At 64.3% G+C, this 223,251-nt stretch carries 213 protein-coding genes, 1 pseudogene and 1 riboswitch (2 of these 215 cut by a window edge); of the genes and pseudogenes, 124 read left to right on the top strand and 90 right to left on the bottom strand.

Annotated features, from left to right (window positions below; all coding sequences use genetic code 11):
* Window positions 1-1,541: pseudogene (locus tag OU419_RS23665) on the bottom strand (tetratricopeptide repeat protein); it reaches 227 nt to the left of the window's first position.
* A 145-nt stretch (window positions 1,542-1,686) separates the two neighbouring features.
* On the opposite strand from OU419_RS23665, the gene hemA reads away from it, so the two are divergent.
* The 6 genes from hemA (at window position 1,687) to OU419_RS23635 (ending at window position 7,052) form a co-directional block, all read left to right on the top strand.
* Window positions 1,687-2,955 (top strand): glutamyl-tRNA reductase, encoded by a 1,269-nt coding sequence (gene hemA, locus OU419_RS23660; RefSeq protein WP_254476622.1) that lies wholly within the window; start codon window positions 1,687-1,689, stop codon window positions 2,953-2,955.
* Complete coding sequence (gene prfA / locus OU419_RS23655) at window positions 2,952-4,034, top strand: peptide chain release factor 1 (protein WP_254476623.1); 1,083 nt, start codon at window positions 2,952-2,954, stop codon at window positions 4,032-4,034. Before hemA ends, prfA begins: the two co-directional genes overlap by 4 nt.
* Before the next feature lie 10 nt (window positions 4,035-4,044).
* Window positions 4,045-4,875 (top strand): peptide chain release factor N(5)-glutamine methyltransferase, encoded by an 831-nt coding sequence (gene prmC, locus OU419_RS23650; RefSeq protein WP_254476624.1) that lies wholly within the window; start codon window positions 4,045-4,047, stop codon window positions 4,873-4,875.
* Entirely contained in the window at window positions 4,869-5,624 is a 756-nt protein-coding gene (locus OU419_RS23645) for a molybdopterin-synthase adenylyltransferase MoeB (RefSeq protein WP_254476625.1), read from the top strand. The genes prmC and OU419_RS23645 overlap by 7 nt, the downstream gene beginning before the upstream one ends.
* Window positions 5,617-6,411: a glutamate racemase gene (gene murI / locus OU419_RS23640; RefSeq protein WP_254476626.1), complete on the top strand. Its 795-nt coding sequence runs from the start codon at window positions 5,617-5,619 to the stop codon at window positions 6,409-6,411. The genes OU419_RS23645 and murI overlap by 8 nt, the downstream gene beginning before the upstream one ends.
* A 119-nt stretch (window positions 6,412-6,530) precedes the next feature.
* Window positions 6,531-7,052 carry an acyloxyacyl hydrolase gene (locus OU419_RS23635; RefSeq protein WP_254476627.1) on the top strand — a complete coding sequence of 174 codons (522 nt, stop codon included), beginning with the start codon at window positions 6,531-6,533 and terminating at the stop codon, window positions 7,050-7,052.
* A gap of 49 nt (window positions 7,053-7,101) precedes the next feature.
* Here the strand turns inward: OU419_RS23635 and phrB are convergent, their stop codons facing one another.
* From phrB to OU419_RS23615, 4 genes are all read right to left on the bottom strand, one after another.
* Window positions 7,102-8,529, bottom strand: a complete 1,428-nt coding sequence (gene phrB / locus OU419_RS23630) for a deoxyribodipyrimidine photo-lyase (protein WP_254476628.1) — start codon at window positions 8,527-8,529, stop codon at window positions 7,102-7,104.
* Window positions 8,526-9,461 (bottom strand): MerR family transcriptional regulator, encoded by a 936-nt coding sequence (locus OU419_RS23625; protein WP_254476629.1) that lies wholly within the window; start codon window positions 9,459-9,461, stop codon window positions 8,526-8,528. The genes phrB and OU419_RS23625 overlap by 4 nt, the downstream gene beginning before the upstream one ends.
* A 17-nt stretch (window positions 9,462-9,478) precedes the next feature.
* A complete protein-coding gene (locus OU419_RS23620) occupies window positions 9,479-10,438 on the bottom strand; it encodes a YbgA family protein (protein WP_254476630.1) in 960 nt (319 codons plus the stop codon).
* Between the two features lie 151 nt (window positions 10,439-10,589).
* Window positions 10,590-11,573, bottom strand: a complete 984-nt coding sequence (locus OU419_RS23615; protein ID WP_254476631.1) for an NAD(P)/FAD-dependent oxidoreductase — start codon at window positions 11,571-11,573, stop codon at window positions 10,590-10,592.
* Window positions 11,574-11,847: 274 nt separating this feature from the next.
* Here OU419_RS23615 and OU419_RS23610 point away from each other — a divergent pair, with 274 nt between their 5' ends.
* The 3 genes from OU419_RS23610 to OU419_RS23600 all read left to right on the top strand — a co-directional run bounded on the left by OU419_RS23610 (window position 11,848) and on the right by OU419_RS23600 (window position 15,517).
* A complete protein-coding gene (locus OU419_RS23610; protein ID WP_254476632.1) occupies window positions 11,848-12,753 on the top strand; it encodes a TIGR01777 family oxidoreductase in 906 nt (301 codons plus the stop codon).
* 112 nt (window positions 12,754-12,865) lie between these two features.
* Complete coding sequence (gene hemH / locus OU419_RS23605; protein WP_254476633.1) at window positions 12,866-13,888, top strand: ferrochelatase; 1,023 nt, start codon at window positions 12,866-12,868, stop codon at window positions 13,886-13,888.
* A 264-nt stretch (window positions 13,889-14,152) separates the two neighbouring features.
* Window positions 14,153-15,517 carry a spinster family MFS transporter gene (locus OU419_RS23600; protein WP_254476634.1) on the top strand — a complete coding sequence of 455 codons (1,365 nt, stop codon included), beginning with the start codon at window positions 14,153-14,155 and terminating at the stop codon, window positions 15,515-15,517.
* 168 nt (window positions 15,518-15,685) lie between these two features.
* On the opposite strand, the gene OU419_RS23595 is transcribed toward OU419_RS23600, so the two are convergent.
* The 11 genes from OU419_RS23595 to OU419_RS23545 form a co-directional block, all read right to left on the bottom strand.
* Window positions 15,686-18,745: a multidrug efflux RND transporter permease subunit gene (locus OU419_RS23595; protein ID WP_254476635.1), complete on the bottom strand. Its 3,060-nt coding sequence runs from the start codon at window positions 18,743-18,745 to the stop codon at window positions 15,686-15,688.
* A gap of 186 nt (window positions 18,746-18,931) precedes the next feature.
* Window positions 18,932-20,053, bottom strand: a complete 1,122-nt coding sequence (locus tag OU419_RS23590) for an efflux RND transporter periplasmic adaptor subunit (protein WP_254476636.1) — start codon at window positions 20,051-20,053, stop codon at window positions 18,932-18,934.
* Between the two features lie 278 nt (window positions 20,054-20,331).
* The gene (locus tag OU419_RS23585; protein ID WP_408004970.1) at window positions 20,332-21,420 is read right to left on the bottom strand and encodes a methyl-accepting chemotaxis protein; all 1,089 of its coding nucleotides are present in this window, start codon (window positions 21,418-21,420) and stop codon (window positions 20,332-20,334) included.
* A 656-nt stretch (window positions 21,421-22,076) separates the two neighbouring features.
* A complete protein-coding gene (locus OU419_RS23580) occupies window positions 22,077-23,171 on the bottom strand; it encodes a DUF1513 domain-containing protein (protein WP_254476638.1) in 1,095 nt (364 codons plus the stop codon).
* A gap of 140 nt (window positions 23,172-23,311) precedes the next feature.
* Window positions 23,312-24,373 carry an imelysin family protein gene (locus OU419_RS23575; RefSeq protein ID WP_254476639.1) on the bottom strand — a complete coding sequence of 354 codons (1,062 nt, stop codon included), beginning with the start codon at window positions 24,371-24,373 and terminating at the stop codon, window positions 23,312-23,314.
* A 15-nt stretch (window positions 24,374-24,388) separates the two neighbouring features.
* On the bottom strand, window positions 24,389-25,813 hold the full coding sequence (locus tag OU419_RS23570; RefSeq protein WP_254476640.1) for a di-heme oxidoreductase family protein: 1,425 nt from the start codon (window positions 25,811-25,813) through the stop codon (window positions 24,389-24,391).
* A gap of 189 nt (window positions 25,814-26,002) precedes the next feature.
* Entirely contained in the window at window positions 26,003-27,343 is a 1,341-nt protein-coding gene (locus tag OU419_RS23565) for an imelysin family protein (RefSeq protein WP_254476641.1), read from the bottom strand.
* 160 nt (window positions 27,344-27,503) lie between these two features.
* Window positions 27,504-29,582 (bottom strand): putative bifunctional diguanylate cyclase/phosphodiesterase, encoded by a 2,079-nt coding sequence (locus OU419_RS23560; RefSeq protein WP_254476642.1) that lies wholly within the window; start codon window positions 29,580-29,582, stop codon window positions 27,504-27,506.
* A 191-nt stretch (window positions 29,583-29,773) separates the two neighbouring features.
* A complete protein-coding gene (gene sodB / locus OU419_RS23555) occupies window positions 29,774-30,355 on the bottom strand; it encodes a superoxide dismutase [Fe] (RefSeq protein ID WP_254476643.1) in 582 nt (193 codons plus the stop codon).
* 304 nt (window positions 30,356-30,659) lie between these two features.
* Window positions 30,660-31,262, bottom strand: a complete 603-nt coding sequence (locus OU419_RS23550; protein ID WP_254476644.1) for a LysE/ArgO family amino acid transporter — start codon at window positions 31,260-31,262, stop codon at window positions 30,660-30,662.
* A 4-nt stretch (window positions 31,263-31,266) separates the two neighbouring features.
* A complete protein-coding gene (locus OU419_RS23545) occupies window positions 31,267-31,677 on the bottom strand; it encodes an ACT domain-containing protein (RefSeq protein WP_254476645.1) in 411 nt (136 codons plus the stop codon).
* 94 nt (window positions 31,678-31,771) lie between these two features.
* Between OU419_RS23545 and OU419_RS23540 the strand changes: the two genes are divergently transcribed.
* Window positions 31,772-32,674, top strand: coding sequence for a LysR family transcriptional regulator ArgP (locus OU419_RS23540; RefSeq protein WP_254476646.1), 903 nt, complete (start codon window positions 31,772-31,774; stop codon window positions 32,672-32,674).
* Here the strand turns inward: OU419_RS23540 and OU419_RS23535 are convergent, their stop codons facing one another.
* Entirely contained in the window at window positions 32,675-33,736 is a 1,062-nt protein-coding gene (locus OU419_RS23535; protein ID WP_254476647.1) for a saccharopine dehydrogenase family protein, read from the bottom strand.
* Window positions 33,737-33,925: 189 nt separating this feature from the next.
* Here OU419_RS23535 and OU419_RS23530 point away from each other — a divergent pair, with 189 nt between their 5' ends.
* A complete protein-coding gene (locus tag OU419_RS23530; protein ID WP_254476648.1) occupies window positions 33,926-34,915 on the top strand; it encodes an NAD-dependent epimerase/dehydratase family protein in 990 nt (329 codons plus the stop codon).
* A 20-nt stretch (window positions 34,916-34,935) separates the two neighbouring features.
* Here the strand turns inward: OU419_RS23530 and OU419_RS23525 are convergent, their stop codons facing one another.
* Window positions 34,936-35,223, bottom strand: coding sequence for a hypothetical protein (locus tag OU419_RS23525; protein ID WP_254476670.1), 288 nt, complete (start codon window positions 35,221-35,223; stop codon window positions 34,936-34,938).
* 250 nt (window positions 35,224-35,473) lie between these two features.
* Here OU419_RS23525 and OU419_RS23520 point away from each other — a divergent pair, with 250 nt between their 5' ends.
* The 4 genes from OU419_RS23520 to OU419_RS23505 all read left to right on the top strand — a co-directional run bounded on the left by OU419_RS23520 (window position 35,474) and on the right by OU419_RS23505 (window position 39,663).
* Entirely contained in the window at window positions 35,474-36,313 is an 840-nt protein-coding gene (locus OU419_RS23520) for an ATPase (RefSeq protein WP_254476649.1), read from the top strand.
* A 552-nt stretch (window positions 36,314-36,865) separates the two neighbouring features.
* The gene (feoA, locus tag OU419_RS23515; protein ID WP_254476650.1) at window positions 36,866-37,093 is read left to right on the top strand and encodes a ferrous iron transporter A; all 228 of its coding nucleotides are present in this window, start codon (window positions 36,866-36,868) and stop codon (window positions 37,091-37,093) included.
* Window positions 37,094-37,099: 6 nt separating this feature from the next.
* Window positions 37,100-39,394: a Fe(2+) transporter permease subunit FeoB gene (gene feoB, locus OU419_RS23510; protein WP_254476651.1), complete on the top strand. Its 2,295-nt coding sequence runs from the start codon at window positions 37,100-37,102 to the stop codon at window positions 39,392-39,394.
* Window positions 39,394-39,663: a FeoC-like transcriptional regulator gene (locus OU419_RS23505; RefSeq protein WP_254476652.1), complete on the top strand. Its 270-nt coding sequence runs from the start codon at window positions 39,394-39,396 to the stop codon at window positions 39,661-39,663. The genes feoB and OU419_RS23505 overlap by 1 nt, the downstream gene beginning before the upstream one ends.
* A 240-nt stretch (window positions 39,664-39,903) precedes the next feature.
* On the opposite strand, the gene OU419_RS23500 is transcribed toward OU419_RS23505, so the two are convergent.
* The 3 genes from OU419_RS23500 to OU419_RS23490 all read right to left on the bottom strand — a co-directional run bounded on the left by OU419_RS23500 (window position 39,904) and on the right by OU419_RS23490 (window position 42,692).
* Window positions 39,904-40,953, bottom strand: a complete 1,050-nt coding sequence (locus OU419_RS23500) for an alkene reductase (RefSeq protein WP_254476653.1) — start codon at window positions 40,951-40,953, stop codon at window positions 39,904-39,906.
* A 31-nt stretch (window positions 40,954-40,984) separates the two neighbouring features.
* Window positions 40,985-42,148 (bottom strand): MFS transporter, encoded by a 1,164-nt coding sequence (locus tag OU419_RS23495; RefSeq protein WP_254476654.1) that lies wholly within the window; start codon window positions 42,146-42,148, stop codon window positions 40,985-40,987.
* 226 nt (window positions 42,149-42,374) lie between these two features.
* Window positions 42,375-42,692, bottom strand: a complete 318-nt coding sequence (locus OU419_RS23490) for an ArsR/SmtB family transcription factor (RefSeq protein ID WP_254476655.1) — start codon at window positions 42,690-42,692, stop codon at window positions 42,375-42,377.
* A 207-nt stretch (window positions 42,693-42,899) separates the two neighbouring features.
* On the opposite strand from OU419_RS23490, the gene OU419_RS23485 reads away from it, so the two are divergent.
* Both OU419_RS23485 and OU419_RS23480 read left to right on the top strand, forming a co-directional pair.
* Window positions 42,900-43,493, top strand: coding sequence for an acyl carrier protein phosphodiesterase (locus OU419_RS23485; RefSeq protein ID WP_254476656.1), 594 nt, complete (start codon window positions 42,900-42,902; stop codon window positions 43,491-43,493).
* A gap of 75 nt (window positions 43,494-43,568) precedes the next feature.
* A complete protein-coding gene (locus tag OU419_RS23480; protein WP_254476657.1) occupies window positions 43,569-44,435 on the top strand; it encodes a universal stress protein in 867 nt (288 codons plus the stop codon).
* A gap of 167 nt (window positions 44,436-44,602) precedes the next feature.
* On the opposite strand, the gene OU419_RS23475 is transcribed toward OU419_RS23480, so the two are convergent.
* The gene (locus OU419_RS23475) at window positions 44,603-45,373 is read right to left on the bottom strand and encodes a lysophospholipid acyltransferase family protein (protein WP_254476658.1); all 771 of its coding nucleotides are present in this window, start codon (window positions 45,371-45,373) and stop codon (window positions 44,603-44,605) included.
* On the bottom strand, window positions 45,373-46,128 hold the full coding sequence (gene olsB, locus OU419_RS23470; RefSeq protein ID WP_254476659.1) for an L-ornithine N(alpha)-acyltransferase: 756 nt from the start codon (window positions 46,126-46,128) through the stop codon (window positions 45,373-45,375). The genes OU419_RS23475 and olsB overlap by 1 nt, the downstream gene beginning before the upstream one ends.
* A gap of 145 nt (window positions 46,129-46,273) precedes the next feature.
* Here olsB and OU419_RS23465 point away from each other — a divergent pair, with 145 nt between their 5' ends.
* From OU419_RS23465 to OU419_RS23410, 12 genes are all read left to right on the top strand, one after another.
* Complete coding sequence (locus OU419_RS23465; protein WP_254476660.1) at window positions 46,274-47,170, top strand: acyl-CoA dehydrogenase middle domain-containing protein; 897 nt, start codon at window positions 46,274-46,276, stop codon at window positions 47,168-47,170.
* A gap of 97 nt (window positions 47,171-47,267) precedes the next feature.
* Window positions 47,268-48,053: an oxygen-binding di-iron domain-containing protein gene (locus OU419_RS23460; protein ID WP_254476661.1), complete on the top strand. Its 786-nt coding sequence runs from the start codon at window positions 47,268-47,270 to the stop codon at window positions 48,051-48,053.
* 101 nt (window positions 48,054-48,154) lie between these two features.
* On the top strand, window positions 48,155-49,270 hold the full coding sequence (locus OU419_RS23455) for a serine hydrolase domain-containing protein (protein ID WP_254476662.1): 1,116 nt from the start codon (window positions 48,155-48,157) through the stop codon (window positions 49,268-49,270).
* Window positions 49,267-49,614 carry an amidase gene (locus tag OU419_RS23450; RefSeq protein ID WP_254476663.1) on the top strand — a complete coding sequence of 116 codons (348 nt, stop codon included), beginning with the start codon at window positions 49,267-49,269 and terminating at the stop codon, window positions 49,612-49,614. Before OU419_RS23455 ends, OU419_RS23450 begins: the two co-directional genes overlap by 4 nt.
* A 43-nt stretch (window positions 49,615-49,657) precedes the next feature.
* Window positions 49,658-50,257 carry a YceI family protein gene (locus OU419_RS23445; RefSeq protein WP_254476664.1) on the top strand — a complete coding sequence of 200 codons (600 nt, stop codon included), beginning with the start codon at window positions 49,658-49,660 and terminating at the stop codon, window positions 50,255-50,257.
* Between the two features lie 194 nt (window positions 50,258-50,451).
* The gene (locus OU419_RS23440) at window positions 50,452-52,149 is read left to right on the top strand and encodes a ShlB/FhaC/HecB family hemolysin secretion/activation protein (protein WP_254476665.1); all 1,698 of its coding nucleotides are present in this window, start codon (window positions 50,452-50,454) and stop codon (window positions 52,147-52,149) included.
* 60 nt (window positions 52,150-52,209) lie between these two features.
* On the top strand, window positions 52,210-52,893 hold the full coding sequence (locus tag OU419_RS23435) for a CsgG/HfaB family protein (RefSeq protein WP_254476666.1): 684 nt from the start codon (window positions 52,210-52,212) through the stop codon (window positions 52,891-52,893).
* A 17-nt stretch (window positions 52,894-52,910) separates the two neighbouring features.
* Complete coding sequence (locus OU419_RS23430) at window positions 52,911-53,279, top strand: DUF4810 domain-containing protein (protein ID WP_254476667.1); 369 nt, start codon at window positions 52,911-52,913, stop codon at window positions 53,277-53,279.
* Entirely contained in the window at window positions 53,279-53,947 is a 669-nt protein-coding gene (locus OU419_RS23425; RefSeq protein ID WP_254476668.1) for a DUF799 domain-containing protein, read from the top strand. The genes OU419_RS23430 and OU419_RS23425 overlap by 1 nt, the downstream gene beginning before the upstream one ends.
* Window positions 53,948-54,058: 111 nt before the next feature.
* Window positions 54,059-65,134 (top strand): two-partner secretion domain-containing protein, encoded by an 11,076-nt coding sequence (locus tag OU419_RS23420; protein ID WP_268172319.1) that lies wholly within the window; start codon window positions 54,059-54,061, stop codon window positions 65,132-65,134.
* 2 nt (window positions 65,135-65,136) lie between these two features.
* Window positions 65,137-65,430, top strand: coding sequence for a hypothetical protein (locus OU419_RS23415; RefSeq protein WP_254470369.1), 294 nt, complete (start codon window positions 65,137-65,139; stop codon window positions 65,428-65,430).
* Between the two features lie 345 nt (window positions 65,431-65,775).
* Entirely contained in the window at window positions 65,776-66,249 is a 474-nt protein-coding gene (locus OU419_RS23410; protein ID WP_139791603.1) for a hypothetical protein, read from the top strand.
* 23 nt (window positions 66,250-66,272) lie between these two features.
* Here OU419_RS23410 and OU419_RS23405 read toward each other — a convergent pair whose 3' ends face one another.
* Window positions 66,273-66,596, bottom strand: coding sequence for a hypothetical protein (locus OU419_RS23405; protein WP_254470370.1), 324 nt, complete (start codon window positions 66,594-66,596; stop codon window positions 66,273-66,275).
* A 393-nt stretch (window positions 66,597-66,989) separates the two neighbouring features.
* Here OU419_RS23405 and OU419_RS28940 point away from each other — a divergent pair, with 393 nt between their 5' ends.
* The 11 genes from OU419_RS28940 (at window position 66,990) to OU419_RS23350 (ending at window position 76,568) form a co-directional block, all read left to right on the top strand.
* Window positions 66,990-69,668 (top strand): DUF637 domain-containing protein, encoded by a 2,679-nt coding sequence (locus OU419_RS28940; protein ID WP_302328838.1) that lies wholly within the window; start codon window positions 66,990-66,992, stop codon window positions 69,666-69,668.
* Window positions 69,668-70,060: a hypothetical protein gene (locus tag OU419_RS23395; protein WP_254470372.1), complete on the top strand. Its 393-nt coding sequence runs from the start codon at window positions 69,668-69,670 to the stop codon at window positions 70,058-70,060. The genes OU419_RS28940 and OU419_RS23395 overlap by 1 nt, the downstream gene beginning before the upstream one ends.
* Before the next feature lie 110 nt (window positions 70,061-70,170).
* Window positions 70,171-70,527 (top strand): EndoU domain-containing protein, encoded by a 357-nt coding sequence (locus tag OU419_RS23390; RefSeq protein WP_254470872.1) that lies wholly within the window; start codon window positions 70,171-70,173, stop codon window positions 70,525-70,527.
* A 13-nt stretch (window positions 70,528-70,540) separates the two neighbouring features.
* On the top strand, window positions 70,541-70,894 hold the full coding sequence (locus tag OU419_RS23385; RefSeq protein WP_254470373.1) for a hypothetical protein: 354 nt from the start codon (window positions 70,541-70,543) through the stop codon (window positions 70,892-70,894).
* Window positions 70,895-70,985: 91 nt separating this feature from the next.
* Window positions 70,986-71,189: a hypothetical protein gene (locus tag OU419_RS23380; RefSeq protein WP_254470374.1), complete on the top strand. Its 204-nt coding sequence runs from the start codon at window positions 70,986-70,988 to the stop codon at window positions 71,187-71,189.
* A gap of 665 nt (window positions 71,190-71,854) precedes the next feature.
* Window positions 71,855-72,160 carry a hypothetical protein gene (locus OU419_RS23375; RefSeq protein WP_254470375.1) on the top strand — a complete coding sequence of 102 codons (306 nt, stop codon included), beginning with the start codon at window positions 71,855-71,857 and terminating at the stop codon, window positions 72,158-72,160.
* A 140-nt stretch (window positions 72,161-72,300) separates the two neighbouring features.
* A complete protein-coding gene (locus OU419_RS23370; protein WP_254470376.1) occupies window positions 72,301-72,591 on the top strand; it encodes a hypothetical protein in 291 nt (96 codons plus the stop codon).
* A complete protein-coding gene (locus tag OU419_RS23365) occupies window positions 72,591-73,034 on the top strand; it encodes a hypothetical protein (protein WP_254470377.1) in 444 nt (147 codons plus the stop codon). Before OU419_RS23370 ends, OU419_RS23365 begins: the two co-directional genes overlap by 1 nt.
* A gap of 564 nt (window positions 73,035-73,598) precedes the next feature.
* Entirely contained in the window at window positions 73,599-74,330 is a 732-nt protein-coding gene (locus tag OU419_RS23360) for a Slam-dependent surface lipoprotein (protein WP_254470378.1), read from the top strand.
* A gap of 79 nt (window positions 74,331-74,409) precedes the next feature.
* Window positions 74,410-75,822 carry a porin family protein gene (locus tag OU419_RS23355; protein WP_254470379.1) on the top strand — a complete coding sequence of 471 codons (1,413 nt, stop codon included), beginning with the start codon at window positions 74,410-74,412 and terminating at the stop codon, window positions 75,820-75,822.
* 242 nt (window positions 75,823-76,064) lie between these two features.
* On the top strand, window positions 76,065-76,568 hold the full coding sequence (locus OU419_RS23350; protein ID WP_254470380.1) for a hypothetical protein: 504 nt from the start codon (window positions 76,065-76,067) through the stop codon (window positions 76,566-76,568).
* Window positions 76,569-76,610: 42 nt separating this feature from the next.
* On the opposite strand, the gene OU419_RS23345 is transcribed toward OU419_RS23350, so the two are convergent.
* Both OU419_RS23345 and OU419_RS23340 read right to left on the bottom strand, forming a co-directional pair.
* Window positions 76,611-76,745, bottom strand: a complete 135-nt coding sequence (locus tag OU419_RS23345) for a hypothetical protein (RefSeq protein WP_268172314.1) — start codon at window positions 76,743-76,745, stop codon at window positions 76,611-76,613.
* A gap of 17 nt (window positions 76,746-76,762) precedes the next feature.
* Window positions 76,763-78,262, bottom strand: a complete 1,500-nt coding sequence (locus OU419_RS23340; protein WP_254470381.1) for an MFS transporter — start codon at window positions 78,260-78,262, stop codon at window positions 76,763-76,765.
* 107 nt (window positions 78,263-78,369) lie between these two features.
* Here OU419_RS23340 and OU419_RS23335 point away from each other — a divergent pair, with 107 nt between their 5' ends.
* From OU419_RS23335 to OU419_RS23320, 4 genes are all read left to right on the top strand, one after another.
* Window positions 78,370-79,275, top strand: coding sequence for a LysR family transcriptional regulator (locus tag OU419_RS23335; RefSeq protein WP_254470382.1), 906 nt, complete (start codon window positions 78,370-78,372; stop codon window positions 79,273-79,275).
* 113 nt (window positions 79,276-79,388) lie between these two features.
* Complete coding sequence (locus tag OU419_RS23330) at window positions 79,389-79,964, top strand: YceI family protein (RefSeq protein ID WP_254470383.1); 576 nt, start codon at window positions 79,389-79,391, stop codon at window positions 79,962-79,964.
* Window positions 79,961-81,118 (top strand): phospholipase D-like domain-containing protein, encoded by a 1,158-nt coding sequence (locus OU419_RS23325; RefSeq protein WP_254470384.1) that lies wholly within the window; start codon window positions 79,961-79,963, stop codon window positions 81,116-81,118. Before OU419_RS23330 ends, OU419_RS23325 begins: the two co-directional genes overlap by 4 nt.
* Window positions 81,119-81,213: 95 nt before the next feature.
* A complete protein-coding gene (locus OU419_RS23320) occupies window positions 81,214-82,440 on the top strand; it encodes an acyltransferase family protein (RefSeq protein WP_254470873.1) in 1,227 nt (408 codons plus the stop codon).
* A gap of 378 nt (window positions 82,441-82,818) precedes the next feature.
* Here the strand turns inward: OU419_RS23320 and OU419_RS23315 are convergent, their stop codons facing one another.
* Window positions 82,819-83,217: a ketosteroid isomerase-related protein gene (locus tag OU419_RS23315; RefSeq protein ID WP_254470385.1), complete on the bottom strand. Its 399-nt coding sequence runs from the start codon at window positions 83,215-83,217 to the stop codon at window positions 82,819-82,821.
* 109 nt (window positions 83,218-83,326) lie between these two features.
* Here OU419_RS23315 and OU419_RS23310 point away from each other — a divergent pair, with 109 nt between their 5' ends.
* The 5 genes from OU419_RS23310 (at window position 83,327) to OU419_RS23290 (ending at window position 86,488) form a co-directional block, all read left to right on the top strand.
* Window positions 83,327-83,920: a GNAT family N-acetyltransferase gene (locus tag OU419_RS23310; RefSeq protein WP_254470386.1), complete on the top strand. Its 594-nt coding sequence runs from the start codon at window positions 83,327-83,329 to the stop codon at window positions 83,918-83,920.
* Entirely contained in the window at window positions 83,920-84,807 is an 888-nt protein-coding gene (locus OU419_RS23305; protein WP_254470387.1) for a carbon-nitrogen hydrolase family protein, read from the top strand. Before OU419_RS23310 ends, OU419_RS23305 begins: the two co-directional genes overlap by 1 nt.
* Before the next feature lie 80 nt (window positions 84,808-84,887).
* Window positions 84,888-85,466: a DUF2846 domain-containing protein gene (locus tag OU419_RS23300; protein WP_254470388.1), complete on the top strand. Its 579-nt coding sequence runs from the start codon at window positions 84,888-84,890 to the stop codon at window positions 85,464-85,466.
* A 105-nt stretch (window positions 85,467-85,571) separates the two neighbouring features.
* Entirely contained in the window at window positions 85,572-86,153 is a 582-nt protein-coding gene (locus tag OU419_RS23295) for a DJ-1/PfpI family protein (protein ID WP_254470389.1), read from the top strand.
* Window positions 86,154-86,185: 32 nt separating this feature from the next.
* Window positions 86,186-86,488: a ribbon-helix-helix domain-containing protein gene (locus OU419_RS23290; protein ID WP_254470390.1), complete on the top strand. Its 303-nt coding sequence runs from the start codon at window positions 86,186-86,188 to the stop codon at window positions 86,486-86,488.
* Between the two features lie 121 nt (window positions 86,489-86,609).
* On the opposite strand, the gene OU419_RS23285 is transcribed toward OU419_RS23290, so the two are convergent.
* Window positions 86,610-88,133 carry a fumarate hydratase gene (locus OU419_RS23285; RefSeq protein ID WP_254470391.1) on the bottom strand — a complete coding sequence of 508 codons (1,524 nt, stop codon included), beginning with the start codon at window positions 88,131-88,133 and terminating at the stop codon, window positions 86,610-86,612.
* Between the two features lie 239 nt (window positions 88,134-88,372).
* Between OU419_RS23285 and OU419_RS23280 the strand changes: the two genes are divergently transcribed.
* From OU419_RS23280 to OU419_RS23270, 3 genes are read left to right on the top strand one after another with little or no spacing between them, the layout of a single operon-like run.
* Window positions 88,373-89,491 carry a GGDEF domain-containing protein gene (locus OU419_RS23280; protein ID WP_408004907.1) on the top strand — a complete coding sequence of 373 codons (1,119 nt, stop codon included), beginning with the start codon at window positions 88,373-88,375 and terminating at the stop codon, window positions 89,489-89,491.
* Window positions 89,484-90,422: an iron-sulfur-binding ferredoxin reductase gene (locus OU419_RS23275; RefSeq protein WP_254470393.1), complete on the top strand. Its 939-nt coding sequence runs from the start codon at window positions 89,484-89,486 to the stop codon at window positions 90,420-90,422. The genes OU419_RS23280 and OU419_RS23275 overlap by 8 nt, the downstream gene beginning before the upstream one ends.
* Window positions 90,423-90,464: 42 nt before the next feature.
* Window positions 90,465-91,238 carry an enoyl-CoA hydratase-related protein gene (locus tag OU419_RS23270; protein WP_254470394.1) on the top strand — a complete coding sequence of 258 codons (774 nt, stop codon included), beginning with the start codon at window positions 90,465-90,467 and terminating at the stop codon, window positions 91,236-91,238.
* A 458-nt stretch (window positions 91,239-91,696) separates the two neighbouring features.
* Here OU419_RS23270 and pyk read toward each other — a convergent pair whose 3' ends face one another.
* From pyk to OU419_RS23255, 3 genes are all read right to left on the bottom strand, one after another.
* Window positions 91,697-93,148, bottom strand: a complete 1,452-nt coding sequence (gene pyk / locus OU419_RS23265) for a pyruvate kinase (protein WP_254470395.1) — start codon at window positions 93,146-93,148, stop codon at window positions 91,697-91,699.
* Between the two features lie 70 nt (window positions 93,149-93,218).
* Window positions 93,219-94,127 (bottom strand): universal stress protein, encoded by a 909-nt coding sequence (locus OU419_RS23260; protein ID WP_254470396.1) that lies wholly within the window; start codon window positions 94,125-94,127, stop codon window positions 93,219-93,221.
* 100 nt (window positions 94,128-94,227) lie between these two features.
* A complete protein-coding gene (locus tag OU419_RS23255) occupies window positions 94,228-95,037 on the bottom strand; it encodes an outer membrane protein assembly factor BamD (protein WP_254470397.1) in 810 nt (269 codons plus the stop codon).
* A gap of 98 nt (window positions 95,038-95,135) precedes the next feature.
* On the opposite strand from OU419_RS23255, the gene OU419_RS23250 reads away from it, so the two are divergent.
* The 3 genes from OU419_RS23250 to OU419_RS23240 all read left to right on the top strand — a co-directional run bounded on the left by OU419_RS23250 (window position 95,136) and on the right by OU419_RS23240 (window position 96,426).
* Window positions 95,136-95,507, top strand: coding sequence for a tol-pal system YbgF family protein (locus OU419_RS23250; protein ID WP_254470398.1), 372 nt, complete (start codon window positions 95,136-95,138; stop codon window positions 95,505-95,507).
* A 76-nt stretch (window positions 95,508-95,583) separates the two neighbouring features.
* Window positions 95,584-96,006, top strand: a complete 423-nt coding sequence (locus OU419_RS23245) for a DUF4124 domain-containing protein (RefSeq protein WP_254470399.1) — start codon at window positions 95,584-95,586, stop codon at window positions 96,004-96,006.
* 60 nt (window positions 96,007-96,066) lie between these two features.
* The gene (locus OU419_RS23240; RefSeq protein WP_254470400.1) at window positions 96,067-96,426 is read left to right on the top strand and encodes a PilZ domain-containing protein; all 360 of its coding nucleotides are present in this window, start codon (window positions 96,067-96,069) and stop codon (window positions 96,424-96,426) included.
* 71 nt (window positions 96,427-96,497) lie between these two features.
* Here OU419_RS23240 and OU419_RS23235 read toward each other — a convergent pair whose 3' ends face one another.
* The 7 genes from OU419_RS23235 to OU419_RS23205 form a co-directional block, all read right to left on the bottom strand.
* Window positions 96,498-97,829, bottom strand: coding sequence for a DUF58 domain-containing protein (locus OU419_RS23235; protein ID WP_254470401.1), 1,332 nt, complete (start codon window positions 97,827-97,829; stop codon window positions 96,498-96,500).
* Window positions 97,826-98,833 carry an AAA family ATPase gene (locus OU419_RS23230; protein WP_254470402.1) on the bottom strand — a complete coding sequence of 336 codons (1,008 nt, stop codon included), beginning with the start codon at window positions 98,831-98,833 and terminating at the stop codon, window positions 97,826-97,828. Before OU419_RS23230 ends, OU419_RS23235 begins: the two co-directional genes overlap by 4 nt.
* The gene (locus tag OU419_RS23225) at window positions 98,830-100,089 is read right to left on the bottom strand and encodes a DUF4350 domain-containing protein (protein WP_254470403.1); all 1,260 of its coding nucleotides are present in this window, start codon (window positions 100,087-100,089) and stop codon (window positions 98,830-98,832) included. Before OU419_RS23225 ends, OU419_RS23230 begins: the two co-directional genes overlap by 4 nt.
* On the bottom strand, window positions 100,086-101,666 hold the full coding sequence (locus OU419_RS23220) for a DUF4129 domain-containing protein (RefSeq protein WP_254470404.1): 1,581 nt from the start codon (window positions 101,664-101,666) through the stop codon (window positions 100,086-100,088). The genes OU419_RS23225 and OU419_RS23220 overlap by 4 nt, the downstream gene beginning before the upstream one ends.
* The gene (locus OU419_RS23215; RefSeq protein WP_254470405.1) at window positions 101,653-102,639 is read right to left on the bottom strand and encodes a stage II sporulation protein M; all 987 of its coding nucleotides are present in this window, start codon (window positions 102,637-102,639) and stop codon (window positions 101,653-101,655) included. The genes OU419_RS23220 and OU419_RS23215 overlap by 14 nt, the downstream gene beginning before the upstream one ends.
* Window positions 102,636-103,325, bottom strand: coding sequence for an RDD family protein (locus tag OU419_RS23210; RefSeq protein WP_408004969.1), 690 nt, complete (start codon window positions 103,323-103,325; stop codon window positions 102,636-102,638). The genes OU419_RS23215 and OU419_RS23210 overlap by 4 nt, the downstream gene beginning before the upstream one ends.
* A 140-nt stretch (window positions 103,326-103,465) precedes the next feature.
* The gene (locus OU419_RS23205; RefSeq protein ID WP_254470407.1) at window positions 103,466-104,233 is read right to left on the bottom strand and encodes a DUF975 family protein; all 768 of its coding nucleotides are present in this window, start codon (window positions 104,231-104,233) and stop codon (window positions 103,466-103,468) included.
* A 143-nt stretch (window positions 104,234-104,376) separates the two neighbouring features.
* On the opposite strand from OU419_RS23205, the gene sbcB reads away from it, so the two are divergent.
* Window positions 104,377-105,807 (top strand): exodeoxyribonuclease I, encoded by a 1,431-nt coding sequence (gene sbcB / locus OU419_RS23200; RefSeq protein WP_254470408.1) that lies wholly within the window; start codon window positions 104,377-104,379, stop codon window positions 105,805-105,807.
* A 59-nt stretch (window positions 105,808-105,866) separates the two neighbouring features.
* On the opposite strand, the gene mvaT is transcribed toward sbcB, so the two are convergent.
* A complete protein-coding gene (gene mvaT / locus OU419_RS23195) occupies window positions 105,867-106,241 on the bottom strand; it encodes a histone-like nucleoid-structuring protein MvaT (RefSeq protein ID WP_254470409.1) in 375 nt (124 codons plus the stop codon).
* A gap of 259 nt (window positions 106,242-106,500) precedes the next feature.
* On the opposite strand from mvaT, the gene purU reads away from it, so the two are divergent.
* On the top strand, window positions 106,501-107,352 hold the full coding sequence (purU, locus tag OU419_RS23190; RefSeq protein WP_254470410.1) for a formyltetrahydrofolate deformylase: 852 nt from the start codon (window positions 106,501-106,503) through the stop codon (window positions 107,350-107,352).
* An 82-nt stretch (window positions 107,353-107,434) separates the two neighbouring features.
* Entirely contained in the window at window positions 107,435-107,611 is a 177-nt protein-coding gene (locus OU419_RS23185; RefSeq protein WP_254470411.1) for a hypothetical protein, read from the top strand.
* A gap of 3 nt (window positions 107,612-107,614) precedes the next feature.
* On the opposite strand, the gene OU419_RS23180 is transcribed toward OU419_RS23185, so the two are convergent.
* The 3 genes from OU419_RS23180 to upp form a co-directional block, all read right to left on the bottom strand.
* Window positions 107,615-108,613, bottom strand: a complete 999-nt coding sequence (locus tag OU419_RS23180) for a lysylphosphatidylglycerol synthase transmembrane domain-containing protein (RefSeq protein WP_254470412.1) — start codon at window positions 108,611-108,613, stop codon at window positions 107,615-107,617.
* Window positions 108,614-108,770: 157 nt separating this feature from the next.
* Window positions 108,771-110,060: a uracil-xanthine permease family protein gene (locus tag OU419_RS23175; protein ID WP_254470413.1), complete on the bottom strand. Its 1,290-nt coding sequence runs from the start codon at window positions 110,058-110,060 to the stop codon at window positions 108,771-108,773.
* Window positions 110,061-110,063: 3 nt separating this feature from the next.
* A complete protein-coding gene (upp, locus tag OU419_RS23170) occupies window positions 110,064-110,702 on the bottom strand; it encodes a uracil phosphoribosyltransferase (RefSeq protein WP_254470414.1) in 639 nt (212 codons plus the stop codon).
* Between the two features lie 155 nt (window positions 110,703-110,857).
* On the opposite strand from upp, the gene OU419_RS23165 reads away from it, so the two are divergent.
* From OU419_RS23165 to OU419_RS23155, 3 genes are all read left to right on the top strand, one after another.
* Window positions 110,858-111,415 (top strand): hypoxanthine-guanine phosphoribosyltransferase, encoded by a 558-nt coding sequence (locus tag OU419_RS23165; RefSeq protein ID WP_254470415.1) that lies wholly within the window; start codon window positions 110,858-110,860, stop codon window positions 111,413-111,415.
* 1 nt (window position 111,416) lies between these two features.
* Window positions 111,417-111,893: a WbuC family cupin fold metalloprotein gene (locus OU419_RS23160; RefSeq protein ID WP_254470416.1), complete on the top strand. Its 477-nt coding sequence runs from the start codon at window positions 111,417-111,419 to the stop codon at window positions 111,891-111,893.
* Window positions 111,894-112,053: 160 nt separating this feature from the next.
* On the top strand, window positions 112,054-113,478 hold the full coding sequence (locus OU419_RS23155; protein ID WP_254470417.1) for an aldehyde dehydrogenase family protein: 1,425 nt from the start codon (window positions 112,054-112,056) through the stop codon (window positions 113,476-113,478).
* Here the strand turns inward: OU419_RS23155 and OU419_RS23150 are convergent.
* Window positions 113,462-114,379, bottom strand: coding sequence for a LysR family transcriptional regulator (locus OU419_RS23150; protein ID WP_254470418.1), 918 nt, complete (start codon window positions 114,377-114,379; stop codon window positions 113,462-113,464). The genes OU419_RS23155 and OU419_RS23150 overlap by 17 nt on opposite strands.
* Window positions 114,380-114,588: 209 nt before the next feature.
* Here OU419_RS23150 and OU419_RS23145 point away from each other — a divergent pair, with 209 nt between their 5' ends.
* The 3 genes from OU419_RS23145 to OU419_RS23135 all read left to right on the top strand — a co-directional run bounded on the left by OU419_RS23145 (window position 114,589) and on the right by OU419_RS23135 (window position 115,940).
* The gene (locus OU419_RS23145; RefSeq protein ID WP_408004968.1) at window positions 114,589-114,999 is read left to right on the top strand and encodes a hypothetical protein; all 411 of its coding nucleotides are present in this window, start codon (window positions 114,589-114,591) and stop codon (window positions 114,997-114,999) included.
* 87 nt (window positions 115,000-115,086) lie between these two features.
* On the top strand, window positions 115,087-115,374 hold the full coding sequence (locus OU419_RS23140; protein WP_254470420.1) for a PA4642 family protein: 288 nt from the start codon (window positions 115,087-115,089) through the stop codon (window positions 115,372-115,374).
* Window positions 115,375-115,538: 164 nt separating this feature from the next.
* Window positions 115,539-115,940, top strand: a complete 402-nt coding sequence (locus OU419_RS23135; RefSeq protein WP_254470421.1) for a VOC family protein — start codon at window positions 115,539-115,541, stop codon at window positions 115,938-115,940.
* A gap of 55 nt (window positions 115,941-115,995) precedes the next feature.
* Here OU419_RS23135 and mqo read toward each other — a convergent pair whose 3' ends face one another.
* Complete coding sequence (gene mqo / locus OU419_RS23130; protein WP_254470422.1) at window positions 115,996-117,489, bottom strand: malate dehydrogenase (quinone); 1,494 nt, start codon at window positions 117,487-117,489, stop codon at window positions 115,996-115,998.
* Window positions 117,490-118,294: 805 nt separating this feature from the next.
* Here mqo and OU419_RS23125 point away from each other — a divergent pair.
* The gene (locus OU419_RS23125; protein WP_254470423.1) at window positions 118,295-118,882 is read left to right on the top strand and encodes a YajG family lipoprotein; all 588 of its coding nucleotides are present in this window, start codon (window positions 118,295-118,297) and stop codon (window positions 118,880-118,882) included.
* Window positions 118,883-118,944: 62 nt separating this feature from the next.
* Here OU419_RS23125 and OU419_RS23120 read toward each other — a convergent pair whose 3' ends face one another.
* A complete protein-coding gene (locus OU419_RS23120) occupies window positions 118,945-119,151 on the bottom strand; it encodes a hypothetical protein (protein WP_254470424.1) in 207 nt (68 codons plus the stop codon).
* 266 nt (window positions 119,152-119,417) lie between these two features.
* Between OU419_RS23120 and OU419_RS23115 the strand changes: the two genes are divergently transcribed.
* Window positions 119,418-119,696, top strand: coding sequence for a hypothetical protein (locus OU419_RS23115; protein WP_254470425.1), 279 nt, complete (start codon window positions 119,418-119,420; stop codon window positions 119,694-119,696).
* A gap of 40 nt (window positions 119,697-119,736) precedes the next feature.
* Here the strand turns inward: OU419_RS23115 and OU419_RS23110 are convergent, their stop codons facing one another.
* Window positions 119,737-120,894 carry a 1-acyl-sn-glycerol-3-phosphate acyltransferase gene (locus OU419_RS23110; RefSeq protein WP_254470426.1) on the bottom strand — a complete coding sequence of 386 codons (1,158 nt, stop codon included), beginning with the start codon at window positions 120,892-120,894 and terminating at the stop codon, window positions 119,737-119,739.
* Window positions 120,895-121,033: 139 nt separating this feature from the next.
* Here OU419_RS23110 and OU419_RS23105 point away from each other — a divergent pair, with 139 nt between their 5' ends.
* Genes OU419_RS23105 through OU419_RS23095 form a run of 3 tightly spaced genes read left to right on the top strand, consistent with a single transcriptional unit; the run spans window position 121,034 to window position 122,113 of the window.
* Window positions 121,034-121,216, top strand: coding sequence for a CPXCG motif-containing cysteine-rich protein (locus OU419_RS23105; protein WP_254470427.1), 183 nt, complete (start codon window positions 121,034-121,036; stop codon window positions 121,214-121,216).
* Window positions 121,216-121,482 carry a putative signal transducing protein gene (locus OU419_RS23100; protein ID WP_254470428.1) on the top strand — a complete coding sequence of 89 codons (267 nt, stop codon included), beginning with the start codon at window positions 121,216-121,218 and terminating at the stop codon, window positions 121,480-121,482. Before OU419_RS23105 ends, OU419_RS23100 begins: the two co-directional genes overlap by 1 nt.
* A 19-nt stretch (window positions 121,483-121,501) precedes the next feature.
* Window positions 121,502-122,113 carry an SOS response-associated peptidase gene (locus OU419_RS23095; RefSeq protein ID WP_254470429.1) on the top strand — a complete coding sequence of 204 codons (612 nt, stop codon included), beginning with the start codon at window positions 121,502-121,504 and terminating at the stop codon, window positions 122,111-122,113.
* 139 nt (window positions 122,114-122,252) lie between these two features.
* Here OU419_RS23095 and OU419_RS23090 read toward each other — a convergent pair whose 3' ends face one another.
* A complete protein-coding gene (locus tag OU419_RS23090; protein WP_254470430.1) occupies window positions 122,253-124,391 on the bottom strand; it encodes a methyl-accepting chemotaxis protein in 2,139 nt (712 codons plus the stop codon).
* A gap of 190 nt (window positions 124,392-124,581) precedes the next feature.
* On the opposite strand from OU419_RS23090, the gene OU419_RS23085 reads away from it, so the two are divergent.
* Together OU419_RS23085 and OU419_RS23080 are read left to right on the top strand one after the other, a co-directional pair.
* Entirely contained in the window at window positions 124,582-125,400 is an 819-nt protein-coding gene (locus tag OU419_RS23085) for a M48 family metallopeptidase (protein WP_254470431.1), read from the top strand.
* A gap of 57 nt (window positions 125,401-125,457) precedes the next feature.
* On the top strand, window positions 125,458-126,441 hold the full coding sequence (locus OU419_RS23080) for an NAD-dependent epimerase/dehydratase family protein (RefSeq protein WP_254470432.1): 984 nt from the start codon (window positions 125,458-125,460) through the stop codon (window positions 126,439-126,441).
* A gap of 92 nt (window positions 126,442-126,533) precedes the next feature.
* Here the strand turns inward: OU419_RS23080 and OU419_RS23075 are convergent, their stop codons facing one another.
* The 6 genes from OU419_RS23075 to OU419_RS23050 all read right to left on the bottom strand — a co-directional run bounded on the left by OU419_RS23075 (window position 126,534) and on the right by OU419_RS23050 (window position 132,273).
* Window positions 126,534-126,977 (bottom strand): ketosteroid isomerase-related protein, encoded by a 444-nt coding sequence (locus OU419_RS23075; RefSeq protein WP_254470433.1) that lies wholly within the window; start codon window positions 126,975-126,977, stop codon window positions 126,534-126,536.
* A 101-nt stretch (window positions 126,978-127,078) separates the two neighbouring features.
* Window positions 127,079-127,660: a TMEM165/GDT1 family protein gene (locus tag OU419_RS23070; protein WP_254470434.1), complete on the bottom strand. Its 582-nt coding sequence runs from the start codon at window positions 127,658-127,660 to the stop codon at window positions 127,079-127,081.
* A gap of 89 nt (window positions 127,661-127,749) precedes the next feature.
* A riboswitch (yybP-ykoY riboswitch) is annotated at window positions 127,750-127,870 on the bottom strand.
* A 44-nt stretch (window positions 127,871-127,914) separates the two neighbouring features.
* Entirely contained in the window at window positions 127,915-129,372 is a 1,458-nt protein-coding gene (locus OU419_RS23065) for an amino acid permease (protein WP_254470874.1), read from the bottom strand.
* Window positions 129,373-129,489: 117 nt separating this feature from the next.
* Complete coding sequence (locus OU419_RS23060) at window positions 129,490-130,494, bottom strand: class I SAM-dependent methyltransferase (protein WP_254470435.1); 1,005 nt, start codon at window positions 130,492-130,494, stop codon at window positions 129,490-129,492.
* A 52-nt stretch (window positions 130,495-130,546) separates the two neighbouring features.
* Complete coding sequence (locus OU419_RS23055) at window positions 130,547-131,311, bottom strand: DUF1835 domain-containing protein (protein ID WP_254470436.1); 765 nt, start codon at window positions 131,309-131,311, stop codon at window positions 130,547-130,549.
* Window positions 131,308-132,273, bottom strand: coding sequence for a 2-hydroxyacid dehydrogenase (locus tag OU419_RS23050; RefSeq protein ID WP_254470437.1), 966 nt, complete (start codon window positions 132,271-132,273; stop codon window positions 131,308-131,310). Before OU419_RS23050 ends, OU419_RS23055 begins: the two co-directional genes overlap by 4 nt.
* Window positions 132,274-132,885: 612 nt before the next feature.
* Between OU419_RS23050 and OU419_RS23045 the strand changes: the two genes are divergently transcribed.
* Window positions 132,886-133,515, top strand: a complete 630-nt coding sequence (locus OU419_RS23045; protein WP_254470438.1) for a LysE family translocator — start codon at window positions 132,886-132,888, stop codon at window positions 133,513-133,515.
* Between the two features lie 19 nt (window positions 133,516-133,534).
* On the opposite strand, the gene OU419_RS23040 is transcribed toward OU419_RS23045, so the two are convergent.
* A complete protein-coding gene (locus OU419_RS23040; protein WP_254470439.1) occupies window positions 133,535-134,311 on the bottom strand; it encodes an AraC family transcriptional regulator in 777 nt (258 codons plus the stop codon).
* Between the two features lie 88 nt (window positions 134,312-134,399).
* Here OU419_RS23040 and OU419_RS23035 point away from each other — a divergent pair, with 88 nt between their 5' ends.
* Window positions 134,400-135,584, top strand: a complete 1,185-nt coding sequence (locus tag OU419_RS23035; protein ID WP_254470440.1) for an MFS transporter — start codon at window positions 134,400-134,402, stop codon at window positions 135,582-135,584.
* Between the two features lie 65 nt (window positions 135,585-135,649).
* Here the strand turns inward: OU419_RS23035 and OU419_RS23030 are convergent, their stop codons facing one another.
* The gene (locus OU419_RS23030) at window positions 135,650-136,825 is read right to left on the bottom strand and encodes a thiolase family protein (protein ID WP_254470441.1); all 1,176 of its coding nucleotides are present in this window, start codon (window positions 136,823-136,825) and stop codon (window positions 135,650-135,652) included.
* Window positions 136,826-137,099: 274 nt separating this feature from the next.
* Here OU419_RS23030 and OU419_RS23025 point away from each other — a divergent pair, with 274 nt between their 5' ends.
* The 4 genes from OU419_RS23025 to OU419_RS23010 all read left to right on the top strand — a co-directional run bounded on the left by OU419_RS23025 (window position 137,100) and on the right by OU419_RS23010 (window position 145,303).
* Window positions 137,100-138,782: a fatty acid--CoA ligase gene (locus OU419_RS23025; RefSeq protein ID WP_254470442.1), complete on the top strand. Its 1,683-nt coding sequence runs from the start codon at window positions 137,100-137,102 to the stop codon at window positions 138,780-138,782.
* A 206-nt stretch (window positions 138,783-138,988) separates the two neighbouring features.
* A complete protein-coding gene (locus OU419_RS23020; protein WP_254470443.1) occupies window positions 138,989-140,911 on the top strand; it encodes a DUF1302 domain-containing protein in 1,923 nt (640 codons plus the stop codon).
* A gap of 86 nt (window positions 140,912-140,997) precedes the next feature.
* Window positions 140,998-142,365, top strand: a complete 1,368-nt coding sequence (locus tag OU419_RS23015; RefSeq protein WP_254470444.1) for a DUF1329 domain-containing protein — start codon at window positions 140,998-141,000, stop codon at window positions 142,363-142,365.
* A gap of 211 nt (window positions 142,366-142,576) precedes the next feature.
* Window positions 142,577-145,303, top strand: a complete 2,727-nt coding sequence (locus OU419_RS23010) for a LuxR C-terminal-related transcriptional regulator (protein WP_254470445.1) — start codon at window positions 142,577-142,579, stop codon at window positions 145,301-145,303.
* Between the two features lie 18 nt (window positions 145,304-145,321).
* Here OU419_RS23010 and OU419_RS23005 read toward each other — a convergent pair whose 3' ends face one another.
* The gene (locus tag OU419_RS23005) at window positions 145,322-146,191 is read right to left on the bottom strand and encodes a hypothetical protein (protein WP_254470446.1); all 870 of its coding nucleotides are present in this window, start codon (window positions 146,189-146,191) and stop codon (window positions 145,322-145,324) included.
* 98 nt (window positions 146,192-146,289) lie between these two features.
* Here OU419_RS23005 and OU419_RS23000 point away from each other — a divergent pair, with 98 nt between their 5' ends.
* On the top strand, window positions 146,290-146,958 hold the full coding sequence (locus OU419_RS23000; RefSeq protein WP_254470447.1) for a TetR/AcrR family transcriptional regulator: 669 nt from the start codon (window positions 146,290-146,292) through the stop codon (window positions 146,956-146,958).
* Between the two features lie 121 nt (window positions 146,959-147,079).
* A complete protein-coding gene (locus OU419_RS22995) occupies window positions 147,080-148,018 on the top strand; it encodes an alpha/beta fold hydrolase (protein WP_254470448.1) in 939 nt (312 codons plus the stop codon).
* 232 nt (window positions 148,019-148,250) lie between these two features.
* On the opposite strand, the gene OU419_RS22990 is transcribed toward OU419_RS22995, so the two are convergent.
* Window positions 148,251-149,090 carry a metal-dependent hydrolase gene (locus tag OU419_RS22990; protein ID WP_254470449.1) on the bottom strand — a complete coding sequence of 280 codons (840 nt, stop codon included), beginning with the start codon at window positions 149,088-149,090 and terminating at the stop codon, window positions 148,251-148,253.
* Between the two features lie 121 nt (window positions 149,091-149,211).
* Between OU419_RS22990 and OU419_RS22985 the strand changes: the two genes are divergently transcribed.
* From OU419_RS22985 to OU419_RS22975, 3 genes are all read left to right on the top strand, one after another.
* Window positions 149,212-150,231, top strand: a complete 1,020-nt coding sequence (locus OU419_RS22985) for an AraC family transcriptional regulator (protein ID WP_254470450.1) — start codon at window positions 149,212-149,214, stop codon at window positions 150,229-150,231.
* Window positions 150,232-150,302: 71 nt separating this feature from the next.
* Complete coding sequence (locus OU419_RS22980; protein WP_254470451.1) at window positions 150,303-150,944, top strand: MBL fold metallo-hydrolase; 642 nt, start codon at window positions 150,303-150,305, stop codon at window positions 150,942-150,944.
* Between the two features lie 93 nt (window positions 150,945-151,037).
* The gene (locus OU419_RS22975) at window positions 151,038-151,745 is read left to right on the top strand and encodes an OmpA family protein (RefSeq protein WP_254470452.1); all 708 of its coding nucleotides are present in this window, start codon (window positions 151,038-151,040) and stop codon (window positions 151,743-151,745) included.
* A 68-nt stretch (window positions 151,746-151,813) separates the two neighbouring features.
* Here OU419_RS22975 and OU419_RS22970 read toward each other — a convergent pair whose 3' ends face one another.
* From OU419_RS22970 to OU419_RS22955, 4 genes are all read right to left on the bottom strand, one after another.
* Entirely contained in the window at window positions 151,814-152,725 is a 912-nt protein-coding gene (locus OU419_RS22970) for an acyltransferase (RefSeq protein WP_254470453.1), read from the bottom strand.
* Between the two features lie 79 nt (window positions 152,726-152,804).
* Window positions 152,805-154,937, bottom strand: coding sequence for a phosphate acetyltransferase (gene pta, locus OU419_RS22965; protein ID WP_254470454.1), 2,133 nt, complete (start codon window positions 154,935-154,937; stop codon window positions 152,805-152,807).
* 61 nt (window positions 154,938-154,998) lie between these two features.
* Complete coding sequence (locus OU419_RS22960) at window positions 154,999-156,189, bottom strand: acetate kinase (protein WP_254470455.1); 1,191 nt, start codon at window positions 156,187-156,189, stop codon at window positions 154,999-155,001.
* 2 nt (window positions 156,190-156,191) lie between these two features.
* Window positions 156,192-156,524 carry a DUF3565 domain-containing protein gene (locus tag OU419_RS22955; RefSeq protein WP_254470456.1) on the bottom strand — a complete coding sequence of 111 codons (333 nt, stop codon included), beginning with the start codon at window positions 156,522-156,524 and terminating at the stop codon, window positions 156,192-156,194.
* Here OU419_RS22955 and OU419_RS22950 point away from each other — a divergent pair.
* From OU419_RS22950 to OU419_RS22940, 3 genes are all read left to right on the top strand, one after another.
* Window positions 156,493-156,978, top strand: coding sequence for an FKBP-type peptidyl-prolyl cis-trans isomerase (locus OU419_RS22950; protein ID WP_254470457.1), 486 nt, complete (start codon window positions 156,493-156,495; stop codon window positions 156,976-156,978). The genes OU419_RS22955 and OU419_RS22950 overlap by 32 nt on opposite strands.
* Before the next feature lie 191 nt (window positions 156,979-157,169).
* Window positions 157,170-157,655 carry a glutathione peroxidase gene (locus tag OU419_RS22945; protein ID WP_254470458.1) on the top strand — a complete coding sequence of 162 codons (486 nt, stop codon included), beginning with the start codon at window positions 157,170-157,172 and terminating at the stop codon, window positions 157,653-157,655.
* Window positions 157,656-157,768: 113 nt separating this feature from the next.
* Entirely contained in the window at window positions 157,769-158,509 is a 741-nt protein-coding gene (locus OU419_RS22940) for a nitroreductase family protein (protein ID WP_254470459.1), read from the top strand.
* Here OU419_RS22940 and OU419_RS22935 read toward each other — a convergent pair.
* Window positions 158,496-158,903, bottom strand: a complete 408-nt coding sequence (locus OU419_RS22935) for a tautomerase family protein (protein WP_254470460.1) — start codon at window positions 158,901-158,903, stop codon at window positions 158,496-158,498. The genes OU419_RS22940 and OU419_RS22935 overlap by 14 nt on opposite strands.
* Window positions 158,904-159,010: 107 nt before the next feature.
* Between OU419_RS22935 and OU419_RS22930 the strand changes: the two genes are divergently transcribed.
* The 4 genes from OU419_RS22930 to OU419_RS22915 all read left to right on the top strand — a co-directional run bounded on the left by OU419_RS22930 (window position 159,011) and on the right by OU419_RS22915 (window position 162,964).
* Window positions 159,011-159,901 (top strand): LysR substrate-binding domain-containing protein, encoded by an 891-nt coding sequence (locus OU419_RS22930; protein ID WP_254470461.1) that lies wholly within the window; start codon window positions 159,011-159,013, stop codon window positions 159,899-159,901.
* Window positions 159,902-159,975: 74 nt separating this feature from the next.
* Window positions 159,976-160,566, top strand: a complete 591-nt coding sequence (locus OU419_RS22925) for a TetR/AcrR family transcriptional regulator (RefSeq protein ID WP_254470462.1) — start codon at window positions 159,976-159,978, stop codon at window positions 160,564-160,566.
* A 57-nt stretch (window positions 160,567-160,623) separates the two neighbouring features.
* On the top strand, window positions 160,624-161,736 hold the full coding sequence (locus OU419_RS22920; protein WP_254470463.1) for an NADH:flavin oxidoreductase: 1,113 nt from the start codon (window positions 160,624-160,626) through the stop codon (window positions 161,734-161,736).
* Between the two features lie 268 nt (window positions 161,737-162,004).
* The gene (locus OU419_RS22915) at window positions 162,005-162,964 is read left to right on the top strand and encodes a DegV family protein (protein WP_254470464.1); all 960 of its coding nucleotides are present in this window, start codon (window positions 162,005-162,007) and stop codon (window positions 162,962-162,964) included.
* Between the two features lie 3 nt (window positions 162,965-162,967).
* Here OU419_RS22915 and OU419_RS22910 read toward each other — a convergent pair whose 3' ends face one another.
* Window positions 162,968-164,173, bottom strand: a complete 1,206-nt coding sequence (locus tag OU419_RS22910; RefSeq protein ID WP_254470465.1) for a glycosyltransferase family 4 protein — start codon at window positions 164,171-164,173, stop codon at window positions 162,968-162,970.
* A 333-nt stretch (window positions 164,174-164,506) separates the two neighbouring features.
* Between OU419_RS22910 and OU419_RS22905 the strand changes: the two genes are divergently transcribed.
* From OU419_RS22905 to OU419_RS22895, 3 genes are read left to right on the top strand one after another with little or no spacing between them, the layout of a single operon-like run.
* Window positions 164,507-165,112, top strand: coding sequence for a nucleoside/nucleotide kinase family protein (locus OU419_RS22905; RefSeq protein WP_254470466.1), 606 nt, complete (start codon window positions 164,507-164,509; stop codon window positions 165,110-165,112).
* Window positions 165,109-166,026 (top strand): hypothetical protein, encoded by a 918-nt coding sequence (locus tag OU419_RS22900; protein WP_254470467.1) that lies wholly within the window; start codon window positions 165,109-165,111, stop codon window positions 166,024-166,026. The genes OU419_RS22905 and OU419_RS22900 overlap by 4 nt, the downstream gene beginning before the upstream one ends.
* The gene (locus OU419_RS22895; RefSeq protein ID WP_254470468.1) at window positions 166,019-166,657 is read left to right on the top strand and encodes a hypothetical protein; all 639 of its coding nucleotides are present in this window, start codon (window positions 166,019-166,021) and stop codon (window positions 166,655-166,657) included. The genes OU419_RS22900 and OU419_RS22895 overlap by 8 nt, the downstream gene beginning before the upstream one ends.
* Before the next feature lie 110 nt (window positions 166,658-166,767).
* Here OU419_RS22895 and cysZ read toward each other — a convergent pair whose 3' ends face one another.
* Window positions 166,768-167,508, bottom strand: coding sequence for a sulfate transporter CysZ (cysZ, locus tag OU419_RS22890; RefSeq protein ID WP_254470469.1), 741 nt, complete (start codon window positions 167,506-167,508; stop codon window positions 166,768-166,770).
* 91 nt (window positions 167,509-167,599) lie between these two features.
* Complete coding sequence (locus OU419_RS22885; protein ID WP_254470470.1) at window positions 167,600-169,531, bottom strand: sensor domain-containing diguanylate cyclase; 1,932 nt, start codon at window positions 169,529-169,531, stop codon at window positions 167,600-167,602.
* 388 nt (window positions 169,532-169,919) lie between these two features.
* Here OU419_RS22885 and trxB point away from each other — a divergent pair, with 388 nt between their 5' ends.
* The gene (trxB, locus tag OU419_RS22880; protein WP_254470471.1) at window positions 169,920-170,867 is read left to right on the top strand and encodes a thioredoxin-disulfide reductase; all 948 of its coding nucleotides are present in this window, start codon (window positions 169,920-169,922) and stop codon (window positions 170,865-170,867) included.
* 204 nt (window positions 170,868-171,071) lie between these two features.
* On the opposite strand, the gene OU419_RS22875 is transcribed toward trxB, so the two are convergent.
* The 5 genes from OU419_RS22875 to folM form a co-directional block, all read right to left on the bottom strand.
* Window positions 171,072-171,410 carry a HopJ type III effector protein gene (locus OU419_RS22875; protein ID WP_254470472.1) on the bottom strand — a complete coding sequence of 113 codons (339 nt, stop codon included), beginning with the start codon at window positions 171,408-171,410 and terminating at the stop codon, window positions 171,072-171,074.
* A 13-nt stretch (window positions 171,411-171,423) separates the two neighbouring features.
* Window positions 171,424-171,735 (bottom strand): DUF1244 domain-containing protein, encoded by a 312-nt coding sequence (locus OU419_RS22870; RefSeq protein ID WP_254470473.1) that lies wholly within the window; start codon window positions 171,733-171,735, stop codon window positions 171,424-171,426.
* A gap of 122 nt (window positions 171,736-171,857) precedes the next feature.
* A complete protein-coding gene (folX, locus tag OU419_RS22865) occupies window positions 171,858-172,229 on the bottom strand; it encodes a dihydroneopterin triphosphate 2'-epimerase (RefSeq protein WP_254470474.1) in 372 nt (123 codons plus the stop codon).
* 1 nt (window position 172,230) lies between these two features.
* The gene (gene folE / locus OU419_RS22860) at window positions 172,231-172,791 is read right to left on the bottom strand and encodes a GTP cyclohydrolase I FolE (protein WP_254470475.1); all 561 of its coding nucleotides are present in this window, start codon (window positions 172,789-172,791) and stop codon (window positions 172,231-172,233) included.
* A gap of 29 nt (window positions 172,792-172,820) precedes the next feature.
* Window positions 172,821-173,546 (bottom strand): dihydromonapterin reductase, encoded by a 726-nt coding sequence (gene folM / locus OU419_RS22855; protein WP_254470476.1) that lies wholly within the window; start codon window positions 173,544-173,546, stop codon window positions 172,821-172,823.
* A gap of 140 nt (window positions 173,547-173,686) precedes the next feature.
* Between folM and OU419_RS22850 the strand changes: the two genes are divergently transcribed.
* Both OU419_RS22850 and OU419_RS22845 read left to right on the top strand, forming a co-directional pair.
* Window positions 173,687-174,139 (top strand): flavodoxin, encoded by a 453-nt coding sequence (locus OU419_RS22850; RefSeq protein ID WP_254470477.1) that lies wholly within the window; start codon window positions 173,687-173,689, stop codon window positions 174,137-174,139.
* Window positions 174,139-174,606, top strand: a complete 468-nt coding sequence (locus tag OU419_RS22845) for a cupin domain-containing protein (RefSeq protein ID WP_254470478.1) — start codon at window positions 174,139-174,141, stop codon at window positions 174,604-174,606. Before OU419_RS22850 ends, OU419_RS22845 begins: the two co-directional genes overlap by 1 nt.
* 12 nt (window positions 174,607-174,618) lie before the next feature.
* On the opposite strand, the gene OU419_RS22840 is transcribed toward OU419_RS22845, so the two are convergent.
* The gene (locus OU419_RS22840; protein ID WP_254470479.1) at window positions 174,619-175,515 is read right to left on the bottom strand and encodes a LysR family transcriptional regulator; all 897 of its coding nucleotides are present in this window, start codon (window positions 175,513-175,515) and stop codon (window positions 174,619-174,621) included.
* Between the two features lie 109 nt (window positions 175,516-175,624).
* On the opposite strand from OU419_RS22840, the gene OU419_RS22835 reads away from it, so the two are divergent.
* Together OU419_RS22835 and OU419_RS22830 are read left to right on the top strand one after the other, a co-directional pair.
* A complete protein-coding gene (locus OU419_RS22835) occupies window positions 175,625-176,002 on the top strand; it encodes a CidA/LrgA family protein (RefSeq protein WP_254470480.1) in 378 nt (125 codons plus the stop codon).
* On the top strand, window positions 175,989-176,675 hold the full coding sequence (locus OU419_RS22830; RefSeq protein WP_254470481.1) for an LrgB family protein: 687 nt from the start codon (window positions 175,989-175,991) through the stop codon (window positions 176,673-176,675). The genes OU419_RS22835 and OU419_RS22830 overlap by 14 nt, the downstream gene beginning before the upstream one ends.
* 2 nt (window positions 176,676-176,677) lie before the next feature.
* Here the strand turns inward: OU419_RS22830 and OU419_RS22825 are convergent, their stop codons facing one another.
* Complete coding sequence (locus OU419_RS22825) at window positions 176,678-177,391, bottom strand: WbqC family protein (RefSeq protein WP_254470482.1); 714 nt, start codon at window positions 177,389-177,391, stop codon at window positions 176,678-176,680.
* Window positions 177,392-177,781: 390 nt separating this feature from the next.
* On the opposite strand from OU419_RS22825, the gene OU419_RS22820 reads away from it, so the two are divergent.
* The 5 genes from OU419_RS22820 (at window position 177,782) to OU419_RS22800 (ending at window position 181,853) form a co-directional block, all read left to right on the top strand.
* Window positions 177,782-178,564: a class II aldolase/adducin family protein gene (locus OU419_RS22820; protein ID WP_254470483.1), complete on the top strand. Its 783-nt coding sequence runs from the start codon at window positions 177,782-177,784 to the stop codon at window positions 178,562-178,564.
* On the top strand, window positions 178,564-179,472 hold the full coding sequence (locus OU419_RS22815; RefSeq protein ID WP_254470484.1) for an alpha/beta fold hydrolase: 909 nt from the start codon (window positions 178,564-178,566) through the stop codon (window positions 179,470-179,472). The genes OU419_RS22820 and OU419_RS22815 overlap by 1 nt, the downstream gene beginning before the upstream one ends.
* Before the next feature lie 59 nt (window positions 179,473-179,531).
* A complete protein-coding gene (locus OU419_RS22810; RefSeq protein ID WP_254470485.1) occupies window positions 179,532-179,825 on the top strand; it encodes a hypothetical protein in 294 nt (97 codons plus the stop codon).
* A gap of 112 nt (window positions 179,826-179,937) precedes the next feature.
* The gene (locus OU419_RS22805; RefSeq protein WP_254470486.1) at window positions 179,938-180,849 is read left to right on the top strand and encodes an SDR family oxidoreductase; all 912 of its coding nucleotides are present in this window, start codon (window positions 179,938-179,940) and stop codon (window positions 180,847-180,849) included.
* Window positions 180,850-181,085: 236 nt separating this feature from the next.
* Complete coding sequence (locus OU419_RS22800) at window positions 181,086-181,853, top strand: crotonase/enoyl-CoA hydratase family protein (RefSeq protein ID WP_254470487.1); 768 nt, start codon at window positions 181,086-181,088, stop codon at window positions 181,851-181,853.
* 66 nt (window positions 181,854-181,919) lie between these two features.
* On the opposite strand, the gene OU419_RS22795 is transcribed toward OU419_RS22800, so the two are convergent.
* The 3 genes from OU419_RS22795 to OU419_RS22785 all read right to left on the bottom strand — a co-directional run bounded on the left by OU419_RS22795 (window position 181,920) and on the right by OU419_RS22785 (window position 184,588).
* Window positions 181,920-182,267, bottom strand: a complete 348-nt coding sequence (locus OU419_RS22795; RefSeq protein ID WP_254470488.1) for a cupin domain-containing protein — start codon at window positions 182,265-182,267, stop codon at window positions 181,920-181,922.
* A gap of 33 nt (window positions 182,268-182,300) precedes the next feature.
* The gene (locus OU419_RS22790; protein WP_254470489.1) at window positions 182,301-183,722 is read right to left on the bottom strand and encodes an NAD(P)/FAD-dependent oxidoreductase; all 1,422 of its coding nucleotides are present in this window, start codon (window positions 183,720-183,722) and stop codon (window positions 182,301-182,303) included.
* A 113-nt stretch (window positions 183,723-183,835) separates the two neighbouring features.
* Window positions 183,836-184,588, bottom strand: a complete 753-nt coding sequence (locus OU419_RS22785; RefSeq protein ID WP_408004967.1) for an AraC family transcriptional regulator — start codon at window positions 184,586-184,588, stop codon at window positions 183,836-183,838.
* 294 nt (window positions 184,589-184,882) lie between these two features.
* Here OU419_RS22785 and OU419_RS22780 point away from each other — a divergent pair, with 294 nt between their 5' ends.
* The 3 genes from OU419_RS22780 (at window position 184,883) to OU419_RS22770 (ending at window position 190,796) form a co-directional block, all read left to right on the top strand.
* Entirely contained in the window at window positions 184,883-186,691 is a 1,809-nt protein-coding gene (locus OU419_RS22780; RefSeq protein ID WP_254470491.1) for a DUF1302 domain-containing protein, read from the top strand.
* Between the two features lie 24 nt (window positions 186,692-186,715).
* Complete coding sequence (locus tag OU419_RS22775) at window positions 186,716-188,086, top strand: DUF1329 domain-containing protein (protein WP_254470492.1); 1,371 nt, start codon at window positions 186,716-186,718, stop codon at window positions 188,084-188,086.
* 181 nt (window positions 188,087-188,267) lie between these two features.
* On the top strand, window positions 188,268-190,796 hold the full coding sequence (locus OU419_RS22770; protein WP_254470493.1) for a LuxR C-terminal-related transcriptional regulator: 2,529 nt from the start codon (window positions 188,268-188,270) through the stop codon (window positions 190,794-190,796).
* A gap of 7 nt (window positions 190,797-190,803) precedes the next feature.
* On the opposite strand, the gene OU419_RS22765 is transcribed toward OU419_RS22770, so the two are convergent.
* Window positions 190,804-191,610: a SirB1 family protein gene (locus OU419_RS22765; RefSeq protein WP_254470494.1), complete on the bottom strand. Its 807-nt coding sequence runs from the start codon at window positions 191,608-191,610 to the stop codon at window positions 190,804-190,806.
* Window positions 191,611-191,777: 167 nt separating this feature from the next.
* Here OU419_RS22765 and OU419_RS22760 point away from each other — a divergent pair, with 167 nt between their 5' ends.
* A complete protein-coding gene (locus OU419_RS22760) occupies window positions 191,778-192,812 on the top strand; it encodes a Glu/Leu/Phe/Val dehydrogenase family protein (RefSeq protein WP_254470495.1) in 1,035 nt (344 codons plus the stop codon).
* 46 nt (window positions 192,813-192,858) lie between these two features.
* Here the strand turns inward: OU419_RS22760 and OU419_RS22755 are convergent, their stop codons facing one another.
* Window positions 192,859-193,125, bottom strand: coding sequence for a YebG family protein (locus tag OU419_RS22755; protein WP_254470496.1), 267 nt, complete (start codon window positions 193,123-193,125; stop codon window positions 192,859-192,861).
* Between the two features lie 245 nt (window positions 193,126-193,370).
* Window positions 193,371-193,643 (bottom strand): DUF3509 domain-containing protein, encoded by a 273-nt coding sequence (locus OU419_RS22750; RefSeq protein ID WP_254470497.1) that lies wholly within the window; start codon window positions 193,641-193,643, stop codon window positions 193,371-193,373.
* Window positions 193,644-193,812: 169 nt separating this feature from the next.
* Between OU419_RS22750 and OU419_RS22745 the strand changes: the two genes are divergently transcribed.
* From OU419_RS22745 to OU419_RS22720, 6 genes are all read left to right on the top strand, one after another.
* Window positions 193,813-194,292, top strand: coding sequence for a phosphate-starvation-inducible protein PsiE (locus OU419_RS22745; RefSeq protein WP_254470498.1), 480 nt, complete (start codon window positions 193,813-193,815; stop codon window positions 194,290-194,292).
* Window positions 194,293-194,378: 86 nt separating this feature from the next.
* Window positions 194,379-195,350: an HlyD family secretion protein gene (locus OU419_RS22740; RefSeq protein ID WP_254470499.1), complete on the top strand. Its 972-nt coding sequence runs from the start codon at window positions 194,379-194,381 to the stop codon at window positions 195,348-195,350.
* Window positions 195,332-196,504 (top strand): ABC transporter permease, encoded by a 1,173-nt coding sequence (locus OU419_RS22735; RefSeq protein ID WP_254470500.1) that lies wholly within the window; start codon window positions 195,332-195,334, stop codon window positions 196,502-196,504. The genes OU419_RS22740 and OU419_RS22735 overlap by 19 nt, the downstream gene beginning before the upstream one ends.
* 9 nt (window positions 196,505-196,513) lie before the next feature.
* A complete protein-coding gene (locus OU419_RS22730) occupies window positions 196,514-197,647 on the top strand; it encodes an ABC transporter permease (protein ID WP_254470501.1) in 1,134 nt (377 codons plus the stop codon).
* Entirely contained in the window at window positions 197,647-197,805 is a 159-nt protein-coding gene (locus tag OU419_RS22725) for a YceK/YidQ family lipoprotein (protein WP_254470502.1), read from the top strand. Before OU419_RS22730 ends, OU419_RS22725 begins: the two co-directional genes overlap by 1 nt.
* A 43-nt stretch (window positions 197,806-197,848) precedes the next feature.
* The gene (locus tag OU419_RS22720) at window positions 197,849-198,634 is read left to right on the top strand and encodes a 3-hydroxybutyrate dehydrogenase (RefSeq protein WP_254470503.1); all 786 of its coding nucleotides are present in this window, start codon (window positions 197,849-197,851) and stop codon (window positions 198,632-198,634) included.
* A 595-nt stretch (window positions 198,635-199,229) separates the two neighbouring features.
* Here the strand turns inward: OU419_RS22720 and OU419_RS22715 are convergent.
* Window positions 199,230-201,260: a DEAD/DEAH box helicase gene (locus tag OU419_RS22715; protein ID WP_254470875.1), complete on the bottom strand. Its 2,031-nt coding sequence runs from the start codon at window positions 201,258-201,260 to the stop codon at window positions 199,230-199,232.
* A 491-nt stretch (window positions 201,261-201,751) separates the two neighbouring features.
* Window positions 201,752-202,615: a DMT family transporter gene (locus tag OU419_RS22710; RefSeq protein WP_408004966.1), complete on the bottom strand. Its 864-nt coding sequence runs from the start codon at window positions 202,613-202,615 to the stop codon at window positions 201,752-201,754.
* Between the two features lie 139 nt (window positions 202,616-202,754).
* On the opposite strand from OU419_RS22710, the gene OU419_RS22705 reads away from it, so the two are divergent.
* From OU419_RS22705 to OU419_RS22675, 7 genes are all read left to right on the top strand, one after another.
* Window positions 202,755-204,161 (top strand): aminotransferase-like domain-containing protein, encoded by a 1,407-nt coding sequence (locus tag OU419_RS22705; RefSeq protein ID WP_254470505.1) that lies wholly within the window; start codon window positions 202,755-202,757, stop codon window positions 204,159-204,161.
* 77 nt (window positions 204,162-204,238) lie between these two features.
* Window positions 204,239-204,661 carry an STN domain-containing protein gene (locus OU419_RS22700; RefSeq protein WP_254470506.1) on the top strand — a complete coding sequence of 141 codons (423 nt, stop codon included), beginning with the start codon at window positions 204,239-204,241 and terminating at the stop codon, window positions 204,659-204,661.
* A gap of 5 nt (window positions 204,662-204,666) precedes the next feature.
* On the top strand, window positions 204,667-205,365 hold the full coding sequence (locus tag OU419_RS22695; RefSeq protein WP_254470507.1) for a TonB-dependent siderophore receptor: 699 nt from the start codon (window positions 204,667-204,669) through the stop codon (window positions 205,363-205,365).
* Window positions 205,366-205,531: 166 nt separating this feature from the next.
* Window positions 205,532-206,119 carry a hypothetical protein gene (locus tag OU419_RS22690; protein WP_254470508.1) on the top strand — a complete coding sequence of 196 codons (588 nt, stop codon included), beginning with the start codon at window positions 205,532-205,534 and terminating at the stop codon, window positions 206,117-206,119.
* A 132-nt stretch (window positions 206,120-206,251) separates the two neighbouring features.
* The gene (locus OU419_RS22685) at window positions 206,252-206,539 is read left to right on the top strand and encodes a DUF3649 domain-containing protein (protein ID WP_254470509.1); all 288 of its coding nucleotides are present in this window, start codon (window positions 206,252-206,254) and stop codon (window positions 206,537-206,539) included.
* Complete coding sequence (locus tag OU419_RS22680) at window positions 206,536-208,059, top strand: PepSY-associated TM helix domain-containing protein (protein WP_254470510.1); 1,524 nt, start codon at window positions 206,536-206,538, stop codon at window positions 208,057-208,059. Before OU419_RS22685 ends, OU419_RS22680 begins: the two co-directional genes overlap by 4 nt.
* Window positions 208,059-208,382 (top strand): DUF3325 domain-containing protein, encoded by a 324-nt coding sequence (locus OU419_RS22675; protein WP_254470511.1) that lies wholly within the window; start codon window positions 208,059-208,061, stop codon window positions 208,380-208,382. The genes OU419_RS22680 and OU419_RS22675 overlap by 1 nt, the downstream gene beginning before the upstream one ends.
* A 504-nt stretch (window positions 208,383-208,886) precedes the next feature.
* Here OU419_RS22675 and OU419_RS22670 read toward each other — a convergent pair.
* Window positions 208,887-209,762 carry a helix-turn-helix domain-containing protein gene (locus tag OU419_RS22670; protein ID WP_254470512.1) on the bottom strand — a complete coding sequence of 292 codons (876 nt, stop codon included), beginning with the start codon at window positions 209,760-209,762 and terminating at the stop codon, window positions 208,887-208,889.
* A 135-nt stretch (window positions 209,763-209,897) separates the two neighbouring features.
* Between OU419_RS22670 and OU419_RS22665 the strand changes: the two genes are divergently transcribed.
* Window positions 209,898-210,791 (top strand): DMT family transporter, encoded by an 894-nt coding sequence (locus OU419_RS22665; protein ID WP_254470513.1) that lies wholly within the window; start codon window positions 209,898-209,900, stop codon window positions 210,789-210,791.
* Between the two features lie 81 nt (window positions 210,792-210,872).
* On the opposite strand, the gene OU419_RS22660 is transcribed toward OU419_RS22665, so the two are convergent.
* Together OU419_RS22660 and OU419_RS22655 are read right to left on the bottom strand one after the other, a co-directional pair.
* The gene (locus OU419_RS22660; protein WP_254470514.1) at window positions 210,873-211,847 is read right to left on the bottom strand and encodes a 2-hydroxyacid dehydrogenase; all 975 of its coding nucleotides are present in this window, start codon (window positions 211,845-211,847) and stop codon (window positions 210,873-210,875) included.
* A 195-nt stretch (window positions 211,848-212,042) separates the two neighbouring features.
* A complete protein-coding gene (locus tag OU419_RS22655; protein WP_254470515.1) occupies window positions 212,043-212,978 on the bottom strand; it encodes a LysR family transcriptional regulator in 936 nt (311 codons plus the stop codon).
* A gap of 205 nt (window positions 212,979-213,183) precedes the next feature.
* Here OU419_RS22655 and OU419_RS22650 point away from each other — a divergent pair, with 205 nt between their 5' ends.
* The 4 genes from OU419_RS22650 to OU419_RS22635 are packed head-to-tail and all read left to right on the top strand — an operon-like array spanning window position 213,184 to window position 217,992.
* A complete protein-coding gene (locus OU419_RS22650) occupies window positions 213,184-214,677 on the top strand; it encodes an efflux transporter outer membrane subunit (protein WP_254470876.1) in 1,494 nt (497 codons plus the stop codon).
* Between the two features lies 1 nt (window position 214,678).
* Window positions 214,679-216,874 carry an FUSC family protein gene (locus OU419_RS22645; RefSeq protein WP_254470516.1) on the top strand — a complete coding sequence of 732 codons (2,196 nt, stop codon included), beginning with the start codon at window positions 214,679-214,681 and terminating at the stop codon, window positions 216,872-216,874.
* 1 nt (window position 216,875) lies between these two features.
* Window positions 216,876-217,076, top strand: a complete 201-nt coding sequence (locus OU419_RS22640; RefSeq protein ID WP_254470877.1) for a DUF1656 domain-containing protein — start codon at window positions 216,876-216,878, stop codon at window positions 217,074-217,076.
* Window positions 217,077-217,089: 13 nt separating this feature from the next.
* The gene (locus OU419_RS22635) at window positions 217,090-217,992 is read left to right on the top strand and encodes an efflux RND transporter periplasmic adaptor subunit (RefSeq protein WP_254470517.1); all 903 of its coding nucleotides are present in this window, start codon (window positions 217,090-217,092) and stop codon (window positions 217,990-217,992) included.
* A gap of 173 nt (window positions 217,993-218,165) precedes the next feature.
* Here the strand turns inward: OU419_RS22635 and OU419_RS22630 are convergent, their stop codons facing one another.
* The 7 genes from OU419_RS22630 to OU419_RS22600 all read right to left on the bottom strand — a co-directional run.
* Entirely contained in the window at window positions 218,166-218,414 is a 249-nt protein-coding gene (locus OU419_RS22630) for a hypothetical protein (protein ID WP_254470518.1), read from the bottom strand.
* Between the two features lie 31 nt (window positions 218,415-218,445).
* Window positions 218,446-219,333 (bottom strand): TIGR01459 family HAD-type hydrolase, encoded by an 888-nt coding sequence (locus OU419_RS22625; protein ID WP_254470519.1) that lies wholly within the window; start codon window positions 219,331-219,333, stop codon window positions 218,446-218,448.
* A 65-nt stretch (window positions 219,334-219,398) separates the two neighbouring features.
* Window positions 219,399-220,052, bottom strand: a complete 654-nt coding sequence (locus OU419_RS22620; RefSeq protein WP_254470520.1) for a tyrosine-protein phosphatase — start codon at window positions 220,050-220,052, stop codon at window positions 219,399-219,401.
* 86 nt (window positions 220,053-220,138) lie between these two features.
* The gene (locus OU419_RS22615) at window positions 220,139-220,525 is read right to left on the bottom strand and encodes a hypothetical protein (RefSeq protein ID WP_254470521.1); all 387 of its coding nucleotides are present in this window, start codon (window positions 220,523-220,525) and stop codon (window positions 220,139-220,141) included.
* On the bottom strand, window positions 220,525-221,355 hold the full coding sequence (locus OU419_RS22610) for an SDR family oxidoreductase (protein ID WP_254470522.1): 831 nt from the start codon (window positions 221,353-221,355) through the stop codon (window positions 220,525-220,527). The genes OU419_RS22615 and OU419_RS22610 overlap by 1 nt, the downstream gene beginning before the upstream one ends.
* 63 nt (window positions 221,356-221,418) lie before the next feature.
* The gene (locus OU419_RS22605) at window positions 221,419-221,883 is read right to left on the bottom strand and encodes a multidrug transporter (protein WP_254470523.1); all 465 of its coding nucleotides are present in this window, start codon (window positions 221,881-221,883) and stop codon (window positions 221,419-221,421) included.
* A gap of 146 nt (window positions 221,884-222,029) precedes the next feature.
* Window positions 222,030-223,251: the 3' portion of a mannose-1-phosphate guanylyltransferase/mannose-6-phosphate isomerase gene (locus tag OU419_RS22600; RefSeq protein ID WP_254470524.1), read on the bottom strand. Its footprint extends 221 nt past the window's final position; the window shows 1,222 of its 1,443 coding nt (coding positions 222-1,443); its start codon lies off the right edge, out of view — the gene reads right to left on this strand; it ends in the stop codon at window positions 222,030-222,032.

Here is a 223,251-nt window from a genome sequence, read left to right as displayed (position 1 = left end):
AGCCCAGGCTGTCCAGGATTGCCGGGTCGTCCGGGTTCAGCGAGTGGGCTTTCTGGATCAGGTCCTTGGCTTCGCTGTAGCGGGTGGTGCGGTCGGCCAGGGTATAGCCCAGGGCGTTGAGCGCCATAGCATTGTCCGGTTCGCGCTGGATGATCAGGCGCAGGTCCTGTTCCATCTGGGCAAGGTCGTTGCGCTTCTCGGCGAGCATTGAGCGTGTGTAGAGGAGGTTCAGGTCGTCCGGGAATTGCTTGAGACCCTGCTGGATGGCTTGCCAGGCGCGCTCGACCTGATCGCGGTTGGAAAGGCCTTCGGCTTCGATCAGGTACAGCTGGATGGCGTAGTCCGGCTGGCGCTCGCGGGCATCGGCGAGGCGGCGGGATGCCTCATCGATGCGCTTCTGGTCGAGCAGGATTTCCGTCTGGCGCAACTGGGCCGGGAGGAAGTCGTTGCCAGGGCCGACCAAGGCGTACTCCTTGAGGGCGGTTTCCGGGGCTTTCTGTTCTTCTGCCAGGCGCCCCAGGTTGAAGTGGGCGGAGTCGACATGGCTGTCACGCTCGACCAGCTCCTGCAGGTACACCTTGGCTTCGTCCCACGCCTGGGCTTCTAGGCAGACCAGGGCAAGCGAGAAGCGCAGGTCGTCGTCGTCGGGGAACTGTTCTACCAGCGCGGAAAACTCGGCCTTGGCTTCGTCCAGGCGGTTCTGCTCCACCAACAGGCGTGCGTAGGCCAGGTGCACACGCTTGTCGTCGGGGTGTTCCTTGATGCCGTTCTTGAGCAATGGCAGCGCTTCGCTGCTGCGCTTCATGCTTTGCAGCAGGCGTGCGCGCAGCAGCAGCGGGGCGACGTCGTGCTTGCTCGCGGCATTGTCTTCCAGCAGGTGCAGGGCTTCCTGCGGGCGGCCGTCCTGCTGTAGCAGCAGGGCCTTGCCGAACAGCAACTGGCCGTTGTCCGGGTACTTCTTCAGCAGGCGATCGAAGCTCTGCAGCAGGCCTGCGCGGGTGTCGGGATCGGTCTCGGCGGCGGAAAGCGCGAGGAAGTCGAAGTGGGTGTCTCCCTGCCCGTTCAGGACCCTTTCCATGTACACCATCGACTCGTCGTACTGGCCGGTGCGTGCCAGTTGGATCGCCGCGGCGCGCTGGGCGTCGAGGTTGTCCGGTGCGGCCTTGGCCCAGATCAGCGCGGTGTCCAGGGCTTCCTGGTCGGCGCCCAGGTATTCGGCGATGCGAAATGCGCGCTCGGCGACGCCCGGATCCTGCGTGGCGCGGGCCTGCTCTACGTAATTGGAAAGTGCGATATCGAAGCGGTTACGCTGGCCGGCCAACTCGGCCAGCAGTAGCGAATACAGGGTCTCTTCGCTGAAGGAGCCGTATTTCTGGTCCTTCTGGGCGGCGGCGGCCTTGTCCTTCTCGGCGGAAGAACCGTCCGGGCTTTTATGGGAGAGAGACTGGCAGCCGCCGAGCAGCAGCAGAGCAGTCAGCAGCGCAAGAGACTTGTTCATAGAGGAAGGATGATGGCCTAACCTGCGAAATGGGGCCCATCATGACATAAGGAATGTGGCAAGCACATGGGCAAGCGCTGTATCCGGGGCTTCAGGCGGTTGCGAGTGTGCGATCCGTCGCGGGTGGTTGTCCTCCATCGGGCGACGTAGGACAATTGTGGGCTTTCCGATCAGCTCAGCGACTCTGCATGGCCTTCATTGCCCTCGGCATCAACCACAAGACCGCTTCCGTGGCCGTCCGCGAGCGCGTGGCTTTTACTCCCGAGCAGATGGTCGAGGCCCTGCAGTTGCTCTGCCGTCTGACCTCCAGCCGCGAAGCCGCGATTCTCTCGACCTGTAACCGCAGCGAACTCTACCTGGAGATCGAGCACCCCGATTCCGGCGACGTGCTCGCCTGGCTGGCCGATTACCACGGCTTGGGAATCGACGAGCTGCGTGCCTGCGCCTACGTGCATCAGGACGAAGACGCCGTGCGTCACATGATGCGCGTCGCCGCCGGTCTCGACTCGATGGTGCTGGGCGAGCCGCAGATTCTCGGCCAGATGAAGTCGGCCTACGCGGTAGCCCGTGAGGCCGGCACCATCGGCCCGATGCTCGGTCGGCTGTTCCAGGCCACCTTCAGTACGGCCAAGACGGTGCGTACCGATACCGCCATCGGCGAGAACCCGGTATCCGTCGCCTTCGCCGCGGTGAGCCTGGCCCGGCAGATATTCAGCGACCTGAGCCGTAGCCAGGCGTTGCTGATCGGCGCCGGCGAGACAATCACGCTGGTCGCCCGCCACCTGCACGAGCAGGGTGTGAAGCGCATCGTGGTCGCCAACCGCACGCTGGAGCGCGCCAGCGTGCTGGCCGAGCAGTTCGGCGCACGCGCCATCCTGCTGGCGGACATGCCGGATGAGCTGGCCAACAGTGACATCGTCATCAGTTCCACCGCCAGCCAGTTGCCGATCCTCGGCAAGGGGGCGGTGGAGCGTGCGTTGAAGCAGCGCCGGCACAAGCCGATGTTCATGGTCGACATCGCCGTGCCGCGCGATATCGAGCCGGAAGTCGGCGAACTGGAAGACGTCTACCTCTATAGCGTCGACGACCTTCACGAGGTGGTCGCGGAAAACCTCAAGAGCCGCCAGGGCGCCGCCCAGGCCGCCGAGGAGCTGGTGGGCGATGGCGTACACGAATTCATGCTGCGCCTGCGCGAGCTGGCCGCCGTCGATGTGCTGCGCGCCTATCGCCAGCAGGCCGAGCGCCTGCGCGACGAAGAAACCCAGAAGGCCCAGCGGCTGTTGGCCAATGGCGCCGATCCAATGGAAGTCATGGCGCAGCTCGCTCGTGGCCTGACCAACAAGTTGCTGCATGCGCCCAGCGTGCAGATGAAGAAACTCTCCGCCGAGGGCCGCATCGATGCGCTGACCCTTGCGCAGGAACTGTTCGCCCTCGAGGAGGGCACTGACAAGCGATGAAAGCGTCCCTGCTGCGAAAGCTGGACACTCTGAGCGACCGCTATGAAGAGCTGACTGCGCTTCTGGGCGATGCCGAGGTGATCAGTGATCAGACCAAGTTCCGCGCCTACTCTCGTGAATACGCCGAGGTCGAGCCGGTCATTCTTGCTTTCCGCGAGTTCCGCAAGGTTCAGTCCGACCTCGAGGGTGCCCAGGCATTGCTCAAGGACAGCGACCCCGACCTGCGCGAGATGGCCGAGGAGGAAGCGGCCGAGGCCAAGTCACGCCTGGCGGGGCTGGAGGATCGCCTGCAACGCATGCTGTTGCCCAAGGACCCCAACGACGGCCGCAACGTATTCCTGGAAATCCGCGCCGGCACCGGTGGCGACGAAGCGGCGATCTTCTCCGGCGACTTGTTCCGCATGTACTCGCGCTACGCCGAGAAGCAGGGTTGGCGGGTGGAGATCATGTCCGAGAACGAGGGCGAGCACGGTGGCTACAAAGAAGTGATCGCCCGCGTCGAGGGCGACAACGTCTACGCCAAGCTCAAGTTCGAGTCCGGAGCGCATCGCGTTCAGCGCGTGCCGGAAACCGAATCCCAGGGGCGCATCCATACCTCGGCCTGCACCGTGGCGGTTCTGCCGGAGCCGGACGAGCAGGCCGCCATCGAGATCAATCCCGCCGACTTGCGCGTCGATACCTATCGCTCGTCCGGTGCCGGTGGCCAGCACGTGAACAAGACAGACTCGGCGGTGCGCATCACGCACATCCCGTCGGGTATCGTGGTCGAGTGCCAGGAGGAGCGCTCGCAGCACAAGAACCGCGCCAAGGCGATGGCCTGGCTTGCGGCCAGGCTCAACGACCAGCAGCAGGCCGCCGCACAGCAGGCGATCGCCAGTACCCGCAAGCTGCTGGTGGGGTCCGGCGACCGCTCCGAGCGCATCCGCACTTACAATTTCCCGCAGGGGCGCGTCACCGACCATCGTATCAACCTCACCCTCTACTCCCTGGGAGAGGTGATGGAAGGCGCGGTGGAGCAGGTGATCGAGCCGCTGCTGCAGGAATTCCAGGCCGACCAACTGGCCGCGCTCGGCGATTGAGATAGCGACGATGGCAACCATCATGACCCTGCTCAGCGAAGCGCGACTGCCGGACTCGCCGACAGCGCGCCTGGATGCCGAGTTGCTGCTCGCCGCAGCGCTGGGCAAGCCGCGCAGCTTCCTGCGCACCTGGCCGGAGCGCGTGGTCAGTCGCGAAGCCCATGACCTCTTCGACGCCTTCATGGCCCGCCGCATCGCCGGCGAGCCGGTGGCCTACATCCTGGGCCGCCAGGGGTTCTGGAGCCTGGACCTGGAGGTCGCGCCGCATACCCTGATTCCGCGTCCGGACACCGAGTTGCTGGTGGAGACGGCGCTGGAACTGCTGCCGGCTGCGCCCGCCCGTGTGCTCGACCTTGGCACCGGCACTGGCGCCATCGCCCTGGCGCTGGCCTGCGAGCGTCTGAGCTGGCATGTGCTGGGTGTGGACCGTATTCCTGAGGCTGTGGCGCTGGCTGAGCGCAACCGCGAGCGTCTGCGCCTGAACAATGCCGCGTTCAACGTCAGCCACTGGTTTTCCGCACTGGCTGGTGAGCGTTTTGCGCTGATCGTCAGCAATCCGCCCTACATTCCCGGCAGCGACCCGCATCTCAAGCAGGGCGACGTGCGTTTCGAGCCGTCGAGCGCGCTGGTGTCCGGGCATGACGGGCTCGACGATATTCGCCTGATCATCGAGCAGGCCCCCAACCACCTGGAAGACGGTGGCTGGCTGATGCTCGAGCACGGCTGCGACCAGCCCGACGCCGTGCGCGACCTGTTGCTCGGTCGTGGATTCAGCGCCGTGGAAAGCCGCCGTGACCTGGGTGGCCACGAGCGCATCAGCCTGGGGTGCTGGACATGCTGACCGACAACGAACTGCTGCGTTACAGCCGGCAGATCCTCCTGCCGCAGATCGACGTTGACGGCCAGATGCGCCTGAAGGGCAGCCGCGTGCTGATCGTCGGCCTTGGCGGTCTCGGCGCTCCGGTAGCGCTGTATCTGGCTGCAGCCGGCATTGGCGAACTGCACCTGGCGGACTTCGACACGGTCGACCTGACCAACCTGCAGCGGCAGATCATTCACGGCACCGACAGCGTCGGCGTGGGCAAAGTGGACTCCGCCATCACCCGCCTGACCGCCCTGAACCCCGACGTGAAACTGGTCGCCCATCGCCAGGCACTGGATGCAGACTCCCTCGGTGCAGCCATCGCCGCGGTCGATCTGGTACTGGATTGCTGTGACAACTTCGGGACCCGCGAGGCGGTCAACGCCGCCTGCGTTGCCGCGAAGAAGCCGCTGGTAAGCGGCGCAGCAATTCGCCTGGAAGGCCAGCTCTCGGTATTCGATCCGCGCCGCGACGACAGCCCCTGCTACCACTGCCTGTATGGTCACGGCAGCGAAGCCGAACTGACTTGCAGCGAGGCCGGTGTGGTTGGCCCGCTGGTGGGGCTGGTGGGCAGCCTGCAGGCGCTGGAAGCGCTGAAACTGCTGGCCGGTTTCGGCGAGCCGCTGGTGGGACGCCTGTTACTGATCGACGCGTTGGGCTCGCGCTTCCGCGAACTGCGGGTCAAACGCGATCCGCAGTGCGCCGTATGCGGAGCTGCGCATGGCTGACGCAGCGCCGATCGGCGTCTTCGACTCCGGCGTCGGCGGGCTCAGCGTCCTCCATGAAATCCGCGCCCGGCTGCCCGGCGAGTCGCTGATCTATTTCGCCGACTGCGGGCACGTGCCCTACGGCGAGAAAACCCCCGAATACATCCGTACACGCTGCCGCATCATCGCCCAGTTCCTCCTCGCGCGCGGCGCGAAGTCACTGGTGTTGGCGTGCAACACCGCCACCGCCGCCGCTGCCGCCGATCTGCGCGAGCAGTATCCACAGGTGCCGATCGTCGCGATGGAGCCAGCGGTCAAGCCGGCCGCCGAGGCGACTCGCAGCGGCGTGGTCGGCGTACTGGCGACAACCGGCACTCTAAAGAGCGCGCGTTTCGCTGCGTTGCTCGATCGCTTCGCCGGCGATGTGCGGGTGATCACCCAGCCCTGCCCTGGCCTTGTGGAGCGCATCGAGGCGGGCGATCTGAGCGGGCCGCAGACTCGCCAACTGCTCAGGGGCTATGTCGAGCCCTTGCTGGCCGAGGGATGCGACACGCTGATCCTGGGTTGCACCCATTATCCGTTCCTGCGCCCGCTGCTGCGTGAGCTGATCCCGCAGGACATCTCTCTGATCGATACCGGTGCCGCGGTTGCGCGACAGTTGGAGCGTCTGCTGCGCTCGCGCGATCTGCTCGGCGAGGGGCCGGTGAAAAAAAACGAGTTCTGGACCACTGGCGCTGTCGAAACCTTCGAACGGGTGATGCCTGTGCTCTGGGGCAGCGCCGAAACGGTCAGCCTGTTCCCGGGCTGATTCAAAAAATATAGCTAGCTATCCACTATGGTCTGTCAGCCACATCTGACAAATGGTCTTATAATCTGTGGCTATTCGCGGGGATTTTTCATTCAGCTTTCTAAATTAAGGACGTTCCGATGAAGAAACTACTCTCGCTGGCCGCCTTGGCCGCGCTCTCCCTGGGGCAAGTCGTTACCGCGCAGGCTGCCAGCGTCACTGGAGCCGTTGGCTTCACTGGCCAGAACACCATGACCTATCGCCTGGGGCTGGGCATGGACTGGGACAAGAGTTGGTGGGAGAGTTCCACGGGGCGCCTGACCGGCTACTGGGATGCCGGCTACACCTATTGGGAAGGCGGTGACCAGGCCAGCGGCCGTCACTCGCTCTCGTTCAGCCCGGTCTTCGTCTACGAGTTCTCTGGCCAGACGGTGCAGCCCTTCGTAGAAGCCGGTATCGGCGTGGCGCTGTTCAGCGGTTCCCGCGTCGGTGACCAGGACCTGGGTGGCGCCTTCAACTTCGAGGATCGCCTGGGCGTTGGCCTGAAGTTCAACGGCGGCCAGAAGATCGGCCTTCGTGCGATGCACTACTCCAACGCCGGTATCAGCCAGCCCAACGACGGTATCGAGTCTTACAGCCTTTATTTCACGCAGCCTCTGTAACAGGACGCTGACAAAGGAGCCGGATCTGCGTCCGGCTTTTTTGTGGCCGTCAACGCCGTGCCGAGAGATTCTTGAAGGCGAGCAGGGCTCGTTCCCGCGTGATAGAAAGGTCAACCATCGGCTGTGGATAACCGGCGGCGCCGAACAGGCCGAGCTTCGCCGGATCGTGCATCGTGCGTGCATCCAGCGCCGCGAGTTCCGGTATCCAGCGGCGAATGAAGCGGCCTTCCGGGTCGAAGCGTTCGGACTGGGATATCGGGTTGAAGATGCGGAAGTAGGGCACGGCGTCGGTGCCGGTGGAAGCGCTCCACTGCCAGCCGCCGTTGTTCGCGGCCAGGTCGCCGTCGATCAGGTGGCGCATGAACCAGCGTTCGCCTTCCCGCCAGTCGATCAGCAGATTCTTGGTCAGGAACATCGCCACAACCATGCGCAGGCGATTGTGCATCCAGCCGGTGGCCAGTAGCTGGCGCATTGCGGCGTCGATGATCGGGAAGCCGGTGCGTCCTTGCTGCCAGGCCTCCAGTTCCGTCACCGAGCGACGCCAGGACAACGCCTCGGTTTCCAGGCGGAAGGCGCGGTGCCGGCTGACGCGCGGAAAGCCTACGAGAATATGCTTGTAGAACTCGCGCCAGAGCAGTTCGTTGATCCAGGTGACCGCGCCGCTGCCTCCGGTTTCGAACTCCCCGTGATTGCTGGCCAGCGCCGCGTGCAGGCATTGGCGGGGCGAGAGCACGCCAGCGGCGAGATAGGGCGAGAGCCCGCTGGTGCCGTCGGTGGCGGGAAAGTCGCGGCAGTCGTGATAGCTGCCGAGGCGTTCGTCGCAGAAGCCTTGCAGACGCTCGTGGGCCTCCCTTTCGCCAGCCGGCCAGTGATCGCGCAAATCCTGCGAGGGAGGGTCGAATCCTGCGATGCGCTCGGCAATCGGGTCGCTGGCCAACGCCAGGGGGGCTTGTCGGGGCGGCATCGGTTGCAGCGGCGGAACCCCGGCGTTCAGCCGTTCGTAGCAGACCTTGCGGAACTGGCCGTAGACCTGGAAGTAGCCACCGCCTTTGCTTAGCACGGTGCCGGGGGCGAAGAGCAACTGGTCGAGATAGCTGCGCCAGCCGAGGCCGTGGCGCGCGAGTTCGGCCTTGACCCTGCTGTCTCGTGCCGCTTCGTTCACCCCGTACTCTTCGTTGACGTGTACGGTCTCGATATCCAGGTCGTGGCACAACCGGGCGATTACCCCCGCCGAGTCGCTCCAGCGATCCGCCGTGCGTACCAGCAGGGGAATGTTCAGCCCGGCGAGCTCGCGGCGCAGCTCGTGAAGGTTGCGCAGCCAGAAGTCGATCTTGCAGGCGGCATCGTCGTGTTCGCGCCACTGGGCGGGGCTGAGCAGGAACAGTGCGATCACCGGTCCGCGCTCGGCGGCTGCGGCGAGCGCCGTGTTGTCCCGCAGGCGCAGGTCACAGCGCAACCAGACCAGTTGCCGCCTCATGCCTGCTCCCCGTTGAACAGGTCGAGCTCCTGCAGACACTGCATGGCCTCGAGTGGACTGCCCGCCAGGTGCAGCGACATGCCTGCCAGTTCCTCATGATGGATATGCGCGGCTGCACCGGCCAGCAGGCGTGGGCAATCGACACCGGCCAGCAGACGCGGCAACTGGGAAAGGTTCAGGGCCTGGCTGGAGTACAGCAGCACGGCGCGCGGACTGAGGCGTTCCACGGCAAGGGCCAGTTCGCCTGGCGGCAGCGGCCAGTCGAACACTTCCAGCGGACAGCCGGCGCTGCTGGCCAGCCAGGCGCTGAGCCACAGCCCAGGCTCCAGTGGCAGCTCCGACTGGTTCACCAGCAGCAGCGGTGCACCACGCTGCTGGCGCTTGTGATGGTAAAGGCGGGTTCCGAACTTGCTGCGCAGCCAGGTGTGGAAGAACACCCGCTCCAATTGCGCGCCGAATTGTCCCTGCCAGCGCCACTCCAGTTGCTCCAGCAGCGGCAGCATCAGGTATTCGCAGAGGGTTTGCGCCGGGTAGATCGCCAGTGCGCCATTGAACAGTTCGTCGAGCTGACGCTCGTTGATCCGGGCGACGGATTCGACGCAGTGCTGCAGTAATTCGTCCCAGGGGGACGCTCCCTTGCTGGCGGCAGGAGCGGCGCCGTTGTCCAGCAGCGCACGAACCTTGCTCACCGCCACGCCGCGGGCGAGCCAGGTGAGGATCGCCTGGATGCGTTCTATCTGCTCCTGCGAGTAAAGCCGGTGGCCCTTGGGCGTGCGCTGCGGCACCACCAGTGCGTAGCGCCGCTCCCAGGCGCGCAGCGTTACCGGGTTGACCCCGGTACGCCGCGCCACTTCGCGGATGGGCAGCCAGCCGTCGGCCAGGGCCTGGCGGTAATCGTCGTCGGCTTCGCAATGAGGTGCGTCGAGGGTCATGGGGGGCCTGTATCGGTTCAGATGGCGTTACGCAGGCTGAGCGTTTCCGGGTGCGGCTGCAGGTAGGCCTGGGCCTGGACGTAGGGATGCGGGTGCAGGCGGAAGTGGTGTTTGAGCAGGGTGAGCGGAACCACCAGCGGGATGATGCCGCAGCGGTACTGCTCGATCAGTTGTTGCAGTTCGGACTTCTCCGTCGCTGGCAGGGCGTGCTTCAAGTAACCCGCCAGGTGCTGCAGGACATTGCTGTGAGTGCCGCGGGTGGCGCAGTTGCCCAGTGCCTGCATGAAGTCCTGGAAGTAACGCGGGGCGAAGGTCTCCAGCGGTTCGTCGCCGATCTTCGCCAGGCGCTGTCCGAGCACGCTGTACTGGCGTGGGTTATGCGCCATCAACTGGTATTTGTAGCGCGAGTGGAAGGCGATCACGCCGGCGCGGCTCAGGCCGTCGGCATTGAGCGCACGCCAGGCCGAGCAGGCGAACACCCGGGTAAGGAAGTTCTCGCGCAGCACTGGGTCGTTCAGGCGGCCTTCTTCCTCCACCGGCAGTTCCGGCCGCGCTGCGCAGAACGCCTGTGCATACAGGCCGCGCGTGCCCGGCGGCTGTAACTGGCCGTCGTCGCGGTACAGCTTGACCCGATGCAGGCCGCAGGATGGCGATTGCTGCATGAATATGTAGCCGCAGATGTCCCGCAGCCGCTCGGCCTGCTCGCGACCATAGCCACGCAGCGCCTCGCTGACGTCACGCCGCTCGCCCTGCTGAGTCACGGCACGGGGGGCGTCGTGTTCGCCGCTCAGACGCAGGGTTGGCCGCGGCACTCCCAGGCCGATGGCGACTTCCGGACAGACGGGAACGAACTCGAAGTGCTGGCCCAGTACCTCCAGGCAGAGGCGGGAAGCCTTGTGTCCGCCGTTGAAGCGTACAGGCTCGCCCAGCAGACAGGCGCTGATGGCGAGCTTTGGCTTGTGTGGGGTACTGGACATATTGCGGACCTATTTCTTGTACAGGTTTCGATGTTTGTACAACTGTCGGTCAGCATAGTTGGTGGCTTGTACAGATGCAAAGGTTTGTACAAGTATTTGGGGCTCTGCCATCCGCGCCGCGCCCGTTCAGAGGAAGCGAGAGCGGGTGGGATCAGAGGTGTTCCAGCAGCCGGCGCGCGGCCTCCAGGCCACTGAGCCAGGCACCTTCGACACGGCCGGAAAGGCACCAGTCGCCACAGGCGTAGATGCCCAGGTCGGCATCGGCGAGGGCGCCGAACTGATGTGCTTCCATTGGCCGCGCATAGAGCCAGCGATGGGCGAGGGCAAAGTCCGGCGCGTGCACGGCGCAGCCGATCAGCTCGGCAAAGGCTCCACGCAGGTGCTCGATCACGCTCTCCTTGGGGAGGTCGATGTGCTGTTTGCTCCAGCCGCTTGCGGCGTGCAGCACCCAGGTATCGAGCTGTTCGTCGCGGCCGGGCTTGGAGTGGTTGCTGGCCAGCCAGGACAGCGGGCCTTCATGCACGAAACAACCCTGCACCGGCGTGTCCAGGGGCTCGCGGAAGGCCAGGGCGACAGCCCAGGTCGGCTCCATCGCAATGCTGGCGGCGGCGGCTGCCAGCTTCGGCGCGCTGGCCAGCAGGGCGGCGGCCTGGGGGGCCGGCGTTGCGACCAGCACGCGGCTGAAGGGGCCGTGGGTCTGCCCTTCGGAGTCCTGCAGGTGCCAGTGCTCTTCACCGCGATAGACCTCGGTGATGCGGCACGAGAAGGTGACGGTCTGGTCCTGCAGCAGGGCGCGGGTAATGGCGCTCATGCGCGGCGCGCCGACCCAGCGCGGCTGTTCGTCCGGCGAGGGACTGAGCTCGCCGTCGCGGTACTGATAGAGGGCCGGGTCCCATTCGGCGACCCAGCCTTGCTCGCGCCATTTCTGGATGGCATCGAGGAAGCGCCGATCCCGGGCGGTGAAATATTGCGCACCGAGATCGAGGGCACCGGCTTCGCTGCGCTTGCTGGCCATCCGGCCGCCGCTGCCGTGGCCCTTGTCGAACAACTGGACATCCTGTCCGGCGTCGCGTAGGGCGTGGGCGGCAGACAGTCCGGCGATGCCGGTGCCAATGATGGCAATGGGGGCGCTCATGACGTGCCTCGTTGGTTGTATTTTTTCAGAGTAACGAGTGGAGTTATCTTGTACAAACTGTTTGATCTGTACAATTACATTTGTTGCAATCGTGCTCGCTATCAGTGGGAGTCCGATCATCGGAACCTTCGTCGCCGCATCGGTTCCTTCATGAATGAGGGCGAGACGGTTCCGGCAAATACAGCGTAGACGCTCGATACTGTCCGGGTAGCTGCAAGCTCCGCTCACTCGTCCAGACTGATGCTAGGTGGAGCCACGAAACAAGGAGTTCGTCATGCACATTCTGTTGACCGGCGGTACCGGTCTGATCGGCCGCCGCCTGTGCCGCCACTGGAGCGCCGCCGGGCATCGCCTGACCGCGCTGAGTCGCCAGCCGCAACGTGTTGCCGCGCTTTGTGGCGAGCAGGTCCGCGGGATCGCCGATTTCGCTGCCTATGGCGACGAGCCGCTGGATGCAGTGGTCAACCTGGCGGGCGAGCCGATCGCCGACAGGCCCTGGAGCGCGAAACGCAAGGCACTGCTGTGGGATAGCCGGGTGCGCCTGACCGAGCGCCTGGTGGACTGGCTGGAAAGCCGCAGCCAGCGTCCCGCGGTGTTGATCAACGGATCGGCGGTGGGCTGGTACGGCGATGCTGGCGAGCGGCCGCTGGAGGAGAACAGCTCGGCGGCCGGCGAGGATTTCGCCAGCGAGCTGTGCCTGGCCTGGGAGCAGGTCGCCCGCGAGGCCGAGGCGCTGGACGTGCGCGTAGTGCTGGTGCGCACCGGGCTGGTGCTGGCGCCCGAGGGTGGTTTCCTCAAGCGCATGCTGCCGCCATTCCGTCTCGGGCTGGGCGGTCAGTTGGGCAGTGGCCGGCAGTGGATGTCATGGATCCATATCGAAGACCAGATCGCCCTCATCGATTTTCTTTTGCGTCGGGCCGATGCCGCGGGTCCCTATAATGCCTGCGCGCCGCAGCCGGCCCGCAACCGCGACTTCACCCGCGAGCTGGGGCGCGCGCTGCACCGGCCGGCTGTGCTGGGCGTTCCCGGCTTTGCCTTGCGTCTGATCCTGGGCGAGCTGGCGGTGCTGCTGCTGGGCGGACAGCGCGTGGTGCCCAGGCGTCTGCTGGACGCCGGCTTTACCTTCCGTTTCCCCGAGCTGCCGGCGGCGCTCCAGGATGTGCTGCGCGAGCAGCATTGAGCGGGCGATCCGCTGTCTCTGCGGCAATGGCGGCAGGCCGTCTGGCGCGCCGCCGCGTGTAAACTGCGCAACCCTTGCCGGGCTGGCCCGGCGATGATTCTAAGGACTGTACATGACGCAAAACGCCCTCCTGCTGGTCAACCTGGGCTCGCCGGCTTCCACGCGGGTCGAGGACGTGCGCCGCTACCTCGACCAGTTCCTCATGGACCCCTATGTGATCGACCTGCCGTGGCCGGTTCGCCGCCTGCTGGTGTCTCTGGTCCTGCGCAAGCGTCCGGAGGAATCGGCCCACGCCTATTCGTCGATCTGGTGGGAGGAGGGGTCGCCGCTCATCGTGCTCAGCCGCCGTCTGCAGGATGCGATCCGACCTTTCTGGGCGCATGGCCCGGTGGAGCTGGGCATGCGCTACGGCGAGCCGTCCATCGAGTCGGCGCTGGTGCGCCTGAGCGAGCAGGGCATTACCCAGGTGACCTTCGCACCGCTCTATCCGCAGTTCGCCGACAGCACCACCACTACCGCCATCGAGGAAGCCCGGCGGGTGATGCGCGAGCGTGGCCTGAAACTGGAGCTGAAGATGTTGCCGCCATTCTTCGCCGAGCCGGAATACCGTCAGGCCCTGCTGGACAGTGTGCGGCCCTATCTCGAACAACCCTATGACCACCTGTTGCTGAGCTTCCACGGCCTGCCCGAATCGCATATCCGCAAGCTGGTGAAGGACAAGAGCCACGACCTCACCGCCAGTTCCAGCCGAGGTGTGCACGAAGACGTCATGGCGGTCTGCTACCGCAGCCAGTGCCTGCGAACCGCGGAGGATTTCGCCGCCGGGGCCGGGCTGGCCGATGGACGCTGGTCGGTGTCTTTCCAGTCTCGGCTTGGCCGCAACAAGTGGATCGAACCCTACACCGAGGCGCAGTTGGAGAAGCTCGCCCGGCAGGGCGTGAAGCGCCTGCTGGTGATGTGCCCGGCGTTCGTCGCCGACTGCATCGAAACACTGGAAGAAATCGGCCAGCGTGGCAGCGAGCAGTTCCGCGCAGCCGGCGGGGAGGAACTGATACTGGTCCCCTGCCTGAACGATCAGGAGCTGTGGGCGCGCGCACTGGCGAAGCTGTGCGAGCGGACGCCGCAGGCGATCTGAACCGGTCTGGCGCAACGGTGTTTCCTGGCACGCCCGCTCCATCCAACGGGACGGGCCAACAGGCGCAGGCCATTTTCCAGGGGGAGCCGAAGCGGTAGCTCCCTGCGGGAACTCTCCGGCCAATCTCTGACTGCCTGTTCATCAGTCAACGGTCGCCGCACGCATTCAGCGACCTGATAGTGGGCGCGCGCGTCGTCCTCAATGCCTACTCTGCGGGTTCCCCCCTTCGCCACCGCCGCGTTGGCGGCGTTCCAGGAGCCCGGCATGAACAACAACAATAACGGCTACCCTTCCAGCCTCGTGGCATGGTCCACGGTTGCGATCCTCATGGTCGCCTACGTGCTTTCCTTCATCGACCGCCAGATCCTCAACCTGCTGGTCGGCCCGATCCGTCGCGATCTGGAAATCAGCGATACGCAGATGAGCCTTCTGATGGGGCTGTCCTTCGCGCTGTTCTACACCCTGTGCGGCATTCCGCTCGGGCGCATGGCCGATAGCCGCAGCCGGCGCGGGCTGATCACCGTCGGTGTGCTGATCTGGAGCGCCATGACTGCTGCCTGCGGCCTTGCTCGGCAGTACTGGCACTTTCTGCTGTTCCGTGTCGGCGTGGGTGTGGGCGAGGCAGCGTTGTCGCCGGCCGCCTATTCGCTGATCGCCGACAGTTTCCCGACGCAGCGCCGCGCCACGGCCATCAGCGTCTACTCGATGGGCATCTACCTCGGTTCCGGCCTGGCCTTCCTGCTCGGCGGCCTGGTCATCAAGTTCGCTTCGGCCCAGGGGGACGTGCACCTGCCGATCCTCGGCGAAGTGCGTCCCTGGCAGCTCATCTTCCTGATCCTCGGCGCCGCCGGCGTGCTCTTCACCCTGCTGATGCTGGCAGTGAAGGAGCCTACCCGACGTGGCGTAGGTGCCGGCGTGGTGGTGCCGATGAGCGAGGTGGGGGCCTACCTGCGTGCCAACCGCAAGACGGTGATCTGCCATAACTTCGGCTTCGCCTGCATCTCCTTCGCCAGCTATGGCAGCGGCGCGTGGGTGCCGACCTTCTTCGTCCGCACCTACGGTTGGGACGCCGGCCATGTGGGGGTGGTGTACGGCAGCATCGTCGCCGTGTTCGGCTGCCTGGGCATCGTCTTCGGCGGCCGCCTGGCGGACTACTGGGCCAAGCGCGGACGCACCGACGCCAACATGCGCGTCGGCCTGCTGGCAGCCTGCCTGGCGATTCCGTTCAGCCTGGTTTATCCGCTGCTGGAGAGCGGCAACGCTGCCGCCGCGCTGATGGCGCCCATCGTATTCTTCCTCAGCATGCCGTTCGGTGTCGCCCCGGCGGCGATCCAGGAAATCATGCCCAACTCCATGCGCGGTCAGGCCTCGGCCATTTACCTGTTCGTGGTGACGCTGCTGGGGCTGGGTGTCGGTCCGACCGCGATCGCCCTGGTGACCGACTACGTTTTCGCCGACGACATGGCGCTGCGCTATTCGTTGCTGATCGTCTCCCTGGTGGCGCTGCTGGCGGGCGCCGTCCTGCTGGCGAGCGGCCTGAAACCCTACCGCGCGAGCCTCGAGCACCTGAAGAGCTGGAGCCTCAAGGGCGAGCGTGACAGCGGTGCGATGCAGCGTCAGCCGGCCTGATCGGCAGGGATGGCGTCGAGCCCCCGGTAGCGATGCCGGGGGCTTTTCATTGGGGCTGGGAGTGGTGGGGGCGCCGGAATGATCGCCGGAGGATGGGTAGCTCCCGGCTGCCTCGCTGCCGGAGGTTCTGCCTGAAGAAAAAGCCCCGCGTCAGCGGGGCTTTTTCTTTCATTGCGCCGGGGCGGGCGCGCTGTCCTGCGTGGGTTTCGGGTCAGGCTTGGCCAGCAGCGTATACACGCACGGCAGCACGAACAGGGTGAACAGCGTGCCCACGCTCATGCCGGTGGCGATCACCACGCCAATGTCGAAGCGGCTGACCGCGCCGGCACCGGTGGCGAGTAGCAGCGGGATCACCCCCAGCACCATCGCTGCGGTGGTCATCAGCACCGGGCGCAGGCGGATCGCGGCCGCTTCCTCGACCGCTTCGCGCACCGACAGGCCGCGCTCATGGCGCAACTGGTTGGCGAACTCGACGATGAGGATGCCGTGCTTGCTGATCAGCCCGATCAGCGTCACCAGGCCGACCTGGGTATAGATATTCAGGCTCGACAGACCGAGGAACAGCGGAATCAGCGCGCCGCAGATGGACAGCGGCACGGTGACCATGATCACCAGCGGATCGCGGAAGCTCTCGAACTGCGCGGCCAGCACCAGGAAGATCACCGCCAGCGCGAGGGCGAAGGTGATCAGCAGCGCGCTGCCTTCCTGCACGAACTGCCGCGAGGCGCCGGCGTAGTCGAAGGAGAAGCCGCGCGGCGACTCTTGCGTTGCGATGCCGCGAACGGTGTCGATGGCCTCACCCATGCTGACCATCGGCACGCCGGAGATGATCGCCGAGTTGAGCTGCTGGAACTGGTTGAGCTGGCGCGGCCGGGCTCGCTCGTGGAAGGTCACCAGTGTCGACAGCGAGATCAACTGGCCGCTCTGGCTCTTCACATAGTAGTTGTTCAGCCAGCCCGGGTTGTCGCGGTAGGCGCGTTCCACCTGGGCGATCACCTTGTAGCTGCGGCCGTCGATGGTGAACCGGTTGATCTCGCCTTCACCCAGCAACGCGCCCAGGGCGATGCCCAGGTCCTGCATGGTCACGCCCATCTGCGCGGCCTTGGCGCGGTCGATATCGACTACCAGTTCGGGTTTGTCGAAGGCCAGGTCGAGGTCCAGGAAGGCGAATTTGCCGGACTCCTCGGCGCGCTTCTTCACTCGCTCGGCCACCTGCAGCAGCGACTGGTAGTCACCGGCGGTATTGATCACGAACTGGAACGGCAGGCCCTCGCCTGTGCCGGGCAGCGATGGCAGGTTGAAGCCGAAGATCTGCAGGCCGGGAATCTTGTCCAGCTCCGCCTGCACCGCCGCCAGCAGCTCCATCTGGCTGCGTTCACGCTCGTCCCAGGGCTTGAGCAGCATGCCGCCGATGCCGGTCTGCACGCCGTTGTAGCCGTTGATCTGGAACGCGGAATAGTACTCGGGGAACTTGCGGAAGATGTCTTCGAACTCCGCCGTGTACTTCGACAGGTAGTCCAGGTTGGCGGTCTGCGGCGCGTTGGCCATCAGGAACACGATGCCCTGGTCTTCCTCCGGCGCCAGTTCCTTGTGAGTGAACATCATCAGCAACGGGATGATCGCCAGCACCAGCAGGGCGAACACGATGACCACCGGCCGGCTGTTCAGGGTCGCGTGCAGGGCGCGCTGGTAGCGTTGCTTGAGTGCCTCGAAGATCAGGTCCAGGCGATGAGCCAGGCCGCTGGGGTTTTCGTCGTGGCGCAACAGGCGCGAGCACATCATCGGCGACAGGGTCAGGGCGACGATGCCGGAGATGATCACCGCGCCCGCCAGGGTGAAGGCGAACTCCTTGAACAGCGCGCCGGTAAGGCCGCTGAGGAAGCCAATGGGGGCGTACACCGCGGCCAGGGTGATGGTCATGGTCACCACCGGCACGGCGATTTCCCGCGCACCTTCGATCGCCCCCTGGAACGGTGTCTTGCCCTCTTCGATGTGGCGGTGGATGTTCTCCACGACGACGATGGCGTCGTCCACCACCAGACCGATGGCGAGCACCATCGCCAGCAGGGTCAGCAGGTTGATGGAGTAGCCCATCATCTGCATGAAGAACAGCACGCCGATCATCGACAGCGGGATAGTCACCACCGGGATGATCACCGAACGGAAGGCGCCCAGGAACAGGAACACCACCACGATGACGATCAGGATCGCCTCACCGAGGGTCTTCACCACTTCGTCGATGGATGCCTGGATAAAGCGCGTGGCGTCATAGGCGATGGATACCTGCAGACCGGGCGGCAACTGCTCTTCCAGCTCCGGCATCTTGGCGCGGACTTCCTTGATCACATCCAGCGGGTTGGAGCTGGGCGTGCCCTTGATGCCGATGTAGACCGACGGGATGCCATTGAACGAGCTGACCGAGTCGTAGCTGGCCGCGCCCAGTTCGATACGCGCCACATCGCCCATCAGCACGCGGCGGTCACCCGCCGTCTTCAGCGGAATGGCGGCGAAGGCTTCCGGGGATTTCAGGTCGGTGGAGGCGTTCACCGAGGTGACCACCAGCTCGCCCTTCACTTCGCCGGCGGCGGAGAGGAAGTTGTACTGGCGCACGGCCTCGGAGACGTCGCCGGCGGTTATGCCGTAGGCGGCCATCTTCACCGGGTCCAGCCACAGGCGCATGGCGAATACCTGGTTGCCGAGGATTTCCGCTTCGGCGATGCCCGGCAGGGTGGCCAGCTTGGGCTGGATCACCCGGGACAGGTAGTCGGTGATCTGCGGGTTGTTCATCTGCTCGCTGAAAAAGCTGATGTACATCAGCGCCGAAGCGTCCGCGGCTTCCTTGTCCAGCACCGGGTCCTCGGCGTCGGGGGGAAGCTGCGTTTTCACTTCGCCGATCTTCGACAACAGTTCGGTGACCATGCGATCGGTGTTGGCGCCGATGTGCGCGTAGATCGAGATCACCGAGTAGTTCTGCCGGCTCACCGAAGTCATGTAGTCGATGCCTTCGGCGCTGGCCAGACTCTGCTGCAGCGGCTGGGTGATGTAGCCCTGGATGGTTTCGGCGTTGGCGCCGGCGTAGAACGTGGTGACGGTGATCAGCGCGTTTTCCATCTGCGGATATTCGCGGATCACCAGCTTGCTGAACGCCTGCATGCCGAGCAGGACGATCAGCAGGCTGACCACGGTCGCCAGCACCGGGCGACGGATAAAGGGATCGGTGAAGCCCATAAGCTCAATCCTTTGTGTTCGGATTTGCTGCGCGTCGGCCATGCGGCGTTGCCGGGAAACCTCGAATGCTCATTGGTTGCAGCATTCGCAGTTCCTCTGCGCCTTGCCTGGCCCTGGCTCGCGAAATCCGGGCAGAGCGGTTGTCTCTGGCAGCCCCCCGCCGCTGGCGAGGACCGTACCATGCGATTACTGCGAGTCCTGGACGATGGCCACGGCGGTGCCGTTGTCGAGCTTGAGCTGGCCGGAGGTGACCACCTGCTCGCCGGCCTTCAGGCCTTCGAGGATCACCACGCTGCCTTCGCGGCGCTCGCCGGTCTTCACGAAGCGGCGTTCCACTTCCAGCTTCGGCGCCTTGTCGCCGGCCCCGGTGTCGTCGGCCTTTTCGCCGTCCTTCTTCTTCTGCGGCACCACCACGTACACCGAGTTGCCGTACAGGGTGAAGGCTACTGCGGTTTCCGGCACGACCACGCGCGGCGCGCTGTCGGGCAGCTTCACTTCCAGGTTGGCGAACATGCCCGGCAGCAACTTGCCGTCGGGGTTCGCCATGCTGGCGCGGACAAGCAGGTTGCGGGTCTCGTTGTCCACCCTGGGGCTGATCGCATCGATGCGCGCCTCGAAGGTCTGCTCCGGGTAGGCCGCAACGCGCACCGACACAGCCTGGCCGGGCTTGAGCAGCGGGAAGTCCTGTTCGGGCAGGAAGAAGTCCACCAGCAGGGTGGAGAGATCCTGCAGCGTGACGATCTCGGTGCCCGGCGAGAGATAGTCGCCCACATCCACCCGGCGGATGCCGATGGTGCCGTCGAAAGGCGCGTGGATGCGCTTTTTCGCCAGCGCCGCGCGCAGTTGCGCCACGGTGGCGGTGGAGCGGTTCAATTGCGCCGCGAGGCGGTCGTACTCGCTCTTGGAGATGGCCTGGCGGCCGACCAGGCTCTTGCCGCGCTCGTACTCCACCTGGGCCAGGCCCAGGTCGGCCTCGGCGGTACGCAAGGTGGCCTCCTCGACGTCGTTTTCCAACTGCACGATGGGCTGGTTCTGCTTCACCTTGTCGCCGGAGACGAACAGGATGTTGCGCACGATGCCCGAGACTTCCGCTGTCACCGTCACGCCCTGGATGGCGCGCAGCGTGCCGATGGCCGGCAGGCGGCCTTGCCAGTCACGTTGCTCGGCGTTGGTCGCAGTGACGCTCACCGGCGGGCGCGGCGCCGAGAACATGGCGATCTGTTTCTGGATGGATAGGTATTTCGAGCCGGCGAGTACCGCAATGATGACGGCAACGACGCCCAGCATGATCAGCATGCGGCGCAACATCTTCCTGTTCCTTGGTACGTGCCTGGCAGCTATCTGCCGCGACCCGCTCGTCCGTGCACAACCGGACGGCCTTCCGTTCGCGGGATGTCGATCAGGCTCTGGAGCCGATACGGGGGATTGCCCCATTGCGGGGCGGAACTTGGCACATTATCGCTACTTTCCCGGTGAGTCAAAGGCCCACGATTACAAGACGTTTCCTGCCGGTTCTGCCGCACATCCGAGGAGTTCGCGCCGAAACGGTGCGCGAGGGGAGGAGCCACGTCCCTGTGGCCGGTGCGTCAGGCGCTGAGTTTCTGGGTGACTTCGGCGAGTTCGCCAGAAAGGCCGTGCAGGTGGCGGCTGGCGCCCTGGGTACGCACCACGTTTTCTTCGTTGGTGGCGCCGATGGCGGTGATCTCGGTGAGGTTGCGCGAGATGTCTTCGGCCACCGAGGTCTGCTCTTCGGCGGCGGTGGCGATCTGGCGGTTCATGTCGCGGATGGCTTCCACCGCCAGGGTGATGCTGTGCAGCACTTCGCCGGCCTGGGTGACGCGCTCCACGCCCTCTTCGCTGCGGCTCTGGCCGTTCTCGATGGCGCGCAGGGCATTCACCGAGCCGGTTTGCACAGTGTCGATGATCTGGTGGATCTCCGCGGTGGATTCGGCGGTGCGCTGGGCGAGCGTGCGGACTTCGTCTGCGACCACGGCGAAGCCGCGTCCCGCTTCGCCTGCGCGTGCCGCTTCGATGGCGGCGTTGAGCGCGAGCAGGTTGGTCTGGTCGGCGATCCCGCGGATCACTTCCAGCACCTTGCCGATGCGCCCGCTGTCGCTTTCCAGGCGGCGGATGACTTCCGCGGTGTTGGCGATTTCGCCGCTCATCTGGGTAATGGTGGCGATGGTGCTCTTCATCACCTCGCTACCTTGTTGCGCGTGCTGGTCGGCATCATCGGCAGCGCGGGCGGCGTCGGCAGCGTGGCGGGCGACCTCCTGGGCGGTGGCGGACATCTCGTGCATCGCCGTGGCGACCTGGTCGGTGCGCGAGAACTGCTCGCGGGTGCCCTCGGCCATCAGCGTGGCGATGGCGTTCAGCTCGCCACTGGCAGTGTCCAGTTCGCTGGTGCTGTGCTTGAGGCGGGTGAAGGTGTCGGCGAGGAAGTCGCGCAGCGTGTTGGCGGCGCGAGCGAGCCGTCCGAGCTCGTCGCGGCGGCTGGCGTCCACGCGTTCGCCGAAGTTGCCTTCGCTGAGTTGCGCGATGTGCTCGATCAGGCGGGCGATGGGAGAAATCAGGTTGCGGTTGACCAGCCACAGGCTGAACAGGCCGAGTACGAGGCCGGAGACGATCAGTACCAGACTGCCGATGAGCACGGTGCTCTGCGCGCTGCTGGCGATGCTGTCGGACTGTTCCTGGCTGCTGCGGTGCAGGCCATCGACCAGGGCGGCCATCTGCTCGCTGGCTGCGCGGTCGATACCTTTCACCGCGGCGTCGCCGGCACGCGGGTCGCTGCCGGCGGCAAGGTAGGCATCGCGACCCTTGCGGTAGGCCTGGCCGAGCTGGCGGTGTTCGCTGCGCAGGCTCGCCACCTGGGCCTTGAGCTGCGGTTCGGCGGCGTTCTGCTCCAGACGCTGCAGGATGTCCTGCACGGCGCGCTCCTGCTCCTCGAACTGGCTCCAGTACTTGTTCAGGTCGGCCGGCTGCTGGCCGCGCAGCAGGACGTTCTTCCACTCCTGGACCTGCACCTTGAAGGCGAGGTTGGCCTGGTCGACCAGTTGCGACGCCTGTAGCGGCCCGTCGATCAGGCGCTGGTAGGCGCTGACGCTGCCGGACAGGAAGTGGAAACAGGCCAGGGCTATCAGCAGGACAAGCAGCAGGCTGCCGCCCAGCAACGAAAGGATCTGGGTTCGCAAGGAAGTGTTGGGAGACATCTTGATTTACGCCTCTAAGACGCAGGGTGGGAATCGGTCAGTCTTTACATCGGCCGAGCCCGCGACTTCCTTAATGCGGACAGACGAGTGGCAACGTGGGGCAGGCTGTCTGGGACGGGCGTTCAGGCCAGGTGCAGGTGGTTGTCCCAGAACGCCGGCGGCAGTTCCAGCGCAGTGCCGGCGATGCGTTCGCCGCGGCAGTCGTAGAGGCGGCAGCGGCCCTGGCCGGAGGTAACGACGAAGCCGTTCTTCACCGCGCCGACAGCGGCGCAGTCGGGCAATGGCGCATCCAGGCGCACGGCGCCGGTGTCCAGGTCCCAGATGAAGAAACGGTTGCCGCGCGGCGCGGTCAGCGCCACCAGGCGCAGCTCACTGTGGATGGCCACGCTGGCGGTGTACTGGGCCATCGCCAGGCGTTGCTCGTCGGCCAGTGGGAAGGGCTGGAATGCTTCGCCGGGGCGCTTGATGGCGAGCAGGTCAGCGCGGTCGTGGCCGTCGCCCATGTACTGCTGGCCGGCGACGATGGTGCCGTCTGCGGCGATGGCCAGGTGGCGCACGCTGTTCATCTGCTGGGGCAGCGTTTCCTTGGAAATCAGCGAGCCGTCGCGGCGCATCAGCACCAGGCTCGGTTCCATCGCGTCGAGGTTCATCTCCACGCGGCTTTCGGCCTCGGTGCGGATGCCGCCGTTGGCCACCACCAGCGTTTCGCCGTCGGGCATCCACGACACCTGGTGCGGGCCCAGGCCGTGGGTGGGGATTTCGCCGTCGTGCACGAGGCGCTCGCCGTCGAAACGATACAGGCCCAGCAGGCCGCGCCCCGGATCGGTGGTGTCGTTCTCTGTGGCGTAAAGCCATTCGCCGTTCTTGTGCCAGACGCCGTGGCCGTAGAAGTGCCGGTCCTGCTGCGAGTCGAGGGTTTGCAGCAGGCGGCCGTCGTCGAGGTGGATCAGGTAGCTCTGCCGGCCCGGCCGACGTGCGACGAACAGCGCCAGCGGCAGGCTGGGGTGCTGCACGACGTCGTGGCAGCGCAGGCCGACTTCGGTGGCGAAGGCGCGGCTGCCGTCCAGTCGATAGCCCACGGCATAGTGTTTGCCGTCGGCGTCGTCACGGGCGGAAAGCAGCAAGGGCTCCTTGCCCTTGCGCGACAGCGTCCAGCCGCCGAAGGTCAGGGCGCCGAGCAGCAGGCTGCCCAGGCCGATCACGTGACGTCGCAACATGGCGTTCACCTCTATCACTTGTTGCATCCTCTCGGTCTTGCGAGCGTGGGCCGGGCCAGGCGGGACGATGACCAGACGGGCAGTCCGACGCACCTTCCTCATCGCACAGCAGACGCCTGGCCGGCGTGCAGCAGATCGAATCAATCCCCGTCGTTGGCGTTGAAGCCCAGTTGCACGCCGAGGGCCTTGGCCAGGTCGCTCTCGTGCAGGCGGTGGACGACGTTGAGGCTATCGTACAGGTCGTTCAGTTGCTTGATGCCGGCGTCGTCCTTGAGCAGTTCACCCAGCGGCTTGTCGATGGCCTTGAGCTTGCCGTGGACATCGGTGTAGGCCGCGTCGATCCTGCCGGCCAGTTCCTTCTGCTCGGCCGGCAGCAGGGCGCGCAGGCCCTTGTTGTCGGTGCCGTTCCACAGCGCCTGGGCGCCGGTGAGGCTGGAGTCCAGGCTCGCCAGGGAGGTGTCGCTGCGCCAGCCTTCGGCCTGGAACGGCTGCGGGATGCCCTTGCTCTGGCGACCCAGCGGCGTGCCGAGCTTCTTCTTCAGCGAGTCCAGCGCCGTGACCTGCACGCGCAGCAGTTCGGCGATCGCTTCGTGGGCGTCGGCGTAGCGCTCGTTGGGGAACCTGGACAGCTGGCTGAGCATGCCGCCTTCGTTCTTCCACTGCGCCAGGATGTTCTCGGCCAGCGCTTGCTGGTGTGCGCCGATGGCTTCGAGCAGCGGGCAGTAGCGCGCCTTGGTTTCGGCGTTGGCGAGGTCGATCCTGGCGTCGAAGAGGATGTATTCGTAGGCGGTCAGGCCCTGGACCACGACGCTGGACTTGTCCAGGGTCGCCGGAGTGATCGGGGTGCCGCTGCCGAGCAGTTGCTCGACCTGGCGGGCGACCAGGTTCTTCTTGTCTGGCCAGAACTGTACCTGCCAGGCGCGGTTGCCCTCGGCCAGCGGGCCGACCAGCAGCGGTTGCAGTTCGGCCCAGGCCTTCTGCGCGGCGAGATAGTCGGAGCGGGCCTTGTCGAGGTCTTCCTTGCCCTGGCAGTACGCCAGGGCGCTGGCGGCCAGGGCGCGGTCGGCATCCACCCAGCGGCTATAGGTCGGCAGGATCACCTGCTGGGCCAGCGCGGCGCTGGTGGTGGCCTGCGGGTCGGTGGGCGAGCAGGCGCCCAGGGCGATGGCGAGGCTGGTGATCAGTAGGCGGGGGCGGAACATGTTCGGCTCGGCTCCTTAGAGTGAATTCAGAAACGCCAGAAGTGCGTCGCGCTGTCCGGCATCGAAGGCCAGGACCCGCTGCTTCGCCGCTTCGGCTTCGCCACCGTGCCAGAGCACGGCTTCCAGCAGGTTGCGGGCGCGGCCGTCGTGGAGGAACTGGGTATGGCCGTTGACCGTTTCGGTCAGGCCGATGCCCCACAGCGGCGGCGTGCGCCAGTCACGTCCACTGGCGAGAAATTCCGGGCGATTGTCCGCGAGTCCGTCGCCCATGTCATGCAGCAGCAGGTCGCTGTAGGGGCGAATGAGCTGGTTGGCCAGCTCCGGCTCGGCGGCGTTCGGTCCGGTGGTGAATTTCGGGGTGTGGCAACCGGCACAGCCGCTGTCGAAGAACAGCCCCTTGCCGGCGAGCACCTGCGAGTCGTCGACCTTGCGCCGCGCCGGTACCGCGAGGTTGCGCGCGTAGAAGGCGACCTGGTTGAAGATGTGCTGGCCGACCTCGGGCTTGCCGCCATCGATGGCATTGCGGCAGGCGGTCTGCGCGGCGGTGCAATCGTCGTTGGGCTGCAGGTCGGTGGTCAGGCCCATGTCGCCGGAGAAAGCGTGGGCGTTCTGCTGGGCGACGTCGGGTTGCCCGGCTTTCCAGCCGAAGCGGCCCAGCACGGTCTGCTGGCGGGCGTCGTCCCATACGCGGTTGGCACGGCCACGGATACCGTCGCCGTTTCTATCGTCCGGGTCCTCGTTGGCCAGGATGTCCGCCTCGGAAATCGACTCCAGCAGGCCGAGACCGATCATCGGCGGTGCGACACGGGCAGAGAACTGGGTGTCGGGGTGCATCGGACCATAGTTCAGGTCGCTGATGCGCAGCCTGGGCTTGCGCAACTCGATCACGGTGCCGTCCTTGAATGTCACCGGCAACGGATCGTATTCGACGCGCACCTTGCCTTCGGGCTCGACGCCGGGGATGGCCGAGTCCTGCAACTGGCTGCCGTACACCGGCTCGGGCACCACCCCCAGACGTTTGAGCGTGCGCGCATCCTCGGGGCCGGCCGGAATCGACAGGCGCACCAGCATCGACACCGCGTTGATGTCGTTGAGTTCCGGCGGATGCCCACGGCCGTCCTTGATGTGGCAGTTCTGGCAGGCGTTGGTGTTGAACAGCGGGCCGAGGCCGTCGCGGGCGGTCGTGGTGGAGGGGGCGATCACCCAGGGGTTGCGGAAGAAACTGTTGCCGACGCTGAAGTCCAGGCGGCGGCTCGGCGTCAGGTTGGCCGAGGGCATGGAGTAGGCGTTGCGATCGCTCTGGCCGACCGTGGCGGCACCGCCGGAGAGTGCTTCGCCTGGTTCGGCCACGGCGTGCTGCGAGGTTTCGGGCTTGCAGGCTGCGAGAGCGAGGGTGGACAGCAGCGGTACGAGTCGCAGGGCGGCGCGGCGGTGGAACATCGGCGGGTATCCAGAGCGGTTAAAGCAGCACGCAATCTTATCAGGGGCTTCAAATGCAAATATGAAAAATTTGTATTTGAGAACGAACCTTTTCTACGCCAGAAACGACGAAGCCCCGCAGTACGGGGCCTCGCCTTGTCCGGAGCAGTGCTGCGGCCTGACGCCGCAGCACTGTCGAAACGCCTCGGATCAGAACTGGTGATCGGCGGTGTCCGGCTTCAGATCCTGCACGCCAACCGCGGTAGCGGCCTTCTCGATGCTGCCGGTCTGCTTGACCAGCGAGGCGATGGCGTCGCGGATCTTCTGCTGATCGTCCTTGGCGTCCGGGGCGATCATCTGGTCGAAGTGCACGCCGTCCTTCTCCGCGCGGTCGACGATGGCCTGCATCTTCGCTTCGGTGGCTTCCAGGTCGGCCTTCAGCGCGGTATCGGCAGCCGGATCGGCCTTGGCCACCAGGTCAGACAGGCTCGGGCCCTTCACCACGCTGCCATCCACACGCTTGTACTCGCCGGTGTAGATGTTGCGGATACCCTTGGCATCGAAGAACAGGGTGTGGTGGGTATCGTCGCTGAAGCAGTCGTGCTCGTCTTCGGTGGAGTTGGCTTCCAGCGCGACCTTCATGCGCTCGCCGGCCAGTTCGCCCAGGGACAGGCTGCCCAGGCCGAAGAACATCTTGCGCAGGTTATTGTCGGCGCTATCGGCCTCCAGCTTGGCGCGGTAGTTGTCGGCTACGCCGGCCTTCCAGTTGCCGGCCATTTCTTCCATCTGCGCGACCAGCAGGTCGGTGACGGCCTTCAGGTACTGGGCGCGACGGTCGCAATGGCCGCCGGTGCAGTCCTTGCCCTGTACGTAGTCGGTGTACGGACGGTTGCCGGCGCCAGGGCCGGTGCCGTTCAGGTCCTGGCCCCAGAGGAGGAATTCGATGGCGTGGTAGCCGGTGGCAACGTTGGCTTCGGAGCCGCCCAGTTCGTTCAGGCTCAGCAGCTTCTCGCCGGTGATTTCCTTTACGTCGATCTTGTCTTCGCCGACCTGGATTTCGGTGTTGGCGATGATGTTGGCGGTGGCGCCGGCATTGCCTTCGGCATGCTGGTAGTCCTTGGCAACGTAGTCGATCAGGCCTTCGTCCAGCGGCCAGGCGTTAACTGCGCCTTCCCAGTCGTCGACGATGGCGTTGCCGAAGCGGAAGCCTTCGCTCTGCGAGTAGGGCTTGCGGGCGGCCAGCCAGGCTTGGCGGGCGGCTTTGAGGGTTTCTTCGCTGGGGTTGGCGATCAGCGCGTCGACGGCGCTCTGCAGGGCCTTGGCGGTGATCAGGGCGTCGCCGAAGGTGGCTTCGGCGATGTCGGCGTAGTTCTTCACCACGGCCTTGACTGCGGCTTCGTCGACCTTGGCCGCCGGTGCGCTGCTCTGGGTGCTGGCTGCCGGCGTGGCGGCCTGGTTCGCGGGAGCTGCGGCTTTCTTGTCATCGCCGCAGCCGGCGAGGGAAATGGCGATGGCGAGCAGGCTGGCAGTGGCCCAGGGCATACGAGTCATGACGGGTTCCTTTGGATGTGTAGGAGGCGCATGAAAATGGGGTGCGCAAGAAAAACTGCAACATAATGCGAAAGATTTGCATTTTTGAAAAGAGAGTTCGAAGGCGCCGCCATGCCGCGGCGCCATCAGGGGGAAGGTCGGGGTGTGGGATAGGACGGCGTCAGTGCCGTTCCATCGATCCGCCGGAGCCGCCTGCGGCTTCGGCCAGACGCCGGGCCTGCTTGAGGTAGAGGGTCAGCTCGCGGGCCGGCAGCGGCTTGCTGTACAGGTAGCCCTGCCCCTCGTGGCAACCCTGGGCAATGATGTATGCCTCCTGCTCGACGGTCTCCACGCCCTCGGCGATTACCTGCATGCCCAGGCTCTTGCCCAGCTGGATGATGGCGCGAACGATGGTGGCGTCGTCGTCGTCCAGCAGCAGGTCCTGGACGAAGCTCTTGTCGATCTTGATCTTGTCCAGCGGCAGGCTCTTGAGATAGCTCAGCGAGGAGTAGCCGGTGCCGAAGTCGTCGATGGCGATCAGCGCACCCGCGCGGCGCAGGCTGAGCAGGTGCTGGGCGGCGGTGGAGATGTCCTCCATCAGGCCGGTTTCGGTGATCTCCAGTTCCAGCGAGCGCGGCGGCAGGCGGTGCATCTGCAACAGGTTGCTGACCACCCGCGGCAGGGCGTTGTGGCGTAGCTGCACGGTGGACAGGTTGACCGCCAGCCGAAGGTCGTCGAAGCCCTGGTCGTGCCATTCGCGCAGTTGGCGGCAGGACTGGTCGAGCACCCATTCGCCGATGCTGAAGATACTGCCATTCTGTTCCGCCAGCGGAATGAACAGGTCTGGCGCGACCCAGCCCTGGGTCGGGTGCTGCCAGCGCAGCAGAGCTTCCACGCCGACTACACGGTGGTCGCGGTAGTCCACCTGTGGCTGATAGACCAGGTGCAGTTCGCCGCGGGCAAGTGCTTCGCGCAGGTCCTTTTCCAGCTCGCGGCGGCGGCGCATCTCGCTGTCGACGCTGGCGATGTAGAACTGGTAGCGGTTGCGCGAGCGTGTCTTGGCCAGGGTCATGGTCTGCTCGGCCTTCTGCAGCAGCTTCTCGGTGGTCTCGCCGTCCTCGGGGAACAGCGTGATGCCGATAGTGGCGCGCAGGTGGACCATGTGCTGGTCGAGTTCGAAGGGCGCTTCGAGGTCGTCGAGGATCTGCTGAGCCAGTTCGGCGGCTTCGTAGGGTTGCTCGATATCCGCCTGGACCAGGGCGAACTGGTCGCCGCCCAGGCGCGCCAGGGCACCCAGGTGCGCGCTGCGGGTGCGCAGGCGATCTGCCAGGGCGATCAGCAACTGATCGCCGAACTGGTAGCTGTACTGCTCGTTGATGCCCTTGAAGTCATCCAGCCCCAGGCACAGCACGGCGACGCGGCGTTGTAGCCGCGAGGCGCCCTCGAGAATCTGGTCCAGGCGCTGCTGCAGGAGCTTGCGGTTGGGCAGGCCGGTGAGGAAGTCGTACTGCGAGATGCGCAGCAGGCTGTCCTCGGCCTCGCGGCGCAGGTGGCCGTTGCGTTCGATGGAGGATAGCAACTGGTTGGCGGTGTTGATCCACAGGCCCAGTTCGTCCTTCTCGTGCCCCGAGGGCATCGGCAGCTTGTGCTGGCTGGGGCGGTCCGGGTTGATCGCGGCGAGGTGCTCGATGATCTTCGACAGCGGTTTGGTCAGCAGCCAGTGGTAGACCATGAACAGCACCAGGCTCATGGCCAGGGCGCGGAGAATGCCGGAGAGGAAGATGATCCCCGAGGTGGTGACGAAGTCTTCGCCGTAGGGCGCGGTGTCCAGGGTGATCCGCAGGTCGCCGTAGTACTCCTTGGAGCCGCCGCGACCGGCGAGGCGGATGGAGTAGTTCTGCTCCGCGCCAAGGATCGGGTCGGTCAGCCAGCGGGTGGAGGAGTCCAGCAGCGGACGGGATTTTTCCGCCAGCATGGGCTCGTCGGGGTGGCCGATGGCGGCGTAGCGCACGGCCTCGTGCTGGAACAGCCCTTCGAGGACCTGCATCGCCATGTCCCGGTCCAGGCTGTAGACGGCCTGGGTAGAGGGGTCGCGGACCATCGCCAGGATGCGCTGCGCATCGTTGTGAACTGCCTGGCGCGCCTTGTAGGCATCGAAGACGATCTGGGCACAACTGAGTACCACCCCGACCACGAGGGCCGCGAGTAATACCATTCGCAGCAGCTTGAGGGAGAGGCTGTGCCGAGGGTCCAGTTTCAAGGGGCTTTCCTTGTTCATCGCCAGGGGCGAAAGACTGGTCTGAGTATTGGCAATTGGCGCAATGACGTCAAAGGGCCATCGTTGTGTTTTTGACGGCTATGACCCTTCAGGTTAGCCGAGCCCGGTCCGCTGCGCGCACAGAACGCAGAAACCCGGCACTAGGCCGGGTTTCAGTGTCACGCTGGAGTGGATCAGGCAGCGAAGTTTTTCGCTACGAAGTCCCAGTTCACCAGGTTCCAGAACGCCTCGACGTACTTCGGACGCAGGTTGCGGTAGTCGATGTAGTAGGCGTGTTCCCATACGTCGCAGGTCAGCAGGGGGGTGTCGCCGCTGGTCAGCGGGCAGCCGGCGCCGATGGTGCTGGCCAGGGCCAGGGAACCGTCGGCTTTCTTCACCAGCCAGCCCCAGCCGGAGCCGAAGGTGCCGATGGAGGTCTTGCTGAACTCTTCCTTGAACTTGTCGAAGGAACCGAACGCGGCGTTGATGGCGTCAGCCAGGGCGCCGGTGGGCTGGCCACCGCCGTTGGGGCTCAGGCAGTTCCAGTAGAAGGTGTGGTTCCACACCTGGGCTGCGTTGTTGAAGATGCCGCCGGAAGAGGTCTTGACGATGTCTTCCAGGCTCTTGCCTTCGAATTCGGTGCCCGGAATCAGGTTGTTCAGGTTCACGACGTAGGTGTTGTGGTGCTTGTCGTGGTGGAATTCCAGGGTTTCCGCGGAAATGTGCGGCTCAAGGGCATTCTTCGCGTAAGGCAGCGGCGGCAATTCGAAAGCCATGTTGTCTCTCCTATCTCACTCAGTCTGGGCTAGCGCGGCGAACGCGCGACCGGTACACGGGGCCGGTTCGGTGTTTGTCGCGGCATCCGGGCGTAGCTGCAATGGTCCGCGAGGGATTGGGCAGCGCGCCAGTTGCGTCTGGCAGCCTTGGCCGCCAGCGCCGCGAAGGTCGGATCATAGCACCCGACCTGTGGCATATCCACGCAGCATCTGTAGGGGCAAAGGCCCTGAGCAGCGGCCGCATTGGCATCGCCCTTACTATGCAGTGACAGGGATGACGGAATGTCGTTCGGACTTTTTCCGTTCAGGTGGCGAACACCAGTTGCGCCGCCATGCCCAGCATCATCACCGCGACCATCAGGTCCACCAGCCGCCAGGTGGCTGGCCTCGCCAGCCAGGGCGCGAGCCAGGCGGCGCCGAGGGCAAGGGTGAAGAACCACAATAGCGAGGCGCTGGCCGCACCCAGTGCATAGGCACCGGGCGCCGCCTGCTGCGCGCCGAGTGAGCCGATCAGCAACACAGTGTCGAGGTATACGTGCGGGTTGAGCAGCGTGACCGCCAGTGCCGCCATCAGCACTGTGCGCCGCGAGCGCGGGCCGGTCTGCGAAGCATCGGCCATCGCTTCCGGCGCAATCGCCCGGCGCAGTGCCTTGAGCCCGTACCAGAGCAGGAAGGTGACGCCGCCCCAGCGGGCGATGGCCAATAGCGTGGGGTTTTCCGCGAGGATCCTGGCCAGGCCGAATACCCCGGCGCTGACCAGGATGGCGTCGCACAACACGCAGAGCGTGGCCACCGACAGGTGGTGTTCGCGGCGCAGGCTCTGGGCCAGGACGAAGGCGTTCTGCGCACCGATGGCGATGATCAGGCCGGCGGCCACCAGTACTCCGTTGAGATAACTCTGCCACATGATGTCAGGCTCCTGCGGGATCGCGGGCTAGGGCGCGCAGCACTTCCAGCGCGCGCGGCCCGTCGGCGTGAGCGACGAACAGGTGGTCGTGGTACCAGGCAGCGACCACGTTGCAACTGATCCCGGCCTTCGTCAGCGCTCCGGCCACCGCCGCGGTCAAGCCCACCGCTTGCAGCGCCGAGTGCACTTCCAGGGTCAGCCAGGCGGCCACGTAGTCGAATCCGAGCCCGGCCCGTTCGGCGTCTGCGCGTTCGAGAATCAGTGTCTGGCCTTCCTGTTCGCGGAAGCTGCCCAGCGGGTTCAGTCCTGCCGGCGCCGCACTGTCGGGCGGCAAGGTGCAGTACACGTACTCGCCGTCGTTGAGTACCGGTTGCATGCCGCGCAGCAACGCGGCCAGGGAGGTTTCGCCAGCCATTGGAGAAGTCCATGAAAGTGGGGGAGTTGCTGGCGATTGTGAGGATTCTGGATGTATAAGAAAAACCAATGTTGCTGATATCTCATTAGGAAAATTGATCATGTTCGACTACAAGCTGCTCGCCGCACTGGCCGCCGTGGTGGAGCAGGGGGGATTCGAGCGCGGTGCTCAGGTGCTGGGGCTGTCGCAGTCGGCGATTTCCCAGCGCATCAAGCTGCTTGAAGCACGAGTCGGTCAGCCGGTGCTGGTGCGCTCAGCGCGGCCGCAACCGACCGAGCTGGGGCGCAGGCTGCTCAACCATGTGCAACAGGTGCGCCTGCTGGAGGGCGACCTGCAGCAGTGGGTTCCGACGCTGGATGACGGTGCGGCGCCCGAGCGCCTGCGTCTGGCTCTCAATGCCGACAGCCTGGCGACCTGGTGGGCCCACGCGGTGGGCGACTTCTGCGGCGAGCGCCGCGTGTTGCTGGACCTCGTGGTGGAAGACCAGGAGGTCGGCCTCAAGCGCATGCGCGCCGGTGAGGTGGCCGGCTGCGTCTGCGCCAGCCCGCGCCCGGTGGCGGGCGGGCGCTGTGAGCCGTTGGGGGCGATGCGCTATCGCGGGCTGGCCAGCCCGGAGTTCATCGAGCGGCACTTCCCGCATGGCGTGACGGCGGAGACGATCACGGCGGCCCCGGCCATCGTCTACGGCCCGGACGACCAGTTGCAGCACCGCTACCTCAAGAGCCTAGGGGTGGACGGCCATTTCAGCTATCACTTGTGCCCATCGTCCGAGGGCTTCGTGCGAATGACCAGCGGCGGCCTCGGCTGGGGCCTGGTGCCCGAGCAGCAGGTACAGGGCGAACTGGCGCGCGGCGAGTTGCTGGAGTTGCTGCCGGGGCGGGTGATCGACGTGCCGCTGTACTGGCACCACTGGCGCAACGGCGGCGAACTGCTTGCCGCGTTGACCGCACACCTGCGCCGGCGCGCGCCGGCATTGCTGGTGCCGATCGCGCAGTGATCAGCCGCGGATGGCGATACCGCCGCTGCCGGGCAGTTGTTCGACGCAGCGGGCACCGAACAGCTTCGACGGGGTGAAGTACCCGGCGGCGCCAGGCTGCGCCAGCAGGTGGCGAACGGCGAGCAGTACGCCATGTATGGTCACGTCGTAACCGTTGGCGGTTTCGAGGCGGGCCGTGCGGCGCTCGCCGCGGGCGTTACGGACCTCGCCCCAGACCCAGGTGCGCAGGCGGCTGCGGGTGAGTTCATCGGGGCCGGCGACACGCTTGTCCACCTGCGCCTTCAACCATTCCTGGACCCGTTCTCGACCGAGCAGTGGGCGCAGCTTGTCCATCGCTCGCATGCCGATGGCGGCGGCCGGCGGCACAGGCAGGTAGACCTCGATGTCGCCGATCCCGGTGGAGTAGAAGGCTGTGGCCACGTCGCCCCAGGGGATGGTCACGGCGTGCTTGAGCCCGCGGCCGAAGTCGATGTCGCGGCGTTTGTAACCCAGCGGGACATCCCGCAGCTGTCCGGCTTCGCGGATCTTGCCGCCCAGCTTGAGGCCTTCCACCGTGGTTTTTGCCGTGCCGGGCGACAGCCCGCTGCCGGTGTCGAAGCCCAGTGCCAGGTGAGTCGCTTCGGGCATCGCTTCCTTCAGGCAGGCGGCGATGCAGTCGGTGGGGATCACATCGAAGCCGACGCCCGGGCAAAGCGCGATACCCGCCGCGCGTGCGACTTCGTCAAGGCCGTGAGCGTGTTCGAATACGCTGATTTCGCCAGTGATGTCCACGTAATGCGCGCCACTGGCAATGCAGGCCTCGATCATTGGCGCAGCGGTGGCGGAGAATGGGCCGGCGCAGTTGGCGACGACCGCCACGCCGTTCAGCGCGGCGTGAGTGGCGTCGCGGTCGGCGAGGTCGAACACCCGGCATTCCAGGCCCAGCACGCTGCCCAGCGCGTGCAGGCTGGCCGGGTTGCGCCCGGCGAGAATCGGCGTCAGCCCCTGACGCTGTGCCTCTTCGGCGACCAGTCGGCCGGTGTAGCCGTTGGCGCCGTAGATCATCCAGTGGGTATTGCTCATGGTGAGCCTCGCGATGGTGGTATCCCAGAAGAGTAGCCTCATTCGCCGCCGGTCAGTCGCCGATCGCAAGTCGTGCAACCCTCGTGGACGCGCGCGGTCTGCAAGGATTCGTTTCTGGCGTGCAGGGCCAGAGTGATGCCGGCGGGGGCCTGCTAGAGTCGCCGGACAACAAGAACGGGAGTGGCGTGCATGAAGATTCTGGTCACCGGAGCCAGCGGGTTCATCGGCGGGCGTTTCGCTCGTTTCGCGCTGGAACAGGGGCTTGCGGTACGGGTGAATGGACGGCGCGCGGAGGCATTGCAGCCCCTGGTTGCGCGTGGTGCCGAGTTCATGGCCGGCGACCTGGCTGACCCGGCGCTAGTGCGCTCGCTGTGCGCCGATGTCGATGCGGTGGTGCATTGCGCCGGCGCCGTGGGGGTGTGGGGCAGCCACGAGTATTTCCACCAGGCCAACGTGGTCATGACCGAAGCGGTGGTCGAAGCCTGCCTGAAGCAGAAGGTCCGGCGCCTGGTGCACCTGTCGTCGCCATCGATCTACTTCGACGGCCAGGCCCACGTCGGCATCAGTGAAGAGCAGGTGCCCAGGCGCTTCGCCAACCACTACGGTTCGACCAAGTACCAGTCCGAACTGGTCGCCCTCGGCGCCCAGGAGTTCGGCCTGGAGGTGCTGGCGCTGCGGCCGCGCTTCGTTACCGGTGCTGGCGATACCAGCATCTTCCCGCGGATGATCGCCGCGCACCGCAAGGGCCGCCTGCGCATCATCGGCCAGGGGCTGAACCGGGTGGACTTCACCAGCGTGCAGAACCTCAACGATGCGCTGTTCGCCAGTCTGATGGCGGGCGACGCGGCGCTCGGTCAGGCCTACAACATCAGCAATGGCCAGCCGCTGCCGTTGTGGGACGTGGTCAACTATGTGCTGCGCAATCTGGACATGCCGCCGGTGACGCGGCACATGCCTTATCCGCTGGCATACAGCCTGGCACTGCTCAACGAGGGAGTGTGCAAGGTGTTGCCCGGTCGCCCGGAGCCCACCCTGCACCGGTTGGGCATGGCGGTGATGGCCAAGGATTTCAGCCTGGATATCTCCCGTGCCCGCCAATTCCTCGACTATGACCCGCAGGCCAGCCTGTGGGACGCGCTGGACGAGTTCTGCGACTGGTGGCGCCAGCGCGGTGCCTGAGCGCTCCTGGCTGTGAACGGCTAGCGCGTGGCACGGGCTCCGCCGCGCAAGGGGCCGGAATACTGCCGTTCGCCGCCGGATGCGGGCAGGAAGCTCGGCTCCTGCACTACGCGCGGCAGTTTCACACCACTCAGTTCACTCAGGCGTTCTCCCAGCCGGCGCGTTTCTTCCCGCGCGGAGTCGGCGCAGGCGCGCAGCATTCGCTCGATGGCGTCGCTCTGCTGGTAGTGGATTTCCAGTGCCTGCTCTTCACGCAGACGACGGCGCAGCTCGCGCATGCAGTCCAGGACGGCCTTGTTGAGTTCGATCACCCGACTTCCTCCCCGCGAAGGGCGCCAAAGCGGCGCCGAGTACCTTGGCGGGGCAAGACGCGTGCCACGATGTCGCAAAGCCACTATCTGCGGGGCGTGGTGGGAACTGCACGAGTGCGGGGGAGGTCTTCTGTGCGCCGCCAAGGTGCGCCACGCACTCTGATGGCACGATGCTCTAGCTGTCACGCGAACGGATATACTGCGCGCAGCGCAGGCAACACGCCGCACCAATCCACAGGTTCACTCCATGCGTAACGACACGTTCGACGAATTCGATGATGTGCCCAGCCTTTCTACCGACGCCGCCGATCGCGACGAGTTCGGTCATCACCCGCGCCGCGTGGTCGAGCCCAGCGGTAGGCCGGTACCGCAGCCGGTGAAACGCGGCGGCGGCACCGCTCCGCTTTGGGCGCTGGTCGCCGCGATGGCCATCGCCCTGGGCGGTGTTGCCTGGTGGAGCCACCAGCAACTGATGTTGATGGAGCAGCAACTGATCGCCACCCAGGAGAGCTTCGCCAAGATCAGCGAGGAGGCCGCCGGGCGCCTCGACGACATCCGCGGCAAGTTCGTCGCCAATGAGTCCAACGGCACCAGCGATCGCGAGGCGCTGAAGCTGCAGGTCAAGCAGTTGCAGGGCAAACTGGCCGAGCAGGCCCGGGCCCAGCAGGCTTCGCTGACGCAGCTCGACGGCCAGCAGGGCAAGCGCCTGGACCAGATCAGCGCCGACCTGAAGGCCCAGCAGGAAAGCGCCGCGCAACTGATCGCGCAGCTCGATGGCAAGCTCAAGGCGTTGTCCGACGAACAGGGCAAGTTCAAGGCCATGCAAAGCGATCTTGCCGCCGCCAATCAGCAGATCCAGGGGCTCAACACGGAAATCGCCAACCTCAAGAAGCAGGGCAACCAGAGCCAGGCAATCAAGAGCTTGCAGGACGACCTGCTGGTGCTGCGCTCGGAGGTCGATGGCCGGCAGAGTCAGCAGGGCGGTAACACTGCGGAGTTCGATGCCTTCCGCAGCCAGGTGATGCGCAACATCAACACCTTGCAGGCGCAGGTACAGAACCTGCAGCAACAACTGAGCGCACGCTGAGCGGGTATTTCGGTGAGACCATGTTGCCTGGGGATGGGGCGTGGTCTCCCCGTGCTCGTCTGATTCGCAGGTTGTTTCTCTGTTCGTTGTGGAGTTTTTCTGACTGCGATTTGCCGTCATCACCGCGCTGGTGTCAGTTCTCGTAGCGTCCAGGCCCTGCAACTCGAAGCGTGCCCATTCAGGCTCCTGAAAAAACTCGTCGCCCTTGCCGCCCCCGTCTCCTGCTCCGCTGCTCTCAGCGGTTTCGCCAGTGCTGCCTGCACCCGGGAAGATGAGGGGCAAGACATCCAGGCCAAGGCAGCCGAACCGGCCAAGGATCCGAACCCGGAAGCGGCCGCGCTTGCTACGGCGAGATCCTGATACTGCAGCCGCAGCACGATCGGCCTCCGCGCGGTAAGGACCGGGGGCTTTTTTGTGGTGTCGTCTCTTTAGTGGCTGCTGATCGCAATGCTTGTCTCAGATCAGTTTCCAGAACGGAACCGGGGCGAATAATGCCGAACAAATGAGAGTCATTCTGATTCTCCTGGTCAGGCAGATTCGTCCGGAGGCACCATGCACGATCTTCAAGCGCACCGCCGCTATCGCATCACTGGATACCGGCCGGGGATCGGCGCGGCGTTCCGGCAGCGTCTGTTCGCGATGGGGCTTTTGCCGGGCGCCGAGTTGCATGTGCGGCGGGTCGCGCCGCTGGGCGATCCGGTGCAGGTGGACACTCGCCAGTGCAGCCTGGTGCTGCGTCGCCGTGATCTGGCGTTTCTCCAACTCGTCGTGCAGGACTGAGCCGACATGGACGAACTGCGCATCGGCCTGATCGGCAACCCCAATGCGGGCAAGACCACGTTGTTCAACCAGCTCACCGGCTCGCGGCAGCGAGTGGGGAACTGGGCCGGCGTTACAGTGGAGCGCAAGGAAGGCAACTTCCGTACGCCGCGCCAGGCGGTCCGGTTGATCGACTTGCCCGGCACCTACTCGCTCACCACCATTTCCGCCCAGGCATCTCTCGACGAACAGATCGCCCGCCGCTGCATCGTCAGTGGTGAAGTGGACGTGCTGATCAACGTCGTCGACGCCACCAATCTCGAACGCAACCTCTACCTCACCGTGCAACTGCGGGAGATGGGCCTGCCCTGCATCGTCGCTCTGAACATGCTCGATATCGCCAGGACGCAGGGGCTGCGAATCGACATCGAGGCGCTGTCCCATGCGCTTGGCTGCCCGGTGGTGCCGCTGGTGTCGACCCGCGGCGAAGGGCTTGATGCCCTGAAGGCGGCCATCGATGGCCTGGCACCGCAGCAACCGATGCAGGTGCCATATCCCGCGTCGCTGCGAGACGCCATGACCCAACTGCTGCCGGCCGGCGCGCCCGCGACCGACGGCTGGCTGGCCCTGCTGGCGCTGGAGGGTGACCTGTACAGCGCACGCCAGCTTGGCGTTGCGCCGGATCGCCTACTGGCTGCCCGCGATGCGATCCGTTGCGGCACCGGCGAAGACCCCGAGCTGCTGCTGGTGGATGCCCGCTACCGGCTTATCGGCGAGCTCTGCGAGCGGGCCAGCAACCACCGCCACGCCGAGCCGCACCGCCTGACACAATGGCTGGATCGCATCGTCCTCGATCGCTGGCTGGGCATCCCGATCTTCCTTCTCGTGATGTACCTGATGTTCTTCTTCGCGATCACCCTGGGTGGTGCGTTGCAGCCGATCTTCGATCAGGGTTCGTCGGCGCTGTTCATCGACGGCATCCAATGGCTGGGCGCACGCACCGGCTCGCCGGACTGGCTTACCGCGTTGCTCGCGCAGGGGCTGGGTGGTGGCATCAACGCGGTGCTGCCGCTGATTCCGCAGATCGGTCTGATGTACCTGTTCCTCGCCCTGCTGGAGGACTCCGGCTACATGGCGCGCGCGGCCTTCGTCATGGACCGGCTGATGCAGGCGCTTGGCCTGCCGGGCAAGTCGTTCGTGCCGCTGATCGTCGGCTTCGGCTGCAACGTTCCGTCGATCATGGGCACCCGTACCCTGGACAGCCAGCGCGAGCGACTGATGACATCGATGATGGCGCCGTTCATGTCCTGCGGAGCGCGGCTGGCGATCTTTGCCGTATTCGCCGCGGCTTTCTTCGGCCAGCAGGGCGCGCTGGCGATCTTCTCGCTGTATCTGCTGGGCATCGTGGTAGCGGTGCTCACCGGGCTGCTGCTCAAGCACACGCTGATGCGCGGCGAGGCATCGCCGTTCGTGATGGAGCTGCCGCTCTATCACGTACCGCACCTGCGCAGCCTGCTGCTGCAGACCTGGATGCGCCTGCGCAGTTTCGTGGTGCGTGCCGGTACGGTGATCGTGCTGGTCAGTCTGGTCATCGGTGGGCTCAACAGCATTACCCTTGAGGGGCGTCCGGTACAGGGCGACATCGCCGATTCGGCGCTCTCCAGCCTCAGCCACAAGGTCACTCCGCTGCTGGCGCCGATGGGCGTGCAGCCGGACAACTGGCAGGCCACGGTCGGCCTGGTCACTGGCGCGCTGGCCAAGGAGGTGGTGGTCGGCACGCTGAACACGCTCTATACCGCGGAGCACATCCAGGGCGAAGCCTTCGACGCCGACTCGTACGACCTCTGGGGCCAGTTGAAGCAGGCCGGGGCGGACACCCTGGATGGCCTGCGCGACGCCTTCAGCCTCAGCGTGCTGGCCAACCCGGTAGCCGCGAGCATGGCCGATGGCGAGATGGAGGAGGGTTCGATGGGGACCTTCGCCGCCAAGTTCGGCAGCCCGTTGGCCGCGTACAGCTACCTGGTGTTCGTGCTGCTCTATGTGCCCTGCGTGGCGACCCTTGGCGCGCTCTCGCGGGAAAGCGGGCGCGGCTGGATGAGCTTCTCGGTGTTCTGGGGGCTGAATGTCGCGTACTCGCTGGCGACGCTCTGCTACCAGGTGTTCAGCTTCGCCGATCACCCGCAGTACAGCACGGTAGCTATCGGTCTGGTGTTGGCGTTCAACCTCATGCTGTTCCTGATCCTGCGCTGGGTCGGCCGGCGAGGCCTGGAGCTGGATGGCGAGCGTGAACTGCGTCCAGCGCCGCCGGGGAGCTGCCACTGATGGCCACGGCAATCGCACTGCGCAACCTGCTCGGTGAGATGGGAGAGGCGGACGTGCCGACGCTCGCCCGGCGCCTCGGCGCTTCGCATGCCCTGCTCGAAGCGCTGCTGGAGCGGCTGCTGGCGATGGGGGTGGTGGAGAAGGTCGTACCAGAACCGTCTTCCTGCGGGGGTTGCAAGGGCTGCTCGGAAGCCACGCGCTGCTCGACCACCGGATATCGCCTGGCCGGTCGCGACGACGCCATGCCCTTGCGCTGGATCACCAACTGAACTCGAACCGTAGGATGGGTGGAGCCTAAGCGATACCCATGCGGTTGCTGCCACGGATTGATGGGTATCGCTGCGCTCCGCACCATCCTACGTGCAGCAATTCGGTCGGAGCGGGTTATCCGGCAAGACAGCGGATAACGCCCAAGGCGTTATGCGCCCTACAGATCGGCTGCGATGCTTCAGGAAAACAAAAAGGCGCTTCGAATGAAGGCGCCTTTTCATTGGTGCTAGAACCCGCCGTTACAGACGCGGGTAGTCCAGGTAGCCAACCGGACCCTTGCCGTAGAAGGTTTCCGGGCGCGGCTCGTTCCAGGCGGCGTCCTTCTGCAGGCGGGTCACCAGGTCCGGGTTGGCGATGAACGGAATGCCAAAGGCCACCGCGTCGGCCTTGCCGCTTTCCAGCCACTCGTTGGCGGATTCCTTGGTGAAGCGCTCGTTGGCGATGTACACGCCGCCGAATATTTCCTTCAGTTTCGGGCCGATGCTGTCGTCGCCAGCCTTTTCGCGGGTGCAGATGAACGCTACGCCACGCTTGCCCAGCTCGCGGGCCACGTAGCCGAACGTGGCGAGCGGGTCGGCGTCGCCCATGTCGTGGGAATCCATGCGCGGTGCCAGGTGCACGCCGACACGACCGGGGCCCCAGACTTCGATGGCGGCATCGGTGACTTCCAGCAGCAGGCGGGCACGATTCTCGATGGAGCCGCCGTACCGGTCGGTACGCTGGTTGGTACTGCTCTGCAGGAACTGGTCGAGCAGGTAGCCGTTGGCACCGTGGATTTCCACGCCGTCGAAGCCGGCGGCCTTGGCGTTCTCCGCACCCTGGCGGTAAGCCTCGACGATATCGGCGATCTCTTCGGTTTCCAGCGCTCGCGGGGTGACGAACTCCTTGATCGGGCGCACCAGGCTGACGTGGCCGGCGGGCTTGATCGCGCTTGGTGCCACCGGGGTTTCGCCATTCAGGTACAGCGGGTCGGAGATACGGCCAACGTGCCAGAGCTGCAGCATGATGCGACCGCCGTTGGCGTGCACGGCCTTGGTGATGTTGGACCAGCCGCGCACCTGGTCATCGGACCAGATGCCGGGAGTGTCCGGATAGCCGACACCCATCGGGGTCACCGCGGTGGCCTCGCTGAGGATCAGGCCTGCGTCGGCGCGCTGGGCGTAATACTCGGCCATCAGCGCATTGGGCACGCGGCCCTCATCGGCGCGGCAGCGGGTCAGCGGGGCCATGACGATACGGTTGGGCAATTCCAGATCACCGATGACGATGGGGTCGAAGAGCGTAGTCATTGCATTACTCCGGGGCGAAGGAGGGGTGGGTTCAATCGAGTACGGGTTGCGTGTGGGTGGGTTTGCCGCTGAAGGCGATCATCACTGCGATCAGCGCGAGCACGGCGAGCAGGGCACCGGCCAGCGGGACGCGGGTGAGGCCCAGGCCGTGGTCGATGACACTGCCACCGACCCAGGCGCCGATGGCGTTGCCGACGTTGAAGGCGCCGATGTTCAGTGTGGCGACGAGGTTCGGCGCGGCTCCGCCGACACGTACCACGTTGATCTGCAGGGCGGGCACCGCGGCGAAGGCTGCGGCAGCCCAGATGAAGAGGGTGATTTCGGCGGGAATCAGTGCCGAGCTGGTCCAGCTCAGCGCGGCGGAAACCACCGCCATCGTGGCGAACACGCCGGCCAGGGTCGTCCCCAGGCGCCAGTCGGCGAGACGGCCGCCGATGATGTTGCCCAATGTCAGGCCCAGGCCGATCAGCACCAGGGTCCAGGTCACGCCCTGCGGGGAAACCCGGGTCACTTCGCCCAGCAGCGGGGCGACGTAGGTGAACAGCGCGAAGACAGCCGCGGAGAACAGTACGGTGGTGGCCAGTGCCAGCCACAGCGGGCCGTTGCGCAGCGCGGCGACCTCCTTGCGCATGTCCACGGCTTCTTCGTCGTGCTGCCTGGGCAGCACGCGCCAGAGACCGATCAGTGCGGCGACGCCAATCAGCGTCACCACCCAGAACGGCGAGCGCCAGCCGGCGACCTGGCCCAGCGCGGTGCCCAGCGGTACGCCCAGTACGTTGGCCAGGGTCAGGCCGGTGAACATCAGCGCGACGGCAGAAGCCTTGCGGTTGGCCGGCACCAGGCTGGCGGCGACTACCGAGCCGATGCCGAAGAATGCGCCGTGGCAAAGTGCGGTGATGATCCGCGCGAGCATCAGCAGGCCGTAGTTGGCGGCCACTGCGCAGAGCAGGTTGCCGATGATGAAAATGCCCATGAGCATCAGCAACGCGGTCTTGCGAGGCAGGCGTGCTGTCAGCAGCGCCATGATGGGCGCGCCGATGGCCACGCCGAAGGCATAGCCGCTGACCAGCCAGCCGGCGCTGGGAATGGAGACGGACAGGTCGTTCGCAACCTCGGGCAGGAGCCCCATGATCACGAATTCCGTGGTGCCGATGGCAAACGCGGACAAAGCAAGGACGAGAAGCGAAGTGGGCATGCGCCTGCTCCAGAAAGTGGGATCTGTTGTCTTGGCTAGGCAGTAGCCGGTCAAGCCTGTCCAGAATCTGCGGTGCGGTCAGAACGGTTTCGGTTGCCCTGCGGGCGGGGCAACCTCCTCTGTTCGATCCGCTGGTACTTCCCCGGTGGGTCAGCCTGCGGCTGATACCCCCTTGGGGGCGTTACACCTCGTTCTGCAAAGGCTCGGTGGATTTCGAACGGGTTTCTTACAGCGCTTCGCCCAGGTGGCGAACAAAGGCCTCGATCGTTTCTTCATTGCGTTTGAAGAAATTCCACTGGCCGACTTTTCGACTGGTCACCAGGCCCGCGCGCTGGAGGGTGGCCAGATGCGCGGAAACGGTGGATTGCGATAGGCCGGTGCGCTGGTCGAACTTGCCGGCGCAAACGCCGATCTCGAAGGATTGATGTTCCTGCTCTACGAAGAAGCGCTCCGGGTCCTTGAGCCAGTACAGCATGTCGCGCCGTACGGGATGGGCCAGAGCCTTGAAGATTTCGTCGAGGTCGAGAGTGGTTTGTTCAGTCATGGGCGCATCGGTATATCGCGTTGAGACGAACTATATATCGGTGATAAGCGATATGAATTCGTTTGGGGCGATAGTAATGATCGATACCGGTGATATTACTCACCGACGCCGTCGCAGGTGCGCATGCCGGAATCGGCGCCATCCCGCGGACCTGCGCAGGATGGTTGCTCTACAGATTGGTGATGGTTCCGCGCTAAGCTCACTCTCATGAACTACCTCGCGCATCTTCACCTGGGCGGCGATAGGCCGGCCCAACTGCTCGGCAGCCTCTACGGTGATTTCGTCAAAGGGCCGCTCGTCGGTCAATGGCCCGCCGACATCGAGGCGGCCATCCGGGTGCATCGTCGCATCGACGCGTTCACCGACAGTCACCCTTTGATACACATTGCCAAGGCCCGCTTCCCTCAGGCCCGCAGGCGCTTGTCCGGCGTGCTGCTGGATGTGTTCTTCGACCATTGCCTGGCTCGCGACTGGACACGCTTCTCCAACGAACCGCTGGAGCACTTCACTCGGCGGGTCTACGGTGTACTGGGCCATACGCCCGGCTTGCCGGAGCGTCTGGCACGCATTGCACCGCGCATGGCCGCACAGGACTGGCTAGGTAGCTATCGGGAGTTCGAAGTGTTGCAGGATGTGGTGTCCGGCATGTCCCGGCGCTTGTCGCGCCCGGACTTGCTGGATGGCGCGTGGAGGGAGCTGGAGGGCCTTTATCAGCCTCTGAGCGAAGACTTCCGGGAGTTCTATCCGCAATTGCAGATATTCGCCAGAGAACTGCCGGAATCGATGGGCGGTCCGGGCTGACTTGATATGTATCAACCGTCCTACGAGGCGGAACGTGTGCAATAGGCATATCTGAAGGACTACGAGAGGAGCCGCATGATGAAGTCGATAATGGTCGCAACGGATCTGTCTGGCCGTTCGGAAAAGGCTTTGCACCGCGCGGCAGCGCTTGCCAAGCGCTATGCCTGCCCGTGGACTGTGCTCTACGTAGTAGACGAGGATCAGCCGGCCGCATTGGTCGAGCAAGAACTCACCCAGGTCAAGATGATGCTTGAAGCACGCCTGGTCGAGCTCACCGAGCTGGGCGGAGCCTGTCCGAAACTGATGGTCGAACGTGGCGATCCGAATCAGCAGATTCTCGCCGCCGCCAAGAGCCAGAATATCGAACTGCTGGTGATGGGCGCGCATCGCAAGAGCGTGCTGCGCGACATATTCGTTGGCACCACCGTCGAACGAGTGCTGCGTGCAGGTCAACTGCCGGTCCTGGTGGTCAACCAGCCTGCAACTGGCGAATATCGCGACCTGCTGCTGGCGCTGGATATCTCTCCCGCATCGGCCAACGCGGTGAACGTAGCGGGCAACCTGGGCCTGCTCGACGGTGCCGTGCGTCGTGGGGTTTATGCCTTCAGCCCGCTGGCCAAGGGCATGATGCAGTACTCCGGTGTCAGCGAGGAAAGGGTCGACGAGTTCGTCAGTACCGAGACACGTCAGGCCGTGGACGAACTGAAGAAGTTCCTGCGCGATGAGCACCTGGAAGAACGCATCGATGAACAACTGGTAGCCGTTGGGCTGCCGGGCAATGTGCTGCAGCGGATGGTCGACAAGCATCGACCGGATCTGCTGGTCATGGGCACTCGGGGTATGGGTGGGATCAAGCGTGCCCTGATCGGCAGTGTTGCCGACTATGCTCTGCGCGAGCTGGATTGTGACATCCTGGTCGTGCCGCCGGAGGTTTCCGCCTAAGGCGTCGGGAGACTGTTTTCAGGCTCCACCGGGCGATTCGAGGGTATCGCCCGGCGTAGTTTGAAAGCTGTTTCGTCAGAGTAGGAACCCGTCGGCCGTAGGTTACGGCGGGCTCCACATTCCCTCCTGCATCCTTTCCAGGCCCCGCGTTCGATGCGGGCACGGCGTCAGGCCGCGATGGCCACGTCTTCCTGAACCTCACAGACAACTGCGTGGATCGCATTGCGGGCCTGCTGGGCGAGCAGCGAGCGGTCGCGGTGGGCGCTCGATAGCGCCGGCAGCAGGTGAACCTCCACCACTCCCCGATCATGGCTGAACAGGCGCCGCAGGTGGCTGAGCAGATCGTCGTCGCCGATGAAGGGCGCCAGTTCGCAGGGCCGCTCGTTGCGGCGGTAGCGCAGCGCCACGGGCTGCACTGGTACGCCGGCCTCGATGGCGCTGGCCATCAGGCGACCGTGGAAGGTGCGCAGGCCCTTGCCGTCAGTGGTGGTGCCCTCCGGGAAGACCAGCAGCGAGCGGCCGCGGGACAACTGGCTGGCCAGTTGTTCATTGATCATTCGCGCATCGCCCGAACCGCGCCGGATGAACAGCGTGCCGGCCTTCTCGGCGAGCCAGCCGGCCAACGGCCACTGGCGCACCTCCGCCTTGGACAGGAAGGTCAGCGGCAGTAACGCACCAAGCAAGGGGATATCGACCCAGGACACATGGTTGGATACCCACAGCATCGGCCGTTCGGGCCTGTCGCCGTAAACCTTCACCTCGAAGGGCAGGGCGGCGGTGAGGCGTGCCAGGAACCAGCGGGTCAGGCGTTGGCGAAGTGGCATCCAGTCGCGCCCGGGCAGGCGTTCCAGCACGCTCATCAGCCCCGCCAGCGCCACGCCGAGCGCCAGCACCAGCAACAGACGGGCAGCACGCACCCCCGCGCGCAGGCTGCGCATCAGACCGCCGCCTTGAAGTGGCGGGCGTACCGTGGGCAGAGTTCGTCGCGCTTGAGCAGGATGAACACATCGGCGACGCCGAAATCCGGGTCCCAGCAAGGTTCGCCGCAGATCTTCGCACCCAGGCGCATGTAAGCCTTGAGCAGCGGCGGCAGCTCGGCGGTGAGGTTGTCCGGGAGATCCAGCGGCGGCAGCGGCATCTTCGGCTCGGCGCGCAGGTTCTGCTGGCACAGGTAGCGGTCGCGCAGACGCTGCATCACCGCGCGGGCCTGAATGCCGCCATCGCGCATCGGGATGCTCGCGCAGCCCATCAGGTAGCGGTAGCCGCCCTCGTTGAGAACCTCGGCCAGCTCGCCCCACAGCACGGCGATGGTGCCACCGTTGCGGTAGGCCGGATCGACGCAGGTGCGACCGATTTCCAGCACCGGGCCTTCGAGGTTGCCCAGCCCCTCGAGGCTGAATTCCTCCTCGCTGTAGAAGCGGCCAAGGCGCTCGGCAGCGCGGTGATCGAGCAGCCGGGTGGTCGCCACCAGTGCGCCGGTGTTGAGATCGCGCACGCCGATATGGGCGCAGTGGCGGTCATAATCATCCATGTCCAGGCCAAGCTCTGCGCCGTTGAGCTGGGCGTCGAACTCGCTGCTGAACACGCGGTAGCGCAGAGCCTGGGCTTCGCGCAGGGCAAGGGCACCGCGCAGACGCACGGCCTTGAGGCGGCGTTCTGCCGGGGTATCACAGGAGAGGGCGATCTGACTCATGCGAGTGCCTCCGTGAGCCGGCCATGCGGGTTGCGGCCGGTCGGCTTTGTTGTGCAAGCTCAGGCTAGGAATGCGCGGTGTCACCCCCATGACGGTGCGGTGATGCTTGTATGACAACGACGACACCCCTCGAAGGAGCGACGCGATGCCCTGGAAATGCCTGCTTGGCCCACAGGATCGGCTGCCCGCCGAAGCCGCCCTGGACGACTGGTACGCCGAGCTGCTCGAGCGCGCCGGACATGCCAGCAGCTTCGAGCTGGCGGTGCTAGGCGGGCGTCTGGCGGCAACGCCGGGGCGGGCCTTCCTCGCCGGTTACCAGGCGGCTCTGCGCGCCCTTTGGCCGGCGGCGCCGCTGAGCCTGGGGGCTTTCTGCGTGACCGAGAAGAAAAGCGTGCGTCCGGCGGACCTGCAGACCCGCCTGGAAGGTCTGGCGCTGCATGGCCGCAAGGACTTCGCCACCGCCGCCGAAAGCGCCGCCTGGTGGCTGGTGGCAGCGCGCGATGAAGAGCCCGGAGAGCCGCCGCGGCTGGCAATGACCGTGGTACTTGCCGGTACTCCTGGCGCTACGCTGGAGAAGCTGTCGCCACTGCCGCTGCTGCCCGACATCCCCCACGCCCGGCTGGTGCTGGATGGCGCCCACTGCGAGCGCCTGCCCGGCGATGGCTGGGAGACCTACAGCAAGCCGTTCCGCACCCTTGAAGACGCCCACGTCCTCGCCTCCATCTGCGCCTGGCTATACGGTTTGGCCATCGAGTTGCACTGGTCGGGCGAACTGGCGCTGCGCCTGATCGGCGTGCTGGCCGGCTGTGCGGAGGTAAGCCGGCACCCTGCCAGCCAGGCGGAAGCGCACCTGCTGCTCGCCGGTGTGTTCGCCCAGTTCGAGAGTTTGTCGGCGGCGCTGGAGGCAGCGTTCGCCGGCGCCGATCCGCTGCTTGCCGCAGCCTGGCAGCGTGATCGTGGTGTGCTGGCCATCGCCGGCGCGGCGCGGGCCAAGCGTCTGGAGAAAGCGAAGGCGGTGTTGGGGCTTGATCCAAGTCAGTGAGGCTGGGGGGCGCGCGAGGTAGCCTTTGCGGCCTTTCCGGCTGCCGTACCCGCAAATTTCCGCATCTTCCAGCCCACTACCTTGACAGGGATTCTTCATGCGACGCGAACCCATCGTGCTGTTCGACGACGGCAAACACCAGTGCCTGTGTTTCGACGATCTGGTCAGTGGAGATGGTGTTCAGTCCAACCAGTTCCTGATCGTCGACAATGATAAGCGCCTGTTGCTCGACCCGGGCGGTGACCTGACCTATACCCCTCTGTCGCTGGAGCTTTCCAAACTCTTCCCGCTGCAGGACCTGGACTACATCTTCGCCTCGCACCAGGACCCCGACATCATCGCCGCCCTCGACAAGTGGCTGCTGCACACACGCGCCAAGGTCATCTGCTCCAAGCTCTGGGCGCGCTTCCTGCCCCACCTGACGGCCAATTATCTCGCGGTCAGCCACGGCATCTCCACCTACGACCGCGTCATCCCGCTGCCCGACCGTGGCGAGTCGGTGCAACTGGGCCGTTGCCAGTTGAAGATGGTGCCCGCGCATTTCCTGCATTCGGTGGGCAACTTCCAGATCTACGATCCGGTCAGCAAGATCCTCTTCTCCGGCGACATGGGCGCCTCCCTGGTGGACGATGCCAGCCCCGTGCAGGACTTCGCCGCCCACGTTCCGCACATGGAAGGCTTCCACCGCCGCTACATGGCGTCCAACAAGGTCACCCGCCTGTGGGCCGCGATGGTGCGGCGCATGGACGTCGCGATGATCGTGCCGCAGCATGGCCGCCCCTTCGTCGGCCAGGAAATGATCGGCGCCTTCCTCTCCTGGATCGAGAACCTGCAGTGCGGCATGGACCTGCTGGGGCCCGACGACTACCAGTTGCCGCGCTGACCGATTGCGCCAATTGTCCTTGAATACGGCACGATCGGCGCTTAATTCGTCATCTTCGTCGTGCTAGGGTGCGGGCCGAACCAATAACAAGAGGCCCACAGATGCCCAATCTCCTGCGTGCGCTGGCGTTCGCCAGTTGCCTGCTCAGCGGACACGCCCACGGCGCCGACACCTGGCCCGAGGCCGACTGGCCGCGCGGCGCCACACCCAGCGGCGCCGCCGTCGAAGCCTTCGAACGATATGCCTTCCCCGACCGCGACGACGCCTCCCGCAAGGGCGTGCGCACCGACGCGGTCGTGGTGATCCGCGATGGCCAACTGATCTACGAACGCTATGCCGGCCCCACCAGTGCGCAGACCCCGCATCTGGCCTGGTCGATGAGCAAGAGCGTGATGGCCAGCGTGCTCGGCGTGGCGTTCGGCGAAGGGCGCTTCCAGCTCGACGACCCAGTGGCACGCCACTACGCCCCGTTCGCCGGGCACCGCGACATCAGCATGCGCCACCTGCTGAACTGGGCTTCCGGCCTGGCCTGGCAGGAAGACTACGAGTACGCCCCGGTGCGCTCCTCCGTGGTCGCCATGCTCTACACCCGTGGCCGCGACGACATGGCCAAGTTCACCGCCGACTTCCCGCTCGATGCCGTACCGGGGCAGCGCTTCCGCTACTCCAGTGGCGATAGCAATGTCCTGTCGGCGACGCTCAGGCAGATGGTTGGTGAACAGGCCTATCCGGATTATCCGTGGACCGCGCTGTTCCAGCCGCTGGGCATCCAGTCGGCAGTGTGGGAGCGCGATGCCAGCGGCACCTTCGTCGGTTCCTCCTACGCCTACATGACCGCTCGCGACATGGCCCGCATCGGCCTGCTGATGCAGCGCGGCGGCCGCTGGAAGGACCGCCAGTTGCTGCCACAGGCGTGGCTGCAATTCGTCCTGGCGCCGTTCCCCAACTACAAGCCGCAGGCGGAGAAGTCCGGCGAAGCGGTACCAGGCGGTCAGTGGTGGCTCAACCGCGCGGTAGCTGGTGCTCCGGCACCCTGGCCCGACGCGCCGGAAAATACCTTCGCCGCCCTCGGCCACTGGGGGCAGGCGATGTACGTGATGCCCGACCAGAAGCTCATCATCGTGCGCTATGCCGATGACCGCGACGGTGCCTACCAGCACGACGCCTTCCTCAAGCTCGCGCGGACGGCCTTCGCCGGTGCGGAGGTGCAGCCATGATCCGCCGCCACCCAGTCCTCACCGCCCTCGTGCTCCTTCTGCTGGCGCTGGTTACCACCGCCTGGCAGAACCGCGTCCACCTGGCGGCCTTCCCCGGCATCATTGGCGCCTACACCGCCAAAGAGTACTGCTCCTGCCGATACGTTATGGGGAACTCGGCGGACTATTGCCGGGCCTATACCCAGCAGTACGTGCCGATCAGCGGTTTCTTCGACGACGAAGCGCGCAAGCGGGTGACCGCCCGCGGCCTCGGCAGTACGCAGACAGCCGCCTGGCTCAGTGCACGCGAGGGATGCCGACTGATGCCCCAGGCGGACGAATTGCCCGGTACGGGCAGCCACTGACGGGCACGTTCCACGGAGCGGGGCGACCCGCTTCGGAGGAACGATGCAATCTCTTGTAACAGGCGCGCTGTGCGCGCTGCTACTGCTCGCAAGCCCCCTCGCACTGGCCGAATGGCAACTGGATGGCGATACCTCGCGCATCAGCTTCGTTTCGGTCAAACGCGGCAAGATGGCGGAAGTACAGCGTTTCGACCAGCTTTCCGGGCAGATCGACGACAAGGGCGCGGTACGCATCATCGTGCCGCTGGCATCCATCGACAGCGGCCTGGCGTTGCGCGACGAACGCATGCGCAACTCCTTCTTCGAGGTCGAGCGCTTCCCGGAAGCCACCATCACCAGCCAGCTCGACCTGAGCCTCTATGACGACCTGCAGGTCGGCCAGTCGCGCTCGGAGACCATCGACTTCAACCTGGACCTGCACGGCCAGCAACGCCGCTTGAAGTCCGAGGTTCTGGTCAGCCGTCCCAGCGAAGGGCGTATCGAAGTGGCGACTATGGAGCCGCTGGTGCTCAAGCTGGTCGACTTCGACCTCGAAGAAAAACTGGAGCCTCTGAAGGAAGTCGCCAACATACCCTCGATAACGCCGGAAGTGCCGGTGTTCGCAGTGCTGGGATTCCGCCAGGTGATCAAGCAGAACCCCTGATCGACGCATTGCAGTAACCAAAGACTGTAGGCAAACCCGACAGCCCGTGGCGGATGCGGGTTTGTTCCTGCAAAAAAATCCAAAACCTCATACAAGCTTTAAATCCGCGTCCTACATATTTCCGTTGCTGACCGTGCTCCAATTTTCGACCTGAGAACACACCGCAAAAACGGCGGAATCGACGGAGCGAAGGGATGCAGCAAATTCGCAGCTGGATGCTTGCCATAGCCTGTGGCATAGCCTTGCCAACAGTGGCCGCGCCGCCGCCTTCGCCGGGCGACAACGACCTGCAGCGCCAGCGCCAGGAGCAACTCCTGCGCGAACAGCGCCAGCGCCTGGAAGAACTCCAGCAACTGCCGGGCAAGGCGCCCGGCGAAGCGCCGGCGGCCGCCCCGCCCGATAGCCGCTGCTTCGACATCCGCACCATCACCCTCGAAGGCGCCGAGCACCTCGATGCGCACACCCGCGAAACCCTGCTGGCGCCGTACCGCAACCGCTGCCTGGGCGTAGGCCAGCTCAACGAACTGCTCAAGCTAATCACCGATCACTACCTGGCCCGCGGCTTCGTCACCAGCCGCGCCTACCTGCCGCAACAAGACCTCTCCGGCGGCGAACTGAAGATCATCGTCGTCGAAGGTCGCTTCGAGGGCTTCGACGAATCCTCGCTGGCCAGCCCACGGGAGCTGGCCATGAGCTTCCCCGGCCACGCCGGCGAAGTGCTCAACCTGCGCGACCTGGAGCAACTGGTCGACCAGATCAACCGGCTGCCCTCGCGCCAGGCGCAGATGGAACTGGTGCCGGGTCAGGCCGTGGGCGGCAGCCGCGTGCGCCTCAAGGGCGAGCGCAGCAAGCCCTGGCGCGTCTCCGCCAGCCGCGACAACAACGGCGACGCCAGCTCCGGCGAGCAGCAGGCGGGCGTCGGCCTGGACTGGGACAGCCCGCTGGGCCTGGCCGACCAGCTCGGCCTGCGCTATGGCGAAGACGTGGTCAGCGACCACTGGAAACACTCCGACAACCAGAGCCTGTGGTACAGCGTTCCCTACGGCTGGTGGACCTTCAGCTACAGCTACGGGCGCAACTACTACCGCACGCGCAACGAGGACGCCGGTTTCGCCTTCAAGTACGACGGCGACAACGAAACCCACCAGTTCGGCGCCTCGCGCATCCTCCACCGCGACGACGTGAGCAAGACCGGCATCAACCTCGGCGTCAGCCACCAGCGCACCCGCAACTACATCGACGACACGCTGCTGAACGTCTCCAGCACCCACCTCAGCGAAAGCCAGTTGGGCCTCAACCACGGCCGGCGCATCGGCAGCGCCTTCGTCAACCTCGATGCCGGCTGGCAGCGCGGCATCGGCGCCTTTGGCGCGCAGGACGACGAGCCAAAGGCGCCGCGCGGCAGCCCCACCGCCCGCTACAACAAATACAGCCTGACCCTGAGCTACCTGCAGCCGTTCAAGCTGTGGGGCGAAGCCTTCAGCTTCGAAAGCCTCGCCACCGGCCAGCACAGCGAAGATGTGCTCTACAGCCCGCAGCGCATCAGCCTGGGTGGGCTCAGCTCCATCCGTGGCTTCAAGGACCAGACCCTCTCCGGCGACTCCGGCTACTACTGGCGCAACCAGTTGCGCTGGCGCCGGGCCGTGACCTGGGAACCCTTGCAGCCCTGGCTGCAGGAATACGGCGTGGCCTACGCCTACGACTTCGGCGCCATCGAGCACGATCGCTACAACCCGCACCTGCACGGGCGCATGAGCGGCCACGGCGTGGAGTTCAGCGCCCGAGGCCCGTATGCCGCCGCCTCCGTGACCCTGGCGCGCTCGCTGGAGCGCCCCGACGTCATCGGGCGGCGCGAGCACCCGGTCTACTTCCGCGTCGACCTGTTCTTCTGAGCGAACGGGGAGGCGCACATCCGTCTCCCTTGGCAAGCCTGGTTTTTCAAGGAGAGTTACATGAAACACAGCGTAAGAGATGCCGTCCTGCCGATCCTGGCGGCTGTCACCTTGGCCGGACTGTCGGGCTGCGCCACCGAGACGTCCACTGCATTGCCGGTGCAGCAGGTCGAAAGCGTCAACCGCCCCTACAGCGGTGTGCGTTCGCCTATCGCCGTCGGCAAGTTCGACAACCGCTCCAGCTATATGCGCGGCATCTTCTCGGATGGCGTTGACCGACTCGGCAGCCAGGCCAAGACCATCCTCATCACCCACCTGCAGCAGACCAACCGTTTCACCGTGCTGGACCGCGACAACATGGGCGAGATCCAGCAGGAAGCCGCCATCAAGGGCCAGGCGCAACGCCTGAAAGGTGCGGATTACGTGGTCACAGGCGACGTCACCGAGTTCGGCCGCAAGGAAGTCGGCGACCGCCAGCTCTTCGGGATCCTCGGGCGCGGCAAGACCCAGGTGGCCTACGCCAAGGTGGCACTGAACATCGTCAACATCTCCACCTCCGAGGTCATCTATTCGTCCCAGGGCGCCGGCGAGTACGCCTTGTCCAATCGCGAAATCATCGGCTTTGGCGGTACCGCCAGCTACGACTCCACGCTCAACGGCAAGGTGCTCGACCTGGCGATGCGCGAAGCGGTGAACAAGTTGGTCAATGCCATCGACAGCGGTGCATGGAAGCCTCAGAGCTGAGTCAGGGAAGTTAGAAGATGACTATTCACAGGGTAAGCAAGGCAGTCGCCTGGGCGGCTGCGCTGATGGGAAGCCTGGCGCTGACGGGCTGCGCTGGGCAGAAGACGATGTATCAGTGGGAAGGCTATCAGCAGCAGGTTCACGAGTACTTCACGGGGAGCTCGAAGGAGGCCCAACTGGAAGCACTGGAAGCCGACCTGCAGAAGATCAAGGCCCAGAACGGGGCCGTTCCGCCTGGCTATCACGCGCAGCTCGGATTGCTCTACTCCAGCCTCGGCAAGCAGGACCAGACGGTTCGCGAATTCGAGACCGAGAAGGCGTTGTTCCCTGAGTCCGCCGCCTACATGGACTTCCTCCTGAAGAACGCTCGCGGAGGTGCTCAATGATGCGCGCCAGCCTTGTCCGGCTCGTCATGGGCCTCTCGCTGCTGACCTTGCTCGTGGGGTGTGCGCCGACGCCGACCCAGACAGTCGACTACTCGGCATTCAAGCAGGCCAAGCCGCGCTCGATCCTGGTTCTGCCACCGCTGAACGAGTCGCCCGATGTGAAGGCGACCTACAGCATGCTGTCGCAGGTGACCTACCCCCTCGCCGAGGCGGGCTACTACGTGGTGCCCGTGGCCCTGGCGGACGAGACCTTCCGCCAGAACGGCCTGAGCAACGTCGCAGATATCCATCAGGTGTCCCCGGCCAAGCTGCGGGAAATCTACGGCGCCGACGCGGCGCTCTACGTCACGGTCAGCGAATACGGCACCCATTACATGCTGATCAGCAGCGCCACCATCGTGACTGCCACCGCCAAGCTGGTTGATCTCAAGAGCGGCACCACCCTGTGGACCGGCTCCGCCACTGCCTCCAGCGAGGAAGGCAACAGCAGCAACAACGGCGGCCTGGTCGGCATGCTGATCACCGCCGCAGTGAAGCAGATCATCAATAGCTCGGTGGACGACGCGGGTTATCCCATCGCCGGGATTACCAGCGCGCGCCTGCTTTCGGCTGGGCGTCCGGCGGGCCTGCTGTACGGCCCGCGCTCGCCGAAGTATGGCAGCGACTGACCTGAGCGCCGGCACCTGCAACCGGCCTTTGCCATGCGGCCAGCGGTAGCTGGCCGGTCAAGCATTCGATCTGAACAACCTTGCCGCAGCAGGGCCGTGAAGGAGTCATACATGGACATACGCCACCCACTGTACCAGGCCATCGCCAGCGCCCTCGCCGGCATCCTGTTCCTCAACCCCATCGTCGCTACCGCGGCCGAACTGGCGGTGGACGCGGCGGCGGGTGGCAACACGGCCATCGGCGCGGCGGGCAATGGCGTCCCCGTGGTGAACATCGCCGCGCCCAACGGCGCGGGCCTCTCCCACAACAGGTTCAGCGACTACAACGTCGGGCAGAACGGCCTGATCCTCAACAACGCCACCGGCAAGACCCAGTCCACCCAACTGGGCGGGATCATCGTCGGCAACCCCAACCTCAAGGGCGTGGCGGCGCAGAAGATCCTCAACGAAGTCACCGGCGCCAACCCCTCGCAACTGCGCGGCTACACCGAAGTCGCCGGCCAGGCCGCCCACGTCATCGTCGCCAACCCCCACGGCATCACCTGCAACGGCTGCGGCTTCATCAACACCCCGCGCGCGACCCTGACCACCGGCAAGCCGCTGATGGATGGCGAGCGCCTGCGCGGCTACGACGTCGACGGTGGCGAGATCGCCATCGAAGGCGCCGGGCTGAACGCTTCCAACATCGACCAGTTCGAGCTGATCACCCGCAGCGCGAAGCTCAACGCCAACCTCTACGCCAACCAGTTGACCGTAGTGACCGGGCGTAACCAGGTGGACGCCGACAGCCTCGCCGCCACCGCCAAGGCCGACGACGGCAGCGCCAAGCCTCAGTTGGCCATCGACAGCTCCGCACTGGGCGGCATGTACGCCGGGGCGATCCGCCTGGTGGGCACCGAGCAGGGCGTGGGCGTGAAGCTGGCCGGCAACATGGCCGCCAGCGCCGGCGACATCCAGATCGATGCCAGCGGCAAACTGAGCCTGGCGCAGACCAGCGCCGCCGGCAGCGTGCGCATCAACGCCGAATCGGCATCGCTTCAAGGCCCCGCCTATGCGGCAAACACCGCTGACGTGCAGGTCCGCGACGTACTGGACAATGCCCAGAGCCTGGCAGCGGGAACTCACCTCACCATCCACGCCGGCTCGGTCGAAAACACCGGCACGTTGGAAAGCGGCGTGAGCGCCGATGGAACCCGCAACGGCCAGGGCGACCTTGAACTGCGCGCCGACAGCCTGCGCAACAGCGGCGCACTGATTGCCGGACGTAATGCCGACATCGCGTTGCAAGGCACGGCGGACAACCGCTCTGGCGTGATATCGGCGCAGGCGCTGAACATCCATGCCGATCAACTGGACAACCGTGGCGGCAGCCTGCTGGGTGCAAGCTCCGTCCAACTGTCCGCGCAAACGCTGGACAACCGCGAGCGGGGCCTCGTGCAGAGCCGTGGCGTCATGGCCCTGAACCTGGGCCAGACACTGCAGAACGGCACCGGCCAGTTGGCATCGTTGGGCCGCCTCGACCTGAACGTCGAGCAACTGCTCAACCAGGGGGGGGAAATCTACTTCGCCCAGGGGGGCGCACTGCATAGCGCAGACATCGACAACCGCCTGGGCGTGATCACCTCTGCCGCGCCGCTCGACATTCGCAGCGGGCGAAGCATCCAGAACCAGGGCGGACGGCTGGTCTCCGACGGCGCGCTGCACATCGCGGCCAACTCACTGAACAACCGCGAGGAGGGGCTGATTTCCGCTGGCGGTGACCTGGCGTTGGACCTCACCACGCTGAACAACAACGGTGGCTCGGTACACAGTGGCGGCGACCAGACGCTCCAGTCCGCCAGGGTGGAGAACTACGGCGGGCACCTCCTGAGCCTGGGCAAGCTGTCCTGGAATGGCTTCCAGATGGACACCCGGGGCGGCGACATCCGCAGCCAGGGTGATATCCAGTTCGATGGCACCAGCCTGCTCAATACCAATGGCAACATCGCCAGCGCTGGCAACCTCCTGGGTTCGTTGCTGGAACTGCAACAGCACGAGGGCTACATCGTCGCCAACGGCAATGTCGGCCTGGCGGCGAATATCGTGGAAAACAGCCAGGACAGCCTGATCGCGGGCGGTCAGTCGCTCGACTTGCAGAGCTTCTACATCACCAACGCCGAGGGTGGCGAGCTGGCCAGCCACGGAACGCTCGGCCTGCGCACCGACCTGCTGGACAACCGCGCAGGCGGGCGAATCGACAGCGCAGCCGATTTCACGCTGCGCGCCGAGCGGGTACTCAACCAGGGCGGCACCCTTTCCAGTGGCGGGTACCTGGCGCTCTTCGCACGGCTGCTCGACAACCGCGACAGCGGCCTCGTCGCCAGTAGCGCCGGCATGAGCCTGCAGCTCAGCGAGCGCCTGCTGAACCAGGGTGGGCGCCTGTCCACCGGAGCCGACCTGCTGCTGGCGGCCCCCTTTGTGGATAACTCCGCGAACGGACAGATCGGCGTCGGCGGCTTCCTCACCCTCCAGGCCAACACCTTCAACAATGCCGGCGGGCTGCTGGAAGCCAGCGGGCTCGGCCTGTCCGGCGACCACCTCGACAACCACGGTGGCAATCTGGTGGGCCGCGGCGACATGCGCCTGAGCTTCTCCTCGATCGACAACCGTGGCGGTCGCCTGGGCAGCGAAGACGACCTCACCCTCGACGCACAGAGCATCGATAACACCGAGCAAGGCGAAATACTGGCCACGCGCGACCTGAGCGTAACGGCCGACACCCTCGACAACCGCGGCGGACGCCTCTATGCGGGGCGTATCGGAGACTTGCGGCTTGCTCGCCTGGACAACCGCCAGGGCACCATCGAGGGGCGAGGCGACCTGCGGATTGCCGCAACCGACCTCGATAACCGGCAAGGCGCCATAACCAGCGAGCAAAGCCTGCAACTGACTGCCGCCGACCTGCTCAACAGCCTGGGGCTGTTCAGCGCCAACCAGTCACTCATCGTGCGCGGCAATACCCTCGAAAACGCCGATGGCCAGGTGCTTGGCGGCAACGCCGTCACGTTGAACCTCCAACAGCTCGACAACCGCCAGGGCGACATCCAGGCGGGCGGTACGCTCGACATTGACACCGACACACTGCTCAACAGCGATGGCCACGTCGCAACTGGCCAACTGCAATTGGCTGCCCGACAGATCGATAATCGCAACGGTGAGCTCGCCGCGCAGCGAAACGCGCGTGTCACGGTCACCGAGCTGCTGGACCAGGGGGACGGTGGCAGGTTGCTCAGCGAAAGCAACCTGCAGGTCGTTGCCAACGACATTATCAATCGTGATGGCGGTGAAATCGCCGCGGGGTCAAGCCTCGCCTTGACCGCCCAGAATCTCGACAACCAGTCCGGGCGACTGAGCAGCCAGGGTCAGGCAAACCTGGAGATTGGCCGCATGGACAACCGTGCGGGCACACTCTCAGCGCAGCGGCTGACCGCCTCTCTGGGGGAACTGGACAATAGCGACGGCATCCTGAGCGCCACAGCCACGGCGAGCATTGATGTCGGCAGATTGAACAATCGTGGTGGGCAGCTCAACGCCAATGAACTGAGCGTCACGGCCAGCCAGTTGAACAACCAGGATGGCCGGCTGCTCGGCCAGGACGCCCTGGCGCTGTTCGTCAGTGAACTGCTCAATCATGCTGGCGTGATCTCCAGCCAAGGCCGGCTTGCCCTGCAGGGGGACACGCTGGATAACGGCCAGGGCCTCATTCGCGCCGATGGAAACCTCTTGCTGGAAAGCCACCAGGTGCAAAACAGCGCTGGGCAGATTTCCAGTCGCGGAAACCTGGTAGTTGCCGCACAACGACTCGACAACTCCGCAGGCGACCTGCTGGCGAACGGCTCGCTGCAAGTCACGGCGGACACACTGCTCAACGATGCCGGACGCCTCTCGGCACAAGGCGCGGTCGACCTGCGTGTCGGTGAGATAAGCAACCGGCAGGGCGAGGTATCCAGTGCTGCCAGCCTCAACCTGGAAGCGAATGACCTCGACAACACCGACGGAACGCTCCAGGCCGGAGGCAACCTCCAGGCCCGCATGACCCGGCACCTGGAAAACCTTCGCGGCCTGATCCTGGGCCAGGGCACCCAGGTACAGAGCGACACGCTCACCAACCAGGACGGCACCATCGCCAGCGGCACGTCTCTGCGGCTCGATGTACGCGAGCTGGACAACGGTGCCGGGCAACTGATCGCCAATGGCGACCTTGGCATCGGCGCCAGCGCCCTGGAAAACAGCCAGGGCCGAATCTACAGCGGCGGCGATACGCGGCTGGATGTGATCGGGCTCCATCAGCAGGGCGGCGAGATCGTCAGCCAGGGCTCGCTCGATATCGTCGGCGAACGCCTGGAAAACCTCGGCGGAGCGATCTCAAGCCAGGGCGACAGCCAGCTCCAGACCACCGAACTCACCAACCAGTCTGGCCGCATATCCTCCGCTGGCGCGCTGGCTATCCAGACGGGGACACTCGACAACCAGGAGGGCCAGATCGGCGCGCAAGAGGCCGTGAGCGTAGAGGCCGACACCGTCGACAACCGCGCGGGGGCCATTACCGGCAATGCCAGCCTGACCCTGCTGGCGCAGTTGATAGACAACCGCGACGAGGGCCAGATATCCGCCCAGGGCGACATCCTGATCAGCGGTGGCGAGCTGGACAACCGTGGCGGCGTGGTCAGCGGCGCCCAGTCCGTCGAGCTGAACCTCGACCGTCTGCGCAACGCTGGCGGTCGCATCAGTGCAACAGATCAACTGAAGCTATCCGTGGGCGACCTCCAACAGGATGGCGGCATCCTTAACGGCGGTTCCCTCTGGCTCGACCTGCGCGGCAGTGATTTCGACAACAGCGGCGGCATCCTCGATACCAGCGGCTCGCTGTCCATCTTCAACACGCGCCAACTGCTCAACTACGACGGCGAGATACACACAGGCGGCGACCTCATCCTCGCCGCCGAGGCAATCCACAACGAAGGCGGCCTGCTCGCCAGCGGCGGCAAGCTGCTCATCCAGTTGCCCAGTGGCGACGTCTACAACGACCGTGGGCGCATGGTCGCCGCCAACACGCTGGGCATCACCGGCTACCGCCTAAGCAACCAGCAGGGCCAGCTCATCGGCGACGCCGACATACGCCTGAGCCCGGAAGACATCCAGAACGGCGATGGCGGGCTGATCCAGAGCGCCGCCAACCTCTACATCGACGCAATAGACCTCGACAACCGGGGCGGCCAGATGTTCGCCCAGAACACCCTCAACCTCACCGTGCGGGACGGCGTCCTCAATAGCGACGGCGGCCGTATCGGCAGTGGAGACCTGCTGCGAGTCCGCGCCACCGACCTGGACAACCACGCCGGCGAGCTCAATGCCCAGGGCGATCTGCGCGTCTACGTCGAACACCTCATCCAGCGGCAGGGCCTGCTGCTCAGCGGGGGCAACCTCGAATACGACGCCAAGGGCCAGGACCTCGACAACAGTGGCGGCGCGATTTCCGCCAATGGACACCTGCTGCTGAGCAACCTGCGCGACCTTGGCAACCAGGGAGGCACGCTGGCGAGCCAGGAAGACATCGCCCTCGACCTGCGCGACCTGGACAACAGCGGCGGGCAGATCTCCAGCGACAAGAACATCGCCCTCACCCTGCGCAATATCACCAACCAGGGCGGCGTGCTCGACAGCGTCACAGGAATGGTCGAACTGCATGCCACAGAGCACCTCGACAACCAGGCCAATGGCCTGATCCAGGGCAACGACCTGCTGCTGGACATCGCCGCCGGCGTCGATAACCGGCACGGCACGATCTCTGCTGTCACCGGCGACCTGACGCTCAGCACCCCGCTCATCGACAACACCGCCGGCGGCCTGTACGCCTACCAGACCCTGCTGCTGCAAGGCGAAAACCTGATCAATACCGGCACCAGCCTCGCCACCGGAGGACGCATCGGCGCCGGCGCAGTAGACCTGCGCCTGAGCGGCACGCTCGACAACCACAACGGCCTGATCGAAGGCGCCGACGGGTTCGGCATACAGACCGCCAGCCTGAACAACCAGGGCGGCTACCTGCGCGACCTGGGCGAAGATGGCGCTACCCGCTTCAACGTCAGCGGCCAACTCGACAACCGTGGCGGCACCATCGAAAGCGCCAACCACGATATCCGCTTCGACATCGGCAGCCTGCTCAATCAGGACGGCCGCATCCTCCATGCCGGCAACGGCGTGTTCGGCCTCGCCAGCGATAGCGTATTCCACGCCGGCGGCCTGCTTGGCACCAATGGGTTGATGACCCTGCAAGCCAACAGTTGGGTCAACGACACCATCCTGCGTGCCGGCCGCCTCGACCTCAACATCGGCGAGTTCAGCCAGACCGCCAATGGCAAGCTGCTGGCTGCCGATGGCCTGGTGATGCGCGGTAACAACTGGCACAACGACGGCGTCATCGCCACCGATGGCGACCTCAGCCTCAGCCTTACAGGCAGCTACAGTGGCGGCGGCTTGCTCAGCAGTCTGGGCAACCTCGACCTGAACGCCGCCAACGTCACCCTCTCCTCGGCGGGGCGAATCCGGGGCGCAGCCGACGCGCAGATTGTCACCGGCAACCTCGACAATGCAGGGCGCGTCACCTCCGCTGGAGACCTGCGTATCACCGCCGAGCGAATCACCAACAGCGGCACCCTGGGCAGCGCCGACGCACTGCAACTAACCAGCCAAACTCTCACCAACAGTGGCCTGATCTTCAGCGGCGCCGACATGGCCCTGCGCGTAGACAGCCTCTACAACGACGGTGGCGACCTCTACAGCCTCGCCGGCCTGACACTGGCGGGCCGTAGCGGTGGACGTGCCCAATCACTGGAAAACAGCTCCGGCCATATCTCCAGCGTGGGCAACATGGCCCTCGACGTTGCCAGCTTCTCCAACCACCGGGACGCCAGCGCGCAAAACGCCATGATCGACGCCGGAGGCAACTTCACCGCCACCGGCAGCACCTTCACCAACCTCAACGGCTCCATCTTCGCCGCAGGCAACCTTGGTATCGCCACCGGCGTCTTCCGTAACGACGGCTCGGCCCAGGCACCGGCTGTCATCCACGCTGGCGCAGCGGCCAGCGTCAACGCCAGCCAGAAGCTGGGCAACGGCGATGTTCTCGATAACACCGCCAGTGCCAATCCCATTCGCAACCTCGCCGACACCCACGCCAACAGCGAAATTTCGCCCATCACCATCAGTGGGTCGGCCGGGACGGGGCGCATCGTCCCCAACCTCAACCTTCCTGACGGCGGGCTGTTCCACCTCGCTGACTCAGGCGTTCCACAGGGCGGCGCCAACCCTCCCGCCGGGCCCGGTGCGTATCAACCCGATACCAGGCAGCACCCAGGCATCCCGGCGGCGTCTGCGAACAACTGGCAGGTGGCCGACGGTGTGGCCGGCGACGCGTTGGCCAGCCTTGGCGTTCGCATTGCCTTGGACGGCAGCCGCGTGCGTGTGGAACCACCCAAGGGCCTCAATGCCGACGGCAGCGTCAAGCGTCCTGGGAGCGACGTACTGGGCGTCACCATCACCCCCGGCACCAACGTTCCCGGCGTGGACTACAGCGGTGCCGACATCTCCCGATTCATCCCCATCGCCGCTGGCGCCACCGGGCTACCGGGGAGCGACTGGTCAACGCCCGTTCACAAGTACCTGGTCTATACCGACCCGGACCTTGCCTCGCTGATACCCGGTTCCGGCATCGGCTCCAGCAGCGGCAACGGCACCAGCACTAGCACCAGCACCAGCACCAGCGGTACCCGCGGTGTCGTCAGCTCCGACTACCTGCTCGCACGGCTCGGCTTCGATCCCGACCGCGCCCAGAAGCGCCTTGGCGACGGCCTCTACGAGCAGTTCCTGCTGAGCCAGGCGCTGATCGAGAAAACCGGCCTGCGCTACCTCAACGGCCTCACCAACGATGCCGACGTTTTCAGATACCTGATGGACAACGCCGTCGCTTACAGGGACAGCCTGCAACTCACCCTGGGCGTGGCGCTCAGCGCCGAGCAAGTGGCCGCACTCACCCACGACATCGTCTGGCTCGAAGAGCGCGTGGTGAATGGTGAAAAGGTCCTGGTTCCGGTCCTCTACCTGGCCAGTGCCGACGGCCACCTGACCGACAAGGGCGCGCTCATCCAGGGGCGCGATGTCAAACTCATCAGCGGCGGCGAGCTTGCCAACCACGGCATCCTCAAGGCCAGCGAGAACCTCGGCATCGCCGCCGGCAAACTGGACAACACCGGCCAGGTACTCGCGAGCCGGAACCTCGATGTGCGGGTGGTGGACAACATCCACAACCACAGCGGCGGCCTTATCAAGGGCGGCGAGGTCAGCCTGACCGCGCTCAACGGCGACATCGTCAACGAGCGCGACCACAGCACCCGCAGCGTAACGAGCAAGGGCAGTACCCGCAGCGACGACAGTGTGGGCAGCGCCTCGCGCATCGAGTCCACCGGCAACCTCTCGCTCAGTGCCGGCCGCGACATCATCAGCACTGGCAGTGCCATCGTGGCCGGCGGCAGCGCCAGCTTCGACGCGGGCCGCGACCTGCTCATCCGCAGCCAGGACGCCGCCCATCAACTCAGCAGCAACCACGGCAACAAGCGCAGCTCCAGTCTCACCCAGTACAAGGGCGAGGTCAGCGTTGGCGGCGATCTGGCCATGCACGCCGGCCACGACGCCAGCGTGGTTGGCACACCGGTGAAAGCCGGTGGCGACATCGTCCTGGACGCCGGCCGCGACGTCACCCTGGCCTCGGCGAGCAACGAAACGCACAGCTACAACCGCGACCCCAGCGGCAGCAAGAAGTCCACCCGCCAGAGCGACCACGTACAGCAGCAGGCCGGCACGCTGAGCGCCGGCGGCAAGGTAGTGGTGAGCGCCGGCCACGACATCACCCTGGTAGCGAGCAAGATCAGCGCCGGCGGCACCGCATACCTGGTGGCCGGCAACCAGATCAACCTGCTGGCCGCCAACGACAGCGACTACTCGCTGTACGACATGAAGAAGAAAGGCAGCTGGGGCAAGAAGAAGACCCAGCACGACGAAACCACCGTCGTCAACGCCATCGGCAGCGGCATCGAAGCAGGCGGCGGCATTCGCCTGGTCAGCGGCGGCGACCAGCACTACCAGGGCGCCAACCTGAAATCCGGCGATGCGATCTCGGTCTACAGCGGCGGCAAGATCTACTACGAAGCGGTCAAGGACACCAAGCAGAGCAGCCACGACAAGAGCAGCAGCAGCCTGGCGTGGAACAGCGCCAAGGGCAAAGGCAAAACCAACGAAACGCTGCGGCAAACCGAAATGCTGGCGCAGAACGGCGTGGCCATCCACGCCGTGGAAGGGCTGCAGATCGACTACAAGAACCTCAGCAAGAAGAGCGTCAGCCAGGCCATCGACGCGATGGTCAAGGCCGACCCTGGGCTTGCGTGGATCAAGGAAGCCGAAGCGCGCGGGGATGTGGACTGGCGGGCGGTGAAGGAGATTCACGACTCCTACTCCCACAGTAGTTCGGGGTTGGGTGTCGGCGCGCAACTGGCTATTGCAATTCTCGTCGCCTACTTCACCGCTGGAGCGGCAAGCGGACTTGTAGCCAGTGGCGCATCAGCCGCAGGCGCGTCTACGGCTACTGGCAGTGCCTGGGCCGCTGCTTCGGCCAGTGCCTCCGCCGGTTGGGCAAATGCGGCGGCTACAGCCGCAATTTCCAGCGCAGCAAGCACTCAAGCAATCAGCACCATCAATAACCGGGGCAACCCAGTAGCGGTGCTGCGCGATACCTTCAACAGCGACAGTCTGAAGAACTATGCAATTGCGGCTACGACAGCCGGATTGACTACAGGGCTGTACAACGGCTGGACCGGAACGCAAACGGGGGCTCCGGTCAATGGTCAGACGAGTGGTCTCCTGGCCAACGGGTCTGCTGTCAGCCCGGTTGCCGGACTTAACTCATGGCAAGGCATTGGCCAATTCGCCGCGAATCAACTCCTTCAGAACGGTACATCCACGGTACTGAGCAAGGCTCTTGGGCAAGGCGGAAGTTTGAATGATGCCTTACAGCGCAGCTTGGCCAATACCTTTGCCGCGTTTGGCTTCAATCTGGTTGGCAATGCCGGCCTGGTAGATGGAAGTCCCTCGAAGATTGCTCTGCATGCACTGATGGGCGGCCTGGCCTCTGAAGCAGCAGGCCAGGATTTCAGAACAGGTGCACTGGCGGCGGGAGTAAATGAAGCGGTAGTGGGAGCTCTGGCCGACCAGTACGCCAGCATGCCGAAGGAAAAGCGCGACAGTCTGCTGGTGATGAATTCACAGCTGATTGGATTGCTGGCGGCTTCAGCAGCCCCCAACGCTGATGGGGAAAGCTTGCAGACTGGCGCCTGGGTGGCAGGAACGGCGACGCAGTACAACTTCCTGCTACACGAAGAAATCCAGGAGCGCGCCAAGGAAATCAAAGATTGCGGTGGCAAGGACGAGTGCGAGCAGGACGTTATCAAGCGCTATGCAGCATTGGACAAAGCGCGGAACGAAGACCTGCCGGGGCTGTGCCGAGCGAGTCCCGCCCAGTGTATGGTGCTGATGAAACAATTGGCCTCGGAGCGTGGCCTGAACGAAGCTGCGATAGACAGCATGCGGTTTGAGAGCGTCAACGCGGCGATTGGTGTCTACCTGGCAGCGGAGTCGAACGAAGGGGCCATAGATACCATTCAACTAGAGCTGTTGCGGAATAAGTACGGTGACGGGGCCGTCGTTGCTGCGCAGCTGCTACAAATGGCTGCAGCTGGTAGTCTGGCTAGGAATGCGAAGGCGGTAAAGGGAACAACGTCGTTGTTCCGCGCAGTGGGGCCTGCCGAATTGGCGGATATTAACGCGACAAACGCATTGAGAAACTTGGGATCAGCTGAAGGGAAATATTTCACAACCTCGGCAGAAGAGGCCGCCGCTTACGCAAAACAAGCCGTCAAAGCGTTTGGAGATCAGCCCTACACCATCATCAAAACAGATGTTCCGAACAGTATCTTCAAAGGGTTGTCACCAACGACCGTTGATCGAGGGATACCTGCTTGGGTCATTCCGACGGACCGCCTTCCGGGGCTGGTGCCGCAAGTGATGAATTACTCTCCTTTACCACCACGGAAATTCTGACGATGAAACCAGACATCATCATTAGCGTGCGCTTCTTTACTCCCCCAGAAGGAGGACGCAACGCAGCTGTTGAAGGGCAGTTTTATGCCTGTCCGCTGTTCGTTGAAGGCAAAGGCTTCGATTGTCGGCTATTACTGGGAGGCCGACGTTTTGAATTGGGCGCTACTTACGAAGTGCCAGTCAAGTTCTTGTATAGAGAGCTGGTACTTCCAATGCTGACCGTTGGAAAGGACGTGCTGTTGTGGGAAGGGCGGGATGTTGCGAAGGGCGAAGTGATCAAGGTAATTGAGGAATAATCTGTAGAAGTCGCGACCCGATGTTTTCCTGTCCAACCGTCCAACGTCCCGTTTCGCCACCCCGCCGGTAACGAAACGGGACATTTCCCTCCCTTAAAAACCGCCATCGCCTCCTCCCCTTGCTTTTGACATCAACCTCGATTATCTAAGCGGATCGGCACCCGCAAAAAAAACAGACACCTAACTCATGTCCGCCGTATCCCCGCGCCAGATTTATACCGATGGTCGATATGTCTACGATCCACGCTTGTCATCGCAACCAATTCCCAAAGGAGATTGGGAGCAGCATATCAAGGGGATGAATCCAGAAGGCGTTACAATCTCTGATAAGTTGAAGGGGTTGAGATGAGCACTCGGCGAATATCAGCCCCCGAAGGGGATTTGTTAAATGTATTGGAAGACATTAGCTCGCTTGAGTGGAGAAGGTATCAGCAGCGCAGCCCAGAGGTATGGCTTAACGGACGCTTTGAAAAGATTGAGCGCCCAGAGTATCCGCCATATATTTCATTTAGATTTGAGCATGAAAGTCAGGCGGTTATAGCTAGGCTGAAGGATTCCTTGCTTTCATATGGTGGAAAAATAAAGTGGCTGCTAGTTGAACATAAGAGAGACTCTCTTCCTGGCACGAACTGGATGGTATGTCCGGAAAAAATGGTTGAAGTTAGAGAGGAGGCTGCTCAGGCTGGAATTAGTACTGGGCAGTACTTGGCTCAATATGAGCCGGAATTTGGTCCCGCTGCTTATGATGATTTGGTTGGCCTAACTGAACATATCCGGCGAGCCTTCTCTGAAATATCAAATAAAAACCCCAGCCAATGAGCTGGGGTTTTCTTACCTACGATTTACCGCCGCCTACCTCGCTGCTCGTGATCGGCCTGATACAACGACTGCGCATCGGACACCAGCAACAACAGCGCGCGGCTTACGCCGCTTAGCGATTGATGCTCCGATTCGCCCAGGTGCAGCGCCGATAGCAATTCGATGACCGATTTCAGGCGGTACTCCGCTGCGTCATACAGCGCATTGGCCGGGGCATTGGTGTTCAGGTAGAGGGTGGCGTCGTGGGGGAGTTTGCAGTGTTGTGACGCTGGCCCCAGAGGAATGAAGCGGCGCCCTTCGCGGCGTTCTGCTGGGGCGGGGTGTGACGTATGATCGGCGTTAGCCATGACTCAGCTCCTTATTAGCTGCTTTGTGGTTAGCGGGCTCAAGGTGTTCGTTGCACCTTGGGCCCGCGTCTTTTGGGTCTGTTGAAACTCCTGCTCGATCCGCGCCGTTCGGCACTTCTGGATCGCACTCTGTTGGTTGTCTGGTTTGATTGAGCAAGAACTTGCGCATAAGGCGCGAGGTTCTGTCTCTAACGTGTCGATATCTTATTAGCGTCTAGCTTGGCGAATCCACGGCTTGCAGTGACTCCCGCCGAATTCCGCAAGCTCTTGGGAAAAGCCTGACGCAGACAGCTAGCGAGGGTTGGTTAGGGTTGGCTGTCGTCCATTGCCCTAACTCCAATGCGCCTACCTCGCCAACTCCGTCGGGCCGTCGCCTACCTTCTTGTCGGGCTATTGATCAACGGCCTTCTGCCTGTACCTCAGAGCTTTGGCCGTGGTGCTTGCTGCCTGAACGGCGACATCGTCCTGGGCGCCGGCCGCAACGTCACCCTGGCCTCGGCGAGCAACGAAACGCACAGCTACAACCGCGACCCCAGCGGCAGCAAGAAGTCCACCCGCCAGAGCGACCACGTACAGCAGCAGGCCGCCACGCTGAGCGCCGGCGGCAAGGTAGTGGTGAGCGCCGGCCAGGACATCACCCTGGTGGCGAGCAAGATCAGCGCCGGCGGCACCGCATACCTGGTGGCTGGCAACCAGATCAACCTGCTGGCCGCCAACGACAGCGACTACTCGCTGTACGACATGAAGAAGAAAGGCAGCTGGGGCAAGAAGAAGACCCAGCACGACGAAACCACCGTCGTCAACGCCATCGGCAGCGGCATCGAAGCCGGCGGCAGCATCCGCCTGGTCAGCGGCGGCGACCAGCACTACCAGGGCGCCAACCTGAAATCCGGCGATGCGATCTCGGTCTACAGCGGCGGCAAGATCTACTACGAAGCGGTCAAGGACACCAAGCAGAGCAGCCACGACAAGAGCAGCAGCAGCCTGGCGTGGAACAGCGCCAAGGGCAAAGGCAAAACCAACGAAACGCTGCGGCAAACCGAAATGCTGGCGCAGAACGGCGTGGCCATCCACGCCGTGGAAGGGCTGCAGATCGACTACAAGAACCTCAACAAGAAGAGCGTCAGCCGGGCCATCGACGCGATGGTCAAGGCCGACCCTGGCCTTGCGTGGATCAAGGAAGCCGAAGCGCGCGGGGATGTGGACTGGCGGGCGGTGAAGGAGATTCACGACTCCTACTCCCACAGTAGTTCGGGGTTGGGTGTCGGCGCGCAACTGGCTATTGCAATTCTCGTCGCCTACTTCACCGCTGGAGCGGCAAGCGGACTTGTAGCCAGTGGCGCATCAGCCGCAGGCGCGTCTACGGCTACTGGCAGTGCCTGGGCCGCTGCTTCGGCCAGTGCCTCCGCCGGTTGGGCAAATGCGGCGGCTACAGCCGCAATTTCCAGCGCAGCAAGCACTCAAGCAATCAGCACCATCAATAACCGGGGCAACCCAGTAGCGGTGCTGCGCGATACCTTCAACAGCGACAGTCTGAAGAACTATGCAATTGCGGCTACGACAGCCGGATTGACTACAGGGCTGTACAACGGCTGGACCGGAACGCAAACGGGGGCTCCGGTCAATGGTCAGACGAGTGGTCTCCTGGCCAACGGGTCTGCTGTCAGCCCGGTTGCCGGACTTAACTCATGGCAAGGCATTGGCCAATTCGCCGCGAATCAACTCCTTCAGAACGGCACATCCACGGTACTGAGCAAGGCTCTTGGGCAAGGCGGAAGTTTGAATGATGCCTTACAGCACAGCTTGGCCAATACCTTTGCCGCGTTTGGCTTCAATCTGGTTGGCAATACCGGCCTGGTAGATGGAAGTCCCTTGAAGATTGCTCTGCATGCACTGATGGGCGGCCTGGCATCTGAAGCAGCAGGCCAGGATTTCAGAACAGGTGCACTGGCGGCGGGAGTAAATGAAGCGGTAGTAGGAGCTCTGGCCGACCAGTACGCCAGCATGCCGAAGGAAAAGCGCGACAGTCTGCTGGTGATGAATTCACAGCTGATTGGATTGCTGGCGGCTTCAGCAGCCCCCAACGCTGATGGGGAAAGCTTGCAGACCGGCGCCTGGGTGGCAGGAGCGGCGACGCAGTACAACTTCACAGCCCACAAGGATCTGGATGATTTTGAGCGGGAAGCAACAGCTTGTGTTGCAAAAGGAAATTGCGACGAGGTCCAGGAAAAATATCGGAAATTAAGCGTTGCCAACGAAGACGCACTAGCCGCCGCGTGCTCCTCCAGCCCGGCGAATTGCTTGAAGACATACGGTTACTTAGTAGCAGAGCGTATAGAGACCCAGAAGAAGATCGAATCGCTGCTTGGCAACGACTCGATTCCGCTTGCACTTAAAGCTGATTTGAGCCGCTACAACCTACAGAACATTGCCGCGATAGGGCAGTTGATTCATGCTGATGCAGCTTTGGGGCTGGAAGGACTCGGAGTGTCTCCAGACCAGGCTAAATGGGGCGCCTCCCTCGCTACGGCAATGGCGGGTGCACTCTTGGCTGGCAAGAGTGGGGTCGCAAAAGGGGCTGGGGCGGCTGGAGAGCCCATTGTCTCTGCTTTGCCGAAGAACTTTGGTGAGTCTGTTCTTGGCCATAACACTCAGATTGGGGTGCGCAATAGCAAGGCTGGTACGATTTCTGGCGCCCACAACAATGATGCTTTCTTGGAGTCAGTTGAAATAACGGGCGCGAAGGTTTCCAACAAAATTACGGATACCCGTTTCCCAGGTGTCGTTGAGTACACTTATCAGTTGCCTAGAACCAATACTAAGGGTGAACTGATTGGAGGTTATAAGCCGGCTTCGACGAAGACAACTTATGATCCAAGTATTTTGCCGGACAGTAAGATTACTGACATGTCTAGCCGTGCGGCTGTTCAGGCAGAGTCTGCGTTCAAGGCGAATCCTGCTATGCGCGAGACTAGCATTAAAGTAGATGGCTATTATTTCCAGGTAACGCGTGATACTAAAACTGGAGAAATAACTAACTCATTTATTACTATGCCTCCGAGGATGAACTGATGAGCGACTTGGAATGGCTTGGAAAACTGAAAGAAAGATTTTCAGCCACGGGTCTGGAATATGAGGATCTGTACGAGTTGATAAATGCCTCTATTGTCAGGAATAGGATAAGTTTTCCTGCATTTATTTACGAGGCATCGAAGGGTTTTGGGTTTTCTGTTGGAGAGGGGTATTTCTATGCTCTCGATCAGGATTGGGACGACCCAGATGCATTCGATGAGGTTAGCTTCTTTTTAGGGGAGGTGGAGACTTCGAGTATTTCAGTCTTTGATTATATTGCTTTGATGAAAATTGCCGCCGATGTTTACTCCAGTAATTTTCCCGAAGAGAAGGATAGTGTTGAAATTTCAGCTAAAAGACTAGAGGATCGCTACTCAAAATTCTCAAATTAATATTTCGTTAAAAATAAGAACCCAGTCAGCGGCTGGGTTTTTATTGCCCGTGATTTACCTCTGCCTACCTAGCTGCTCGTGCTCGGCCTGATACAACGACTGACGGTCACATCGTTCGAGCTGAAGTAAAGCTAAATGGGAGCGTAGTAGGTGGGCATTCAACTGCTACTGGCGATGTTCGTGTTATTTCTGGAACTGAGTCAGCGCCGAATGCGCAAGGCGTGTATAGCGCTAAAATCGAAGTTGCAGATCCCAAGAATCCTGGGAGCTTCTTGCCAAAAGCAAATAACGGAGGCGTATCTACTATGTTCCCTAAGTCTTGGACTGCTGACAGGATAAAAGTGGAAGTCGATTCTGCTTTCCAGAATAAGACGGTTATAGGAAACAAATGGACTGGAACGACGCCAAGCGGCGTGAAAGTGGAAGGTTACCTTAGTCCTAAAACTACTGTTTATCCAAAGCTATAGGCGGAATTGTTGGATGGAAATTATTTTTTTTTGGGAAGGAGACGGAGGCAGTCGAGAACCCAACTGCCGGTCGGACGTTCTGAGTGATGAAGGCGTGGATCTTTTGGCGTGTGTACTTACTGATCATGGCGGCCAAGGGTATGGAAGTACAATAGGTTGGCTGGATGAAGGACTGTCTAGAGTAGAGCTGGTGAAGCGTGGAGCTGTTGAAAGTTCAGATTGGAGTCGTGAATGCTGGGGGGTTGGGTTGAGTGGTGAAACTGCAAGAATATACTCTCTGTATGATGAAGATTATTTTTCAAATATGAGTATTGATGATTTCGAGAAAGCTCTACTGGGCTGGAAGCGGTTTATTTTGGCTGGCTAAAAGAAGTCTACCAAAGGCGTTCCGCTAACTGTTTTGGAGAAACAGTTAGGAGCCGCAAAAGGGCTGGGAGTTTCCCTGAAAGGAGTGAAAGATGAGAGATTTTGGCTATTACTACTCGGAAATATGGCGCGAATTGAATGCCTATGACGCTTCTGCTGCTGGCGAGTTTGATATTTACTCAAAGTCTCATGCTCCGCGAGAGGTTTTCTTATGGTTGGAAAGTAGACGAGTTAATGGTCAATTGCCATTGGGCATAAATAGTCTGCTGACGGATTTTTATTGGGAAATAGTTTAACTGTATGGTGTCCCATCAGAGCCATATTCCCCGCCAAAAGTAAGGTTGATATGTATAAGTCGGCAGCAATGGCGTTTGGGAAGACGAAAGGCGGTCAGCCTATTCCTCTTGAGCAAGTAATATTCTCTCAAGGTGAAAAAATTATTCGGCTGAATAGAGCTGCAATAAATAGTCTCTTGGGGCGATGAAATGGCTAAGTTTCGATGCAGGTGCTCACATATTATCAATCTGATTAGTACTCCTGCTTCAGAAGAGTACACTCTTGTTCCTAATAATTTGCTGTATGAGCTTGCGGAACGTGCTAATAAAGAAAAGATTCCATTTGATGATTTCTTTGATCAAATAGACTCGGTAAGTAAAGATGTTCTCCGATGTCCCTCTTGTGGTCGAGTTTGGATCAGGGACGGTGAGGGGCCGGAGTACTGGCCATATCTTGCGGAGAAGGAATAAAAGTAACCCCAGCCAATGAGCTGGGGTTCTTGTTTACCCGCAATTTACCGCCGTTTCCCTCGCAGCTCATAATCCGCTTGATACAACGACTGCGCACCGGAGATCAGCAGCAACAGCGTTGGTGTAGGTATAATCGATCAGCCAGCTAATTTTTTAATTATTAAGGGAACGAAAAGCCCTAGTGTCGTGCCAACTAACCCTAACTGGAGTCTGAAGTGAGTTCTGATTTGAGTTTAGAGGAGTGGAATTTTCAAGTGATCATGCTTGTTCAGGCCCTGGTTGGTGCGATCTCCAAAAATTTCAGAATGGTTGCTCTGTGCTATAACGAGCCTGACTGGATCCTGAGCTTTTACTTGGAGAAAGATTTCGATGAAGATCTGGAGGAAATTGAGGATATTGTTTGTCAGTATACTGCATATCAAGATATTGGCTTGAGGTGCAAGTATGAGATTGTTATTGGTGCTCAAAGCTTGCCGGCGTTCTCGGATGTAGGACGAGTGGTTTATCGAAGAAGAGAGTAGCTAAGTAGTCAATCGCTGCAAAAGGGGCTGAGCCATCTATTGGGCGGGGTCTTGCCTATGAGAAGCCCTCTGATCTTGTCCAAAATCGTGTGAGTGAATTACAAGCCCAGATACCCGCTAACTCAAAAGGACGGATAACTATGGGCGTGGCTGTAGTAGAAGATAAAAACGGTTCTCGCTCTGTCTTGGTCAGTACAAGTGAGCCACGCGGCTATCTTCGTCCAGGTGTGATTTTGCAGTCTGGAGAAAAGGTAATAGCAGGGACGGGACATGCGGAGGCTGACATTGTAAAGTATGCAAATTCAAATGGCTTGAAGGTGATTGATATCGGTGCAACTAGGCCTGTTTGTGCTTCATGTCAAAATATTCTTGAGCCAACTGGTGCCCATGTTTCTACACCCCTAAATCCACTTTCCAGTAGCGGGCAGTGATGATGCGATTAGCAACAGTTTCAGAAGAATTGGTAGAAAGAATGGCGGCAGCTACTTCCGAACAAAGGAAGCGAGCAGTAATTGCTGCTTGCGATCATGCAATAAAGGCAGTTTCGCTATCAAACTCAGTCGTGAGTTTATCTATGGAACGGTTGCGCCGAGGAGAGATATTTTCACCTCGCCTTGTGTCAGAGTTGAATAGCCTTGTTGAAAAACTAGATGGTGAGTACTTCGTGCTTCAAGAAAATTCTGGAGATGAGGCCGGGTTTGATAGGTATGCATTGAGAGCTTTTAGTCAAGCTCGCGCTATATCTGCCTTAGCTTTTGGGGGGGTGGGTGAGTCTCTATTCTCTTCGGCTGAATCAATATATGAAGCATCAGCAGCAGTGGATGATATCGAAACCTTTCTTAAGGCTGTCGTTGCAGCCCTGTCAGAGCAATAGCGTTGCCCCATCCAAACCACACTCCCCGCCAATTGGCGGAGAAGCTTTTGTGGACGAGTCACCCCCAAACATTCCGCACTGCTCTCCGCCTATCGTTTCTCGCCTGAGTTCGTTAGCGCAAATCCCTCTACTTCCTGAACTCCCCAGTATTTGACCAGCCGAATACACCTGCTTCGTGGACAGGTGCCCTTCCTTCAGCCGAAACCCGACTTTCGGCTCCCCGCTTAAGTAAAGCCCACCAGCAAGCCCTTCCAGGCTTCGAACCACTTAACCTGTTTCGGTATCTGCTGGTAAGGGTCGACTCCACCCCAAGCCTCCCAAGTCGTGCGTCCACCCTTGCACCGTGTTGTAGCGCAGTCGCTACCAGTATTTAGTGATAGGTCTTCTGGTTGTTTTTTGATCAGGATTCTAGGTTGTTTTTTAACTTGTTGTGGGAAGATTCCCATGTGTTCTGTGAATTTTCTAATTAGTTATCGCGCTATTGATTTGCTCTCTTGTTCAAGGGAAGTATCGCTCCGCCTGAATCTAATGGCTTTATTTCTTACAACTGGGAAGAGAGAGAAAATGGAAGTAGTGAAGTTCGGGAAGTTGCTCGCAGCTGCTGTTGCCGCCAGTCTGGTGGTTGGCTGTTCCTCTGGTGGTGGCGGTCATCACCATAGTTCGAATTCGGATCAGTCGAGCGCCAGTCCGAAAGGCTCCGGCGGCTCGGGTGGTTCTGAGGCTCCCGTCAGTGCCGCGACCGCCGGCAAGGCCTCTGACCAAACCTATGTGGCACCTGACGGAACCAGCTATACGCTCGCTGGTATTCCTGGAACCTCCATGAGTAGCGGTTCCGGCCGTACGTTGAGCTACGGCAGTAACGGCGCGAACGGGTATGCACGCTACGGCGCCTGGTATTCGACGAATCACACGACCACCGAGTACTTCTACACCGGTACCGGCGCGACTCTGCCTGAGCAGGTTCCGACTACCGGCACGGCTACCTATGCGGGGAAAGCCATTCAGGTCAATACCACGGATGGCACGACGATTAGCGGTGGCAGTACCAGCGCCAGCTTCAATGTGGACTTCGGTGCGAAGACCATTGCCGGTCAAACCGAGAAGACTCTTGCCATCGATACGGTCTCCATGAAAGGCACGATCAAAGGGGCTGGCTTCAGCGGTAGTGCTTCGTCCGGCTCGCAGCAGGGCAACTTCTCCGGTCATTTCTATGGCCCTGAGGCTTCCGAGCTGGCGGGTACCGCGATCTTCAAGGATGCCAAGCACAACCTGGCATTTGGCGCGGTCAAGCAATAAGCCGCAGAGGCTTTCGGGATAAAGGGGGATACCAACATTCCCCCTTTTTTATTTGCCGACTCCAGTTGTATCCAACTTCATGAACTTGAATCAGGTTGCTGCCTGCCTGGCCGCGATGGTGCCTTTCATTGCGCTTGGCGCTCCGCCAGAAAACACTGCTGTTCCGGCTGCCGTTGATATTCGCCCGGAAGACCATCGTCAGGTGCAAGTGCCGGCCTCCGTTTCCAGTACTGTGACGAATGAGCAGTTGAGGAGCGATCCAGGTCTGGCCGGCCGTTTTCTCAGCCAAGCCGTCGATGATGAGCGATGGGATGTCGTTCGTAGCCTGTTGCCGATCTATCGGGCCGCTCCACAACGGGATACGGTGTTGCTGGCCTACGCAGAAGGTGCGCTGGCGCGCCACGATGGCGAGTACGCCAAGGCAATTGCCGTGTATCGCGAGGTGCTGGCGGCCAATCCGAACTTGACGCGCATCCGTCTGGACCTGGCCCGCATGCTATTCGAGAACCGCCAGTACGAGGCGGCCCGCTTTCAGTTCGAGAAGGCCCGGTCCGAGCATCTTCCCGAGGCGGTGCTGGGCAATGTGCAGCGTTATCTGGAGGCCATAGACCGTGTCGCCGGCTGGTCTGGCTCGCTGGGGCTGAGCTACCTGAACGACGATAACGTCAACAATGCTTCGCGCGGCCGGTACATTGATATTGGCGGCCGCCAGTTCCGGCGGAATGACGATGCGTATCCGCAGCGTGGGCACGGTGTCGATTACTCGGCGTCGCTGCTACGCGACTTCGCGTTGGCGGATCATCACAGCATCAGGTTCCAGGGGCAGGCCGATGGCAGGAGCTATTGGGATAATCATCGGTTCGACGATGTAACGGCGCGCAGCTATCTGGGGTATTCCTACTCGGATGCGAATCAGCGCCTGTCGCTCCTGCCGTTCTATGAAAAACGCTGGTATGGCACGCAACCGTATTCGGCGGGGGCGGGGTTCCGTACGGAATACAGCCGGGTCCTGTTGCCAAACTGGCAGTCCGGGTCTGCCTTCGAGTACCAGCACCTGGGTTATGACGACCCGAGGTATGGCTACCTCGATGGCCATGCGCTGTTGCTGTCGTCCACTCTGGGCTATGCGTTCAGTAGCCGGTTGGCTCTTTATGGCGGGGCTGACGTGGGCGAGCAGGTTACCCGCTCCGATTCGGATACCAACCATTTTTCGGCCGTTAGATTGGGCTTTGAGGCGGAATTGCCGTGGTCGCTGGCTGCGTCGTTGTCGGCTGGTGAAATGCGGCGGGTGTATGAGGCGGAGAATGATATTTTCGCCGTGCGCCGCAGGGATACAGAGAGGAACTACCTGCTCTCGCTATGGCATCGAAACATCTACTTCTGGGGCATTCTGCCCAAGTTGAATATTTCCTACCGGCAAGTCGACAGCAATATCGATTACTACAGTTACGACCAGAAGCGAATTTATCTGAGCGCGACGCGGGCGTTCTGAATTATTCAGAAGTCTATAGGAGTATATTGTTCTGTCCGCGCCTCACCGTGGTTCTGCAGGTTGATGTATCTGTTTTAATTGCGCTGCACTGGAAATCCGAAATTTCTCACAGCTCTCCCTGAAATTACTGTGAATGTCGAGATGCCTGCCTGGATTAACGTTCATATCCCCGTCTGATGGCGCTGGTAATTGCCATGTCCGTCTAATTGGGGCAGGTACTCAATCAAAATAAGGATATCCAGATGTTCAAGGTTAGAGCTGTTTCGGTGTCGGCCATTATGTTGTGTATTGTTGGGCTTTCTGGCTGCGCCAGCATTATCAATGGGTCCAGTCGAGAGGTGCACATAAAGAGTTCTCCCGATGGTGCGGAGTTCACTATCAGGAACAAGGCCGGCGAGGTTGTGATGTCTGGGACAACGCCTCAGAAGGTATTGCTGAAATCCGGGGCGGGTTACTTCCGGAGCGAGGCTTACAACGTCAGCTTCCGGAAACCGGGGTATTCATCGCAGACAACAGCGATAAATACATCGCTGAGTGGCTGGTACTGGGGAAACCTCCTGCTGGGTGGGCTTATCGGTATGCTTGCTGTCGACCCGGTTACCGGCGCCATGTACAAGTTGCCGGACGAGGCCGTGGCCACTCTGCAGGCAGAAACGTCGATGGCACCCGTCAATGGTGAGTTGATGCTGGTTACCGTCGACCAGGTTCCCGAGCATCTCCGGGGGCAACTGGTGCCGCTCAGGTGATCGACGGCGGGGGGAGGCAGTGCGTTCCCCCGCACCGCCCCTTCATGCTACTGCCGCAGATGGGAACAGTGTGGGTATCGCTTCCCCTGTTCCCTGATGCTGGATCCGGAAGCCGGTGCCCACTCCGCAACTGGATGCGCTGAGGAACACGAGGACAAGCAGCAGCGCGGTCTTCATGGTGGTTCTCCTGCGTATCAGGATCGTATGACTTGCAGTGTAGGCCCTGTTGCCCGCCTTACACCGAACACCAGCAGGCTGCCGACCGCGAACAGCCAGGCGCTGATGCCTCCGTAGGCGAGCACCCAGCCGAAGCCTTGTATCAGGGCTGCTCGTGCCTGAGGCGCGTCGCTGCCGGTTACCTGGCCGCTGGCGATTGCGGCGGCCAGTTGCAGGCGTTGGTTTTCTTCTGTGCCGTGTAGCCCGGCGACCACACCGGAAAGCAGGATCAGGCCCATCAGCGCGATATTGATGGCCAGCGAGATCATCCGTGCGCTCATGTCTATGCCTGACGCCATTCCCGCGCGGGTGGCGGGTACGGCGGCGGTGGCGGTGTTGGTGACGGTGGTGTTGGTCATGCCCAGGCCGATACCGGCCAGCGCGCAGCCGGGCAGCATGCTCAGCCAACTGGCGCCATCGATGGCGCTGCCCCACAGCATGAGGAAGAACCCTGCACCGATGACGAACATGCCGCCGGGAATCACCCAGCCCGGTCGGAAACGATGGGATAGGCGTTCGGCGATGGGGGGCACCAGCAGTGTTGGCAAGGTGTAGGCGAGCAGGGACCAGCCGGCCTCCACGTCGTCGTAGCCAAGCACGCCGTGGTAGTACACCGGCAGGTAGATCATCAGCGGCCAGAAGCTCACGTTCATGCCCGCCGAGCCGAGCATGGCGCCGGCGAAGTTACGTATGCGCAGTACGCTGAAGTCGAACATCGGATGGGCGGCGTGCCGTTCGATGACGATAAAGGCGGTGAGGCTTACGACGCTGAGCGTCAGAATCGTCAGTGCCGCCCGGCTGGCGAAGCCGATATTAGCGCCCTGGGTGATGTAGAAGACGATGCCGAGCACCGCGAGCGAGAGGGTGAGCATTCCGGCGAGGTCGAGCTTCTCTGCATCCGGGTCGCGGGATTCGACGGCGCCGTACTGGGCCAGCGCAAGTGTGAACAGGGCGATCGGTCCGTGGACCAGGAACACCCAGGGCCAGTTGGCCAGTGCCACGATGGCGCTGCCGATGATCGGCCCGAAGCCCAGGCCGATGCCGAATATCACGCCCCAGGCGGCGAAGGCGCGGACTCGCTCGACGGGGTCGCTGAACTGGCTGGTGAGTACGGCGACCTGGCAGATGAGCATGACGCCGCCGGCAGCGCCCTGGAGGAAGCGCCCGGCGATCATGGTCGGCATGTTGGTGGCGAGGCCGCAGAGCAGCGATGTGAGGCCGAACAGTGCGAGGCTGATGACGAACACGCGCTTGCGGCCAAAGCGGTCGGCCAGGGTACCGGCGGCCATCAGCACGCTGGTACAGGCGATGGTGTAGGCGTTCATCACCCATTGCAGGTCCTGGAAGTCTCCGTGGAGTACACGCTCCAGGGCGGGAAGGCTGGCCGGTACGCTGGAAATTTCCAGGCCGAACATCATCGAGGACAGGCACACCGCTGCCAGGGCGATGAGGTTGCGAGGGTTGTGTGTTGGCGTCATGACGATGGCTCCGTTGCAGAGTCATCATTCTGCGAAAGAATTTCGTTCCCCATTGTCTCTATTTCGTCCCATCATTGAGTCTTTTCAGGAATCAAATGGGCAGGCCGATGGATGATCGATTCGATGGCATTGCCACCTTCGTCCAGGTGGTGGATTCCGGCAGCTTCGCGCTTGCCGCCGAGCGTCTGAACCTGACGCGCTCGGCGGTGGGCAAGGCTGTTGCCCGGCTGGAGGCGCGGCTGGGTGTGCGCCTGTTGCAACGCACCACGCGGAGCCAGAGCCTCACTGACGATGGCCAGGTGTTCTACGACAGTTGCGTGCGCGCGCTGGCCGAGCTGGATGCTGCACACGCTGTGCTCGAAGGCGGGCGGCTGGAACCGCGCGGGCGGTTGCGGGTCAGCGTGCCGATTTCCTTCGGCCATCTGTGCGTGGTGCCGTTGATGCTGGAATTGGCGCGGAAGCACCCGACGCTGAAGATCGATCTGTCGTTTACCGACCGTCGTGTCGATCTGGTGGAGGAAGGCTTCGATCTTGCCGTGCGCATCGGCTCGCTGGGCGACAGTGCCACGCTTGCTGCGCGACGCCTGGGCGTGCAGTACACGAGTATTGGCGCGGCGCCAGCTTACATCGCGCAGCACGGTATGCCGGAGGCGCTCGACGATCTTGTCGGGCATGCCGCGATCAGCTATTGCGTGGCGGGCGTGGCGTCGCCCTGGGAGTTGCGCGATGACGAGGGCAGGGCGCGGCGCATCGATATCGAGCCGCAGTTGAGCATGGACGACCTGCAGGCCATCGCCGCTGCTGCGGTGGCGGGTTTCGGCCTGGCGCGAATGCCGTCGTGGCTGCTGGCGCGGCATGTGAAGAATGGCGAACTGGTGGTGGTGAAGGGGCGATGCAACCTGCCGCCGCAGGATATTCACGTGGTCTGGCCGAAGACGCGCTACATGCCGCCGAAGACCCGTTGTGCCATCGATGCGCTGGTAGCCGGAGTCCCTGCCTTGCTGGCGGAATGAACCATCGGCCCGGACATCTGCCCAACGGCTCGCTCTCCGGCCAGTTTGCAAGCCGGCGGCGGGCCGCTATCGTTGGCCGCTGATCATTCGTTTTCATGTGCACAAGGGATTCCATGCGCTCGCTGTTCGCCTTCCTTTTCGCCACCTGCTTCGCCGCTTCCGCCAATGCCGCCTGGTATCTGGACTATGAGTCGTCGCGGCTGACCTTCGTGACCAGCAAGAATGCCGATATCGCCGAGGTGAACCGCTTCCTGGTGATGCACGGCAAGGTCGACGAGCAGGGCTTGGCCGAGCTGCGTATCGAGATGGACTCGGTGAGCACCGGCATTCCGCTGCGTGACGAGCGGGTGCGCGAGAAGCTGTTCGAAACCGCTAAGTTCCCTGACGCGCGAATCACCGCGAAGCTGGACCTGCGGCCAATCATCGACCTGGCCAATGGCGTGCAACTGGAGATGCGCCTGCCGCTGCGCCTGGAGCTGCATGGCCAGGCGAAGGACTACCGCGCCGAGGTGCTGATCACCCGCCTGGATGAGCACCGCTTCCAGGTGGTGACGCTTTCCCCGCTGGTGATCAATGCCGCTGACTTCGGCTTGTCGCCGGGTATCGCTGCGCTGCGCAAAATGGCCGGGCTCAAGAGCATTGGCCTGTCGGTGCCGGTGGGCGCCGTGCTGATCTTCGCCTCGCGGTGAGCGGGCCGGTCTTTCCCTGGCGCAGCGGCAATCGCTTCGCCCTTCTCTGCGACGGGGAGCGTTTCTTCCCGAGCATGCTCGGCGCAATCGACAGCGCCGAGAGGCAAGTCGAGCTGGAGCTCTATCTGGTGGAAAGCGGCAGTTGCTCCGAGGCGCTGCTGGATCGCTTGCTGGCAGCGCGGCAGCGCGGCGTGCGGGTACGCTGCCTGTTCGACGCCTTCGGCAGCCTGAAGCTGGCCAATGCCTGGGTGCAGCAGTTACAGGCGGCCGGCGGCGAGTTCCGCCGCTACAACCCGCTGCGCTGGCGGGGCGGCCTGCGCAACCTGTATCGCGATCACCGCAAGCTGCTGCTGGTGGACGAGCGTGTGGCGTTCGTCGGCGGTACCGGCGCTACGGATGAGTTCTGGTCTGCACGCAACAACACCAGCGACTGGCATGAGGTGATGGTGCAGATGAGCGGCCCGGTCGTTGTCGACTGGCAGCGGCTGTTCGAGCGCCAGTGGCATGCGACCTTCGGCGTGCGCGCCTGGCGTCCGCGCGAGGAGGTACTGCTCGACCGCCTGCCGCCGATGCCCAGCGAAGGCCAGGGCCTGGCACGGGTTGCCTACGCGGATGCAAGCCAGCACCGTGACATCGTTCAGGCGCTGATCCGCTCGATACGCGGCGCGCGCCAGCGCATCTGGCTGGCGACGCCTTATTTCCTGCCGACCTGGAAGGTTCGCCGGGCGTTGCGCAAGGCCGCCCAGCGTGGCGTGGATGTGCGCCTGCTGCTCACTGGCCGGCTGACCGACCATGCGCCGGTGCGCTATGCCGGCCAGCGTTACTATCCTCGATTGCTGCGTGCCGGAATCCGGATTTTCGAGTACCAGCCGCGTTTCCTCCATTTGAAGATGGTATTGGTGGACGACTGGGTCAGCGTTGGTTCGTGCAACTTCGATCATTGGAACCTTCGCTTCAATCTGGAGGCCAATGTAGAAGCGTTCGATCCGTCGTTCACTCAGGCAGCGGCCGAGTGTCTGAGCGCCGATTTCTCGCAGAGCCGCGAAATCGATCTCGGCTGCTGGCATGCGCGACCGTGGTGGAAGCGTTTGCGCGAGCGGCTGTGGGGCTCCCTGGACCGGCTGGTGGTGAACTTCCTCGACCGGCGCCGTTGAGCCGGACGAACGCCGAATCGATTTTTCAGAAGGAGAGAGGCGTGGATACGAGTCGGAAGGAACGCTTCATCGGCCTGGAGTGGCTGCGTTTTCTCATGGGGTTGTACGTGGTGATCTACCACACCCTGCACAGCTACCCGGCAGAGCAGAAGTTCGCTGGCCTGGATGACCTGACCAGCCTCGGCTTCTTCGCCACCAGTACCTTCTTCGTGCTGTCCGGCTTTCTGCTCTGCCACGTCTACATCACCGACGGACAATTGCGCGAAAGCCCGCGCAGCTTCTTTACCAAGCGGCTGTCGAACCTCTATCCGCTGCACATCTTCTCGATCCTGCTGACCATCACCGTGCTGCTGGTGGTCAGCCAGCTCGGCATCGGCCCGGACCTCGACCAGGCGACGCCACGCTTCGTGGTCTACGACACCAACGAGGCCATCGGGCGCCTGCAACCGCAACTGTTCCACCACTGGATGAGCGACCGCGAGCTGCTGCTCAACAGCATTCTCCAGTTGACCATGCTGCAGGCATGGAACCCCTATTACCTGACGTTCAACGCGCCGCTGTGGTCGTTGTCGACGCTGTTCTTCTTCTATCTCTGCTTTCCCTACGTCGCGCCGCGCCTGGCGCGGGTGAAGCACAAGTGGCGGCTGTTGATTGCGCTCTGGCTGCTGTACCTGGTGCCGCCGGCGCTGGTGGTGGCCAGCGAACAGTACGGCATGCCGTGGACCGGCCTGCTGCACCGCAACCCGTTGCTGCGCCTGCCGGAGTTTCTCAGCGGTATTCTCGCCTATGGTTTGTTCCGCCAGTACAAGGACGCCGGCCACACGCCGGGACGCTGGCTGTCGCTGCTGCTGGGGGCACTCGTGCTGGTGAATTTCCTGGTGGCGGACTACCTCTACACCCACGGTGCAAAGTACTGGTACTTCCTCCTGCACAACGGCCTGCTGCTGCCGGCACAACTGGTGCTGGTGTACCTCAGTGCACTGCCGCGCGACCCGGACAGCAGCTTCATCCGCCGCTGGTCGCCGCGCCTGGGCGCCGCCTCGCTGTCGCTGTTCGCATTGCACGTGCCGCTGTTCACGCTGTTCTCGCGTACTGAAAAGCTGATCCGTGCACCGGGCGATTGCCTGGCGGACTGGGCTTTCTGCGTGGATGCGGCAACGCACCAGCAGTTGTCGCTCTGGCTCTATCCGTTGTTCCTGGTGTTCATGGTGGCCAGTTGTGTGCTGGTGCAGGAGCGCTGCGTGGTGCCGGTGCGCAAATGGCTGGTGCACCATCTGTTGCCCCAACCGTCAACGCGGCGGCGGGCGGTGACGGAGTCGTAGCTGTCCCGGCGGCCTGATGGCGTGAGCGAAGCGATACCCATCGAGCGGTGCGAAACTCTGCTGATGGGTATCGCAAGCTCCACCCATCCTACGGTTGGCTTCAACTCCGGGCTGCGGTGCTCTTGTGGGCGCGGCCTTGTTCGCGATGGGCCTTGCGCCGTACACCGTGCCATGCGGTGTCACGGATGTAGGCCCGGTACGCCGAAGTATCCGTCCAGGCAGGTTCGTAGGATGGCGTGGAGCGTAGCGATACCCATCGTGTGTCGTGTGGGTCCGTTGATGGGTACACCCATCCTACGGCTGACTTCGATTGCGGGACGCGGTGCTTTCGTGGTGGCGGACGTTGTTCGCAATGGGGCTGCGTTGTCCGTCTTCGCTTCAAGCCACCTGTGCCTTCCAGTCGTTGAGGTTGTAGTAGTTGGTGACCCGGGCGACCTTGCCGTCGCGGATGTCGAAGAAGGCGCCAGCCGGCAGGATGTAGCGCTGCCCCTTGGCCAGGGGCAGGCCGTCGTCGGTGCGCAGGTACTCGCCATGCACGACGAATTCGGCGGCGCCACGGCTGCCATCCTCGCTGGCCATCACCACGATCTCCGCCAGGCGTTCGCGGTAGCAGCGGTTCATGTGCTCCATGAAGTTCGCGAAGGCTGCCTTGCCGCACTGCCGTTCGCCCTGGTTGATATCGTGCACCACGTCATCGTGCAGCAGGTCGAGGAAGGCAGGCATGTCGCCAGTGTTGAAGGCATCGTAGTAGGCACTGATCAAGGCCTTGGCGTGCATGGGCATGCTCCTGTCGCGGGTGAGAATTAAGCTGGATTCGGCGCCCATGATAGGTTGCTGTTTCGGCCTTCACTTTGCCGTCAGCGGCATCCAGCGGACAAAAACGACCATGCCTACGGAACTTCGTCTGCTTCGCGGCGGTGCCATCCGTTCCTTCGTCGATGACATCGCGCGGTTGCGAATCAGTGTGTTCCGAGAGTTCCCCTATCTCTACGACGGCTCGCCCGAGTACGAAGCGCACTACCTGGATACATACGTGCGCTCGGCGTGGAGCCTGTGCGTGCTGGTGCTGGACGAAGGGCGGGTGGTCGGCGCCTCCACCGGACTGCCGTTGCAGGATGAGACCGAGGAGTTCCAGCGGCCCTTCCTCGAATTGGGCTGGAACCCGGAACGGGTTTTCTACTTCGGAGAGTCGGTGCTGTTGCCTGCGTACCGCAACGCCGGGCTTGGCCTGCGCTTCTTCGAGGAGCGCGAGGCTTATGCGCGCGGCCTCGATCGTTTCGACTGGTGCGCCTTCTGCGCGGTGCAGCGGCCATTGGAACATCCGGCTCGCCCCGTGGGCTACCGCACGCTGGATGCTTTCTGGTTGCAGCGCGGGTTTCGTCCACATCCGGAACTGCGCACCGAGTATCGCTGGCGCGATGTTGGCGATCTGCAGGAAAGCGCCAAGCCCATGTCCTTCTGGCTCAAGGAGCTGACCTGATGATCCGCGTTGCCGCCTGCCAGTACGCCATCGATCTGCATGAAAGCTGGGACGATTATGTGCGACACCTGGAAAACCTGTGCGCCGAGGCAGCAGAGCAGGGCGCCCGCCTGCTGGTTCTGCCGGAGTACGCCGGGCTGGTATTGAGTGGCCTCCTGCCGCCTGTGGTGCGCGGCGACCTGCATGGCTCCATCGCCGGGTTGCAGGCGTGGCTGCCGAAATGGCTGGCGCTGTGCGAAGCCATTGCCCGGCGCTGGCGGCTGTATTTCCTGCCTGGTTCCGCGCCGGTGCTCGATGGCGATGGGCTTTACCGCAACCGCGCCTGGCTGTTCGGCCCGGACGGGCTGCTCGGTTGCCAGGACAAGCTGCTGATGACGCGTTTCGAGCGCGAGCAGTGGAACATCGTCGGCGGGAGAGGTTTGCGCGTGTTCGACACGGCGTTCGGCAAGCTCGGCATCCTGATCTGCTACGACAACGAATTCCCGCTGCTGGCGCGTGCGCTGGCCGAGCAGGAAGTGGACCTGATCCTTGCGCCCAGTTGCACCGACACCGAGGCCGGCTACCACCGTGTACGCATCGGCGCGCAGGCGCGGGCGCTGGAGAACCAGATCGCCGTATTGCACGCGCCGACCGTGGGGCTGGCGCCCTGGTCGCCTGCGCTGGACGAGAACGTCGGCCGGGCCGGGCTCTACGTGCCGCCGGACTATGGCATGCCGGCCAACGGAGTGCTGGCGTCGAGCGACGATCCGATGCCGGCGTCGAGCCGCTGGCTGGTGCATGACCTGGATCTGGATGAAGTCCGCCGGGTTCGCCGGGAAGGTCAGGTGTTCACCCGCCGCGACTGGCCCGAGCAGTTCACGCCGGGACTGCTGGATATTCTTCGCTGAAGGCCGACCCGGACTTTCGACGGGTGGCAAGGCGCGGTGCGCTGGTTATGCTCCGGGCATAACCATAAGAGGGATATTCCATGCTCCGACTGGCCCTGAGCGCCTTTCTCCTGCTGCTGGCCGGCTGCAGTTCGCCCGGTGCGTTCTTCGGCGCGCTCGATGGCCCGCCGTTCAGTGCGCAGCCGAGCGATCCGCAGCGCGCGACGGTGTACATCTACCGTCCACAGAACCAGTGGTCCGATGAGGAGTTGGAGGCACCGGGACTGTTCCTCAACAACGAGCTGATCGGCAGTCTGCCAAGCAATGGCTATTTCGCCATGAGCTTCGAGCCCGGCAGCTATCAGTTGCAGATGCGCCGCCCCCTGCTGGGCAGTTTCTGGACCTTCTTCGCTGGCGGCACCATGGACTTCACTCTGATCTCCGGCTTCGCCCTGGAGGCGCGCGCGGGGGAGGTCTACTACCTGCGCTACGACGAGACCCATACGGTGCCGAAGTTCCAGCACAACGCAGGAGAAGGCGCCGGCCCGCTGAACCTGGTGGGCAAGGAGCTCGGCTCGCGGGAGATACCGGCCACGCGGCAGGTTCAGGAGCCGGTGAGCTTTGCCGCCAGTGGACGGGAAATCCGCCAGCCAGGCTTCTTCGAACGCATCGGCCTGTAGCGCGGCGGTGTAGTAGCGGCCTATTACCCGCTGTTCTCCTGACTGGCTAATCTCTTGCGCATGCCTGGCCGCGTCGGCCGGGCCATTGCCGGAAGGGCGCTCACGATGGCCGCGAAGAAGATCCTGATGCTGGTCGGCGACTATGCCGAAGACTACGAAACGATGGTGCCGTTCCAGGCGCTGTCGATGGTCGGTCACACCGTCCATGCGGTATGCCCGGACAAGACGGCCGGCCAGACCGTCCGCACCGCCATTCACGATTTCGAGGGTGACCAGACCTACAGCGAGAAGCCCGGCCACAACTTCGCTCTGAATGCGGACTTCGCCGGCGTGCGCGCCGAGGATTACGACGCGCTGCTGATTCCCGGCGGCCGCGCGCCCGAATACTTGCGCCTGAACGCGAAGGTGATCGAACTGGTGAAAGCCTTCAACGCCGCGAAGAAACCCATTGCCGCTGTCTGCCACGGCGCACAGCTCCTGGCCGCCGCCGGCGTGCTCAAGGGCCGTGCCTGCAGCGCATATCCGGCCTGCGGCCCGGAGGTGACGCTGGCGGGCGGCGAGTACGTGGATATCCCGGTGGATGCCGCCCATGTCGAGGGTAATCTGGTCACCGCTCCGGCCTGGCCGGCGCATCCGGCCTGGCTGGCGAAGTTCCTCGACCTGCTGGGTACGAAGATCAGCCTGTAGACTGTCCCTCTTGCGATCCGAAGGAGTCGACCATGTGCGAACTCTATGTGAAGGCCGACCCGATTCTCTATGAGTCGCGCTCCCGCTCGCTGCGTATTCGCGGCGTGGTCACCACTCTGCGCCTGGAGAACCAGTTCTGGGACATCCTGCGGGAGATCGCCGAGGTGGATGGCATGACCACCAATCAGTTGATCACCAAGCTTTACGACGAGGTGATGGACTACCGGGGCGAAGTGGTGAACTTCGCCTCGTTCCTGCGGGTGAGTTGTACGCGCTACCTCGCCCAGCGCCGCGACAATATCGTGGAGTTGAACCGGGTGCCGCGCAGCGCGTGATCGCCACGCTCTCTGTCGGATGCGCGTGAGCGGAACGCGCGCTCATTTGCTGGTGAGTGATCCGGCAAACGAAAAAGCCCGGCGCATGGCCGGGCTTTTTCATGGAGCGTCGGTGAAGGGGTTACTTCACTTCCACTGCCAGGCTTTCGGCGATCTTCTTCTGCCAGATCGCCGGGCCGGTGATGTGCACCGACTCGCCGTTGGTGTCGACCGCAACGGTCACTGGCATGTCCTTCACTTCGAACTCGTAGATCGCTTCCATGCCCAGTTCGGCGAAGGCCAGGACCTTGGACTTCTTGATCGCCTGGGCTACCAGGTAAGCGGCGCCGCCGACGGCCATCAGGTAGACGGCCTTGTTGTCCTTGATCGCTTCGATGGCGATCGGGCCACGTTCGGACTTGCCGATCATGCCCAGCAGGCCAGTGCTTTCGAGGATCTGGCGGGTGAACTTGTCCATGCGGGTCGCGGTGGTCGGGCCTGCCGGGCCGACCACTTCGTCGCCGACCGGATCGACCGGGCCGACGTAGTAGATGAAGCGGCCTTTGAGGTCTACCGGCAGTTCTTCGCCCTTGTTCAGCATGTCGACCATGCGCTTGTGCGCGGCATCGCGGCCGGTGAGCATCTTGCCGTTGAGCAGCAGGGTCTCGCCCGGCTTCCAGCTCTGCACTTCTTCGGGGGTGATCTTGTCCAGGTCGACGCGGCGAGCGGACGGACCGGCTTCCCAGACGATTTCCGGGTAGGCATCGAGGGACGGTGCTTCCAGTTCGGCCGGGCCCGAGCCATCGAGGACGAAGTGGGCGTGGCGGGTGGCGGCACAGTTGGGGATCATGCATACCGGCAGCGAAGCCGCATGGGTCGGGTAGTCCATGATCTTCACGTCGAGCACGGTGGTCAGGCCACCCAGGCCCTGGGCGCCGATGCCCAGCTGGTTGACCTTCTCGAACAGCTCAAGGCGCAGTTCTTCGATGCGATTCTGCGGGCCACGGGCCTTCAGTTCGTGGATGTCGATCGGGTCCATCAGGACTTCCTTCGCCATCACCGCGGCCTTTTCGGCGGTTCCGCCGATGCCGATGCCGAGCATGCCCGGCGGGCACCAGCCGGCGCCCATCGTCGGGACGGTCTTCAGGACCCAGTCGACGATGGAGTCGGACGGGTTGAGCATGGCCATCTTCGACTTGTTCTCGGAGCCGCCGCCCTTGGCCGCGACGTCCACTTCCACGGTGTTGCCCGGGACGATGGAGTAGTGGATCACCGCCGGGGTGTTGTCCTTGGTGTTCTTACGTGCGCCTGCCGGGTCGGCCAGGATGGAGGCACGCAGGACGTTCTCCGGCAGGTTGTAGGCGCGACGCACACCTTCGTTGATCATGTCGTCGACGCTCATGGTGGCGCCGGACCAGCTCACGTCCATGCCTACGCGTACGAATACGGTGACGATACCGGTGTCCTGGCAGATTGGGCGATGGCCGGTGGCGCACATGCGCGAGTTGATCAGGATCTGCGCCATCGAGTCCCGGGCTGCCGGCGACTCTTCGCGCAGGTAGGCCTCATGCATGGCCTGGATGAAATCAACCGGGTGGTAATAGGAGATGAACTGCAGGGCATCGGCGACGCTCTGGATCAGGTCGTCTTGCTTGATCACGGCCATGGAGCACGGTCCTCTTCAGGCGGGTAATACAGGCGCTGGGCCTGTTACATCGGGAGTCCGCCGGCACGGTTCCGGCGAAAAAAGGCGCCGTAGTATACCGCTGCGCTCTGTTACCGCGCACCCGTCGGCGATCCGACCTTGGTTCTACGGGGCAGTGATCGCCCACTTTCCGGTCGGCTAGGCACCCGTTCGCTTTGATAGTAGAGTGAGGGCCATGTGCCATTACGGGACGGAGCCCCATGAGCACAATGCTGAAACAGCGCGCCTTACAAAAATTACTCATCAGGCGATTCGGCATGGCCGTGGGCACTTATGCCCTGGCGTTGCTTTTGCTGTGGATGGCGGTCTTCGGCGAGTTCTTCCGTGGCTCCTTCTCCTTCGCTCTGGGCGCCACGATGCTGGTCGCCGGCAGTCAACTGACCTTTTTCTGGCTGTTCCTCACCGGGCGCAACCAGCGCTTCACCGATCCCAGCATGACGGAGCCACAGGTACTGGTGGCGATCGTCTGGCACACGCTGTTCCTCGCCAACGTCGATACCGCGCGGGGCACTTTGATGGTGCTTTATGTGCTGATCCTGCTGTTCGGCGTATTCCAGTTGCAGCCCAGGGTGTTCGCCCGCTGCGCGGCGCTGGCGTTCATTGCCTTCGCCGGTCTCAACCTGTGGGAAACCTTCCAGCAGCGCCTGCAGTTGCCAGGCCAGGCCATCCTGCAACTGCTGGTGCTGTTCATCGTGCTCGCCTGGCTGAGCCTGTTCGCCGGTTATGTCCAGGCGTTGCGCCAGCGCATGCGGCAACGCCGCTATGCGTTGCAGGCCCACCAGGACACCCTGCGCGGCATGATGCGCCAACTGGAAGACCTGGTGGCCACCGACGAATTGACCGGGCTGTTCAACCGTCGTCACTTTCTGCGCCTGGCGGGACGGGCACTGGACGAGATGCACGAAAGCCAGCGCCACGGCCTGGCCCTGATCGACCTGGATCACTTCAAGCGCATCAACGATGTTCACGGCCACGCCGCCGGTGATCGCGTGTTGCAGACCTTCGCGGCGGTGGCGCGGGCGTGCCTGCGCGAAGGCGATGTGCTGGCACGCTATGGCGGCGAGGAGTTCGTCCTGCTGCTGCCCAATGCCGACGCTGATCGCTTGACCACCTGCTGCGAACGTCTGCGCATGGCCTACGCCGCCGCGGAGCCGGTGGGAGTGAACATCGAAGTGCTGAGTCTGTCGGCGGGGATGACCCTGCTCGATCCCAGTGACGATCTCGACGAGGCCTTGCAACGGGCCGATCAGGCGCTCTACCGTGCGAAACGCAGCGGACGTAACCGCTGCGATGCCGCATGGGAGTGGACGCGTGCCTGAACTTCAGGCCGGAGCGCAACGCTGGTCGGTGCAACCCGGTGTCAATCTGCTGGATGCCTTGCGAGAAGCGGGCATTGCCGTGCCCTACAGTTGCCGGGCGGGGAGCTGTCATGCCTGCCTGGTGCGCTGTACTCGTGGCGAGGTGCTCGATGCGCGTCCCGAAGCGCTGGACACCGCTCGCCGGGATGAGGGCTGGCGGTTGTCGTGCCAGTGCCGGGTTATCGAGGATCTCGCGGTAGAAGTCTTTGATCCGCAACGCGACGGCTTGCCCGCCAGCGTCGTCGAAGCTGACTGGCCGGCTCCCGATGTACTGCGGCTTCGCCTTGCCGCACAGCGCCCGCTGCGCTATCGCGCGGGCCAGCACCTGATCCTCTGGAGTGCCGACGGCGTTGCGCGTCCGTATTCGCTGGCCAGCGTGCCGGGTATCGATCCCTGGCTGGAGTTCCACATCGATTGCCGCCTCCCCGGTGCCTTCAGCGACTTTGCACGCCACCTGCGGGCTGGCGACGCGGTGCGCCTGGGCGAGCTGCGCGGCGGCGCGCTGCATTACGATCCGGAGTGGCACGAGCGGCCGCTGCTGCTGATGGGCTCCGGAACCGGGCTGGCGCCGCTCTGGGGTGTGCTGCGCGAGGCGTTGCGCTGCAATCACCAAGGCCGGATCCGAGTCATTCACCAGGCCCATGACGCATACGGCCATTACCTCGCCGAACCCTTGCGGGAGCTCGCCGGAGCGCATCCCGAACTGGACGTGACACTGATGACCACGGCCGAGTCGGCCGAGGTTTTGGCGCAACTCCGGCTTGTTTCGCGGCAGACCGTCGCCTTACTCTGCGGCCACCCCGCCAGCGTCGATGCCTTCGCACGCCGCCTTTATCTCTGCGGCATGCCGCGGAACCAGACGCTGGCTGACCAGTTCCTGCCCCACGCCTGACGTGGCGCTCCAATAACAAAGACACAATAAGAAGGATTTGCCATGAGCGAACAGATTCTCGTCGAGCGCGAACAGGGATTGCTGACCCTGCGCCTGAATCGTCCGGACAAGATGAATGCGCTGACCCGCACCATGTACTCGGCGCTGGCCGATGCGCTGGAGGCGGCCCAGGAGGATCGTTCCGTGCGCGTGGTGCTGATTGCCGGCAGCGCCGAGTGCTTCACCAGTGGCAACGACATCGTGGACTTCCTGCAGGAGCCGCCAAGCGGACCGGATAGCCCGGTCTTCCGCTTCATGCGTGCGCTGATGGATTTCACCAAACCGGTGGTAGCGGCGGTAGCCGGCCCCGCCGTGGGGATTGGCACTACCCTGTTGCTGCATTGCGACCAGGTCTTCGTCGCCGCTGGCGCCAGGTTCAAGATGCCTTTCGTCAACCTTGGCCTGTGTCCCGAGTTCGGCTCCAGCTTCCTGGTGCCACGCCTGGTCGGCCCGGTGAAGGCCGCCAGCCTGCTGATGCGCGGGGAAGGTTTCACCGGTGAGCAGGCGGTGGCGTTCGGGATTGCCAACGAGGCCCTGGCCGACGGTGCCGCTGCCATCGAGCGTGCGCGCGAGGTCTGCCTGGCATTGCAGCAGTTACCGCCGGCGGCGGTGGCGCTGAGCAAGCGGCTGCTCAAGGCGCCGTATATCGACGAGTTGCGCCGGGTTGTGAGCGAGGAAGGGCAACTCTTCGTCGAGCGCCTGCATTCGCCGGAAGCCCACGAGGCGCTGAGTGCCTTCACCCAGCGTCGCCAGCCGGACTTCTCGAAGTTCCTGTAACGCGCTTACGTATGGGTACGTGCCCTGGTACTTCCGCAGGATGGGGTGGGCGCCATCGCGTGTCGCGTAACCCCCGTCGAGGGGTAGCGCAAGTTCCACCCATCCTGCAGTCGGCTTCAGGAGCAGACTCTATCCGCGATAGGCCAGCCTTGTGCCGGAGAACATCGCGGGCAGCGCCCGCTCCGCGTAACGATTGCCCACACAAACTGTGGAGTGCGCTGTGGATAAGCTCTGGGGCAACCCGGCAAAGCCGCGCCAGCCGTGGCTTACGGCTAATTGAGCGGTATTTGAGCGGCTGCCCTGAGGTTGCCCACATAAGATGTGGAAGGTGTTGTGGATAAGCTTGGGGTCAAGGCGCCGAGCCCTTGTGGCGCGTGGCGTTGCGCGTATTGGTTGCCCTTTGAGCAACCCCATGAAAAAGGCCGCCCGAGGGCGGCCTTTTTGCTTGTACGGCAGGATCAGACCAGCAGGTCGCCCACGTGCAGCACTTTCATGGTGTTGGTGCCGCCCTGGGTGGTATAGCTGTCGCCCTTGGTCAGGATCACCCAGTCACCCTTGGTCACCACGCCACGCTGCAGCAGCGCATCGACGGCTTCCTGGCTGACCTTTTCCGGCGGCAGCGCGGCGGCGTCGAACGGAATGGTCTCAACGCCACGGAACAGGGCCACGCGGGCCTGGGTTGCGCGGTGCGGGGAGTAGGCGAAGATCGGCACCGAAGAGCGGATGCGCGACATGATCAGCGGGGTGAAGCCACTTTCGGTCAGGCAGATGATCGCCTTGATGCCCGGGAAGTGGTTGGCGGTATACATCGCCGCCAGGGCGATGCTCTCGTCACAGCGCTCGAAGGTATGGCCGAGGCGGTGGCTGGATTTCTTGGTGGTCGGGTGTTTCTCGGCGCCAGCGCAGATGCGTGCCATTGCCTTGACCGCCTCGACCGGGTATTCGCCGGCGGCGCTCTCGGCCGACAGCATCACGGCGTCGGTATAGTCTAGCACGGCGTTGGCCACGTCGGAGACTTCCGCGCGGGTCGGCATCGGGTTGTGGATCATCGACTCCATCATCTGGGTCGCGGTGATCACTGCCTTGTTGTAGCGGCGCGCGTGCAGAATGATCTTCTTCTGGATGCCCACCAGTTCGGCATCGCCGATTTCCACACCGAGGTCGCCACGGGCCACCATTACGGCGTCGCTGGCGCGAATCAGGCCGTCCAGGGCTTCGTCGTCGGCCACGGCTTCGGCGCGTTCGATCTTGGCCACCAGCCAGGCGGTGCCGCCGGCTTCGGTCAGCAGGCTGCGGGCGTATTCCATGTCCTTGGCGTCACGCGGGAAGGACACGGCGACATAGTCGAGGTCCATGCTCGCGGCCAGCTTGATGTCGGCCTTGTCCTTGTCGGTCAGGGCCGGGGCGGTCAGGCCGCCGCCGCGACGGTTGATGCCCTTGTGGTCGGACAGCGGGCCGCCGATCAGCACTTCGCAGACCAGTTCGTCGGCCTTGACCTCTTTCACCACCATGACCACGCGGCCATCGTCCAGCAGCAGTTCGTCGCCGATGCCGCAGTCCTTCACCAGGTCCGGGTAGTCGATACCGACGACTTCCTGGGTGCCGGCGTCGCGCGGGTGGCTGATGGAGAAGCGGAAGGTGTCGCCGACCGACAGTTCGATACGCTTGTTGGCGAACTTGGCGATGCGGATCTTCGGCCCTTGCAGGTCGCCGAGCAGGGCGACGAAGCGGCCGTGCTTGGCGGCCAGGTCACGGACCAGCCTGGCGCGGGCGCGGTGTTCATCGGGAGTACCGTGGGAGAAGTTCAGGCGGGCGACGTCGATCCCGGCGACGATCAGTTGCTCCAGGACTTCGGGGGAGTTACTGGCAGGGCCGAGGGTGGCGACGATCTTGGTGCGGCGAAGAGACATGCGGGACTCCTAGGAAAGCGGCGGACAGGCCCCACCGGAGGTGGCAGCCAGGCCGCCATCTTACTCTGTTTCAGGTGACAGGTCTGATCACCAGCAGGTCGCATTCCACTTCTTCGAACACCCGCTCGGCGGTCTGGCCGATCAGCGCGTTGTCGAACTGGCCACGGGCGACCGCGCCCATCAGCAGCAGGTCGATGTCGTTGTCGTGTACGTAACCGGGGATAACTTCCTCGGCGAAGCCCTGGCCCAGGTGAGTACGCGAGCGGTCGATGTCGGGGTACTGCGCGAGCAGCGCGGAGAAGGCTTCGCGGTGGTGCGCTTCGGTGCGCAGCACATAGTTGTCGTAGTCGGCCAGCAGTTCGGCATTGAACGCCAGGGTATGCGGCAGTGCGACGTAGGCATGCAGGTAGTCGGCCTGCATCATCAGGCGCTGTTCCAGTTCGCGGGCTGCGACGATCAGGCGGTGATCCAGCGCGGCCGGCTTGTCGCTGGCGTGCAGTGGGTCGAGCGCCGCGCAAAGGCGCCGCCCCCGCCACTGGCCGTGCTGGACCAGCCACAGAGGCCGCGGGCAGTGGCGGATCAACTGCCAGTCGGTGTTGGTCAGGAACAGGCGTTTGAGCAGGCTGTGGTGGTGGGCGGACTTGAGCACCAGGTCGGGCTGGCTCTGTTCGCAGTGCAGGACGATCTGCCGGTGCGCAGGCTTGCCCCAGCGAACCTGGCATTTCACCTCGATACCCGCAGCGCGCAGCGGCGCGGCGAGGTTTTCCAGCCAGGCCATGCGTTCGTCGAGCAGGTTCTGCCGGCCCTGCTCGAGGTCGCTCTGGGCCAGCAGCAGGGCGTTGTCCAGCGCCGGGTTGAACTCGCAGGCGAGCAGCTCCAGCCGGGCACCGCTGCGTTCGGCGATCCAGCGGGCGCGGGTGAGCGCGGGCTGGTCTTTTCGGCTGGGGTCGATGACGACGAGCAGGTGCTGCAATTTCATGTCGGATTCCTCGCGCGGGCTGCGGCCATTGCAGACCAAGCGTAGACAGTGCCGCTTGATCTGGGTCAGGCACGGGCTGCTTCACCCGCGCGAGGAGGCGTCAGCGCGGGGTGATCTGGTTCAGTGCCTGGTCGAGATGGCGCGCAGCCTTGCCGGCGAGCTCGCCGTCGGGAAACTCGGCCAGTTGCCGGCGCAGGTAGGCAATCGCCTTCTCGCGGTCGGGGTGCGGGTTGTCGGGCGCCATGTACATCAGGCCGAGCTGGTAGAGCGCCTTCTCGCGGATGTCCGGCGGGATTGCCTGGTCGTTGGCGCCCAGCAGATAGAGTTGCGCGGCTTCGTCGACGCGGTCCTTGAGCACCGCACGGCGCGACAGCAGGGTCATGTCCGGGTCCAGGCTGGTCTTGTTCAGATCGAGGTTGTACTGCGGCTTCCAGTCGGCCAGCAGCTCGCGGGCGTTCTTCTGCACCGGTTCCCTGGCGCGCTGGCGGATCATCAGGATTCGCGCGTCTGCGTGGGCAGCAGCCTGGGTGCCGGGGAACTCGCGGTCGATGCGCTCGAAGTACTGCAGGGCTTTCTGGTCGTCGCGCTGGTCGTTGTAACGGCTCATGTAGATCAGGCCGATCTGGTACAGCGCGATGGCGCGGACTTCCGGGTCGTAGCGGGTATTGTCGTAGCCGGTGAGGTAGAGCTTCTCGGCATCCGCGCTCTTGTTGTCACGGATCGCCTGCGCGCTGTAGGTCAGCAGGTCGCCTTCCTCCTCGACCGCGGCGGTCATGCGCTTGTTCTTCAATTGCTTGTATTCGGCGACTTCGCCGGTGGTGACCTGGGCGACGAACAGCGGCGTGGTCGGGGCGCAGGCGGCGAGCAGCGGGAGAATCACGGCGAAGGGCAGGGCGAAAGCTGAGCGCATGACATCTCCTAGGCGCCAGGGCATTGTCCCGTCAGTCTAGGGGCGGGCTACAGTACGGCCAAGACGGGCCGATACACTTCCCAACGGAGGATATGCCCATGCGAACCCTTTCCATCGTGCTGCTGGTGCTGAGTGTTACCGGTTGCACCAGTTGGTCGATGAATTACCACCTGAACAACGCCTATCGCTCGTACAAGAGCGGCGATTGCGAGCGGGTGATGCTCGAACTGTCGGAAACCGAGCGCAAGAGCCGCGCGCGCCCCTGGCTGCAGCCGGAAATATCGATGTTGCGCGGGCAGTGTCTGGAGCGGCAGAAATTTTTCGTCGACGCCGCACAGACCTATCAGTTCATCATCGCCCGCTACCCGACCAGCGAGTATGCTTACCGGGCCAAGGCGCGGCTGGAAACGCTGCGCCTCAACGGCCGTCTGCCCGGCGACACCGCGCGCAGCTATTCTGCGCAGCCCTGACCGCCGGTCGGTGGCGAGCTTGAGCCGCACCGATCGCTGGCTACTCTCATTGAGTGACTTCACGGAGGAGGTTGGAATGCGCGCCCTGTGGCTCTGCGCCTGGTTTTTCCCGCTGCTGGCGACCGCCGAGATCTATCGCTGGACCGACGAACAGGGAAAGGTGCATTTCAGCGAAACCCCACCGCCGGGAGCGCAACGCATCGAGGTGAAGCCGCAGGTCGTCGAGCGTGATGACGCGACCCGCGAGCGTGAGGAGCGCACCCGCCGGTTCTACGATGCACGCCGTGACGAACAGGCCGCCGCCCAGCAGAAAGCTGCCGAGCAACAGGCCACGCAGGATGCCCAGTGTGATCGTCTGCGCCACAATCTGAGCACGCTCAGCCACGGTGGACGGTATTTCACGCAGGGCAGTGACGGTGAACGAACCTATTACAGCGATGCACAGATCGACGCCGCTCGTCGCTCCCTTGAGGCGCGACTGGCGGAAGGTTGTCGTTAGGACTGGCCCTGCGCGGGCGGCATCGTCATACTGGCCGATATTTCATAGCGAAACGCCATTATGCGTCATCAACGACATATCGAGCGCCATCAGCTGCCTTACTACCTGAAGGTGTTCAACAGCATCACCGACAAACCGATGGGCTACCTGGGCAATGTGTCGCTGGACGGGCTGTTGCTGATCAGCCAACTGCCGATGCTGGTGGGCGGCCGCTTCGACATGCGCCTGAAGATTCCCGGCCATGACGGCAAGCTGCAACTGATCGAATTCTCCGCGACGTGCCAATGGTGCCGCGAAGACGTCAACCCGGGCAATTTCGACTCGGGCTTCAGCCTTGTGGCGCCGCCGGCGGAGTACGTCGAGCTGGTCGAAGCGCTGCGCCGTTATTTCAGTTTTCGCCGTCAGGTGGAGTCGGTCTGAGCCGCGGGATGCGCTGAACCGACCTGTACGGTGTCGGGTTCCACGGACAGGAGCTCCGGCGGAGGTGCGATCTACAGCGCCCCGGCTTTCTTCCAGCCCAGGTAGCGGCTGACCAGTTCCGGCCCTAGCTGGTTGGGCCGGGCATCCAGCACGGGCACGCCGTGGGCGATGAGCTTTTCATGCAGCCCGGCGCGGGCGTTCAGGTAATCCACCGTGCCGCAATAGGCCAGCGCTTGCTCGTAACCTTCCACTGGCGCCTGCCGCAGCCGGTCGAGCACCTCTTCGCGCAGGCTGGCTACCAGTACGCGATGTTGCCGGCCCAGGCGTTTCACCGCGGCCACCAGGTCTTCGTCGTCCTCGTCGCGCAGGTTGGTGATGATCACCACCAGTGCCCGCCGCCGCTGGCGTGTGAGCACCGCCTGGACCGCAGCGGAGTAATCCGCTGGCCGCTGGCTGCTATCGAGGTCATAGACGCCATTGAGCAGCGTGCTCAACTGTGCGCTGCCCTTGGCCGGTGGCAGGTGGCGTTGCTGGTTGCCGGCAAAGGTCATCAGGCCCACCGCGTCGCCCTGGCGCAAGGCGACATAGGCCAGGAGCAGGCTGGCATTGAGCGCATGGTCGAAATGCGACAGGTCGCCATCGTGACTGCGCATGCGGCGGCCGCAGTCGAGCAGGAAGAGAATCTGCTGGTCGCGCTCGTCCTGGTACTCGCGAGCGATTGGCGTGCGCTTGCGCGCCGTGGCCTTCCAGTCGATCTGGCGCAAGGTGTCGCCATCGCGGAATTCGCGCAATTGATGGAACTCCAGGCCGAGGCCGCGACGCTGGCCGGCCCGCACGCCTATGCGATTCAGCCAGTGGTCGACGGCCATCAGCTCGGCGCCATAGATACGCGCGAAATCGGGATAGACGCGGGTTTCGTCGCGCTTCTCCAGGTAGCGACGCCCTTTCCAGAGGCGCAGCGGGCTTGCGAGTTCCAGTTCGCAGCGCGGGAAGACGAAGTGTCCGCGCGATAACGGCCGTACGCGATAGCCCAGTTCCGTCTGCTCGCCGGGGCGCAGCTCCACCACCTGTGGCAGGTGTTCGAACTCCATGCCGGCGGGCAGGTGATCGAATACCGTGATCCGTTGCGCCTGCGTGTAGCTATGGTGCAATTGCAGGCGAACTTCACTCCAGCGCCCCAGCGGCAGGTTGCCGCTCAGTTGTCGTTCCAGGCGCGGCGAAGGCAGGCGACGCAGCCACAAGGCATCGATCAGCGCCAGCAGGAGCAGGGCGCACAAGGCTCCCCACCATAGCCGCGCGAGCAGTGCCGGGGCCGGAGAGCCCAGGGCGTCTGCACTGCCCAGCGCGATGGCGATGGCCAGCAGGGTTCCGAGCAGCGCGAGAAGGGCGCGCGATGGCTTCATACGCGCGGCGCCGGTACCTGATCGAGCAGTTGTTGCAGTACCTGGTCGACCGACAGGCCCTCGATATCCAGTTCCGGCGACAGGCGCACGCGATGACGCAGTACTGCCAGGGCGCTGCCCTTGATGTCATCGGGGACTACGAAGTCTCCACCGCGCAGCAGTGCCCGTGCGCGGGCGCAGCGCACCAGGGCGATGGACGCGCGCGGGCCCGCGCCCAGCGCCAGGCCCGGCCAGTTGCGGGTGGTGCGGGCGATGCGCACGGCGTAGTCCAGCACCTGGTCGTCGATGGGCAGGTCCGCCGCGATCCTCTGCAGCGCCAGCACGTCCTTTTCCTTGAGCAGCGCGCGGATCGGCGCGACGTCTAGCATGTCGCTGCGCGCCGAGCGGGTGACCTGCCGCACCAGGGTCTGCTCCTCGGCTTCCTGGGGGTAGTCGATGCGCAGCTTGAGCATGAAGCGATCCAGCTCCGCCTCGGGCAGCGGGTAGGTGCCTTCCTGTTCGATGGGGTTCTGGGTCGCCAGAACCATGAATGGTTGCGGCACGGGCAGGGCGCGGCCTTCCAGCGTGACCTGGCGTTCCTGCATCACTTCCAGCAGTGCCGCCTGGGTCTTGGCCGGGGCGCGGTTGATTTCATCCGCCAGCAGCAGGTTGGTGAACACCGGCCCCTTGCGCAGCTTGAACTGCTCGGTGGCGAGGTCATAGACCGCGTGGCCGGTAACGTCGCTGGGCATCAGGTCGGGGGTGAACTGGATGCGTGCGAAGCCGCCGTCGAAGCAGCGGGCGAGGGCACGCACGAGCAGGGTTTTGCCCAGCCCCGGCACGCCCTCGATGAGGACATGGCCGCCGGCGAGCAGCGCGGTCAATACATCGTCGATCACGCCCTGCTGGCCGATCAGGGCCTTCTGCAGTTCATGGCGCAGCGCCTGGGCCAGTTGACTGGCGCGTTGGCGCTGGGCGGCCGGGTTAGACGACGGGCTGGCTTGATCAGGTGTCTGTTCGCTCATAGGGCATTCCTGAGGCTTTGCAGGTTGGCGACCTGGCGGGTGAATTCGGCGATGGCCATGCGTTGCTGCGAGTAGGGGCGCATGGCCTGGCTGATGGCGGTGACCGGCAGCCGCGTCATGCGGCCGAGCGTTTGCCATTGTTCGGCGACCGGCAGGCGTTCGAAACCGGGCTGGCGCTGCCGTGCGCGGCGCAGGATGTCGCGCTGCAGACCTTGCAACAGGGCGATCTGGCCACGCTGGCGGAGAACGAAGTCGGCGCCGGCGCGCAGATGTTCTTCCAGTTGCCGGCGTCCGGGGACTGGACTGGATTGCAGCGGGCCTTGGCGCAGTCCCTGGCGCCAGAGCGTCAGGGCAATGAGCAGGGCGAGGGCGACCAGGGCGTGGGGGAAGTAGCGGCCAAGCAGGGTGGCGAGGCTTTCACCGTCGGCGCGGTAGACCAGGGTGACGGCGCTGTCCTGGGTCAGGTACCAGAGCAGCCAGGCGTTGTCGTAGTCGCTGAGCTGGTCGTTCTGCCAGATCCAGTTGTCGGTAAGCACGGTGACCAGACCCTTGCCATGCTGCAGTTGCAGCAGGTGGGTGGAGTCGGAGCTGTTGGCCCAGGCGTAGGCGAGGTTCTTCGAGTCGAACAGGTGGTAGTCGGTGTCGAAGTCGATGTAGGCCGGTGCCCGTTCGTTTTCCAGGTAGAGTTTGGTCAGCAGCGGGTAGGGATCGTCTTCCTCGGCATTGCCAGACGATTCTTCCAGAGGCTCTGTCGGCTCCTCGGTGTCGGTGTGGCTGGCTTCGTCCGCGCCAGCGTCCTTGGCCGGAGGGCCGTCTTTTTCCTGGTCCTTGTCGAGGTCTTCGGTGAGGAATTGCTGGACGCCCAGGCGGTCGAGCAGCAGGTCGCCGCTCTTGCCCTGGTCCTCGTCCCACAGCCGCTCGGCGGTCACTATCAGGCGTCCGCCGCGGGACGCCCAATCGAGCAGCCGGCTGCTCTGGGCCGGTGTGAGGTTTTCGCGGCTGCCCAGCAGGATCAGGGTCTGGCCTTCGCTCGGCAACCGATCCAGCCCTTCCAGGCCCTTGGCGGTGCTGACCTTCAGGCCGCGCCCGCGCAGGTAGGTTTCCGCGGCCAGGTAGGCGTTGGCGCGAACTTCCGGGGACGGGCCGAGTTCGACGGTCTCCGGGTACGGTTTGAGATGGGTATAGAGGTAGTAGCCCACTGCGCCCAGCATGAGCAGGACGGCGGCGGTGATCAGCGCAACGTAGGGACGCTTCATGCGCGTACCTCGTTGCCGAACAGGTTGCGCCACTCACCGCACAGGCGTTGCTTCAGACCTTCCTGCGGCGGTCGATGGCCGTAGGCGAGTGCCTGCCATTGCAGGGTCAGCGCATGGGCAAAGCGGGCCAGCGGCGGGTTGTCGAGGTCGTCGACTTGCGCCAGCACTTCACCCTCGGTGGTGGAGTCGCGCAACGGCATGCGGAAGTCATGCAGCAGCCGGCTCAGCAGGGCGCGGTAAAGCAGCCCCAGCGCGGCGCGCGGCTGTTCGTCCCACAGGCGCTCGGCCTCGCTGGCGACGTCGTCGGGCAGGCTTTGCGGTGCGAGTTCGAGGCCGAACAGGACGCTTGGCACTTCTCGTCGCGGACTTTGCGGCAGGCCAATGCGGCCGGCGAACAGCACTAGCCACTGACGGTATCGCCACACCAGCAGCACGATGACACTGAGCAGCGTGCCCCATAGCAGCACTTCGATGATCTGGGCGAGGGACTTGAAAACCTGCCAGTGTTCCAGCGCATCGAAGAATTCCTTCAGGCTCTGGTCCTGGCTGGAGTTCTGGGGCTTGCTCTTGGCTTCCTTGGGATCGGTCAGCCGCCAGCGGGTGACTGTGTTGCTATTGCGGAAGGGCGGTGCGCCGAGAATCGCGTCCACTTCGTGACGAGACTGGTCGCTGGTCAAGGCCTGGTTCAGCAGACGCGGGGCTTGGGGCCCATCGGGGTTCTGGTCGGGCAGTGGGCAGCTCTGACTAGCGGTGGCTGCCCATGCGGAGGTGCCTGGCAGCGGCGCGAGGCAGGCGGCAATAACCAGCAGCAGGGCATACGCACTGCCGATCAGGCGTTGGCGCAGGCGGCGGAAGACCAGTTCGACATCCCAGGCTTCCAGCTCGGTGCGACGATTCAGGTAAAGGGTGAAGCCGCAGGCGACATAGACGGGCTCCCAGACGATCAGCAACAGGGCGTAGAGCAGGTTGCTCAGATGCTCCACCCACACCCATTCGGTCTGGGCGATGCTGACCAGCGACTGCCATTTCCAGTCCGAGACCCACTGCTGTGGCAGCAGCAGATATAGCAGCGCCGAGAGTCCGAGCCACAGTGCCAGTTCGAACAGCAGGCCGACTACGGTGAGCCAGCCGGCGCCGCCTGCATTGCGCTGGCCGAGCACGACAAGGCGCTGGCTGCGCGCCTGGCCCTTCAGTTCTTCGAGCTGCAGCACCGGCAGATCGAAGCTGCGCGTGGGGCTGAAGCGGCGCCATAGCAGGCTGGGCAGCAACTGGTTGCGGAGCAGGCCGGGGAAGGCGCGCAGGGCCTGTTTCAGTGTCGGTGCATCGTTGAACAGCGCGCGCGACAGGATGTACAGCGGCAGGCGTTCGAACGCCGGTTTGAGCCACCAGAACAGCAGGATCGCCCAGCTCGAATGGTTCCACAGCAGTGCGCTGAGCAGGACGAACACCGGCAGGCTGACCAGTGCCCAGCTAGCCATCAATATTCCGGCGTGGCGGCGTGACAGGAGGATGCCGAGGTCCAGCGCTTCCCACGGGCTGCGCGGGCGGATGGCGACGCTGGCGTCAGTCAGGCGCATGGCTGGCCCGTCCGACAAGGATGAAATAGCCGCCGACCAGCAGCCAGAGGACTGCACCGACGATGTACTTCACGGTGGCTGATACTTGAGTGGTCGACGACCAGTAGCCTTCGACGAAGGCGGCGATCAGCAGTAGCAGGATCACTCCCCCCACCAGTTGTACGGCCCGTGAGGCTGCGTAGCGCAAGGCGTCGATGCGGCTGAGGCGACCGGGCGCCAGCAATGCCCAACCGAGTTTCAGCCCGGCGGCTCCGGCGAAGGTGATGGCGGTCAGTTCGAAGGCGCCGTGGCCGATCACGAAAGACCAGAAGGTTTCGATGTAGCCAACCTGCGTCAGGTGTCCCGCTACCGAGCCGATCATCAGGCCGTTGAAAAACAGGAAGAACAGGCTGCCCAGGCAGAACAGCAGCCCGCTGGCGAAGGTCTGAAACGCGATGCCGATGTTGTTCATGATGTAGAACGCGAACATCTGCCAGTCATCGCCGGTGTCCCGTTCGCTCATCGGGCCCAGGCGCCGTGCTTCCGGGGAGTACATGGACTCCATCTCGGCGACGCGTTCGGGTGCCATGACGCTGTAGACCAGGTCGGGGAAGTGGTAGGTCAGCAGGCCCATGAGCAGCGCGCTGCCGTAGAACAGCAGGCTGGCGACCAGGATGAAGCGCCACTCTTCGCGCACCAAGCGCGGAAATCCTGCGGTGATGAAGCCGAGGATACGAGTGCCGAGATGGCTGCGATGACGATAGAACTGCTGGTGTCCGCGCATGGCCAGTTGCTGCAGATGGTCGATCAGGTGGCTGCTATAGCCGCGCTCCTGGGCCAGTGCAAGTTGCTGGCAGATACGCCGATAGTCTGCGGCGAACTCATCGGGGCGGTCGGACGCTTCCTGGCGCTTGCCGCTTTCCAGTTGTTCCAGGCGCTTGCCGAAACGCTTCCAGGAGCCCTGGTAGCGCTGCTCGAATACGGCCTGCTTCATGCGAGCCCCCGGCCATTGCCCAACAGGCCGCTTGCAATGGCATTGAGGCGTGCTTCGGCATGGTCGTGCTCAACGCCCAGCGGCTCGGCGAGGATGCCAGCCAACTCTTCGCGGCGCGCTGCGGACAGATTGCCGGCACGTTCGGCGAAGCTCATTACCGCGCGCTGTTCTTCCAGGCTCAACGGCCACGGCGCCAGTTCCGGGGCTGTTTCCGGCAGTTGTGGACGGCTGGGCGGCGGGTCGCGGTAGATGACCAGCGTTCCGGCGGCGAGATCACCCAGGCGTTTGAAGGCGGGGTTGGAAAGACAACTGAGCAGCCCCAGGGTGTAGCCGAAGGGCAGGATGTCAGCGAAGCGCAGCAGATTGCGCAGCAGGGAGGCGGACCAGCCGATGGGGGTGCCGTCATCGTGCACCACGCGCAGCCCCATCATCTGCTTGCCGGGTGAGCGGCCCTGGTTGAGGACTTCGAAGAGCACCATGTACCACCAGGTGGTGATGAAGGTGAGCAGCAGGCCCAGTCCCGTACCGATCTGGCCGAGGAACGCCAGCAGCATGAACAGCGCGAACATCGCCAGGAGGCGGATGCCCAGATCGATCAGGTAGGCGAGCGCTCGCGGAATGACGCCGGCTGGACGCAGCAACAGGTCGATCCCCTCCGGGGTCTCCACGTGGTAGCGGGTATCCAGTGCCTGGCTGGACGAACGTTCGTCCGGTCGTGGAGATGCGGCTGCGGTCAAGGGGAGTCGCTGTCGATGGCTGAAAGCCAGATGCTAGCCAGCACGGTGCGGGGAGGCAACCGCGCTGGCCGAGAATTGAATATCCCGCATCAATTGGGCAGTGGCAGCACGCCGAAGATGGTGCGGTAGAGCACGCCGATCGCGATGATTGCCAGCGGCAGCGTCCAGACCAGCCCGATGCCCAGCGGAATGGCGCTGACCAGCACGATTACGCCGAGCGCCAGGAACATGCCGAAGACCTTGAACCAGTGCTGGGTGATGGCCTTGCGCGAAGTCTCCAGCGCTTGCCACGGGCTGAGCTTGCGTTCCACCACGAGAGGGATGGCCAGGATATAGGCCACGCTCAGGTAGATGCCGGGCAGCACGAGGATCAGCAGACCGAGGTAGATCAGCAGCGTCATCACCAGACCGGTGATAAACAGCGGAACGAACAGGCCGAAGTGGCCGAACATTTCGTTGAAGGAGAGCGGCTGGTCCGCGGCGCGGCGGATGCCGAGCATGTTGATGCCGGCGAGGAACGGGTAGCCCACCGCCGCGGCGAATACGCCCGCCACCATTTGCAGCACTGCCATGCCCATGCCGGCTTCGGTGCCGCTGGCGACGTAGCTCAGGCCCAGAGCCATGCCCAGGACGAAGCTGATGACCTGCACTATCACCATGTAGACGATGAAGCCGGATACGATCATGCCCTTGGTGCCTTTGGTCAGGCGCCAGGCTTCGCCCAGCAGGTCGCCGATGCGGAAGTCGTAGCCGCGGTTCAGGGCCTCGGCGATGGAGGGAACCGAGCCGGGCGCTGCGCTCGGTCCGAGATTGCTCTGCGGCGGGCTATAGGGATTCTGCGACGTGATGTCTTGCATGGGGGAAGTCCTTTCCAGTGGGTTTTCCTTGCGATCGCCATCATAAAGGCTGGGGCTGGCGTGGAGCCAGGGACGCGTTTTGGAACTGTGCCGGGCCGCACTGTTAGACTGCGGCGCACCGCCCGCAGGCAAGGACACGCGCCATGACCGCCAGCATCTTCTGGTACGACTACGAAACCACCGGCATCGACCCGCGCCGCGACCGCCCGCTGCAGGTGGCCGGCATCCGCACGGACGAGAGCCTCAACGAGATCGGCGAGTCGCTGAACCTCTATTGCCGGCCCAGCGATGACATCCTTCCGCATCCCGCCGCCTGCCTGGTGACCGGCATTACGCCGGAGCGCCTGGAAAGCCAGGGACTGGGCGAAGCCGAGTTCATGACTCGCCTGCATGCGGAGCTGGCGCAACCGGGAACCTGCGTCGCGGGCTACAACACCCTGCGTTTCGACGACGAAGTCACGCGCTACAGCCTGTATCGCAACTTCTTCGATCCCTACGCGCGCGAGTGGCAGGGCGGCAACAGCCGCTGGGATCTGATCGACATGGTGCGCACTGCCTATGCGCTGCGGCCGGAGGGTATCGTCTGGCCACAGCAGGACGGTAACGTGACGCTGAAGCTGGAGCGCCTGACCGAAGCGAACGGTATCGATCACGGGCAGGCTCACGATGCCCTTTCCGACGTGCGTGCGACCATCGCCCTGGCGCGGTTGATCCGCGAACGCCAGCCGAAGCTGTATGACTATCTTTATCGCCTGCGCAGCAAGCAGGGCGTGCTCGATCAGATTCGCCTGCACGAACCGCTGGTACATATCTCCGGGCGCTTCTCCGGGGCGCGGCACTATCTGTCGGTCGTCCTGCCGCTGGGCTGGCATCCGCGCAACCGTAATGCGCTGATCGTCTGCGACCTGGCTGCCGATCCCGCGCCACTGCTGGCGCTCGATGCAGATACCTTGCGTCAGCGCCTCTATACCCGCCGGGATGCCTTGGCCGAAGGGCAGTTGCCGGTGCCGCTGAAGCTTCTGCACATCAATCGCTGCCCGGTGGTTGCACCGCTGAACGTGCTGCGCCCGCAAGACCGCGAACGCATCGGCATCGATCTGGACGGCTGCCTGGCGACAGCGCAGCGGCTGCTCCAGGCCAAGTCTCTCTGGCAGGACAAACTTGCACCGATCTATACCGAGGAAAGTTTCTCCGCATCGGAAGATCCGGAGCAGCAGTTGTATGACGGATTTATCGGTGACCGTGATCGGCGATTGTGTGAACAGGTGCGCCAGGCGGACCCGGAGCGGCTGGCGAAAGAGCAATGGCCGTTCGACGATCCGCGACTGCCGGAACTTCTGTTCCGATACAGGGCGCGTAATTTCCCGGAAACTTTGTCTACCACGGAACAGCAACAATGGCGTGATTTCTGTCGTCAGCGCCTGAATGCCGCGGAGTGGGGCGCTCCCAATACTCTGGAGAACTTCGACAGCGCAATGGGCGAGCACATTGCCAATGCCAGTGCGGATGATCGTGCGGTGCTCGAAGCCTGGGCCAAATATGCACTCGCATTGCGCGAGCGCTACGGCCTCTAGCATTTTCAGGGCAATAAAAAACGCCAGCACAAGGCTGGCGTTCTTTATTGCCGTAAGGCTTAGCCCAGCAGGGTGGCCCAGCTCTCAACGGTATCGGCGCCCCACTTGGCCTTCCATTCCTTGAGGGTCTTGTGGTTGCCGCCCTTGGTTTCGATGACTTCGCCAGTGTGCGGGTTCTTGTATTGCTTCACCTTGCGTGCGCGCTTGCTGACGGTGCCCTTTGCCGCACGCGGCGACTTGCTCAGTTTGGCATCCGGATCGAGCAGGGCGATGATATCGCGCAGGGACTTGCCATAGCTGGCCATCAGAGCGCGGAGTTTCTCCTCGAACTCAAGCTCTTTCTTCAGCTTGTCGTCCTGCTCGAGGGATTTCAGGCGTTCTTGAAGTTCCTTGATGGCTTCTTCGGTGGCACGGTACTCGTTGATCAGCGACATGTTGGGTACCTTAATCTTGAGGTCCAGCGTTGGCGGATAGTTTGTAGCACCCATAATAGTCACCGAAGTTGTTCAAGTAAACTCTCGGGAAAACTTTTGTGGGTAATTAACCAATTAACTTAGTTATAGTCGCCGCCGGTTTAACCGGAGCAGTCTCGCCAAGCCTTATTGGCTCTCGTCGGGCGCTCCCGCCGAGTGCTGAACTTTTCCCTGCCAGCCGCTAGAATGGCCGCCTTCGCGATGTATCTGGAGTACACCCATGCGCACTTTCCGACTGGTGATCGCCTGCCCCGACGGGGTCGGGATCGTCGCCAAGGTGAGTAATTTCCTGGCCACCTACAACGGCTGGATCACCGAGGCCAGTCATCATTCCGATAATGACAACGGCTGGTTCTTCATGCGGCACGAGATTCGCGCCGACTCCCTGCCGTTCGATCTGGATGGCTTCCGCCAGGCCTTCGCGCCGATCGCGCGCGAGTTCTCGATGGAGTGGCGTATCACCGACTCCTCGGTGAAGAAGCGCGTGGTGCTGATGGCCAGCCGCGAGTCGCATTGCCTGGCCGACCTGCTGCACCGCTGGCACAGCGGCGAACTGGATTGCGAGATTCCCTGCGTGATCGCCAACCACAACGATCTGCGCAGCATGGTGGAGTGGCACGGTATTCCGTACTTCCACGTACCGGTGGATTCGAAGAACAAGCAACCGGCCTTCGAAGAAGTGTCGCGCCTGATCGACGAACACCAGGCAGACAACGTGGTGCTGGCGCGCTACATGCAGATCCTGCCGCCGGATCTGTGCCAGAAATACCGCCACCAGGTAATCAACATTCATCACAGCTTCCTGCCGTCCTTCGTCGGCGCCAAGCCTTACCACCAGGCTTCGCTGCGTGGCGTGAAGCTGATCGGCGCGACCTGCCACTACGTGACCGAGGAGCTGGACGCCGGCCCGATCATCGAGCAGGACGTGGTGCGCATCAGCCACCGTGACAATATCGAGGACCTGGTACGCCTGGGCAAGGACGTGGAGAAGCTGGTGCTGGCTCGCGGCTTGCGCTACCACCTGGAAGACCGCGTGCTGGTGCACGACAACAAGACCGTAGTGTTCGACTGACAGTCCTCACTACACTGGGTACTCCGCATGTGCCTGCCGCCCGTAAGGTCGGTGGGCGCTGCGCCCGAGCAGGAGTCCCGTGATGACCGATCCGAAAAGCCCCGGCACCGCCACCCCGCCGCCCACCTTGGGCGAAGGCTGTATCCGCCGCTACGATCCTGAAGCCCTGAGCGAAGACGATGGCACCGAGTTTCCCGGCGCCGCCGAACTCTGGGATTCCTTGAAGCCAAAGCCTGAAGACAAACCTGCCGACGATTGAGCCTCAGGCGCTTTCCCGTGCCCCCATCAGCTTGCGCAGCAAAGGCCGCCCGGCGAGCAGGGCGAAGACTGGTGCGCCCATCACCAGATAGAAGTAGTAAGTCACCACGCGCCAGATGAGGATGGCCGCGGCTGCCGTGGATTTGCCCACCAGGGGCGCCAGCAGGGCGGCGGAAGTCAACTCGGTGCCGCCGGCGCCGCCGGGCAGCAGCATGGCCAGCCCGGCGGCCAGCGAGATTAGCTGGATCAGGAAGGTCCAGGCCCAATGCAGGTCCACGTTCATCGCGCTCAGGACGAGATAGAGCACCGAGAAGCGCAGCGTCCAATGGCAGCAGGTGAGGAAGAAAATCAGTGCAAGACGCCGCCTGGGCTGGCGCAGGCTGCTGAGCAGTGTGTCGCGAAAGTGCAGCAACTTCCGCGCCCAGTGCAGCCGGGCACGCGATTTCATCCCCAGGCGTCTGAGTAGCCGTCCATTGGCACGGATTACCCGGCGCTGGAAGCGCGCCAGCAGCACGACTCCGAAGAACAATCCGCCCAGCAGCACGCCGCTGGTGATCAGCGACATTTCCAGATTCGGGCTGACGCTGTGGGAGAGGGTGAATACCAGCACTGCCGCCAATGCGCACAGGAAAAACAGCAGGTCGCTCAACTGGTCTACGGCGAAGATCGCGCTGCTCTGTGCCGGACGCATGCCGTGCCGTGCCAATAGTGCCATCAGTGTAAGCGGGCCGCCGGTGCCGCCGGGCGTGGCGTAGAAGGCGAACTCGGAGGCCATGATGATGCCGACGGACTGGGCCTGGCCGATTTCACCGGCACGGCCATTGAGCAGCACGCGTAGTTTCTGCGCGTTGATCAGCCAGCACAGGCAGATCATGCCGAACATGATCAGCAGGCTGTCGAGAGGAAACTCCAGCACCTGGTCGAGCATTTCCCTGCCGCCTAGGGCGAGAGGGATCAGCGAGGCACCGACCAGGCCGAGCAGCAGCCACCAGGCGCGACTCATGTGAGTACCCTTGGCTGTTGCGGGAGTGTGGGAGAGGCAAGTCGGATGAGAGCGGCCTCCTGTCGAAATCGAACCTTCATGCGCAGTGGACCGCCATCGGCAGGTCGCGTTCGCCGAACTTTGCATGGGAAAGGCGCCGCCAGGCGGCGCCGTTGCCTCACTCGGCCGATTTCTCTCTGGCGCCTTCTTCCAGCGCCTTGTTCTGCCAGCCTTCCTCGCCGGGAAGGATCAGGTTGAGCGCGATGGCGACGATAGCGCACAGGGCGATGCCTTTCAGGCCGAAGTCGTCCGGGCCGGTGCCGGTGCCGATCAGTACGCCGCCGATGCCGAACACCAGCGTGACCGAAACGATGCACAGGTTGCGCGCCTGGGACAGATCTACCTTGTGGCGGATCAGGGTGTTCATGCCCACCGAGGCGATTGTGCCGAACAGCAGGCAGAGAATACCGCCCATCACCGGTACCGGAATGCTCTGCAGGATGGCGCCGAACTTGCCGATGAACGCGAGACCAATGGCGAATATTGCCGCCCAGGTCATGATCTTCGGGTTGTAGTTCTTGGTCAGCATCACCGCGCCGGTCACTTCCGCGTAGGTTGTGTTCGGCGGGCCGCCGAACAGGCCCGCGGTGGAGGTGGCGATGCCGTCGCCCAGCAGGGTGCGGTGCAGGCCCGGGGTCTTAAGGTAGTTCTTGCCGGTCACGCCGCCGACGGCGATCACGCCGCCGATGTGTTCGATGGCCGGAGCCAGCGCCACCGGGACGATGAACAGGATGGCCTGCCAGTTGAACTCGGGGGCGGTGAACTTCGGCAGCTCCAGCCAGGGAGCTGCGGCGATCTTCGCCACATCTACCACGCCGAATACGAAGGACAGCGCATAGCCCACGAGCACGCCGGAGATGATCGGCACGAGGCGCAGCATGCCCTTGCCGAACACTGCCACGATCAGCGTGGTAACCAGCGCTGGCATGGAGATCAGCATGGCTGTCTTGTAGGGGATCAGTTCGGTACCGTCACCTGCCTTGCCCATCGCCATGTTGGCGGCGATCGGCGCCATCGCCAGGCCAATGGAGATGATCACCGGGCCGATCACCACCGGTGGCAGCAGGCGGTCGATGAAACCGGTGCCCTTGATCTTCACCGCCAGGCCCAGGAAGGTGTAGACGAAGCCTGCCGCCACCACGCCGCCCATTGTCGCGGCCAGGCCGAACTGGCCCTTGGCGAGAATGATCGGGGTGATGAAGGCGAAGCTGGAGGCCAGGAATACCGGCACCTGGCGGCCAGTGACGATCTGGAACATCAGGGTGCCGAAGCCCGCGGTAAACAGCGCGACGTTGGGGTCCAGGCCGGTGATCAGCGGCATCAGCACCAGCGCGCCGAAGGCCACGAAGAGCATCTGCGCGCCAGAGACGATCTGGCGCCACAGCGGATCGTTGAATTCATCGGCCATGAATCAGGTGTCCTTCTGCTTGGTGCCGAAGATCTTGTCACCGGCATCGCCGAGGCCGGGCATGATGTAGCCGTTCTCGTTGAGGCGCTCGTCGATCGAAGCGGTATAGATGAGCACGTCCGGATGCGCATCGTTGACCGCCTTGATCCCTTCTGGCGCCGCCACCAGCACCATTGCGCGGATTTCCTTGCAGCCGGCGCGCTTGAGCAGGTCGATGGTCGCGACCATCGAACCGCCGGTTGCCAGCATTGGGTCGATGATGAGCGAGCGGCGCTCGGCGATGTCCGGCGCCAGCTTTTCCAGGTAGGTGTGCGCCTCCAGGGTTTCCTCGTTGCGTGCAACGCCCACGGCGCTGACCTTGGCGCCCGGAATCAGGCTGAGCACGCCGTCCAGCATGCCGATGCCGGCGCGCAGGATCGGTACTACGGTGATCTTCTTGCCGGCGATCTTTTCCACCTGTACGGCACCGGCCCAGCCCTCGATCTCGTAGTTCTCCAGCGGCAGGTCCTTGGTCGCTTCGTAGGTCAGCAGGGCACCTACTTCCTGGGCCAGCTCACGGAAATTCTTGGTGCTGATGTCATGGCGGCGCATCAGACCGATCTTGTGGCGGATCAGGGGGTGGCGGATCTCGAGTACGGGCATGGACGGGGTCTCCGGACGGGCTGGCAAAAAAATTGCGGTAGCGTAATCCATCCTAGCTACCTTGGGCCACGATTGTTGGCGAGTTTCGTCTGGTAGCCCTTGCTCCACGGCACGCCGATAGGTACCTTTGCGCACTTTTTCACCGGAGAGCCCCCATGTCCGTCGATCTCGCGCACATCCGCCAAGTCATGGCCGAAGCCGACTGCCTTTACACAAATGCCGAGGTCGAGGCCGCTATCGCCCGTGTGGCAGAGGCCATCAATGGTTCGCTGGCCGAGGCCAACCCGGTTGTATTCTGTGTGATGAACGGCGGCCTGATCTTCTCTGGCAAGCTGCTTCCTCTGCTGAACTTCCCGCTGGAGGCGTCCTACCTGCATGCGACCCGTTACCGCAACGAGACCACTGGTGGCGAGTTGTTCTGGAAGGCCAAGCCGGAAATCTCCTTCATCGACCGCGAAGTACTGATCATCGACGACATCCTCGACGAAGGGCATACCCTCTCGGCGATCATCGACTTCTGCAAGCATGCCGGCGCCAAGCGCGTGCACACTGCCGTGCTGATCGACAAGGACCATGATCGCAAGGCCCGCCCGGACCTTAAGGCCGACTATGTCGGATTGTCCTGCGTCGATCGCTACATCTTCGGCTACGGCATGGACTACAAGGGCTACTGGCGCAACGCCGCCGGCATCTTCGCGGTCAAGGGGCTCTGACATGAGTGGCCCGCGCTTCCTCGATGACGCACTGTTCGATGAGGTTGCCGCCAAGGCCGCCGCCAATCCCCGGCGGCGGCAGAACCACAATTTTCACGATCTCGCTGAGCCCTGCCACCGTTTGCTCAACGCGCTGCAACCGGACAGCTATATCCCGCCGCATTGCCACCGCCACCCCGACAAGGCCGAGAGCCTGCTGGTGGTAAAGGGCGCGCTGGGGCTGCTGATCTTCTCCGAGACTGGCGAGTTGCTGGCGACCCGCGAGTTGCGTGTCGGCGGAGAGTGCATCGGCGTCGATCTGCCGCCGGGCACCTTCCATGCCATCCTGGCGCTGGAACCGGACAGCGTGATGTTCGAAGCCAAGGCCGGCCCATTCCTGCCGCTGGCCGAGGACGAGCGTGGCCAGTGGGCACCGCGTGAGGGCGAGCCGGGTGCGGTGGAATACCTGGCCTGGATGCGTTCGCAGTTCCCCGCCTGATTCTGCGCTGAGGTGGGAAAGGCCGCGATAGGTTTGCACCGCACCGAAAGCAATCGCCACACATCGAGCTGGGTCGATGCGTGCATGGGTTAACGTGCATTTTTGACGATGCTTACCCTGCCTATCCTGGGACCTTCACTGAAATCGCCCGAGGGTTTGCATGTCTCGTCTCCTCTATATCGATGGCCAATGGCAGGTTGCCGACAGCGGCGCAGTCCTGCGCCCGATCGACCCATCCACCCGTGAAGCTTTGCCGGAAGTCGCCTGCGCTGGCGTTTCCGATGTCGAGCGTGCCGTGACGGCCGCGCGCAACGCCTTCTCTACCTGGCGCCTGACCAGTGCCGCCGAGCGCGCCGGCTACCTGCGTGCCTTCGCAGAACAGTTGGAAGCCCGCCGCGAAGCGCTTATCTCGCTGCAGATGCGGGCCAGCGGCAAGCCGCGCCTGGAAGCCGAGATCGATATCGGCGATGCCATCGCCACGTTCTCCTACTATGCCGAGCTGGCGGACCAACTGGATGCGCGACAGAACGCCGAGGTTGTGCTGCCGGACGCAGGCTTCCGCTCCCTGACCCGCTTCGAACCGATTGGCGTGGTCGGCCTGATCGTGCCGTGGAACTTCCCGCTGGTGACCAGCGCCTGGAAGGTCGCGCCGGCCCTGGCGGCGGGTTGCACCGTGGTGCTCAAGCCTTCGGAAATCACCCCGCTGATCGAACTGGTACTGGGCGAGATCGCCGATGCCATCGGGCTGCCTGCCGGTGTGCTGAATCTTGTGCCGGGTCTCGCCGATGCAGGCGCAGCGCTGTGTTCCAGCCCGGCCATCGCCAAGCTTTCTTTCACCGGCAGCAACGCGGTGGGCCGCAAGGTGATGGAGGCCGCCGCGACACGCACGCTGCCGGTCGGCCTGGAGCTGGGGGGCAAATCGCCGATCCTGGTGTTCGAGGACTGCGACCTGGACGAAGCGGTGCAGTGGATCATCGCCGGTATCTACTGGAATGCTGGGCAGATGTGCTCCGCCACATCGCGGCTGCTGGTGCAGGACTCCATCGCCGATGCTTTGCTGGCGAGGCTTGCGGCCGCGGTAGAAGGGCTGCGCGTTGGCAATCCGCTGCTGGGCGAAACCGACATGGGGCCGATGACCAGCCAGGCGCAGTACCGCAAGGTGCTCGATTACTTCGCGGTAGCCCGCGACGAGGGGCTGGAGTGTGTCGCGGGTGGCGAGGCGGGAGAGGGCTGGTTCATCCGCCCGACCGTCTATGTAGACGTACCGGCGGAAAGCCGCCTTTGGCGCGAGGAAATCTTCGGCCCGGTACTTTGCGTGCGCCGCTTCAGCGACGAGGCGGATGCACTGCGTCAGGCCAACGACAGCGATTTCGCCCTGGCGGCGACCGTCTGCAGCGCTGACCGGGACCGTGCCCAGCGGGTCGCCGAGCGGCTGGAGGCGGGCCATGTCTGGCTGAACTCGCCGCAGGTCGTGTTCCCTCAGACTTCCTGGGGCGGGGGCAAGCGCAGCGGTATCGGGCGCGAGCTTGGCCCGTGGGGCCTGTCGGCGTTCTTCGACATCAAGCACATTACCGCGCCGCGTTGATCGATGCGGCCTGGTGCTCCAGGCGCAGGTCTTCCACCAGCGCCTGGAGCGCTTCGTTATGTCCGGGTTCGTCGCGTACCACCAGGCTGTGTGTGATGCCGTAGCCGAGCCGGTCGGGTAGTAGCGCGCGCATTTCGCCCTGCTCGACCCAGTGTTCGGCATAGTGGGTCGGCAGGTAGCCCAGGTGCGTGCCGGCGCGCACCGCGTGGAGCACTGCTTCCATGTGCTGGGCGAAAGCCGTGCTGCGCTGTGGATCGGCCGGCAATTGGACATCGGCCACCGCATAACCGTGCTGGATCCAGTTGCAGCGCTCCAGTTCGCCGGGGTCGCTCACGCACTTGTCGTAGAGCGGATGTTCACGCCCGCAGAACACCGCTACGCGCTCGTGGTACAGGGCTTCGTAGCGCAGGTTTGGCAGGCGTCGGCTGAAGCAGGCGATGGCCAGGTGCAGGCGGCCATTGAGCACCAGGCGTTCCAGTTCGCTGGATGACTCGATGAGAAAATGCAGGCGTACGTCCTGATCGCGGCGGTTGAGGCGCGCCAGGGCCCGGTGGATGCGTGCATCTGGCAGTGTGGCGATATTGTCCGCCAGGCCCATGTGCAGTTCGCCCACCAGTCGACCGGCCAGCGATTGAGCCTGGTCGCGGAAGTTACCCAGTGCGGCGAACAGGGACTGTGCATATTCGAGCACTCGCTCGCCCTTTTCGGTTAGGCGGAACCCACTCTTGCCGCGCTCGCACAGGCGGTAGCCGAGACGCGTTTCCAGGCTGGCGATATGCGTGCTGATGGTCGACTGGCCCATGCCCAGCTCGCCCTGGGCGGCGGAGAAACCGCCACAGCGCACGACGCAGGCGAATATGCGCAGAAGGCGCAGGTCGAGATCGGAAACATTGTGCAGCATGCGGGGCGGTCTTTTCGATGCAAGGGTGGCGATATGTCGAAGGCTATCAATGTATCCTCCGGCGCGCCATGCGTGCCTGTCGTGGCGCTTCTGGCCCATGCTAGAGTGCTTCGCCTTGTTCTGCGGAGGTAGAGATGTCCGTTCGTAATCTGGGCGCCGTGCTGGCGCTGGGTCTTTGTCTGCCGTTGGTGGCCCTGGCTGCGCCGCCGATGCACGGCCAGTTCCTTCCGCCCGACGATGGCAGCCTGCGGCAGGGAGATGCGGAGCAGCAGCAACTGCTGCAGGTCACCGAATACAGCGTGGTGCTCGGCAATCAGCGCCAGTCCAACCAGCAGCCCATCCCGATCACCACGCCATCGCTGTTGCGACTGAAAGGCAAGCCGCTGAACAAGGGCGCGCAGATCAGCCAGGTGCTGGTCAGCTTCGACACCGAAGGCAAGAGCCTGAAAAAACCGTCCTACGACGACAAGACGCGAACGCTCAGCCTTTACTACCCGCAGTCGTCCTATCCGCAGTTGCTGGACCTGCTGCGTAACGGCACCGTCTATGTGCAGTTCCTCATCTATGCCAATGGCCATATCTGGGCCGATCTGCATACCGGCGCGGTACGTGTGCGTTGAGCCACGTTGCCAGGCGGAGTTACACTCCCGCCTCCGCGAGTGCCGATGCGGGCCGCGAACCCTGAGACAGCCGTAGAGAGAAGCGAGATGCGTAAAGACAAGAAGCAGGTGATTGGCGAAGAAATCAACGACGACGCCATCAAGCTGTTCCTCGGCGTGGAACCGGCCGACGGGACTCCCCCGTCCCTGCACAAGCTGGTCAAGGCCTACCGCAGTCTGCGTATCGATGACTTCGAGCGCTTCATCGGCTTCTTCGTCGAGGCTGGTTACGACCTCTACGCCAAGGATGCCAAGGGCCAGGACTTCATTGCTCTGATTCAGGACCAGCGCCAGGCCGAGCCCTACATCGAGGTGATCAAGGCCGCTCGCGGCTGATCGCATCGAGTCCCTGGAAAAGCCCGCCTTGTGCGGGCTTTTTCGTTTGGGCGCCCGCGACGCTCGCCAGGCCGGATGGCATGGAGCAACTAAGCGCTGAACATCTCTACGAATCCCCGCCTAGACTTCTCCCCAGAACGATACGACAAGGCGAGGACGAAGCCGTGCAAGTACAGCCCTATCTGTTTTTTCATGGTCGCGCCGATGAGGCCATTGCCTTCTACCAGCATGCGGTCGGTGCTCAGTTGAACGCGCTGATGCGTTATGAAGAAGCCCCCGGCCCCTCGCCAGTCCCGGATGGTTGGCTGGACAAGGTGATGCACGCCAGCCTGCGAATCGGCGAAACCGACGTGTTTCTCTCCGATGGGCGCGGCGAACACAATGCTGCCTTCCAGGGGTTTTCCCTGCATCTGGCACTGCGCAGCGTGGTCGCGGCGGAGCAGGCGTTCGCTGCGCTGGCGGAGGAGGGGCGGGTGGAGATGCCGCTGGAGAAGACTTTCTGGGCGCAACGCTTCGGCATGCTCACCGATCGTTTCGGCGTCGGCTGGATGGTCAGTTGTCACTGAGCGGGCGGAAACGAAAAAGCCCGCCGGATGGCGGGCCTTTTCATGAACGCGAGGTTCAGGATGCGGCGACGATCTGCAGACGGTCGGCGGTCATCTGGTTGACTTCGCGGTATAGCGCGGCGTCGGTTTCCAGTTGCTTCTCGCGGGCCGGGAAGATCTCTTTGAGCTTCGCGGTCCACTCGGCCGATTTGTAGCGCTCGGGGAAGCAGCGCTCCAGCAGGCCCAGCATGATCGACACGGTGACCGAGGCGCCCGGCGAAGCGCCGAGCAGGGCTGCGATGCTGCCGTCCTGCGCCGCCACCAGTTCGGTGCCGAACTGCAGGATGCCGCCTTTCTTCGGATCCTTCTTGATGATCTGCACGCGCTGGCCGGCGGTTTCGAGGCGCCAGTCGGCCGGGTTCAGCTCGGGGTAGAACTTGCGCAGGGCTTCGATGCGCTGGTCCATGGACTGCATGACTTCCTTCACCAGGTAGCGGGTGAGGTCCATGTTGTCACGAGCCACGGCGAGCATCGGCAGCAGGTTGCTGGTGCGCACCGAGAGCGGCAGGTCGAGGAACGAGCCGTGGCGCAGGAACTTGGTGGAGAAACCGGCGTAGGGTCCGAACAGCAGGGACTTCTTGCCATCGACTACACGGGTGTCCAGGTGCGGCACGGACATCGGCGGGGCGCCCACCTCGGCCTGGCTGTAGACCTTGGCCTGGTGGTGCTTGACCACCTCGGGGTTGTCGCAGCGCAGCCACTGGCCGCTGACCGGGAAGCCGCCGAAGCCCTTGCTTTCCGGGATGCCGGACATCTGCAGCAGCGGCAACGCGCCGCCGCCGGCGCCGAGGAAGACGAACTTCGCCTTGATCTTGCGGGACTCGCCGGACTGGGTGTTCTTGATGTCGACCAGCCAGCCGTCGCCGATGCGCTCGAGGCCGACGACCTTCTGGAAGTAGCGAACGGTGCTGCCTTCGCGGCTGCCCAGGTAGCCCAGCAGCTGGTTGGTCAGCGCGCCGAAGTTGACGTCGGTGCCGCTTTCCACGCGGGTCATCGCGACCTGCTCGTCGGCCGGGCGGCCCGGCATGGTCAGCGGTGCCCACTCGGCGATCTTCGTGCGGTCCTCGGTGTATTCCATCGAGGAGAAAGCGTGGTGCTGGCTGAGCAGCTCATGACGCTTCTTCAGGAAGGGAATATCCTTGCCGCGCACGAAGCTCATGTGCGGAACGGGGTTGATGAAGTTGCGCGGTGCGCCGAAGGCTTCCTTGCCGGTCAGGTAGGCCCAGAACTGCTTGGACACCTCGAACTGGGCGTTGATGTTCACCGCCTTCTTGATGTCGATCGAGCCGTCGGCCGCCTGCGGGGTGTAGTTCAGCTCGCAGAGACCGGCGTGGCCTGTGCCGGCGTTGTTCCAGGGGTTGGAACTCTCGACGGCTCCGGACTCCTGCAGTTCGACGATCTCCAGCTTCACGCCCGGATCGACTTCCTTGAGCAGGACAGCCAGGGTTGCGCTCATGATGCCGGCGCCTACCAGCAGCACATCCATCGATTCGATTTCGTTCTGCGCCATTAACGCGTCTCCAGAAAACTATCAGCAGCCAGTTGTGACAAGGGCTGGGCGCTCTTTGCGCGCAGGCCGCATGTCCGAATTCTTCTCAGGTCGCATGGACCTTTCGCGAATGTCTCGGGCGGGATCGGAGGAGGGGAGTTGCGCACCTTCGCTCGGCAGTCCGCGGCGGACATCCACTAGTGCATCCGGGTGGGCGCTTATGCGCGGCTTCCGGTGCCGAAAAAGCGATTCAGTGCTGCGGGGTCAGACGTTAATGGTGCTGCTACCGACGCAAAACTCTTCATTGCTCGCCACACTCTCGTGAAGTAGTGAAAAACCTTCAAATCACGCTCTTATGGAGTCGTGAAACTCAAAGGGGATCGTCGTTGCGGGCCGGTCCGGTCTCCGTGCGGAGTGGGCGGCTGCATCCTTGCCAAGTCTTCTGCGCAACGAACGTACAAAACGCGCCGGCCAGTGACCGAGGCGAGTGGCGACTCTCTTTGAGGGGTGGCAGAGGCGAGACACGGTGTGTCGGCATCGTGCGGGGCCCGACCAGGAGGCGTCCTTATAATCGGGGGGCGATTATAACGGCGAAACAAAAAAAAAGCCCTGCACCTTAGACTTTTTTCCGAGGCATTTCCCCTTGATTGGCGTTTTTCGCCCCGTCGTGGTGCGACTTGCCCCAAGGTCGGTCAAGGCCGCACGTGGAGGCGCTGGAGGGGAACCCTGAGAGTGTGCGTTGCGTCAAATGGCCAAGCGCTATCTGCTCGCGCTGACGGCCGGTATACTTCCGGCCATTCGTGGCCAACCCTTTGGAGAGATGAGCATGCTGCATCGCCTGTTGCTCAGCCTGATCGCTACCGCAAGCCTGACCCTTACCGGCTGCGCGCTCAGCCCGCAACAACTCAATCCGGACCCTGAGTTCAAGGGACCCGTCACTGCCGTTGGCCAGGGCCAGCCGGTGGTGGTCAAGGTCGTCGACGGTCGCGCCAGCACCGCGCTGGGTACTCGTGGCGGCCTGTACTCCGAAACCAGTCAGCTCACCGTGCGCAGCCAGGATGTCATTCCCAAGCTGCAGTTGCAGGCCGAGACTGCCGTTCGCCTGCTGGGCTTCACGCCTTCGGCCAACGCCTACAACGCTCCGCAACTGACCCTGACCCTGGCCGAACTGAAGTATCAGTCGCCCAAGGATGGCGTTTATGTGACCGAGGCCGACATTGGCGCGACCTTCCGGGTCGATGTGCAGAACAATCAGCGTCGCTACAGCGGCCGCTACGGCGCAGCACTGAACCAGCGTTTCGGCATGGCGCCGAACCAGGCTACCAATACCAAGCTGGTCAGCGATGTGCTCAGCGATGCGCTGAACCGTGTATTCAAGGACCCGACCATCGGCCAGACGCTGAACCAGCGCTGATCGATGCGGATATGAAAAAGCCCGGCTCCGGCCGGGCTTTTTCATGGAGCGGATCGTCTCGGTCAGGCCGCCTGGCGATATGGATCGATTTCGCAGAGGCGCACGCGCTCGTCGGTTTCCGGCAGGTCCAGATGCTCATGGCCGCTGGCCTGGGTGTAGACCAGCCAGTGGTCATCCTGGACGTTGAAGGACAGTTCGGTGACGACGGCTTCGATTTCTTCCAGGTGTTCGATCAGGTACGCATTTTCGTGGGGGACGATATCGAGCATGGCGAATCTCCTTGGCGAATGACCGGATGGGCAAAGTCGATAAAGCCAGTGGCATGCCAGGCATCGCAAAGGTCTTAGACCGTTTCTCGATAACTCTTACGCTCGTCGTAAATAAGCGTTACGCACTGGCTGCGGCGACTGGCCAGCGGATAAAATGCGTGACGATTGTTTCCCATCCATGACGGGTCATGCCCGTTCATCTTGCAGACTCACCCCCGGCTTTCCTTCGCGATAACTGGAGTTGCAGTCCTGAAGCGGAGGTTGCGATGTCGCTGCAGGCGTTCTGGAACCTGTTCCAGGCCCATCCCGGTCGGATTCTCAATGATCTGGCCCTGTTCTTTGCCCTTGCCGGCGCATGGCTGCTGCTGGCGACTCGCCGTCGCGAACGGCTGGCACTGGAGCGCCTGGTGGCTGATAGTGAAGTGCAGCCGCAACCGCTTTCCGCCATTGAGCCATTGGCCCGTCTGAATCGATTCTTCTACCGTTTCGGTTTCGCCTGCCTGGCGCTGGCGCTGGCTGTGAGCTGGTACAGCACGCGGCTGTGATGGCTGGAGCATGAAAAAAGGCGCCCAAGGGCGCCTTTTTTCATGACTGCTTGATCCGGTACTGGTTCAGTACCGGATTGGCGTACTGCAATATCAGGTGCGCGCGGTGCTCCGTGGGGCAGGCGGCCAATCGGCGCTCCCATTCGGTGCGGGCGCGGCGCAGTTCTTCGCCATTGAACAGGCTGTCGACGCTGGGCACCTGCAATGCCGGATCGCGCAGATCGGATGCCTCGTAGGCGAGATAGTGCACCGGGAACAACCGGTAGTTGCCGAGGATCTGGCGGTCCAGTTCGGCGGCTAGCTGCTTGGCATCGCTAAATTCTCCGGTGATTTCCTCGCCGAAGTTGATGTGTACCCGGCCCTTGTAGCCGGTGATGCCCTGCACGATGCTGCGGTCGTCTTCGCCCGGCGCCTTGCGGTACTCGCCTGTGGTCGCGCGGGTGAACAGTTCGCGTGCCTTGGCGGCGTCGCACGGGTCGTATTCGTAGCTGATGGACACCGGTATCAGGTGCAGCTCGCGGATCACCTCGGCGAACGGCTCGTCCTTGCGGCTCATGTGGAACATCTTGAGGATCGCCGAGTCGGTGCGGTCGTCACCGTCCTTGGCACGGCCTTCGGCCTGGGCGATCCAGATCGACTGGATGTCCTTGCAGATCGAGTGGTTGATATAGGCCGAGAGGTTCTGGTACGCCGCCAGCTTCTCGCGGCGGCCGCTGATCGAGCGGTGCACGATGAAGCTCTTGTTCAGGCGCATCAGGTCGCTGACGAAGGGCTTCTGCAGCAGGTTGTCGCCGATGGCGATGCGCGGCGTCGGCAGCTTGGCATGGAATATCGCGTAATTGCAGAAGGCCGGGTCCATCACGATATCGCGGTGATTGGCGATGAACAGGTAGGCGCGGCCGGGCTTCAGGCGCTCGACGCCGGAGTAGGTGACGCCGTCGGTAGCATGCTCGATGGTACGGTCGACGTAGGGCTCGAACTTGTCCTGCAGTGCGACGACGCTGCGGATGCCGGTGACTTCGCGAGCCAGGCGATGGGCTATAAGTGGTCTGAGCAGCCAGCCGAGCGGGCCGGACAGGCGCGGGAAACGGTAACGCGCGAGCGCGCCGAGGAAGGCGTCATCGCTCAGCAGGCGTTGCAGGACGGCCGGGACTTCGGCGTCGTTGTACGGTCGGATGGCTTCGAACTCGCCCATCATGCTCTCTTGAAATTCATGGGGTATCACGGGCCGGGGTGCGCGCTAGGCGGCCCGGAGGGTTGTTGCCGGGACCGAATGGTCGCGACGGGCACCCTTGAAGACCGCGCGATTATAAACGGAAGTCACAGTGGAGCCAGCGATGCTAGAGACTCAGGCATACATCTGTCCTTATTGTGGCGAGCCGGCCGATACCGTGCTCGACCTTTCCGGCGGCGACCAGAGCTACTATGAAGACTGTCCGGTGTGTTGCCGGCCGATCCTGTTCCAGTTGCGCACCGACGGTGTGGACTGGTCGCTCGACGTTCAGCGCGAGGACGACTGATGCAGCGAGTCTACGAGCCTGCGGACCTGATAGAGGCCGAGTTGCTGGTCGCAATGCTGGCCAGCGAGGGCATTTCTTCGCACCTGGGAGGGCGCCACCTGCTCGGCGGTATCGGCGAGTTGCCGATGCTCGGGTTGTTGCACCTGTGGGTCGAGGATGACCATGCCGAGCGCGCGCGGGAGTTGATCGCCGCGTACAATGCCGCGCAACCCGTTCCCGGGCCGGTCGACGACATGGAGGCTGGTCCGGGCGTCCTGCTGTGCTGAATCTTCTCTCCGAGTCCCCATGACCAGCCGTTATGCCCTGTTCCGCTGGAATCGCGAGCTTGCCGAGAGCGCAGGCTTTCCCGCCGATCTGCAGCCGCAATGGAATCTTGCGCCTGGCGCGCGCGTGCTGATGCTGCGCGAAGAGGGTGGCGTGCGCTGCGCCGAGCTGGCGCGCTGGGGGCTGACTCCTGCGTGGCTGAAGGATCTGTCGCGGACTCCCGCCCACGCGCGAGTGGAAACCATCGCCGAACAGCCGATGTTCCGCAATGCCTTCGCGCAGCGCCGTTGCCTGCTGCCGGCCAATGGCTTTTATGAGTGGCGCGGCGTGCGCAAGCGGCCGCACTGGGTTTCCGGTGGCGGTCTGATCTGTTTCGCCGGGGTATGGGAGGCGTACCCGGTGGAAGGGCACACCTATTACAGCGTGGCAATGCTGACCCAGGCCGCGGGCGACATGCGCCGGCCGTTGATCCTCGATGCGCGAGAACAGGAGCAGTGGCTGTCGAACGATACCGATACCGCGCGGTTGCTGGAGCTGCTGCAACTGCCCCAGGCGCGGCTGCGCGAGCAGGTGCTGGCGCACTTCGTCAACGACCCCACGTGCAACGGGCCGGAGTGCCTGACGCCGGCTTGAGCCGCTTCCCTCACAGGCGCGGACCTTGTCCGTGAAATCCAGCGCGGCGGAGTCCGCTCCCTGGGGATCAAGAATCGCCTGACGCTGAAATATCCCTGCAGGAGCGCTACTCGAGGCCGCTCCTGCAGGTAATCGGGACTTACACCTTGAACTGATTCACCAGCCGGCGTTGCTGCTCGGCCAGCTTGGTCAGTTCGGCGCTGGCCTGGGACGCTTCGTCCGCGCCGCCGGCGACCTGGTTGGCGACCATGCCGATATTGCTGACGTTGCGGTTGATGTCTTCGGCCACCGCGCTCTGCTCCTCGGCGGCGCTGGCGATCTGGGTGTTCATGTCGTTGATCACCGACACTGCCTGGGTGATCGACTCCAGAGCCTGTGCCGCTTCCTGGGCATGGCGCACGCTGTCGTCGGTCCTGTCCTGGCTTTCCTGCATCACCTGCACGACTTCGCGGGTGCCCTGTTGCAGTTGCTGGATCATCGACTGGATTTCTTCGGTGGCCTGCTGGGTCTTCTGCGCCAGGTTGCGCACTTCGTCGGCGACCACCGCGAAACCACGCCCCTGCTCACCGGCACGCGCCGCTTCGATGGCGGCGTTGAGCGCCAGCAGGTTGGTCTGTTCGGCGATGCCGCGGATGGCGACGAGGATCGCGTTGATGTTCTCGCTGTCGCGGGCCAGGGTCTGGACCACGCCGACTGCACGACCGATCTCGCTGGCCAACGCCTGGATCGCCGTCGCACTGCTCTCGACGATGCGCTTGCCCTGGTGCGCGGCCTGGTCTGCGTGATTGGCAGCTTCCGCCGCATGGGTAGCGTTGCGCGCCACGTCCTGGGCGGTGGCTGTCATCTCGTGGACGGCCGTGGCTACCAGCTCGATCTCGGCCAGTTGCTTCTGCACGCCCTGGTTGGTGCGGATGGCGATGTCGGCGGTGTGTTCCGAGGAGTCGCTGACATGCTGCACCGAGGTGACTACCTGGCCGATCATGCCCTGCAGCTTGCCGAGGAAGGTGTTGAAACCCCTGGCGATGGAGCCCAGTTCGTCAGCGCGGTCGCTGGAAAGCCGGCGGGTCAGGTCGCCTTCGCCCTTGGCGATGTCATCGAGCATGCCGACCAGTTGGCGCAGCGGACGGGCGATGCCGTGGCCGACCAACCAGATCACCGCGAGGCCGATGGCGGCGATCAGCAGGCCCACCAGGGTCATGCCCAGGGCATCGCTGTCGCGCTGGGACTTCAGGTCCGATTGCAGTTTGTTCAGTTCGCCCAGCAGCGCTTCCTGTGGCAGTTGCAGCATCAGCGTCCAGCGCGCGCCGGTGTCGGCGATGGTGAATGGCAGGAACAGCTCGATGTGGCCGTGCTCCTTGTCGACGGAGGTCAGCGGCTGGTCCAGGGTGAGCCTGGACAGGTTGGCGACTTCGTTGGAATCCAGCACGCTGCTGGCGGGCTCACCGAGCTTGGCGGGGTCCTTGGTGTAAGCCACCAGGCGACCGTTGCTGGAGATCAGCGCCATCTCGCCTGCGCCGTCGTAGAGGTTGCTGTCGGCGTTCTTCAGCAGTTCCTGGATGAAGTCCAGCGACAGGTCCACGCCCACCGCCCCCTTGAACTGGCCATTGACCAGGATTGGCGCGTTGAATGAAGACATCAGCACCATCTTGCCGCCCATCTCATACGGCGCCGGGTCGATGATGCAGGGCTGCAGCTTCTCTTTCGGGCACAGGTAGTACTCGCCTTCGCGCACGCCGGTAGGCTGCATCTTCTGGCTTTCCAGGGTGTCCCCCATCGCTTCGACGGTCAGGCTGCCATCCTTGCGATACCACCACGGCATGAAGCGACCGCTGGCGTCGTAACCCTCGCCGGTGTGGCCGGCGAATTCGCTGTCCCGTCCGGCGAAGGCGTCGGGTTCCCAGCCGGCGAAGGCGTCGAGCAGCTTGGGGTTCTGCTCGACGGTGACGCGCAACAGGTTGGACATCTCGGCGCGGGTGATGTCCAGCGCCGGCGTGCCGCTGGCGTCGAGCTTGCCCATCTGCGCATTGGTGTGGGCGAGGTCCTTGGCGACGGTCAGCGGGTACTCCAGTTCGCGCTGGATCTGGCTGACCTGGCCGCGCGCCAAAGCTACCAGACGATCATTGATCACCTGTTCGAGCAGCGCCTGGGTACGCTCCTGCACCAGGGCCTGGGTTCGGGAGCCGGCGAACAGCGCGTACAGCACCAGTGCCGCGACCACTGCCAAGACGCTGGCTCCGGCCAGCGCCACCACGGAAAACTGGATCGACTTGAATTTCATACGGGTACCCGAATGTCCCAGAGCTTGCGTGTTCCTCCTGTATCGGCAGGTGGCGCGAGATTCTTAGCCGGTGCTTGTAAAGGGTTGTAACGCCCCTGTATGCCGCCTGTTGCAGGATGGTTGCCGGCCACCTGGGGGCGGCCTACCATGCGCGCTGTCCAAGGAAAATGAATTGCTTCAGGAGTGCATCATGCCCAGCGTATTTCGCTTCGCCGGTCTGGCCGCGGCCCTTTTGCTGGCCGGGTGCCAACAGGTGAATACAACCAGCGGCGGCGTCGTTGGCGTCGAGCGCAAGCAGAACATGTTCAGCATGTTGTCGAGCGCGCAGGTCGACCAGATGTACGCGCAGTCCTACCAGCAGACTCTCGGCGAGGCGTCCAAAGCCGGCAAGCTGGATGCCAGCAGCAGCGATGCCAGGCGCGTAAAGGCCATCGCCGCGCGGCTGATCCCGCAGACCGGCACCTTCCGTCCGGACGCACCGTCCTGGCAGTGGGAAGTCAACGTAATCAAGAGCGATGAGCTCAACGCCAATTGCGGCCCTGGCGGCAAGATCATCGTCTACACCGGCCTCATCGATCAGCTCAAGCTGACCGACGACGAACTGGCGGCGGTCATGGGCCACGAGATTGCCCACGCCCTGCGCGAGCATGGCCGCGAAGCCATGTCGCGCGCCTATGCGGTACAGATGGGCGAGAACCTTGGCGGCGCGCTGCTCGGCCTCGGCAAGGACAGCATGCAGTTGGCCGATCAGGTGGTGCAATACAGCCTGACCTTGCCCAACAGCCGCCAGAATGAGAACGAAGCCGACCTGATCGGCCTGGAATTGGCCGCCCGTGCCGGCTATAACCCCAACGCTGCGCTGACGCTGTGGCAGAAGATGAGCCAGGCTGGCGGCAATGCGCCGCCGGAAATCCTCAGCACCCACCCGGCCGACAGCACCCGGATGGCTAACCTGCAGGCCGCCATTCCGAAAGTGATGCCGCTGTACGAGCAAGCCAAGGCCCGCTGAGCGGAAGCCGGGAGCGGCGCGTCATAGCGCCGCTTTCTCAGTGAACAGGGAGCGCCCGTGAAAATCGCTGTACTCGGAGCCACAGGGCTTCTGGGCCATCACGCCGCCCGCGCCATCAAGGCCGCGGGACACCAGTTGGTGCTGATCCACCGGCCATCGTCGCAGATCCAGCGGCTGGCCTATCTCGAACCGGAATGCAGGGTGGCCGAGCTGTTCGATCACCAGGGCATGGCGCGTGCGCTGAGCGGTCTGGACGCGGTGATATTCAGCGCCGGCTACTACCCGGTGCGGCCACGCCGCTGGCAGGAAGAAGTGGCCAGCGCGCTGGACCAGACCAATCATTTCTATGCCGCCTGCCTGCAGGCAAAGGTGCCGCGCATCCTGTATGTCGGCTCGGCCTTCGCCATGCCGCTGCACCCGCAGGGACAGCCCGGACACGAAGGTCTGTTCTACGAGGGCCTGCCTACTGGCAAGAGCGCCTATGTCATGTGCAAGTGGGCGCTCGACGAGCAGGCTCGCGAACAGGCGCGTGGCGGGCTGCCGGTGGTGATCGGGATTCCGGGCATGGTGCTGGGCGAGCTGGATATCGGCCCGACCACTGGCCGCCTGATTACCGCCATCGGGCACGACGAGATGCTTCACTACGTGCCGGGACGGCGCAACGTCATCGACGCGGCCGAGGCCGGTCGCGGCCTTTTGCTGGCGCTGGAGCGCGGGCGAGTGGGCGAGCGCTATCTGCTGACCGGGCAGAACATCGAGATGGGCGAGCTGACCGCCACCATCGCCCGCCTGCTGGGCAAACCGGTGCCGACGCCGATGCCGCTGCATCGTGCCCGCGCACTGGCGACCCTCGGGCGCTGGCGCTATCGGCTGACCGGCAAGGTGCCGCTGCTGGACGATACAGCGATCGAAGTGATGGCCGGAGGGCAGTTCCTCGATGGGCGCAAGGCCCGCGAGGAGTTGGGGTTCGAGTCGCGGGTGCCGCTGGAGGATACCCTGGAGCGGGCAATCGCCTGGTTCCAGGCCAACGACTATCTGTGATCGGCCCGATACCCGCAGCGCAGGATGTGTGCTCGATTCCTGCGGAGGAAGGCCCGGCGTTCACCGGGTCTTTTTCATTGCAGGGCCGTGCCTCAGGGCAGCGCCTTCTCGGAGAAGGGGCGGTTCTGCAGCCCCATCTGCGCGCGGAAGCTCTCCATGTCGAACAACGTACAGAGCTCCTGCACCTGCCCCTGGCTGTTGAACACCCAGAAGCCCATCGCGGAAATGCTGACGATCCGGTCGCTGACCGGGTAGCCCAGCACGGGCCGGGAAATACTGCCCATCAGCGTGCTCCAGGTGAAGACCTTGTTGCCTTCGCGGATGCACTCCTCGACAGCCACTTCCAGGTCGCTCATGCCGCTGCGGATCTCCTCCACCAGCTTGCGGTAGCCGAGGTTGTCCAGCGGTCGCTCGGTGAAGGCGCTCTTGTAGAGGAAGTCTGGGCTATGGAACTGCTCGACCAGGGCCAGATGCCCCTTGTTCCAGGCGAGATCGATGTGCTGGCGAGCGAGCTTCTTAAGGTCCTTGTCCGACATGGCGCCTTCCTGAGTGCAGGGACGATGGCGCACCACTGTGTATCGGATGCGATACACAGGCATTGGCCGGCGCGCCAGCGTCTCTTTCGATGCGCGTCAGTTCAGAGCGCGCCACCCAGGCTGAGCGCATGCCAGGCGGCGGCCAGGCCGAGAACGGCGAAAGCGGCGGCGGCCAGACGGCGGATCAGGTTGAGCGGCAGGCGTTCGGCAGCGAAGTTGCCGGCCAGGACCACCGGTACGTTGGCGATCAGCATGCCCAGGGTGGTGCCGATCACCACCAGCCAGAAATGCGGGTACTGCGCGGCCAGCATGACGGTAGCCACCTGGGTCTTATCGCCCATTTCGGCGAGGAAGAACGCGATCAGGGTGGTCAGGAAGGGGCCGAACTTCTTCAGCGAGCCTTCTTCGTCATCGTCGAGCTTGTCGGGAATCAGTGTCCAGGCAGCCACCGCCAGGAAGGAGGCTGCCAGTACCCAGCTCAGTGTGGTTTCGGAGAAGAAGGAAGCGACCCAGCTACCGACGGCGCCAGCGGCGAAGTGGTTGGCCAGGGTGGCGGCGATGATCCCGGCGATGATCGGCCAGGGCTTGCGGAAACGCGCGGCAAGGACGAGCGCGAGCAGTTGCGTCTTGTCGCCAATTTCGGCCAGGGCAACGATCAGGGTTGGGACGAAGAGGGATTCCATCAGGCTTCCTAAGGGGCGGGTCGACTAATCACCATGACACGTGCCACCTGCCCGCCCCGGGTCAGGTTGCTCGTGTCATAGGTCTTGTCAAACCCGGAGCCTGAGCGATGCAGGCTGGGGTCGCACGCGCCATGATCTGCGGATCAAGTGTGTTGACGCGTACCGGGCGAGTTGGGAACTCGCGGGAGACTACTCCCCTAGGACGGGGCGCATTCTGCCCAAGTCGTAGGACTTGGGCAAGCCTGCGTGTCGGATCAATCGTGCTTGGGACGGATATCCATTTCGTCGTAGCGAATGAACCGGGTGCCGTTCTTCAGGCGATAGCCCAGCCAGACGGCCAGGAACAGCGGAATGGTGATGTAGGTGGCAATCAGCCCGGCCCAGTCCACGTGCTCGCCGACGAAGGCGCGGTAGTTCTGTCCCAGGGTGATGATCAGGCAGAGGGTGAAGGCGAACAGCGGGCCGAACGGGAACCATTTGGCGCGATAGGGAAGGCTGTTGAGGTCGCCGCCCTGCAGCACGAAGCCCTTGCGGAAGCGGTAGTGCGAAATGGCGATGCCCAGCCAGACGATGAAGCCACACATTCCCGAGGCGTTGAGCAGCCAGGTGTATACGGTCTTGTCGCCGACGAAGCTGGTAAGGAAGCACAGCGCGCCGATCAGCGTGGTGGCGTAAAGGGCATAGCGCGGCACGCCGCTTTCCGAGACCTGGGTGAACAGTCGCGGAGCCTTGCCCTGGGTAGCCATCGTGTAGAGCATCCGGGTAGATGCGTACATGCCGGAGTTGCCGGCGGAGAGGATCGCCGAGAGGATCACCGCGTTCATCACACCAGCCGCCGCGGCCAGGCCCGCGCGCTCGAACAGCAGGGTGAACGGCGAAGTGCTGATGTCGCTGCTGTCGGTCTTGAGGAGGTTCGGGTCGGTGTAGGGGATCAGCATGCCGATCACGAAGATCGACAGGATGTAGAACATCAGGATCCGCCAGAAGACCTGGCGGATCGCAACGGGGATCGATTTGCGCGGGTTTTCCGACTCGCCGGCGGCGACGCCGATCAGCTCGGTACCCTGGAACGAGAACCCGGCGATCATCGCTACCCCGATCATCGCTTGCAGGCCACCGACGAAAGGCGCGTCGCCAGTGGTGAAGTTGCTGAAGCCGGGGCTGTCGATGCCGTGCATGATGCCGATGATGCTGGCCAGGCCGATGCCGATGAATATCACAACGGCCACTACCTTGATCAGCGCGAACCAGAACTCGCTCTCGCCGAAGCCTTTCACCGAGAAGAAGTTGAGCATGAACATGATGGCCAGGAAGCCGGCGCTCCAGTAGATGCCTTCCACCTCGGGGAACCAGAATTTCATCACCAGTTGCGCCGCTACCAGTTCGGCGGCGATGGTCACCGCCCAGTTGTACCAGTAGTTCCAGCCCATCGCGAAGCCGAATCCGTCGTCGATGAAACGGCTGCCGTAGGTGCAGAACGAGCCCGAATCTGGGATGTACGCTGCCAGTTCGCCGAGGCTGGTCATCAGGAAGAAGACCATCAGGCCGATCAGCGCATAGGCCATCAATGCGCCGCCGGGGCCGGCGGTAGCGATGGTGCTGCCGGAGGCGACGAACAGGCCAGTGCCGATGGAGCCACCGATGGCGATCATGTTCAGGTGGCGTGGCTTCAGGGAGCGCTTGAGATGATGCGGCTTTTCCTTCGGCCCCATGGCGAATGTCAGTTCGACGTCATCTTTGATTCTTCGATTCACGGGTGTCCTCGATTGTCAGGGCGAGCGGGGGCGTGCCGATCCATTGGCTCGGTGGAGTGTAGTGCGAGCCTGCGGTCAGCGCCGCCGGGCGCTGTAAATACGGAAGCCGTCAGCTTCGGCCAGGGTCTGGCACGGGCCGAGGTGCTGTTCGATCAGCGGCGGATACTTCAGGAAACTGTTGGCCACCAGGCGCAGCTCGCCGTTGCCGCGCAAGTGGCGCGCAGCCTGGCGGAGCAGATGTTCGGTGGCGGCGTAGCTGGTATGCACGCCCTGGTGGAAGGGCGGATTGCTGACGATGGCGGCCAGCTCGCCCGGCGCTGCGTCGATGCCGTCGCCGGCGATCACCTCGGCGTCCAGGCCGTTGGCGGCCAGGGTCAGGCGGCTGCTTTCGATAGCGAAGGCGTCTACGTCCAGCAGGGTGAGCCGGCTTGCGGGATAGCGTCGCTTGAGCGTCGCGCCGAGTACCCCGGCGCCACAGCCAAAATCCAGCAGGTGGCCGTCGGCCAGGCCGTCGAGATGCTCCAGAAGCAGAGCACTGCCGCGATCCAGGCGGCCGTGACTGAATACGCCGGGCAGCGTGATGACCTGCAGCGGCCCGTCGGCCAATGGCAGTTCATAGCGTTGCGCCAGGGCGTCCAGGTCCGGCGCGGCAGGCGCCTCGTCGATGTGCGTATGCCAGAGCTGGCAATGGCGGGCACTGTCGAGCTTGCTGGCGCGGCCGAACGTTGCGAGCTGCTTGCTGGCACGCTCGACGCCGGCGCGCTTTTCTCCAACCAGGTAAAGCTCGCCCGCCGGCACGCGGCTGGCCAGGGCGTCGAACAGGTAGTCGGTAAGCTCGCGGGATTTGGGCAGGAACAGCACGGCGGCGTCGAAGTCGCCGGCTGGCGGTGTTGCGCCGAAGTGGCAGCGTTGCGGGTAGCGGGCTTCCAGTTGGCGTGCTTCGCCTGCGTGCCAGCTCCAGCCTTGCGCCTGTGGCAGCGCGCCGAGCAGTGCGTCGGCGGGCAGGCCGGCCAGCAGCACGCGGCCCTGGAAGCGCTCGATCTGGCGCAGCAGCACTTCGCTGGTAGGGGCGTTGGACATGCGGCCTCCTCGAAAAAAGGGCGCGAGTTTAGCAGGGCTGCGTCGGCCGAGCCTAGGCGAGCCGCACCTCGCCGTTTTTCCAGAAGTCCTCGCCACGCAGTTCCAGGCGCCCGGCCGCGACTTGTTCGCGCAGGCGCCAGGCGGCCAGCAGGTCGCTGACGAACAAACCGTCGACATAGGCCATCGTCGGCCCGATGACCGACTGCACGGGGCGCCAGTGATCGTTGGCGCTTTCCAGCAGAACCTGGTCGATATGTTCGTAACCGGCGCCCGGCAACTGGCCGCCGAGCCACAGTCGCAGTTCATCGTTGGCGCTCAGTGCGCTGAGCCAGTCGGCGCCCAAGCGCTGACGCGCGATGGTGTCCAGTTCACGGCTGGCGGCCAGTGAACGTGCCACTTCCTCCGGCTTGAGCATGGCGATGGCATGGCGGTCCTCGCTGCGGCACTCGCCGCTGCCGGCGGCGGCGCTGCGCAACCGGACAGGCTCAGGCAGCAGCGCACAGACGCGGCGCAGCAGCAGTTGCTCGCTGGCGCTGTCGCCATGCCAGAGGGTGACCTCGGCGACGCTCGGGTTGCGCAGCCATTCCACTCCGGTAGCCAGCTCGATGGCAATTTCCCGGTAGCGCAACGCTTCGCCACCCAGTGTGTGCCAGAACGCGGCACGCTGCGCGCAGGGCGGGCTGTCGACATCGCTCAGCGGGCCGACTGCGAGATCGTCCGGCATCGCCAGCACCTCGTCTTCCGCCAGTACACCCGCATCCATCGCCCGTTTCAGGGCTTCGGCGGCACCGTCGCCGCAGACCATGTGCAGAGTCATGCCTTTACCTCCCGACGTGGCGTGCCGGCGAAGAACGCGGCGGCGTTCTCGCTCAACTGGCCGACGATGCGTTGCCGTGCCTCGCGGCTGCCCCACGCGCTGTGCGGGGTGAGGATGAAGCGCGGAAGGTCGTCGGCCAGCAGTGGATTGCCGTCTTTGGGCGGTTCGACGCTGAGCACGTCGAAAGCCGCGCCGCCAAGATGGCCGCGGCGCAAGGTGTCGGCCAGCGCCTGCTCGTCGACCAGGCCGCCGCGGGCGGTGTTGATGAGGAGGGCCTGGGGCTTCATCAGGTCCAGTTCGCGCTGGCCGATCAGGTTGCGCGTGGCATCGGTCAGCGGGCAGTGCAAGGTGAGCGCATCCACCTGCGGCAGCAGCTCGTCAAGTGCCAGACGGTCGGCGCGCGGCGGGCGGCCCGGCAGCGCGCCGAGCAGCACGCGCATGCCGAACGCCTCAGCCAGACGAGCCACCGCGCTACCCAGCTCGCCGTGGCCGAGCAGGCCGAGGGTCTTGCCCTCCAGCTCAACGATAGGGAAGTCCAGCAGGCAGAACTGCGTTGCCTGCTGCCAGCGTCCGGCGCGGACCGCCGCTTGGTAGTCGGGCAGGCGCGTAGCGAGGGCGAGCAGCAGCATCAGGGTGTGCTGGGCCACCGACGGCGTGCCGTAGCCCTGGCAGTTGCTCACCACTACACCGTGTGCGCGGGCGGCGGCGAGGTCGATGTTATTGGTGCCGGTGGCGGCGACCAGGATCAGCTTCAAATCCGGGCAGCGGGCGAGCACTCCGGCGTCGATCCGCACCTTGTTGCTGATCGCCACCTTCGCGCCCGCGAGACGTCCGGCCACTTGTTCCGCATCGCTGCGCCCGTGCAGGACCAGTTCGCCGAACTGTGCGTGCAGCGGGGCGAGATCGAGGTCGCCGAGGTCGAGGGAAGCGTGATCGAGGAAGACGGCGCGAGAGGTGCTCATGGAGTGGGTACCTTTGGTCATGTGTCCGCCCTGGAATGCGACCGGTCACCGTGGCGACGGCTCAGTTTCCGATAGCGGCATGGCGGTAGTGTCGTGGAACTGGATTCTGGTAGCAGCATGACGACGTGGCCAGCGCATTTTCGTCAGAGGTCGAGCAGATAGCGATATGTCGGAAATATCGATGGTGCTCTTGGATTTCGTTTCCTCAACTGTGAGGAGAGCGATCATGTCCGGGTGGACGGTCCCGGCAATTATCGGGGCGCCTATCGTTGTTGGCGGTGGTGCGGCTCTTTCAATGCTGCTCAAGGAACCCATTCAACGCAAGGAGGAGGCAGGCAGCCGCGGGATTGCCCACGGAGCGCGAGCAGTTGTTCTGCTCTGGGGCGCTGATGTCGTGCCGTGATGAAAAGGTGCCTCGTATTCTGTTGCAGGGGGCGCTGCGAGACACCGGGCAAATGTTCGCCGGACGGGATGCGTGCCGGACTCGTCGAGCCATGTGGCATCAACGCTGCCCAGCCAGCCCGCATGCTGAATGAGCGGATGGCGCTGGCCGTTTCCTCGGATCGAGGCATGGCGTATCGTGGTTTGCCGGTTCGAAACAGCGGAGGCGCGATGTACTGGACGGAATTTCTCACGGTGGCGTTCATTCACCTGCTGGCGGTCGCCAGCCCCGGCCCGGATTTCGCCGTGGTGGTGCGCGAAAGCGTGACCCACGGTCGGCGTGCCGGCACCTGGACGGCGCTGGGTGTAGGCAGTGCGATCTTTCTGCACGTGACCTATTCGCTGCTGGGCATCGGCCTGATCGTTTCGCAGTCCATCGTACTGTTCAATGCGCTGAAATGGCTGGCCGCCGCGTACTTGCTGTACATCGGCATCAAGGCGCTGCGTGCGCGTCCGGCCGACCCGGCCGCCGCCGAGGGGGGCGCAGCGCCGGTGGCGCGTACGGCACGCGGGGCTTATGTCGCCGGCTTCGTCACCAATGGCCTGAATCCGAAGGCGACCCTGTTCTTCCTCTCACTGTTTACCGTGGTGATCAATCCGCATACACCGCTGACGGTACAGGCGGGCTACGGTGTCTACCTGGCTTGTGCCACGGCCATCTGGTTCTGCCTGGTGGCACTGTTGTTCAGCCAGCAACGCGTGCGCGCAGGCTTTGCCCGCATGGGGCACTGGTTCGACCGGATGATGGGGGTGGTGCTGGTTGGACTGGGTATCAAGCTGGCATTCACCGAGCTGCGTTGAAGTCCGGCGAGGCGGGCTTTCAGACCTTGATCTCCGCCAACTGCGCCAGCGCCTGCAAGTACTCTCGGGGGTTTTCCCCCAGTAATCTTCTGAACATCGCACTGAACGCCCGCCCGCTGGTGTAGCCCAGCGCGGCGGCGACGCTCTGCACGCTCTCGCCTGCCAGCAGGCGCGGCAGGGCTTCGGTCAGGCGCAGTTGCTGGCGCCACTCCTGGAAACTCATGCCCAACTCCTGGCGGAACAGCCGGGCCAGAGTGCGCGAGCTGGCGCCAACCTGCTGGCCCCAGTCTTCCAGTGTGTAGGGATGCTCCGGGTGCTTGAGCAGCGCCTTGCAGATCGACTTCAGGCGCCGGTCGATCGGCAGCGGGAGCGCCAGGGGCAGCCGTTCGAGGGTGGCGATTTCCAGCAGGATCAGTTGCTCCAGCAGTGGCAGCGCGGCTTCGCCTGGCTGTGCCTGCCAGCGAATGCAGCGCAGGATCATTTCCCGCAGCAGCGGCGTCACCGCCAGCACGCAGCAGTCCTGCAGGTTTGCCGGGCAGGCTTCGACGCGGATGAACAGGGTGCGCATATGCACTTCGCCGGTCATATGGATTTCATGCCGGGTGCCCGGCGGAATCCACACGGCGCGGGTTGGTGGAATGACCCAGGCCCCCTTTTGGGTGACCAGCCGCATCAGGCCGCTGGCGGCGTAGAGCAATTGCGCCTGCGGGTGATCGTGAGGCTGCACGTGATGCCCATCGAGGTAGTCGAAGCCCACGGCGGCGAGGCGTGAGTCATGGGGAATATCCAAGTGCATGTCGGGTTCGATGACTTTTCTGTCAGGTCTGCGTTATGCGGACAACCTAGCATGACGCTCACTTCCCACCAAGCCGAGAGCCGACGCCATGTCCCGACCTCGAACGATCATTCGCTACATCAACATCGCCCACATCATCGATCATATGTTCATGCTGATTTTCCCTGCCGCCGTGCTGGGCATGACGCAGAGTTTCGGCCTGACCTATGCACAGATGATCGGCCTGTCGCTAGGGGGCTTCATCGCCTTTGGCGCCTGCTCGATTCCGGCCGGTTGGCTGGGCGACAAGTGGGATCGCCGGCACATGATGCAACTGTTCTTCTTCGGTATCGGCGCGGCCTCGATCCTCACCGGGCTGGCCAGCTCCGTGCCGATGCTGGTGACCGGCCTGACGCTGATCGGCGTGTTCGCCGCCATCTACCACCCGGTGGGTACGGCGATGCTGGTGGCGCACGCGGAAAACCGCGGTCACGAGATCGGTATCAACGGCATGTGGGGCAACCTCGGCGTTGCTTTCGCCGCCTTGCTCACCGGTTTCCTGACGGCGAAGTTCGGCTGGCGCGCGGCGTTCATCCTGCCGGGAGCGGCAGCGCTGCTGTTCGGTCTTGGCTTCACCTGGCAGGTACGTGCCGAGGCGCCGGTTGCGGTGAAGCACCCAGTGCCCCGTGGCGTGGGGGGGCAGAAACTGTCGATGCCACGGGTGTTCGGCGTGCTGGCGCTGGTGACGGCGACCGGCGGGGTAGTGTTCAACGCCAGTACGGTGACCTACCCGCGGCTGTTCCAGGTACGTCTGGAAGATCTGCTGGCCTCGCCGGAGAGCCTCGGTGTGGTGGTCAGCCTGGCGTATGCCTTCGGCGCGGTGGCACAGTTGATCATGGGGCGCCTGCTGGACCGCTTCAGTCTCAAAGGCCCGTTCCTGCTCATGACCTTCTGCCAGGGGCCGCTGCTGGTAGCGCTGGCCTATGCGCAAGGCTGGCCGGTAGCGGTGGTCGGCGCGTTGTTCATGTTCGCGGTGTTCGGCCAGGTGACGGTGAACGATGCGATGGTCGCCAACTTCGTCGCCCCGCAATGGCAGGCGCGGGTATTCGCCTTGCGCTACTTCGTGTCGTTCGGCGCGAGCGCCGCGGCGATTCCGCTGATCAGCTACATCGAGCCGCGCCAGGGGCTGGCCGGTTTGTACCTGATCCTCGCAGCGCTGGGCGCTATCACCTTCCTCGCGGCTGTGGTCTTCCCACGCACGGCACCTCACGCGCCCAGGCCGGCGGCGGCCTGATGTGTTCGCCAAGCCAATGAAAAAGGGGCGCTCGATGCGCCCCTTTTTCATACCGGGCTGAAAGATCAGACCAGTTCGATCGCTACCGCAGTGGCTTCGCCGCCGCCGATGCACAGCGAGGCGACGCCACGCTTGCCGCCCTTCTTCTGCAGGGCGTTGATCAGGGTGACGATGATCCGCGAGCCGGTGGAGCCGACCGGGTGGCCCTGGGCGCAGGCGCCGCCGTAGACGTTGACCTTGGCATGGTCCAGGCCGTGCTCGCGCATGGCGAGCATGGTGACCATCGCGAAGGCCTCGTTGATTTCGAAGAGATCCACGTCGTCCTTGGTCCAGCCGGCCTTCTTGAACAGGTTGGTCATGGCGCCGATCGGGGCGAGGGTGAACTCTGCCGGATCCTGGCTCTGGGTGGCGTGTGCGACGATCTTCGCCAGCGGCTTGAGACCGCGGCGCGCAGCTTCTTCAGCGGTCATCAGGACCAGCGCGGAAGCGCCGTCGGAAATGGAGCTGGCGTTGGCGGCGGTGATGGTGCCGTCCTTGCGGAAGGCCGGGCGCAGACCGGGTATCTTTTCCAGGTTAGCGGTCAGCGGCTGCTCGTCGTCCTTTACCACGGTCTCGCCCTTGCGGGTGGTTACGGTGACCGGGACGATTTCCGAGGCCAGCGAGCCGTCAGCGATGGCGGCCTGGGCACGCTTGAGCGACTCGATGGCGTAGGCGTCCATTTCCTCGCGGGTCACGCCGTACTTGTCAGCCGTTTCCTGGGCGAAGGAGCCCATCAGGCGGCCGGTACGCGCATCTTCCAGCCCGTCGAGGAACATGTGGTCCTTGATCTCGCCGTGGCCCATGCGCAGGCCGGTACGGGCTTTTTCCAGCACGTAGGGAGCGTTGGACATGCTCTCCATGCCGCCGGCGACCATCACGTTGTTGGTACCGGCCTTGAGCAGGTCATGGGCCAGCATCACGGCCTTCATGCCGGAGCCGCACAGCTTGTTGATGGTGGTGCAACCGGTGGCGGCGGGCAGGCCGGCGTTCAGCGATGCCTGGCGAGCCGGGCCCTGTTTCAGGCCGGCGGGCAGGACGTTGCCCATGATCACTTCCTGCACGTCCTCGGGCTGGATGCCGGCACGGGAAATGGCTTCGCGGATGGCGATGGCGCCCAGGTCGACGGCGGAAACGCCGGCCAGGCTGCCCTGGAAGCCGCCCATCGGAGTACGGGCGCCGCTGACGATGACGATCTCGGACATGAATCTACCTCTTCGCTCTTGTTGTAGGAGTGCGTGCATGGCCGGCTGCGCTTCGGCTGCGCGGCTTTCGCCGTGTTCCGCTGCTGCTGGCAGGCCATACCCGGACGCCGGATAAGGGGCCGGCCGTGAACGGCCGGGCGGGTGGATTCTACCGCGTGACCGGATGTCGCCAAAGAGTCATTCGCAAATCACTCTTTTGACTGATGAATGGACATCGGGACGGCTCTAGAGTCGGACTCATCAGAAGAACCCCTGCCTTGAGAGTGCGCCCGCCATGTTGAAAACCCGTGTCATCCCTGCTGCACAGAATGCCTACCAGTACCCGCTGCTGATCAAGAGCCTGCTGCTGTCCGGCAGCCGTTACGAAAAGGGCAGGGAGATCGTCTATCGCGACACGGTGCGTTACAGCTATGCCACCTTCAATGAGCGCGTGGCGCGCCTGGCCAACGTGCTGACCGACGCTGGCGTCAAGGCCGGCGATACCGTGGCGGTGATGGACTGGGACAGCCATCGTTACCTTGAGTGCATGTTCGCGATTCCGATGATCGGCGCGGTGCTGCACACCATCAACATTCGTCTGTCGCCCGACCAGATCCTCTACACCATGAACCACGCCGACGACCGCTTCGTGCTGGTCAACAGCGAATTCGCCGGGCTGTACCAGGGCATCGCCAGCCAACTGAGCACGGTCGAGAAAACCCTGCTGATCACCGATGGCGCGGACAAGAGCTGCACGCTGCCCGGTTGTGTCGGTGAGTACGAGACCCTGCTGGCTGCCGCCAGGCCGCGCTATGCGTTCCCCGATTTCGACGAGAACTCGGTGGCGACCACCTTCTATACCACCGGTACCACCGGTAACCCCAAGGGTGTGTACTTCACCCACCGACAGCTCGTGCTGCACACGCTGGCGATGGCCTCGACCATCGGCAGCCTGGACAGCATCCGCCTGATGGGCACCGACGATGTCTATATGCCTATCACGCCAATGTTCCACGTCCATGCCTGGGGCGTTCCCTACGTGGCCACGATGCTCGGCGTGAAGCAGGTGTATCCGGGGCGTTACGAACCGGACCTGTTGTGCAAGCTGATCCGTGACGAGAAGGTGACCTTCTCTCACTGCGTGCCGACCATCCTGCAGATGATGCTCAATGCCGCCAGTGCCAAGGACCACGACTTCTCCGGGCTGAAGGTGATCATTGGCGGCAGCGCGCTGAACCGGGCACTGTACGAGGCGGCCAAGGCGCGCGGTATCCAGCTCACTGCGGCATATGGGATGTCCGAGACCTGCCCGCTGATCTCCTGCGCCTACCTCAACCAGGAGTTGCGGGCCGGCGGCGAGGACGAGCGTACGACCTACCGGATCAAGGCCGGCGTACCGGTGCCGATGGTGGAGGCGGCGATCATGGACGAGCACGGCGAGTTCCTCCCGGCTGACGGTGAGTCCCAGGGAGAGCTGGTGCTGCGCGCGCCCTGGCTGACCCAGGGCTATTTCCGGGAGCCGCAGAAGGGCGAGGAGCTGTGGGCCGGAGGCTGGATGCACACCGGCGACGTCGCCACGCTCGACGGCATGGGCTTCATCGATATCCGCGACCGTATCAAGGACGTGATCAAGACTGGCGGCGAATGGCTCTCGTCGCTGGAGCTGGAGGACCTCATCAGCCGTCATCCATCGGTGCGTGAAGTCGCCGTGGTGGGCGTTCCCGATCCGCAATGGGGCGAGCGTCCATTCGCCTTGCTGGTGCTGCGCGACGGCCATTCTCTGGATGCAAAGGCGCTGAAGGAGCACCTCAAACCCTTCGTCGAGCAAGGCAACATCAACAAGTGGGCGATTCCTTCCCAGATCGCCGTTGTTACTGAAGTTCCCAAGACCAGCGTTGGCAAGCTCGACAAGAAGCGCATCCGGGTAGACATCGCCCAATGGCAGGAGGCAGGCAGCGCCTTCCTTTCCACGGTTTGAGCGACGACCGGCCGGTCAGGGCGTGAAGCGTGCGTGCCAAGCAAGCGCTTGGCACCTCGCAGCCCAGTGCTGATGCCGCTCCGGGCACGGCAAGGCGTCTAGGCAGGGCCTTTGTAAGCGAAATCACACTTTAGAGCGATCAAGCCCCGGGGGGCGCTGGATATAGTCGCCACTACTCATAACAAAAAACACATGGAGTAGCGTCGATGAAAACCATGCAACATATCTGGCGACTGGCGCGGTTGCCGCTGGCCGTCAGCCTGGCTTCTTCGCTGGCGACCCCCGCTTCCGCCGTCAGCTTCAACATCGGGGAAATCGAAGGTTCGTTCGACTCTACGCTGTCCGTGGGGGCCAGCTGGTCGACGCAGAACCCGAACAAGAACCTCATCGGTGTCAACAACGGCGGCAAGGGCCTGTCCCAGACCTCCGACGATGGCCACCTGAACTACAAGGCCGGCGAGACCTTCTCGAAGATCTTCAAAGGCATCCACGACCTCGAGCTCAAATACCAGGACACCGGCGTCTTCCTGCGCGGCAAGTACTGGTACGACTTCGAGCAGAAGGACGAGAGCACCGAGTTCAAGCCGCTGTCCGACCACAATCGCAAGGAAGCCGCCCAGGCCTCCGGCGCCGAACTGCTCGATGCCTTCATCTATCACAACTACAACATCGCCGACCTGCCGGGCACCGTCCGCCTGGGCAAGCAGGTGGTGAACTGGGGTGAGAGCACCTTCATCCAGAACGGCATCAGCGTGATCAACCCGTTCGACGTCACCGCGTTCCGCCGCCCCGGCTCCGAGATCAAGGAAGCCCTGGTGCCGGTGAACATGTTCTACATGTCGCAGAACCTGACCCAGAACCTCTCGGCCGAAGGCTTCTACCAACTGGAATGGGACCAGACGGTCGTCGACAACTGTGGCACCTTCTTCTCCCAGCCCGACGTCGTGGCTGACGGTTGTACCCAGAACCTGGCGGTACTGACCAACAACGCCGCCTCGATCCGTACCCTGAACGGCCTGCTCGGCCCGAACCTGGCGGTCACCCCGTCGCCCTGGGACGAGGGGCTGGTGGTCAAACGCGGCCCGGACCGCGACGCCCGCGACAGCGGCCAGTACGGCCTGTCTCTGAAGTACTTCGCCGATAGTGTGAACACCGAGTTCGGCGGCTACTACATGAACTACCACAGCCGCCTGCCGATCTTCAGCGGCAAGGGTGCCGATGCCTCCAAGGTCACCCAGATCAACCAGTTGATCACCAATATCGCGCGTGTCAGCCCGTCCCTGGCAGCCCAGGCTGGCGCCGCCGCGATGGCTGGCAACTCCAGCTACTTCATCGAGTATCCCGAAGACATCCACCTGTACGGCCTGAGCTTCTCCACCACGCTGCCCACCGGCACCGCGTGGAGCGGCGAGATCAGCTACCGTCCGAACGCGCCGGTACAGTTGAACACCACCGACATCCTCTATTCTGGCCTGGATCCGGTTGCCATCGGCGGCAACCACATCTACGACAACGCTTCGGTGCTGACCGGCAAGGCGGGCGAGGACCTGCACGGATACACCCGCAAGGAAATCACCCAACTGCAGACCACCTTCACTCACTTCTTCGATCAGGTGATGGGCGCCGAGCGTCTGACCCTGGTGGGCGAAGTGGGCTGGACCCACGTGGGCGGCCTGGAAAGCCAGTCTGACAAGCGTTATGGCCGTGACCCGGTGTTCGGCCCCGGTCCGCTTGCCGGCAGCCTCAACGGCGCTCCGACCTGCCAGGCGCTGAACGCATCCACCCTGGGTAGCGGCCCGCAGAACAACCTGTCGCGCAAGTGCGAAAGCGATGGTTTCACCACCGCCGACTCCTGGGGCTACCGCGTCCGCGCGATCTGGGACTACAACGATGTCTTCGCCGGTGTGAACCTGAAGCCGAACGTGGCCTGGCAGCATGACGTGGACGGCTATTCCCCCGGCCCGGGCGGCAACTTCGAAGAGGGTCGCAAGGCCGTCAGCCTGGGTGTGGATGCCGACTACCTGAACACCTACACCGCCAGCCTCTCCTACACCAACTTCTTCGATGGCAAGTACTCCACCGTCGATGACCGCGACTTCGTCAGCCTCAGCTTCGGGGTGAACTTCTAAGCCGCCAGACGCAACCGCACAGAAAGCCGCAGGCCGTCAGCGCGACGGCCTGCGGAGAGTAACGACCAAACGAGGATGACCGACTAATGAGAACAACAAAGATCCTTCTGCATTCCGGTGCCCTGGCGCTCAGCCTGCTGGCCAGCCAGGTGATGGCCGCTGTTTCCGCCGACGAAGCGGCCAAGCTTGGCACCACGCTGACCCCGATGGGCGCGGAGAAGGCCGGCAACGCTGACGGCAGCATTCCCGCCTGGACCGGCGGCCTGGCCAAGAATGCCGGCAGCGTCGATAGCAAGGGCTTCCTCTCCGATCCGTTCGCCAGCGAGAAGCCGCTGTTCACCATCACCGCGCAGAACGCCGACCAGTACAAGGACAAGCTGACTCCCGGCCAGCTCGCCATGTTCAAGCGCTACCCCGACACCTACAAGCTACCGGTGTACCCATCGCACCGCACCGCCTCCGTGCCGGACAGCGTGCTGGCCGCCACCAAGAAAAACGCTACCAGCACCACCCTGGTGCAAGGCGGCAACGGTCTGCAGAACTTCCAGACCGCCAACCCCTTCCCGATTCCGAAGGACGGCCTGGAAGTCATCTGGAACCATATCACCCGCTACCGTGGCGGCCACGTGCGTCGTCTGGTGACCCAGGCCACCCCGCAGGTGAACGGCTCATACTCTCTGGTGTACTTCCAGGATGAGTTCGTCTTCCGTACCGACCTGAAGGACTACGACGCCAGCAAGCCGAGCAACGTGCTGTTCTACTTCAAGCAGCGTGTGACCGCTCCGGCGCGTCTGGCCGGTAACGTGCTGCTGGTGCACGAGACCCTCGACCAGGTGAAGGAACCGCGCCTGGCCTGGCTGTACAACGCCGGCCAGCGCCGTGTGCGCCGTGCCCCGCAGGTTTCCTACGACGGCCCGGGTACCGCCGCCGATGGTCTGCGCACCTCCGACAACCTGGACATGTACAACGGTGCACCGGACCGCTATGACTGGAAGCTGGTCGGAAAGCAGGAACTGTACATCCCCTACAACAACTACAAGCTGGACGATCCGAAGCTCAAGTACGCCGACATCATCAAGCCCGGCCACCTGAACCAGGATCTGACCCGTTACGAGCTGCATCGTGTGTGGCACGTGACCGCTACCCTGAAGCCGGGCGAGCGCCACATCTACGCCAAGCGTGACTTCTACATCGACGAGGACACCTGGCAGGCCGTGGAAATCGACCACTACGACGGCCGTGGCACTCTGTGGCGCGTAGCCGAGGCGTTCAACCAGTACTACTACAACTACCAGGTACCGTGGTACACCGCCGAAACCCTGTACGACCTGCTGTCCGGCCGCTACCTGGTGCTGGGGCTGAAGAACGAGGAAAAATCCGCCTACGACTTCAACTACAGCGCTTCGGAAAGCGACTTCACTCCGGCCGCCCTGCGTCAGGAAGGCGTGCGCTGAGGATCGACTGCTCTTGAAAACCGGCCTTCGGGCCGGTTTTTTTATGCCTGGCAGCCGTGTCAGGCTCGCGGATACGCGCCGTAGCGCGGAATGTCGGGCGCCCGGCAGTCACGTTATGGGCAAAGACGATAAAAACGACTTCAAATACAGCCCGCGAGCGGATAGGCTCCCGAGCAGCCCTCGTATAAGAGCTAGAGCAAGAGCCAGGCCGATGACCGACTTCTCGACTCTGCCAAAACTGATCGAAAATCCTCCCAACACGGCCGGCAGCCGCTTCTTCCGGCCGCCGCTGCCGCATGGCCATGTCGCCCGCTCCCGCCTGTGCGAACGGTTGGCTACTGGTCTGAACGGGCGGCTGATCCTGGTTTCCGCACCCGCCGGCTTCGGCAAGAGTTCGCTGGCCATCGAGTTCTGCCAGACCCTGGGCAGCCAATGGCGCAGCCTGTGGCTGGGCCTGAGTGCCCGCGACAGCGATCCGGGCCGCTTCCTCGAGCGCCTGCTCGATGGCCTGCGCCTGCACTTTCCGACGCTGGGCGAAGAGGCACTGGGGTTGCTCAAGATGCGCCAGCGCCACCAGCCCTTTGCCTTCGAAGCCTGGCTCGACGACCTGCTCGACGAGTTGGTGGAGTGCATCTCCACCGAGTCTCCGCTCCTGCTGGTGCTTGACGACTATCACCTCGCCCAGGGCGCGGTACTTGACCGCTGCCTGCAGTTCCTGCTCAACCACCAGCCGGCCGGGCTCGTGCTGCTGGTGACCAGCCGCCAGCGTCCCGACTGGCATCTGGCGCGGCTGCGCCTGTCGCGGCATTTGCTGGAGTTCACCGAGCATGATCTGCGCCTGACCGCCGAGGAAACCGCACAGTTGGTCTCCGCCAACGGCGCTCAACTGGATGAAAGCGCGCTGGACAACCTGGTCGAGCGAAGCGAAGGCTGGATCGCCGGCCTGCGCCTGTGGCTGCTGGCGCATGGCGACGAACTGGCGGCCAACACGCCCGACCTGTCGGTGCATGGCGCCGAAGAATTGATCCGCGACTACCTGCTCGAAGAGGTGATCGACAAGCAGCCGCCGGATGTACAGGTATTCCTCTACCAGACCGCCCGTTTCGAACGTTTCAGCGCCGAACTCTGCGATGCGCTGCGTGACAGTCACGACAGCGCGGCTATCCTGCGCCATCTGCAGCAGCATCAGGTATTCCTGGTACCGCTGGACGAGCAGGGCCAGTGGTTCCGCTATCACCACCTGTTTTCCGACCTGCTCCTGGCCCGGCCGCTGCCCGGCTCCGGCCCCTCGGCGGCGGCTCTGCACCTGCGTGCGTGCCGCTGGTTCAGCGCTCAGGGTCTGTTCGACGACGCCGTGGAACAGGCTTTGCGCGCCGGGCATCCGGAGGTCGCGGCTAGCCTGGTGCAGAGTCTTTCCGAAGAGCAATTGCTGGCGGAGCAGAACGTCGCGACCCTGCTGCGCTGGAAGATGGACTTGCCCGACAGCCTGCTGGCCAGTACGCCTCGGCTGATCGTGTTGTACAGCTGGGCGCTGGCGCTGGCTTGCCAACTGGATGCCGCCGATGAACTGGGAATGCAGCTTTCGCGCTTCCTGCCGGCGGCGGACGAGGCGACCCAGCGCGACCTGCTGGCGCAGTGGCAGGCTCTGGCGGGGGCGATTGCCCGTGGCCGCGGTGAGATCGACGTGGCTACGCGACATTGCGAAGAAGCCATGCAGGGCCTGGGCCCGGAGCGCTTCGGGCCGCGTCTGTTGTGCCTGTCGACGCTCAGCAACCTGGCGATAGTGCGCGATGACCTGTGGCGCGCGCGCGGGCTGAATCGGGAAGCGCTGGAGCTGGCCCAGCGCTTCGGCAATCCGCTGTTCGAGGCAATGGTGCATTACGACCGCGCCCGAGTGCTGCAGGCTCGCGGCGAAGTGCTAAGGGCGGAGGAGGAGGTGCGCCAGGGGCTGGCGCGGTTGTCCGGCCTCTCGGCACAGCGCCGCTACGCCGTGCGGGGGCGGCTGATGCTCTATCAGGGGTATCTGCGCAGCCTCGCACTGCAACCGGACGAGGCGCGCAAATGGCTCAAGGCCGGGATCGAGGAGTCTCGCGCCTGCCGGGATATCAGCCTGGTGATCGGTTTCTGCATACTGGCCAGCCTGGAAGGGCGGCTCGGCAATTACACCCGCGCCTTCGCGCATCTGGCCGAGGTAGAGAGGATGATGCACGTCTGGGACGTGCCGCCGGTCTACTACCTCTCGGCCATCACCCTGATCAAATGCGAGCTCTGGCTTGGCCAGGGGCAGGTAGAACTGGCCGCCGCCTGGCTGGAGCGACTGCGCGATACCTACACCGGCGCCGAGCCGGCCACGCCGCCGGAGTGCGCGCCGCAACTGCCTCGCAGCGTGGAAATGCTCCAGGCTCTGCTGGAGTGTCGCGAAGGGCTGAGCGCCGAGGCCGAGTCGCGCCTGCGCAGGGTGGCCGACGGTGCCATGCAGGTCGGCGCGCACCTGCAGGCCCGGCTCGCGCAGGGGCAGCTACTTGAATTGTTGTTGCAGGAAGGCCGGGAGACCGATGCGGAGCGGGTGCTGGACGAATGCCTGCCGGGCCTGGAGACCGGCCTGGTGATGCCGTTGCACGGCGCGTTGCAGAACTACCCGGAATGGCTGCGCGAACGATTGGCCGGCCGGGCTCCATCGATGGCGCTGGACGCCCTGCGCGAACGCCTGCCGGCGCAGCCGGAGCGCAGCGCGCCATTGGCTGACTGCCTGAGCGGGCGCGAGCTGGCAGTGCTGGAACTGATCGCCCAGGGTTGTTCCAACCAGGAGATCAGCGAGCGCCTGTTCATCTCCCTGCATACCGTGAAAAGCCACGCCCGGCACATCAATGACAAGCTCGGCGTCGAGCGCCGCACCCAGGCCGTGGCACGGGCGAAGGAGCTGGGGCTGCTGCGCTAGGGGCCGCAGCCCGGCAGGTCACATACCCTTCTTCTGCGGCTCTGCCGGCGCGCTCAGGTCCAGCCCCCTGGGGGCCGGCAACCCCTTGGCCGGAGCGGCCAGTTGCTTTTGAACATCCGCCTGGATCGCCTGCAGCACCGGCAGCAGGTCGCGCATGTTTTCCCGCACTTCCGGGTAGGCGTGCTTCTGCGATAACTCGTCGACACGCATCAGCAATTGCGTGCGTACGTCCTGCGGCAAGTGGATGAACAGCTCGGGCATCTGCTTGGACAGCTCTGCGCTGTAGAGCACCAGGTCCTGGCGGTCGAACTGCGCGGTCAGGCCGAGATAGTCCAGCGCGCTGCTGGTCAGCATCGAAGCGGCGGCCTTGGCTTCCTGCATGCCTTGCAGGCGCACAGGGTTGCGCTGTTCGTTCTGCGCCAGAGTCATCCAGAATTCCACCGTGAGGTTGAACAGGATCGCCTGCTCGCGCAGCGAATAGCTCATCAGGCCGAGTGCTTCGGCACCGTAGGGCTGCTTGGCGGCGCGGAAGTTGAAGTACAGGCGCATCAGCTCCTTGAGCTTGAACAGCACTTCGCGCGCCTCGTTCTGCCGTAGTTCCAGTGGCGCGTAGATGTTCAACTGCTGGCGGAAGTTCTCTTCGCTGACCATGCGCTGGTAGATCGGCCCGGTGAACTCGCCACTGCGCCGGGGCAGGCCGTTGACCTGGGTTTCGTCGATCTTCTTCAGTGCGTCGATCAGCAACTGGTAGTCGGCACTGGTCCAGGGGCGCTGCACATCGGGAATCTTCTGGCCGAGGTAGTAGAGGTCGGCGCTGAAGGCGGAGCGGCAGAGAACCAGCAAAAGGATGGCCAGCGGCCAGAGCATACGGCGTGGTAGGTTCGGCACGAACAGGCTTTCCTTGCGCGGGAGCGGTCGGCCTAGGTTAGCGAGGCCGAAGGCTGGCGTCATCCCGCGCCTTGGTTGGGTGCAGCGGGGGAGGGGCGATGGAATCGGCGGCAGTCAGCGCGGTCTTCGAGGATCTTGGCGGCTTTGGCGCGGTTGCGCAGCAGGCCGGGCATGGCGAAGGACCGCTGGTGGGGCATTTGCAGCGCGCCAATATCCAACTGGCGAGTATTCCGGTGTTCGTCGCCAAGGGCCTGGCCGATACCACGGTGAATGACCTGCTGGACGCCGCCAAGGTGTCGCGGCGCACTTTCTACAAGTACTTCCAGAGCAAGCTCGATGTGCTCGAAGGCATCTACCGCACCGCGGTGCAATTGTTGCTGACGCGGTTTCGCGAGATGCGCAATGCCACCGGCAGCAGCGACGCCTGGCTGCGGGCGATGGTCGAGCGCTTCTTCGATTACCACTTGGCGGTGGGACCGATCATTCGCCTCATGCACGAGGAGGCGTTACGCACCGACTCACCATTGGGCGCGCATCGCGCGGCGGCTCACCGCGAGCTGCGAATGCTGCTGGAGGAGCGCTTTGCCGGCGAAGGCGTGCAACACGCGGCGCTGACCTACCAGGCATTGATCTGGGCGCTGGAGGCAACATCGCTGGACCTGCTCGGCAAGGGTGGCGACATTCCGCTAGGCGAGGTGAAGCAGGTGATCGGCGACTTGCTGGTGACGACGCTCTGCTCTCGCAATACCCAGCTTCAGCACGAGTAGTGCCGGCGTCCCGATGATCCGGCGCACTGTTTCTCCGCACAGAACCTAGGTTGGGCGCGGTGGCCGGAGCGCTGTGGTGTGATCGGCGTTCGAGAACAACAAGCACGGGAGTCACTCGTCCATGTCCGCCACCCTGTCTCTGCAACCACCGTTGGCCGAGGGCCTGGCTCGCTACGGTTTCGGCGCTCTGCCGCTGGAGGCGCTGGTTGCCCGCTACGCCGCGCCGGAATCCGGCTCGCGCTTCATCGAAGTGGATGGCTTCGATATCCACTATCGCGACGAAGGCAGCCGCGACAAGCCGGTGCTGGTGATGGTCCACGGTGTCATGGCCTCGCTGCACACCTGGGACGGCTGGGTCACCGCGCTGGCCGATCACTTTCGCATCATCCGCCTCGATGTTCCGGGCTTCGGCCTCACTGGCGGCGGCCGCGACCGCGACTACAGCGGCGAGCGCCTGGTGAAGGTGTTCGGCATGTTCCTCGATCGCCTCGACCTGAAGCAGGTTTCCCTCGCCGGCAACTCGCTGGGCGGCTACATCGCCTGGAACTATGCGTTGATGCAGCCGCACCGGGTTGAGCGGATGATCCTGGTCGATCCGGCTGGCTACTACATGCAGAAAGTGCCGCTGATGATCGCCAGCGCGGTGCTGCCCGGTGCCGGTGTCCTGATGCCGATGTGGATGCCGCGTGCGCTGGTTGCCCAGGGCATCAAGGAGGTATATGGCGACCCGCGGAAGATCCAGCCGGGCGTCATCGACCGCTACTACGATATCAGTCGTCGTCCGGGCAATCGCCGGGCGATGATCGATATCTTCCGCGTCCTGGTAAAGGCCAATCGCGAGGAGCTGACCGGCACACCGAACCGGGTGGCGGAGCTGAAGGTGCCGACGATGCTGATGTGGGGCGAGCGCGACCGCTGGATTTCGCCGCGCCATGTGCCGATGTGGCAGCGCGACGTGCCGGGTATCGAAGTGAAGGTGTATCCGGGCGTGGGACACATTCCGATGGAGGAGATCCCCGATGAGTCGGCGGCGGACGCCTTGCGCTTCCTGCATGCCTGAGCCTCGGTCGTTCCCATGAAAAAGCCCGGCTCACGCCGGGCTTTTTCGTTCTGCCGAGCCGCCTTTCGCCAGCGGACAGCCATCGACTGCGGTGTGCTCGCGGCGTGAGCATCGTTGCGCTCCACGCCATCCTGCAAACGTACCAATAGGTGACAGACGAGGGGAGCGTTATCCGGCGGCGGAAACGACACCGCCCCGACAGCGCGGGGCGGTGTTCGTTGCAGGGGATCGATCAGCCCGCGTGCGCCAGCGGCTGGGGGTCGTACTCCTTGCGTACCTCGTACAGCAGGTCGAGGTTGTTGTGCTGCCAGGGGTGGAAATCGCTCTTGAAGAAATCCAGGTATTCGCGCACCAGCGGGCGGAACACGCCGTTCTTGCCCCAGCTCCACTTCAGGCCGTCGCGCCAGACTCGCCAGTTCCACAGCAGGCCGTCCTTGCGCAGCATGTGGGTGAGGCCGCGGAAGGTGTCCAGGACGAAAAAGAACGTCGCCATCACCATCGCCCGGCGCAGTAGCTTGCGGCTGCCGCAGACCTGGTTGTAGACGTCGAAGGCCACTGCCTTGTGCTCGGTCTCCTCCAGCGCGTGCCAGCGCCACAGGCGCTGCATCACCGGGTCGGCACCCTGCAGGGCGCGTGGCTCGGTGAGCAATCCGTTGGCCATGATCGCGGTGATGTGCTCCAGCGCAGCGGTAGCTGCCAGTTGGCGCTTGGCGGGGAATTTCTTCTGGGTGTAGCGGATGCGTGCCTGGGCCAGCTTTTCGATGCGGGTGATGTCGTAACCCTGGTCGCGCAGGCGCTGGCTGTAGATCAGGTGTTCACGGCTGTGAAGACCTTCCTGACCGATGAAACCGCGGATCTGCTCCTTGAGCACCGGGTCGGTGATCTGGTCGCGGAAGTGGCGTACCGAGTCGATGAAGAAACGTTCGCCGTCGGGGAATAGTACCGACATCGCGTCGAAGAGATGGGACTTGAAGGCGTCCCCGCTGTGCCAGTGGCGTGGCAGCGGATCAGGCAGATCGAAGTCCATATGTCGGGGCTTGATTTCCAGTCCCGCGGGAGTGGTGCTGGCCATGGCGGCTCCATTGTTGTGGTTGTCCATGTTCACTACTGTGGGCTTGTGGGAAAAGCCTCACAAGGTTATTGTCTGCCAACTTTCCGGTCATATCCGGCCAGCGGTCGATACAAGAAAAACGATGAAACAACCGCTCAACTTCACCGCCGAACTGGTGCCCGTCGCCTATGCGCAGGCACTTCTGGACCTCGCCGAGGAACTTGGCGTGCCGCGTGCGCGCCTGTTCGACCTGGCCCGCGTGCGCCCCGAGGTGTTGCAGAGCCCCAATGGCCGGCTGTCTTTCATCGACTTCAACCTGCTGGCCGGCGCCGCGCTGGCCAACTGCGGCGAGCCGGCCTTCGGCCTGCTGCTGGGGCAGCGGCTGAACGTCTCTACCCACGGCATCCTCGGCTACGCCGTGCTCTCCAGCGCAAACCTCGAGCGCGCCATCGGCTTTGCCCTGAAGTACTACCGCGTGCTGGGGCTGGCCTATGACCTGGAAATGATCGAGGACGGCGGGGTTTCCTCGTTGCGCGCCAGCGAATCGATTCCCCTCGGGCCGATGGGGCGTTTCGCCGCCGAGGGCTTGATGACCAGCCTTTACACCATCGCGCGTTTCCTGGTCGGCGAGCCTCTGCAGGGAGTCAGCGTCGGCTTCGGTCATCCCGCGCCGCCCTATGCCGAGCGCTATACGGAGGTATTCGGCTGCACTGTGTTGTTCGACCAGCCCTATCACTTCATCGCGCTGCCCAGCGAATACCTGGCGCGGCCGATGGCGCTTGCCAATCCGGCCACTGTGCAGATGTGCGAACAGCAATGCGAAGCGCTGCTGGCCACGCTGGACGTGCAGGAGGGGCTGCTCACTCGCATCCGTCGCCTTCTGCTTGCGCGTCCCGGCGAGTTTCCCGACCTGGAAACCGTAGCAGGCGAGCTGCACACCAGCGGGCGCAGCCTGCGCCGACATCTTTCGAAGCTGGGCACCACCTACCAGGAAGTGCTCGACGATGTGCGCAAGCGCCTGGCATTGCAGTACCTCACCACGACGCACCTGCCACTCTACGAGATCGCGCTGTTGCTGGGCTTCAACGATCCTTCAAACTTCCGGCGTGCGTTCAGGAAATGGACCGGCAAGCTGCCCACCGATTACCGGCAGGACACCTGAGGCCCGGCTCGCCAGCGCCCGGTGTAATCGGCGAAAATGCCGGCCTTTCCCAGCCAACGAGTGAGCCCGTGATGAGTGAGCAGCCTGCGCTGATCCGCGAAACCTTCCCTGTCGGCCCGTTGCAGTGCAACTGCACCATCATCGGTGATCCGCTGACGAAGAAGGCCATCGTCGTCGATCCGGGCGGCGATCATGAGTTGATCCTGCAGCGCCTCGACGCGCTGGGGCTGAAGGTGGTGAGTATCATCCACACCCACGCGCATCTGGATCACTTCCTCGCCTCCGGTCAGATGAAGGAGAAGACCGGCGCGACCCTGCACCTGCACAAGGACGACCAGTTCCTCTGGGACAACCTGGAAATGCAGTGCCGCATGTTCGGTGTGCCCTACACGCCGGTACCGTCGCCGGACCAGTGGCTGGCGGACGACGAGGAGCTGGCCTGCGGCTGCGGCGTTGCGCTGCACACTCCGGGGCATACTCCGGGATCGATGAGCTTCTGGTTCCCCCGGGACAAACTGCTGATCGCCGGCGACACTCTGTTCCGCCGGAGCATCGGCCGCACCGACCTGTGGGGCGGCGATTACCCCACCATCGAGCGCTCGATTCGCGAACGCCTGTATTCGCTCGACGAAGAGGCCACCGTGATCACCGGACATGGCCCGGACACCCGGCTCGGAGAAGAGATGCGCGAAAATCCATTCGTTAGAGTTTGAGGATCTTTTACTCAAAAAGATGGAATTTTTCCGTCAGACTATGATCTAAGCAGCGCCCAATCGGGCGACATCGTTATCGAGGAGTCTTCCTTCATGTTCACTGCACGTAGTCTGTCCATGGTCGCGGCCGCCACCGCCTTCGCTCTCATGGCCGGTTGCGCCTCCCAGAACCCCTATGATCCCAACACCCAGGTTCCGCCCGAGGGTGGCATGAGCAAGACCGCCAAGTACGGTGCCCTGGGGGCCTTGGCCGGTGCCGTCGCCGGTGCCGCGATCAACCACGACAACCGTGGCAAGGGCGCGATGATCGGCGCCGCCGCAGTGGGTGCCGCCGCCGCAGGTTACGGCTACTACGCTGACAAGCAGGAAGCCAAGTTGCGCCAGCAGATGCAGGGCACCGGCGTACAGGTCGAGCGCCAGGGTGACGACATCAAGCTGATCATGCCGGGCAACATCACCTTCGCCACCGACTCGGCAAACATCGCGCCGTCCTTCTATACCCCGCTGAACAACCTGGCCAACTCCTTCAAGGAGTTCAACCAGAACAGCATCGAGATCGTCGGCTACACCGACAGCACTGGCAGCCGCCAGCACAATATGGACCTGTCCCAACGCCGTGCGCAGTCGGTGGCGACCTACCTGACCTCCCAGGGTGTCGACGCTTCCCGCGTCAGCACCCGCGGCATGGGCCCGGATCAGCCGATCGCCTCCAACGCCAACGCCGATGGCCGCGCGCAGAACCGTCGCGTCGAGGTCAATCTGAAAGCCCTGCCGGGCGCGCAGACCCAGCAGTACCAATAAGCGCCGCCCATGAAAAAGCCCGCCAATGGCGGGCTTTTTCGTTTCTGCCGCCGGGCCGGCAGCGCGGCTCAGGCCCTGGCTGCCGGAAACTCCCGGTGCAATTGGCCGAGCAGGGCGTCCTTGCGCTCCCACAACTGGTTGACCCAGAGCTGGAACTCGGCGCGGTAGCCTTCATCCTGATCGTAGCTCTTGCCAACGAACTGGCGCGGAATTTCGAGCTCCTCGAAGCGCACCACTACTTCGCGCAGCTTGCCCGACAGCAGGCACCAGAAGGTCGGGCGGCCGTCCGGGTAGTGGATGGTGATGTTCACCAGGGTCTTGAGCTGTTCGCCCATCGCGTCGAGCACGAAGGCGATTCCGCCAGCCTTGGGCTTGAGCAGGTGCTTGAACGGCGACTGCTGCTCGTCATGCTTGGCCTGGGTGAAACGGGTGCCTTCGAGGAAGTTGAAGATCGACACCGGAATGCGGCTGAACTTGGCGCAGGCGTTGCGCGTGGTTTCCAGATCCTTGCCTTTCTTTTCAGGGTGCTTGGCCAGGTAAGCCTTGCTGTAGCGCTTCATGAAGGGGAAATCGAGCGCCCACCAGCACAGACCGATGATGGGAACCCAGATCAGTTCCTGCTTGAGGAAGAAGCGTAGCAGCGGGATGCGACGGTTGAGCTGGTACTGCAGAACGAGGATGTCGACCCAGCTCTGATGGTTACTGGTCACCAGATAGGAGTGCTCGTACTCCAGCCCTTCGAGCCCCTTCACGTTCCACTGGGTGCGGCGGACCAGATTCATCCAGCCTTTGTTGCAGGCGATCCAGCTTTCGGCGATCAGGCTCATGATCTTGCTGCAGGCGCGCTGCGCGGCGACGAACGGCAGGACGATCTTCACCAGCGTCATGCTGAACAGCAGAGTCGCCCAGCACAGCGTGCTGACCACCAGGATCAGGGTGGCGAGAATGCCGCGCAGGGCGGGAGGGAGGAAACTCAACATCGAGGAATGGTCCTTGTACGTGGGCGCCCGCCGTGCGGGCGCGTGAAGCGTTCTGGGGCACATCCCCGTGCCGTGGCAATCAGCCTTTCGCGTCCTTGCTGCTGTCCGCCTGGATCGCGGTCAGCGCGATGGTGTAGACAATGTCGTCCACCAGTGCGCCGCGCGACAGGTCGTTCACCGGTTTGCGCAGACCTTGCAGCATCGGTCCGATGCTGACGCAGTCGGCGCTGCGCTGAACCGCCTTGTAGGTCGTGTTCCCGGTATTCAGGTCTGGGAATACGAACACGTTGGCGCGCCCGGCAACCGGGCTGTCAGGGGCTTTCTGGCGACCTACGCTGGCGATGGCGGCGGCATCATACTGCAAGGGGCCATCAATCAACAGATCGGGACGTTTTTCCTGCGCGATGCGTGTGGCTTCGCGTACTTTCTCGACATCTGCACCCGTTCCGGAGTCTCCGGTGGAGTAGCTGATCATCGCCACGCGCGGCGTAATGCCGAATGCCTGCGCGGAGTCGGCACTCTGCAGGGCTATCTCCGCCAGGTCACTGGCCGAAGGGTCGGGATTCACCGCGCAATCGCCATAGACCACCACCTGTTCGGGCAGCAGCATGAAGAATACCGATGACACCAGGTTGTAGCCGGGGGCGGTCTTGATCAGTTGCAGCGCCGGGCGGATGGTGTTGGCGGTTGTGTGGATGGCGCCTGAGACCAGGCCGTCCACCTCTTCCAGGGCGAGCATCATGGTGCCAAGCACCACGTTGTCTTCCAGTTGCTGCTCCGCCATCGGAGCGTTGAGGCTCTTGCCCTTGCGCAGTTCCACCATTGGCTCGACATAGCGGCTGCGTACCAGGTCCGGATCGACGATTTCCAGGTCCTCCGGCAGCACGATGCCGAGCATCTGTGCTACGGCCTGCACGTCGTCGGGCTTGGCCAGCAGCACGCAGCGGGCGATGCCACGGGCATGGCAGATTGCCGCGGCCTGGACAGTGCGCGGTTCGCTGCCTTCGGGCAGGACGATGCGCTTGCCGGCGCGGTTGGCGCGCTGGGTCAACTGGTAGCGGAACACCGGCGGCGACAGGCGCAGCTCGTGGGGCGTACCGCAGCGCTGCTTGAGCCAGTCGAAGTCGATGTGCTCGGCGACGAATTCGGTGACGCGTTCGGCACGCTCGCGGTCGTCTACCGGGATCTCCTTGTTCATCTGGCTGAGGTTGCCGGCAGTATCGAACGAGCCGGTCTTCACCGTCAGTACCGGCAGACCGCTTTGCAGGGCGCTGCGGCACAACTCCATGATCCGCGCGTCCGGCACCAGGCCGGAGCACAGCAGCAGGCCGGCCAGCGGTACGCCGTTCATGGCGGCGAGGCAGGCGGCGAGGATGATGTCGTCGCGATCGCCCGGCACCACCACCAGCACTCCGGGCTTGAGCAGGTGCACGGTGTTCGGCGCGGATGGCGCGCAGAGGATGATTTTCTGCACACGGCGTTGTTCGTAGTCGCCGGCATTGAGCACGCTGGCGTCCAGCAGATCGGCCACGTCGCGGGTGCGCGGTGCGTTCAGCTCGTCCTGCCAGGGAATGCAGCCGAGCAGGCGCACGTCGCCGTCGCGTAGCAGCGGGGAGTGTTCCTTCAGGCGCTGGCCGAACAGGCGAGCGGCTTCGGCGGCGCTACGCGGCATGTCGTCGCTGTCGCCGCCACGCACCTTGTTCACTATCAGGCCGGCCAGGCTCGGGTCGCGCGGGCCACCGAACAACTGGGCGAGAATCTCGATGCGGTCGGACAGCTCGGCGGCGGTCTCGCCATCCGGCGAGGACACCAGGATCACCTCGGCGTCGATGCTGCGCGCCATGTGCCCGTTGATACGCGCGGCGTAGCTGGCGTGCTTGGTCGGCACCATGCCTTCGACGATCATCACGTCCTTGTCCGCCGCCGCCTGGTTGTACAGGCCGATGATTTCTTCCAGCAGCTCGTCGAGCAGGCCGTCGCCGAGCATCCGTTCGACCTTGCCCAGCGACAGCGGCGTGGGGGCGTCGAGGCCGTGGGTGCGGGCGACCAGTTCGCTTGAGCGCTCCGGGCCGTCGTCGCCGACATGGGGCTGGGCGATGGGCTTGAAGAAGCCGACCTTCAGGCCGGCGCGTTGCAGGGCGCGGATCAGCCCCAGGCTGGTGGATGTAAGGCCGACGCCGAAACCGGTCGGCGCGAGGAAGAAGGTGTGCATCCAGGCTCCTTAAGCCGTGCAGGAATGGCGGCTGTCCTTGTGGGGCGGCCGCGCGGGAATTTCAGTCGAGTACGGCCAGAGTGTCGAGTGCGATCTGGCGTTCCTCGTTGGTGGGGATCACCAGCACTCGGGGATGGCCGGGCAGGTGGATAGGCCCGCCGATGCCGCCCACGCAGCGCGCATTGGCCTGGCCGTCGAGCTCCAGGTCGAGCACGTGCAGGTGCTTCACTGTCAGGTTGCGCACCAGCGGGGAGTTCTCGCCGATGCCGCCGGTGAAGATGATGCCGTCCAGACGCGGCAGCGCACAGGTCAGCGAGGCGAGGGACTTGGCCAATCGGTAACAGAATACTTCGATGGCTAGTGCTGCTCCGGCATGGCCCTGCTCGCGGGCGTGTTCCAGGGTGCGCATGTCGTTGGACAGGCCCGACAGGCCGAGCAGGCCGCTGTCGTTGTTGAGCATGTGGTCGATCTTCTCCAGGCTCCAGCCGAGAGTGCGGGCGAGGTGGCTGTGCAGGTTCGGATCGACGTCGCCGCTGCGGGTGCCCATCATCAGGCCTTCCAGCGGGGTCAGCCCCATGCTGGTGTCGCGGCTCTGGCCGTTGGCGATGGCGCAGGTCGAAGCGCCGTTGCCCAGGTGCGCCGATAGCCAGTTACTGTCGCCGACCGCCAGGCCGCTCATCTGCGCCGCCATGTGGCTGACGTAGCGGTGGCTGGTGCCGTGAAAGCCGTAGCGGCGCACGTGCTGCTCGCGGTACAGCGGCTCGGGGATGGCGTAGCGGTAAGCCCGCTCGGGCAGGCTCTGATGGAAAGCCGTGTCGAATACCGCGATGTGCGGAAGATCCGGATAGAGCGCCAGGGCGGCGTCGATGCCCAGCAGGTTGGCCGGGTTGTGCAGTGGCGCCAGTGGCGAGGTTTCGCGGATGGCCGAGAGGACTTCCTCGTCGAGACGCGAGGCCTGAGTGAAGCGCTCGCCACCGTGCACCACACGGTGGCCGATGGCGTGCAGCTCGCCCTGGGCGGCCTGGCTCACCAGCGGCAGCAGGCGGCCGAGGGCGGCCTTGTGGTCGCCGCCGGGAAGTTCCAGCGTCTGTGGCTGGTCGTCGCCCTCAGCCTGCCAGCGCAGGCTGGCGCCGCTGGAACCCAGGCGCTCGGCGAGGCCGTGGAGGATGAAGTCGTCACGGCCTTCGCGGACCAGGGCGAATTTGATCGAGGAACTGCCGCAATTGATCACCAGGATGTTGCGTGCCGGCATGCTTACTCCTTGTCGCTGTTCTGTTCCTTGGTGCACCAGCCGCAGGAGAAGTGGCGGCCGATCATTGCCTGCCGCTGTTGCGCATCGATCACCCAGGGCCTGGACTGCCACGGCGGCTGGTGGCGCAGGTGCTGGGTATGGCCGCAGGACAAGACTGCCACCCAGTGCCCTTCTTCGTCCTGATGAAAGTCAAGCAGGCGCGGAGCGTCCGCGCGGCCCCGTCCGTCCGTCTTCGGGTCGCAATCGGGTGCGCCGCCGCGTAAACTTACGCGCTCAACTTCTATATCAGAAAGGTTTCGTACCATGCAGATCGCGGCCAACAAGGCGGTTTCCATCGACTATACCCTGACCAACGACGCAGGTGAGGTCATCGACAGCTCCGCCGGCGGCGCTCCGCTGGTCTACCTGCACGGCGCCCGCAACATCATCGCTGGTCTGGAAAAGGCCCTGGAAGGCAAGCAGGTTGGCGACGAGCTGGATGTCACCATCGAGCCGACCGACGCATACGGCGAGTACAGCGCCGAGCTGGTCGCTACCCTGACCCGCGAAATGTTCGAAGGCGTGGATGAACTGGAAGTCGGCATGCAGTTCCATGCATCGGCTCCGGACGGTGGCATGCAGATCGTCACTATCCGCGACATCGACGGCGACGACGTGATCGTCGACGGCAACCATCCGCTGGCCGGCCAGCGCCTGAACTTCAAGGTGAAAGTGGTCGACGTGCGCGATGCTTCCGCCGAAGAAGTCGCCCACGGCCACATCCACGGCGAAGGCGGTCATCACCACTGATCGGCAGATTGCCGGCTCGGGTGAAGCCATCGTCGAGCTGCTAAGCTCAATCGGGAAAGGCGCCTTCTGGCGCCTTTCTCATGCGACAAAGCCAAGGCATTTTTCCCGAATTGACTGGGATGCGCAGAGGGCGGGACAACCTGTCCGCCGCTGCGCGGGCACACTGTGCCTCTATCTCCAAGGAGCAAGCAATGAGCGCTTTTCACGATCTGACGCTGCAAGGCCTGGACGGCAAGGACCTGCCGTTGGCGCCGCTCAAGGGCAAGGTGGTGCTGGTGGTCAACGTTGCCTCCAAGTGCGGCCTTACTCCGCAATATGCCGGTCTGGAGAAGCTCTATCAGCAATACCGTGACCAGGGTTTCGTGGTGCTCGGCCTGCCGTGCAACCAGTTCGCGGCCCAGGAGCCGGGTAGCGAAGCCGAGATCCAGTCGTTCTGTGCGCTGAACTACGGAGTGAGCTTCCCGATGTCGTCCAAGCTGGACGTAAACGGTGCCGAACGCCATCCGCTGTACCGCCTGCTGGCCGGCGAGGGGGCAGAGTTCCCCGGCGACATCACCTGGAACTTCGAGAAGTTCCTGCTTGCCCCGGACGGTCGGGTGCTGGCGCGTTTCAGTCCGCGTACCGCGCCGGATGACCCGGCAATCGTCCAGGCCATCGAGAAGGCGCTTGCCGCCTGACCCTGTGCGGCGGGAGAGGGCGCATACGCCAATCCCGCCGGCATTTCTCCCGCGGAACTTGTACCGCGCCGCGCAGGGCGGCTTAATCGGGGAACCCGCTTCCGGAGCCCGCCATGAGCCGTTTCGCCGTCGAGTCGTCCTGTCTGCCCGCCACGCCCGATGCGCTTCGCGCCCTGATCGAACAGCGCCGCGCGGTGCGCCGATTCCTCGATGAGCCGGTGGCGGACGAAATACTGCGCGACTGCCTGGAGCAGGCCGTGCTCGCGCCCAATGCCTGCAACCTGCAGCCCTGGAGCTTCCAGGTGATCCGCGACCCCGAGCTGCGCCGCAGGCTGGTGCCGGTTTGCCTGGGACAGAATGCGGCACGCACTGCGCCGGTGTTGATCGCAGTGCTGGCGCGCCCGGACACCTGGCGCGAATCCTGCGCCGCGATTATCGAGCAGTGGCCGGAGCCGCAGGTGCCGGAGAAAATCCGTGACTTCTACCAGCGCACCGCACCCTTCCAGTACAACCAGGGGGCGTTCGGTCTGCGCGGGTTGTTCAAGCGCGTGCTCTACGCCTTCGTTGGCCAGCGCCGTGCCCTGATGCGCCAGCCCAACAGCCACGCCGAAATGCGCCTGTGGGCGGTGAAGTCCACCGCGCTGGCGGCACAGAACCTGATGCTCGCGCTACAGAGCCACGGCCTGGCCACCTGCCCGATGGAGGGCTTCGACGAAGTGCGGCTGCGCAAGGTGCTGGAGATTCCGCGCCGCGCAGTGCCGATCATGCTGCTGGCGGTGGGGCGGGCTGCCGAGAATGGCGTCTACAACCCGCGCCTGCGCTTCCCGTTGGAACAGCGCGTCAGTTGGCACTGAGCGCATCGGGCCGGGTGAGCACGCCCATCCGGCCGCCACCGAACGACCAATCGTCACTCTCACTGGTGGTTATCTGCACCATCACGTCCTCGCCGGCGATGCGCAGGTTCTCGCCCAGCAGCGCCGTCAGCCGCCGATAGAATGCCTGCTTGGTCTGTCCGTCGCGCGGTCGGCCGATGGTGATCGCGATCAGCACGAAGTCGTCCGAGCGCGGCCCGCCGAGGTAGTTGCGGTCGAAGGCGAACTCGTGGGGCTCGTGCTGGTGAATCATCACGAAGCGGTCATTGACCGGTACATCGAACGCCTCGTGCATGGCCTGGTAGACCGTGTCGGCGAGCTCGCGCAGGTACTCGGGCTGCTTGCCCCTGAGCAGGGAGATGCGGACGGTAGGCATGGTGCCGTTCCTCGGTGAGTGATTGACGAGCCCAGGCTAGCCCGGCAATTTGGTTCGGAAAATCGGGAAATATTTGACTGATAATTCGATTAATCGGGATGGTCGTCATGACTCGCATCAACTTCGACCTGGACGTGCTGCGTACCTTCGTCACCGGCGTCGAGCTCGGCAGCTTCGCCCGCGCAGCCGACCGGCTGGGGCGCTCCACATCGGCAGTCAGCGCACAGCTGAAGAAGCTGGAAGAGCAGGCTGGCACACCGGTGCTGCGGCGCGAAGGGCGGGGTATGGCGCTGACCGAACCGGGCGAGACACTGCTGGCCTACGCGCGCCGGTTGCTGGAACTCAACGACGAAGCCGCCAGCGCGCTGCGTGGCGCTGCGCTCGAGGGGCGTGTGCGCCTGGGGATGCAGGAAGACTTCGGCGAAACCCTGCTACCGACAGTACTGGGCCGCTTTTCCCGCGCCCATCCCAAGGTGCGCATCGAAGTGCGTACCGCGCGCAACCGGCAACTGCTGCAGGACATGCGAGCGGGAGAGCTGGACCTGGCCCTGGCCTGGGATACCGGTGAACGCACGCCGCACATGGAGCGGCTCGGTGCGGTGAGGCAGTGCTGGATCGGCGCCGCCAACGTTCCTTTCCAGGCCGGAGACGGCCCTCTGCCGCTGGTGATGCTGGAAGCTCCATGCCTGCTGCGTAGCGCGGCGACCGAGGCGCTGGATCGGGCGGGCATCGCCTGGCGTGTGGCGTTCACCAGTGCCGGGTTGTCCGGTATCTGGGCGGCGGTGGCGGCCGGGCTTGGCATTGGCCTGCGTACGCCGGTCGGCTTGCCGTCTCATGTTACGCGGCTCGACGCCTCCCACTACGGCCTGCCTGAAATGGCCGCGCTGGGTGTCTGCCTGCACAGCACCGACGCGACGCCCGGCCCCGTGGTTGCACGGTTGCGCGAGATGTTGCGCGAGCCCGCGGTCGAACTGCTGGAACATCACGCCTCCAGTTGAATGGTTTCTGATGGAAAATCACCGCAATCAATGATGCTGGGAAGGGCGAGACGACCGGTCATATTCTTGCGGCCATGAACAGCATCCGACTCGACAAGCGCGATCTGATCCTCGCCAAGGGCTCCCTGGCGATGACCCGTTGCGGATACCACGGCACCGGTGTGCAGGACATTGTCCAGGCCGCCGGTATTCCCAAGGGCTCCTTCTACCACTACTTCGAGAGCAAGGAAGACTTCGCCCTGCAGGCCCTGGAGTACCTCTACGAGCCCCGCCTGGCGCGCTACGCGGAGGCTCTCGGCAACCCGGCGCTGGGGCCTCGGGCGCGTATTCTCACCTACTATCGCGAGCTGCTGGCGCACTTCGCTCGCCAGGAGAAGGTGGCGTATCACTGCTTCATCGGCAGCCTCAGCTTCGAGATGGCCGAGCTGTCGCCAGCGATCACCGCGCGGGTCGACGGCATCCTGCAACGCTCCATCGACATCCTCCGCGACTGCCTCGGCGATGCCCTGCGGGCCGGCGAGCTGCCCGCCACGGAGAACGTCGAGCAGCTCGCCGAATTCATCGGCAACGCCTGGCAAGGCGTGCTGGCCCGCCTCAAGGTCAGCGCCTCGCTCAAGCCGCTGGAACGCTTCATCGAACGCCTGGAGCACGTGCTGCAGGCTTGATTCACAGCCAAACCCAAAAGCGAGACGACCGGTCGCCTGGTCGTCCTGGAGACCGTAATGACCGCATCCGTAGAAACGCTGTTCTCGCCTTTCCGCCTGGGCGACCTGGAGCTTCCCACCCGCGTCGTGATGGCACCGATGACCCGCAACTTCAGCCCCGGTGGCGTTCCTCACGCCCAGGTCGTGGAGTACTACCGCCGCCGCGCTGCCGCGGGCGTGGGCCTGATCGTCACCGAGGGCACCACGGTCAACCACAAGGCCGCCAACGGTTACCCGAACGTACCGCGTTTCTATGGTGAGGATGCCCTGGCCGGCTGGAAGCAGGTGGTCGATGCGGTTCATGCCGAAGGCGGAAAGATCGTTCCGCAACTCTGGCACGTCGGCGCCGTGCGCCGCCTGGGTACCGAGCCGGATGCGAGCGTTCCGGGCTATGGCCCCAGCGGCAAGGTCAAGGACGGCACCGTGCTGGTCCATGAGATGACCAGGGAAGACATCCAGGAAGTCATCGCCGCCTTCGCCCAGGCAGCGCGCGATGCCAAGGCCATCGGCATGGATGGCGTGGAAATCCACGGTGCTCATGGCTACCTGATCGACCAGTTCTTCTGGGACGGCAGCAACAAGCGCACCGACGAGTACGGCGGCAGCCTGGCCAACCGTTCGCGCTTCGCCATCGAGTTGATCAAGGCCGTGCGTGAGGCCGTTGGCTCCGACTACCCGATCATCTTCCGCTTCTCCCAATGGAAGCAGCAGGACTACAGCGCTCGCCTGGTGCAGACCGCGCAGGAGCTGGAAGCCTTCCTCAAGCCTCTGTCCGAGGCTGGTGTGGACATCTTCCACTGCTCGACCCGCCGCTTCTGGATTCCCGAATTCGAAGGCTCCGAGCTCAATCTGGCCGGCTGGACCCGCCAGCTCACCGGCAAGCCGACCATCACCGTGGGCAATGTCGGCCTGGATGGCAGCGAGTTCCTTGCTTTCTTCGGCAAGACCGATGAAGTGGCGCAACCGTCGGGCATCGATGGCCTGCTGGAGCGACTGAATAACCAGGAATTCGATCTGGTTGCGGTTGGCCGCGCTCTGCTGGTGGACCCGGACTGGGCCGTGAAGGTGCGTGATGGTCGCCTGGCCGACATCAAGCCGTTCAGCCGCGACGCACTGATGTCGCTGGCCTGATCGACAGAGCTGAGCGCTGAGCTAAAGCCCCTGGCGCCATCGACGCCGGGGGCTTTTTCATGAGTGTTCGGCGACCCCGGAAGAGGCTGTTTGCGAGTTGTTTATGATGAGTCATAAGCTGTCCGAATGGTCCTGGGGTTGCACTCCCGGCGTTTACAAAACTTTTCCAAGACCCATCTTTCCGCATGCTGACTTCCCAGTCCGAAACGGGCATTGTATGACGGCGTTCACACAACAATAGGCCGGGATACGGCCATAGGAGTAAGTCATGCGGATCGGCTTGGTAGTCGATGCAACCTGCGACCTTCCCCCTGAATTCCTTGCCGCCAACAACATTCGCGTCCTGCCCATCGGCATCCGTCTGGGCGAACGTCGTATCGTTGATGATCGAGATCCCGACACCACCCTGAAATTCTATTCCCAGGACCTGCCCAAGGTCGGCCTGGAGGACGGTAGCGAGCCGCTGACCCCCGCCCAGACCCACGACTGGTTCCTGGAAACGCTCGTTACCGACTTCGACTACGTTATCTGCCTCACCGTCAGCAGCCAGCGCAGCCCGATCTTCGACAACGCGACCCAGGCATCCTTCAGCCTGCTGCAGAGCTACAAGGAGCGCCGCGCAGCCGCCGGTGTCGCCGGGCCGTTCGCGCTGCGGGTGATCGACAGCCACACAGTGTTCGCCGGTCTTGCCGTTCTGGCCGCCGAAGGCGTGCGTCTGCTGGGCGCGGATAATTCGCCCAACGCTGTGCGCACCCGCCTCGAGCAGCTCAGCGAGCAGATGAATACATTCCTGGTTGCCAGCGACCTGGGCCACATCCGCCGTCGCGGTTTCCAGAAGGGCGATCGCAGCAGCATCGGTGACCGCTTGCGCGGTGCGTTTCTGGGCCTTGGGTCGATGCTCGACATGAAACCGGTGCTTAGCCTGGTTCAGGGAGAGGACAAGCCGGTCTCGGTATCGCCGAACTACGAGAAGTCCGCCGAACGCCTGCTCAACTTCGCCCGTGCGCGGGTGGAGGCGGGCGAGTTGCTGGCCCCGCAGATGTGTCTGAGCTACGCCGGGGATCCGTCCGCGCTGCGCGACCTGCCGGGGTTCGCCGCGCTGGAGGCGGCCTGCCAGGCCAACGGCGTACAGGTGCACCTCGCGATGCTCAGCCCGACCGGCGGCATCAACCTCGGCGCGGGCGCCATGAGCCTGTCGTTCGCGGCGGAGCCCAAACCCTTCGCCTGATCCTCACTTGTGCAGGGAAGACCCCTCTACCTGTCCCGGGCTGGGGGCGGTCTTTCCCGCCGAAGTCGCCCGGCACGCCTCGTGCAGATAGCCTTCGAAACGATCCACCACCGCATCCCAGGCCTGGTGGCTGGCGTGGTGGCGGGCATTCAGGCGTACCCGGCGCAGGCGTTCGGGGTCTTCCAGCAACCAACTGGCGGCTTCGAAGAAACCATCATTGTCCCCCGGCGTCGCCAGAGTGCCGTTATGCCCGTGGCGAATGTGCTGTCCGGCTGCGGCCTGGTCGAACGCCACGACCGCCAGACCTGAGGCCAGTGCTTCGAGCACCACGTTGCCGAAGGTTTCCGACAGGCTGGGAAAGAGAAACAGGTCGCCGCAAGCGTAGTGGCGAGCCAGTTCCTCGCCTCGTTGCAGGCCGCAGAACACTGCCTCGGGCATCTCCCGCTGGAGCTGCGCACGCTGCGGGCCGTCGCCGACTATCACCAGGCGCAGCCTGAGTTGCGGGTGTGCGGCGCAGAGCGCACGGAAGCAACTGCCCAGTTGCAGCAGGTTCTTCTCTGCCGCCAGGCGCCCCACGTGCAGCACCGCGATGTCGCGCTCCCCCAGGCCCCATTCGCCGCGCAGCGTGTCATCGCGGCGGCCTGGATGGAACAGTTGGCTGTCGACGCCGCGCGACAACTGGGCGAGGTGCTCGAAGCCGCGGCGCTGCAACTCCAGCGACTGGCTGACGCTGGGCACCAGGGTTTGCAGCGTGCGGTTGTGGAACCAGCGCAGGTACAGCGTCACCAGGCGCATCAGCGGACCGAAACCATAGTGTGCGCTGTATTGCTGGAAGTTGGTGTGGAAGCCGCTGATCACCGGTATCTGCAGGCGCCGCGCCGCGCGCAGGGCGGCCAGCCCCAGCGGGCCTTCGGTGGCGATGTAGAGCACGTCGGGGCGAAGGCGTTTCCAGTGGCGCAACAGCTTGTGCAGGCAGGACTGGCCCCATTGCAGCCCCGGATAGCCCGGCAGCGGCCAGCCCCGGGTCAGAACCAGTTCAGCGTCGCTGTGCCGGCTCCCATCGATGTACTGGCGTGGGCGCACAACCTGGATCTGGTGTCCCCGGCGCAACAAACCTGCGGCCAGCCGGCCCAGGGTGTTGGCGACGCCGTTGATCTCTGGCGGGAAGGTTTCGCTGATCAGCGCGATGCGCAGGAGTGTCGTGGTCATGACCGCAGTGTCGCGGCGCGCAGTGGCGCGCCGATGACGTTGCGATGATCGATACATGACAGCGCCGGCCTGTCTGCAAGCCGCGCTCCGCGCAGGGCCACGCTGCGAGGCGCGACGCCGGAGGCTCGGCTATCTCCGGGGATTACGTTAAGATGCGGCCCGCAACGTCGGCTTTCCGCTGGCCACGTTGAGAGTGCGCCGCCGGGCCCGTTTCCGGTTCGCAGAGCGCTCGCGGAAACTTCACTTCATGGCGTGGCTTATCTATCAATGAACAGTTCTACAGGGTTCCTACTGGCTATCGAGGGTGTCGACGGCACGGGCAAGCGGACGCAAGTGACCGCGCTCCAATCCATCTTCGAGAACGCCGGGCGCGAAGTGGCCGTCTACGGCTTTCCGGACTACGACCATTCGTTCCTCGGCTCCACGGTGAGGGCGATGCTGATGGACAAGCTCGGCGACGCGAAGGCCATCCACCCGACATTCAGTGCCGCCCTGTTTGCGCTGGAACGTTCGGAGAAGGCCCGGCAGATCCGAGCCGACCTCGCCGCCGGCAAGCTGGTGATCTGCGACCGCTACGTGTACTCCAACGTGGCGCACCAGGCGTGCCGCCTGCCTGCGGCGGAGCAGCTCGAATTCCAGAAGTGGGTCGAGCACCTGGAGTTCGAAACCCTGGGCATGCCGCGCGCGGACGCAACGGTATTGCTTGAAGTCGATGAAGCAGAGGCAGAGCGCCGCCGGATTTCCCGCTCCGAACAGGCCCAGGGCGCTCGCCCGCTGGACGCCTACGAAAGCGATACCGCCGGCCTTGCCACCGCGCGCACGATCTACAGCCAGCTTGCCCAGCGGCTGGGTTGGCTGAACGTAGAAGCGTTCGGCGGACCTCCCGAGGAAATCACCGCGCGCGTGTTGCGTGCGCTCAGTCCGGTTCTAACCCCATGACGCTGGAGCAGTTACTCGATCGAAAGAAAGCTAGCCGCATATTTTTCGTTGCAGTTCTTCTTTTGGTGATTGTTCTACTGGGGGTTCGCTATTTTGTGATTCCCAGATTTGCCCCGACCCTTTCGCAGGGCGGGCTGCCCCTCATCGCCAAAATACTTGAGGATGCGTCGACGACAATGGTCGTCACTGTTCTTATCGCCGCATTTCTAAAATGGGTCGACCCCTTCAGGAGCAAGGTTCTCGGCCTTGCTATGGTCGATCCCTGGGAAGTGAAGACGTACTTTGCAGATGCGCTGAATAGCTCCAACAAGTGGAGCTTTGCTGGTGGCTGCGGACGCTACTTCAGATCGGCGGTTTTGCGAGAAATGCAGAAGCGGGCCAGAAGCAGTAGCACCTCCAAGTCCGTCGAAGCGATTATCCTGAATCCTGAGAATACCCTGTTGTGCGAACGGCACGCCCGCTATCGCTCCGGCACTCTGAGGGGGGAGCGCGAAGGGAACTGGACAACCGAGCGAGTGAAGCAGGAGCTACTCGCCACCGTGCTGATCAGCAAGCGCGTTGCCAGTACAGCGACCCTGCTGGATGTCGATATCTACGTTGTGGATCACTTCAGTAGTTTCCGCGTCGACCTTGCCGAGACTTGTGCAATCGAGACGCGAGAAGACCCAACAGCCCCAGCATTGAAGTGCGATAGTGGTAGCTACTACTACACGGCGCTAAACAATGAGTACCGACTCCTGCGTGAGCAATCCAGACCGATTGTCGGTGGCGAGGCTGAGTGTGCCGCTGTTTCTGACCTTGCCTCGTTGAAGACAGCGCTGAGTGCCGTTGGCCTGTCGGGTCATGGCCTCTCGGATGAAGATCTTGCGCCGGTACTGACATTGCTCCGTAAGCCAGGAACTCCCTATGAGTAGCGGCGCTGAATGGCGTCTGTGCAGCTGGTTCGAGCAGCCCTCCACCGCTGATGATCGTCGGGAACTTGCGGAACTGGTAAAGCCACTGCTGGATTCACTGCAGCCGGTTTGGCATCCGCTGGGCTTCATTCATGTGCGGCTGGCGACGCTGTCGTCACATGAGACTATCCGTCTGCACCTTTGGCCAGCGGATCAAAAGCACGTTGCTGAGCAATTCGATAAGGTTCACGACCACTTGTTCAATGTCGCCAGTCGAGTGGTCAGTGGCGAAGTCACCAACATCAGATATTGCTTCACGCCAGATGACGACGGAGATTGGCGTGAGGTTCGTGTTCGCTATGGTGAAAAGCAGAGTGAGCTGCAGGAGACCGGGCTGACCGGCAGGTTGGATGCGTTGGGCTCAACGCAGTATTGCGCGCCTGCGACATACGATGTGCCTCGCTACGAGCTGCATGAGACTGTTCTGTCCGGCGTGTCCAGCGCATTGACCGTCGTGAGGACCGATTCAGCGTCCAGCTATTTTCCCCGCGCCATATTTCGTCGCGACTCGCCTTTGCCCCCGCCTCGTGCGCCTGTTGCTTGTAGTCAGCGGCAGTGGCGCGATCTTCTGGGTGAGTTGATCCCCATTTGACGAGTCGCCGCCTCCGCGGAGAGGTGGCTGTAGTGAGCCACCGGCACCTGCGCAGTAGGCCCCGCTGAGGTGACTCTCGCCGGCGCGGCGCATACCTGCCCCGTGCTGGCCTACTTCACCAGTGCTTTCTCGCCTTCCTCGCGCACCCAGAACAGCACCGCGCCGGCCACGGCGGCGGGCATGGCGACCAGGTTGACCAGCGGGATCAGCAGCGCCAGGTAGGTCACTCCGCCAAAGCCCATGCACGCCCAGCGCTTGCTGCGCAGCCAGGCGAGCATCTCGTTCCAGCCCAGTTTGTGGTTGTCCGCCGGGTAGTCGATGTACTGCACGGCCATCATCCACACGCCGAACAGCAACCAGAGCGGCGTGGCGATCAGGTTCAGGCCGGGGATCAGGCTGAGGATGAACAGGGCGATGGCGCGTGGCAGGAAGTAGCCGAGCTTGCGCAGTTCGCGGCCGATGGTGCGCGGCACCATCGCCATCAGTTCGCTCCAACTGAAGGCCGGGAAGTCATCGGTACCGCGTACCACTACTTCCACCTTCTCCGCGAGGAAGCCGTTGAACGGCGCGGCGATCAGGTTGGCGATCATGGTGAAGGTGAAGAATACGATCAGCAGGACCAGGGCTACGAACAGCGGCCACAGGATGAACTGCAGGAAGCTCGCCCATTCCGGCAGGCTCGGCATGAGCCAGTCGACCCAGTGGCTGAACTGGTTCATGGCGAAGCCGACCAGGCCGATGAAGAGCAGGATATTGATGCTCAGCGGCAGCAGTACGAACAGCCGCAGACCGGGACGCATCATCAGTTTCAGGCCTTCGCCGAGATATTGCGGGCCGCTCAGGGTAGACATTGGATTCACTCTCCAGGGGTAAAGCACCTGCGACCTTAGCAGACCCGGCGAAGTGCCGGCGAGCCGTCTGTTTTGCCGGGTGTGTGAGAGTTCAGGCGGGCTTGTAACGCAGGCAGCGGTTGCGTTCCTGCTTGGCCTGGTACATGGCTATGTCGGCGGCGTGGGTGAGGGCGTCGGCATCTTTCGCGTCCTGTGGATAAAGTGCGATGCCGATGCTCGGCGTGACGAAGTCGATGTGCTGGCCGGCTAGTCCATAGGCGTTGCCCAGCACCCGCAGCAGGCGCATGCCGAGGCTCTCGGCCTGGGCTGGCTCGGCTTCTTCGAGCAGTACGGCGAACTCGTCTCCCCCCAGCCGGAATGCCTGGTCGGGTTGCCGCAGGCTGCTGCGCAGGCGTTCGCCGACTGCATTGAGCAGGTCGTCGCCGACAGCGTGGCCGAAGCGGTCGTTGACCTGCTTGAACTTGTCCAGGTCGATATAGAGCAGGGCGATGCGCTCGCAGCGGCTGATGGCAGCGGGCAGTTGCTCATCGAACGCCTTGCGGTTGCCCAGGCCGGTTACGGCATCGCGGAAGGCAAGGTCGATCAACTGGTTCTGGTAGGCGATCTGGTCGCTGATGTCGCGCAGGATGCCGCGCAGGCCGGCGAACCCGCCGTGGGCGTCGCGGATCGCCGACATGCGCGTCTCGAAGTTGACCAGCCTGCCGTCGTGGCGCTTGAACGGTGCGGCGAAGGTGGTTTCCTCCTGCTCGCTGCGCACTTGTCGGTAAAGGCTCTGGGCGCGCTCCAGGTCGGCGTCCAGCAACAGCATCCGGTAGTGCTGGCCGATGAGTTCTTCCTCCGCGTAACCGAGCATCCGGCACAGCGCGGTGTTGGCTGTGAGGATGATGCCCTGGTCATCCATCTCGAAGTAGCCGTCGTGGATGGCATTGAGGATCGCCCGGTCCCGCGCCTCGCTCTGCTCCAGGCGGTCGAGCATGTGGTTCATCTCACCGGCCAGTTGCCCCAGTTCGTCGTTCCCCAGGCTGCCCAGGCGTTGCTGGCTTTCGTCCTGGCCGATGCTGGATACCTCGCGATTCAGGGTGCGTACGCGGCGGATGATCCAGAACTCCAGGGCCAGGTAGGCCAGCAGCAGGGCGGTGGCCAGCAAGGCCAGCGCCAGGTAGAGGAAGAGTCGGATCGATTGCCTGCCCTGGAGGTAGAGCGGTCGCGGGCTGATGACATCGATGCGCATCTGTGGCTGTCCCTGGGAGCTGAGGTACAGCAGCGACATCTGCTGCTTGTTGCGGCCGAGCACCTGGCGCGGGCTGAGCAGGGTGGCGCCGCGATTGCTCGGAATGTTCAGCGGCCGCCATTCGCTGTCCGGCCTGGTGTCGTTGGCCAGGCGCAGCCGCGCGCCCATCTGGTTCTCCAGCGCGGACATGCGCCTCCTGTCGAAGAGTACGCCGGCGATCAGAGCGCCGGCGGGTTTTGCCTGTCCGGCGGTGTTGCTGATCGGGTAGCTCAGCAATAGCTGGGGCAAGCCGCTGATCTGCACCAGTTGATCGATGCTGTGCTTCGTATCGTCGTTGAACTTCAGGGCGCCGAGGTCGATCGCGGTTTTCAGGATGTCTCGCTGCAGGTCGCCGGCGCTGGGCACGGCGATGCCGGGGAAACGTTCGGGCAGGTGGTCGAGCTTCCACCGCTGACCGGCGATGCGTCCGTCGCCATCGACATACATCACGTAGTCGAATCCGAGGAATCCGAGCATATCGACTTCGAGGTTTTCCTCGACGAACTTCGAGTCGGGCTTTTGCATGAAGGCGTAGCTGCTGTCCCACCAGGCATAGCTGCGGGCAATGTCGAGGTAGCGCTGTTTCTCGAAGCCGATGCGCTTGTGGACGATGCGCACCTCATCGGCCAGGCGCTGGCGATCGCCGCGGTCGAAGCGGTCGAGCAGGATCATGTCCGATAGCACCCATACCCCCGCGAGGCTCGCGGCGAACAGGGGCAGGAACAGCAGGAGCAGACGGGCGCGAAGATTCATGCAGTGAGCGAGGGGCCTTTGGCGATTGCATCAGTCTAGTCAGACTCAATGGAGATGCGCGCGTATAGGCATTGGCTATCGGGTGAATTGAGATTCGACATTTCTGTAGACGTCGGCCAGCGCTGTAATCTGCGCCACAAGCTGATTTGCGCGGGATCAATGGCGAATTCGGATGTGCCTGACATATCTCAAGGGTATTCGGGAAATCTGCGGGACAATCTCTCCCGTGGTTCACCCCACACCGCATCGCTGATGTTCTCCCTGTCCATGCGGTCCCGCGTAAAAAACCTTTCAGAGGAGCTGCCGTTCCTCCAACCTTCCCCCTGGTACTTTGGCAGCTCCCTTTTCTTTTGCCTGACTCTCTTCAACTCAAGAACAGGAGGCAGCGATGTCCGAGAATCGTCATGCGCGGGTCATCATTCTGGGTTCCGGGCCGGCCGGCTACAGCGCGGCGGTCTATGCGGCCCGCGCCAACCTCAAGCCGCTGCTGATTACCGGCATGCAGGCTGGCGGCCAGCTCACCACGACCACCGAAGTGGACAACTGGCCCGGCGACCCCCACGGCCTGACCGGCCCCGCGCTGATGCAGCGCATGCAGGAGCACGCCGAGCGCTTCGAGACCGAGATCGTCTTCGACCATATCCACGGCGTGGACCTGGCCGGCAAACCCTTCGTGCTCAAGGGCGACAGCGGCACCTATACGGCGGATGCGCTGATCATCGCCACTGGCGCCAGCGCGCGTTACCTGGGCCTGCCTTCGGAAGAGACGTTCATGGGCAAGGGCGTTTCCGCCTGCGCCACCTGTGACGGCTTCTTCTACCGCAATCGCGAGGTCGCCGTGGTGGGCGGCGGCAATACGGCGGTGGAAGAGGCGCTGTACCTGGCCAACATCGCCAGCAAGGTAACGCTGGTGCATCGCCGCGACAGCTTCCGCGCCGAGAAGATTCTGCAGGACAAACTGCGTGCCCGCGTCGCCGAGGGCAAGATCGAACTTCGGTTGGATGCGCAGGTCGACGAGGTGCTGGGCGACGACATGGGGGTCACTGGCGTTCGCCTGCGCCACAATGATGGCGAGATGTCCGAACTTGCGGTGGATGGCCTGTTTGTCGCCATCGGCCATACGCCGAACACGTCGCTGTTCGAAGGACAACTGGAACTCAAGGACGGCTATCTGGTCGTCAATGGCGGCCGCGGCGGCAACGCCACCGCGACCGGTATCCCCGGCGTGTTCGCCGCCGGTGACGTCGCGGACCACGTTTATCGCCAGGCCATTACCTCTGCTGGCGCTGGCTGCATGGCCGCGCTGGACGTAGAGCGTTACCTGGATTCCCTGTAACGGCCCGAAGAGCCGGCGTGCAGGAAGAGGCCCCGCTTGCGGGGCCTTTTTCTTTCTGGGGCCGCCAGGTGCCGCGGGGCGGCGGAGCCTTCTTGTTCTGACGTGATCAGCCCGGGAATGCAGGGCGCCGTCGCACCTTTCGGCCAGCGAGCGGCCAAGAAAAAGCCCCGCTGGTGCGGGGCTTTTTTCATCGAACCCTGGTGTTCAACCGCGACGCGACAACGGCTGACGCTCGAACTTGACGCCGGCCAGGCCGGTGGCCTGCAGGGCACGGATGTTGGCGTGATCGGTGCCTTCCGGGGTGTCACGCACCGCACGGTAGTGCTCGCCGAACGCCAGTAGGGTCTCTTCCTGGCTCAGTCCTTCGAGAATGGCGAAGCCCAGGGTCTTGCAGGAGCCTTCGTTCTGCCCCGCAGGGTTCTCCACGGTGCCGTTGCTGAAGGCGCTGGGGCTGTAGCTGTAGTGTTCGGCGATGAACGCCAGGGTATCGGTGAACAGGTGCTGCTCGCTGCGCAGACGCACGCGAAAATCGGTCAGGGTCATCAAGGCAAACTCGTTAGTGCTTCTTCGCGTTATCGAAGGCCGACTGCTGTTCGGGCGTCGCTTCCTTCTGGTACTTGGCCTTCCATTCGGCGTAAGGCATGCCGTAGATCTCTTCGCGGGCCTGGTCGGCACTGAGCTCCAGTCCCTTGTCGTCCGCTGCAGCCTTGTACCACTTGGACAGGCAGTTGCGGCAAAAGCCGGCAAGGTTCATCAGATCGATGTTCTGCACATCCTTGCGGGTACGCAGGTGCTGTACCAGGGTGCGGAAGGCGGCGGCTTCGAGTTCGGTGCGCTGTTCGTTGGTCAGGTTCAAGGGCTCGGTCATGGCGTGTCTCTCACGTAGGCGCATCAGAGGCGCATGGCGGGGCTGGCCAGATTCTAAGAGGGAGGCGATCCGCCAGCAACGCCCGTTGGCCGACTGGCACGGGCGTTCAGGATGCGCGGGGCTCAGCGCTGGGCAGACAGTGCGATCGATACCGATTCGGCAAAGCGCAGGGCGTGGGGCTTGTCGACTTCCACCTCGGCGTAATGCACCGCCGGGTTGGCCATCACCAGGTCAAGTAGTTCCTGGGTCAGGCGTTCGAGCAGGGCGAAGCGGTTTTCCTCGACATGGGCGATGACCGCCTTGGTGATGGTGCGGTAGTTCAGCGCATGGTCGATATCGTTGACCTGCACGGCGTCGCCGGCCGGGTACAGGATGGTGATGTTGATCAGCACATCCTGCTTGTTGAGGATCTCCTCTTCCTTGATGCCGATGTAGGTGCGCACGCGCAGATCCTTGACCCGGATTCGCGCCATGCCTGGCTCCAGTCGCGTCATTTCACTTGCTCCGTCCGATCAATTGCAGGAATTCCTGGCGGGTGGTGTTGGATGCGCGGAACGAGCCGAGCATCACCGAGGTGTTCATAACCGAATTCTGCTTCTCCACGCCGCGCATCATCATGCACATGTGCTGGGCCTCGATCACCACCGCCACGCCGGCAGCGCTGGTGACCTGTTCGATCGCCTCGGCTATCTGGCGAGTCAGGCTTTCCTGGATCTGCAGGCGGCGCGCGAACATGTCGACGATGCGTGCCACCTTCGACAGGCCCAGCACCTTGCCGGTGGGAATGTATGCCACATGGGCCTTGCCGATGAAGGGCAGCAGGTGGTGTTCGCACAGCGAGTAGAGCTCGATGTCCTTGACGATCACCATCTCGTCGTTGTCGGAGGCGAACAGTGCGCCGTTGACGATCTCTTCCAGCGTCTGCCCGTAGCCGTGGCAGAGGTACTGCATGGCCTTGGCCGCGCGCTTGGGCGTGTCCAGCAGGCCCTCGCGGGCCGGGTCTTCGCCCAGTCCCAGGAGAATCTCACGGTAGTGGTGAGACATGTCATCGATCATTGTGGAGTTCCTCGTGCCCGGCGGGCGGGTCATTTGAGGTGCCGGCCGCCGTTGACGGTAAGGGTAGTGCCGGTCACGTAGGGGCTGTCGAGCAGGTAGCGCACGCTCTGGTAGATCACTTCCGGCCCCGGCTCGATACCCAGGGCGGACTTGGCGAGGGTGCGCGCGCGGTACTGCGCGTCGTCGCCTTCGTTGAACATGATCAGGGCCGGCGCGATGCCGTTGACCTTGATGCGCGGAGCCAGGCTCGCGGCGAAGGACAATGTGAGGTTGTCCAGGCCGGCCTTGCTGGCGCAATAGGCGATGCGGTTGGCGCTGCCCTTGCGGGCGACGTCGTCTGAGAGGTGGATGATGTCGGCCGACGAGCCGCGCCCGGTGGCGTCGCGTTCGAGCAGGTCGGCACAGTGCAGGTTGATCAGGTATGGCGCGAGCATATGCAGGCGGAACAGTTCGCCGAAGACCTGCGCCTCGTGGCCTGGCGTTTCGCCGACCCACGCCGATGCGTTGTGGACGATGGCGCGCAGACGGTCGGTATGGGCACGCAGTTCCTCGATGAAAGCGAGGATGCCGCTTTCATCGGCCAACTCGGCGCGCAGGCAGGTGGCGCCCAGGTCACGCAGTTCGGCGATGCCGGGTTTATCCTGGCGGTAGGTCGCGATCACCGGCTGGCCGTCCTGCAGCAGACGCTTTGCGCAATGCAGACCGATGCGCTGACTGGCGCCAGTGATCAGGATGGGTGCCGGGGAGTTGCCCATGCGTGCCTCGTACGGTGGAATGAAACGGCGTGCCGTAAAATATCCGAGCTGCCGGGTAGGGCAAAACTATACCAGTCCCGGCGCGGCCCGGCACGGATGGGGCATAATGAGCGGCCTTGTCTTGCCTTGTGGGAGCCACCATGAAAGTCGCCATTCTGTCCGGTTCGGTCTACGGCACCTCCGAAGAGGTCGCGCGCCATGCCAAGCGCCTGCTCGAAGCCGCCGGTTTCGAAGCCTGGCACGACCCTCGCGCCACCCTCGACGGCCTGCTGGCCCTCGATCCCGAGGCGCTGCTGGTGGTGACTTCGACCACGGGCATGGGCGAACTTCCAGATACCTTCCAACCCTTGTTCCATGCCCTGCGCGACCGCCTTCCGTACTGGAGCGGCCGCCCGAGCGGGGTGATCGCCCTGGGTGATTCCAGTTATGGCGACACCTACTGCGGTGGCGGCGAGCAGGTGCGCGAGCTGCTGGCGGAGATGGGTATGCGCGAAGCGGTGCCGATGCTGCGCCTGGATGGCAGCGAGACGGTGGATCAGGAAACCGACTCCGAACCGTGGATCGCCGACTTCATCGCCGCGCTGAAAGCCTGATGCATCCACGCGCCCGCTACCTGATCGATACCCTGGGCCTCACTCCGCACCCGGAGGGCGGCTTCTATCGCCGGGTATTCGAATCGGCGCTTGCGGACGCCAATGGGCGCCAGCAGTCTTCGGCGATTTTCTTCCTGCTGCCCGGCGGGACGGTCAGCCGCTGGCATCGGGTGGATGCCGACGAGCTGTGGCACTACCACGAGGGCGGGCCGCTGGAGTTGCTGGTGGCGCAAACTCCCGACGCCGTACGTCGCGAGCTGCTGGGCGCGGTGGCTGAGGGCAGCCTGCCGCAGCGCGCGGTTCCCGCCCATGCCTGGCAGGCGGCGCGCTGCCTGGGGGACTACGTGCTGGTGGGTTGCACCGTGTCGCCGGCGTTCGACTTCGCCGGGTTCCGGCTGCTGGCGGACGATGCACAGGCGCAGCGGGACTGGCCGAGACTGGCCGGTGAGTTCCCCGATCTGCTCTGAGGCGGTTGGGTGTCACTGCGAGCCTGGCGGATGCAACGGCATTTCCTCCATCAGCGATAGCCAGGCTTTCGCCGCGTTCGACAGGTAGGCATCGCGCCGCCAGATGAAGCTGATATCCCAACGCAGGTCCGGCTCGCTGAGCAGTACCCGCGCCACTCCCGGGCGCTCCAGGTCCCTGGCCACCACACGTGGCAGCAGCACCACGCCCTGCCCGGCGGCGACCAGTGCGCCGAGGAAGTCTGCCTGGCCGCTGCGGCCGCCTTCCTTCGGTTCGAATCCGGCTTCGCGGCAGGCGCGCAGCAGGCGGTCGTTCAGTGTGAAGCTCTGCTGGTAGAGCAGGAACGGGGTGTCGGCCAGTTCCACCAGGCTCAGACTTTCCCGCGTGGCCAGCGGGTGGTCCGCGGGCAGCAGGGCATCCAGCGGCTCGTTGCAGAAGGGCTGGAAGTCGAAAGCCGGATCTTCCGGCGTAAGGCCGCCGCCCAGCTCCAGTTCGCCGCTGTAGACCTGTTCCTCCATCGTCTTGCTGCCGCCTTCGATCAGGTGCACGACGATGTTCGGGTAGCGCCGCCGGTATTCGGCGAAGCGTCCGGCGAACAGCGCATCGGCCCCCAGCAGCGGCAGTCCCAGGCGCAGCTCGCCGCGGTGCAGGCGGCTGAGGTCGTCCAGTTCGGTGAGCAGTTCGCGGCGCAGGCGCAGCATGTCTTCGGCGCGACGCAGCACCACTTCGCCGGCTGCGGTGAGGCGCACGTGCGGGCCGCTGCGCTCCAGCAGTTGCACGCGCAGGCTCTGTTCCAACTGGGCGATCTGCTTGCTGACCGCGGACTGGCTGGCGTTCAGGCGCACCGCCGCCTGAGTGAAGCTGCCCTGGCGGACCACTTCGGCGAAGGCGCGAAGCTGCTTGAATTCCATATTGGAATGGCTCCGATTCGAACAATTCGTTTTGGGGATGATAGGCGCGGGCGTACGCTTTGCGCCATTACCAACGTGATTCCCCGCACTTATTGCCGAGTACGCCGTCATGCTTCGCCGCGCTTCGCGTCTGCTCTTCGAAATCGCCGTCCTGATCGCCTTCTGGTGGGTTGGCGGCTGGATCGCCACGCGCACCGGGCTGCCGTTGCCTGGCGGGGTGATCGGTCTGGCGCTGCTGCTGGTGCTGTTCGCCTGCGGCGCCATCCGTCCGGCGTTGCTGCAAGGTGGTGCCGGAGTGCTGCTGGCGGAGATGCTGCTGTTCTTCATCCCCGCCCTGATGAGCCTGCTGGACTACGGTCCGCTGCTGCGCAGCGAGGGCTGGAAAATCCTGCTGGTGATCACTGCCAGCACCGTGCTGGTGATGCTGGCGACCGCCCTGGCAGTAGAGTGGATGTGCCATTGGAGGTCACGTCATGAGTCCCGATAAGGAAGCTCTGTTCTGGCTGGTCGCCACCCTCGGCGGCTACCTGCTCAGCCGGCTGCTGTATCGCCGCTTCCAGCAGTACTGGCTGTCGCCCATCGTGTTCGTGCCGGCGCTGCTGTTCGCCCTGGCGATACCGATGCACGCCAGCTACGCCGACTATGCCCGCGACACCAACTGGCTGGTCGCGCTGCTCGGCCCGGCAACCGTGGCTTTCGCCATCCCGATCTGGCAGCAGCGCGCGCTGCTGGCCCGTCACTGGCCGGCGCTGCTGACCGGCATGTTCGCCGGCTCCGCCGTGGCCATCGGCAGTTCCTGGGCATTGGCCCATGCCATGGCGCTGGATGGCCAGGTGACGCTGTCGCTGCTGCCGCGCTCGATTACTACGCCGTTCGCGATGGAAATTTCCCATGACCTGGGCGGCGTACCGGCACTGACCGCAGCCTTCGTGATGATCACCGGGGTGTTCGGCGCGCTGATTGGCGGAGTCTTGATGAAGCTGCTGCGTCTACGCTCCGCCCTGGCCCGTGGTGCTCTGCTGGGCGTTGGCGCCCACGGTGCGGGCACCAGCAGGGCATACGAGTTCGGTGGCGAGGAAGGCTCGGCGGCGGGGCTGCTGATGGTCCTGACCGGCTTGTTCAACCTGCTGCTGGCGCCGCTCCTGGCGTACTGCCTGTAGGCTCAGTTGAGTTCGTAGGCGTCGAGCATGCGGGAGGTGTCGGCAGGGGAGTTGAACATCATCACATCGATGATCGACAAGCCCGCCTCGAAAGTCTGCCGCCGCTGGTCGTAGCTTGCCAGCCGCGGCTCCTGGAAGCGCAGGGTGAGGCCGGCTGCGACGAACTTGCTGCGATCGAAGAAACTCTGTCCTCCAGGCGGATTCCAGTATTCCTCAACGCCGCCCAGCGCCTTGCAGATGTTCAACGCCCACTCGTCCGGCGCCGTCGGCCGCTCCATTTCGAGACCCATGCGCGAGAGCACCGGCATCCGCCGGGGGAAACCCAGGTAGGCGCAGGTGGCTTCCAGGGTGCTCTTGTTCAGCGAAACGATGTCGTCGAACGGGTGATCCAGTGCTGCGGCGATCATCTCGCGCACGTCGCGGTAGTAGGGCGCCACCTTGCGGTACACCTCCAGTTGCGAGAAGAGGCTGCGCCGCCAGTCCTGGCTGTTGTCCACCCGCACATCCTTGATCAGGGTATTGCGGCTGTGCTTGATCCGCGGCACGCGGATGTACAGCCAGCCCTCCTGCTGCCGGAGGATGCGGTTGCGCTCGATCCAGCCGTGGTGGATGTACTGCACGGTATCGAACAGCACGAACAGGTCGGTGTGCTTGATGAGGCTGAAGTAGCCCAGGTAGGGAAAGAAGTAGGGTTGCATGATGGCTGTCTTTTTCACGGACGTGCCTCGTAGACCGGCATGGAGTCTCCTCCCGACTCCGGGGTACGGCATGGGTGCAGCTGGATATGTCGAATTGCTGATCCGCACGCTCGACGGGCGTTCCGGCAGGCTCGAAGGACAGGGACGCTTCCGCCAGCCCGAGTGCGCGATCTGCCGTTGCGCTGCTCGGACGGCGCCATCGTGAGGTTGTCGTCCACACGCCGGGCTCCATCGGCGTATTGGGCCACTATAGGCGTGGATGCCCGGCGCGCAAGCCGGTTCAATCGCCAGGCTTATGCCGGAACATTCGCCATAGCGTGACTCGCGCAACTGTCAGTTCCGTGACAGTCCGTCTTGCGCGGCGCTGGCTAGACTGCGGCGTCAAACAACAACGAAGAGGTTCCAGTCATGCACGCCGCTCATCCGCTGCCCACCGTGAACGTCAAGGATCAGGTCTCCGCCGCTGAATGGCAGACCCGGATCGATCTCGCCGCCTGCTACCGGCTGATTGCGATGCATGGCTGGGATGACCTGATCTTCACCCACATCTCCGCCAAGGTCCCCGGCACCGAGGACTTCCTGATCAACCCGTTCGGCATGATGTTCCATGAGATCACCGCGTCGAGCCTGGTGAAGATCGACCTGTCGGGCAAGAAGCTGATGGACAGCCCGTACGAAATCAACCCGGCCGGCTACACCATCCACAGTGCCATCCATGAAGTCCGCCACGACGTCTCCTGCGTGCTGCATACCCACACGCCGGCGGGCATCGCCGTGTCGGCGCAGAAGCAGGGCCTGTTGCCGATTTCCCAGCAGTCGCTGTTCGTGCTGTCCAGCCTGGCGTACCACGCCTACGAAGGCGTGGCGCTGAACCACGAGGAGAAGGCACGCCTGCAAGCCGACCTCGGCGAGGCCGGCTTCATGATCCTGCCCAACCACGGGCTGCTGACCTGTTCGCCGACCATCGCCGACACCTTCCTGATGATGTTCACCCTGCAACGCGCCTGCGAAATCCAGGTGCTGGCCCAGGGCGGCGGCGCCGAGCTCATCATGATCCCGCAACCGATCCTCGATGGCGCCCGCGCGATGGCCGCCGGCGTCACTCGCAGCAAGCAGGGCATGGGTGGCGCGCTGGCCTGGCCGGCGTTGCTGCGCAAGCTGGACCAGCAGAACCCTGGCTACCGCGACTGATGGGGCTGCCCGGCATCGCCCTGCGTGACTGGCGCGCGCAGGGCCGTTCCTTCGACTTCCGTGGCCACGGCATCCGCTACTGGTGTGCCGGTGCCGGCGAGCCGCTGTTGCTGATCCACGGATTCCCGACGGCGTCCTGGGACTGGCACTACCTGTGGCGGCCACTGGCCGAGCGCTACCGGGTGATCGCCTGCGACATGCTCGGCTTTGGCGATTCGGCCAAGCCACGCGGGCACGATTACCGCATTCTCGAACAGGCCGATCTGCAACAGGCGCTGCTGGCGTACCTTCAGGTGCGTGAACCGGTCCATCTGCTGGTGCACGACTACGGCAACAGCGTTGGCCAGGAATTGCTCGCCCGGCACGAAGACGGGGATTTCGCGGCGGCGTCCTGCGTGTTCCTCAATGGCGGGCTGTTCCCGGAAACCCACCGGCCAGTGCTGTCGCAGAAGCTGCTGCTCAGCCCGTTCGGCGGGCTGTTCGGCCGCCTGTTCGACCGTCGCCGTCTGGCGCAGAACTTCGCCCGGGTGTTCGGTCCGCATACCCAGCCGTCCGAGGAGGAACTGGATGGCTTCTGGAGTCTGATCCAGCACAACGACGGCCCCCGGGTGATGCACCGGCTGATCCACTACATTATCGACCGCCGGGAGCATCGCGAGCGCTGGGTCGGCGCGATGCAGCGCACGGCGGTGCCGATGCGCGTGATCGACGGACCGCTGGACCCGATTTCCGGCGCGCACATGGTGGAGCGCTACCGGGAGTTGATCCCGCGGCCCGACACCGTGCTGCTCGGCGGCATCGGCCACTATCCACAGGTCGAGGCGCCGGAACAGGTGCTGGAGCATTACCTGGCGTTTCGTCTGGCGCAGGTTACGGATGTATCTGCGTGCGATATCAGATCACACTGATGGTGGCATGAGCGCCGGTGCCACTAGCCTGCCGGGCATTTCTTCCCGGAGGGCGCCAGATGCCGCTCAAGACCATTATTCCCCTGCGCCAGCCGCAAGGTTCGCTGCTGTACCGCCTGCTGCTGCGGTTGCACGCCGGTTTCGCGTGGGTCGCCGTTCCGCTGCTGCTCGCCCTGGGTGCCGCGGGCGCCGCAGCAGGCTACTTCGCCTGGCAGCTACGCTACTGGCCGCTGGCGGTCGCCGCTGTGCTCGCCCTGCTGGGCATGGTGGCGCTGATGTTGCTCTGGAGCGAGTACGATTGGTGGCTGTTCAAGCTGGGGCCGCGGAAGCAACCGAACCTGCCGATTCGCTGACGGATCATCCCCCGGCCTTATCGGGCACCATTCAGCCGTATTCGTCTTGGTTGTGACTGGATCATGACTGCCGGACACTCGACGCAAATATCCTTGCCTGGAGTCCCAACCCATGAGTGATGCCCTGCGTTTCGACGGAAAAGTCGTGATCGTTACCGGAGCCGGCGGCGGTATCGGCCGTGCCCATGCGCTGTTGTTCGCCAGGCATGGCGCCAGGGTAGTGGTGAACGACCTGGGCGGCAGCACCCACGGTGAGGGCGCCAACGCCTCGGCGGCCGACCGCGTGGTGGCGGAAATCCGCGAAGCCGGCGGCACCGCCATCGCCAACCATGATTCGGTGACCGACGGCGAGAAGATCGTGCGCCAGGCTGTCGAGGAGTTCGGCCGCATCGATGTCGTGGTGAACAACGCCGGCATCCTGCGCGACAAGACCTTCCACAAGATGGAAGACGCCGACTGGGACCTGGTCTACAAGGTCCACGTCGAAGGCGCCTACAAGGTGACCCGCGCGGCCTGGCCGTTCATGCGCGAACAGGGCTACGGCCGGGTGATCTTCACTTCGTCCACATCCGGCATCTATGGCAACTTCGGTCAGAGCAACTACGGCATGGCCAAGCTCGGCCTGTATGGTCTGACCCGCAACCTGGCCATCGAAGGCCGCAAGAACAACATCTTCGTCAACGCCATCGCCCCCACGGGCGGTACCCGCATGACCGAGGGCCTGATCCCGCCGCAGGTGTTCGAGCAGCTCAAGCCCGAGCTGGTCAGCCCGCTGGTGGTGTACCTGGGCAGCGAAGCCTGCCAGGAAACCTCCGGCCTGTTCGAAGTCGGTGGCGGCTGGATCGGCAAGGTGCGCTGGGAGCGCAGCCTGGGCGTTGGCTTCGACCCGCGCAAGGGCTTCAGCGTCGAGGACGTGGCGGCCAACTGGCAGCAGATCTGCGACTTCGAGAACGCCGCGCACCCGAAGGACAACGTCGAAGCGTTGCGCGAGATGATGGCGAACCTGCAGAAATACGCCGGTTGATCCGGCCAGCCTGACCGGCGGAATGGCCAGTGGGGCTGTTCCGGCGCGACGGACGCAGTAAGGTGTGAGGGCCGGCTTTTAGCCGGCCCTTTGCATTGGTGCCTGGGAGCCTGTCTGCGATCTGCCGCGCGTTGGGTGCTGGAATTGCCTGGCTGTGCTTCGAGAACGCCGCTCTTCGGGCTCATTCCGCCTACCGCGGCGCGGGTTCGCCGCGAACAGGCTCCGAGGAGTTCGCCATGAGCGTGATAATCCAGAAGAACGGCCCGGTGACCACCCTGGTGATCGCGCGGCCGGCGGTGCGCAACGCAGTGGACCGCCCCACCGCCGAGGCCCTGGCCGATGCGTTGCGCGATTTCGAGCAGGACGACGAGGCGCGGGTCGCCGTGCTGGCGGGGGCCGGTGGCACCTTCTGCGCGGGCGCCGACCTGGCGGCGGTGGCCGAGGACGGCGAGCGTCGCAATCGGCTGGAGACCGAAGGGGACGGGCCGATGGGGCCCAGCCGCATGCAGCTCTCCAAACCGCTGATTGCCGCCATTGAGGGGTACGCGGTAGCCGGCGGGCTGGAGCTGGCGCTGCTGGCCGACATGCGGGTGATGGCGGAGGACGCGGTGTGCGGGGTCTTCTGCCGGCGATTCGGCGTGCCGCTGATCGACGGCGGCACCGTGCGCCTGCCGCGCATCATTGGCCAGGGCAGGGCGCTGGACATGATCCTCACCGGTCGTCCCGTCGGTGCGCAGGAGGCGCTGATGATGGGCCTGGCCAATCGCGTGGTGCCGCGTGGTCAGGCGCTGGAGGCGGCGGAGGAACTGGCGCGGGAGATCGCCGAGTTTCCCCAGCGCTGCATGCTGGCCGACCGCGACAGCGTCTTCACGCAGTGGAACCTGTCCTTCGACGTGGCGCTGGCCAACGAATTCCAGGGCGGCCTGGCTGTGATCGAGAGTGGCGAGACGGTGCAGGGCGCCAGGCGCTTTGCCGGCGGGCAAGGGCGGCACGGAGAGTTTTGAGAGGGCTGCAGTCGAGGTGGAAGGAAAAGCCCGGGGAACGGACTTTTCCCTCGTCCCCACGTGCAATCAGTCGCGGTCGATGATCACGTAAGTCTTGCGCACGGTTTCCTGGATATCCCACACGCCGAGGCTGTTCTGCGGCAGCAGGAAGGCATCGCCGGCCTGGAAGGCGATCGGCTCGCCACCGTCCGGCGTAAAGGTGCCGCGGCCTGCGATGAAGTGGCAGAACTCCTGCTCGACGATCTGCCGGCGCCAGCGGCCGGGAGTGCATTCCCAGATGCCGGTTTCCACGCGGTCCGGACGCTCGATGGATTCCACGCGGGTTTCCGAGACCGGCTCGCCCAGCGGCACGGCGACCGGGTTGGCTTCACCGAGCTCGGCGTGCAGGGTGTTTTTCAGGTGGGTCAGTTTCATTCTTCGGGGCTCCAGTGGGGGTGGGGGGACGGATCAGCCGACCTTCCAGGTCATCAGGCTTTCCATCGTCGCGGCGAGTTTCTCCGCCAGTTGGCGACGCCAGGGCGCGCTGTGCGGGTTGGCCAGGACTTCGTCTTCGTGCACGAAACTGCGGATGATCGCGTTGTAGCCCAGCCAGCGGCACGGTTCCGGCTCCCAGCCACGCAGGGCGTCCTGCATGCTGCGGTCGTCGATCACCCAGGGTTGGCGGGTCAGGTCGCTGGCCTGGCCCAGGATCAGGTCGGCCAGCGTACGGCCGCCCAGGTTGGTGGCGCCGACGCCTTCTCCGCCGTAGCCGCCGGAGAGCGCGATGCCGTTGCGGCGGTCGATCAGCATATGCGGGTGGAAGCGCCGCGACATGCCGAGGTTGCCACCCCAGGTGTGGGTGATGCGCACATCCTTGAGTTGCGGAAACAACTCACCGAACAGGTAGCGACGCAGTCCGACTTCGTCGTCGTTCAGGTTGAAGTCGGTGCGCAGCTTGCCGCCAAAGCGGTAGCCGCCGCGTGCGCCGAAGGCCAGGCGGTTGTCGGGGGTGCGCTGGCCATAGGTGACCTGGCGGCTGAATTCGCTGAACGCCTGGCCCTTGTCGAGGCCGATTTGCGCCCACACCGATTCTGGCAGCGGCTCGGTGGCCACCAGCAGACTCTGCACCGGCAACTGGTAGTTGCCCAGCGGCGGCAGGTCGGCAGCGTAGCCTTCGATGGCCGGCACCACCCAGTGAGCCTTCAGCTCGCCCTTGGCGGTACGCAGCACGCCGGGCTGCCAGTAGGTGACGCGGCTCTTCTCGAAGATCTGCACGCCCAGGCGTTCCACGGCGCGGGCCAGGCCACGGACCAGCTTGGCCGGATCGATGGTGGCGCAGTGCGGGGTGTGGATGGCGCCCAGTGCGCTGGGGATGCGCAGTTGTTCGGCCAGCTCGCTCTTGCTCAGCCAGCGGTAGTCATCCTCCGTCAGGCCCTCGGCGTGCAGGTGGGCGAGGTACTGCCGCAGGCGGGTTTCCTGCTCGGGGTAGCGCGCGGCGGTGTAAAGCACGCCGCCCTTGCGATAGTCGCAGTCGATGCCTTCGCGGTCGAGCACGCGAGCCACTTCATCGGGGATATCGTGCAGCAGGTCGTAGGACGCGCGGCGCTGTTCCGGCGAGAGGCCGGCGAGCAGGCGGTCCTCGCCGAGAATGTTGCCCATCAGCCAGCCGCCGTTGCGCCCGGAGGCACCGAAGCCGGCGGTTTCCGCCTCGACGATGGCGATCTTCAGTTGCGGCGCGCGCTGCTTGAGGTAATAGGCAGTCCACAGCCCGGTATAACCGGCGCCGGCGATGGCCACGTCGACTTCCAGTGCACCTTCCAGGGAGGGACGCGGGACGAGGGCGTCGTCCAATTGGTTCATCCACAGACTGATATGACGCCATGCCGACATAGACGACTCCGGAGGGGAAGAGGGGGGATGTCGGCAAGCCTAGAAGCGGCGCGGGGTTCTGTCGTCTGCGCGGGTACGCGGGGAGTGCCCGCGCGCCCGCCGGCAGGTGTTGGTCAGGCGCTGTTCTGCTCGTCGCGCAGGCGCTTGAGGTACTCGCGTGGCGATTGCCCGGTGTGCTGGCGGAAGCAGCGGTAGAAGGCCGACAGCGAGTTGAAGCCGGCGGAGAACGCCAACTCGTCGATGCGTGCCGGCAGCGGCGGACGCAACTGCGCGAGCAGGTGCTGCAGGCGGGTCTGGTTGACGTACTGGTAGAAGCTCAGGCCCATCACCTGGTTGAGCAGGTAGGAGATCTGGTTGCGGGTGTAGCCGGTGGCGCTGGCTACCTGGGTCAGGTCGAGATCCGGCGCCAGGTAGGGCTGGTTCTTGCTGAAGTAGTGTTCCAGGTCGCTTGCCAGTTGGCTCAACTGGCGCGGCGAGAGGCCGAGGCGGCTGGTCGCCGGGCGTGGGTCGCTGGTCTGGGTACGGCTCTCGGTGCCTTCGCGCACGACCGAGGCGTACTCGTTGATCCGCCATATCTTGCCGTCGCGCACTGTGATGGCCTCACTGGAGTGGAAGGTCGCCAGGCGGCCGCTGAGTGTGACGGCGATTCGGTACTGGATGAAGGCAGTGTCGCCGTCGACGCGGATGCGGTCGATGTGGTCGAGGAACTCCTCCGGGCGACTGGGCATGGTGGTGCTCACGTAGTCGCGCAGATCGCCCTGGCTCAGGCGGCGATTCTGGAAGAAGTCGTTGTACTCCACCTGCGGATGGTAGAGCTCGAGCACCGCTTCGAGGTCACGAACCTTCCAGCATTGGTGATAGCGCAGAACCACCTCGCGGGTCTGCTCGGTGAGGTGGCTGTCGGTCGGGCGTTGGTCGATGTAGTGCATAGGCTGCCAAGGATGCCCCAGAACAGCGTCGCTCGGGTAGTGGCAAGTCTGTATGCACTATCCAGATTCTCGATGATCCGTCATCGCCTGCGCCAATTCTGCTCGGAAAGACCCGTCCCAGAGGGGGGATTCACTCTTTCGGGCGACAGCTCAAATACCACCTTGGAGCGCTTACTCCCCTCCCGGCGGCTGAGTAGGGTGTAGCCACCTAGACACCGTCAGGAGAGCCGCATGACAACAAAAACAAGGCGCGGATTCTTCCAACCGCAACTTCTCGCCACTGCTGTCGCCCTGGGATGCGCCACCCAGGCTCAGGCGATCAACTTCAACATCGGGGAAATCGAAGGGCAGTTCGATTCCAGCCTGTCCGTGGGGGCAAGCTGGAGTACGCAGAGTCCGAAACAGGACCTGATCGGTTCCGCCAACGGCGGGCATGGCATGACCCAGACCAACGATGACGGTCGCCTGAACTTCCGCAAGGGCCACACCTTCTCGAAGATCTTCAAGGGCATTCATGACCTGGAGCTGAAGTACGGGGACTTCGGCGTCTTCACCCGCGGCAAGTACTGGTACGATTTCCGTCTCAAGGACGAGGGAACCGAGTGGAAGCCGATTTCCGACAGCGGCCGCAAGGAGGGAGCCAAGTCCTCCGGCGCACAATTGCTGGACGCCTTCGGTTACTACAACTACTCCATCGCCGACCTGCCCGGCACCGTTCGCGTGGGCAAGCAGGTAGTGAGCTGGGGTGAGAGTTCGTTCATCGGCAACAGCATCAACACCATCAACCCCATCGATGTATCCGCGTTCCGCCGCCCTGGTTCGGAGATCAAGGAAGGCCTGATCCCGGTGAACATGCTCTACCTCTCGCAGAGCCTCACCGACAGCCTCTCCGTGGAAGGTTTCTACCAGTTGGAGTGGGACCAGACCGTTCTGGACAACTGCGGCACCTTCTTCTCCACCACCGACGTGGCGGCCGATGGCTGCAACACCAACTACAACGTCCTCGACAAGAACACCGTCACCGCGCTGAACGCCCCGGCGACCAAGGCGCTGCTCAACTCGCTGGGCGTGACCGTCACTCCCGAGGGCCTGATGGTGCCGCGCGGCGCCGACCGCGACGCCCGCGACTCCGGCCAGTGGGGCCTGTCCATGCGCTGGCTGGGTTCCGATACCGAGTACGGCGCCTATGTGATGAACTATCACAGCCGCACGCCCATCGTGAGCATGCAGAACGCCGGCTCCGCTGATATCGGCAACGCTCTGCGCGCCATCGGTGCGGGCGCCTCGGCGCTGGCCCAGCCGATCCTGCTTGGCCGCGGCCACTACTTCCTCGAATACCCCGAGGACATCCGCCTGTACGGCCTGAGCTTCTCCACCACACTGCCCACCGGCACTGCGTGGCAGGGCGAGATCAGCTACCGGCCGAACATGCCGCTGCAGCTCAACACCACCGACCTGACGCCGCTGCTGGCCACCACCGTGGCCAACGGCTTCGCCACTGGCGGCGTGGCTGGCGCTCTGGCCCAGGCCAACCAGGTCAACCACGGTTACGTGCGCAAGGAAGTGACTCAGGCGCAGACCACCTTCACCCACTTCTTCGATCAGGTCATGGGCGCAGACCGCCTGACCCTGGTTGGCGAAGTCGGCGTGACCTACGTTGGCGGCATGACCAACAAGGTCGGCGAGCGCTACGGTCGTGATTCGGTGTACGGCGTGCCGGAGAACGCGGCGGCCGACGACGAGTACGGCAGCGGCGGCTTCTACACCTCTTCCTCCTGGGGTTACCGCACCCGCGCCATCTGGGACTACAACAACGTGTTCGCCGGGGTCAACCTCAAGCCGAACATCGCCTGGTCGCAGGACGTCAACGGCACCGGTCCGGTGTTCAACGAAGGCAGCAAGGCCGCCAGCATCGGCATCGATGCCGACTACCAGAACACCTACACCGCGAGCCTGAGCTACACGAACTTCTTCGGTGGCGACTACAACACCATCGTCGATCGGGACTTCCTCGCGCTCAGCTTCGGCGTGAACTTCTGACCTGCCTGACCAAGGAACTGACGTATGAGAACGACACGAATCCTTCAATGCGGCGCGCTGGCACTGAGCCTGTTGTCCTGCGGCGTGATGGCGGCCGTCTCCGCCGATGATGTGGCCAAGCTGGGTACCAGCCTGACGCCGATGGGCTCGCAGAAGGAAGGCAACGCCGACGGCAGCATCCCGGCCTGGACCGGCGGCATCTCCCGCACGGCCGGCAAGCTTGACGCCAAGGGCTTCCTCTCCGACCCGTTCGCTGGCGAGAAACCGCTGTTCACCATCACCGCGCAGAATGCCGAGCAGTACAAGGACAAACTGTCCGCCGGGCAGATGGCGATGTTCAAGCGCTACCCGCAGACCTACAAGATCCCGGTATACACCAGCCATCGCACCTTCGCGCTGCCCGACGAGATCTATGGCTCGATCAAGCGTAGCGCCGAGTTCGTCCAGCCGATCAACGACGGCAATGGCCTGGAAAACTTCGAGAAAAGCCGCTACTACGCCTTCCCGATTCCGAAGAACGGCGTACAGGCGCTGTGGAACCACCTGACCCGTTACCACGGCGGTAACATCTCGCGCACCGTGGTGCAGGTAGTGCCGCAGACCAACGGCAGCTACACTCCGATCCGCTTCGAAGAATCGATCGCGGTGCCGCAGAACATCACGGACCAGGACGCCAGCAAGACCGGCAACATCCTCACCTACTTCAAGCAGCAGGTAACGGCTCCGGCGCGCCTGGCCGGTAACGTCCTGCTGGTCCACGAAACCCTGGACCAGGTGAAGGAGCCGCGCCTGGCGTGGATCTACAACGCCGGGCAGCGCCGAGTGCGCCGTGCCCCGCAGGTAGCCTACGATGGTCCGGGCACCGCTTCCGACGGCATGCGCACCTCCGACAACTACGACATGTTCTCCGGCGCGCCGGACCGCTACGACTGGAAACTGGTGGGCAAGCGCGAAATGTACATTCCGTACAACAGCTATCGCCTGAACTCGCCGGACCTCAAGTACGATGACATCGTCAAGCCGGGCCACATCAACCAGGACCTGACCCGCTACGAGTTGCACCGCGTGTGGGAAGTCGTGGGCACCCTCAAGTCCGGCGAGCGCAACATCTACGCTACCCGCCACTTCTACCTCGACGAGGACAGTTGGCAGATCGCCGAATCCGAGCTGTACGACGGTCGCGGCCAACTGTGGCGCGTCGGTGAAGGCCATAGCATGACCTTCTACACCGAGCTGGCCACCGGCTACGCAGCCGAGTCGCTGTACGACGTTCTCGCCGGCCGCTACGTGACCTTTGGCCTGAACAACGAAGAGCGGCGTGGCTACCAGTTCGGCATCAAGGCCAGCATGGCCGACTTCACTCCGGCGGCACTGCGCAATACCGGCGTGCGCTGACCGGAAATCCGCTCCTTTGCCCGGCGCCCCGTGTGGTCGCCGGGTTTCTTTTATGACGCTGTAAGCTGTCTGCCAGGCCCTTGCGCATGTTGCGCTATGACGCCCCATGAGTGCGGCTAATGGTCCTTTGCCCGGCCCTCTGGCCGGCATAGTCTGGCCTGCAAATGGCCGGAAGAAGCCCATGTCGACAATCGCCCTGCACCGCGCGGCGCTGCCGCGCCTGCCACGCCAGCACCTGCCCCGCGAACGGCTGCATGCCAGCCTGAGCGCCGCCGAATGCCGCCTTCGCCTGCTCGTGGCGCCACCCGGCTGTGGCAAGACGGTGCTGATGAGCGAGTGCGCCCGCCTGGCGCCGGTGGGCATCCGGGTTGTCTGGCTGGGGTTGGGGGGCCGCTCGCTGGAACCCGCGCAGTTCTGCGAGCGCCTGGGCGAAGCGCTGGGCGTGCCGTGGGCCGGCGAGGATGCCCTGTGTGCCTGGCTGGAGACTGCCAGCGAGCCGACCTGGCTGATGCTCGACGACTATCCGCGCGCACCCGATGCAGCACTGGATGACTGCTTCGACCGCCTGCTCGCCGTGGCCTCGCCACAGATCGGCTGGTGGCTGGCCAGCCGGCGCCGGCCACTGTGCAACCTGACCCGCCTGTTGCTCGAAGGCGAACTGCTGGAGGTGGGCGCCGCGAATCTCGCCCTGACCCAGTACGAGCTGGATCGCTATCTACAAGCGGACGGCCTGGAGTGGCCGCAAGCCCAGCGCGAATCGCTGCACGACTCGACCCAGGGCTGGTTCGCCGGTGTACGCCTGCGCCTGCTGAGCATGGGCAGCGACGGCCTGGCACCGTGCGCCACGCAACTGGCGGAAACCGGTGGCGCGCTGTTGCAGGATTACCTGCAGCGCGAGGTCCTGGCGACGTTGCCGGCGGCGCTGGCGGAAACGCTCTGCGCCCTGGCCTACATCCCGCGCTTCAACCGCGAATTGAGCGACTACCTGTTCGACGAACCGGGCCAGGGGTTGGACGGGCTGCTTGGCTGGGGCGCACTGATCGAACCGGTGGACAACACGCAGCACTGGTTCCGCGTGGCGCCGATGGTCGCGCCGGCGCTGGCCAGCCTGTCGCGCTGGCCGGCGGCGACCCTGCATCGGCGTGCGTGCCAGTGGTTTACCCAGGGCGGCGAAATCCACTCGGCGTTCGAGCATTCGCTGCTCGCCGACGAGCCCGATGTATCGGCCAGCCTGTTGCAGGGATTCACCGAGGAGCAGTTGCTGCACGGCTGCAATGTCGACCGGGTACTGCGGCTGCGCGAGATGATGCCTGCCGAACTGCTGTGCAGTACACCGCGCCTGCTTATCCTCAATGCCTGGACGCTGCTGTTCGTCGGCCGGCTGGACGACGTGGAAGCGCTGCTCGCCGGCTTTACCCGCTTCCTGCCGATGCCCGGCGCGCGCCGCCAGCGCGCGCTGATCGCCCAGTGGCAGGGGCTTAATGGCGTGCTCAACCACGCCAGGGGACGCATGGGGGCTGGCGAACAGTTGCGCGAGGCGCTGGAGCACCTGCCGGAGGATGCCTGGGCGCAGACGCTGATCTGCCTCTCGGCGCTGACCCAGCAGGCCCAGGCCGATGGACGGCTGGCGGAGGCCCGGCTGATCAACCGCGATGCCCTCAAGCTGGCGCGGCTGCATGGCAGCCTGACCTTCGAAGCGCTGCTGGAACTCGACCGCGCCCAATGGCTGGAACAGCGCGGCGAGCTGCAGCGCGCCGATGCGTTGCTGGCACGAGTACAGGAGTACCTCGACGAAACACGCGTGGCCGGCAACGCCATGGCCGGCCGCGTGGCCTTGCGCCGCGGCTGGCTGTGCCTGCGCCAGGGCCGCGACGAGGAAGCGCGGGAGCTGTTCATCTCCGGCCTCATCGAAACCCGCCGCAGCCACGACCCGAGCCTGATCTACGGATTCACCGGCCTGGCCTGGCTGGACGCCCTCGACGGCGACACCGAAGGCGCATTCAACCGCCTGATCGAGGTGGAGAGGCTGATGCAACTGCAACACGTGCCGGAGCCGATGTATCGCGGCCCGCTGCTGCTGGCCAGTGGCGCGCTGAATCTGCGCCAGGGGCGTCCGGGGCCGGCGCGCGAAGTGCTGCAGCGAGTTGCCGCACGTTACCGGATCGATCGTCTGACACCTCCGGCCGCGGCGCCGGACCAGATTCTCCAGGTCGAGCATCACCTGGCGCTGGCGGAACTGTACGACGGTGAGGTCGAAGGCGCACGGCAGCGCCTGCAGGCGATGCTGCCGGATCTGTTGCGCCAGGGGCGCCATACGCTGGCCTGCGATGTCTGGCTGGCTCTGGCTGAAACCCATTACATCGGCGGCAACCTGGACGAAGCGCGGCAGGCGCTCGACGACGGCGTGGCACTGGCGCAGCGTTTCGGTCTGCTTGCCACCCTGCGCGAGACCCAGCGTCGCCAACCCGCCCTGTTCGGCCTGCGCCCTGGAACGGGGGAGGTGCCCGCTCACAACCTCCTGAGCCTGCGCGAACTGTCGGTGCTGGAGCTGATCGCGCGGGGCTGTTCGAACCTGGAGATCGGCGAGCGGCTCTATATCTCGCTGCATACGGTGAAAACCCATGCCCGGCGGATAAACGGCAAGCTCGGCGTAGAGCGCCGTACCCAGGCGGTGGCGCGGGCGAAGGAGCTGGGGCTGCTGAAGATCTGAGAGTCGCTCAGTGCAATGCCTTGGGCGGTACGCTGATGTCCGCCAGCCGACGGGCCAGGCGCAGTTGCTCGGCGCTGTCGTCGCTGAGCAGCATCGCGCGCTCCAGGTCGTAGCGCTCGGCCTGGGGGCAATCGAGGGTGTGATAGAGATCGGCGCGGGCCAGGTGATCGCTCGCGGTGGGCGGACCCAGCTCCAGTACCCGTTGTGCATCCTTGAGCGCGGCCAGCGGCTCGCCCACACCCAGGTGCAACTGTCGCAGGTTGCGTGACAGGCGTTGCAGCATGTCGGCGGCGCTGGCGGTTTTCAGGTGGGCGGCGGACAACTCGGCCTGTGCGCCCAACTGGCGAACCAGCAGGTCGCGGCAGTCGCGGGTATAGATGCGACGGCCGGTGGCGGGATCGAGCAGGTGGTCGGCGCCGGGGACGCGCAGCAGGAAGCGTCCGGGAAAATTCACCCCAACCAGCGCGATACCGTGCAGGCGTGCCAGCTCCAGAGCGATCAGCGCCAGTGACAGCGGCTGTCCGTGGCGGCGTTGCAGCACATGGGGGAGCAGCGCGGCGCGCGGTTGCAGGGGGAGGGCGTCGTCTTCGGCGAAGCCCAGTTCGCTCAGCCGGCGCAGCAGCGCTTGCGCCCGTTCGGCATCGCTGGTCGAAGGCAGTGCCACCGCAACCTGATGCAGCAGCGTGTCGAGCAGGCGCTGCGCCTGCGCCGGCGGCTGGTGCGGCTCGTGTTCGGCGGCGATCCACAGCGCCGCCTCGAACAGAGCGGGTGGATCCTGGGCGAGACAGGCGAGGCAGGCTTGGCGCGGGTCCATGGCGTTCTCCGGCTGACTCTGCGGTTTTAACCGCAGTGGGCGTCGCCCGTCCAGTCTCCCGCCGCGATACGATCATCGCGGTCGAACGCGTAACCAATGGTGCTGCCTATACTGATATGGCCCCGAATCGGAGCCATCCGGTTCATAGACAGCAAGGGAGCGCCGCCATGTTCGACATGATGGAAGCCACCCGGCTCGAGTCGCTGCATCTCGCCCAGGACCCGGCCACGGGACTCAAGGCCATCATCGCCATCCACAACTCCCGGTTGGGACCGGCGCTGGGTGGCTGCCGCTACCTGCCTTACCCCAGCCATGACGCCGCCCTGCGCGATGCCGCGCGCCTGGCCCAGGGCATGAGCTACAAGGCTGCGCTGGCCGGATTGCGCCAGGGTGGTGGAAAGGCAGTGATCATCCGTTCGCCGCATGTGAACAACCGGGGCGAGCTGTTCGAGGCCTTCGGCCGCTTCGTCGACTCGCTCGGCGGTGCCTACATCACTGCGGTAGACAGCGGCACCTCCAGCGCGGACATGGACTGTATCGCCCAGTACACCCGGCATGTCACCAGCACCACCAGCGGCGGCGATCCTTCACCGCATACCGCCCTTGGTGTGTTCTCCGGCATTCGCGCCAGCGCCCAGGCGCGGTTGGGCAGCGACGATCTGGAGGGCCTGCGTGTCGCGATCCAGGGGCTGGGGCATGTCGGTTACGCGCTGGCCGAGCATCTGGCAGCAGCGGGCGCGGAGCTGCTGGTGAGCGACATCGACCCCGGCAAGGTGCAACTGGCCGTGGAGCAACTGGGCGCGCGCCCGGTACCCAACGAGGCGCTACTCACCACGCCGTGCGACATACTCGCCCCGTGCGGCCTGGGCGGCGTGCTGACCTCGCAGGTCGTAGGACACCTGCGCTGTGCGGCGGTGGCGGGCGCGGCCAACAACCAGCTGGCGCAGCCGGAAGTCGCCGACGAACTGGAAGGGCGCGGCATCCTGTATGCGCCGGACTACGTGATCAACTCCGGCGGCCTGATCTACGTCGCCTTGCAGCACCAGGGCGAGCAGTTGCCGACCATCACCGCGCATCTGGCGAGGATCGCCGAGAGGCTCACCGAGGTCTACGCCCACGCCCAGGCCGATCACCTGTCGCCGGCGCGAATCGCCGACAAGCTGGCTGAGCGGATTCTCTATGGGGAGTACTCGGGGCATTGATGCCCCGGTAGAGCGGGCCGCGCCGCGAAGGGCGACAGGCCCCGGGTTACTCTTCGGCGGCAGCTTCGCTGAAGATTTCGCTCAGCGCGTCGGGCTGGTTCTTGAAGGCGCGGGCGAAGGCGTCGCGGTTCTTGGCCATGAAGATGCCGATCTCCTCGACCTGCTCCTCCTTCAGCGAAGGCACCGCCTTCTGCAGCACATCGGCCAGCGTTTCCGCCAGCTCCAGCATCTTGTCGTGCCGGTCGGCTTCTGCCTTATCCATGAACAGGCGCTCCGGATCGCGGCTGCTGCGGTACACCACTTCGACGGCCATTCATCACCTCGTAAGCCTTCTTTTGATTGGGGGTTGGAATTTACTGTGTATTTATACAGTAATCTGGCGGCGATGTGCTACTGCCGGAACGTCGAAGAATAGCCGCGGAGCGATGAGATGTGACCAGGTGGCCATCATTTGCGCCGATCCAAAGCGGTGCGCGCGCCCTTTTGCCGAGCGGCAGGGCGCAGTCGTGACCGGCGCGAGGCGCCGTGAGTCAGATGCCTTCGAGGGTGGGAATCGGTTCAGGATGCGATGGGCAGGCCGCCCGTCATGGTCGCCAGCAGTTGTGGCGCGGTGCCGCCCTGTTCGATGGCGATGCCGAAGCGAATGCTCTGGATGAAGCGCTGCAGTTGCTCCGGATCCTGCAATTGCGTGTTGCGGATCAGCCGGCGGGCGGCGACGCCGTCGTCGGTGGAGAGGGTGAGGACGATGCTGCCGTCGGGGCGTTCGAGGCTGAAGTTGACTCGATACTGTTCCTGAAAGGCGTCTGTCAGTACCTGGAAGGGACTTTCCATGAATCGGTCCTGCCTGTTGAGTGGCGTGCCTCTGGATGGACCGGAGGCAGGCCGAAAAAGTTCGCGGTCATATTGCCGCAGCTCGTCTGTGACATGACTGCGCAAGGTCAATGGCGTACGGCTTGCACGCTTTACGCCAACAATTATCCGATACGGGGAGAGCCGACGAATGAAACTGGACTGGGCCGAGCGCCTGCGCGAACGGATGCACGGCTGTGCCGAATCCCTGGGCAACCTGCTGGTGGAGGGCTTCCATTACCTGGCGCTGTTCGCCATTGGCGGTACGGTGTTCTGGTCGGCTGCCGCGGCCTTCGGCGGTATGGTCAGCAAGGGGCACGCGAGCATCGACGATATCCTGCTGCTGTTCATCTACCTCGAACTGGGCGCGATGGTCGGGATCTACTTCAAGACCAACCATATGCCGGTGCGCTTCCTGATCTATGTGGCAATGACCGCGCTGACCCGCCTGATGATCGCCGACATCCAGCACAACCATGTGCCCGATGACGGCATCATCCTTGTCTCCGTGGCGCTGCTGTTGCTGGCGCTGGCGATACTGGTGGTGCGCTATGCGTCTTCGCGCTTTCCCTCTCCGGCGTCGCCCTCGCGCGGTGGCGAACGCGATCTGATCAGCGACGACGAGCGCTGATCGCACGCGGGCTTTGATCCCGGGCCGTCACGGCGGCGGCGGATGCACTACCATCGGTGCATCCGCCGCCTGAGAAGTTCGAGCCCATGAAGGGATGGAAGCTGTTTGCGCCGCTGCTGATTCTGGTGATCATCGCCATCACCCTTTATCTCCGCCTGCACTCCCAGCCCCTGCTGCTGCAGGGCGAGGCGGATGCCACCAATGTCATCGTCGCGTCCAAGGCCAAGGGCCGCGTCGAACTGCTGCATGTGCGGCGTGGTGACGATGTGAAGCAGGGCCAGTTGCTGATCACCCTCAGCAGCCCGGAGCTGCAGGCCCAACTGGACTCGCTGCGCGCCGCGCGCAACCAGGTGCAGGCGCAGCTCGACGAGTCGCTGCACGGCACCCGCGAGGAGACCCTGCGCGCGCTCCAGGCCAGCCTGTCCCAGGCCCAGGCGGAACTGCGCAACGCCGAGCTGGACTATCAGCGCAACGAAGAGCTGGCCGGGCGCGGCTTCGTTTCCCAGGCGCAGCTTGATCTTTCCCGCCGCGGCCGTGATGTGGCGCGCAACCGCGTCGCCGAGGCCCAGGCCAATCTCGACGAAGGCACCCAGGGCGACCGCGAGGAGCGTCGGCGTGCGCTGGAGGCGGCAGTACGCCGGGCCGATGCGCAGATTCTGGAGCTACAGGCGCAGACCGATGAGCTGAACGTGGTGGCGCCAGTGGATGGCGAGGTCGGGCCGATCCCGGCGGAGCAGGGCGAGCTGATCAACGCCTACAGCCCGCTGCTTACGCTGGTGAGGCTGTCGGACAGCTATTTCGTCTTCAACCTGCGCGAAGACATCCTGGCCGGGGTGCGCAAGGGCGACAAAGTGTCGATCCAGGTTCCGGCGCTGGGCAATGCCGAGGTGATGGCCGAGGTGCGCTACATAGCGCCGCTGGGCGACTTCGCCACCAAGCGCGCGACCCGCGCCACTGGCGATTTCGACTTGAAGACCTTCGAGGTCCGGCTGTACCCCGAAACGGCGGTGGATGGACTGCGGCCAGGGATGAGCGCGCTGTGGCACTGGAAGCAGTAAGACGCAATCTGCTGCGTTTCGCCCAGGCCTTCGGCAGCGAAACGCGGGTTGCCCTGCGTAGCTGGACCATCCACTGGCTCGGCTGGCTGTGGCCGTTGCTGCTGTTCGTGGTGATCAGCGGGGTGTACAAGGCCGGCACCCTGCTGGACATGCCCGTGGCTGTGGTCGACGCCGACCACAGCAGCCTGTCGCGGCGTATCGTTCGCGAGCTGGATGCCGGTTCCCACGCCCAGGTCGAGACCCTGGGCGGCGGTCTGCAGGAAGGTCTGCGGCGGCTGCGCATGGCCGACGATTACGCGCTGCTGTACATCCCGCGCGACTTCGAGGCCGACGCACTGGCTGGCCGCCAGCCGACCGCCGAGCTGTACTACAACTCGCTTTTCTACTCTGCCGGCTTCTATTCGACCCAGGACTTCAGCGGTCTGATGAGCTCGCTCAACGCAGAGCTGCGCCCGCGCCTGGCGGCCGGCATGGATCGCTCGATGCCGCCGCTGGCGAGCATTGCGGTCGCTTACGAAAGCCTGTTCAACGCCAGCGGCAACTACATCTACTTCCAACAGTTCGCCGCCATCGTGCACCTGCTGCAGTTGTTCGTGATCGTCGCCACGGTGCACGTGCTGGCGCGCGAGGCGCCCGAGCTGCGCGCGTCGTCGCCGCACATCCTGCGTGCCCAGGCGCTCGGCGCGCGGCTGCTCGGCAAGCTGGCCCCCTACACGCTGCTGTTCAGTACGCTGCTGATGGTGGAGCTGTTCCTGCTGGTGACGTTGAACGGCGCAAGGATCAACGGCAGCCCCTGGTGGATGCTGGCGATCACTACGTGCTACGTGGCGGCGGCTCAGAGCGTCGGGCTGGTGCTGTTCATCTTTACCGCCAACCGGTTCAGTGCCTATTCGCTGATCGGCCTGCTGATCGGCCTGGCACAGACCTATTCCGGCGTGCTGTTGCCGGAGCTGGCAATGCCGCCCATCGCCCGCGTGATCTCCGAGGCCGAGCCGTTGACCCATACGTTGCACGGGCTGTTCGACCAGTTCCTGCGCAAGGCTCCGGCGGAGTCGGGGTTGTATACCTGCAGCAAGCTGCTGCTCTACCCGCTGCTGGCCTACATGATCGCCAAGATGCGCCTGCGCCGGCGCCTCGACCTGAGCCCGGCCTGAGGAGCGCGCATGGAGAACTTCTGTAACGTCTTCCGCGAATCCCTGGCCAACATGCTGGGCAAGCCGCTATGGCTGCTGATGGTATTGTCGGTGGCGCTGACTACGCTGCCCTATGCCCACCGCACGATGGACGACCTGCCGGTTGCGGTGATCGATATGGACCACAGCGCAGTATCGCGTGAGCTGGTGCGCCTGCTCGATGCGGCGCCGAAGATCGCGACCATCGGCTATGACCAGTTGCCCGAGGCCCAGCATGACCTGGCCTGGCGCAGACTGTTCGGCATCGTGGTGATTCCGCTGGACTTCGAAAAGCGCGTGCTGCGCGGCGAAGCGGTCACCGTACCGATCTTCGGCGACGCTACCAACCGCATGGCCAACGGGCAGATCCAGCAGGACATCAGCGCCACCTATGGCGAGCTGTCGTTGCGCTACAACCGCGAGCGGCTGATGCGCGGCGGTTTCTCCGAGACCCAGGCCAATGTCCTGCTGCAACCGGCGATCGGCCAGCTCACCGACCTGTTCAACCCCGGCACCAGCTTCGCCGCCATCGTCCTGCCGGGCCTGGTGACGCTGATCCTGCAGCACAGCCTGCTGCTGTCCTGCACGCGGGTGAACCTCAACCTGCGCGGCGGCACCCCCCGCTCGCTGCGCCAGCCGACTTCAACGCGGTTCGGCCGCTATGCCGCGCAGTTGCTGATCTGGACTGTGCTGGCGATGCTCTTCTACGTGATCTGGCCGTGGATGATGGGCTATCGGCAAACCGCGTCGTTCTTCATGCTGATGGGGCTGGTGCTGCCGTTCCTGCTGGCAGTGATCGCCATGAGCGAGTTCATCGCCGAACTGCTCCCTTCGGAGGAGTCGGTTTACCTGACCATGACCTTCATCACCCTGCCGCTGTTCTACATGGCCGGCTTCACCTGGCCGCCGCAGGCGATGCCGCACTGGGTGCAACTGCTGGCGGACGCGATTCCCTCCACTTGGGCGATCCGCGCGGTGGTGGAAATGAACCAGATGAACCTGCCGCTCTCCGCCGTGGCCGACCGCATCCTCATTCTCTTCGCGATGGCGGCGGCGTATGGTCTGTTGGGTACACTGATCTACCAGTACCGTAACTGGCGCTGGGATCAGCTCAAGGGATGGTGATGGAAATGGTGCGTGCCGCCGCCCTGCCCGGGGGCGGCTCGCGCGGTGGCGTCAGCGGTGCCATCGTGGCCTGGCCGCTGGCGGACATGCTGCTGTCAGGCATGATCGATACGCTGTCGTTGCCCTGTACGCACTACCGTCAGCATCGCGACCGGTAGCATCCAGATTGGCCGCAACTAGCGGGCGGCAGAGGAGAACCAGATGAGCCAACTCGATGGCAAGGTCGCAGTCGTCACCGGCGCGGCCAGCGGTATCGGCCGGCAGATCGCCATGACCCTGGCGCAAGCCGGCGCGGCGGTAGCCATCGCCGACCTGCAGCAGGACGCCGCGCAGCGGGTAGTCGACGAAATCCAAGGCGCCGGCGGCAAGGCGCTGGCGGTAGCGATGGACGTCAGTGACGAGCAGGCGGTGGACGGTGGTATCGACCGGGTGGCCGACACCTTCGGTGGCATAGACATCCTGGTCTCCAACGCCGGCATCCAGATCGTCAACCCGCTGCATGACTTTGCCTTCTCCGACTGGAAGAAGATGCTCGCCATCCACCTCGACGGCGCGTTCCTCACCACACGCGCCGCGCTGCGCCACATGTACCCGGCGAAGCGCGGCGGTGTGGTGATCTACATGGGCTCGGTGCACTCCCACGAGGCATCGCCACTTAAGTCTGCATATGTCACCGCCAAGCACGGGCTGCTCGGTCTTGCGCGCACGCTGGCGAAGGAGGGCGGGCCGCATGGCGTGCGTTCCCACGTCGTCTGCCCGGGCTTCGTGCGCACGCCGCTGGTGGAGAAGCAGATTCCCGAACAGGCCAGGGAGCTGGGTATCAGCGAGGAAGACGTCGTGAAGAAAGTCATGCTCGGCGGTACGGTCGACGGCGAGTTCACCACGGTCGAGGACGTGGCGCAGACCGTGCTGTTCCTCGCCAGCTTCCCGTCGGCGGCTCTCACCGGGCAATCGATCCTGGTCAGCCACGGTTGGGGGATGCGCTGAGAAAAAAGCCCCGGCGCGGAAGGAAGGCTGGCCAGGGCTACAGGGGAAATCATGGGCGCCGACGGGAGTCCTGGTTTGCCCGGGGCGTCTGCCTCTGCCGGGTCCGGCTCATTGTGTCGGCGCAGGTGTAGGTTCCTATAGGCGCGTGCTGGGCGATGTAGTGGATTTCCACTGGTGATGTAGGAAGGTTCTTTTGTGTAAGCGGGCGAGAGGGCGCCGGATTGAGCGGATGGGCGGGTGGGATTTCGCGGACAGAGTTCGCTCCTACCTGAAACATCGCGCCGGGGCGTGCCCTATCCCTCCGCCCTGGCTGCGCGCCCCGCTCCGAAGGGAGAGGGAGCTCTCCGTGCCGGCTGACGCTGAGGTTTCATCCTGCACCATACGGTCCCCTCTCCCTTCAGGGAGAGGGTTAGGGAGAGGGAAATACAGGCACGGACTTTCAGAGAAAGACAGTTGCTCCTGCAAAAGCGGTACCTCTGACGGGATGTTCTGTAAGAGCAGGCCATGCCCGCGACCGCGCGCAGGGTGCGCTCCAGGGAAATACCATCGCCGGGCGGGTTCGCGAGCACGCTCGCTCCTACAGGGGCGCGGCGATTCAGACGGCCTTGGGCAACGGTGCGAACAGCGCGTCGATATCCGCGTCGTCCAGTTGCCAGTCGCCGGTCGAGCCTTCGAGGATGCCGGCGGCCAGCGCCGCCTTGTCGCGCTGCAGCAACTGGATCTTTTCTTCCACCGTACCCCGTGCGATCAGCTTGTAGACGAACACCGGCTTGTCCTGACCAATGCGGTAAGCGCGGTCGCTGGCCTGGTTTTCCGCAGCGGGGTTCCACCAGGGGTCGTAGTGGATCACGGTGTCGGCGGCGGTCAGGTTCAGCCCCACGCCACCGGCCTTCAGGCTGATCAGGAACAGCGGCACGTGGCCTTCCTGGAAGTTCTTCACCGGCGCGCGGCGGTCGCGGGTATCGCCGGTCAGCAGCGCATATTCGAGGTTGCGTTCGGCCAGCGCTTCGCCGATCAGCGCGAGCATCGAGGTGAACTGCGAAAACACCAGTACGCGGCGGCCTTCGGCGAGCAGTTCTTCGAGCATGTCCAGCAGGTACACCAGCTTGCCGGAAGTCACCGCGCGCGCCGACTTGCCGGTGGGGGGCGGTGCTTCCTTGTTCACCAGGCGGATATCGCAGCAGACCTGGCGCAGCTTGAGCAGCGCTTCGAGGATGATGATGCGGCTGCGCGCCAGGCCGCGCCGGGCGATCTCGTCGCGCACCTTGCGGTCCAGTGCCAGGCGCACGGTTTCGTAGAGGTCTCGCTGGGCCTCGCTGAGTTCGATGTGCTGGATGAACTCGCTCTTGGGCGGCAGCTCCGAAGCCACCTGTTCCTTGGTACGGCGCAGCAGGAATGGGCGGATGCGCGCGGCCAGGTGGGCCAGCCGGGCCTGGTCGCCGTGGCGCTCGATGGGGGTGCGGTAGTCGATGGAGAACTGGCGCGCATCGCCCAGCCAGCCCGGCAGCAGGAAGTGGAACAGCGACCACAGCTCGCCCAGGTGGTTTTCCAGCGGCGTGCCGGTCAGGCACAGGCGGTTGCGCGCGCGCAGGTGGCGCGCAGCCTGGGCCGCCTTGGTGCCGGCATTCTTGATGTTCTGCGCCTCGTCGAGGATCAACAGGTGATACTCATGCTGGGCGAGCTTCTCTGCGTCGCGCGGCAGCAGGGCGTAGGTCGTGAGGATCAGATCATGCTCGGCGATCTTCGCGAATGCCTTTCGCCGGCTGGCGCCGTGCAGGGCCAGCACGCGCAGCTCGGGAGTGAAGCGCTCGGCTTCGTCTAGCCAGTTGGGGATCAGGCTGGTTGGCATGATCACCAGGGCTGGCGTGGTCAGCCGGCCAGCCTGCTTTTCCAGCAGGATATGGGCGAGGGACTGCAACGTCTTGCCCAGCCCCATGTCGTCCGCGAGGATGCCGCTGGCACCGACTTCGCGCAGCGTCTGCATCCAGCTCAGGCCCTCATGCTGGTAGGCGCGCAGTTCGGCGTTCAGGCCGCTGGGAATGTCTGACGGGCGGGCGCGGTAGTCGCGCAGGCGGTGGGCGATTTCGCGCAATTGCTCGCCGCCCTGCCAGGTCAGCGGCAGGTCCTCCAGCTCGAACAGCCGCGCTGCGTCCGGGGCGCCCATGCGCAGGCGGCGCACCGGCGGTTGTTCGCCCAGGTAGAACTCCGACAGCGTGCCGAGCAGCGGCTTGAGCTTGCCGAACGGCAGGGAAACCCGCAGTGGGCGGTCGGAAGCGGTCTGCCAGGTGTGGACCGGGTTGCGCCCGGCATCCAGGCGCAGTACCAGTTGTTCATTGTCGGCATGGCGGGCGAGGGCTATCGGGTCGAGCAGCGCCGGGGTGCGCCGGATCAGCTCGATCAGCGCCGGCAGCAGGCTGATGCGCCGGCCATCGACCTCGATGCCCAGTTCCAGGTCGAACCACTGGCGATCCTCGGCTTCTTCGATCTCGGCGTACCAGTTCTCCACCGGCGTAAGGTCGAAGACGAACTCGGGACGGATATCTATTTCCCAGCCCTGCTCGCGCAGTCGCGGCAGCCCTTCGCGCATGAAGCTCTGCCAGGTGGCGTCGTCGGGCAGCTCGAACATCTCTCCGGCGCCGTCCTCCAGCGCATCGCTGCGGCGCATCGCCGGTTTGAAGCCCAGTTCGCGCAGTTCGAGGCGCCAGGCGTTCTCCTGCTCCAACTGGCGACTGACGCGGACGATGCGGTCATCGCGGAACACCCGTATCTCGCGGCCCGAGCGTGGCGTCACGCTACCGGATACCGGCATGTCGCCATACAGGAACGCCAGCGCGGCGCGGTGCCGGGAGATGTTCTGCATTCGCCCGCTGCGCAGGTCGAAGCCGCTGTGCACGTGGCTGCCCAGGGTCAGGCGTGGCCGTGGCGCAAGCTCGTCGCGCTCCGTGGCGGGCAGTGGGGATTCGGCGGGTGGCTTCATCCGAGTTTCCTTCCGGCGATCCAGCCGAGTACGCAAACGCCCGATGATACCGCGAAAATTCTCGGGCGGGACGCGTACGAGTCCGCCCACGACCAGTTGCCTTCCGGCAGTTGGGCGGGCGGGCTCAGGGAAACCGGCGTTCAGCGGGCGAAGCGCCTGGCTCCGGCGACGCACAGCACCACCGCGATGGTAGCGCCGGCCATCAGCGGGCTGACCTGCTCGTGCAGCAACAGGCCGGCCAGCGCCAGGCCGAAGAACGGCTGCAGCAGTTGCAACTGGCCAACCGCGGCGATACCGCCTGTGGCCAGCCCGTGGTACCAGAAGAAGAAGCCGATCAGCATGCTGAACAGTGACACGTAGCCCAGGCTCAACCAGGCTGGCCAACTGGCGCCGGTGAACGTCGCCGGTTGCGTGTACCACGCCAGCGGCAGCATCAGCGGGAGGGACAGCACCAGTACCCAGCAGATCACTTGCCAACTGCCCAGGTGACGGGCGATGCGACCGCCCTCGGCGTAGCCCAGGCCGCAGACCGCCACGGCGGCGAGCATCAGCAGGTCGCCGGCGAAATTGCCCGCGCCGCTCTGCGACAGTGCGAAGCCGGCCACCACCGAACTGCCCAGCAGCGAGCAGATCCAGAAGGCCGGGCGTGGTTTCTCGCCTGCGCGCACTACGCCGAACAGCGCGGTGGCCAGCGGCAACAGGCCGACGAAGACGATGGCATGCGCGGAGCTGACGTGCTGCAGGGCCAGGGCAGTGAGCAGGGGGAAGCCGACCACCACGCCGCCTGCGACCACCAGCAGCGGCATCAGGTCCTTGCGTGCCGGCAGCCGTTGCCGCAGCACGACGAGGATCGCCGCCGCCAGCAGGCCCGCGATGCTGGCGCGGGCGAGGGTGAGGAAGGTGGGGTCGAAGTCGGCCACCGCCACTCTGGTTGCCGGCAATGAGCCGCTGAATATGAGGACACCGAGAAAACCACTGAGCCAGCCGCCCAGGTTACCGTTCATGGCTGTGTTGCCGTTCATGAGGATTCATCTCACAAGTATCGAGCCGTGAGGATGATCTCCGGGGCGACGATGGACCAGTGACAGAAAGGTACAATTTGCGCAAACTGTCCGTAAATTATCCCGGTACAGTCGAGGGTGCATGGCCAGGCCGAAGAGTACGCGAGTCGACGATGTCACCCGCCATGTACAGGAGCGCCTGGCGGCGCGGGCATTGATTCCCGGCGAGCGCTTGCCGTCGATACGCCGGTTGTCGGAACAGTTGGGGGTGTCCAAGACGACGGTGGTGGAAGCCTATGACCGGCTCGCCGCCGACGGCATCATCGCCTCCCGGCGTGGCTCGGGCTTCTATGTCAGCGGCCATGCGCCGCCGTTGTCGCTGGCGGAAATCGGCCCGGCGCTGGACCGCAGCATCGATCCACTGTGGATATCCCGGCAATCGCTGGAGGCCGCCGATACCTCGCTCAAGCCTGGTTGTGGCTGGCTGCCGCCGTCGTGGCTGCCGGACGATGAGCTGCGCCGTGCGCTGCGGCAGATCGCCCGTGCGCCACAGTCGAGCCTGCTGGAGTACGGCCGCCCATACGGTCACGCGGGCCTGCGCGAGCAACTGGCGCGACGCCTTGCGGATTACGGCGTGCCGGTCGGACCTCAGCAGGTGGTGCTCACCGACAGCGGCACCCAGGCTATCGATCTGGTCTGCCGCTTCCTTCTGGAACCGGGTGACTGCGTGCTGGTGGATGATCCCGGCTATTTCAATTTCCAGGCGCTGCTGCGCGCCCATCGGGTACAGGTGGTGGGGGTTCCCCATACGCCCAGCGGCCCCGACGTGGCCGTCATGGCGGCGCTGCTGGAGCAGCATCGGCCACGCCTGTACATCACCAACTCAGCCTTCCACAACCCGACCGGCGCAGTGCTCTCGCCGCTGGTCGCCCATCGTCTGCTCAAGCTCGCCGAGGCCCATGACCTGCTGATCGTCGAGGACGACATCTTCGCCGACTTCGAGCACGAGAGTTCGCCGCGCCTGTCGGCCTTCGATGGGCTGGAGCGGGTGATTCAGGTCGGCAGTTTCTCCAAGACGCTGTCCGCTTCGGTCCGTTGTGGCTACATCGCCACCAAGCCCGAATGGTGCGAACGCCTGGTGGACCTGAAACTGGCCACCAGCTTCGGCAACAGCCCGTTCAGCGCCGAGCTGCTCTTCGAGCTGTTGCGCAAGGGTAGCTACCGGCGCCATCTCGACAGCCTGCGCGCCCGCCTGGCCGACGCGATGGGCGAAACCCTGGGGCGCCTGCGCCGGCTGGATATCCAGCCGTGGCTGGAGCCACGCGGTGGCATCTTCGTCTGGGCCCGCCTGCCGGGCGACCTGGATGCCGCCCAAGTGTCCCGCGCGGCGCTGGCGGACAACCTGGTGCTGGCGCCGGGCAACGTCTTCAGCCTCAGCCAGAGCGCCACCGGTTTCCTGCGCTTCAATGTCGCCCAATGCCTTTCGCCGCGTGTCTTCGACGGGCTGGAGAGGGCAATGGAGCAGGTGCGAGGGCACTGCTCGCAATAAGTTTCCGATCGCCCTGCAGGTTTTCCTTCGTCGTTCGGCCTCTGTGCAATCCCGCTCATCCGAACCAAGGAAACGCCATGCTCGCCGTATCTCCCGCGCGCTTTCGCCCCCTGACTCGCGCGTTGCACATCGCCGCCTTCGGTCTGATCGCCGGAGTGTCGCTGTTACCGGGCCAAGCGCTGCTCGCCGCACTGGCGGCACAGCACTTCAGTGTGCCGCACGGCGCCCTGGAGGACGCACTCAACGCCTATGCCCGCCAGGCCGGGGTGCTGCTGTCATTCGACCCGTCGCTGACCCGCGAACTGCGCAGCTCGGGGCTGGACGGCGACTATTCGGTGGAAGCCGGGTTCGCCGTCCTGCTGTCCGGCAGCGGGCTGTCCGCCGAGGCCAGCGCCGACGGCAGCTATCGCTTGCAGCGCAGCGCCACCGAAGGCGCGCTGGAGATGAAGTCGCAGACCATCATCGGCGAGGCCGAGGAAGATCCAAAAGGGGCCGGGTAGGGCTGGTGTATCTCGCGGACAACGGGCTTGCCCCTTACGTGAGCTACAGCGAAGGCTTCACAGCGAACTCGGGTACCGACTACCACGGCAAACCCTTCGACCCGACCAAGGCCAGGCAGTACGAGGCGGGCGTGAAGTTCCAGCCCAAGGGCTCGGACAGCTCGGTCAGCGCCGCCATATTCGAGATCACCCAGCGCAACGTGCTGACCCCCGATACCGATCCGACCCACCTCAACAGCAGCGTGCAGTCCGGCGAGGCACGCTCCCGCGGCCTGGAACTGGAGGGTGTGGCGAGCCTGAGCGATGAACTGAACATGATCGCCACCTATACCTGCCAGGATGTAAAGATCACCAAGGCCAACGACGAAAGCGACGGCAAGACGCCGATCAGCATTCCCACACCGCGCAACATCGCCTCGTTCTGGGCCGACTACACACTGCGCGACGGTGGGCTGAAAGGGCTCGGTTTCGGTGCCGGCGGGCGCTACAGCGGCCGCAGTCCGGGGACCCCGGACAACTCGCTGAATGTGCCGGGCTACACCCTGCTCGACGCCGTCGTGCATTACGACACCGGGCCTTGGCGCTTCGCGGTCAACGCCACCAATCTGACTGACCGCGAGTACATCGCCGGCTGCTACGACGCGACTCGCTGCGTCTTCGGCAACGGCCGCAACGTCATCGGCAGCGCGACGTACCGTTGGTGAGCCGGTCGGCAGGATATCGACTGGTGGCCAGGGTTAATCGGAAAAGTACGACTGGTTTAACGAACAAGGCCGGCAGAAGGGCGGTGCCCCTGTCTCTAGGATGGCCGTCTGGCGGCAGGCAGAACACGCTGTCCGTCATATCGGATACCGAGCAGGAGTAAGCACTATGGGCGAGCCGTGTCAGTTGTACCTGCGAGTTGCCATCAGCCGCGAGCGGCTGGACGAGTTTCTGCGCAGCGAGGCGGGGGCCGCGACCGAATTCGAGGATCTGCGGCAGTGGTTGCAGGACCATCGCAAGTGGCGCACTCCGTTCACCTGGCCGGAACTGTGCGAGCTGGGGGAGGGCACCTGTGCGGCGGCATGGATTACTGGCTGGCGAGGGCACCTGCGTTCGCCGGCATGCAACCATTACGACGAGGCGACCCAGACCTGGACGCTGGCTGTGCTGGAGTTCGCCGACAGCCTCGACTGGATCGTCGGCGGGATCAACGTGTTGCGGCGCATCGCCGATTTCAAGGACCTGCCCGGAACCGACCTCCTGCTCCTGTACGAGTACCTCTTCGAGCAGGGCGAGGTGGTCGCCGCCGTGGAGCTGACCATCGGTCACTCACGCATTCTGCCGGGTGAGCCGGCACCCGGCATGCTCACCGAAGCCAATCGGGCGATGAATGCGCTGTTGCGCGCAATGGACGTTTCCGGTCGATACAACGTGCAACGAATTTCCGACGAGACGCCTGACCGCGTACCGGAGTGATTTCTTTCAACTGAGAAGCAATATCATATAATCCTGTCTTTCATTCACCTCCGCTCACCGCGCGGAGCTCCCAGGACCTACCCAACCCATGTGCGCTTCTCTTTCGCGCCGCCCGCTCCAGGGGCTGGCTGCATGACTGTCCATCCCGCCGGCGCCGTTGCCGCGCGCATTGTCAGCGCCGTGCTCGGCGGTTATGCCCTGGCCTATGCCGCAACCGCATTCCTCAGCGTCTACCTGCCGATGTCGCGGCCTGATCGCGTTTCCCTCGCCAGCCTGGCCTGCTTCATCGTCTGGGTCGCCGCGATCATCTACGCGTTCGGCGCCCGCAGCCCCTGGCGTGCCGTCTGGGTGCCACTGGCGCTCAGCGTCCTGCTCGGCGTAGCGGCCTTCCTGCCAACCGGCTACGGAGTGCGCCCATGAGCCTGCGCCAGTCCATGTCCGGTCTGCATACCTGGAGCGGCCTGCTGATAAGCTGGATCCTGTTCGTCGTGCTGTTCTCCGGGACCGTCGCGGTGTTCGACAAGGAACTCACCCGCTGGATGACCCCGCAACTGCAGAGGCTGGAGCAGGTGCAGGTTGGCGCCGACCGGATTCGCGACCTGATCGTCGAGCGTGCGCCCAAGGCCCACGGCTACTGGATGCACCCGCCCACCGAGCGTATGCCCTACTGGACTGCAGGCTGGGAGCCCGCCGACCTGGGCGAGTTCCAGTCCTTCCTGGTCGACGCGCAGTCCGGCCAGGTGCTGCCCGGGACCGTGGGCGGCAACTTCTTCCTCGAACTGCACTACGAACTTCACGGCGGCATGCTCGGCCTCTATACCGTCGGCATCGCCGGGGTCTTCATGCTGGTGGCGCTGGTCAGCGGCGCGATCGTCCACCGGCGCATCTTCAAGGACTTCTTCACCCTGCGGCCCAAGGCCGCCAAGCAGCGCGCCTGGCTCGATGCGCACAACGTCCTCGGCGTGCTCGGCCTGCCGTTCCACCTGCTCATGGCCTACACCGGGCTGGCGATCTTCATCACCTTCTATATGACCGCAGGCATCAAGGTCGCCTACAAGAACGACGCCGAACACTTCTTCCATGAAGTGCAGGGCGCCTTCGACCGCGAAGAACTGGGCAAGCCGGCCAAGCCACCGAAATCCATCGATCGCATGATCACCAAGGCACACGAAGCCTGGGGCGACGACAGCCAGGTCGGCTGGATCAATATCGAGCACCCCAACGACGCGGCGGCGATGGTCCAGATCCGTCGCGCCGTCGACCGCAGCATGGTGAACGACCAGCGCACGGTGTCGTTCGATTCCGGCACGGGAGCGCTGCTGCATGTGCAGCCGCCCTACAAGCCCGGTTATCACACCTATGCCTGGCTGACCGGCTTGCACATGGCGCAGTTCGGCAACGAGCTGTTGCGGGTGATGTACTTCCTGCTCGGCCTGGTGGGCTGCACGATGGTCTTCGGCGGTCTGCAGGTCTGGGTGAGCAAGCGCGAGGCGCGCGGGCATCGGGGCGTTGTACTGGTGCGGGTGCTCAATGGCGCGGTGTGCGGCGGGCTGCCGTTGGCCTCGCTGGGGTTGCTGGCGGTATCGCGCCTGCTGCCTGTCGAGATGGCCGGGCGTGAGCGCTGGGAGGCGACCGCGTTCGTGGCGGCTTGGTTGCTGGCGCTGGCCCATGCGCTGTGGCGCCGTGGCGGGCGGGGCATGGCTCGCGAGCAGTGCGGCGCGATGGCTGGTTTGGCGCTGTTGCTGCCGGTGCTTGGCCTGTTCGGGCCTGAGCCCGGCCGCTTGACGACTCGTATCGCCGAGAGCGATTGGTTGATGGCAGGCATCGAGCTTGGCCTGCTGCTGATTGGCGCGTTGTGCGCCTTCCTGGCCTGGCGCCTGGGACAGGAGCGTGCCGAGCCTGTCCGCGGGCGTGGCGCTCGCAACGAGGAGTACGCCTGATGTTACTGGTGTTCGGTTTGAATCTGCTGGCACTGGCAGCGGCCTGCCTGTCGCTCGCTCGGCATCATCGGGATCTGTTTGGCGGTGCGCCGTCGGCGTTGCGGGTGCGGCTGTTGCGTGCCGTCGCACTGGTGGATGGTGCGTTGGCGTTGGCCTTTGCGATCCATCGCATGGGGATCGAGCTGGGTGTCGTCTACTGGGCGTGCCTGTTGATGATAGCGGGTGCCGCGCTGGTTCTGCTGCTGGCCTGGCGGCCCCGTTGGGCGTTGCCAGTGGCGGCGGCGATGCCGGTGTTTGGTGGTGTCCTGGCGGTGATGGGCTGACGCCGGCTTTGCTGGCTGATCGTGGACGGAGTCCGCTCCTACGCGGGCGCAAAGCACCGGTGTTCCCCTGTGAAAATGAATTCATCCGCACGGGCTGTCGCGGACAAGGGCTAGGCGCCCCTGTCTCTCCTACGGGAGCGCAGCTCCGCTTTGGCTCTATAAGACTTCCAGAGAAACATCCGCACACTCCGGGCGCCCCTTCAGGAGGCCGAGTGGTATCGGAGTTTCAGGGAGTGAGCGGCATGGATGCCGCGAGAGCAGCGATGGGCCAGGGATGGCCCTTCGCGGCGTGCCCCTGAAACTTCGATGGAGCGAGGGAACTCCGGCGAAGCCGGGGCCGGATGAGGGGGAAGAGACTTTTGCCTGCTTTGCGTCGTTTGGCAAAGTAGGTCGCCCGAGGGGGGCGAAACAAAATCTCTCAGCACACGCCGAAGGGCGCAGAAACGCCGTACGAGACGGCGATAACGCCAAAGGCGTTATTCGCCCTACGAAGAGCAAAGCCACTCACTCCTCGAACGCCGCCCGATATTCCCCCGGTGTCCCGCCCACCACCGAGCGGAAGCGGTTGGCGAAATGGCTGGCGCTGGAGAACCCGCAGGCCAGCGCCACCTGGCTCAGCGGCTGGCTGGTGTTGCGCAGCAGTTGCTGCGCCAGCGCCACGCGGCGGGCCAGCACGTACTGGTGCGGAGGCATGCCGAAGCTCTCGCGGAACATCCGCGCGAAGTGGTACTCCGACAGCGCCGTCTGCGAGGCCAGTTCGCCCAGCGACAATGGCTGGTCCAGCCGCTGTTCGATGTAGTCGGCCACCCGCCGTCGCATCGCCGGCGCCAGCCCACCCTTGAGCCGCAGCCCATTGCGCAGGCCGACCTGGTTGAGCAGCAGGTGGTCGATCAGATCGTGGGCCAGCGTACTGGTGCGTATGCGCTCGCCCGGCTCGTGCCATTCCAGCTTCACCAGTTGCCGAAAGCGCGCGGCCTGCTGCGGATCGTCGAGGAATGTCCGTTCGTGCAATTGCAGTTCGCGCGGCTCGCGGTCCAGCAGGCGGATGCAGCCCAGCGCGAACTGTTCATTGCCGATGTACAAATGTGCCAGGCGGATGTTGCCGTTGACGATCCAGTTCGCCTCCGAGCCCGCGGGCATTACGCAGAGCTTGTCCGGCGCCCCCTTGTTGCCCGGCGCGCCGCGGCGGAAGGTCCCGGTGCCATCGTTCAGGTAGCACGACAGCGTGTGGTGGCTGGGTGCGTGGTAGTCGCGCGCATCGTGGCTATTGCTCCAGATCGCTGCGGACAGCCCGTCGCCCAGCCCGGCGCAACGCTCGAGACGGGCGTTCGGCGAGGCACTCATCGACTGGAAGACTTCGAGTTGCTGGATGGCGGACATGGTGCATTCCTCTTTGTGCCTACTCTACCGTCGCGGGCGCGAGTTTCCAGCCCGGTCGCCGCAATAAGCGCAAGAATCTGCAAGCCGGCCACGGGCGCCGCCGGGAGACTGGCCGGGTACTGCCCGGAGGTCGTCATGAACCTGTCGCTCTATCTGCTCACCGTGCTCATCTGGGGCACCACCTGGATCGCCATCAAGCTACAGGTCGGTGTCGTCGGCATCCCGCTGTCCATCGCCTACCGCTTCAGCCTCGCGGCGCTGGTGCTGTTCGCCATCCTCCTGCTCAGCCGCAGGCTGCAACCGCTGGGGCGGCGCGGTCAGGCCATCTGCCTTGCGCAGGGCGTGAGCCTGTTCTGCATCAACTTCCTGTGCTTCTACACCGCCAGCCAATGGATCCCCAGCGGGCTGATCGCCGTGGTCTTCTCTACCGCGACCCTCTGGAATGCGCTCAACGCGCGAATCTTCTTTGGCCAGCGCATCGCTCCGAACGTCCTGGGCGGCGGCACTCTGGGGCTGCTGGGGCTGGTCCTGCTGTTCTGGCCCGAGCTCTCCAGACATAGCGCTGGCGCCGAAACCTACTACGGGCTGGGCCTGGCGCTGGCCGGCACGCTCAGCTTCTCCGCCGGCAACCTGCTGTCGAGCCTGCAGCAGAAGGCCGGCCTGCGCCCGTTGTCCACCAATGCCTGGGGCATGCTCTACGGCTCGCTGATCCTCCTGGCGATCTGCCTCGTACAGGGAGTGCCGCTGACTTTCGATACGAGCGTGCAGTACGTCGGCTCGCTGCTCTACCTCGCCATTCCCGGCTCGGTGATCGGCTTCACCGCCTACCTCACCCTCGTCGGCCGCATGGGGCCGGAGCGCGCCGCCTATTGCACCGTGCTGTTCCCGGTGGTCGCGCTGAACGTTTCCGCCTTCGTCGAAGGCTACCAGTGGACGTTGCCGGCGCTGGCCGGGCTGGGGCTGGTGATGGCGGGCAACGTGCTGGTGTTCCGCAAGCCCAGGCCGATTGTGCAACCGGCTCGGGCATGAGGCTGGCGTATTTGGAGGGCGCGGAGCGACCCCGGCGAGCCGCGCGCGGGGGCTGCCAACCCCGCGCAAGATCGCGGCGGATCAGGCCTTCCAGGTCTGCGGGTTGACCAGGTTCTTGGGACGCTCCCCGCGCAGGGCGGCTTCGAAGTTGTCCAGCGCGCACTCAGCCATCGCCCGGCGGGTTTCGAAGGTGGCGGAGCCGATATGCGGCAGGGTCACGGCGTTGGGCAAGGCGAACAGCGGCGATTCGGCCAGCGGCTCCTTCTCGTAGACGTCCAGGCCGGCAGCGAGAATGCGTTTTTCCTGCAGGGCCTGCACCAGCGCGGCTTCGTCGATCACCTGGCCCCGGGCGATGTTGATCAGGATGCCGCTGGGCTTCATCAGTTCCAGTTCTCGCTGGCCGATGAGCTTGCGGGTGGCATCGGAGAGCGGCACCACCACGCAGACGAAGTCCGCCTCGCCCAGCAGTTCGTCGAAGCCGCAGAAGCGCGCGCCCAGTTCCTGCTCCAGTTCCGGCTTGCGGCTGTTGCCGTGGTAGAGCACGTCCATGCTGAAACCGAAACGACCCCTTCGGGCGATGGCCGCGCCGATACGGCCCAGGCCGATGATACCGAGTTTCTTGCCGTACACATCGACGCCGAACTGAGGGGTGCCCACGGTACGCTTCCACTGGCCGGCCTTGGTCCAGGCGTCCAGCTCGGCGGTGCGCCGGGCAGTGGCCATGATCAGTGCGAAACCGAGGTCGGCGGTGGTTTCGGTGAGCACGTCCGGGGTGTTGGTGAGTGGGATGCCACGCTGGTTCAGGTAGTTCAGGTCGTAGTTGTCGTAGCCGACCGAGACGCTGGAGATCACTTCGAGCATGCCGGCCTGTGCCAGTTGCTTCTCGCCCAGCGGGCGACCAACGCCGATCATGCCGTGGGCGGTCGGCAGGGCGGCGGCGAGTTGCGCATCCACGTCGCCCTGCTTGGGGTCGAGCACGGTGACGTTGAACTGGCTGCGCAGACGGTCGAGATGTTCCGGGGCAAGGCGGCTGAAGACGAAGACGTTCTTTTTCATGGTGCTCGGACTGCAGGAAATCGGGAAGCCTACCCTACCATCGCCGAACTGGCGCGGCGCAAGGCCGGCGTGTGCGTCGGGCGATTACCGAACGTCGGGGGACTGGAGCGCACAGGCATGGCGAGCTTGCGGGCAGGCTCGTTCGCACCGGGGCGAAGTTGCTTCGAGCTTGCCCGCGAAACGCCGGATCGAAGGTCAGGAGGTGACGTTGGCAATGCCCGCGCCATCGGCCTGTAGCACGCCGGGGAGGTTCTCCCGCAGGTAGGCGACCCAGGTTTTGATCTTGGCGTCGAGGTATTGCCGCGATGGGTAGAGGGCGTAGACGTTGAGCAACTGCAGCTTGTAGTGCGGCAGCACACGTACCAGGGAGCCGTCGCGCAGGCCATCGATCGCCGAGTACACGGGCAGGGCGCTGATGCCCATGCCGGAGCTGATCGCCTCGGTCATGGCGTCGCCCACGTTCACCTGGAAGGGGGATGGGCCGAGGGTGATCATTTCCTGGCCGTTGGGGCCGTCGAACAGCCACTTGTCCAGCGGCAGGACGGGGCTGATCAGGCGCAGGCAGTCGTGCTCGATCAGGTCCGACGGCGTTTTCGGTGCGCCACGGCGGGCCAGGTAGTCGGGCGATGCGCAGAGGATGCTGTAGGTCTCGCCGATGCGCTGCGAGACCAGCCCCGAGTCGGGCAGTTCGGAGGCGACCACGATGGCCACGTCGAAGCCTTCGTCGAGCAGGTCGGGCACTCGGTTGGCCATCGTCAGTTCGAAGGTGACTTCCGGGTGCTGCTGGCGATAGTGGGCGATGGCGCGGATCACATAGTGCTGGCCGATGCCGGTCATGGAGTGGACTCGCAGGCGTCCGGCAGGGCGCGCGTGGGCGTCGCTGGCCTCGGCCTCCGCTTCCTCGACATAGGCGAGGATCTGCTCGCAGCGCAGCAGGTAGCGCTGGCCGGCTTCGGTCAGGGCGATGCGCCGGGTGGTGCGATTGAGCAGGCGAGTCTGGAGGTGCGACTCCAGATTGGCCACGGCCCGCGAAACGTAGGCGGTGGTGGTGTTCAGCTGCTGCGCGGCGGCAGTGAAACTGCCGGTTTCCGCGACGCAGACGAACGCACGCATGGTCTGCAATGTGTCCATTGGGGCCTCGTCAGTGGGAGAGGCGTATTGTCACATGGATGGAGAAACATATTGTTTCATTATCGGTAACAAACAATCGCAAATCAGCCGACTTATCCGTTCCCTTCCGCATCCCTAGAATTCAATCGCCGCAATTGGCTTTGGCGGCTACCCTTCGCTGATAGCAAGATCACCTTCCAGGACCCTCATCGTGTCGCGTCACCTCATGAAAGGACTGACGTTCGTCGGCTCCTTTGTCATTTTTTCAACAATCGCCGGATGTATCAGTACCAATGGTATCGCCCCGCAGGAGCAGCGTCTGGGCGACGCCGAACTGGCCACCGACGCCGCTATCGAGCACGCCAACCGCGAAGCCGGCTGGCCCGCCGAGCAGTGGTGGCGCGCCTATGGCGATCCGCAGTTGAATGCCTGGGTGAAGACCGCGCTGGAGGGCAGCCCGACGCTGGCCCAGGCCGAAGCCCGGGTACGCATGGCCATGTCGATGGCCGGGATCGCCGAATCCGCCGAGTCGCCGCAGATCGGCGTCGACGCCTCGCTGACCCGTCACCGCTGGCCGACCGACTACTTCTACGGCCCGGGCGACCTGGCCGACACCACCACGTTCAACAACAATGCCGCGCTGGGCTTCAGCTATTCGCTGGACCTGTGGGGGCGCGAGCGCAGCAACACCGAGCGCTATCTGAACATCGCCAAGATGACCGCCGCCGAAGCGCGCATGGCCCAACTGGAGCTGGAGAGCAACATCGTCCGCGCCTATATCCAGTTGTCGCTGCAATACGCCGAGCTGGATATCGGCAAGGCCATGCTCAAGCAGCAGGAAGGCATCCTTGCGCTGGCCCAGCGCCGTCTGGCCGGTGGCATCGGCACTCATTTCGAAGTCAGCCAGGCGGAAGTCCCGCTGCCGGAAACCGAGCGCAAGATCGAGGCAGTGGACGAGGCCATCCAACTGACCCGCAACCAGATCGCGGCGCTGGCCGGCAAGGGGCCGGGCGCTGGCGCCTCCATCCAGCGTCCGAGCCTGAAACTCACCGAAGGCCCGGGGCTGCCCAGCAAGGTGCCGATGGAGCTGCTCGGTCATCGTCCGGACGTGGTCGCCGCCCGCTGGAAGGTCGCGGCCCAGGCCAAGGGCGTGGATGTCGCCCGCGCCGAGTTCTACCCCAACGTCGACCTGATCGCGAGCATCGGCTACAGCGCGGTAGGCGGCGGGGTGCTGGAGTTCCTCAACGCCGAGAAGTTCACCTATGGCGTCGGCCCGGCCGTTTCGTTGCCGATCTTCGATGGCGGTCGCCGCCGCTCCCAGCTCGGCCAGGAGTCGGCCGGCTACGACGCCGCCGTGGCGCAGTACAACCAGACCCTGGTCAACGCGCTCAAGGGCATCTCCGACCAGTTGATCCGCATGCACTCGATGGAGCTGCAGGAAGGCTTCGCCGCCAAGTCCGTGGCTTCGGCCCAGCGTACCTACGACATTGCCACCAAGGCGTACCGTGGCGGCCTGACCGACTATCTCAACGTGCTCAACGCGCAGACCCGGTTGTTCCAGCAGCAACTGGTCGAGCAGCAGGTTCGCGCCGCTCGCCTGGCCACCCATGCCGGCCTGGTGGTCGCCCTCGGTGGCGGCCTGATGGATGTGAAGGAAGGTCCGAAGGAACACAAGATGGTTCCCGAGACCGTCGACGTCCGTGCGGTGGGCGAGCGCTGAGATGGCGGGCAACGAACAGTTGTTCAGGCCCGGCCGGACAGCGCCGCTCGAGGCGCTGCGCCGCGCGGTGCTGGACTGGGCGCGTAGCGATGGCGTCACCTGGATCTACATCGCCAAGGTGCTGCTCGCGTCGCTGCTGACCCTGTGGCTGGCAATGCGCCTGGAACTGCCGCAGCCGAGCACGGCGACCATCACCGTGTTCATCGTCATGCAGCCGCAGAGCGGCCAGGTGTTCGCCAAAAGCTTCTACCGGATTCTCGGCAGTGTCGTCGGCCTGACCGTGATGGTCGCGCTGATCGCCATCTTCGCCCAGCAGCGCGAGCTGTTCCTGCTGGTCTCGGCGTTGTGGATCGGCCTGTGCACCGTCGGCGCCGCGCGCTACCGCGACTTCCGTTCCTACGCTTGCGTGCTCGCCGGCTATACCGCGACGCTGATCGGCCTGCCAGCCACGCTGCACCCTGAGGCGGCCTTCATGTCGGCGGTCTGGCGGGTACTGGAAATCAGCCTCGGCATTCTCTGTTCGATGGTGGTGAGCGCCACGCTATTCCCGCAGACATCCAGTACTGCCATGCGCAACGCGCTGTACCAGCGTTTCGGCGCCTTCGCCGGCTTCGTGCTGAACAACCTCGGCGGGGGCGAACGACCGAAGTTCGAGGCGGCCAACGTGGCCTTCGCCGCCCAGGCCGTGGGCCTGGAGGCGCTGCGCAGCGTCACCAGTTTCGAAGACCCGCATATGCGCCTGCGTTCCGGCCGCCTGTCGCGCCTGAACAACGAGTTCATGGTACTGACCACGCGCTACCACGCCTTGCATCAGTTGCTCTCGCGTCTGCGTGCGCAGCAGGCCAAGGAAGTGCTGCGGGCGTTGCAGCCGTGCCTGGACGAACTCGCCCAGGTGCTCGGCCCGTGGCGCGACCAGTCGGTGACCGACCGTGACGCGGAGCTACTCGCCACGCAGCTCGAAAGCCATCGCTCGCGGATGATGCAGCGTATCCGCAGTGGCCGCGCGCAACTGCTCGCCGAGCAGGACGACGAGGCTGCGTTGCTGGACTACAACACTGCCGGCGAGCTGCTCTATCGACTTGCCGACGACCTCTACAACTACGCCCAGACCCACGCCTCCCTGGCCGCCCACAAGCACGAGCGGGAGAACTGGAAGCACGGCTTCTCGGCCAAGGCCAACCTGGTAGCCTCGCTGGTCGCCGGCGGCCGTACCGCGCTGATGGTACTGGTATTCGGCATCTTCTGGATCGAGACCGCCTGGCCCAGCGGCAGCACCTTCGTGCTCAATGCCGCTGCCGTTGCCGCGCTGGTCTCGGCCGCGCCGGACCCGGCGAAGATGGCGATGCAGATGGCCGTGGGGACCTTCATCGCGGCGATCCTCGGCTTTTCCGAGACCTTCTTCGTGTTCCCGCACCTCGACGGCTTCGCGCTGCTGGCCTTCGCCCTGGCGCCGGTGTTCGCGGTGGGAGCGTACTTCTCGACCAAGCCCAGTTACGCCGGCTACGGCCTGGGCCTGCTGGTGTTCTTCAGCTTCGGCGCGATCCCGGCGAACCTGACCGTCTACGATCCGGGGCGCATGCTCAACGAGTACATCGCCCTGGTGTTATCGCAAAGCCTGGCGGCGGTGGTGGCCGCGGTGATCATGCCGCCGACCAGCGCGTGGCTGTGGCGTCGCCTGGAAAGGGACCTGCGCCTGCGTGTGGTGGAGGCCATCAGTGGCCGCCTCGACGGCCTGGTTTCGTCCTTCGAGAGCGGCACCCGCGACCTGCTCAACCAGGCCTACGGCCTTGCCGCGCGCAGCCCGCAGATGCAGCGCCGGCTGCTGCGCTGGACCTTCGTGGTGCTGGAGGTGGGGCACGCCATCATCGAGCTGCGTGCCGAACAGGAAGCGCTGCCCGACGAGCCCTGCTATGCCGAGTCGACACCCTGGCGGCAGTCCATCCGGGCGATGGGCCGTGCGCTGATCCGCCTGTTCGTGCAGCCCGGCGAAGCCAACCGCGAGCGCGCGCTGGCCGCCGTGCAGCAGGCCATCGACTGCGTGAAGGGCACCGACGAGCCGCGCGCCCCGGACTTCGAAAGCTCGCCGCTGCGCCGCGTGCTCAGCTACCTGCATTTCATCCGCAGCACACTGCTCGATCCGCAGTCGCCGCTGCGCGATACCGAACCGACTTCAGGAAATGCCATCCATGTTGCCTGACCTGCCCCGCGAGATCGCATTCCACGGGGTCTACATGCCGACCCTGACCCTGATGTTCATCGTTGCCGCGGTGCTCTGCTGGGGCATCGACCGGATCTTTGCGTCCATCGGCCTGTACCGTTTCACCTGGCATCCGGCGCTATTCCGCGTGTGCCTGTTCGCCTGCCTGTTTGGCGGGCTATCCCTCACTATTTACAAGTAACGAGCGTGCAGCAATGACCCTCAAATCCATCATCAGCCTGTTGGCGACCCTGATCATCCTGGCGGTCGCCGCGTTGATCGGACGCGCCCTCTGGGTGAACTACATGGATACGCCCTGGACCCGCGACGGCCGGGTGCGCGCCGACATCATCAACGTCGCCGCCGACGTTTCCGGCGTGGTGGTCGACGTGCCGGTGCGCGATAACCAGCGGGTGAAGAAAGGCGACCTGCTGATGCAGATCGACCCCGATCACTACCGCATTGCCGTGAAGCAGGCCGAAGCGCTGGTCGCCTCGCGCAAGGCCACCCTGCAGATGCGCCAGCTCAACGCCAAGCGCCGCCGGGCGATGGATGAGGAAGTCGTCTCGCGCGAGAGCCTGGACGACGCCAGCAATACCGCCGCCGCCTCCGAGGCCGACTACGAGCAGGCCCTGGCCGCGCTGGATGCCGCCAAGCTGAACCTGGAACGCACCCAGGTGCGCGCATCGGTGGATGGCTACGTGACCAACCTCAACGTGCACCGTGGCGACTACGCCCGTGTGGGCGATGCGAAGATGGCGGTGGTCGACGAGAACTCCTACTGGATCTACGGCTACTTCGAGGAAACCAAGTTGCCGCACATCCGCGTGGGCGATCCGGCGGAGCTGCAACTGATGAGCGGCGAGCGCCTGAAAGGCCATGTCGAGAGCATCGCTCGTGCCATTTACGACCGCGACAACCCGGAAAGCCGAGAACTGGTGGCCGACGTGAACCCGACCTTCAACTGGGTACGCCTGGCCCAGCGCGTGCCGGTGCGCATCCACATCGACGAAGTGCCGGACGGCGTGCTGCTGGCGGCGGGCATCACCGCCACCGTGATCGTCAACCCGGAGAGCCGTGACGCTGAACGCTCGGACGGAGCGGCTGCGCCGCAGTGATTCGGTAGGTTCGATGAAAACGGGAGCTTCGGCTCCCGTTCTCATTTGGCGTGCGGGGCAGCTTCCTTGCCGGAGCTGCTCGCTCGCAAGCCCCCAACTCCGATCATTCTGCACCTGCAGGAGCTAGCGTTTCGCACTACCGATCCTGCGGGCTGCGCGTCATGGGCTGTTCATTATCCGGTGTGTTCGCGCCGCCGGTTCTTGTAGCTGCCGCGAATGTTCATCGCCGCCAGGCATAACTGAAGCGTCACCAGTGCGTAGGCTTTGACGGGAATACCCCAGGCTATCCACAGCGCGTTGCTGGCGAGGAATACCCAGAAGCCGGCTTTGCGTCGCCTTCGGTCGCGGGAGCCGACGAGCCAGGCGGCGAGGATGGTGACCAGCATGGCTGGCCACTGCAACAGGTCGATCATCTCGTTCATGGGCAATCGGGTTCAGGCCGGTGTCCTGACTTCAGACCAGCCCCGGCGCGGCAAAGTGCGGTCGAATAGGGTAGCCGTCGAGCAGCGCGTTGGTTTTCACCGGGTCCAGCTCGCCATTGAACGGCACGCCGAGTGCCTGGCGGTGGATACCGGTGGCGGCCAGCCAGAGGGTATCGATGCGCGCTGCCAGCGCTCCCGGCACGTCGGTTACCAGCGAGTCGCCAACGAACAGGATATGCGCCGCGCCACGTGCTTCCAGTTGCCTCTGGGCGATGCGGAAGGCCGCAGGGTCCGGCTTGCCGTACCAGTGCACACGGCCGCCTTCCTCGGCGAAGGCTTCGGCGAGGCGGCCGGCACCGAACACTGTCTCACCGCCGGAAACCACCACGCGGTCGGGGTTGGCGCACAGGAACGGCTTGTCGGTGGCACCGCGCAGTGGCGCGAAGCGTTCTTCCAGTTCGTCCTGCGGGAAGCTGCCAACGCCGAGGATCAGCGAGGCGGCGTGGATGTCGTCGCAGAAGCGCTCGCGGATTTCCGCAGGCCAGGTGGTCAGCGCATCGCCCACGCCGACGGTGTAGATGCCGCCGCGCTGGAATTCGCGTTCGTGGGTGAAGGCATCGATGGCCAGTTGGCCGGAGGTGGTGATGCCGGCGAACAGCTCGCGGGCGACGCCCAGGCGCACCAGGGTGTCGGCCATTTCAGGAACGCTGCGCGAGGCGTTGCTCAGGAACCACACCGGCTTGCCTTCGGCGGCGCGGCGGGCGAGCCAGTCGAGGGCACCGGGGAAGACCTCGACGCCATCGATCAGCACACCCCAGAGGTCGAGCAGGAAACCGTCGTAATCGGCGCAGAAGGTATCCAGGCCGGCGTGGTCGATGTAGCGGGTGTGGGTGACAGCGCTGAAGCGGGAGGAGGTCATGGAGAGCCTGTCGAGCGGGTAGGTGAGTCTCCTAACCTACCGCACTCGCATGACCGGTGACGATCTCAGTGGCCGAGGTGCGGCGGGCGCTCTTCGTTGAAGGTGCTCACCAGCCACTCCTTGAGGTGGCAACTGGAGAAGACGGTGGTGCTGCAATTACCGCTGGCCAGGGCTTCGCGCAGTTTGTTCACGTCGGCCTTCTGCACGTAGGCGATGGCGTCGGTCATGTCGTCTTCGGTGCCGAAGCCGCCCTGAGTCATTTCCTTCAGCGCGTCTTCCTTGCTCCAGCCCTCGACCACAGTGCGGTACATGGCGGCGAACAGGCCGGTACGGTCACGCCCGTGCTTGCAGTGCATCAGTACCGGGCCTTGCAGCTCGGCCTGCTGGAGAATGCGCAGGACCTTCAGCACGTCGGCATCGTCGACGCGGTCGGCGTGGGTGGGGAAGCTCACCACGTTGATCGGCTGGTCGCCAACCCAGGTCTTGTCGTCGTCCTTGATGAAGCTGACGACGGTTTTCACCTTGAGCTGTTCTAGCAGCGGCAGGTTCTGGCTGTTGGGCAGGGCGCTGCGGTACAGGGTCGGCGACATCTGGTAGAGGTTGAACGACTTGTCCACAGGCTTGGCCCAGTCGGACGGCGCTTCGCCGGCGGCGAAGGCGAGCGGGGCACCGAGGCTGATCATCAGTACGGCGGCACGCAGGATGCGGGGGAAGGACATAGGCACTCCTCGAAAGGTCCGCGCCACCATAGGCGGCGCGGGGTTGTGCCCTGATGAAATGAGTGTGAAGAAAATGTGAAGGTGCCTCAGCGGGCATCCTTGGGCAGGAACCGGACCAGGACGCCGGGGCGGAAGAACCACCAGACGCTCAGCGGGTAGCACAGGTAGTTGAGAAAATAGATCAGCAGCGCGGCGGGGCTTGGCGTGTTCTTCCATGCCGCCATTCCCACCAGGAGCAGGTACAGCACCGCCAATGCGCCGCCATACAGCGCGGTGAGCCGCCAGCGCTCGCCGGTTTCGGCCAGGCGCTTCTGGCTGCGGGCGAACCAGAAAGCCATCGCAGCCGCGATTGCCGCCGCCACCAGCAGCGTCGCAGGCACCCCGCCTACCCGCAATAGCCCGCGCGCCACCACGTTGAGCAAGAACGCGGCGAGGATGCCAGCCACGGCCAGGTAGCGGATGCGATAGGTCATCAGAGTTGTCCGTTCAGCCCGAAGCGTTTCTTCAGCACCTTGTCCATAAGCCCGGTCGGCATCCAGCGCGCGAGCAGCGGCAGGGCGCGGCTGCCGTTGCCGATGCGCACCAGACGCGGACGGGGCGAGCGCTGCACGGCGGCCAGTAGCTGGCGGGCGAAATCGCTGGCGGGTGTGGGGTTGTCCTGGGACGCGGCGGCGCGCGCCTGGATGAATGTGCGCAGCGGCCACCATGCGGAGCTTTCACTGATCACGGCGGACATCTCGCGGCTGGCGTTGGCGCCGAAGTTGGAGGCAATGGCGCCGGGCTGCACTTCCATCACGTCGATGCCGAACGGGGCCAGCTCCAGGCGCAGCGCGTCGTTGAGCGCATGCACCGCCGCCTTGGAGGCGCAGTAGGCGCCGGCGAAGGGCGTGACCAGCACGCCCGACACGCTGCCGATGTTCACCACCAGCCCGCGCCGGGCGCGCAGGGCCGGGAATAGCGCTCGGGTCATGCCGACCACGGCGAACACGTTGGTCTCGAACTGCTTGCGGATCGCCACGCTGCCGCCGTCCAGCAACGGACCCATCGCGCCGTAACCGGCGTTATTGACCAGCACATCCAGGCCGCCGGCCTCGCGCTGCACCTGTTCGGCGAGACGTTCCACGGCGGCTTCGTCGTTGACGTCCAGCAGCACACCGCGAAAGCCAGCCTGATCGAGGGCGGCGACATCCTCGTCGCGGCGGGCAGTGGCCCAGACCTGATACCCCGCTCCCTGGAACACCTCGGCGAGAGCGCGGCCGATACCGCTGGAGCAACCGGTGATGAGCACGACGGGCTGGGACATGACGTGGGATTCCTTGGGCAGGGGGCGGCACTACCGTACAAGATTGCGCCGGGCAGGTGAATCTCAGTTGCCGAAGCGGCCGTCTACCCGCTCGGCGCGGAACTCCAGGGTGCTGGCGCGATAGCCGGGGCGCAGCGGCGGCAGCGGCAGGCAGTCGCTCCACGCATCGCCTGGCAGGAGTGCGCCGGGACCACGGTAGCGTGGGGCTTCGTAGAGGTTTTCGGCGAGGTCGGTGGTGTCGCCGGGACGGTAGGCGGCGACCTTCCAGCGCAGTTCCAGCAACGGGCGCGAGGCCCCGTTTCGCAGGCTGATAGCCAGGGGGCGGCCGGGGGCGCATTGCTCGGGCTGGTAGGCGATGCGCAGTTCCAGATGCTGCAACTGGCGGGCGTCGCTGCTGTCCTGCCAGATGGCGAGGGCGATCACCACGGCCAGGCCAACCAGCCCGGCGCCGGAAATCGGCAGGGCGCGGGAGGGGTAGCGGATCAGCAGGACGACCCAGGTGACGATCAGCAGGATGCCGTACAGCATGGAACGCTCCATGGCGGGTATGGAGCACTACCTTAGCAGGCGGCGGGCTGGAGCGGGTTGATGTGGAGCGTGGGCAGACGAGGATAAAAAAGCCCCCCGTACCACAGGATACGGGGGCTTTGGCGCCGATGGGGGAAGCGCCAGGTTCAGCGAACCACTGCGCGCAGCTCCACGGTTTCCGTGGTGCGGCCGTAGACGTCTTCCAGACGTTCGATATCGTCTTCTCCCAGGTAGCTGCCCGATTGCACCTCGATGATCTCCAGCGGGATCTTGCCCGGGTTGGCCAGGCGGTGGACCGAGGCGATCGGGATATAGGTGGACTGGTTTTCGGTGAGCAGGAAGGTCTTGTCGTCACAGGTCACCTGGGCCGTGCCGGAGACGACGATCCAGTGCTCTGCGCGATGGTGGTGCATCTGCAGCGAAAGACGCGCGCCGGGCTTGACGGTGATGTGCTTGACCTGGAAGCGGCCGCCCATGTCCACCGAGTCGTAGGAACCCCACGGGCGGTAGACCTGGCAGTGGTTCTGGGTCTCGCTGCGCCCGGCGGCGTCGAGCTGGTTGACCACCTTCTTCACGTCCTGCACACGGTCCTTGTGGGCGATCATCATGGCGTCCTTGGTCTCGACCACGACTATGTCTTCCAGGCCCACCACCGACACCAGCTTGCCGTTGCCGTGCACCAGGCAGTTGTGGCTGTCGTGCACTACCACGTCGCCCACGGTGACGTTGCCGTCGGCGTCCTTGTCGTGGACTTCCCAGATCGACGACCAGCTACCCACGTCGTTCCAGCCGGCGGCCAGCGGCACCACACAGGCCCGGCGGGTCTTCTCCATCACCGCGTAGTCGATGGAATTGTCCGGGCAGCACTCGAAGGTGGCCGGGTCGATACTGACCAGTTCGCCGTCGCGCTGGCTGCGCTCCAGGGCCAGCAGGCAGGTGTCGTAGATGTCGGTGTCGTGTTTCTTGAGCTCTTCCAGGTAGCGGCTGGCGCGGAACAGGAACATGCCGCTGTTCCAGAAGTAGCCGCCGTCCTCGACGAACTGCCGGGCGCGCGCCTCATCGGGTTTCTCGACGAAGCGCTCGACGCGGATCACGCCCTCGGGCAGCCCGCGCTCGTCGCCGGACTTGATGTAGCCGTAGCCGGTTTCGGGACGGTCGGCGGGGACGCCGAAGAGCACCATTTCACCCCGTTCGGCGGCGTTGGTGGCTAGCGCCAGGGCGCGCTGGAAGGCGCGCTGGTCTTCGATCACGTGGTCGGCAGGGAGGATCAGCAGCAGTTCGTCGCGGCCTTCGGCGATGAGCTTCATGGCGGCGATGGCCACCGCCGGCGCGGTGTTGCGGCCGAAGGGTTCGAGCAGGATCGACTGG

The organism is Pseudomonas triclosanedens, from assembly GCF_026686735.1.
GTDB lineage: Bacteria > Pseudomonadota > Gammaproteobacteria > Pseudomonadales > Pseudomonadaceae > Pseudomonas > Pseudomonas triclosanedens.
This window is presented reverse-complemented; position numbering and strand designations above follow the sequence as displayed.

What these genes read in the sequence shown, in the direction of transcription:
- hemA (WP_254476622.1), top strand. Translation starts at nt 1,687, where the DNA reads ATGGCCTTCATTGCCCTCGGCATCAACCACAAGACCGCTTCCGTGGCC.
- prfA (WP_254476623.1), top strand. Translation starts at nt 2,952, where the DNA reads ATGAAAGCGTCCCTGCTGCGAAAGCTGGACACTCTGAGCGACCGCTAT.
- prmC (WP_254476624.1), top strand. Translation starts at nt 4,045, where the DNA reads ATGGCAACCATCATGACCCTGCTCAGCGAAGCGCGACTGCCGGACTCG.
- OU419_RS23645 (WP_254476625.1), top strand. Translation starts at nt 4,869, where the DNA reads ATGCTGACCGACAACGAACTGCTGCGTTACAGCCGGCAGATCCTCCTG.
- murI (WP_254476626.1), top strand. Translation starts at nt 5,617, where the DNA reads ATGGCTGACGCAGCGCCGATCGGCGTCTTCGACTCCGGCGTCGGCGGG.
- OU419_RS23635 (WP_254476627.1), top strand. Translation starts at nt 6,531, where the DNA reads ATGAAGAAACTACTCTCGCTGGCCGCCTTGGCCGCGCTCTCCCTGGGG.
- phrB (WP_254476628.1), bottom strand. Translation starts at nt 8,529, where the DNA reads ATGAGGCGGCAACTGGTCTGGTTGCGCTGTGACCTGCGCCTGCGGGAC.
- OU419_RS23625 (WP_254476629.1), bottom strand. Translation starts at nt 9,461, where the DNA reads ATGACCCTCGACGCACCTCATTGCGAAGCCGACGACGATTACCGCCAG.
- OU419_RS23620 (WP_254476630.1), bottom strand. Translation starts at nt 10,438, where the DNA reads ATGTCCAGTACCCCACACAAGCCAAAGCTCGCCATCAGCGCCTGTCTG.
- OU419_RS23615 (WP_254476631.1), bottom strand. Translation starts at nt 11,573, where the DNA reads ATGAGCGCCCCCATTGCCATCATTGGCACCGGCATCGCCGGACTGTCT.
- OU419_RS23610 (WP_254476632.1), top strand. Translation starts at nt 11,848, where the DNA reads ATGCACATTCTGTTGACCGGCGGTACCGGTCTGATCGGCCGCCGCCTG.
- hemH (WP_254476633.1), top strand. Translation starts at nt 12,866, where the DNA reads ATGACGCAAAACGCCCTCCTGCTGGTCAACCTGGGCTCGCCGGCTTCC.
- OU419_RS23600 (WP_254476634.1), top strand. Translation starts at nt 14,153, where the DNA reads ATGAACAACAACAATAACGGCTACCCTTCCAGCCTCGTGGCATGGTCC.
- OU419_RS23595 (WP_254476635.1), bottom strand. Translation starts at nt 18,745, where the DNA reads ATGGGCTTCACCGATCCCTTTATCCGTCGCCCGGTGCTGGCGACCGTG.
- OU419_RS23590 (WP_254476636.1), bottom strand. Translation starts at nt 20,053, where the DNA reads ATGTTGCGCCGCATGCTGATCATGCTGGGCGTCGTTGCCGTCATCATT.
- OU419_RS23580 (WP_254476638.1), bottom strand. Translation starts at nt 23,171, where the DNA reads ATGTTGCGACGTCACGTGATCGGCCTGGGCAGCCTGCTGCTCGGCGCC.
- OU419_RS23575 (WP_254476639.1), bottom strand. Translation starts at nt 24,373, where the DNA reads ATGTTCCGCCCCCGCCTACTGATCACCAGCCTCGCCATCGCCCTGGGC.
- OU419_RS23570 (WP_254476640.1), bottom strand. Translation starts at nt 25,813, where the DNA reads ATGTTCCACCGCCGCGCCGCCCTGCGACTCGTACCGCTGCTGTCCACC.
- OU419_RS23565 (WP_254476641.1), bottom strand. Translation starts at nt 27,343, where the DNA reads ATGACTCGTATGCCCTGGGCCACTGCCAGCCTGCTCGCCATCGCCATT.
- sodB (WP_254476643.1), bottom strand. Translation starts at nt 30,355, where the DNA reads ATGGCTTTCGAATTGCCGCCGCTGCCTTACGCGAAGAATGCCCTTGAG.
- OU419_RS23550 (WP_254476644.1), bottom strand. Translation starts at nt 31,262, where the DNA reads ATGTGGCAGAGTTATCTCAACGGAGTACTGGTGGCCGCCGGCCTGATC.
- OU419_RS23545 (WP_254476645.1), bottom strand. Translation starts at nt 31,677, where the DNA reads ATGGCTGGCGAAACCTCCCTGGCCGCGTTGCTGCGCGGCATGCAACCG.
- OU419_RS23535 (WP_254476647.1), bottom strand. Translation starts at nt 33,736, where the DNA reads ATGAGCAATACCCACTGGATGATCTACGGCGCCAACGGCTACACCGGC.
- OU419_RS23530 (WP_254476648.1), top strand. Translation starts at nt 33,926, where the DNA reads ATGAAGATTCTGGTCACCGGAGCCAGCGGGTTCATCGGCGGGCGTTTC.
- OU419_RS23520 (WP_254476649.1), top strand. Translation starts at nt 35,474, where the DNA reads ATGCGTAACGACACGTTCGACGAATTCGATGATGTGCCCAGCCTTTCT.
- feoA (WP_254476650.1), top strand. Translation starts at nt 36,866, where the DNA reads ATGCACGATCTTCAAGCGCACCGCCGCTATCGCATCACTGGATACCGG.
- feoB (WP_254476651.1), top strand. Translation starts at nt 37,100, where the DNA reads ATGGACGAACTGCGCATCGGCCTGATCGGCAACCCCAATGCGGGCAAG.
- OU419_RS23505 (WP_254476652.1), top strand. Translation starts at nt 39,394, where the DNA reads ATGGCCACGGCAATCGCACTGCGCAACCTGCTCGGTGAGATGGGAGAG.
- OU419_RS23500 (WP_254476653.1), bottom strand. Translation starts at nt 40,953, where the DNA reads ATGACTACGCTCTTCGACCCCATCGTCATCGGTGATCTGGAATTGCCC.
- OU419_RS23495 (WP_254476654.1), bottom strand. Translation starts at nt 42,148, where the DNA reads ATGCCCACTTCGCTTCTCGTCCTTGCTTTGTCCGCGTTTGCCATCGGC.
- OU419_RS23490 (WP_254476655.1), bottom strand. Translation starts at nt 42,692, where the DNA reads ATGACTGAACAAACCACTCTCGACCTCGACGAAATCTTCAAGGCTCTG.
- OU419_RS23485 (WP_254476656.1), top strand. Translation starts at nt 42,900, where the DNA reads ATGAACTACCTCGCGCATCTTCACCTGGGCGGCGATAGGCCGGCCCAA.
- OU419_RS23480 (WP_254476657.1), top strand. Translation starts at nt 43,569, where the DNA reads ATGATGAAGTCGATAATGGTCGCAACGGATCTGTCTGGCCGTTCGGAA.
- OU419_RS23475 (WP_254476658.1), bottom strand. Translation starts at nt 45,373, where the DNA reads ATGCGCAGCCTGCGCGCGGGGGTGCGTGCTGCCCGTCTGTTGCTGGTG.
- olsB (WP_254476659.1), bottom strand. Translation starts at nt 46,128, where the DNA reads ATGAGTCAGATCGCCCTCTCCTGTGATACCCCGGCAGAACGCCGCCTC.
- OU419_RS23465 (WP_254476660.1), top strand. Translation starts at nt 46,274, where the DNA reads ATGCCCTGGAAATGCCTGCTTGGCCCACAGGATCGGCTGCCCGCCGAA.
- OU419_RS23460 (WP_254476661.1), top strand. Translation starts at nt 47,268, where the DNA reads ATGCGACGCGAACCCATCGTGCTGTTCGACGACGGCAAACACCAGTGC.
- OU419_RS23455 (WP_254476662.1), top strand. Translation starts at nt 48,155, where the DNA reads ATGCCCAATCTCCTGCGTGCGCTGGCGTTCGCCAGTTGCCTGCTCAGC.
- OU419_RS23450 (WP_254476663.1), top strand. Translation starts at nt 49,267, where the DNA reads ATGATCCGCCGCCACCCAGTCCTCACCGCCCTCGTGCTCCTTCTGCTG.
- OU419_RS23445 (WP_254476664.1), top strand. Translation starts at nt 49,658, where the DNA reads ATGCAATCTCTTGTAACAGGCGCGCTGTGCGCGCTGCTACTGCTCGCA.
- OU419_RS23440 (WP_254476665.1), top strand. Translation starts at nt 50,452, where the DNA reads ATGCAGCAAATTCGCAGCTGGATGCTTGCCATAGCCTGTGGCATAGCC.
- OU419_RS23435 (WP_254476666.1), top strand. Translation starts at nt 52,210, where the DNA reads ATGAAACACAGCGTAAGAGATGCCGTCCTGCCGATCCTGGCGGCTGTC.
- OU419_RS23430 (WP_254476667.1), top strand. Translation starts at nt 52,911, where the DNA reads ATGACTATTCACAGGGTAAGCAAGGCAGTCGCCTGGGCGGCTGCGCTG.
- OU419_RS23425 (WP_254476668.1), top strand. Translation starts at nt 53,279, where the DNA reads ATGCGCGCCAGCCTTGTCCGGCTCGTCATGGGCCTCTCGCTGCTGACC.
- OU419_RS23420 (WP_268172319.1), top strand. Translation starts at nt 54,059, where the DNA reads ATGGACATACGCCACCCACTGTACCAGGCCATCGCCAGCGCCCTCGCC.
- OU419_RS23415 (WP_254470369.1), top strand. Translation starts at nt 65,137, where the DNA reads ATGAAACCAGACATCATCATTAGCGTGCGCTTCTTTACTCCCCCAGAA.
- OU419_RS23410 (WP_139791603.1), top strand. Translation starts at nt 65,776, where the DNA reads ATGAGCACTCGGCGAATATCAGCCCCCGAAGGGGATTTGTTAAATGTA.
- OU419_RS23405 (WP_254470370.1), bottom strand. Translation starts at nt 66,596, where the DNA reads ATGGCTAACGCCGATCATACGTCACACCCCGCCCCAGCAGAACGCCGC.
- OU419_RS23395 (WP_254470372.1), top strand. Translation starts at nt 69,668, where the DNA reads ATGAGCGACTTGGAATGGCTTGGAAAACTGAAAGAAAGATTTTCAGCC.
- OU419_RS23385 (WP_254470373.1), top strand. Translation starts at nt 70,541, where the DNA reads ATGGAAATTATTTTTTTTTGGGAAGGAGACGGAGGCAGTCGAGAACCC.
- OU419_RS23380 (WP_254470374.1), top strand. Translation starts at nt 70,986, where the DNA reads ATGAGAGATTTTGGCTATTACTACTCGGAAATATGGCGCGAATTGAAT.
- OU419_RS23370 (WP_254470376.1), top strand. Translation starts at nt 72,301, where the DNA reads ATGGGCGTGGCTGTAGTAGAAGATAAAAACGGTTCTCGCTCTGTCTTG.
- OU419_RS23365 (WP_254470377.1), top strand. Translation starts at nt 72,591, where the DNA reads ATGATGCGATTAGCAACAGTTTCAGAAGAATTGGTAGAAAGAATGGCG.
- OU419_RS23360 (WP_254470378.1), top strand. Translation starts at nt 73,599, where the DNA reads ATGGAAGTAGTGAAGTTCGGGAAGTTGCTCGCAGCTGCTGTTGCCGCC.
- OU419_RS23355 (WP_254470379.1), top strand. Translation starts at nt 74,410, where the DNA reads ATGAACTTGAATCAGGTTGCTGCCTGCCTGGCCGCGATGGTGCCTTTC.
- OU419_RS23350 (WP_254470380.1), top strand. Translation starts at nt 76,065, where the DNA reads ATGTTCAAGGTTAGAGCTGTTTCGGTGTCGGCCATTATGTTGTGTATT.
- OU419_RS23345 (WP_268172314.1), bottom strand. Translation starts at nt 76,745, where the DNA reads ATGAAGACCGCGCTGCTGCTTGTCCTCGTGTTCCTCAGCGCATCCAGT.
- OU419_RS23340 (WP_254470381.1), bottom strand. Translation starts at nt 78,262, where the DNA reads ATGACGCCAACACACAACCCTCGCAACCTCATCGCCCTGGCAGCGGTG.
- OU419_RS23335 (WP_254470382.1), top strand. Translation starts at nt 78,370, where the DNA reads ATGGATGATCGATTCGATGGCATTGCCACCTTCGTCCAGGTGGTGGAT.
- OU419_RS23330 (WP_254470383.1), top strand. Translation starts at nt 79,389, where the DNA reads ATGCGCTCGCTGTTCGCCTTCCTTTTCGCCACCTGCTTCGCCGCTTCC.
- OU419_RS23320 (WP_254470873.1), top strand. Translation starts at nt 81,214, where the DNA reads ATGGGGTTGTACGTGGTGATCTACCACACCCTGCACAGCTACCCGGCA.
- OU419_RS23315 (WP_254470385.1), bottom strand. Translation starts at nt 83,217, where the DNA reads ATGCACGCCAAGGCCTTGATCAGTGCCTACTACGATGCCTTCAACACT.
- OU419_RS23310 (WP_254470386.1), top strand. Translation starts at nt 83,327, where the DNA reads ATGCCTACGGAACTTCGTCTGCTTCGCGGCGGTGCCATCCGTTCCTTC.
- OU419_RS23305 (WP_254470387.1), top strand. Translation starts at nt 83,920, where the DNA reads ATGATCCGCGTTGCCGCCTGCCAGTACGCCATCGATCTGCATGAAAGC.
- OU419_RS23300 (WP_254470388.1), top strand. Translation starts at nt 84,888, where the DNA reads ATGCTCCGACTGGCCCTGAGCGCCTTTCTCCTGCTGCTGGCCGGCTGC.
- OU419_RS23295 (WP_254470389.1), top strand. Translation starts at nt 85,572, where the DNA reads ATGGCCGCGAAGAAGATCCTGATGCTGGTCGGCGACTATGCCGAAGAC.
- OU419_RS23290 (WP_254470390.1), top strand. Translation starts at nt 86,186, where the DNA reads ATGTGCGAACTCTATGTGAAGGCCGACCCGATTCTCTATGAGTCGCGC.
- OU419_RS23285 (WP_254470391.1), bottom strand. Translation starts at nt 88,133, where the DNA reads ATGGCCGTGATCAAGCAAGACGACCTGATCCAGAGCGTCGCCGATGCC.
- OU419_RS23280 (WP_408004907.1), top strand. Translation starts at nt 88,373, where the DNA reads ATGAGCACAATGCTGAAACAGCGCGCCTTACAAAAATTACTCATCAGG.
- OU419_RS23270 (WP_254470394.1), top strand. Translation starts at nt 90,465, where the DNA reads ATGAGCGAACAGATTCTCGTCGAGCGCGAACAGGGATTGCTGACCCTG.
- pyk (WP_254470395.1), bottom strand. Translation starts at nt 93,148, where the DNA reads ATGTCTCTTCGCCGCACCAAGATCGTCGCCACCCTCGGCCCTGCCAGT.
- OU419_RS23260 (WP_254470396.1), bottom strand. Translation starts at nt 94,127, where the DNA reads ATGAAATTGCAGCACCTGCTCGTCGTCATCGACCCCAGCCGAAAAGAC.
- OU419_RS23255 (WP_254470397.1), bottom strand. Translation starts at nt 95,037, where the DNA reads ATGCGCTCAGCTTTCGCCCTGCCCTTCGCCGTGATTCTCCCGCTGCTC.
- OU419_RS23250 (WP_254470398.1), top strand. Translation starts at nt 95,136, where the DNA reads ATGCGAACCCTTTCCATCGTGCTGCTGGTGCTGAGTGTTACCGGTTGC.
- OU419_RS23245 (WP_254470399.1), top strand. Translation starts at nt 95,584, where the DNA reads ATGCGCGCCCTGTGGCTCTGCGCCTGGTTTTTCCCGCTGCTGGCGACC.
- OU419_RS23240 (WP_254470400.1), top strand. Translation starts at nt 96,067, where the DNA reads ATGCGTCATCAACGACATATCGAGCGCCATCAGCTGCCTTACTACCTG.
- OU419_RS23235 (WP_254470401.1), bottom strand. Translation starts at nt 97,829, where the DNA reads ATGAAGCCATCGCGCGCCCTTCTCGCGCTGCTCGGAACCCTGCTGGCC.
- OU419_RS23230 (WP_254470402.1), bottom strand. Translation starts at nt 98,833, where the DNA reads ATGAGCGAACAGACACCTGATCAAGCCAGCCCGTCGTCTAACCCGGCC.
- OU419_RS23225 (WP_254470403.1), bottom strand. Translation starts at nt 100,089, where the DNA reads ATGAAGCGTCCCTACGTTGCGCTGATCACCGCCGCCGTCCTGCTCATG.
- OU419_RS23220 (WP_254470404.1), bottom strand. Translation starts at nt 101,666, where the DNA reads ATGCGCCTGACTGACGCCAGCGTCGCCATCCGCCCGCGCAGCCCGTGG.
- OU419_RS23215 (WP_254470405.1), bottom strand. Translation starts at nt 102,639, where the DNA reads ATGAAGCAGGCCGTATTCGAGCAGCGCTACCAGGGCTCCTGGAAGCGT.
- OU419_RS23205 (WP_254470407.1), bottom strand. Translation starts at nt 104,233, where the DNA reads ATGCAAGACATCACGTCGCAGAATCCCTATAGCCCGCCGCAGAGCAAT.
- sbcB (WP_254470408.1), top strand. Translation starts at nt 104,377, where the DNA reads ATGACCGCCAGCATCTTCTGGTACGACTACGAAACCACCGGCATCGAC.
- mvaT (WP_254470409.1), bottom strand. Translation starts at nt 106,241, where the DNA reads ATGTCGCTGATCAACGAGTACCGTGCCACCGAAGAAGCCATCAAGGAA.
- purU (WP_254470410.1), top strand. Translation starts at nt 106,501, where the DNA reads ATGCGCACTTTCCGACTGGTGATCGCCTGCCCCGACGGGGTCGGGATC.
- OU419_RS23185 (WP_254470411.1), top strand. Translation starts at nt 107,435, where the DNA reads ATGACCGATCCGAAAAGCCCCGGCACCGCCACCCCGCCGCCCACCTTG.
- OU419_RS23180 (WP_254470412.1), bottom strand. Translation starts at nt 108,613, where the DNA reads ATGAGTCGCGCCTGGTGGCTGCTGCTCGGCCTGGTCGGTGCCTCGCTG.
- OU419_RS23175 (WP_254470413.1), bottom strand. Translation starts at nt 110,060, where the DNA reads ATGGCCGATGAATTCAACGATCCGCTGTGGCGCCAGATCGTCTCTGGC.
- upp (WP_254470414.1), bottom strand. Translation starts at nt 110,702, where the DNA reads ATGCCCGTACTCGAGATCCGCCACCCCCTGATCCGCCACAAGATCGGT.
- OU419_RS23165 (WP_254470415.1), top strand. Translation starts at nt 110,858, where the DNA reads ATGTCCGTCGATCTCGCGCACATCCGCCAAGTCATGGCCGAAGCCGAC.
- OU419_RS23160 (WP_254470416.1), top strand. Translation starts at nt 111,417, where the DNA reads ATGAGTGGCCCGCGCTTCCTCGATGACGCACTGTTCGATGAGGTTGCC.
- OU419_RS23155 (WP_254470417.1), top strand. Translation starts at nt 112,054, where the DNA reads ATGTCTCGTCTCCTCTATATCGATGGCCAATGGCAGGTTGCCGACAGC.
- OU419_RS23150 (WP_254470418.1), bottom strand. Translation starts at nt 114,379, where the DNA reads ATGCTGCACAATGTTTCCGATCTCGACCTGCGCCTTCTGCGCATATTC.
- OU419_RS23145 (WP_408004968.1), top strand. Translation starts at nt 114,589, where the DNA reads ATGCACGGCCAGTTCCTTCCGCCCGACGATGGCAGCCTGCGGCAGGGA.
- OU419_RS23140 (WP_254470420.1), top strand. Translation starts at nt 115,087, where the DNA reads ATGCGTAAAGACAAGAAGCAGGTGATTGGCGAAGAAATCAACGACGAC.
- mqo (WP_254470422.1), bottom strand. Translation starts at nt 117,489, where the DNA reads ATGGCGCAGAACGAAATCGAATCGATGGATGTGCTGCTGGTAGGCGCC.
- OU419_RS23125 (WP_254470423.1), top strand. Translation starts at nt 118,295, where the DNA reads ATGCTGCATCGCCTGTTGCTCAGCCTGATCGCTACCGCAAGCCTGACC.
- OU419_RS23120 (WP_254470424.1), bottom strand. Translation starts at nt 119,151, where the DNA reads ATGCTCGATATCGTCCCCCACGAAAATGCGTACCTGATCGAACACCTG.
- OU419_RS23115 (WP_254470425.1), top strand. Translation starts at nt 119,418, where the DNA reads ATGTCGCTGCAGGCGTTCTGGAACCTGTTCCAGGCCCATCCCGGTCGG.
- OU419_RS23110 (WP_254470426.1), bottom strand. Translation starts at nt 120,894, where the DNA reads ATGATGGGCGAGTTCGAAGCCATCCGACCGTACAACGACGCCGAAGTC.
- OU419_RS23105 (WP_254470427.1), top strand. Translation starts at nt 121,034, where the DNA reads ATGCTAGAGACTCAGGCATACATCTGTCCTTATTGTGGCGAGCCGGCC.
- OU419_RS23100 (WP_254470428.1), top strand. Translation starts at nt 121,216, where the DNA reads ATGCAGCGAGTCTACGAGCCTGCGGACCTGATAGAGGCCGAGTTGCTG.
- OU419_RS23095 (WP_254470429.1), top strand. Translation starts at nt 121,502, where the DNA reads ATGACCAGCCGTTATGCCCTGTTCCGCTGGAATCGCGAGCTTGCCGAG.
- OU419_RS23090 (WP_254470430.1), bottom strand. Translation starts at nt 124,391, where the DNA reads ATGAAATTCAAGTCGATCCAGTTTTCCGTGGTGGCGCTGGCCGGAGCC.
- OU419_RS23085 (WP_254470431.1), top strand. Translation starts at nt 124,582, where the DNA reads ATGCCCAGCGTATTTCGCTTCGCCGGTCTGGCCGCGGCCCTTTTGCTG.
- OU419_RS23075 (WP_254470433.1), bottom strand. Translation starts at nt 126,977, where the DNA reads ATGTCGGACAAGGACCTTAAGAAGCTCGCTCGCCAGCACATCGATCTC.
- OU419_RS23070 (WP_254470434.1), bottom strand. Translation starts at nt 127,660, where the DNA reads ATGGAATCCCTCTTCGTCCCAACCCTGATCGTTGCCCTGGCCGAAATT.
- OU419_RS23065 (WP_254470874.1), bottom strand. Translation starts at nt 129,372, where the DNA reads ATGGGGCCGAAGGAAAAGCCGCATCATCTCAAGCGCTCCCTGAAGCCA.
- OU419_RS23060 (WP_254470435.1), bottom strand. Translation starts at nt 130,494, where the DNA reads ATGTCCAACGCCCCTACCAGCGAAGTGCTGCTGCGCCAGATCGAGCGC.
- OU419_RS23055 (WP_254470436.1), bottom strand. Translation starts at nt 131,311, where the DNA reads ATGACTCTGCACATGGTCTGCGGCGACGGTGCCGCCGAAGCCCTGAAA.
- OU419_RS23050 (WP_254470437.1), bottom strand. Translation starts at nt 132,273, where the DNA reads ATGAGCACCTCTCGCGCCGTCTTCCTCGATCACGCTTCCCTCGACCTC.
- OU419_RS23045 (WP_254470438.1), top strand. Translation starts at nt 132,886, where the DNA reads ATGTACTGGACGGAATTTCTCACGGTGGCGTTCATTCACCTGCTGGCG.
- OU419_RS23040 (WP_254470439.1), bottom strand. Translation starts at nt 134,311, where the DNA reads ATGCACTTGGATATTCCCCATGACTCACGCCTCGCCGCCGTGGGCTTC.
- OU419_RS23035 (WP_254470440.1), top strand. Translation starts at nt 134,400, where the DNA reads ATGTCCCGACCTCGAACGATCATTCGCTACATCAACATCGCCCACATC.
- OU419_RS23030 (WP_254470441.1), bottom strand. Translation starts at nt 136,825, where the DNA reads ATGTCCGAGATCGTCATCGTCAGCGGCGCCCGTACTCCGATGGGCGGC.
- OU419_RS23025 (WP_254470442.1), top strand. Translation starts at nt 137,100, where the DNA reads ATGTTGAAAACCCGTGTCATCCCTGCTGCACAGAATGCCTACCAGTAC.
- OU419_RS23020 (WP_254470443.1), top strand. Translation starts at nt 138,989, where the DNA reads ATGAAAACCATGCAACATATCTGGCGACTGGCGCGGTTGCCGCTGGCC.
- OU419_RS23015 (WP_254470444.1), top strand. Translation starts at nt 140,998, where the DNA reads ATGAGAACAACAAAGATCCTTCTGCATTCCGGTGCCCTGGCGCTCAGC.
- OU419_RS23010 (WP_254470445.1), top strand. Translation starts at nt 142,577, where the DNA reads ATGACCGACTTCTCGACTCTGCCAAAACTGATCGAAAATCCTCCCAAC.
- OU419_RS23000 (WP_254470447.1), top strand. Translation starts at nt 146,290, where the DNA reads ATGGAATCGGCGGCAGTCAGCGCGGTCTTCGAGGATCTTGGCGGCTTT.
- OU419_RS22995 (WP_254470448.1), top strand. Translation starts at nt 147,080, where the DNA reads ATGTCCGCCACCCTGTCTCTGCAACCACCGTTGGCCGAGGGCCTGGCT.
- OU419_RS22990 (WP_254470449.1), bottom strand. Translation starts at nt 149,090, where the DNA reads ATGGCCAGCACCACTCCCGCGGGACTGGAAATCAAGCCCCGACATATG.
- OU419_RS22985 (WP_254470450.1), top strand. Translation starts at nt 149,212, where the DNA reads ATGAAACAACCGCTCAACTTCACCGCCGAACTGGTGCCCGTCGCCTAT.
- OU419_RS22980 (WP_254470451.1), top strand. Translation starts at nt 150,303, where the DNA reads ATGAGTGAGCAGCCTGCGCTGATCCGCGAAACCTTCCCTGTCGGCCCG.
- OU419_RS22975 (WP_254470452.1), top strand. Translation starts at nt 151,038, where the DNA reads ATGTTCACTGCACGTAGTCTGTCCATGGTCGCGGCCGCCACCGCCTTC.
- OU419_RS22970 (WP_254470453.1), bottom strand. Translation starts at nt 152,725, where the DNA reads ATGTTGAGTTTCCTCCCTCCCGCCCTGCGCGGCATTCTCGCCACCCTG.
- pta (WP_254470454.1), bottom strand. Translation starts at nt 154,937, where the DNA reads ATGCACACCTTCTTCCTCGCGCCGACCGGTTTCGGCGTCGGCCTTACA.
- OU419_RS22960 (WP_254470455.1), bottom strand. Translation starts at nt 156,189, where the DNA reads ATGCCGGCACGCAACATCCTGGTGATCAATTGCGGCAGTTCCTCGATC.
- OU419_RS22950 (WP_254470457.1), top strand. Translation starts at nt 156,493, where the DNA reads ATGCAGATCGCGGCCAACAAGGCGGTTTCCATCGACTATACCCTGACC.
- OU419_RS22955 (WP_254470456.1), bottom strand. Translation starts at nt 156,524, where the DNA reads ATGGAAACCGCCTTGTTGGCCGCGATCTGCATGGTACGAAACCTTTCT.
- OU419_RS22945 (WP_254470458.1), top strand. Translation starts at nt 157,170, where the DNA reads ATGAGCGCTTTTCACGATCTGACGCTGCAAGGCCTGGACGGCAAGGAC.
- OU419_RS22940 (WP_254470459.1), top strand. Translation starts at nt 157,769, where the DNA reads ATGAGCCGTTTCGCCGTCGAGTCGTCCTGTCTGCCCGCCACGCCCGAT.
- OU419_RS22935 (WP_254470460.1), bottom strand. Translation starts at nt 158,903, where the DNA reads ATGCCTACCGTCCGCATCTCCCTGCTCAGGGGCAAGCAGCCCGAGTAC.
- OU419_RS22930 (WP_254470461.1), top strand. Translation starts at nt 159,011, where the DNA reads ATGACTCGCATCAACTTCGACCTGGACGTGCTGCGTACCTTCGTCACC.
- OU419_RS22925 (WP_254470462.1), top strand. Translation starts at nt 159,976, where the DNA reads ATGAACAGCATCCGACTCGACAAGCGCGATCTGATCCTCGCCAAGGGC.
- OU419_RS22920 (WP_254470463.1), top strand. Translation starts at nt 160,624, where the DNA reads ATGACCGCATCCGTAGAAACGCTGTTCTCGCCTTTCCGCCTGGGCGAC.
- OU419_RS22915 (WP_254470464.1), top strand. Translation starts at nt 162,005, where the DNA reads ATGCGGATCGGCTTGGTAGTCGATGCAACCTGCGACCTTCCCCCTGAA.
- OU419_RS22910 (WP_254470465.1), bottom strand. Translation starts at nt 164,173, where the DNA reads ATGACCACGACACTCCTGCGCATCGCGCTGATCAGCGAAACCTTCCCG.
- OU419_RS22900 (WP_254470467.1), top strand. Translation starts at nt 165,109, where the DNA reads ATGACGCTGGAGCAGTTACTCGATCGAAAGAAAGCTAGCCGCATATTT.
- OU419_RS22895 (WP_254470468.1), top strand. Translation starts at nt 166,019, where the DNA reads ATGAGTAGCGGCGCTGAATGGCGTCTGTGCAGCTGGTTCGAGCAGCCC.
- cysZ (WP_254470469.1), bottom strand. Translation starts at nt 167,508, where the DNA reads ATGTCTACCCTGAGCGGCCCGCAATATCTCGGCGAAGGCCTGAAACTG.
- OU419_RS22885 (WP_254470470.1), bottom strand. Translation starts at nt 169,531, where the DNA reads ATGAATCTTCGCGCCCGTCTGCTCCTGCTGTTCCTGCCCCTGTTCGCC.
- trxB (WP_254470471.1), top strand. Translation starts at nt 169,920, where the DNA reads ATGTCCGAGAATCGTCATGCGCGGGTCATCATTCTGGGTTCCGGGCCG.
- OU419_RS22875 (WP_254470472.1), bottom strand. Translation starts at nt 171,410, where the DNA reads ATGACCCTGACCGATTTTCGCGTGCGTCTGCGCAGCGAGCAGCACCTG.
- OU419_RS22870 (WP_254470473.1), bottom strand. Translation starts at nt 171,735, where the DNA reads ATGACCGAGCCCTTGAACCTGACCAACGAACAGCGCACCGAACTCGAA.
- folX (WP_254470474.1), bottom strand. Translation starts at nt 172,229, where the DNA reads ATGACGCGACTGGAGCCAGGCATGGCGCGAATCCGGGTCAAGGATCTG.
- folE (WP_254470475.1), bottom strand. Translation starts at nt 172,791, where the DNA reads ATGATCGATGACATGTCTCACCACTACCGTGAGATTCTCCTGGGACTG.
- folM (WP_254470476.1), bottom strand. Translation starts at nt 173,546, where the DNA reads ATGGGCAACTCCCCGGCACCCATCCTGATCACTGGCGCCAGTCAGCGC.
- OU419_RS22850 (WP_254470477.1), top strand. Translation starts at nt 173,687, where the DNA reads ATGAAAGTCGCCATTCTGTCCGGTTCGGTCTACGGCACCTCCGAAGAG.
- OU419_RS22845 (WP_254470478.1), top strand. Translation starts at nt 174,139, where the DNA reads ATGCATCCACGCGCCCGCTACCTGATCGATACCCTGGGCCTCACTCCG.
- OU419_RS22840 (WP_254470479.1), bottom strand. Translation starts at nt 175,515, where the DNA reads ATGGAATTCAAGCAGCTTCGCGCCTTCGCCGAAGTGGTCCGCCAGGGC.
- OU419_RS22835 (WP_254470480.1), top strand. Translation starts at nt 175,625, where the DNA reads ATGCTTCGCCGCGCTTCGCGTCTGCTCTTCGAAATCGCCGTCCTGATC.
- OU419_RS22830 (WP_254470481.1), top strand. Translation starts at nt 175,989, where the DNA reads ATGAGTCCCGATAAGGAAGCTCTGTTCTGGCTGGTCGCCACCCTCGGC.
- OU419_RS22820 (WP_254470483.1), top strand. Translation starts at nt 177,782, where the DNA reads ATGCACGCCGCTCATCCGCTGCCCACCGTGAACGTCAAGGATCAGGTC.
- OU419_RS22815 (WP_254470484.1), top strand. Translation starts at nt 178,564, where the DNA reads ATGGGGCTGCCCGGCATCGCCCTGCGTGACTGGCGCGCGCAGGGCCGT.
- OU419_RS22810 (WP_254470485.1), top strand. Translation starts at nt 179,532, where the DNA reads ATGCCGCTCAAGACCATTATTCCCCTGCGCCAGCCGCAAGGTTCGCTG.
- OU419_RS22805 (WP_254470486.1), top strand. Translation starts at nt 179,938, where the DNA reads ATGAGTGATGCCCTGCGTTTCGACGGAAAAGTCGTGATCGTTACCGGA.
- OU419_RS22800 (WP_254470487.1), top strand. Translation starts at nt 181,086, where the DNA reads ATGAGCGTGATAATCCAGAAGAACGGCCCGGTGACCACCCTGGTGATC.
- OU419_RS22795 (WP_254470488.1), bottom strand. Translation starts at nt 182,267, where the DNA reads ATGAAACTGACCCACCTGAAAAACACCCTGCACGCCGAGCTCGGTGAA.
- OU419_RS22790 (WP_254470489.1), bottom strand. Translation starts at nt 183,722, where the DNA reads ATGTCGGCATGGCGTCATATCAGTCTGTGGATGAACCAATTGGACGAC.
- OU419_RS22780 (WP_254470491.1), top strand. Translation starts at nt 184,883, where the DNA reads ATGACAACAAAAACAAGGCGCGGATTCTTCCAACCGCAACTTCTCGCC.
- OU419_RS22775 (WP_254470492.1), top strand. Translation starts at nt 186,716, where the DNA reads ATGAGAACGACACGAATCCTTCAATGCGGCGCGCTGGCACTGAGCCTG.
- OU419_RS22770 (WP_254470493.1), top strand. Translation starts at nt 188,268, where the DNA reads ATGTCGACAATCGCCCTGCACCGCGCGGCGCTGCCGCGCCTGCCACGC.
- OU419_RS22765 (WP_254470494.1), bottom strand. Translation starts at nt 191,610, where the DNA reads ATGGACCCGCGCCAAGCCTGCCTCGCCTGTCTCGCCCAGGATCCACCC.
- OU419_RS22760 (WP_254470495.1), top strand. Translation starts at nt 191,778, where the DNA reads ATGTTCGACATGATGGAAGCCACCCGGCTCGAGTCGCTGCATCTCGCC.
- OU419_RS22755 (WP_254470496.1), bottom strand. Translation starts at nt 193,125, where the DNA reads ATGGCCGTCGAAGTGGTGTACCGCAGCAGCCGCGATCCGGAGCGCCTG.
- OU419_RS22750 (WP_254470497.1), bottom strand. Translation starts at nt 193,643, where the DNA reads ATGGAAAGTCCCTTCCAGGTACTGACAGACGCCTTTCAGGAACAGTAT.
- OU419_RS22745 (WP_254470498.1), top strand. Translation starts at nt 193,813, where the DNA reads ATGAAACTGGACTGGGCCGAGCGCCTGCGCGAACGGATGCACGGCTGT.
- OU419_RS22740 (WP_254470499.1), top strand. Translation starts at nt 194,379, where the DNA reads ATGAAGGGATGGAAGCTGTTTGCGCCGCTGCTGATTCTGGTGATCATC.
- OU419_RS22730 (WP_254470501.1), top strand. Translation starts at nt 196,514, where the DNA reads ATGGAGAACTTCTGTAACGTCTTCCGCGAATCCCTGGCCAACATGCTG.
- OU419_RS22725 (WP_254470502.1), top strand. Translation starts at nt 197,647, where the DNA reads ATGGAAATGGTGCGTGCCGCCGCCCTGCCCGGGGGCGGCTCGCGCGGT.
- OU419_RS22720 (WP_254470503.1), top strand. Translation starts at nt 197,849, where the DNA reads ATGAGCCAACTCGATGGCAAGGTCGCAGTCGTCACCGGCGCGGCCAGC.
- OU419_RS22715 (WP_254470875.1), bottom strand. Translation starts at nt 201,260, where the DNA reads ATGTTCGAGCTGCCCGACGACGCCACCTGGCAGAGCTTCATGCGCGAA.
- OU419_RS22710 (WP_408004966.1), bottom strand. Translation starts at nt 202,615, where the DNA reads ATGAACGGTAACCTGGGCGGCTGGCTCAGTGGTTTTCTCGGTGTCCTC.
- OU419_RS22705 (WP_254470505.1), top strand. Translation starts at nt 202,755, where the DNA reads ATGGCCAGGCCGAAGAGTACGCGAGTCGACGATGTCACCCGCCATGTA.
- OU419_RS22700 (WP_254470506.1), top strand. Translation starts at nt 204,239, where the DNA reads ATGCTCGCCGTATCTCCCGCGCGCTTTCGCCCCCTGACTCGCGCGTTG.
- OU419_RS22690 (WP_254470508.1), top strand. Translation starts at nt 205,532, where the DNA reads ATGGGCGAGCCGTGTCAGTTGTACCTGCGAGTTGCCATCAGCCGCGAG.
- OU419_RS22685 (WP_254470509.1), top strand. Translation starts at nt 206,252, where the DNA reads ATGACTGTCCATCCCGCCGGCGCCGTTGCCGCGCGCATTGTCAGCGCC.
- OU419_RS22680 (WP_254470510.1), top strand. Translation starts at nt 206,536, where the DNA reads ATGAGCCTGCGCCAGTCCATGTCCGGTCTGCATACCTGGAGCGGCCTG.
- OU419_RS22675 (WP_254470511.1), top strand. Translation starts at nt 208,059, where the DNA reads ATGTTACTGGTGTTCGGTTTGAATCTGCTGGCACTGGCAGCGGCCTGC.
- OU419_RS22670 (WP_254470512.1), bottom strand. Translation starts at nt 209,762, where the DNA reads ATGTCCGCCATCCAGCAACTCGAAGTCTTCCAGTCGATGAGTGCCTCG.
- OU419_RS22665 (WP_254470513.1), top strand. Translation starts at nt 209,898, where the DNA reads ATGAACCTGTCGCTCTATCTGCTCACCGTGCTCATCTGGGGCACCACC.
- OU419_RS22660 (WP_254470514.1), bottom strand. Translation starts at nt 211,847, where the DNA reads ATGAAAAAGAACGTCTTCGTCTTCAGCCGCCTTGCCCCGGAACATCTC.
- OU419_RS22655 (WP_254470515.1), bottom strand. Translation starts at nt 212,978, where the DNA reads ATGGACACATTGCAGACCATGCGTGCGTTCGTCTGCGTCGCGGAAACC.
- OU419_RS22650 (WP_254470876.1), top strand. Translation starts at nt 213,184, where the DNA reads ATGAAAGGACTGACGTTCGTCGGCTCCTTTGTCATTTTTTCAACAATC.
- OU419_RS22645 (WP_254470516.1), top strand. Translation starts at nt 214,679, where the DNA reads ATGGCGGGCAACGAACAGTTGTTCAGGCCCGGCCGGACAGCGCCGCTC.
- OU419_RS22635 (WP_254470517.1), top strand. Translation starts at nt 217,090, where the DNA reads ATGACCCTCAAATCCATCATCAGCCTGTTGGCGACCCTGATCATCCTG.
- OU419_RS22630 (WP_254470518.1), bottom strand. Translation starts at nt 218,414, where the DNA reads ATGAACGAGATGATCGACCTGTTGCAGTGGCCAGCCATGCTGGTCACC.
- OU419_RS22625 (WP_254470519.1), bottom strand. Translation starts at nt 219,333, where the DNA reads ATGACCTCCTCCCGCTTCAGCGCTGTCACCCACACCCGCTACATCGAC.
- OU419_RS22620 (WP_254470520.1), bottom strand. Translation starts at nt 220,052, where the DNA reads ATGTCCTTCCCCCGCATCCTGCGTGCCGCCGTACTGATGATCAGCCTC.
- OU419_RS22615 (WP_254470521.1), bottom strand. Translation starts at nt 220,525, where the DNA reads ATGACCTATCGCATCCGCTACCTGGCCGTGGCTGGCATCCTCGCCGCG.
- OU419_RS22610 (WP_254470522.1), bottom strand. Translation starts at nt 221,355, where the DNA reads ATGTCCCAGCCCGTCGTGCTCATCACCGGTTGCTCCAGCGGTATCGGC.
- OU419_RS22605 (WP_254470523.1), bottom strand. Translation starts at nt 221,883, where the DNA reads ATGCTGTACGGCATCCTGCTGATCGTCACCTGGGTCGTCCTGCTGATC.